At 72.6% G+C, this 169,964-nt stretch carries 137 protein-coding genes and 3 pseudogenes; 61 read left to right on the forward strand and 79 right to left on the reverse strand.

Annotated features, from left to right (window positions below; genetic code table 11):
- Positions 1–71 precede the first annotated feature (71 nt).
- Together ACZ67Q_RS15450 and ACZ67Q_RS15455 are read left to right on the forward strand one after the other, a co-directional pair.
- Complete coding sequence (locus ACZ67Q_RS15450; protein WP_471181587.1) at positions 72–491, forward strand: YciI family protein; 420 nt, start codon at positions 72–74, stop codon at positions 489–491.
- The gene (locus ACZ67Q_RS15455) at positions 488–1,633 is read left to right on the forward strand and encodes an RNA polymerase sigma factor (protein ID WP_471181589.1); all 1,146 of its coding nucleotides are present in this window, start codon (positions 488–490) and stop codon (positions 1,631–1,633) included. The genes ACZ67Q_RS15450 and ACZ67Q_RS15455 overlap by 4 nt, the downstream gene beginning before the upstream one ends.
- Positions 1,634–1,724: 91 nt before the next feature.
- On the opposite strand, the gene ACZ67Q_RS15460 is transcribed toward ACZ67Q_RS15455, so the two are convergent.
- Positions 1,725–2,309: a cysteine hydrolase family protein gene (locus tag ACZ67Q_RS15460; protein ID WP_471181592.1), complete on the reverse strand. Its 585-nt coding sequence runs from the start codon at positions 2,307–2,309 to the stop codon at positions 1,725–1,727.
- Between the two features lie 143 nt (positions 2,310–2,452).
- Between ACZ67Q_RS15460 and ACZ67Q_RS15465 the strand changes: the two genes are divergently transcribed.
- On the forward strand, positions 2,453–3,451 hold the full coding sequence (locus tag ACZ67Q_RS15465) for a GlxA family transcriptional regulator (RefSeq protein WP_471181594.1): 999 nt from the start codon (positions 2,453–2,455) through the stop codon (positions 3,449–3,451).
- A gap of 18 nt (positions 3,452–3,469) precedes the next feature.
- Here the strand turns inward: ACZ67Q_RS15465 and ACZ67Q_RS15470 are convergent, their stop codons facing one another.
- Positions 3,470–4,393: an NADP-dependent oxidoreductase gene (locus ACZ67Q_RS15470; RefSeq protein WP_471181597.1), complete on the reverse strand. Its 924-nt coding sequence runs from the start codon at positions 4,391–4,393 to the stop codon at positions 3,470–3,472.
- A gap of 130 nt (positions 4,394–4,523) precedes the next feature.
- On the opposite strand from ACZ67Q_RS15470, the gene ACZ67Q_RS15475 reads away from it, so the two are divergent.
- A complete protein-coding gene (locus ACZ67Q_RS15475) occupies positions 4,524–5,567 on the forward strand; it encodes a GlxA family transcriptional regulator (RefSeq protein ID WP_471181599.1) in 1,044 nt (347 codons plus the stop codon).
- A 293-nt stretch (positions 5,568–5,860) separates the two neighbouring features.
- Here ACZ67Q_RS15475 and ACZ67Q_RS15480 read toward each other — a convergent pair whose 3' ends face one another.
- Positions 5,861–6,031 (reverse strand): hydrophobic protein, encoded by a 171-nt coding sequence (locus ACZ67Q_RS15480; RefSeq protein ID WP_361637512.1) that lies wholly within the window; start codon positions 6,029–6,031, stop codon positions 5,861–5,863.
- A gap of 139 nt (positions 6,032–6,170) precedes the next feature.
- Positions 6,171–6,776: a TetR/AcrR family transcriptional regulator gene (locus ACZ67Q_RS15485; RefSeq protein WP_471181602.1), complete on the reverse strand. Its 606-nt coding sequence runs from the start codon at positions 6,774–6,776 to the stop codon at positions 6,171–6,173.
- A 76-nt stretch (positions 6,777–6,852) separates the two neighbouring features.
- Between ACZ67Q_RS15485 and ACZ67Q_RS15490 the strand changes: the two genes are divergently transcribed.
- The 3 genes from ACZ67Q_RS15490 to ACZ67Q_RS15500 all read left to right on the forward strand — a co-directional run bounded on the left by ACZ67Q_RS15490 (position 6,853) and on the right by ACZ67Q_RS15500 (position 9,006).
- Entirely contained in the window at positions 6,853–7,545 is a 693-nt protein-coding gene (locus ACZ67Q_RS15490) for an NAD(P)-dependent oxidoreductase (protein ID WP_471181604.1), read from the forward strand.
- Between the two features lie 82 nt (positions 7,546–7,627).
- Positions 7,628–8,449 (forward strand): SAM-dependent methyltransferase, encoded by an 822-nt coding sequence (locus ACZ67Q_RS15495; RefSeq protein WP_471181606.1) that lies wholly within the window; start codon positions 7,628–7,630, stop codon positions 8,447–8,449.
- Positions 8,450–8,496: 47 nt separating this feature from the next.
- Entirely contained in the window at positions 8,497–9,006 is a 510-nt protein-coding gene (locus tag ACZ67Q_RS15500) for a molybdenum cofactor biosysynthesis protein (protein ID WP_471181609.1), read from the forward strand.
- Positions 9,007–9,048: 42 nt separating this feature from the next.
- Here the strand turns inward: ACZ67Q_RS15500 and ACZ67Q_RS15505 are convergent, their stop codons facing one another.
- Entirely contained in the window at positions 9,049–10,764 is a 1,716-nt protein-coding gene (locus tag ACZ67Q_RS15505; protein WP_471181612.1) for a RecQ family ATP-dependent DNA helicase, read from the reverse strand.
- A gap of 270 nt (positions 10,765–11,034) precedes the next feature.
- Here ACZ67Q_RS15505 and ACZ67Q_RS15510 point away from each other — a divergent pair, with 270 nt between their 5' ends.
- From ACZ67Q_RS15510 to ACZ67Q_RS15525, 4 genes are all read left to right on the forward strand, one after another.
- A complete protein-coding gene (locus ACZ67Q_RS15510) occupies positions 11,035–11,886 on the forward strand; it encodes an MBL fold metallo-hydrolase (protein ID WP_471181614.1) in 852 nt (283 codons plus the stop codon).
- A 191-nt stretch (positions 11,887–12,077) separates the two neighbouring features.
- On the forward strand, positions 12,078–12,644 hold the full coding sequence (locus ACZ67Q_RS15515; RefSeq protein ID WP_471181617.1) for a hypothetical protein: 567 nt from the start codon (positions 12,078–12,080) through the stop codon (positions 12,642–12,644).
- A 106-nt stretch (positions 12,645–12,750) separates the two neighbouring features.
- Positions 12,751–13,461, forward strand: a complete 711-nt coding sequence (locus ACZ67Q_RS15520) for a YqjF family protein (protein WP_471181619.1) — start codon at positions 12,751–12,753, stop codon at positions 13,459–13,461.
- Between the two features lie 40 nt (positions 13,462–13,501).
- Positions 13,502–14,122 (forward strand): hypothetical protein, encoded by a 621-nt coding sequence (locus ACZ67Q_RS15525; RefSeq protein WP_471181622.1) that lies wholly within the window; start codon positions 13,502–13,504, stop codon positions 14,120–14,122.
- A gap of 24 nt (positions 14,123–14,146) precedes the next feature.
- Here the strand turns inward: ACZ67Q_RS15525 and ACZ67Q_RS15530 are convergent, their stop codons facing one another.
- Entirely contained in the window at positions 14,147–14,710 is a 564-nt protein-coding gene (locus ACZ67Q_RS15530) for a TetR family transcriptional regulator C-terminal domain-containing protein (RefSeq protein ID WP_471181947.1), read from the reverse strand.
- A 264-nt stretch (positions 14,711–14,974) separates the two neighbouring features.
- Here ACZ67Q_RS15530 and ACZ67Q_RS15535 point away from each other — a divergent pair, with 264 nt between their 5' ends.
- From ACZ67Q_RS15535 to ACZ67Q_RS15545, 3 genes are all read left to right on the forward strand, one after another.
- Positions 14,975–16,438: an APC family permease gene (locus tag ACZ67Q_RS15535; protein WP_471181624.1), complete on the forward strand. Its 1,464-nt coding sequence runs from the start codon at positions 14,975–14,977 to the stop codon at positions 16,436–16,438.
- A gap of 55 nt (positions 16,439–16,493) precedes the next feature.
- On the forward strand, positions 16,494–18,140 hold the full coding sequence (locus ACZ67Q_RS15540; protein WP_471181627.1) for an amidohydrolase: 1,647 nt from the start codon (positions 16,494–16,496) through the stop codon (positions 18,138–18,140).
- An 82-nt stretch (positions 18,141–18,222) separates the two neighbouring features.
- Complete coding sequence (locus ACZ67Q_RS15545; protein WP_471181630.1) at positions 18,223–18,996, forward strand: SDR family NAD(P)-dependent oxidoreductase; 774 nt, start codon at positions 18,223–18,225, stop codon at positions 18,994–18,996.
- A gap of 122 nt (positions 18,997–19,118) precedes the next feature.
- Here the strand turns inward: ACZ67Q_RS15545 and ACZ67Q_RS15550 are convergent, their stop codons facing one another.
- Positions 19,119–20,423, reverse strand: a complete 1,305-nt coding sequence (locus ACZ67Q_RS15550; RefSeq protein ID WP_471181632.1) for a YhgE/Pip domain-containing protein — start codon at positions 20,421–20,423, stop codon at positions 19,119–19,121.
- Between the two features lie 554 nt (positions 20,424–20,977).
- Between ACZ67Q_RS15550 and ACZ67Q_RS15555 the strand changes: the two genes are divergently transcribed.
- The 3 genes from ACZ67Q_RS15555 (at position 20,978) to ACZ67Q_RS15565 (ending at position 23,449) form a co-directional block, all read left to right on the forward strand.
- Complete coding sequence (locus ACZ67Q_RS15555; RefSeq protein WP_471181635.1) at positions 20,978–21,262, forward strand: hypothetical protein; 285 nt, start codon at positions 20,978–20,980, stop codon at positions 21,260–21,262.
- Positions 21,263–21,605: 343 nt separating this feature from the next.
- Positions 21,606–22,631 (forward strand): alcohol dehydrogenase, encoded by a 1,026-nt coding sequence (locus tag ACZ67Q_RS15560; RefSeq protein ID WP_471181637.1) that lies wholly within the window; start codon positions 21,606–21,608, stop codon positions 22,629–22,631.
- 359 nt (positions 22,632–22,990) lie between these two features.
- Positions 22,991–23,449, forward strand: a complete 459-nt coding sequence (locus tag ACZ67Q_RS15565) for an amidohydrolase family protein (protein WP_471181639.1) — start codon at positions 22,991–22,993, stop codon at positions 23,447–23,449.
- A 43-nt stretch (positions 23,450–23,492) separates the two neighbouring features.
- On the opposite strand, the gene ACZ67Q_RS15570 is transcribed toward ACZ67Q_RS15565, so the two are convergent.
- Positions 23,493–24,824, reverse strand: a complete 1,332-nt coding sequence (locus tag ACZ67Q_RS15570; protein ID WP_471181642.1) for a phosphatase PAP2 family protein — start codon at positions 24,822–24,824, stop codon at positions 23,493–23,495.
- A gap of 179 nt (positions 24,825–25,003) precedes the next feature.
- Positions 25,004–25,549 carry a helix-turn-helix domain-containing protein gene (locus ACZ67Q_RS15575; protein WP_471181644.1) on the reverse strand — a complete coding sequence of 182 codons (546 nt, stop codon included), beginning with the start codon at positions 25,547–25,549 and terminating at the stop codon, positions 25,004–25,006.
- Between the two features lie 150 nt (positions 25,550–25,699).
- Between ACZ67Q_RS15575 and ACZ67Q_RS15580 the strand changes: the two genes are divergently transcribed.
- The 3 genes from ACZ67Q_RS15580 to ACZ67Q_RS15590 all read left to right on the forward strand — a co-directional run bounded on the left by ACZ67Q_RS15580 (position 25,700) and on the right by ACZ67Q_RS15590 (position 30,628).
- Positions 25,700–27,034, forward strand: a complete 1,335-nt coding sequence (locus tag ACZ67Q_RS15580; protein WP_471181646.1) for a benzoate/H(+) symporter BenE family transporter — start codon at positions 25,700–25,702, stop codon at positions 27,032–27,034.
- A gap of 27 nt (positions 27,035–27,061) precedes the next feature.
- Positions 27,062–27,733, forward strand: a complete 672-nt coding sequence (locus ACZ67Q_RS15585; RefSeq protein WP_471181648.1) for a maltokinase N-terminal cap-like domain-containing protein — start codon at positions 27,062–27,064, stop codon at positions 27,731–27,733.
- 240 nt (positions 27,734–27,973) lie between these two features.
- Positions 27,974–30,628 (forward strand): WD40/YVTN/BNR-like repeat-containing protein, encoded by a 2,655-nt coding sequence (locus tag ACZ67Q_RS15590; RefSeq protein WP_471181651.1) that lies wholly within the window; start codon positions 27,974–27,976, stop codon positions 30,626–30,628.
- Positions 30,629–30,699: 71 nt separating this feature from the next.
- Here ACZ67Q_RS15590 and ACZ67Q_RS15595 read toward each other — a convergent pair whose 3' ends face one another.
- The 4 genes from ACZ67Q_RS15595 to ACZ67Q_RS15610 form a co-directional block, all read right to left on the reverse strand.
- Entirely contained in the window at positions 30,700–31,806 is a 1,107-nt protein-coding gene (locus ACZ67Q_RS15595) for an XdhC family protein (protein WP_471181654.1), read from the reverse strand.
- 83 nt (positions 31,807–31,889) lie between these two features.
- Entirely contained in the window at positions 31,890–33,293 is a 1,404-nt protein-coding gene (locus tag ACZ67Q_RS15600; RefSeq protein ID WP_471181657.1) for an MFS transporter, read from the reverse strand.
- Between the two features lie 117 nt (positions 33,294–33,410).
- Entirely contained in the window at positions 33,411–33,950 is a 540-nt protein-coding gene (locus ACZ67Q_RS15605; RefSeq protein WP_471181660.1) for a hypothetical protein, read from the reverse strand.
- Between the two features lie 235 nt (positions 33,951–34,185).
- Positions 34,186–34,809 (reverse strand): TetR family transcriptional regulator, encoded by a 624-nt coding sequence (locus ACZ67Q_RS15610; RefSeq protein ID WP_471181663.1) that lies wholly within the window; start codon positions 34,807–34,809, stop codon positions 34,186–34,188.
- A gap of 83 nt (positions 34,810–34,892) precedes the next feature.
- Between ACZ67Q_RS15610 and ACZ67Q_RS15615 the strand changes: the two genes are divergently transcribed.
- Complete coding sequence (locus ACZ67Q_RS15615; RefSeq protein ID WP_471181666.1) at positions 34,893–36,317, forward strand: FAD-dependent oxidoreductase; 1,425 nt, start codon at positions 34,893–34,895, stop codon at positions 36,315–36,317.
- 59 nt (positions 36,318–36,376) lie between these two features.
- On the opposite strand, the gene ACZ67Q_RS15620 is transcribed toward ACZ67Q_RS15615, so the two are convergent.
- The 3 genes from ACZ67Q_RS15620 to ACZ67Q_RS15630 all read right to left on the reverse strand — a co-directional run bounded on the left by ACZ67Q_RS15620 (position 36,377) and on the right by ACZ67Q_RS15630 (position 37,952).
- Positions 36,377–37,114: a hypothetical protein gene (locus tag ACZ67Q_RS15620; RefSeq protein WP_471181950.1), complete on the reverse strand. Its 738-nt coding sequence runs from the start codon at positions 37,112–37,114 to the stop codon at positions 36,377–36,379.
- Between the two features lie 89 nt (positions 37,115–37,203).
- A complete protein-coding gene (locus ACZ67Q_RS15625) occupies positions 37,204–37,578 on the reverse strand; it encodes a TraR/DksA family transcriptional regulator (protein WP_471181669.1) in 375 nt (124 codons plus the stop codon).
- Positions 37,579–37,637: 59 nt separating this feature from the next.
- Positions 37,638–37,952, reverse strand: a complete 315-nt coding sequence (locus ACZ67Q_RS15630) for a TraR/DksA family transcriptional regulator (protein WP_471181672.1) — start codon at positions 37,950–37,952, stop codon at positions 37,638–37,640.
- Between the two features lie 331 nt (positions 37,953–38,283).
- Here ACZ67Q_RS15630 and ACZ67Q_RS15635 point away from each other — a divergent pair, with 331 nt between their 5' ends.
- The 4 genes from ACZ67Q_RS15635 (at position 38,284) to secD (ending at position 42,802) form a co-directional block, all read left to right on the forward strand.
- Positions 38,284–39,273 carry a HAMP domain-containing sensor histidine kinase gene (locus tag ACZ67Q_RS15635; RefSeq protein WP_471181674.1) on the forward strand — a complete coding sequence of 330 codons (990 nt, stop codon included), beginning with the start codon at positions 38,284–38,286 and terminating at the stop codon, positions 39,271–39,273.
- 3 nt (positions 39,274–39,276) lie between these two features.
- The gene (locus ACZ67Q_RS15640) at positions 39,277–39,960 is read left to right on the forward strand and encodes a response regulator (protein WP_471181677.1); all 684 of its coding nucleotides are present in this window, start codon (positions 39,277–39,279) and stop codon (positions 39,958–39,960) included.
- Positions 39,961–39,967: 7 nt separating this feature from the next.
- Positions 39,968–40,408, forward strand: coding sequence for a hypothetical protein (locus tag ACZ67Q_RS15645; protein WP_471181679.1), 441 nt, complete (start codon positions 39,968–39,970; stop codon positions 40,406–40,408).
- 69 nt (positions 40,409–40,477) lie between these two features.
- Positions 40,478–42,802, forward strand: a complete 2,325-nt coding sequence (secD, locus tag ACZ67Q_RS15650; protein WP_471181682.1) for a protein translocase subunit SecD — start codon at positions 40,478–40,480, stop codon at positions 42,800–42,802.
- Here the strand turns inward: secD and ACZ67Q_RS15655 are convergent.
- The 10 genes from ACZ67Q_RS15655 to ACZ67Q_RS15700 form a co-directional block, all read right to left on the reverse strand.
- Complete coding sequence (locus ACZ67Q_RS15655; RefSeq protein ID WP_471181684.1) at positions 42,750–43,910, reverse strand: enolase C-terminal domain-like protein; 1,161 nt, start codon at positions 43,908–43,910, stop codon at positions 42,750–42,752. The two genes, secD and ACZ67Q_RS15655, sit on opposite strands and share 53 nt — an antisense overlap.
- Before the next feature lie 130 nt (positions 43,911–44,040).
- Positions 44,041–44,952 carry an alpha/beta fold hydrolase gene (locus ACZ67Q_RS15660; RefSeq protein WP_471181687.1) on the reverse strand — a complete coding sequence of 304 codons (912 nt, stop codon included), beginning with the start codon at positions 44,950–44,952 and terminating at the stop codon, positions 44,041–44,043.
- Positions 44,953–45,075: 123 nt separating this feature from the next.
- Complete coding sequence (gene mshA, locus ACZ67Q_RS15665) at positions 45,076–46,326, reverse strand: D-inositol-3-phosphate glycosyltransferase (RefSeq protein ID WP_471181952.1); 1,251 nt, start codon at positions 46,324–46,326, stop codon at positions 45,076–45,078.
- A 56-nt stretch (positions 46,327–46,382) separates the two neighbouring features.
- A complete protein-coding gene (locus tag ACZ67Q_RS15670) occupies positions 46,383–47,765 on the reverse strand; it encodes an L-serine ammonia-lyase (RefSeq protein ID WP_471181689.1) in 1,383 nt (460 codons plus the stop codon).
- Between the two features lie 115 nt (positions 47,766–47,880).
- Positions 47,881–49,059 carry an NAD(P)/FAD-dependent oxidoreductase gene (locus ACZ67Q_RS15675; RefSeq protein WP_471181692.1) on the reverse strand — a complete coding sequence of 393 codons (1,179 nt, stop codon included), beginning with the start codon at positions 49,057–49,059 and terminating at the stop codon, positions 47,881–47,883.
- 159 nt (positions 49,060–49,218) lie between these two features.
- A complete protein-coding gene (locus ACZ67Q_RS15680) occupies positions 49,219–52,068 on the reverse strand; it encodes a SpoIIE family protein phosphatase (protein WP_471181695.1) in 2,850 nt (949 codons plus the stop codon).
- A 118-nt stretch (positions 52,069–52,186) separates the two neighbouring features.
- Complete coding sequence (locus tag ACZ67Q_RS15685) at positions 52,187–53,320, reverse strand: aromatic ring-hydroxylating oxygenase subunit alpha (protein ID WP_471181698.1); 1,134 nt, start codon at positions 53,318–53,320, stop codon at positions 52,187–52,189.
- Positions 53,321–53,343: 23 nt separating this feature from the next.
- Positions 53,344–54,492 carry an N-methyl-L-tryptophan oxidase gene (solA, locus tag ACZ67Q_RS15690; protein WP_471181701.1) on the reverse strand — a complete coding sequence of 383 codons (1,149 nt, stop codon included), beginning with the start codon at positions 54,490–54,492 and terminating at the stop codon, positions 53,344–53,346.
- 53 nt (positions 54,493–54,545) lie between these two features.
- On the reverse strand, positions 54,546–55,676 hold the full coding sequence (locus ACZ67Q_RS15695) for an S-(hydroxymethyl)mycothiol dehydrogenase (RefSeq protein WP_471181704.1): 1,131 nt from the start codon (positions 55,674–55,676) through the stop codon (positions 54,546–54,548).
- A 184-nt stretch (positions 55,677–55,860) separates the two neighbouring features.
- Positions 55,861–57,252: an MFS transporter gene (locus ACZ67Q_RS15700; RefSeq protein ID WP_471181707.1), complete on the reverse strand. Its 1,392-nt coding sequence runs from the start codon at positions 57,250–57,252 to the stop codon at positions 55,861–55,863.
- A gap of 262 nt (positions 57,253–57,514) precedes the next feature.
- On the opposite strand from ACZ67Q_RS15700, the gene purU reads away from it, so the two are divergent.
- Together purU and ACZ67Q_RS15710 are read left to right on the forward strand one after the other, a co-directional pair.
- Positions 57,515–58,387 (forward strand): formyltetrahydrofolate deformylase, encoded by an 873-nt coding sequence (gene purU / locus ACZ67Q_RS15705; RefSeq protein WP_471181710.1) that lies wholly within the window; start codon positions 57,515–57,517, stop codon positions 58,385–58,387.
- Between the two features lie 99 nt (positions 58,388–58,486).
- Complete coding sequence (locus tag ACZ67Q_RS15710; RefSeq protein WP_471181713.1) at positions 58,487–59,284, forward strand: IclR family transcriptional regulator; 798 nt, start codon at positions 58,487–58,489, stop codon at positions 59,282–59,284.
- A 16-nt stretch (positions 59,285–59,300) separates the two neighbouring features.
- Here the strand turns inward: ACZ67Q_RS15710 and ACZ67Q_RS15715 are convergent, their stop codons facing one another.
- The 14 genes from ACZ67Q_RS15715 to betA all read right to left on the reverse strand — a co-directional run bounded on the left by ACZ67Q_RS15715 (position 59,301) and on the right by betA (position 80,096).
- Positions 59,301–60,566: a MalY/PatB family protein gene (locus ACZ67Q_RS15715; protein ID WP_471181716.1), complete on the reverse strand. Its 1,266-nt coding sequence runs from the start codon at positions 60,564–60,566 to the stop codon at positions 59,301–59,303.
- Between the two features lie 495 nt (positions 60,567–61,061).
- Positions 61,062–61,967: a dihydropteroate synthase gene (folP, locus tag ACZ67Q_RS15720; RefSeq protein ID WP_471181719.1), complete on the reverse strand. Its 906-nt coding sequence runs from the start codon at positions 61,965–61,967 to the stop codon at positions 61,062–61,064.
- Positions 61,968–62,004: 37 nt separating this feature from the next.
- Complete coding sequence (locus tag ACZ67Q_RS15725; RefSeq protein WP_471181722.1) at positions 62,005–62,607, reverse strand: sarcosine oxidase subunit gamma; 603 nt, start codon at positions 62,605–62,607, stop codon at positions 62,005–62,007.
- A complete protein-coding gene (locus tag ACZ67Q_RS15730; protein ID WP_471181724.1) occupies positions 62,600–65,851 on the reverse strand; it encodes a sarcosine oxidase subunit delta family protein in 3,252 nt (1,083 codons plus the stop codon). Before ACZ67Q_RS15730 ends, ACZ67Q_RS15725 begins: the two co-directional genes overlap by 8 nt.
- A gap of 10 nt (positions 65,852–65,861) precedes the next feature.
- The gene (locus ACZ67Q_RS15735) at positions 65,862–67,094 is read right to left on the reverse strand and encodes a sarcosine oxidase subunit beta family protein (RefSeq protein WP_471181727.1); all 1,233 of its coding nucleotides are present in this window, start codon (positions 67,092–67,094) and stop codon (positions 65,862–65,864) included.
- Positions 67,091–68,374 (reverse strand): serine hydroxymethyltransferase, encoded by a 1,284-nt coding sequence (gene glyA / locus ACZ67Q_RS15740; RefSeq protein ID WP_471181730.1) that lies wholly within the window; start codon positions 68,372–68,374, stop codon positions 67,091–67,093. Before glyA ends, ACZ67Q_RS15735 begins: the two co-directional genes overlap by 4 nt.
- Positions 68,371–69,231 (reverse strand): bifunctional methylenetetrahydrofolate dehydrogenase/methenyltetrahydrofolate cyclohydrolase, encoded by an 861-nt coding sequence (locus tag ACZ67Q_RS15745; RefSeq protein WP_471181732.1) that lies wholly within the window; start codon positions 69,229–69,231, stop codon positions 68,371–68,373. The genes glyA and ACZ67Q_RS15745 overlap by 4 nt, the downstream gene beginning before the upstream one ends.
- A gap of 22 nt (positions 69,232–69,253) precedes the next feature.
- On the reverse strand, positions 69,254–71,692 hold the full coding sequence (locus ACZ67Q_RS15750) for a GcvT family protein (RefSeq protein ID WP_471181735.1): 2,439 nt from the start codon (positions 71,690–71,692) through the stop codon (positions 69,254–69,256).
- A gap of 218 nt (positions 71,693–71,910) precedes the next feature.
- Positions 71,911–72,873 carry an ABC transporter substrate-binding protein gene (locus ACZ67Q_RS15755; RefSeq protein ID WP_471181737.1) on the reverse strand — a complete coding sequence of 321 codons (963 nt, stop codon included), beginning with the start codon at positions 72,871–72,873 and terminating at the stop codon, positions 71,911–71,913.
- 13 nt (positions 72,874–72,886) lie between these two features.
- Positions 72,887–74,863, reverse strand: a complete 1,977-nt coding sequence (locus tag ACZ67Q_RS15760; protein WP_471181740.1) for an ABC transporter permease — start codon at positions 74,861–74,863, stop codon at positions 72,887–72,889.
- Entirely contained in the window at positions 74,863–75,954 is a 1,092-nt protein-coding gene (locus ACZ67Q_RS15765) for a quaternary amine ABC transporter ATP-binding protein (RefSeq protein ID WP_471181742.1), read from the reverse strand. Before ACZ67Q_RS15765 ends, ACZ67Q_RS15760 begins: the two co-directional genes overlap by 1 nt.
- Positions 75,955–75,974: 20 nt before the next feature.
- The gene (locus ACZ67Q_RS15770; RefSeq protein ID WP_471181744.1) at positions 75,975–77,444 is read right to left on the reverse strand and encodes an aldehyde dehydrogenase family protein; all 1,470 of its coding nucleotides are present in this window, start codon (positions 77,442–77,444) and stop codon (positions 75,975–75,977) included.
- A 145-nt stretch (positions 77,445–77,589) separates the two neighbouring features.
- A complete protein-coding gene (locus tag ACZ67Q_RS15775) occupies positions 77,590–78,423 on the reverse strand; it encodes a methylenetetrahydrofolate reductase (RefSeq protein ID WP_471181747.1) in 834 nt (277 codons plus the stop codon).
- Positions 78,424–78,425: 2 nt separating this feature from the next.
- Entirely contained in the window at positions 78,426–80,096 is a 1,671-nt protein-coding gene (gene betA, locus ACZ67Q_RS15780; protein ID WP_471181750.1) for a choline dehydrogenase, read from the reverse strand.
- Positions 80,097–80,253: 157 nt separating this feature from the next.
- Here betA and ACZ67Q_RS15785 point away from each other — a divergent pair, with 157 nt between their 5' ends.
- Positions 80,254–81,051 carry an IclR family transcriptional regulator gene (locus ACZ67Q_RS15785; protein WP_471181753.1) on the forward strand — a complete coding sequence of 266 codons (798 nt, stop codon included), beginning with the start codon at positions 80,254–80,256 and terminating at the stop codon, positions 81,049–81,051.
- A 136-nt stretch (positions 81,052–81,187) separates the two neighbouring features.
- Here the strand turns inward: ACZ67Q_RS15785 and ACZ67Q_RS15790 are convergent, their stop codons facing one another.
- The 5 genes from ACZ67Q_RS15790 to ACZ67Q_RS15810 form a co-directional block, all read right to left on the reverse strand.
- Positions 81,188–82,321, reverse strand: coding sequence for an aromatic ring-hydroxylating oxygenase subunit alpha (locus ACZ67Q_RS15790; RefSeq protein ID WP_471181756.1), 1,134 nt, complete (start codon positions 82,319–82,321; stop codon positions 81,188–81,190).
- Positions 82,322–82,492: 171 nt separating this feature from the next.
- Positions 82,493–83,653, reverse strand: a complete 1,161-nt coding sequence (locus tag ACZ67Q_RS15795; protein WP_471181758.1) for an NAD(P)/FAD-dependent oxidoreductase — start codon at positions 83,651–83,653, stop codon at positions 82,493–82,495.
- Entirely contained in the window at positions 83,650–84,012 is a 363-nt protein-coding gene (locus ACZ67Q_RS15800; protein ID WP_361624286.1) for a bifunctional 3-phenylpropionate/cinnamic acid dioxygenase ferredoxin subunit, read from the reverse strand. Before ACZ67Q_RS15800 ends, ACZ67Q_RS15795 begins: the two co-directional genes overlap by 4 nt.
- Before the next feature lie 286 nt (positions 84,013–84,298).
- On the reverse strand, positions 84,299–84,934 hold the full coding sequence (locus ACZ67Q_RS15805; protein ID WP_471181763.1) for an MBL fold metallo-hydrolase: 636 nt from the start codon (positions 84,932–84,934) through the stop codon (positions 84,299–84,301).
- Complete coding sequence (locus ACZ67Q_RS15810) at positions 84,931–86,016, reverse strand: S-(hydroxymethyl)mycothiol dehydrogenase (protein ID WP_471181766.1); 1,086 nt, start codon at positions 86,014–86,016, stop codon at positions 84,931–84,933. The genes ACZ67Q_RS15805 and ACZ67Q_RS15810 overlap by 4 nt, the downstream gene beginning before the upstream one ends.
- A 638-nt stretch (positions 86,017–86,654) precedes the next feature.
- Between ACZ67Q_RS15810 and ACZ67Q_RS15815 the strand changes: the two genes are divergently transcribed.
- The 3 genes from ACZ67Q_RS15815 (at position 86,655) to ACZ67Q_RS15825 (ending at position 89,233) form a co-directional block, all read left to right on the forward strand.
- A complete protein-coding gene (locus tag ACZ67Q_RS15815) occupies positions 86,655–87,380 on the forward strand; it encodes a GNAT family N-acetyltransferase (protein WP_471181768.1) in 726 nt (241 codons plus the stop codon).
- Positions 87,381–87,627: 247 nt separating this feature from the next.
- A complete protein-coding gene (locus ACZ67Q_RS15820) occupies positions 87,628–88,704 on the forward strand; it encodes a PP2C family protein-serine/threonine phosphatase (protein ID WP_471181955.1) in 1,077 nt (358 codons plus the stop codon).
- 211 nt (positions 88,705–88,915) lie between these two features.
- Complete coding sequence (locus ACZ67Q_RS15825; RefSeq protein ID WP_471181771.1) at positions 88,916–89,233, forward strand: ANTAR domain-containing protein; 318 nt, start codon at positions 88,916–88,918, stop codon at positions 89,231–89,233.
- 25 nt (positions 89,234–89,258) lie between these two features.
- Here ACZ67Q_RS15825 and ACZ67Q_RS15830 read toward each other — a convergent pair whose 3' ends face one another.
- On the reverse strand, positions 89,259–90,212 hold the full coding sequence (locus ACZ67Q_RS15830) for a helix-turn-helix transcriptional regulator (RefSeq protein ID WP_471181774.1): 954 nt from the start codon (positions 90,210–90,212) through the stop codon (positions 89,259–89,261).
- Positions 90,213–90,490: 278 nt separating this feature from the next.
- Between ACZ67Q_RS15830 and ACZ67Q_RS15835 the strand changes: the two genes are divergently transcribed.
- Positions 90,491–90,844 carry an STAS domain-containing protein gene (locus ACZ67Q_RS15835; RefSeq protein ID WP_471181777.1) on the forward strand — a complete coding sequence of 118 codons (354 nt, stop codon included), beginning with the start codon at positions 90,491–90,493 and terminating at the stop codon, positions 90,842–90,844.
- A 150-nt stretch (positions 90,845–90,994) separates the two neighbouring features.
- Here ACZ67Q_RS15835 and wrbA read toward each other — a convergent pair whose 3' ends face one another.
- Positions 90,995–91,603, reverse strand: a complete 609-nt coding sequence (gene wrbA / locus ACZ67Q_RS15840) for an NAD(P)H:quinone oxidoreductase (RefSeq protein WP_471181780.1) — start codon at positions 91,601–91,603, stop codon at positions 90,995–90,997.
- A gap of 141 nt (positions 91,604–91,744) precedes the next feature.
- On the opposite strand from wrbA, the gene sigJ reads away from it, so the two are divergent.
- Positions 91,745–92,671 (forward strand): RNA polymerase sigma factor SigJ, encoded by a 927-nt coding sequence (gene sigJ / locus ACZ67Q_RS15845; RefSeq protein WP_471181782.1) that lies wholly within the window; start codon positions 91,745–91,747, stop codon positions 92,669–92,671.
- A gap of 190 nt (positions 92,672–92,861) precedes the next feature.
- Here sigJ and ACZ67Q_RS15850 read toward each other — a convergent pair whose 3' ends face one another.
- Entirely contained in the window at positions 92,862–93,338 is a 477-nt protein-coding gene (locus tag ACZ67Q_RS15850; RefSeq protein ID WP_471181784.1) for a (2Fe-2S)-binding protein, read from the reverse strand.
- Between the two features lie 9 nt (positions 93,339–93,347).
- Positions 93,348–95,678 carry a molybdopterin cofactor-binding domain-containing protein gene (locus tag ACZ67Q_RS15855; RefSeq protein WP_471181787.1) on the reverse strand — a complete coding sequence of 777 codons (2,331 nt, stop codon included), beginning with the start codon at positions 95,676–95,678 and terminating at the stop codon, positions 93,348–93,350.
- 174 nt (positions 95,679–95,852) lie between these two features.
- Here ACZ67Q_RS15855 and ACZ67Q_RS15860 point away from each other — a divergent pair, with 174 nt between their 5' ends.
- Positions 95,853–97,061 (forward strand): PucR family transcriptional regulator, encoded by a 1,209-nt coding sequence (locus ACZ67Q_RS15860; protein WP_471181789.1) that lies wholly within the window; start codon positions 95,853–95,855, stop codon positions 97,059–97,061.
- Between the two features lie 179 nt (positions 97,062–97,240).
- The gene (locus ACZ67Q_RS15865; protein WP_471181792.1) at positions 97,241–97,990 is read left to right on the forward strand and encodes a hypothetical protein; all 750 of its coding nucleotides are present in this window, start codon (positions 97,241–97,243) and stop codon (positions 97,988–97,990) included.
- Between the two features lie 9 nt (positions 97,991–97,999).
- On the opposite strand, the gene ACZ67Q_RS15870 is transcribed toward ACZ67Q_RS15865, so the two are convergent.
- Positions 98,000–99,637, reverse strand: coding sequence for a sigma-70 family RNA polymerase sigma factor (locus ACZ67Q_RS15870; protein ID WP_471181795.1), 1,638 nt, complete (start codon positions 99,635–99,637; stop codon positions 98,000–98,002).
- Positions 99,638–100,121: 484 nt separating this feature from the next.
- Between ACZ67Q_RS15870 and ACZ67Q_RS15875 the strand changes: the two genes are divergently transcribed.
- Entirely contained in the window at positions 100,122–101,630 is a 1,509-nt protein-coding gene (locus ACZ67Q_RS15875) for an MFS transporter (protein WP_471181798.1), read from the forward strand.
- Between the two features lie 126 nt (positions 101,631–101,756).
- Here the strand turns inward: ACZ67Q_RS15875 and ACZ67Q_RS15880 are convergent, their stop codons facing one another.
- The 3 genes from ACZ67Q_RS15880 to ACZ67Q_RS15890 are packed head-to-tail and all read right to left on the reverse strand — an operon-like array spanning position 101,757 to position 106,817.
- Positions 101,757–104,513: a bifunctional YncE family protein/alkaline phosphatase family protein gene (locus ACZ67Q_RS15880; protein WP_471181800.1), complete on the reverse strand. Its 2,757-nt coding sequence runs from the start codon at positions 104,511–104,513 to the stop codon at positions 101,757–101,759.
- Positions 104,514–104,517: 4 nt separating this feature from the next.
- Positions 104,518–105,876 carry an ABC transporter permease gene (locus ACZ67Q_RS15885; protein WP_471181801.1) on the reverse strand — a complete coding sequence of 453 codons (1,359 nt, stop codon included), beginning with the start codon at positions 105,874–105,876 and terminating at the stop codon, positions 104,518–104,520.
- Positions 105,873–106,817, reverse strand: a complete 945-nt coding sequence (locus ACZ67Q_RS15890) for an ABC transporter ATP-binding protein (protein WP_471181804.1) — start codon at positions 106,815–106,817, stop codon at positions 105,873–105,875. The genes ACZ67Q_RS15885 and ACZ67Q_RS15890 overlap by 4 nt, the downstream gene beginning before the upstream one ends.
- A 266-nt stretch (positions 106,818–107,083) precedes the next feature.
- Here ACZ67Q_RS15890 and ACZ67Q_RS15895 point away from each other — a divergent pair, with 266 nt between their 5' ends.
- Both ACZ67Q_RS15895 and ACZ67Q_RS15900 read left to right on the forward strand, forming a co-directional pair.
- Positions 107,084–115,720, forward strand: coding sequence for a golvesin C-terminal-like domain-containing protein (locus ACZ67Q_RS15895; RefSeq protein ID WP_471181807.1), 8,637 nt, complete (start codon positions 107,084–107,086; stop codon positions 115,718–115,720).
- Between the two features lie 22 nt (positions 115,721–115,742).
- The gene (locus tag ACZ67Q_RS15900; protein ID WP_471181810.1) at positions 115,743–116,285 is read left to right on the forward strand and encodes an SMI1/KNR4 family protein; all 543 of its coding nucleotides are present in this window, start codon (positions 115,743–115,745) and stop codon (positions 116,283–116,285) included.
- 78 nt (positions 116,286–116,363) lie between these two features.
- Here the strand turns inward: ACZ67Q_RS15900 and ACZ67Q_RS15905 are convergent, their stop codons facing one another.
- The 3 genes from ACZ67Q_RS15905 to ACZ67Q_RS15915 all read right to left on the reverse strand — a co-directional run bounded on the left by ACZ67Q_RS15905 (position 116,364) and on the right by ACZ67Q_RS15915 (position 119,648).
- Entirely contained in the window at positions 116,364–117,311 is a 948-nt protein-coding gene (locus ACZ67Q_RS15905; RefSeq protein WP_471181812.1) for a hypothetical protein, read from the reverse strand.
- A 67-nt stretch (positions 117,312–117,378) separates the two neighbouring features.
- Positions 117,379–118,743, reverse strand: coding sequence for an APC family permease (locus tag ACZ67Q_RS15910; RefSeq protein ID WP_471181815.1), 1,365 nt, complete (start codon positions 118,741–118,743; stop codon positions 117,379–117,381).
- Positions 118,740–119,648, reverse strand: coding sequence for a carbon-nitrogen hydrolase family protein (locus ACZ67Q_RS15915; protein WP_471181817.1), 909 nt, complete (start codon positions 119,646–119,648; stop codon positions 118,740–118,742). The genes ACZ67Q_RS15910 and ACZ67Q_RS15915 overlap by 4 nt, the downstream gene beginning before the upstream one ends.
- 244 nt (positions 119,649–119,892) lie before the next feature.
- On the opposite strand from ACZ67Q_RS15915, the gene ACZ67Q_RS15920 reads away from it, so the two are divergent.
- Positions 119,893–120,612 carry a TetR/AcrR family transcriptional regulator gene (locus ACZ67Q_RS15920; RefSeq protein ID WP_471181819.1) on the forward strand — a complete coding sequence of 240 codons (720 nt, stop codon included), beginning with the start codon at positions 119,893–119,895 and terminating at the stop codon, positions 120,610–120,612.
- A gap of 39 nt (positions 120,613–120,651) precedes the next feature.
- Here the strand turns inward: ACZ67Q_RS15920 and ACZ67Q_RS15925 are convergent.
- The 3 genes and pseudogenes from ACZ67Q_RS15925 to rpmG form a co-directional block, all read right to left on the reverse strand.
- A pseudogene (locus ACZ67Q_RS15925) lies at positions 120,652–121,186 on the reverse strand (VOC family protein).
- 92 nt (positions 121,187–121,278) lie between these two features.
- Positions 121,279–122,517 (reverse strand): hypothetical protein, encoded by a 1,239-nt coding sequence (locus ACZ67Q_RS15930; protein ID WP_471181821.1) that lies wholly within the window; start codon positions 122,515–122,517, stop codon positions 121,279–121,281.
- A gap of 133 nt (positions 122,518–122,650) precedes the next feature.
- Positions 122,651–122,815: a 50S ribosomal protein L33 gene (rpmG, locus tag ACZ67Q_RS15935; protein ID WP_366841512.1), complete on the reverse strand. Its 165-nt coding sequence runs from the start codon at positions 122,813–122,815 to the stop codon at positions 122,651–122,653.
- 155 nt (positions 122,816–122,970) lie between these two features.
- Here rpmG and ACZ67Q_RS15940 point away from each other — a divergent pair, with 155 nt between their 5' ends.
- On the forward strand, positions 122,971–123,960 hold the full coding sequence (locus ACZ67Q_RS15940) for a tetratricopeptide repeat protein (protein WP_471181823.1): 990 nt from the start codon (positions 122,971–122,973) through the stop codon (positions 123,958–123,960).
- A 9-nt stretch (positions 123,961–123,969) separates the two neighbouring features.
- Here the strand turns inward: ACZ67Q_RS15940 and ACZ67Q_RS15945 are convergent, their stop codons facing one another.
- Complete coding sequence (locus ACZ67Q_RS15945) at positions 123,970–124,527, reverse strand: pyridoxamine 5'-phosphate oxidase family protein (protein WP_471181825.1); 558 nt, start codon at positions 124,525–124,527, stop codon at positions 123,970–123,972.
- Between the two features lie 155 nt (positions 124,528–124,682).
- On the opposite strand from ACZ67Q_RS15945, the gene ACZ67Q_RS15950 reads away from it, so the two are divergent.
- The 5 genes from ACZ67Q_RS15950 (at position 124,683) to ACZ67Q_RS15970 (ending at position 130,740) form a co-directional block, all read left to right on the forward strand.
- Positions 124,683–125,942 carry an MFS transporter gene (locus ACZ67Q_RS15950; RefSeq protein ID WP_471181827.1) on the forward strand — a complete coding sequence of 420 codons (1,260 nt, stop codon included), beginning with the start codon at positions 124,683–124,685 and terminating at the stop codon, positions 125,940–125,942.
- Between the two features lie 238 nt (positions 125,943–126,180).
- Positions 126,181–126,804, forward strand: coding sequence for a phosphatase PAP2 family protein (locus ACZ67Q_RS15955; RefSeq protein ID WP_471181829.1), 624 nt, complete (start codon positions 126,181–126,183; stop codon positions 126,802–126,804).
- Between the two features lie 424 nt (positions 126,805–127,228).
- Entirely contained in the window at positions 127,229–128,557 is a 1,329-nt protein-coding gene (locus ACZ67Q_RS15960; protein WP_471181958.1) for a uracil-xanthine permease family protein, read from the forward strand.
- 7 nt (positions 128,558–128,564) lie between these two features.
- Positions 128,565–129,998, forward strand: a complete 1,434-nt coding sequence (locus ACZ67Q_RS15965; RefSeq protein ID WP_471181832.1) for an amidohydrolase family protein — start codon at positions 128,565–128,567, stop codon at positions 129,996–129,998.
- Between the two features lie 31 nt (positions 129,999–130,029).
- The gene (locus tag ACZ67Q_RS15970; RefSeq protein ID WP_471181834.1) at positions 130,030–130,740 is read left to right on the forward strand and encodes a TSUP family transporter; all 711 of its coding nucleotides are present in this window, start codon (positions 130,030–130,032) and stop codon (positions 130,738–130,740) included.
- A gap of 318 nt (positions 130,741–131,058) precedes the next feature.
- Here the strand turns inward: ACZ67Q_RS15970 and ACZ67Q_RS15975 are convergent, their stop codons facing one another.
- The 3 genes from ACZ67Q_RS15975 to ACZ67Q_RS15985 all read right to left on the reverse strand — a co-directional run bounded on the left by ACZ67Q_RS15975 (position 131,059) and on the right by ACZ67Q_RS15985 (position 135,048).
- Complete coding sequence (locus tag ACZ67Q_RS15975; RefSeq protein ID WP_471181837.1) at positions 131,059–132,120, reverse strand: LacI family DNA-binding transcriptional regulator; 1,062 nt, start codon at positions 132,118–132,120, stop codon at positions 131,059–131,061.
- A 298-nt stretch (positions 132,121–132,418) separates the two neighbouring features.
- Positions 132,419–133,630, reverse strand: a complete 1,212-nt coding sequence (locus tag ACZ67Q_RS15980) for an amidohydrolase (RefSeq protein WP_471181839.1) — start codon at positions 133,628–133,630, stop codon at positions 132,419–132,421.
- Positions 133,627–135,048 carry an MFS transporter gene (locus ACZ67Q_RS15985; RefSeq protein WP_471181841.1) on the reverse strand — a complete coding sequence of 474 codons (1,422 nt, stop codon included), beginning with the start codon at positions 135,046–135,048 and terminating at the stop codon, positions 133,627–133,629. Before ACZ67Q_RS15985 ends, ACZ67Q_RS15980 begins: the two co-directional genes overlap by 4 nt.
- A 125-nt stretch (positions 135,049–135,173) precedes the next feature.
- Between ACZ67Q_RS15985 and ACZ67Q_RS15990 the strand changes: the two genes are divergently transcribed.
- On the forward strand, positions 135,174–136,175 hold the full coding sequence (locus tag ACZ67Q_RS15990) for an AsnC family transcriptional regulator (RefSeq protein WP_471181843.1): 1,002 nt from the start codon (positions 135,174–135,176) through the stop codon (positions 136,173–136,175).
- 18 nt (positions 136,176–136,193) lie between these two features.
- Here ACZ67Q_RS15990 and ACZ67Q_RS15995 read toward each other — a convergent pair whose 3' ends face one another.
- On the reverse strand, positions 136,194–137,864 hold the full coding sequence (locus ACZ67Q_RS15995) for a glycosyltransferase family 2 protein (protein WP_471181846.1): 1,671 nt from the start codon (positions 137,862–137,864) through the stop codon (positions 136,194–136,196).
- Between the two features lie 434 nt (positions 137,865–138,298).
- Here ACZ67Q_RS15995 and ACZ67Q_RS16000 point away from each other — a divergent pair, with 434 nt between their 5' ends.
- Together ACZ67Q_RS16000 and helR are read left to right on the forward strand one after the other, a co-directional pair.
- Positions 138,299–139,510 carry a glycosyltransferase gene (locus ACZ67Q_RS16000; RefSeq protein WP_471181849.1) on the forward strand — a complete coding sequence of 404 codons (1,212 nt, stop codon included), beginning with the start codon at positions 138,299–138,301 and terminating at the stop codon, positions 139,508–139,510.
- A 393-nt stretch (positions 139,511–139,903) separates the two neighbouring features.
- Positions 139,904–142,096: an RNA polymerase recycling motor ATPase HelR gene (gene helR, locus ACZ67Q_RS16005; protein WP_471181852.1), complete on the forward strand. Its 2,193-nt coding sequence runs from the start codon at positions 139,904–139,906 to the stop codon at positions 142,094–142,096.
- Here the strand turns inward: helR and ACZ67Q_RS16010 are convergent.
- The 3 genes from ACZ67Q_RS16010 to ACZ67Q_RS16020 all read right to left on the reverse strand — a co-directional run bounded on the left by ACZ67Q_RS16010 (position 142,077) and on the right by ACZ67Q_RS16020 (position 145,537).
- Positions 142,077–142,946 carry a 4Fe-4S domain-containing protein gene (locus ACZ67Q_RS16010; protein WP_471181855.1) on the reverse strand — a complete coding sequence of 290 codons (870 nt, stop codon included), beginning with the start codon at positions 142,944–142,946 and terminating at the stop codon, positions 142,077–142,079. The genes helR and ACZ67Q_RS16010 overlap by 20 nt on opposite strands.
- A 144-nt stretch (positions 142,947–143,090) precedes the next feature.
- The gene (gene rox / locus ACZ67Q_RS16015; RefSeq protein WP_471181857.1) at positions 143,091–144,518 is read right to left on the reverse strand and encodes a rifampin monooxygenase; all 1,428 of its coding nucleotides are present in this window, start codon (positions 144,516–144,518) and stop codon (positions 143,091–143,093) included.
- Positions 144,519–144,670: 152 nt separating this feature from the next.
- Complete coding sequence (locus ACZ67Q_RS16020; protein WP_471181961.1) at positions 144,671–145,537, reverse strand: RNA polymerase sigma-70 factor; 867 nt, start codon at positions 145,535–145,537, stop codon at positions 144,671–144,673.
- A 251-nt stretch (positions 145,538–145,788) separates the two neighbouring features.
- On the opposite strand from ACZ67Q_RS16020, the gene ACZ67Q_RS16025 reads away from it, so the two are divergent.
- From ACZ67Q_RS16025 to ACZ67Q_RS16040, 4 genes are all read left to right on the forward strand, one after another.
- Positions 145,789–146,274, forward strand: a complete 486-nt coding sequence (locus ACZ67Q_RS16025; RefSeq protein ID WP_471181860.1) for a carboxymuconolactone decarboxylase family protein — start codon at positions 145,789–145,791, stop codon at positions 146,272–146,274.
- 169 nt (positions 146,275–146,443) lie between these two features.
- Positions 146,444–147,241, forward strand: coding sequence for an SAM-dependent methyltransferase (locus ACZ67Q_RS16030; protein ID WP_471181862.1), 798 nt, complete (start codon positions 146,444–146,446; stop codon positions 147,239–147,241).
- A gap of 276 nt (positions 147,242–147,517) precedes the next feature.
- The gene (trpS, locus tag ACZ67Q_RS16035) at positions 147,518–148,633 is read left to right on the forward strand and encodes a tryptophan--tRNA ligase (protein ID WP_471181864.1); all 1,116 of its coding nucleotides are present in this window, start codon (positions 147,518–147,520) and stop codon (positions 148,631–148,633) included.
- A gap of 198 nt (positions 148,634–148,831) precedes the next feature.
- Positions 148,832–150,982: an FUSC family protein gene (locus tag ACZ67Q_RS16040; protein ID WP_471181867.1), complete on the forward strand. Its 2,151-nt coding sequence runs from the start codon at positions 148,832–148,834 to the stop codon at positions 150,980–150,982.
- A gap of 464 nt (positions 150,983–151,446) precedes the next feature.
- Here the strand turns inward: ACZ67Q_RS16040 and ACZ67Q_RS16045 are convergent.
- Together ACZ67Q_RS16045 and ACZ67Q_RS16050 are read right to left on the reverse strand one after the other, a co-directional pair.
- Positions 151,447–151,763: pseudogene (locus tag ACZ67Q_RS16045) on the reverse strand (alpha/beta hydrolase); the annotation flags it as partial.
- Positions 151,764–151,838: 75 nt separating this feature from the next.
- Positions 151,839–152,846: a DNA polymerase Y family protein gene (locus ACZ67Q_RS16050; RefSeq protein WP_471181869.1), complete on the reverse strand. Its 1,008-nt coding sequence runs from the start codon at positions 152,844–152,846 to the stop codon at positions 151,839–151,841.
- An 86-nt stretch (positions 152,847–152,932) separates the two neighbouring features.
- On the opposite strand from ACZ67Q_RS16050, the gene ACZ67Q_RS16055 reads away from it, so the two are divergent.
- Together ACZ67Q_RS16055 and ku are read left to right on the forward strand one after the other, a co-directional pair.
- The gene (locus ACZ67Q_RS16055; RefSeq protein WP_471181871.1) at positions 152,933–153,457 is read left to right on the forward strand and encodes a DUF6233 domain-containing protein; all 525 of its coding nucleotides are present in this window, start codon (positions 152,933–152,935) and stop codon (positions 153,455–153,457) included.
- 89 nt (positions 153,458–153,546) lie between these two features.
- Positions 153,547–154,644 (forward strand): non-homologous end joining protein Ku, encoded by a 1,098-nt coding sequence (ku, locus tag ACZ67Q_RS16060; RefSeq protein ID WP_471181874.1) that lies wholly within the window; start codon positions 153,547–153,549, stop codon positions 154,642–154,644.
- 36 nt (positions 154,645–154,680) lie between these two features.
- On the opposite strand, the gene ACZ67Q_RS16065 is transcribed toward ku, so the two are convergent.
- A complete protein-coding gene (locus ACZ67Q_RS16065) occupies positions 154,681–157,125 on the reverse strand; it encodes an ATP-binding protein (protein ID WP_471181876.1) in 2,445 nt (814 codons plus the stop codon).
- 186 nt (positions 157,126–157,311) lie between these two features.
- Here ACZ67Q_RS16065 and ACZ67Q_RS16070 point away from each other — a divergent pair, with 186 nt between their 5' ends.
- Complete coding sequence (locus ACZ67Q_RS16070; protein ID WP_471181879.1) at positions 157,312–157,767, forward strand: carboxymuconolactone decarboxylase family protein; 456 nt, start codon at positions 157,312–157,314, stop codon at positions 157,765–157,767.
- An 83-nt stretch (positions 157,768–157,850) separates the two neighbouring features.
- Positions 157,851–158,330: an iron chaperone gene (locus ACZ67Q_RS16075; protein WP_471181882.1), complete on the forward strand. Its 480-nt coding sequence runs from the start codon at positions 157,851–157,853 to the stop codon at positions 158,328–158,330.
- Positions 158,331–158,394: 64 nt separating this feature from the next.
- On the opposite strand, the gene ACZ67Q_RS16080 is transcribed toward ACZ67Q_RS16075, so the two are convergent.
- The 4 genes from ACZ67Q_RS16080 to ACZ67Q_RS16095 all read right to left on the reverse strand — a co-directional run bounded on the left by ACZ67Q_RS16080 (position 158,395) and on the right by ACZ67Q_RS16095 (position 161,066).
- Positions 158,395–159,669, reverse strand: coding sequence for a hypothetical protein (locus tag ACZ67Q_RS16080; protein WP_471181884.1), 1,275 nt, complete (start codon positions 159,667–159,669; stop codon positions 158,395–158,397).
- A 79-nt stretch (positions 159,670–159,748) separates the two neighbouring features.
- Positions 159,749–160,321 carry a dihydrofolate reductase family protein gene (locus tag ACZ67Q_RS16085; RefSeq protein ID WP_471181887.1) on the reverse strand — a complete coding sequence of 191 codons (573 nt, stop codon included), beginning with the start codon at positions 160,319–160,321 and terminating at the stop codon, positions 159,749–159,751.
- Positions 160,322–160,468: 147 nt separating this feature from the next.
- Entirely contained in the window at positions 160,469–160,894 is a 426-nt protein-coding gene (locus ACZ67Q_RS16090; RefSeq protein ID WP_471181890.1) for an OsmC family protein, read from the reverse strand.
- Positions 160,895–160,904: 10 nt separating this feature from the next.
- The gene (locus tag ACZ67Q_RS16095) at positions 160,905–161,066 is read right to left on the reverse strand and encodes a hypothetical protein (protein WP_471181893.1); all 162 of its coding nucleotides are present in this window, start codon (positions 161,064–161,066) and stop codon (positions 160,905–160,907) included.
- Between the two features lie 189 nt (positions 161,067–161,255).
- Here ACZ67Q_RS16095 and ACZ67Q_RS16100 point away from each other — a divergent pair, with 189 nt between their 5' ends.
- Together ACZ67Q_RS16100 and ACZ67Q_RS16105 are read left to right on the forward strand one after the other, a co-directional pair.
- On the forward strand, positions 161,256–161,807 hold the full coding sequence (locus ACZ67Q_RS16100; RefSeq protein ID WP_471181896.1) for a YceI family protein: 552 nt from the start codon (positions 161,256–161,258) through the stop codon (positions 161,805–161,807).
- A gap of 189 nt (positions 161,808–161,996) precedes the next feature.
- Positions 161,997–162,917: an LLM class F420-dependent oxidoreductase gene (locus ACZ67Q_RS16105; protein WP_471181899.1), complete on the forward strand. Its 921-nt coding sequence runs from the start codon at positions 161,997–161,999 to the stop codon at positions 162,915–162,917.
- 7 nt (positions 162,918–162,924) lie between these two features.
- Here ACZ67Q_RS16105 and ACZ67Q_RS16110 read toward each other — a convergent pair whose 3' ends face one another.
- The gene (locus ACZ67Q_RS16110) at positions 162,925–163,383 is read right to left on the reverse strand and encodes a GNAT family N-acetyltransferase (RefSeq protein WP_471181902.1); all 459 of its coding nucleotides are present in this window, start codon (positions 163,381–163,383) and stop codon (positions 162,925–162,927) included.
- Positions 163,384–163,439: 56 nt separating this feature from the next.
- On the opposite strand from ACZ67Q_RS16110, the gene ACZ67Q_RS16115 reads away from it, so the two are divergent.
- Positions 163,440–164,357, forward strand: a complete 918-nt coding sequence (locus ACZ67Q_RS16115; RefSeq protein WP_471181905.1) for an aminoglycoside phosphotransferase family protein — start codon at positions 163,440–163,442, stop codon at positions 164,355–164,357.
- Between the two features lie 115 nt (positions 164,358–164,472).
- Entirely contained in the window at positions 164,473–165,126 is a 654-nt protein-coding gene (locus ACZ67Q_RS16120; protein ID WP_471181908.1) for a hypothetical protein, read from the forward strand.
- Here the strand turns inward: ACZ67Q_RS16120 and ACZ67Q_RS16125 are convergent.
- Positions 165,111–166,391 carry a bifunctional class I SAM-dependent methyltransferase/NUDIX hydrolase gene (locus ACZ67Q_RS16125; protein WP_471181911.1) on the reverse strand — a complete coding sequence of 427 codons (1,281 nt, stop codon included), beginning with the start codon at positions 166,389–166,391 and terminating at the stop codon, positions 165,111–165,113. The two genes, ACZ67Q_RS16120 and ACZ67Q_RS16125, sit on opposite strands and share 16 nt — an antisense overlap.
- 133 nt (positions 166,392–166,524) lie before the next feature.
- Entirely contained in the window at positions 166,525–167,265 is a 741-nt protein-coding gene (locus ACZ67Q_RS16130; RefSeq protein WP_471181913.1) for an SDR family NAD(P)-dependent oxidoreductase, read from the reverse strand.
- A 173-nt stretch (positions 167,266–167,438) separates the two neighbouring features.
- On the opposite strand from ACZ67Q_RS16130, the gene ppk2 reads away from it, so the two are divergent.
- Positions 167,439–168,242: a polyphosphate kinase 2 gene (ppk2, locus tag ACZ67Q_RS16135; RefSeq protein WP_471181916.1), complete on the forward strand. Its 804-nt coding sequence runs from the start codon at positions 167,439–167,441 to the stop codon at positions 168,240–168,242.
- Positions 168,243–168,318: 76 nt separating this feature from the next.
- Here the strand turns inward: ppk2 and ACZ67Q_RS16140 are convergent, their stop codons facing one another.
- The gene (locus ACZ67Q_RS16140) at positions 168,319–169,218 is read right to left on the reverse strand and encodes a universal stress protein (protein WP_471181919.1); all 900 of its coding nucleotides are present in this window, start codon (positions 169,216–169,218) and stop codon (positions 168,319–168,321) included.
- Between the two features lie 115 nt (positions 169,219–169,333).
- Positions 169,334–169,964: pseudogene (locus tag ACZ67Q_RS16145) on the reverse strand (hypothetical protein); the annotation flags it as partial.

The following is a 169,964-nucleotide window of genomic DNA, read 5'->3' on the forward strand; positions in this document are numbered from 1 at the left end:
ACCCGTGACGTGCTCCGTCCCCGGGGTGAACGCGACCACAATGGGTCGCACCCGCACCAAGGAGACGGACGATGGCCAAGTACCTGCTGCTGAAGCACTACCGCGGCGCCCCGGAACCGGTGAACTGCGCACCGATGGATCAGTGGACCCCGCAGGAGGTCTCCGCCCACATCCAGTACATGCAGGACTTCGCGGCGCGGCTGGAGAAGACGGGCGAGTTCGTCGACGGCCAGGCGCTCGCCCCCGAGGGTGCCTGGGTCCGCTACGACGGTGAGGGACGCCCGCCGGTCACCGACGGCCCGTTCGCCGAGACCAAGGACCTCATCGCCGGCTGGATGGTGATCGACGTCGACAGCTACGACCGCGCTGTCGAGCTGGCCGGGGAACTGTCCGCCGCGCCCGGCGCCGGGGGCAAGCCGATCCACGAGTGGCTGGAGTTGCGCCCGTTCCTGGCGGCGCCCCCCACCGTCCCGGAGTGCCCGCACGGATGAACGAGTCCTTGCTGCGCAGCCTCACCCCGAGCGTGCTCGCCGTCCTCGTCCGCCGCGGAGCCGAATTCGCGGCGGCCGAGGACGCCGTCCAGGAAGCCCTGGTCGAGGCGGTCCGCGTCTGGCCCGCCGACCCTCCGCGGGACGCGAAGGGCTGGCTGGTCACCGTGGCCTGGCGCAAGTTCCTGGACGCGGCCCGCTCGGACGCCGCCCGCCGCCGGCGTGAGGACGTCGTCGACGGCGAGCCGGCGCCCGGGCCGGCGCCGGCGGTGGACGACACGCTCCAGCTCTACTTCCTGTGCGCCCACCCGTCGCTGACTCCCGCGTCCGCCGTCGCGCTCACCCTGCGCGCCGTCGGGGGCCTGACCACTCGTCAGATCGCCCAGGCCTACCTGGTGCCGGAGGCGACCATGGCGCAGCGGATCAGCCGCGCGAAGCGGACCGTGTCGGGGGTGCGGTTCGACCAGCCCGGCGACGTGGCCACCGTGCTGCGGGTCCTGTATCTGGTCTTCAACGAGGGCTACTCCGGTGACGTCGACCTGGCCGCCGAGGCGATCCGGCTCACCCGGCAGCTCGCGGCCCATGTCGACCACCCCGAGGTGGCCGGCCTGCTCGCCCTCATGCTGCTGCACCACGCCCGGCGCGCCGCGCGGATCGCGCCCGACGGCAGCCTGGTCCCGCTCGCCGAGCAGGACCGGGCCCGCTGGGACACCGCGTCGATCGCCGAGGGCGTGGCGATCCTGCAGGCGGCGCTCGCGCGCGACCGGCTGGGCGAGTTCCAGGCCCAGGCCGCCATCGCCGCGCTGCACGCCGACGCGCCCACCGCCGAGGAGACCGACTGGGTGCAGATCGTCGAGTGGTACGACGAGCTGGTGCGGCTGACGGACAGCCCGCTGGTGCGCCTCAACCGCGCCGTCGCCGTCGGCGAGGCCGACGGACCCCGCGCGGGCCTGGCGGCGCTCGCCGAACTGGACCCCGCGCTGCCCCGCCACGCCGCGGTCGCGGCCCACCTCCACGAGCGCGACGGCGACCTCGCGACAGCGGCGCGGCTGTACGCAGAGGCGGCCCGCAACGCACCCAACCTCGCGGAACGCGACCACCTCACCCGCCAGGCCGCCCGGCTCAACTCCCGCCTGCGCGAATGAAATGCCGGGCGTCGACTGAGCCGGGCGAGCTGCGCCGTAGGGCGTTGCGCGAGGGGCGCCGCGGGGCCACGCTCGCTTACGGCGCTGCGCTTCAGACGATCTCCTTCTGCGAGGTGACGACGACACCGTAGAGGTCGGCGATGGTGGCGAGGGCCGCGTAATGCACCTGCCCGGCGTCCAGGTCGGTGCCGGCGACCGGCAGGGAGCGGGTGGCGGTGGCGTCGGCGACGACCGTCGGGCGGTTGCCACGCAGGAAGGCGCCCTCGGCGGTGAACGCCACGCACATGTGCGTCATCCAGCCGGCCAGGATGACGTCCTGGCCGTCGGTGACGTGCGTGCCCAGGTCGGTGCCGTGGAACGCGTTCGGGACCTGCTTGACGACGACGGCCTCACCGTCCACGGGTGCGATGCGGGGGTGGATCCCGCCGATCTCGGCCCGGATGTCGTACGGCGTGCCCTCGCCGCCGTCGTTGACGACATGCACGACCTTCGTACCCGCGGCACGGGCACGCGCGAGCAGCTGCTCTGCGGCGTCGAGGGACGCCTCCCAGCCGTCCAGCTCCATCACGCCCCGCGTGTAGGTGTTCTGGAAGTCGATCAGGATGAGCGTGGAGTCGGCGAGCTTCGCGGGCGTGTCGTCGAAGCCGTTGAGCTGCCGCAGTGTCGTCCTGGACATGGGTGTGCCCCCTGGTGGTGTCGGGTGGATTGCGAGGCCCGAGCGGTGCGCCGGGCTGCGTCCCTCACGCTATGCAGCCGCACGCATGTCGGCAATGACGTCTAACCTGCAGATACGGACATGCCGTTCACGTGGGGGGAATCGTGCCGGGGAGCATCGGACGACTCGTCGTCATCGTCGTCTTCGAAGGTGTCGACCTGCTCGACGTCACCGGTCCGCCGGAAGTGTTCGCGCTGGCGCGGCGCGAGACGCAGGAGGCGGCGGGCTACGAAGTCGTGCTGGCGGCCGAGACGTTGGAGCCCGTCGTCACGGGTGCGGGCGTCCGGGTGCTCCCGGACGCCACGTTCGAGCAGGTCGGGGCGCGTCGGATCGACACGCTCATCGTGCCCGGGTCGGTGGAGGTGGACAGTGAGCGCCGTGTGCAGCCTCTGGTCGACGCCGGTCTCGTGCGCCGGGTGAGACAGCTCGCCGCCTACAGCCGGCGGATCACCTCGGTGTGCGTCGGCGCGCACATCCTCGCCGCCGCGGGCCTGCTGGACGGCAGGCGGGCGACCACGCACTGGTCCACCGCACAGCGTCTCGCCGCCGACCACCCGGAGGTCGAGGTCGACGCCGATCCCATCTTCGTCCGGGACGGCGACGTCTGGACCGGGGCGGGCATCAGCGCCTGCCTCGATCTGTCGCTCGCCCTCATCGCCGAGGACCTCGGCGAAGCGGTCGCGCTGCGGGTGGCCCGGCAGCTGGTGATGTACCTCAAACGCCCTGGCGGGCAGAGCCAGTTCAGCGTTCCGCTGGAGCAGGTCTCCACCACGCGCCGTATCGAGGACCTCCGCCACCACATCATGCGGAACATCGGCGAGCCGCTGACCATCGCGGACATCGCCGCCTACGCGCATGTCAGCGAGCGGCATCTGACCAGGCTCTTCAAGACGGAGCTGGGCATGACGCCGCACGCCTACGTCGAGTCGGTCCGCGTCGAGAAGGCGCGTGGCGAACTGGAGTCCACCGACGCCACGTTGGACCGCATCGCGTCCCTCACCGGATTCGGTACGACGGACACCCTGATCCGGGCGTTCCGCCGCCGCCTGAACACCACGCCGACGGAGTACCGGCGCAGGTTCAGGACGCCGCGGACGGCCTGAGGCAGGGGCCGGGCCTGGTCAGGCGACCGTGAGGACGATCTTGCCGGTCGTGCGGCCCTGCTCGCCGATCTCGTGCGCCTTCGCGGCCTGCGCGAGCGGCAGCACCGTCTCGACCACCGGCTTCAGCGCGCCCCGCTCCGCCAGGGCGGCGATCTCGCGCAGTCCCAGGTGGTCGGGCTCGACCAGCACCCAGGCCGCCCGCACCCCGTCGTGGGCGGCCGGGACGTCGTCGGGACCGGGCAGGGTGATCAGCCTGCCGCCGTCCCGGAGCACCGCGAGGGAGCGCTCGGCGGTCTCCCCGCCCAGGCCGTCCAGGACGACGTCGACATCGCTCACGACGTCCTCGAAGCGGACCGTGCGGTAGTCGACCACCTCGTCCGCGCCCAGCCGCCGCACGAGGTCGTGCTTGGCGGCGCTGGCCGTGCCGATGACGTGGGCGCCGCGGGCCTTGGCGATCTGCACCGCGAAGTGACCGACCCCTCCGGCGGCCGCGTGCACCAGCACCCGCTCGCCGGGACGCACGTCCGCCGCGTCCACCAGGGCCTGCCAGGCGGTCAGCGCGGCCAGCGGCAGCGCCGCCGCCTCCACGTGGGTGAGGCCCGCGGGCTTCGGGGCGAGGTGCCGGGCCGGTGCCACCACGTACTCGGCGTAAGCGCCCGCCTGGCGGGGGAACAGCGGCATGCCGAAGACCTCGTCACCGGGGCGGAAGACCCCCACGCCGGGCCCGACGGCCTCGACGGTCCCGGACACGTCCCAGCCGACGGCCGGTACGGCGCCCCACTCGATGAGGCCCCCACTGGCCCGCGTCTTCCAGTCCACCGGGTTCACTCCGGCCGCGTGCACCCGCACCAGGACCTCGTTGAGCCCGGGCTCCGGGCGCTCCAGCTCACGCTCGACCAGGACCTCGGGACCGCCCCACTGCTCCACGACCACTGCACGCATGCTGTCCGTCTCTCTTTCCGTACTCGATCAGCTCGGCACCGGGAGGTCCCCGGCGCGACGCAGACAACGATGGGGCAGGGGGCCCGGCCGCGGGATTGGCCGTCCGGCCACTATGTGACAGGATCTGGCCATGAGTACTTCGCAAGGGGCGACCACCGAAGCACAGCGGGACCCGGCGCAGGCGGCGCCACGGCCGCACCGCGTCGCCGTGCTCGCCCTGCCCGGGGTGCCGCCCTTCGAGCTCGGCATCCCCTCACGTGTCTTCGGCAGCGTGCAGGACGCCGAGGGCCGCCCGCTCTACGACGTCACCGTCTGCACCGCCGACGGTGCCCCCGTGCCCAGCGACGCCGGCTTCACCGTGCAGCCCGCGGCCGGGCCCGAGGCCCTGGCGGCCGCGGACACCGTGATCGTCCCGCCCACGCACGCCATGCCGGAGCTGGGCCGCGGCGGCCCGCTGCCCCCGGAGGTCACCGCGGCCATCGCCGGCATCCGGCCCGGCACCCGGCTCGTGTCCATCTGCACCGGCTCCTACGTCCTCGCGGCTGCCGGTCTGCTCGACGGCCGCCCTGCGACCACCCACTGGAACCTGGCGCCCGAGTTCCGCCGGGCCTACCCCAAGGTCAAGGTGGACGAGGACGTCCTCTTCGTCGACGACGGCGACGTGCTGACGTCCGCGGGCGTGGCGGCGGGTGTCGACCTGTGCCTGCACCTGATCCGCCGGGACCACGGCGCGGCCGCCGCCAACCGGGCCGCCCGCATGTGCGTCGTACCGCCGTGGCGGGACGGCGGGCAGGCCCAGTACATCGACCGCCCGGTCCCCGAGCCGACTCTGGCCGGCACCACGGCGACCCGCGCCTGGGCGCTGGAGCACCTCGGCGAGCCGCTCTCCCTCACCCAGCTCGCCGAGCACGCCCGGATGAGCCTGCGTTCCTTCACCCGGCGCTTTCGCGACGAGGTCGGCATGACCCCGATGCAGTGGCTCACCGCCCAGCGCCTGGAGCTGGCCAAGCAGTTGCTGGAGACGACGGACCTGACGATCGACCTCGTCGCGCACCGGGCCGGCTTCGGTTCGGCCAACTCCCTGCGCGCGCACATGCGCGCGGCGTTCGGGGTCTCACCCGCCGCCTACCGGCGCGCGTTCAGCCCCCACCACGCGGCCGGTGTGCGGGGTTGAGTTGAGCCATGGGCCCCGCGGCAGGGGGCCCACGACACGGCGCGCACGAAGAGGGGTGGGGGGGGCCCCCCCCGGCCCGCCCCCCCCCCCCCCCCCCCCCCCCGGGGGGGGCGGGTCAGTGTGTGGCGGCGGGCCCCGGGGGCCGGGGCGGCGGGGGGGGCCCCGGGGGGGGCCCCCCCCCCCCCGGGCCCCCCGGGGGGGGGGGGGGCCCCCCCCCCGGGGCCCCCCCCACCCCTCGCGCGCCACTGCCTCGTGGCGCCGTTCCTGTGTGCCGCTCGGTCAGCGGTACCGGGTCACCACCGGTACCAGCGGCCCCGGCGGCCCCCACCGGCCGCCGGACGGACCACGAAACCGAGCAGCCACACCGCGAGCACGATCACCGCGACCCACCACAGGGCCTTGAGCGCGAAGCCCGCACCGAACAGGACCAGAGCCAGCAGCAGAACCAGAAGCAGGGGAACCATCGTTATCGACCTCCTGGCCGTCGTGTGCTCTGCTCCCGCCCCGGCAAACACGCGATCGACGCGTTACTTCGACGCCGGCGAGGGAATACGTCCGCCGCCGGCGCCTACCGGCAACTGCCTTGGCGTCAGCGCTGGTTCCTCATCTCGGGTGCTTGCCCGGGTTGAGCGCCGCATGCAGTGAGGGGGCGAGGATCCGGCGGATCTCGTCGGGGGTGAGGGCGGCGGTCGTGGGGAGAGGGTTGAGGTAGCGGGTGTAGATCAGTCCGCCGAGGACGGTGACGACGGCGGTGGCCCGCGCGATGGCGGTCCGGCCGCCGAGAAATTCAACGAGGCGGGCCAGGAGCTCGGATTCCAGATAGTCGCGGACGGCTGCGGCGACCTCCTCTCCCTGGCTGGTGAGCCGGCGGAAGTCGGGATCCTCCCACAGCCCGGTCACCGTGTCGATGAGGCGGTCGGGCAGGGTGGCCGGGTCGCCGGACAGGACGCGGTCGACGGTGAGGGCGTTCGCGCAATGGACCTGCATGACGTCGGCGAACAGGGCTTTCTTCGAACCGAAGTGGTAGGCGATCGCAGCGGGGTCGACCCCGGCGGCCTGGGCGACGGCACGCAGCGTGGTGGCACGGTAGCCGCGCTCGACGAAGAGCGGGCGGGCGGCGGAGACGATCGATGCGCGGGTGGGCGGGTTGCCGCGGGGGCGGCCCCGCCCTCGGGGGCCGGCCGGCGCGAGGGGTGACGGTTTATTCATCGGCGTTGAGCTTGCGCCGCCCGACCGGCAGGGTCAAGAGCGTTCCGCCGCCCGTACGAAGAAAGGACCCGCCGTCATGCGTATCACCGTCTTCGGAGCCAATGGACCCACCGGCCGCCGGCTCGTCGACCAGGCCCTCGCCGCCGGTCACGAGGTCGTCGCCGTGACCCGGCGGCCCGGGTCGATCGCCGAGCGTCCGGGGCTCGCCGTGGCGGTCGCCGACGCGACCGATCCGGTCGGCGTCGACACCGCGGTCGGCGGTACGGACGCCGTGCTGTCGGTACTGGGCACGCCGTACAGCAAGAAGGAGATCACCACCTACTCCGCGAGCGCCCGGACGATCACCGAGGCGATGGCCCGTCACGGGGTCAAACGTCTCCTCGCGGTGAGTTCGAGCATCGCGGACCCGCACTGGCGCCCCACCGGCGCGCACTTCTTCAACCTGGTGCTCGACCCGCTGGTGAACCGGCGCCTCGGCCGCACCCTGCACGAGGACATGCGCCGCATGGAGGCCGTGATCCGTGAGACGGACCTCGACTGGACACTCGTACGGCCCTCGGGGCTCTTCGAGCACCCCGTGGTGACGGACTATCACACGGCGGAGACCAGCGCGGACGGGGTGTTCACCGCTCGCTCCGACCTGGCCGCGAGCATGCTCCGCGAGGCCGCCGAGCGCCGTTACGTGCGCACGGCGATGGGGGTGATCACCACAGCGGTGAAGCCGAACATCGCCAAGCTGATCTGGAACGAGGGCGTGAAGAAGAAGTGAGTGCACCCGCCGGGGCGCGGGAAAGACCTCAACAAGCCAAAGTCGTGGTCAGCGGGCGTGGTTGGAGGGGAAGATGGTCGCCATGACGCATGAAGGCTCCGCCATCGACTCCACCAAGCCCAGTATCGCCCGTGTGTACGACTACCTGCTCGGCGGCAAGGACAACTACGCCGTGGACCGGGAGATCGGTGACGTCTTCAAACGTGACCTTCCCGGTTCCGTGGCGATCGCCTTCGCCAACCGGGCGGCCCTGACGCGGGCGGTGCGGGAGATCGCGACGACCACGGGCGTACGGCAGTTCGTCGACCTCGGCAGCGGTCTGCCCACCGCCGACAACGTCCACCAGGTCGCGCAGCGGCACGCGCCGGAGTCCCGGGTCGTCTACGTCGACACCGACCCCCAGGTGCTGGTGCACGGGCGGGCGTTGCTGGAGGAGAACGAGCACACCCGGGTCGTCCCGGCGGACGTGCGCGACCCCGAGGCCATCCGCACCCACCCGGACACCGTCGAGTTGATCGACTTCGACCAGCCGGTCGCCGTCATATTCAGTGCCATTCTCCACCACGTCAACGACGAGGAGGACCCCACCGCCATCGTGCGCTACTGGCGCGAACAGGTCCCCGTCGGAAGCTACTTCTTCGTCAGCCACTTCCGTTCCGGCAACAACCCCGAGACGGAGGAGGCGGAGAAGGTCCTCCAGCAGACGTTCGGCCGGGGCCGGTGGCGCAGCGACGAAGAGATCGAAGCCCTGCTGGACGGCCTGGAGATCCTCGAACCGGGTGTCGTCCCCGCCAGCCTGTGGCGTCCCGACGTCGTCGACAGCCGGTGGAACCGCGACGGCCGGCAGCGGGAACTGACCGTCTGGGAACACCTCATCTCCGCCGGGCTGGCCAGGAAGGTGTAGCGGGCCGACCGATCCGATCCGTTCACCTGTTCGTCTAGGGTGAGGGCATGACCGAGGTCGCGGTGGTGCAACTGCTGGTGTCACCGGCGCACCGGCTGTCCGGGCGACCGGCGGACGGGCCCGCTCCGGGACCGGACGGCGAGTCGGTGACACGGGTCGAGGTGCGCCGCGGGCTGGGGCTGGTCGGTGACCGCTACTACGCCAGGGCCGCCCATCGGGACGCCTCGGTGACGCTGATGTCCGCGGAGAACCTCCCCCGGGACATCGACCCGGGCGCCGACCTCCGGCACACCCGGCGGAACATCCTGCTCAGCGGTGTCGACATCGACTCCTTCGTCGGCGCGACGATCTCCCTGGACTGCGGCGCCGGGCCCGTCGTCCTCGCCGTGAACCGTCCCGCGCGGCCCTGCGCCTGGATGGATGTGACCATCGGTCCCGGTGCGCAGCGGGCCCTGCGGGGCAAGGGCGGCGTGCGGTGCACCCCTCTGAGCGACGGGGTGATCACGCTGGGACCGGCGACGTTCCAGGTGCTGAGCGATCCAGGCTCGACGCCGTGACGGACGGACCGGCCGCCGCGCCCGGGCGGTGACGGCGTCCGCTCAGCGGTCGGACGGATCGCCGCCCGGGTCGCTCGCCGCCGTGAGCAGGTCGTCGCGGCCGGCCAGCGCTTCGAGGGAGAGCGTGCGGTAGCCGACGTCGTCGAAGAGCACGGTGATGCGGTCCCCCTCCTCGCTCAGCACGGTGCCCCTCCCCCACCGGCCGTGTCGCACGGCCGTACCGGCCGGATAGGCGCCGGCGTCCGGATGCACCGCCTGCCTCTCGTCGCGCGCATCCTCGCCGCCCTCGGCCTCCCTGGTCTCACAGACGTCGCAGTTCCCGCACGGTGCCTCGTACTCCTCGCCGAAGTACCCCAGCAGGAACCGCCGTCGGCAACCGGTCGTCTCGGCGTAGGCCCGGGCCATGTCGACCCGGGAGCGGTCCATGCGCTGATGGGCCTCGGCGTTTCCCTCCGCACGCTCGACCGCCCGGGACGGGGTGGTGTCCGGTTCCGGCCGGACGGCGCCCGAGGCGTCCGTCGCGACGGCCCCGGCTTCCTCCAGCAGGTTCACGGCCGTGGTGACCCTGGTGCGGGAGAGACCGGTGTCCTGGCGCAGTTCGTCGAGCCCCGCCGGATCGGCCGCGTGGTCGTGGACGGCCCGTACGACCGCGTCGACGGCGTCCGCGCCGGGAGCGCGACCGCTGAAGTAGACCTGCATCCCGGTGTCCTCGGGCCGGAAGTGCAGTACGGCCAGGGCGGGCCGCCCGTCCCGGCCGCCACGGCCGATCTCCTGGTAGTAGGCGTCCAGGGAACCCGGCAGCGCGGCATGCAGCACGAACCGCACGTCCTCCTTGTCGATGCCCATCCCGAAGGCCGTGGTCGCCACCACCACGTCCGCCTCGCCCGCGAGGAACGCCTCGTGGACCCGCCGGCGTTCCGCTGCGCGCAGCCCCGCGTGGTAGGCCTCGGCGGCGAGTCCCAGCGAGGCCAGCTCCGCGGCGTAGTACTCGGTGTCCTTGCGGGTCGCGGCGTAGACGATGCCGGGTTTGGGTTCGGCCGCCGCCTGCTCGACGACCATGCGCCGGCGTTCGTCGTCCTGAAGGTGGCGGTGGACCTGGAGCCGGATCTCGGGGCGGTCGAACCCGGTGACCAGCTGCCGGGGCCGGTCCATGCCGAGCCGCTCGACGATGTCCTGGCGGACGGGCGGCGCGGCGGTCGCGGTGAGCGCGAGGACGGGGGGCCGGCCCAGGCGCCGTACGGCCTGGGCGAGGCGCAGGTAGTCGGGCCGGAAGTCATGGCCCCAGGACGACACGCACTGGGCCTCGTCCACCACGAACAGGGCCGGGCGGGCCTCGGCCAGCCGCTGCACGACCTCGTCCTTGGCCAGTTGCTCCGGGGACAGGTACACGTAGGTGACCCCGCCGCCGTCCACCGCCTCCCAGGCCGCCTGCGTCTCGGCCGCGGAGAGGTCGGAGTTCACGGCGACGGCTCCCGGTCCGCCCCGGCCGCCGGGCAGGCCGGCGATCTGGTCCCGCTGCAGCGCGAGCAGCGGCGAGACGACCACGACGGGGCCCGGCAGCAGCAGGGCGGGGACCTGGTACACGGCGGACTTGCCGGCTCCGGTCGGCATGACGACGAGGGTGTCGCGTCCCTGAAGTACCCACTCCATCGCGGTGAGCTGCTCGGGTCGCAGCTCGTCCCAGCCGAACACCTCGACGGCGGTCTCCCGCAGACGCCGGGTCCGCCGTGCGCCGGTACGGGGTCTGTCGCCGGTCATGGCCCCTCCTTCTCGCTCCGCCTGCGGGGAGCGGTGTAGAACCCCGCCCCGCACGGCTGTCCTGGGTACCCCCGGTCGCCGACGCCACGCGCGGGGCCGGTGACCTGCCGAGTACGGCCGCCACGCACCGAGCCGGTGACCTGTCGAGTACGGCCGGCCGTTTTCGGACGGCGCGCCGGGGAACCCGCGGCGGATCGGAAGAGAGACGACCCTCAACGCGGTGGCGGCGTGTGGCAGGCGCCCCGCGACCCCGGCGAAGGGCGGGCGACCATGTCCCCGATCGCGGACGACGCCCCCGACGACGCGCTCGACATCCACTTCATAGGCAACGCGACCGTCCTGCTGCGCTACGGACCGCTCACTCTCCTGACCGATCCGAACTTCCTGCACCGGGGGCAGTACGCCTACCTGGGATACGGGTTGCTGAGCCGGCGGCTGACCGAGCCGGCCCTCGACGTGGACGACCTGCCTCGTCTCGACGGGATTGTGCTCTCCCATCTGCACGGGGACCACTGGGACCGGCGGGCGCGCCGGGGTCTGGACCGCACCGTTCCGGTGCTGACCACCCCGCACGCCGCGCGCCGTCTGAGGGTCGTGCACGGCTTCCCCCGTACGGCGGGGCTGCGCACCTGGCGGCACTTCACCCTCCGGCGCGGCGAGGCGCAGGTGCGGGTCACGGCTCTGCCTGGGCGGCACGCCGGTCATCCGGTGCTGCGCGGGCTGCTGCCGCCGGTGATGGGCAGCATGCTGGAGTTCGGCCCACCGGGGCGGCCCGCGCGACTGCGGCTGTACGTCTCCGGCGACACCCTGCCGTACGACGGGCTGGCCGAGATCGCCACCCGTTTCCCCGCCGCCGATCTGGCCGTCTTGCACCTGGGCGGCACCCGCCTTCCCGGCGGGTTCGTGGTCACCATGGACGGTGCGCAGGGCGCGGAACTCGCCCGGCATCTCGCGCCCCGGCGCATCCTGCCGGTCCACTACGGCGACTACACGGTGATGCGCTCGCCGCTGTCCGCGTTCCTCGCCGAAGCCGACCGGGCCGGTCTCGGCGACCGCGTCGTGGCCTGCGGCCACGGCGGGCGGGTGCGGCTCGCTCCCGGCGCGGCACCGGCCCTGCTGTGAGCGAGCCTGACGTGCGCGGTCCTGCCGGGAGCGGCCCTGCCGTGGGCGGTCCTGCCGTGGGCGGCCCTGCCGGGCGCGGCCCTGCGGCGAGCGGCCGCACTCCCGTGCCTGGCGCGGCCCCGACCGCGCCCGGCGAGTGTGACACTGGGAGACAGAAGCCGCCTGTCGACGACGTGCGGGAGGAGTTCGAAATGAGCCAGGTCGGAAGTCGTCCGTCGGGTCTTCTCCAGCCGCTGGGGGCCGTCGCCTCGGGGCTCCGGCGTCTGCCGGGGGCCGAGCAGGTGGGCAGGTTCGCCGACGATGCGCTGGACCGGATCGGAGCGATCTCCCCGCGCGGCCGCCGGCTGGCCGTCTACACCGGGGCCGGCGTGCTGGGCGTCGCCGGGGTGGTGGAGTGGCCCGTGGCGCTCGCGGGCGCCGCCGTCGCCTGGCTGACCCAGCCGCGTCCCGAACGCGGCACGCAGGAGGGCGCGGACACCAAGGGGGTCCAGGGCGCATCTCGCGAGGACGAGGGGGCAGGGACCGCTGCGGGCGGGGCCGAGGGGCCCGGACCGGTGCCCGTGCGCACCGACGGCACCGCTGCGGAGGACCAGGGCGCGGGCGACCGGCTGGCCCCGTCCCGCTTCCACCGCGGCGGCCCCGAGGAGCACGTGCACGAGGAGCCCGCCAAGGTCGGCGACCCGGCCACGGCGTCGGCGCTCAAGCAGGTCGCGGAAGCCACGGCGCACCACCACGGACCGGATCACCGGCCGCACTGACTCCGGCCGCGTCCGGCGGACCGCCCGCCCCGGCGGCCGCGCCCGGCGCGGAGCCGTCGGTGCGGGTACGGCGTTTTGCCCGTCGGCGGAGGGGAACGCAGGGCTGGTGGTCGCATATGGAGCGGAGCAGCGGGTGCGCGTCCCCGCGCTCCGGACCGGCTGGCTGCGGCAGACGTTCGTGCACTGGCCGTTCCCGCCGCGGGCCGTGCAGGCCCTGCTGCCGCCGGAACTCGTGGTCGACGAGTACGAGGGCGCGGCTTGGGTGAGTCTGACGCCCTTCGTCATGGCCGGCGTCCGTCCGCCCGGGGTACCCTCCGCGCTGCCGGGCCTGCCGACGTTCGCGGAGACCAACCTGCGCACCTATGCCCGGCACCGGGACTCCGGGCGGGACGGGCTGTGGTTCCTGACCATCGAGGTGGCCTTTCCGCTGATGCTGGCGGCGCGGGCCGTGGGCGTGCCGTACCACCAGAGCGCCCTGCGGATCACCACGGACGGGGACGTCGTCTCGTACTCGGGCTCCCGGCGCGGCGGCGCCGTCGCCTACCGGCTCGTCGTCCGCCCCGGCGATCCGATCAGGCCGACGGAACGGGACGTGTGGCTGACCTCGCGGTGGCGGGCGTACTCCCGCCGGTACGGCATGCTGTGGCAGACGCCGGTCGAGCACGAGCCGTGGCCGCTGCGGGCCGCTTCCCTCGAGGTGGCCGAGGAGACCCTGACCCGCGCGGCCGGCCTCCCGGCACCCGTCGGTGAGCCCGTGGTGCACTTCTCGGAAGGGGTCAGGCATGTGCGGCTCGGGCCTACCCGTCCGTGTCGCTGAGGGGGCCGGGGCGCCTCACGAGGGCCGCACAAGCGGCAGCATGTCCCGTAGAAACAGGGCGCGGTCGCGCTTCGACGGCTGGATCGCGGGGCTGGGCACCTCCTCGGGCACGCGGATCGTCGTGGGCCACTGGCCGCGGTCGCCGTTCGGCCCGTTCAGCGACGTGATGATCGAGCGCGCCGACGGGGAACGGCTGCTGCTGGCGCCCACGCGGCGCGTCGCCGATTTCGTCAGCGGCACCTATCTCTTCGACGCGGTGCGCGTGGTACCCGTCGACGTGACGGCGACGGGCAGCAGTTGTGAGGTCCGCGCGGGGCCGCTGGAGCTGCGCTTCACGGTCGGCCGGCCAGGACCGCTGGGGCTTCTGCTCGCGGCCGTGCCCGGCCCGCTCGCCCGCGGGGCGGCCTGGACGGTGGTGACGGACCCGGTGGCCCGGCTGCTGCTGCGCGGTGTGCGGACCCGCGGCAGCGCGGTGCCCGGACGCCGTGAGTGGTACGGCGTCCGCGGGCTGTGGCCGGTCACCGGGCTGTCGGCGGCCTGCGCGGGCGACGATCTCGGTGCCCTGGCGCCCGTCGACCCGCCCGTGCGTTTCGGCTTCGGTTCCGTGCCCCGCCGGCCGGCCCTGACCCGCGTCACCACGACCGTCGCACTGTTCGGATGACCCCGCCCCTCCTGGTGACACGGATCATGCGAGGGGCCGCACGGCGTTGCGGGCAGCAGCGCACGCGGTGCGCACGGCTCCCTCGCGGGTGGCTCCGCGCAGCCCCAGCACCACCCGGGTGCTGAGCCCGTCGAGGAGGGCGAGGAGTGCGTCGGCGGCCTCCGGGACCTCCTCCTCGGGCAGACCGAAGCGCCCCTGATGGACGCCCTTCAGCACCAGGTGCTCCAGGTCCTCCTGCCAGGCCCGGTCGAACTCCTCCTGTGCGGTGGTCAGTTCGCTGTTCCCGGCGGCGCGAGCCCACAGTTCGATCCACAGCATCCAGCGGGAGTCACGCGGGCCCTGGGGCAGATAGAGCTCGACGAAGGCGTCCAGGCGGCGGGCGACGGTGGTGCGCCGCGACAGCAGGGCCCGCCGTTCCCCGGTGAGCCGGTCCTCGCTCCACCGCAGCGCCTCGAGGAGCAACCGGTCCTTGGTGCCGAAGTAGTACAGGATGTGCCCGCCGGAGGTACCGAGGCGTTCGGCGAGGCCGGACATCGTCAGCTCGGCCAGACCGTGCTCCGCGATGGCCCGCATCGCCTCTTCGAGCATGCGCTCGCGGGCGATCACCCCGCCCCGTCTGCGTCGTGCCACTGGTGCCGTCACGTCGGACAGTCTAGCGGCGCGTCCGCCTGCGCTTGAACGACGTTCAAACTCTGGGACTCCTCCGCCGATCTATTGACAGAGCCGCGCCGAGTCCACATCTTGTATGACGTTCAAACTTCCTTGAACCGCATTCAAGGAAGTGCGCCTCTCTGCACGCTCCTTCGCCCCTCCCGCCCGCGGCCAGCCGCCCGAACCCGGGGACGCACCTCCATGACGCACACTCCCGCCGGAACACCCCACGGCGACGCGCCGTCCACACGGCCCCCGACCCCGTCGCCGACGTCCACGACCGGTCCCGCCCCCGCCACGCCCGGCGGCAGCGCGGCGCCCGCCGCACTGGCGCGGGTCCTCGGCCCCGTGGGCGCCGTCCTGCTCACCCTGTCCTGCATCACCCCCGCCTCGTCGCTGTTCATCCTGGTCCCCGAGCTGTTCGCCGGTCAGGGCACGGGCGCTCCGCTGACCATCGCGGTGGGAATCGTCATCTCGATCGCGGTGGGCGCCTGCTACGCCGAACTGGGCACGCTGACCCCGAGTTCCGGCGGCGAGTACGCCATGGTCGACGCGCTGCTCGGGCGGTTCCTCGGCTGGGTGACCTTCGCGATGACCATCGCCATGCTCGTGGTCATCCCACCGGTGATCGCTCTGGGCACGGCCGACTACCTCGCCGACCTCGTCCGGGTGAACCCGCAGGTCGCCGGCTGTGCCGTCATGCTCGTGGCGATCGCCACGGCCGTCCTCGACGTGAAGTCCAACGCCCTGGTGACCGGGGCCTTCCTGGTGCTGGAGGTGGTGGCCGCCGGGGTCGTGGCCGTCCTCGGCCTCGCCCACGCCCAGCGCTCCCCGTCGGTGCTCGTCCACCCGGAGGTGTCCCAGGCGGCCGCCGGGCACACGACGTTCACCCTGGGGCTCCTCGTCTCCGGGCTGGCCGCCGCGATGTTCGTGGTCAACGGGTTCGGCACCGCCTCCTATCTCGCCGAGGAGATCCACCGGCCCCGCCGCAACGTGGCGCGCGCCGTCTTCTGGTCGCTGTTCATCGGCGCCGCCGTCATCCTGGTGCCCGCCGTCGCGGCGGTGCTGGGCACCGGGTCCACCGAGACGCTGTCCACGGCCACCTTCTCGGACCTGGTGCGCGGCTGGGCGGGCGACACCACGGCCACGGCCATCGACCTGTGCGTCGCACTGGCCATCCTCAACGCGGTCCTCGTCATGGTGCTGCAGAACGCCCGCGTGGTCTACGCATCGGGCCGGGACCGGGCCTGGCCCGCGCCCGTCAACCGCGCGCTGACCCGGCTGCACCCCCGTTTCGGCTCCCCGTGGGTCGCCACCCTCGTCATCAGCCTGCCCGGAGCGGCGCTGGCCTGCTTCGCCGACCTGTCGACGCTGTACGAGGCCACCGGCGCCATCCTCGCCGTCGTCTACGTCCTGCTCGCTCTCGCCGCGCTCGCCGCCCGCCGCGCACCGCTGCGCGAACGGCCGGCCTGGCGGATGCCGCTGTGGCCGCTCGCCCCCGTCGTGGTGCTCGCCTCGGTCGGCTACGTGCTGTACCAGCAGGCCGGACGCAATCTCGCCATCACCGGCGGGGTCATCGCGGCGGCGGCTCTCTACTACCTCCTTTACCTGCGCCGGCATCCGCACGACCGCTGGCAGGTCGCCGCTCCCGACGCCGACGACTGACACCGGCCCGTACGGCCTTCGCCCCACCACCCGCACGCACACTGGAGAACAGACCGTGACCTTCCCCTCCCCCGCCCACCTGGTCCTGCGCAACGCCCGTATCCACACCGTCGACCCGGGCCACCCCTCGGCCGAGGCGCTCGCCGTGCGGGACGGCCGTATCGCGTGGCTGGGCTGCGACGCGGACGCCGACGCGTGGACGGGCCCCGACACCGACGTCGTCGACGCGGGCGGGCGGCGGGTCCTGCCGGGCTTCGTGGACGCGCACAACCACGTCCGGCTCGGCTCGGACGAGGAGTGCGTGCAACTGGCCGGGGCCCGCACGCTCGCCGAGGTCGCCGCCAGGATCGGCGCCTGGCGCGCACAGCACCCCGGTGCCGCGTGGATCGAGGCGGAGGGCTTCGACTACTCGGTCCTCCCCGGCGGCCGGATGCCACGTGCCCGGGACCTGGACGAACTGACCGGCGACACCCCCGCCTTCGTGCTCAGTTACGACGTGCACACCATGTGGCTCAACAGCGCCGCGATGGCCCGGCTCGGTGTGACACGCGGCTGCGGCGAGCTGCCGTTCGGCGTGCCCGAGACCGACGCCGCCACCGGTGAACCCACCGGTTTCGTACGGGACTTCGCCGTGCGTGGCCTGTCCCGCGAGGGGCATCGAGCGCTGCGCGAGCTCGGCGTGCCCTGGGCCTCCCCCGAGCGCCAGTACGGGAGGCTGCTGCGCAGCCTGGACGACGCCGTACGCTTCGGCATCACGACCGTCGTGGAACCGCAGAACTCGCTGGACGATCTCGAGCTGTTCGTCCGCGCGCGCAAGGAGGGCCGCCTGCGCTCGCGACTGGTTGCCGCGCTGTTCCATCCGCGCGGCACCACCGAGGCCGACCTGGACGAATTCGCCGAGGCCGCACGGCGGTTCGACGACGAGTGGATGCGGGTGGGGCCGCTCAAGCTCTACATCGACGACGTGGTCGAGCCGCGCACGGCCGCCCTGCTGGAGCCGTACACGGGCTGCCGGCACCGCGGTGACACCTTCTACCCGCCCGAGGAGTTCACCGAGCTGCTGACCCGGCTCGACGCGCGCGGCTTCCAGTGCTTCGTGCACGCCACCGGGGACCGCGGCATCCGCACGGTGCTGGACGCGGTGGCCCGGGCCCGCGCCGAGAACGGCCCGCGCGACGCCCGCCACCAGGTCGTCCACGTGGAGTGCTGCGACCCGGCGGACGTGCCGCGCTTCGCCGACCTCGGGGTGGTGGCCTGTATGCAGCCGCGCCACTGCGCCCCCGAGATCGCCGGTCCTGGCCAGGACTGGGCGCGCAACGTCGGTCCGGAGCGCTGGCACAAGGCGTGGCCCATGCGCAGCCTGCACCGGGCCGGGGCGACGCTGGCGTTCTCCAGTGACTGGAACGTCGCCGAGATGGACCCCATGGTGGGCCTGTACACGGCGGTGACGCGCCGGCCGCTCGGCGGAGGTGAGGCGTGGATGCCGCAGGAGACGGTGGACATCCAGACCGCGGTGCACGGCTACACGATGGGGTCGGCGTACGCCAACTTCCTGGAGCACGAGCGCGGTTCGCTGTCCGTCGGCAAGGTCGCCGACCTGGTCGTCCTCTCCCGTGACGTCCTCACCGTCGAGCCCGAGGCCATCCCGGGGACCGTGTGCGACCTGGTCATGGTCGGCGGGGAGATCGTCCACCGCGGCTGAGCGAGCGGGCGTCTCCTATGCTTGCGCCGTCCGCGTACCTCGGTGAAAGGGACCGCATCGTGACCACCGTGCAGGATCTCTCATGAGCGTGAGCGCCTCCGCGTCCGGGCGGCGCGTGCTGGTCAGCGGTGCGTCGCGGGGTCTCGGACGGGCCGTGGCGCAGGCGTTCGCCGACGGCGGGGACCGGGTCGCCGTGCACTTCGGGTCGCGTGAGGACGACGCCCGGGTGACGCTCGACTCCCTCGCAGGTTCCGGGCACACCCTGGTAGGGGGCGACCTCGCCGATCCATCGGGTGCGGCGGCCGTCGTGGAGGCGGCGGCCGACGCGCTCGGCGGTGTCGACGTGCTGGTGAACAACGCGGCGGTGAACATCCGCCATCCCCTGCCTCAGACGCCGTACGAGGAGTGGGTGGCACTCTGGCAGCGGCATGTCTCCGTGAACCTGCTCGCCACGGCGAACCTCAGTCATCTCGTGGCCCGGCGCATGATCGACCAGGGCACGGGCGGACGCATCGTCAACATCGGCTCGCGCGGCGCCTTCCGCGGCGAACCGGACCACCCTGCGTACGGGGCCACGAAGGCGGCCGTGCACGCCCTGGGCCAGTCGCTCGCGGTGTCACTGGCCCCGTACGGCATCGCCGTCGCCTCGGTCGCGCCGGGTTTCTTCGACACGGAGCGGGTCGCGCCGCGGCTGGAGGGCGCGGAGGGTGCCGCCATCCGCGCGCAGAGCCCCTTCGGCCGCGTCGCCTCCGCGCAGGAGATCGCGGCGGCGGTCGTGTGGCTCGCCTCGCCGGCCGCCGAGTGGGCCTCCGGCACGATCCTGGACCTCAACGGGGCGTCGCATCTGCGGACGTGAGCGCCAGTGGGGCGATTCCGCCGCCGGGTGCACGCTGAAGGCGCCGACAACTACGCTGACGTCATCACCCGCTGGCGGGAGGCCGACTGACCGAGGTCGCCCGACCGCCGGCCTGATGCCGATCACGGTGCCTCGTCGGCTGGTGCAGGGGACCGCGTGATCAGACGGTGCAGCCCCTTGCGGTCGTAGTAGAGAGTCATGAGGAACCCGAACAGCAGGGCGAGAGCGACACCGATGGCGATCATGACCCAGCCACGGGTCAGCCCGGCGTCGGCCCGGGCGTCGAAGTAGAGGATGGCCCGCACGCCGTCACTCAGTTGCCGCATCGGTTCGAACAGCGCCAGGAAACGGTAGAAGCCCGGAACGGCAGTGAGGGGAATCGTCGCCCCCGAGGACGGCAGGGCCAAGGCGATGAAGACGAACATCGACACCACTTGGCCGATCCCGCCGAAGGCCGCGTTGATGGCCTGCACTCCCAGGCCCACGGCCAGGCTCGCGCAGTAGGAGAAGATCCACAGCAGCGGCAGGTGCGTTGCGTCCATGCCCAGAATCGCGATCGCGGCGATCATCAGCAGGCTGGTGGTGAGCACAGTGATGCCCGCGGTCATGAGCATCTTCAGCAGCAGTGTCTGGGTGCGGCTGATCGGCACCGTCGGCCGCCGGGTGTGCCAGGGCCCGATCTCGTTGTCCGTGTAACCCAGGCCCGCGTCGACGCCGCTGTTGATGATGTTTCCGCCGACGAAGCCGGTGAGCACCAGGAGAAGAGTGAAGTAGAAGGCGGTCAGGCCGAGGCCGCTGTGTCTGCCGATGGGGTGGCCCACCCGGGTGGTGACGCTGATCGGGTCGCCCAGGAGCGCACGGGTCGTGGCGTTGGCACCCTCGGCGGCTGCCTGTCTCGTCAGTTGTCGGCCGATCTCCACAGACGCCTGATGGGCCGCACGCTGGGTGATCTGACTGGCCAAAGAGGAGCCGAGGCTGCCCAGCCCGGGGTTGGTCAGGACCGTGAGGGCCGGCCGTGCCGTGCCCCGGGGGGTCGCCAGCGCTGCCACCGATGTGGTGAAGTCGGCTGGGACGACCAGGGCGCCGTAGATCTTGCCGGACGCCAGCTGGTCCTGCATCTGGGCCTGGCTGAGCCGGCGCCACTGCACGGTGCCTGCCGGGGTCGCGGCGATGACCGACTGGCTCACCTGCGCGCCCAACGTCTGTTGTTGTCCTGGCAGCGGCGGTCCCTGGTCCGTGTCGACCAGGGCGATCGGCAGACGGTGCAGGTTCCCTTGCGGGTTGAGGATGCCGCCCAAGTAGAGCAGCGTCAGGGACAGCGTCACCAGTGCGCACAGGAGCGTCGGCACCAGCCAGAGCTTTCCATGACGCGCCACAGCGAACGAGCGCACGAGCGCCTGCTGCTTTCCGGAACCCGCCGAGGTCATGGGAACTCCAAAGGGGACACGGCCTGTCTGTCTCGATCTGCCCGCGGGACCAACCGTTGCGCAGGAACCACTCGGTGGACCTGTTCAGGGACGATAACCGTCTGCCATCGGAGCATCACACAAAGACACGTCGTGACAAGTCCTCGTGCGGGCGCGTCGTACCCGCCGGATACTTGTCTGGGCAGGCCCAGCACGGGCTCGCACGAGTTGCCCTCGAACCGCGTCGCACGGCACGACATCCGCCGCAGCCACTGGTGCGAGGGCTCACCACGTCGACCGGCCCATGAGGAGACTGCGTCATGCGCTCCCGGAGGAACCCGCTGACTCCACTCGCGTCGGTTGTCGCCGGCGTGCTGGCCGGGGCCGGGGGAACGGTTTGCCTGGATGCTGTCCACTATCGGAAGTACCGCCGCGCAGGCGGGACGGACAGACCGCGCGCTTGGGAATTCGCTCCAGTCGAAGGCTGGGCGGAAGCCCCTGCTCCGGGTCAGGTGGCGAAGCGGGTGATCGAGGGCTTCACCCAGCGCCGGCTGCCTGATGGATCCGCCTGGCTCGTGAGCACCGTCGCCCACTGGTCCTACGGATCGGCGGCGGGCGCGGCCTACGGCATCCTGGCCGGATCGCTGTCCAGGCCGTCCCCCGTCTACGGGCTGCCTTTCGGTGCCGCGGTGTTCTCCGGCGACTACGTCGTGTTGCCGATCGCAGGGCTCTACAAGCCGATCTGGCAGTACGACACCACGACCGTGGCCTGGGATCTCGCGGCGCACCTCGCTTATGGCACCGCCACGGCAGCCATCTTCTGGCTTCTCACCTGGCGTCGGCGCCGGCCCGGACTGTAAGGGCGCCACACGTCGACCGCGCACGGCCGACCACCGCCTCCGAACCGGTCATCGAACCGCTCGTGCTCGTGCGGAGTGCTGGACGAAGGCGCATTCTGAAAGCTGGAGCGTTCAGGTCGGTGAGCCTTCGCAGTAGGCCCTTACGAGGCCAAGGCACCGCACGTCAGGAGGGCCGGGTCTGCGAACCAGCGTCGGCGATGTCCTCGACCATCCCTTCGCCGGGCCGGTGTTCCGTAAGTCGTTCAAGGAACCGCTGCACACCACGTAGTCCATGCCACTCAGCCGGAGAGTGCGCCATCAAGAGACGCAGCCGCCGATTCCGACCGTGGCTCCGGAGGAACGTATGAACACCTATCGAGTTGCGCAGGTCGACACCGCGAACGGGTCTTTCCGGATCGTCGAGCGCGAGGTACCGCGTCCGGGCCCCCGTCACGTGCGGATTGCAGTCGAGGCCTGCGGAATCTGTCACAGCGACGCCATCTTCGTGAGCGCCGGCATGCCCGGTGTGCGGTTCCCTCTGGTCCCGGGCCACGAGGTCGCCGGACGCGTCGAGGAACTCGGAGAAGGCGCGGAGGCCGGCAACTGGAACGTGGGGGACCGGGTCACGGTGGGCTGGTTCGGCGGGAGTTGCGGTCATTGCACTCCCTGCCGTCAAGGCGACTTCATCGTCTGCGACAACCTCAAGATTCCCGGCTACGCCTACGACGGAGGCTTCGCCGAAGCCATGATCGCGCCGATCGACGCCCTGGCCCGGATCCCCGATGCCCTGAAGGCGTCCGACGCTGGACCCATGGCCTGCGCCGGCGTCACGACGTACAACGGCCTGCGACGCAGCTCCGCCCGGCCCGGCGATCTCGTGGCCGTCGTGGGCATCGGTGGTCTCGGCCACCTGGGGGTGCAGTATGCGGTGGCCATGGGTTTTGAGACGGTGGCCATCGCCCGGGGTGCGGAGAAGGCCGAGTTCGCCAAGCAGCTGGGAGCGCACCACTACATCGACAGCACGGGGCCGACACCGGTCGCGGAATCCCTGCTGTCCCTGGGCGGTGCCAAGGCCGTACTGGCCACGGCCGGAAGCTCCGACGCCATCGCGGCAACGGTCGACGGCATGACGCACCGAGGCGAACTCGTCGTCATCGGAGTGAGCCCCGACCCGCTGGGGGTCAGCCCGCTCCAGCTGATTCTGCGCGGCAGGACCGTACGGGGGCACCCGTCCGGCACCGCGCAGGACGTGCAGGACACCATGGCGTTCAGCGCCCTGAACGGCATTCGTCCCATGGTGGAGACCCTGCCGCTGACGGAGGCGGAGGGGGCTTTCCGGAAGATGCTTTCGGGCGCAGCACGCTTCCGGATGGTGCTCACTACCGGCTGACCTGCCAGAGCGACTCGACAGGTTTCGATGGCCTTCTCGGGCAGCGGCGGGTGCTGATCCGACTTCCGCTGTGTGCCTTTGTCAGCCGTGGGAACGCGTCACAGTCGGACTCCCCGCCTCGTCCGGGACGGGATCGCGGCGTCGGGGCTGCCAGCCCGGGCGGGGGACCGCGTCCAGCAGGTCACGGGTGTACTGCTCCCCCGGGGCGCTCAGGAGCCGGTGCGTGGGCCCCTGTTCGACCACGCGGCCGGCGCGCATCACGATCGCCGTCTCGCTGATCTGGCGGACGACGGCGAGGTCGTGCGAGATGAAGACATTCCACCGTCATCGGGGGCGGCCTGCCCGGCGGCCCCACGCCGGTGCGCGAGATGCTCGACGCGGGCGTCGCCGTCGGCATCGGGTGCGACGGTGCCACCGCCGCCGACCGCCAGTCGGTGTGGCTGGAGACGAAGACGGCCATGCTGCTCGCTCTGCTGCGGGGTGGTACGGCCGACGCGATGCCGGCCCGCGAAGCGCTGTGGATGGCCACCCGCGGCGCCCGTGTCCTCGGCCGGGAGGGAGAGATCGGAGTGCTGCGCCAGGGCGCCTGCGGGGACCTCGCCGTCTGGCGCATGGACACCCTCCCCTACGCCGGAGCCCTGGGCGACCCGGTCACCGCCCTGCTCCACGGCGGCCCTACCGGTGCCTGGCACACCGTCGTCGGCGGCCGCTTCCTGGTCGACAGCGGGGAACTGCGCCTGCCCGGCCTCACCGAGACCCTCCACCGCCATCGGGACGTCGCCCGCAGGATCCAGTACGGGGCGCCCACCCAGACGTGAGCGGCGCCCGGGTCTCACCCGTGACGCCGCTCGAACCACCTGCTCACACCAGCTCCGGCTGGGGCCGGGGCTGCCGCGCCGGCACGACCTTCACCTCCCACAGACCCATGGTGCGCGCATAGCCGTACACCACGGAGGCCATGGCCAGAAGGAGAAGCGGACCGCTCACCCACGGATGCCGGGCCATCTCCATCGGCAGATAGCGGTACGACACGAGGAGCGCCGCGAAGACCACGGTGCCGTGAACGACCAGCTGGATTCCCGCACGGTCCCAGCCTCGGTCGAACGAGCGCAGGGCCGCTTCGACGGTGAATGCGAACACCACACCGGCCACGAGATCCACGCCGTAGTGATAACCGAATCCCAGCGTCGCGGTGAGCGTGGCGATCAGCCAGAACGTGCCCGCGTATTGCAGGACTTTCGGGCCCTTGCGGGAATGCAGGAAAATCGCCGTGGCCCACGCGGTGTGCAGGCTGGGCATGCAGTTGCGCGGGGTGATCCCGTCGTAGGGCATCCAGTGCGGGGCGCTGAGCGCCGGCACGGTGTGGGGCCACAGGTCGGCCACCGCCCAGTGCAGACCGCCGGTGCCGAACGCGCCGGTGCCGTAGGCGAAGATCGGCCCCACGGTCGGGAAGATCATGTAGATGCCCGGTCCGACCAGACCGATCACGAGGAAGGTGCGCACCAGGTGGTGGGCCGGGAAGCGGCGGTCACGGGCGACGTGGCGCAGCTGGTACAGCGCGACGACGACCGCTGCCACCGCGAGCTGGACGTAGACGTAGTCGAGGACGTGGGCGCCGATCGGGCCGGTGGCCTCGACCATGCGTCCCACCAGCCAGGACGGGCTGCCCAGCGCGCGATCGGCCACGGCGACGTACTGGTCGAGCACCGTGGGGCGGGTCTTGGACGTGATCAGCAGCCAGGCGTCGCCCGTCTTGCGGCCGGCCACCAGCAACAGGCCCAGCCCGACGCCCTTCAGCAGCAGCGTCCGCTCCGGGCCGGTGCGCCGGGTGACGGCGACGACCCCGCAGCCCAGTACGACCCACAACGCGCCGGTGCCGAAGGGGTGGCCGTCGGTCGCCTGCGCGCCGGCCACCCACCGCACCAGCCAGAGGACGACGTCGACGCCGATCGCCACGCCCGCCGCGATCCACCGTTGCCGCCAGGTGAGCACCACCATCGTCAGCGCCATGCCGGCGTAGAGCAACGGCCCTGATTTTGGCGGGAATATCAGCTCGCGCGCCTGATCGGTGATCGGTCCCGGCTCCCCGTAGTGACGTGCGGCGATCTCCAGGGTGACGAGGAAAGCGAGGGTCACCACGCCCATCGCGGTCCACAGCGCCGCCCGTGACGGAGGCCACGCGCCGGACTTCATTGTGTTGTCTTTTCGCGAAGGCACCCGCGATGGTCTGGATATCAATTTTTCAGCCGTTTTGTCAGATATAAAGGGCGATCGTTTTTGAGTTCGATCATGTTAGCGGAGAGCGTGCGTTTTGTGGTCACCGCGGCAGTAAGGAGTGAAGTCGCCTTTTTCGCGGGGTGTTCCTCGGCAGGTCACAGGGCGGCGGCCGAATAGCGCACGAAGAGGATGCCGTGCACGTCGCCGCGCGGGGCGCTGTAGAGGTGCGGGGTGTCGGCCGGCCAGGACACCGTCACGCCCGGGCCGGCCGTGGCCGGGGCGTCCAGGACGCCGACGACGGCCGTGCCGCTGAGGATCATCAGGGTCTCGCTCGTGCCCGGGACGTGCGCGGCGGACTCCTGTGTGGCACCGGCGGCGATGGAGATGCGGAAGATGTCGGTGACCGCGTCGGCGTCCTCGTGCCGCTCGATCAGGGCCGCGGTGACCGCGCTGCCGGAGACGGCACCCTCGTGCTCCTCGGCGCGGGACGGCGGGGCGTCACTGAGGACCGCGCTGAGCGGCCGGTTCAGTGCCGTGGTCAGTGCGTAGAGGGTTTCCAGGGTGGGGTTGCGCGTACCGCTCTCGAGCTCGGAGAGGGTGCCCTTGCCCACACCGGAGCGCCGCGCCAGCTCCGACAGCGACAGGCCCCGTTCCGTGCGCAGCTCCCGGAGCCTGCGCCCCACCTCGTCGTTCAGCCCCATCGCCGGATCGTGCTCCCGCTCTCGTCGGCCGTGGTTGACGGTCCTGGCCCTCCTCCCTAGTGTTCCACATACAGAACGTTCCGTTTACGGAACGACCCAGGCGCAGGTCGTTCCGTTTACAGAACGACCGCTCCTCCTCGAGAGTCGCCGATGTCCTCCTTCATCACCCGCGTCCGCGCGGTCGCACCGCCGTCGGCCGTGGCCGCCGGGCTGATCGCCGTCACCGTGGGCGTCACCAGTTCCGCCGCGCTCGTGTTCACCGCGGCCAGGGCCGCCGGCGCGGGCCCCGGGGAGATCGGCTCCTGGATGCTCGCGCTCGGCGTCGGGCTCGCCGTCACCTGCGTCGGTCTATCGCTGCGGTATCGCGCGCCGGTCGTCACCGCCTGGTCGACACCGGGCGCGGCACTGCTCTCGACCGGCCTCGCCGGGGTACCGATGCGGCAGGCGGTCGGCGCGTTCGTGTTCTCGGCGCTGCTCGTCCTCGTCACCGGCGTGACCGGCTGGTTCGCCCGCGCGATGGACCGCGTCCCGGTGCCTCTCGCCGCGGCCCTGCTCGCGGGGGTGCTGCTGCGGTTCGGCACCGGTCTCTTCAGCACGATGCACGGCCATTTCGCCATCGCGTTCCCGGTGTTCGCGCTCTACCTCCTGGCGCGTCGCTTCGCGGCCCGGTATGCGGTGCTCGTCGCGCTCAGCGGCGGGGTGCTCGCCTCGGTCGTCACCGGCGGCTGGCACACGGACACCCTGCGGGTCTCACTCGCCGCGCCGGTCCTCGTCACGCCGGACTTCGACTGGAAGGTCCTCGTCAGCGTCGGCGTCCCGCTGTTCGTCGTCACGATGGCCTCGCAGAACCTGCCCGGCGTCGCCGTCCTGCGCGGCTCGGGCTACGACGTACCCGTGTCGCCCCTGATGACCTGGACCGGAGCGGTCAACGTCCTGCTGGCCCCGTTCGGCGCGTTCGGGCTGAACCTCGCCGCCATCACGGCCGCCATCTGCACCGGCCCCGAAGCGCATCCCGACCGCGCCAAGCGGTACGTGGCCGGGGTGTGGGCCGGGGTGTTCTACCTCTGCGTCGGCGTCTTCGGCGCCACGGTCGCCTCGCTGCTCACCGCCATGCCGCAGGCGCTGGTGCTCGCCACGGCGGGCGTCGGCCTGCTGGCCACGATCGAGAACTCGCTGACCACGGCCCTGTCCGACAAGGAGTCGCGGGAGGCCGCGATCGTCACCTTCCTCGCCACCGCGTCCGGAGTCACCCTCCTCGGCATCGGCTCCGCGTTCTGGGGCCTGCTCGCCGGCGCCCTCACCACCGTCATCGCCCGCGCGGGACGACGCGGCACGCGCACACCGGCGGCCCCCGCGCCCGCGACCGGCCGCACACCGGCGGACCCCGCGCCCGCGACCGACCGCACCTCGGCGGACCGCTCAACCGCAGCCGGCCGCACCCCGGACACCCCGACACCGCCCCGATGCGAGGATGTCGGGGCCTGATCACCCCCGACGGAAGGGACCCTCGGCATGGCCGTCATCCACCGGACTTTCCTGAAGCCCACCAAACTGGAACTGCTCACCTCCTGGCTCCCCACCCGCCCGTGGTACCGCGGCGGCGCGGCCGGGCCGGAGTTGGCCAAGGCCGGGGGCTTCCGGCTGGACGACCCCGACGGCGCGGTGGGGATCGAGTTCATGGTGGTCACCGACGTCTCCGGCGCCGAGCCGGCCACCTACATGGTGCCGCTCACCTACCGCGACGCCCCGCTCGACGGGGCCGAGCACGCCCTCGTCGGCACCGCGGAGCACGGTGTGCTCGGCCTGCGCCGGGTCTACGACGGCTGCCACGACCCGGTACTGGTCGCACAGTTGCTGGCCCTGCTCCAGGGCACCGCACAGGCTCAGGACCAGAACAACAGCGACACCCCCGATCCGGACGTCACCCGCTCCCACAGCGGTGAGGGCCCGCTCGTCCCGGACCTCGGCCGGGCCCCCGCCGACGACCAGGACGGCACCGAACTGCCCCTGTCGCGGGGCGCGACGCTGCGCCTGCACCGGCTCCTGCGGCCGGCCCCGGTCGGCGCGCCTCTCCTCCCGCAGGGAGCCATCGGCCACGTCGCCGCCCCCTGGAACCTGCCGGACGGCACCCGGGCGAAGGGGCTGATCGCAGTCCTGCACGGCGGTGTTGGCGCCGGGGAGTGACACTCCACGGACCGTAGGCGCTGTAACCCACAGGGAAGCAAGGCCCCTTGAGAGGTCTGTGCGGTGGCGCGGCGAACGAGCCTGTTTTTGGCAATCATTACGTTTGTCAGACTCTAAAGTCGCTGTAAACCTCTGTGATCGGTACAGGGCACGGGAGTACGGTTCCGGCGCTCGGCAGTAAGAGCTCCCGCGGCCGTAGGGGCGGCCGCCCCTTACTCCGAAGAAGCCGGAGACGAGTCCATGGGTGTGTTTTCCGCACGGCGCAGACCGCGCCGCACCGCGGAGGGCGGCGGCAGACCGGCGATCGCCGTCGCCGCCGCCGCACTTCTGATGGCGGGGGCGATACCGGTCGCCGCCTACGGGGTGGACGGCGACGCGGGATCCGGCCGCCATGACGTGGCGGGCGAGGAGTCCCACGAACTGATGGAGTCCCTCGACGCGTACAACGAGCCGAGGCTCTCCCCCGACGGCCGCATCGCACCGGGCGCCTACGCCGACGCGTGGGCGCACATCAGGAACATGCCGGTCGCGGCGGGCAGTTGGAGCGAGGTCACCACCGCGCCGTACAACGAGGACGCACTGCACTACCGCGACCGGTCGGCCTCCAACTCCGGTGGCGGGGCCGGGCATTCGGCGGGCCGGATCGCCGCCCTGGCCACCGACCCGACGCACCAGGGAGTCGTCTACGCGGGCGCCGCGGGCGGCGGTGTGTTCCGCTCCTCCGACGACGGCCGGACCTGGACGCCGATCGCCGACCGGCTGCCCGCCCTGTCCGTGGGCGCCCTCGCCGTCGCGCCCGACGGCTCACTGTGGCTGGCCACTGGCGAGGCGACCACCGCCTCCGACAACTACCTGGGCAGCGGCGTCTACCGGCTCGCGAACCCGGTGACCGGCACCTTCGGCGAGAGCGACAAGGTGGGCGGCACGGAACTGGACTCCTCCTCCGTCCACACCCTCACCTTCGACAAGGCCGCCGGCTACGTCTTCGCTGCCTCCTCGCACGGCGTCTTCCGACGCCCGCTGACGGCGGGAGCGTCCACCGCGTGGACGAAGGTCCTGGCCCCGTGCGCCGGCGTCGGCGTCAGCGGCGTGAGCTGCGGGGTGGACAGCCACTACGCGGACATCGCCGACGACATCGCCGTACAGCCCGGCAGCGACGGCAGGAAGCTGCTGGCCAACGTGGCCTGGCGCGGCGGCGCCGCCTACAACGGCTTCTACTACTCCGAGGACGCCGGCACCACCTGGAAGCGGGCCAACCCGACCGGCGCGATCAACCCCGCCGAGATCGGCAACGCCGCCTTCGCCTACGCGGCCGACGGCAGCAGGCTGTATGTGTCGATGGAGTCCCCGAAGCTGCTCAACAAGTCCTCGGGCTCCGGCGTGTACTCGGTGCTGGCCGGGGTGTACGTCAGTCGGAGCGGCAACGCCAACGGGCCGTTCAAGCAACTCGCGACCTCCTCGGCGCTGTCGGCGAGCGGTTCCGCGATGAAGATCAACGAGATCGGCAGCGGCTACCAGCCCGGCTCACAGGCCTGGTACGACCAGGTCATCGCCGTCGACCCGAGCGACCCGGACCATGTCTACCTGGGTCTCGAGGAGATGTTCGAGTCCCGGGACGGCGGCGCGACGTGGAAGGCGGTCGGACGCTACTGGGACTTCGGCATGCCGTGCTTCTCGTACGACCCGGCCGAGAACTCCTGCGACGGCGACGTGATGCACTCCGACCAGCACGCCCTCGCCTTCTCGCAGTGGAAGGGCAGCACGCCGGAGGTGTTCGTCGGCAACGACGGCGGCGCCTATGCCCGTCCGACCGCGCAGACGACGCCCGGCTGGCGCAACCTCAACGAATCCGGCACCCTGCGCAACCTCCAGTACTACTCGGTGCGCGCGGGCCGGATGACCGACGGCAGCGGTGACGCCGTCTGGGGCGGCCTGCAGGACAACGGCGTCTCGCTGCTCGCCCCCAAGGGCGCCATGTACCAGGGGCAACGGCTGAACCCGGACGGTGAGATGGTCTCGCCGTTCGGCGGTGACGGCGGCGACCAGCTGGTCAACCCCGCCAACGGCTGCCAGACGGTCGGGGAGTACGTCGACCTCGCGCTGCAGATCACGGACAACTGCGGCTACACCGCGAGCGACGACGGCGCCGAGGACGTGATCACCGACATCGCGCCCGGCGACCCCGGGGCCCGCTTCATCGCCCCGTTCGTCGCCGACGAGACCGACCCGAACGGCCTGTGGGTCGCGGGCGGTCAGTACGTCTGGGGCAACACCAGGACCTGGAACAGCACCTCGGGCGCCGACTGGACGAAGCTGTACGACCTGGGCGCCGGCCACTCCGCCACGGCGGTCGCCAGCCGGGGCCATGTGTCGTGGGCGGCCTGGTGCGGCCCCTGCTCCGCCGTCGACGGGACCTTCGGACGGGGTGTCGCCACCGACTACGGCGGCACCTGGCACCAGGTGAGCCTGCCCGCCGCCTTCCCGAACCGCTACATCTCCGGTCTGACCATCGACCCGTCCGACGCCTCCGGAAAGACGGTCTACGCGGTCGTCAACGGCTTCTCCCGGCACTGGAACGAGGGCCCCGGCGCCGGCTACGGCCACGTCTGGAAGACCACCGACGGCGGCACGACCTGGACGGACGTCAGCGGTGACCCCGCGGCCACGGACTCCTTCCCGGACGCCCCGGCCAACGCGGCGCTCGTCACCCGGGACGGCACCCTCGTGGTGGCCACCGACCTGGGCGTGTTCACCAGCACCTCGGCCGGCCACTGGACGCGCCTGGGCACGAACCTGCCCACCGCGCCCGCGGTCTACCTCGCCCCGAGTCCCGACGGCGGCCAGGTGTACGTGGCCACCCACGGCCGTGGCATCTGGAGGACGCCCACGCCGTGACCCCCTTGCCGGCCGGGCGAACCCTCGGGATCCTCGCCCGGCCGGCATCCACCTGCCGCGCCGGCTCGCCCTCAGGTGGCCGCGAGCGGGTGGATGGCCCCGCTGGTCGCGGTGAGCGGCGTCCCGGTGCCGCCCCAGCGCAGGGCGACGATCTCGGCGGCGACGGACACCGCGACCTCCTCGGGGGTGCGGGCCCCGAGGTCGAGGCCCAGCGGTGAGCGCAGCCGGGCCAGCTCCTGCGCCGTGACCCCGGCATCCGTCAGCCTCGCCATCCGGTCGTCGTGGGTACGGCGGCTGCCCATCGCCCCGATGTAGGCGGCCGGCCGGCGCAGGGCCTCCTCCAGAAGCGGGACGTCGAACTTCGGGTCGTGCGTGAGGACGCAGATCACCGTGCGCTCGTCGGTGACGGTCCCGGCGAGATACCGGTGCGGCCAGTCCACGACGACCTCGGCACCCTCCGGGAACCGCCGGGGTGTGGCGAAGACGGGGCGCGCGTCGCACACGGTGACCCGGTAGCCCAGGAAGTCACCGATCCGGGCCACCGCGGCCGCGTAGTCGATGGCGCCGAAGACCAGCATCCGCGGCGGTGGCGCGAAGGACTGCATGAAGACGGTGACGTCGTCCTCGCGGCGTTCTCCGCGCGGCCCGTAGTGCCGCTGGAGAGTGGCGCCGAGGGCGAGTTCACCGCGCGCGTCCGCGGTGACGGCCGCGTCCAGCCCGGTCGTGCCGAGCGTGCCGGCCACACGGTCGGGCCACACCGCGAGGGTGGCCCCGCGCGGGGCGGGCCCGTCGACGACCATGGCCAGGGTCACCGGTTCCCGCGCGGCGACGGACGCGGCGAGCGCCCCGAACACCGGATCCGTCGCCGGCGTCACGGGCCGCACCAGCAGGGTGATCTCGCCTCCGCAGGTCAGGCCGACGGCGAAGGCGTCCTCGTCGCTGTATCCGAAGGTCGCCAGGCGGGTCTCGCCGCTCGCGACGACCTCCTTGGCGAGTTCGAACACCGCGCCTTCCACACAGCCGCCGGACACGCTGCCCACGACCTCGTCGTCCGGTCCCACGGCCATCGCGGCGCCGGGCTCGCGCGGCGTGCTGCGGCTGACCGCGACGACCGTGGCGAGCCCGAACGGGACACCGGCGGTGTGCCAGCGTTCCAGCGCCGGCAGGATGTCACGCACGCTGCACTCCTCGGGGCGGAGATCAACCGGTCCGGACGTACGTCACTGTAGAGCCGCCTCCCGCACGGCAGCGAGCGCTCGCCCTACGCCCCCCTTGCCGGGCCCGCCGGTACGCACCGCCACGCGAGCAGCGCGGCGGTCAGGTACGCGAGCGCTCCGATGGCCATGCTGTGCCGCAGCCCGGTCGTGTAGCCGGCGGTGGCGAGCAGGCTGCCGCCGAGCGCGACGCCGGTGGCGCTGCCGATCTGCCGGGTGGTGTTGAACAGCGCGGAGGCTGCCCCGGCGTGGTCCGGCGGTGCGGCGGCCATCACGGTGGTGGTCGAGCCGGTGAGGGCGAAGGACGTACCGAATCCGGCGGCCATCATGGGGGCGACCAGCAGCGCGTACGCGGGATCGTCGCCCGCGGCGGCCCAGCCCGCCAGCCCCAGGGCGGCCAGGAGCATGCCGCAGACCACCAGCGGACGGTCGCCGGTGCGACGGGTCAGCCGCCCGGACAGGACGGAGGCGAACATCGTCATGGCCACCGCCGGGAAGAGTGCCAGCCCGGTGCCGAGGGCGCTGTAACCGCGCTGGTGCTGGAACTCCACACTGGCGGTGAACACCATGCCGTAGAAGCCGAAGTTGAACAGCAGGCCGATGACGCAGGCGCCGCCCATCGGGCGCGAGCGCAGCAGGCCCAGCGGCAGTGCGGGCGAGCGGGCCAGCCGCTCACGCACCACGAACGCCGCGGCCGCCACCACGGCCATGAGGAGCCCGGCGATGACGGCGGGGTCGGACCAGCCCCGCCGACCGGCCTCGTTGAGGGCCGCGGTCAGCAGGGCCACCGTCGCCACCACCGCGCACTGCGCCGGCCAGTCCAGGGACCGGGTGACGCGCCGGGGCGAGGGCGCGACGTAGCGCAAGGTCAGCAACAGGCAGGCCGCTCCGACGGGCAGGTTGATGAGGAACACCCAGCGCCAGCCGACGGTGGAGACCAGCAGGCCGCCCAGCAGTGGTCCGGCGGACGCCGCGATGCCGGCCATCGAGCCCCACAGCCCGAAGGCGCGCGAGCGTGCCGCGGGCCGGAGGTAGGCCTGCTGGAGCAGGGCCAGGGAGCCCGGCACGATCAGCGCGGCGCCGAGGCCCTCCACCAGCCGGGCGGCCACCAGGAACGGAGCGTCCGGCGCCAGCGCGCACGCGGCCGAGGACACGGTGAACACCGCCACGCCGGCGCAGAAGACGCGGCGGTTGCCGAGCCGGTCACCGAGCGCACCGGCGGTGAGCAGGAACCCGGCGAAGACCAGCGTGTAGCCGTCGGTGATCCACTGAAGGCCGGTGAGGGACGCCGACAGCTCGCGGCCGATCACCGGCACGGCGACGTTGATGACCGTGACGTCGAGGATGACCATGAAGTACCCGGCGCACACCGCGAGCAGCGGGGCCCAGGACCGCCGCACGCTCTCGCGGGCCGGTACGTCCCCGCTGCCGCCGGCCTCCGCGAACGCCACGGTCGTGCACCCCTTCCGTTCACGGACGTACGGCACCGAACGTCACCGTAAGGGACGCCGGCCTCACGCACCGGGCATCGGCGCCGCGTGCCTCATCCCTGCCGCGGGCCGCGTGCCTCATCCCTGCCGCGGCTCGCCGGCCCTTCCCTCGTCGAGGGCGTCCCGCAGCAGCCGCAGGCGGTCGGCGGGCCGCCCCAGGCCGTTCAGCTCCAGCCGTGCCGCCTCGGTGCGGGCGTCGGGGTGGATGGTGAACGCCAGGTTCAGGGCCTGGTGCACCATCCACTGGTGGTAGGCCAGCAGCCGGCCAGCGTCGTCCCGGGCGTCCACCAGGTCGGGCTCGCTGATCGGCAGCTCCTCCAGGCGGGCGCGCAACCGGTGGAAACCGCGGGCGGCCTGGCCGCAGCCCTGAGCTGCCTGCCACGTCGCACCGTCCGGCGCGCCGCACGCGGCGACCGCGAGGTCGGCGGACGACAGCGCCGCCACGGCGTCGTCCAGCACGGCGATCAGCATGCGGAGCTGGGACGCGCGCGGCACCCGGCGGGGCGGCACCGGGCTGCGGCGCCGGAGACGGCGCAGGGCTCGACGCCAGGCGCCTGCGGCCGGAGCGGACTCGGACGGGGCGGGGCCGGGGGGTGAGGGCGAGCCGGGATCGGGCATGGCACCTCCGCGGTCGGCCCGGGCCACCGCCTCCCGCGCGACCGGCACACCTCTGCGACACCTACGGGCGGATGTACTCCAGTGTGCAGCGCCGCGCGCGTCGAGGACGGCGGCGGCCCCGTGCCGAGAGGACGGCGGCGGGCCCGTGCCGAGGTGATCCGGTGTGCGCGCCGACCCTTGCGATGCGAGGCACCGGACGCCGCTCCCCTGACCCGGCCCGAGCGACGAGACACCCCTAGAGGTGCCCGGCCAGCCCCTCCGCCAGGAGCGCGAAGGCGTGTTCGGCGTCGGCCACCGCCTGCGGGTAGCGCTCGTCGGCGGACTGGCCGCCGTCCAGGGCGCGGAAGTTGTCCATCGACAGCAGCCAGTGCGTGCTCACCACATGGGTGGCCGTCAGACGCGCGGTCAGGGCCGGGACTCCCGCGGTGTCCCGGAGCGCCTCCGTGAGCGCTCGCTCGGACGCCTCCTGGAAGCCGATGGCTCTCGTCCGCAGCGCGGGTGTCTCACGCACCATGCGGGTGAACGCGAGGATCTGGGGGATGTCGTTGAGGCCGGTGACCGGGTCGCGTTCGCGCAGCGCCTGAAGGAAGTGGTCGCGCAGGGCGGCCAGCGGACCGACGCCGGCCGGGCGGGCGCGCACCACGCGGCCGGCCTCGTCCTCGTGGTCGGCGAAGCGGTGGACGACGAGATCCTCCTTGGCCGGGAAGTAGGCGAACACGGTCCGCTTCGACACCTCGGCGGCCTCCGCCACCTGCGCCACCGACACTTGGTCGAACCCGTGCTCCAGGAAGAGCGCGATGGCCGCCTCCGAGATGGCGGCGTGAGTACGTGCCCTCTTGCGTTCCCGAAGCCCTGTCATGCCGCCATGGTAGCCGAAAACTGCACTTGGAGACTTTCTGCACTCGGTGTACTTTTGCTCCAAGTGAAGCGACTGGAGGAGCAATGACCGACGTGATCGTGGTGGGCGCCGGACCCACCGGACTGACGCTGGCCTGCGAACTGGCCCTCGCCGGAGTGGACACCGTGGTGGTGGAACGCCTGCCGCACCGCGTCCGGCAGACGAAGGGAGGCGCGATCCAGCCGCGCACCCAGGAGTTGCTGGAGCTGCGCGGCCTGCGGGAACCGATGCAGGCCAGGGCCATGTCACGCGAGCCGGTGGGCGGGCACTTCGCGATGCTGCCCGTACCCCTGGACTGCACGGCGTGGGACACCGCGCACCCGCATGTGCTCCCGATCCCGCAGTGGGAGATCGAGGAGGTGCTCGAGGAGCGCGCCGCGGCTCTGGGCGTGAAGGTGGTGCGCGACACCCCGGTCACGGCGGTGGAACAGTCGGACGACGGCGTGACGGTGACGGCCGCCGGCCAGCGGCTCGAAGCGCGCTACCTCGTGGCCTGCGACGGCGCGCACAGCACGGTCAGGAAGCTGCTCGGCGTGCCGTTCCCCGGCAGGCCGGGCACGTTCACGGCGGTCCTGGCCGATGTGCGGCTGGCGTCGGTGTCCGACCTCGCACCCCGGGCGCACGGGCACATCAGCACCCTCACGCGCGAGGCCGAGGACGGCTGGGGAATGCTGGTGCCGCTGGGCGGCGACCGCTACCGGTTCACCGGCGGAGCGGCGGACGGGGAGGAGCCGGCCAAGGACGAGCCGGTGACGCTCGAGGAGGTCGCCGAACTGCTGCGCCGCGTGTACGGCGAGCAGACCGTGCCGGCCGAGCTGGAGAACGCCTCGCGGTTCGGCGACGCCACCCGGCAGATCGACAGCTACCGGACGGGCCGGGTGTTCTTCGCCGGCGACGCCGCGCACATCCACCCGCCGTTCGGCGGACAGGGCCTCAACCTCGGCGTGCAGGACGCCTTCAACCTCGGCTGGAAGATGGCGGCCGTGCTGCGGGAGAGCGCCCCGGCGGACCTGCTGGAGACCTACCACACCGAGCGCCACCCCGCCGGGGCCCGGGTCCTGCACATCACCCAGGCACAGCGCGTCTTCGCCGCACCCCGGGCCGGCGCGGACGTCGTCGCCCTGCGCGAGGTCTTCACCGACCTGATGCGCCTGCCCGAGACCAACCGGCACCTGGCCGGGCTCATGTCGGGCCTGTCGCACGCCTACGACGTGCCGGGCGGCCACCCGCTGACCGGTCACCGGGTCCCGGGCGTCGACCCGTCGCTGTTCCGGTCGGGCCGGCCCGTCCTGCTCGACCTGGCCGGCATCCTCCCGCCCGGTCTCGGCGCCGTCCGCGCGGAGCCGGTGGCCGGGCTGCCCGGCGCCGTGCTGGTCCGTCCCGACGGCTACGCGGCCTGGGCGGCGGACACGGACCCCGACCTGGACGCTCTCACCGGTCAGCCGTGCTGGTCCCTCCTCGTGGGCTGACAGGAGCCGACCGAGGGCGGGTGGACCGTGCGCATCCTTGCGGCGGGGGGCCGCGCGACTCAAAGGAGCGTGGTCAGTCCGGCCGTGGGCGGAAGGGTGGACGGGTGGCCGAGGGCGGCATGCAGGAGTCGGGCGGCGCCGCGGACGGCCGCGGTGTGCGGGGCCGGGACCACGCGCAGCGGTGCGGTGAGCCGGGCCGTGAGGTGGTGGGTGACCTCGGGACGCAGGGCGCCGCCACCGGCGAGGAGGGTGCCGCGGCGCAGGGCGTCGAGGGTGAGGGAGGTACGGTCCTGGCGCAGCATCGCGGTCAGCATCCGGACCGCCGCCTCGGCGAGTTGCTCGGCCGTGGTCTCCTCGTCCAGGTCGCCGGTGCCGAGGGCCGTGCGGCGGGCGTCGGTGACGGCGCCGTCGCACAGCAGTACCGCCTCGGTGAGATGGGCGCCGATGTCCAGCACCAGCAGCGGGCCGGACAGATCCGTGCCCGCGGCCAGGGCGATGCCCCGTGCCGTGGGCACGGTGAGCACGGTGTGCGGGCGCAGTGCCTCGACAGCGGTGCGGGCCTCGGCGCGGTAGGCGAGGCCGTCGAGGACGGGGGTGGTGACGAGGACCGTCGGACGGACGGAGCGGGGCAGGTGGTCGCCCAGCAGGCGCAGCAGCATCCGGGCGCAGCCCGGGGTGTCGATGATGGCGCCGCGCTGGATGGGATGGACCGCTCCGGTGCCGGGATGGGTGACCGTCGGCACGTCGACGACCACACCGCGGCCGGTGAGCCAGGCACGGGTGCGGGCACTGCCCATGTCGAGAGCGATGCCGTGGCGGCGGCGCCGCAACGGCCAGGACAGCTGACGGACCGCACCCGTCTTCGCGTCCGGGAGGTGGGCGCCGGTCACCGGGCCGCCTCCTTCACCTGCTGGCAACGGGCGCAGTAGCGGGCCTGGGGCACGATCGTCAGCCGTTCCCGGTCCACGGGGCGCCGGCACAGATGGCAGGTGCCGTACGTGCCCGCGTCCATGCGCTCCAAGGCCGCTTCGACGTCGGCGAGGACCATGCGGGCGGAGGCGGCGAGCTTGACGCAGACCTCGAGCCGCGCGGCGGTCTGCTCGCGCAGCCGGTCCACGGCACGGGAGCCGGCCGGAGCGGCCAGCCGGCGCAGCTGCTCCCGGCGGAACAGTCGCTGCTCGTGCAGGTTCTCGCGCAGCGCGACGAGGTCCGCGGCCGACAGGTGCGTCGCACTGACGCCGATGGCCCGGTGGTTCACCACGTCACCTCTCTTTCCGAGGGCTGGGCGCGCGCCTTTTTGGGGCCGGGCGCGCGCTGGGGTCAGGCGGCTCGGCGCCGGCAGGCGACACAGTGGCGGGTGTAGGGGAGGATCTCCAGCCGCTCGGCGGGGATGGGCTTGGCACAGTCCAGACAGGTTCCGTAGCTGCCGTCCTTCAGGCGGGTGAAGGCCTCCTCGATCTCCTTGAGAACGCCCTGAATCGCCGTGCGCTGCGTGGACAGCAGGTGGTCGTCCTGGCTGCTGCGTCCGGTCTCGTCGAGAGCGTGCAGCTGGGCCAGGCGGGAGGTACGGGCGCGTTCCAGGCGCTGGCGGGCCTCGTGCAGGTGGGGCTCGGCCCGGGTGGCGTCGAGCGTCATGGTCCATCCCTTCTCGGCGGCGTACGGCGCGTGCCCTCTTGGGGAGCGTGCGTGTCCCCACACCCTCGCCCGCCCGGCGGCGCCCGCCTATCGGGCGCGGACCCCATTTCGGCCGGGGCGCGGGGTGTACCCGACCGCACCGTGAGCAGGGCGCACCCCGGGAAATGGGGGTTGGGCCCCATCGACCGGTGACCGGGTGGGACGGCAGGCTGGCGTCGGGCTCCCGTGAGCACCCACCGGCCGCCGGCGTCCGACACGCGACGACCGCGGCACACCCCATGGCGCGAAGCCGTGGACACCACTTCACGTCACAGAGGAGAGGCGCGGTCCCGTGTCCTTGTTCTGGCGGATCTTCGCCCTCAACGCCGTGGTGCTGGGTACGGCCACCGCCCTGCTGCTGTGGGCTCCGGTGACCGTGTCGGTGCCGGTCGTGCTCACCGAGGCGATCATCCTGGTCGGCGGTCTGGCCGTCATGCTGGTCGCCAACGCCGCGCTGCTGCGGCTGGGCCTGGCCCCGCTGGAACGGCTCACGAAGCTGATGACCACCGTGGATCTGCTGCACCCCGGCCAGCGCCTGCCCGCCCAGGGCGGCGGCGAGGTCGCCGAGCTGATCCGCACGTTCAACGCGATGCTGGAGCGGCTGGAACAGGAGCGGGCTGCCAGCAGTGCCCGGGTGCTGCTGGCGCAGGAGGCCGAACGCCGCCGTATCGCGCAGGAGTTGCACGACGAGGTCGGTCAGAGCATGACGGCGATCCTGCTGGGGCTCAAGCGCGCCGCGGACGACGCGCCGCCACCGCTGCGTACGGACCTGCACGAGGTGCAGGAGATCACCCGGGACAGCCTGGACGAGGTCCGCCGCCTGGTACGGCGGCTGCGGCCCGGCGTGCTGGACGACCTGGGGCTGGTCAGCGCGCTGACCTCCCTCACGGAGGAGATCGCCACCCACACCGGGCTGAAGATCACCCGCCGCTTCGACGCCGACCTGCCCGCGCTGGGGCCGGAGACGGAGCTGGTCCTGTACCGCGTCGTCCAGGAGTCGTTGACCAACGCCGCCCGCCACGCGGACGCGGAACGGGTCACGGTCGCCCTGCGGCACACCGACGGCCGGATCGTGCTGGCGGTCACCGACGACGGCTGCGGCATCAACGCGCCCTGCGAGGGCGCGGGCATCCGCGGCATGCGCGAGCGGGCCCTGCTCATCGACGGCAGTCTCGCGATCTCCTCGGCGGACGGCAAGGCCCCCGGCGCCGCGACCGGGAGCGGGTCCAGGACCGGCACCCGGGTCCGGCTGACCGCGCCCCTGTCCGGAAAGCAGGCGTGAGCCATGACCGACACGGGCACCTCCCCCACGGCGCGGTCGCGCACGATCCGCATCCTGCTCGCCGACGACCACGCGCTGGTGCGCCGCGGTGTGCGCCTCATCCTCGGCCAGGAGCCGGACCTCGACGTGGTCGCCGAGGCCGGGGACGGCGCCGAGGCCATCGAGCTGGCCCGCACTCACGACATCGACCTGGCCGTGCTCGACATCGCCATGCCCCGGCTGACCGGATTGCAGTCCGCCCGCGAACTGGCCGCCCTCCGGCCGGGCCTGCGGATCCTGATGCTCACCATGCACGACAACGAGCAGTACTTCTTCCAGGCCCTCAAGGCAGGGGCCAGCGGGTACGTGCTGAAGTCGGTCGCCGACCAGGACCTGGTCGCGGCCTGCCGCGCCGCGATGCGCAACGAGCCGTTCCTGTACCCGGGAGCGGTCACCGCGCTGATCCGCAACTACCTGGAGCGGGCCGGACACGGCGAGGAGGCTCCCGACCGCATCCTGACGCCGCGCGAGGAAGAGGTCCTGAAGCTGGTCGCGGAGGGCCATTCCTCCCAGCAGATCGCCGACCTGCTGTTCATCAGCGTCAAGACCGTACAGCGGCACCGCGCCAACCTGCTGCACAAGCTGGGCCTGCGCGACCGGCTGGAACTCACCCGGTACGCCATCCGCGCCGGCCTGATCGAGCCCTGAGCGCACGGTGTCCCGGCTGCCCGCGCGCCTGACGGCCGTGCTCCTGGCCCTGCTGGCCGCTCTCGCCCTCACCGGCCTGCCCCCGGACACCGCCGGAAGCCTGCCCTCGGGCAGCGCCCCGAGTCTCCCCTCGGGCACCGCCGCCGCCCAGCCGTCGGACACCGCCGGCGGCCTTCCGGTGGCGCCGACGACGGCCGGCCACGTGCAGGCATCCGGGCCGCTCGCCGACGACGCCGGGGACACCGCCGCGTGCGCGCTGCGGACGGTCAGCCGCCACGAGCAGCACACCGACCACCCCGCCCCGCACGGCCGCCACCACGCAGCGGCCCCGGTCCCGGGCCCGCCCCACCCGTCCCCGCTGCGCGCACCACCACCGCCCTTCCCCGCCCGGGCGCCCCACGGTCACCACGACCACGGGCGGGCGCCCCCCGCGTTCTCCGGCACCTGATTCCCCCTCACTCCACCTCGCCGGCACCCGGCGCACCTTCCGCCGCGGTGCCCTTGCCGGAGGCCCCCGTTGAACCGTTCGTCGCGCTTCAGAGCCCTGCTCGCCCTCGCCGTGCTCGCCCTGTCCATGTACATCGCCGCGACCGTGCCGGTCCGTCTCGGACTCGATCTGCGCGGCGGCACCCAGATCGTCCTCGAGACCCGCTCCACCGACACCGGCCCCGACGCCACCGACCGCACCCTGGAGGTGCTGCGCGGCCGGATCGACGCGCTCGGTGTCGCGGAACCCACCCTGGTGCGCTCCGGAGAGCGACGCATCATCGTCGAGCTGCCCGGTGTCCAGGACCCGAAGAAGGCCGCCGACGTCCTCGGCCGCACGGCGCAGCTCACCGTCCACCCGGTCCTCGGCCCGGCCGGCGACGCGGAGGGCTCCGCCCACCCGCTGCCGAAGCGGCCCCCCGAGCGGGTCCTGCCCGACGAGTCCGGCACACCGCTGCGTCTCGGGGCGCCGGCCCTCACCGGCGAGCACGTGGCGAAGGCCGCCGCAGGGTTCGACCAGCAGGGCGGCGCAGGATGGCAAGTGACCGTGGATTTCGAGGGCGCCGGCCGTGACGGCTGGGCCCGGCTGACCGGCGCGGCCGCCTGCCGCCAGGCGGGCGACCCGGCGCGGCGGATCGCCATCGTCCTCGACGACAAGGTCATCTCCTCCCCGCAGGTCGACCCGTCCGTCCCCTGCCCGGCCGGGATCCGCGACGGCGGCACCCGGATCACGGGATCCTTCAGCCCGGAGGAGGCCCGCGAGCTGGCGCTGCTCATCAGCGGCGGCGCACTGCCGGTCCCCGTGGAGACCGTCGAGCAGCGCACCGTCGGCCCGACCCTGGGCCGGGAGGCGATCACCGCGAGCGCCTGGGCCGCCGTCATCGGCACAGCGCTGACCGCGCTGTTCATCAGCGTCGTCTACCGGCTGATGGGCGTGCTCGCCGCCGTCGCCCTGGTCTGCTACGGCCTCGTCTCCTACGCCGCCCTGGCCGCCCTCGGCGCCACCCTGACCCTGCCGGGGCTGGCCGGATTCGTCCTGGCGATCGGCATGGCCGTCGACGCCAACGTGCTCGTCTTCGAACGGGCTCGTGAGGAGTACGCGGCACGCCGCCGCCCCAGTGCCCGCTCGGCGCTGGCGGCCGGGTTCCGCAACGCGCTCGGCGCGATCGCCGACTCCAACATCACCACGCTGATCGCGGCGGCCCTGCTGTTCTTCCTCGCCTCCGGGCCGGTGCGGGGCTTCGGCGTCACCCTCGGGATCGGTGTCCTCGCCTCCATGTTCAGCGCCCTGGTGATCACCCGCGTGCTCGCCGAGTCCGCCGCCGCACTGCCCCGGGTGCGCCGTAGTCCCCGCCTCACCGGCATCGCGACGACGGGCGCGGTCCGCGATCGCCTCGCCCGCCGCGATCCCCGGCTGATGCACCGCCCGCGCCGCTGGCTGGCCGCCTCCGCCGCCGTGCTCGCCCTCGCCGGCGCGGGCATCGCGGTGCGCGGGGTCGACCTCGGCGTGGAGTTCACCGGCGGCCGCCTCATCGAGTACGCCACCGCCGGCCCCGTCGAGGCCGAGCGGGCCCGTACCGCGCTCGCCGACGCCGGGTTCACCCGCGCCGTCGTGCAGTCGTCGGGCCCCACGGGGCTGACGGTGCGGACCACGTCGCTGACCGGGGCGGAGGAGGCCGAGGTCACCCGCGTCGTGCACGCACTGGCGGGCCGGGCGGACAAGGTCCGCGACGAGCTGATCGGCCCGAGCCTCGGCGCGGAGCTGCGCCGGGGCGCCCTGATCGCGCTCGCCGTGGCCCTCGGCGCGCAGCTTCTCTATCTCGCGGCGCGCTTCCGCTGGGTGTTCGGCGCGGCGGCGGTCCTCGCGCTCGCCCACGACGTGGTCGTGCTGGTCGGTGTCTTCGCCTGGCTCGGCAAGCCGGTCGACGGGGTGTTCCTCGCCGCCCTGCTCACCGTCGTCGGCTACTCCGTCAACGACTCCGTCGTCCTCTTCGACCGGATCAGGGACATCGCCCGCAAGGCTCCCGCGAGACCGCCGGCGGCGGTCACCGACCAGGCGATCGTGCAGACGCTGCCCCGCACCCTGAACACCGGGACGGGAGCGGCGTTCGTCCTCACCGCCCTGGCCGTGCTCGGCGGCCCCGCGCTCACCGACTTCGCGCTGGCTCTGCTCATCGGCCTGGCCGTGGGCACCTACTCCTCCATCTTCACCGCCGCCCCGGCCGCGATCCGGCTCCACGAACGCGGTACCCGTTCCCGTGGTCGCGGTCCCCGGGGGCGTTCGGACGGACGCGGCTTCGGGCTCACCGGCTCCGGGAGCCGTACACGCGGTAGCGCTCGGCGTCGGGCCACTTGACGTCCAGGCCGAGGCCGGAGCGGGAAGGGTCGGGGCGCAGGGCGCCGCCGTCGGGGGACAGCGTGCCGTCGAACAGCAGGCGTTCGACGCGGACGTGGTCGTGGAAGTACTCCAGGTGCCGCAGCCGGCGTACGGCGCAGAAGGCGTGCGCCGAGAGCGCCGGCGCGCAGTGGGCCGACAGGTCCAGGTGGTGGGCGGCCGCCAGGCCGGCCGTCTCGAGGATCCCGGTGATGCCGCCGCAGCGGGTGACGTCGGCCTGGAGGCAGTCCACGGCGGGCCCCTGGACGAGGTTGGTGAAGTCCTGGGTGGTGTACGCGTACTCGCCCGCCGCGATCTCCAGCCGTCCGGGGCCCTGCTCGCGCACCATGCGCAGGCCCTCCAGGTCGGCCGAGGATACGGGCTCCTCGAACCACCGCACGTCCCACTCCTCGTGGAACCGGCGGGCCCAGTACAGCGCCTCCTTGCGGCTGAGCGCCCCGTTGGCGTCGGTGAAGATCTCGGGGGTGTCACCCACCGCCTTGCGTACGGCGGTCAGCCGCTGCGGGTCGCGCTCCGGCTCCCGCGAGGTCTTGAGCTTGACCCGGGGGATGCCCTGGTCGGTCCACGCGCCGAGCTGCTCGGCGAGCCGGTCCAGAGGGTAGTTGGTGAAGCCGCCGCTGCCGTACACCGGGACCCGGTCGTGGAAGGCGGGCAGCACGTGCACGAGCGGCAGGCCCAGCAGTCGTGCCTTGAGGTCCCACAGGGCGACGTCCACGGCGGAGACGGCCATGGCGCCGACGCCGGGGCGGCCGGCGTTGCGGATCTGCTGCTGCATGCGGTGCCAGAGCGCCGGCGGCGAGGTGACCTCCTGCTCCTTCAGCAGAGGCAGGAGCTTGGACTCGGCGAACGTGGCGACCGACACGTCCCCGTAGGTGTAGCCGAGGCCGAACGTGCCGCCGGCGTGCACCCGGACCAGCACCATCGTGGTGGAGTCCCACTCCAGGGTGCCGTCCTGCTCCCGGCCGTCGGGGCCGTCGGTCGGCACCTCGAAGGCGTGTACGTCGACGGAGTCGACGCGGCATGCGTCGAGCCCTGCCGGTTCCACCCCTGTGTCCGTGCTGCCCACCACGTCGGACTCCCTCCACACGCCTGTGTCCTCAAGGGGTGACCCGCCGGGCGGCGGGTAAACAGCCGCTGCGCCGCATCGCGCCGGCCGGCCGTCGGTCACCGGCCAGGGGGCCGGCCCTCGGCAGGACCGCTCAAGCGGTGAGTCTCAGGCACTCCTCCGCGAACGCGAGAGCCCTGAGGTGGTACGTACGTGCGGCCCAGCCGAGGCTGACGTTGTGCCCGGCACCGGGCATCCGGTCCACGCGCACGTGGGGCGCGGCGGTCAGCCGGGCGACCATGTCGGCGACGTCCGCGTCGCCGTGCCGCCACCAGGCCTCGTGCTCGGCGAACGTCAGCCGGACGGGCACCCGGACGCGGGGCAGCACCTCGGCGGACAGCCGCTCCCAGTCACCGGCCGACGCAGCCTCGCGCGGCGGCATCGGGGCGACGACCGTCGCGGCGGCCTGGAAGGTGGCGGGCGGATACAGGCCGAGCGGCCCCCAGTTGAGCCGTCGCACGTTGCGGTCGTGCCGCACCTGGTCGTACGGCACGGCGAGTTTCGTGCCGCAGCCCGAGACGTCCAGCCCCAGCAGCCCGTCCGGAGCGTGCTCGGCGGCGAGCAGGAAGGCGACCTTGCCGGCGAAGGAGTGGGCGAGCACGAACACCCCGCCGCCCACGGGGTCGTCGCAGGCCAGCCGGCGTACCGCGGCAGCGATGTCGGACGCCTGCTCGACGAGCGTGCGTCCGCCGGGCAGTTCGGTGGCGGAGGCGCCGTAGCCGGGGCGGTCCAGGGCGACCACCCGGTGGCCGAGGTGGGCGCCGAGGGTCAGCAGGGACAGGTCGGGGTGCGCCTGACCGTCGAAGTATCCCGCGCTGGTGCCACCGCCGTGGAGGGCGACGACGAGTGCGCGCGGTGGCCGCTGCGGTGGCTCGCAGCACAGACCGGAGAGAGTGACGGGGCCGGCCTGCACCGTGATGCGGCGTACCCCCCGCGAGAGGGGAGCCGCCGGTGCCACGCCGACGGTGGTGCCGGAGGACGCGGTGGCCTGTGTGAGGTCTGCCATGGGGTCCGTCCTTGCTGTCGCGGATGCGGCGCCGCCCGACGGGGGTGTCCAGAATCGGTCGGGAGAGGTGCCCGTTCAAGCACCGCCGGCGCCGCGTCAGCGGGGAGAACCCGATGACCGGCGTCAGGCGCGGAGCCGGCGCTCCCGCAGCGCCTGTGTGTACACCCGCGCCGTCGCCGCCGCGGCGGTGTCCCAGCCGAAGGAGCGGGCGTGGCGCGCCGCGGCCGCGCCCATGCGTGGGGTCAGGGACGGGTCGTCGGCGAAGCGGCTCAGTGCGCGGGCGTAGTCCGCCGGGTCGTGACCCGGCACGAGGACGCCGCTCACGCCGTCGCGCACGGCCACCGGCAGGCCGCCGACGCGGGCGGCGATCACCGGCGTGCCGCAGGCCTGGGCTTCGAGGGCCACCAGGCCGAAGGACTCGCTGTGCGAGGGCATGACCAGGACGGACGCCGCCCGGTACCAGTCGGCGAGACGGTCCTGGCCGACCGGGGGCCGGAACAGGACGACGTCGGAGATGCCGAGCGAGGCCGCCAGTTTGTGCAGGCCCTCCGGCCGGGCCAGGCCGCTGCCGCTCGGCCCGCCCACGACCGGGACCACGAGCCGTTCGCGCAGCCGCGGCCGCTCCCGCAGGAGCCGGGCCACCGCGCGCAGCAGGACGTCCGGTGCCTTCAACGGCTGGATGCGGCCCGCGAACAGCGGGATCAGCGCGTCGTGCGGCAGCCCCAGGCGCGCCCGGGCCGCCGCCCGGCCTGCGGCCGCGTCGGGCTCGCCGGGCCGGAAGCGGTCGAGGTCGACGCCGGGGTGGACGACGGCGACCTGGCCGGTGTCGGCGTCGTAGTGGCGCAGCAGGTCGACCGCCTCCCGCTCGGTGTTCGCTATCAGCCGGTCGGCCGCCTGTACGACCTGGCTCTCGCCGGTCACCCGGATCGCGGGCTCGGGGATGTCGCCGTCGGCGAGGCCGGCGTTCTTGACCTTGGCCATGGTGTGCATGGAGTGCACGAGCGGCACGCCCCAGCGCCCGGCGGCGAGGCGGCCGACGTGACCGGAGAGCCAGTAGTGCGAGTGGATCAGGTCGTAGTGGCCGGGGCGGTGGCCGGCCCACGCCCGCGTCACCGCGTGGGCGAAGGCGCACAGCTGCGCCGGCAGGTCCTCCTTGGCCAGGCCCTCGTACGGTCCGGCGGTCACGTGCCGCACCAGCACACCCGGCGCGAGGGTGACGTCGGCCGGCAGGTCGGCGGAGGTGGCCCGGGTGAAGATCTCCACCTCGGTGCCGCGGGCGGCGAGGCGTCTGGCGAGTTCGACGATGTAGACGTTCATGCCGCCCGCGTCCCCGGTGCCGGGCTGGTGCAGCGGCGAGGTGTGCACACTGAGCATCGCGACGCGGCGGGGGCGGCGTCCGGGAGAACCTCTCACGCGCGTGCCTCGGTTCCTCAGCACTCGATGACGTTGACGGCGAGGCCGCCGCGGGCGGTCTCCTTGTACTTGACCTTCATGTCGGCGCCGGTCTCCTTCATCGTCTTGATGACCTTGTCGAGGGAGACGTGGTGCCGGCCGTCGCCGCGCAGGGCCATGCGGGCGGCGGTGACCGCCTTGACCGCGGCCATGCCGTTGCGTTCGATGCACGGGATCTGCACCAGGCCGCCGACCGGGTCGCAGGTCAGGCCCAGGTTGTGCTCCATGCCGATCTCGGCGGCGTTCTCCACCTGGGCGGGTGTGCCGCCCAGCACTTCGGCGAGACCGCCGGCGGCCATGGAGCAGGCGGAGCCGACCTCGCCCTGGCAGCCGACCTCGGCGCCGGAGATGGAGGCGTTCTCCTTGAAGAGCAGACCGATGGCGCCGGCCGCGAGCAGGAAGCGGACGATGCCGTCCTCGTCCGCGCCGGGCACGAAGGTCAGGTAGTAGTGCAGGACCGCGGGGATGATGCCGGCCGCGCCGTTGGTCGGGGCGGTGACGACGCGGCCGCCGGCGGCGTTCTCCTCGTTCACCGCCATCGCGTACAGGGTCACCCACTCCATCGCGCGGGCCGCCGGGTCGCCCTCGCTGCGCAGCGCCCGGGCCGCCGCCGCGGCCCGCCGGCGCACCTTCAGCCCGCCGGGGAGGATGCCCTCACGGGACAGGCCGCGGGCCACGCAGCCCTGCATCACCCGCCAGATCTCCAGCAGTCCGGTGCGGATCTCCGTCTCGGTGCGCCAGGCCTTCTCGTTCTCCAGCATCAGCGCGGAGATCGACAGCCCGGTGTCCCTGGTCAGTTCCAGCAGTTCGTCGCCGGTGTGGAAGGGGTGGGTGAGCCGGGTGGCGTCGGGTTTGATCCGGTCGGCGCCCACGGCGTCCTCGTCGACGACGAAGCCGCCGCCGACGGAGTAGTACGTCTTCTCCAGCAGCGGGACACCGTCGTCGTCGTACGCGAAGAGGGTCATGCCGTTGGCGTGGTACGGCAGGGAGCGGCGGCGGTGCAGGACCAGTTGGGTGGAGGCGTCGAAGCCGATCTCGTGGGCGGGGCCGATCTCCGCGCCGAGGAGGCGGATGCGCCCGGTGGTCCGGATGCGCTCGACGTCCAGGTCGGCCTGGAGCACGTCGACGGTGTGCGGTTCGTTGCCTTCGAGGCCGAGCAGGACGGCCTTGGGGGTGCCGTGGCCGTGGCCGGTGGCACCGAGGGAGCCGAACAACTCCGCGCGCACGGCGGCGGTCTGGGCGAGCAGGCCGTCGGTCTTCAGCCGGGTGGCGAACATCGCGGCGGCGCGCATCGGGCCGACGGTGTGCGAGCTGGACGGGCCGATGCCGATGGAGAACAGGTCGAAGACGCTGATTGCCACGCCATACTCCGGGGGGACGGGCGGGGCGTGCCACGGGGCACACCCCTGCGGGGAGGGTTGTCGCTTGCGGGCCCGCCCCGGGCGCACCCTGGTGGCGGGCCCGGGCGGCCCGGGCTCAGACGGCGGCGGGCGCGGCGGCGGGGACGAGGGTGCGGCGCAGGCGGTTGAACAGCTTGGTCTGGTTCAGGGAGAGCACCGCGACCGGGGTGTCCTCGTGCCGGTAGAGGGCGGTGAAGCAGCGGTTGTCGACGTCGCCGTCGACCACCTCGGGCACGGCGCCGGGCGCGACATGGCCGGCGAGCTGGATGCGCACCTGGTACTGGTCGGACCAGAAGTAGGGCGCGGTGCGCGGGGCAGGGGCCGACACGCCGGTCAGCAGGGTGCGGGCGGCGGTCGCCGCCTGCTCGGTGGCGTTGCTCCAGTGCTCGATGCGGGCGTACCGGCCGGTGAAGGGGTGCGGGCAGCGGGCCACGTCACCGACGGCGACCACGCCGGGGACGCTCGTGGCGCAGCCGGCGTCGCAGACCACACCGTCGTCGACCTGGACTCCGGAGCCGGCAAGCCAGTCGGTGGCGGGCCGCACGCCCACGCCGACCACGACGATGTCGGCGGGCAGCTCGCGCCCGTCGGTCAGCCGCACGCCGGTGACCCGGCCGTCGCCGGTGAGGCCCGCCACGCCGGTCCCGGTGAGCAGCCGGGCCCCGTGGTCGGTGTGCAGGGAGGAGCACACCCGGCCCATGACGCGGCCCAGTTGGCGTTCCAGCGGCACGTCGAGCGCCTCGACCACGGTGACGTCGAGGCCGAGCCCGCGCGCGGTGGAGGCCACCTCGGCACCGATGAAGCCGGCGCCGATCACCACGACGCGGGGCAGGCCGTCGAGGAGTTCGGCGCGCAGGGCCTGGGCGTCGTCCAGGGTCCGCAGGGTGTGGACGCCGGCCAGACCTTCGGTGCCGGGCAGGGTGCGCGGGCTCGCGCCGGTCGCGACGACGACGCCGTCGGTGGACAGCCGGCGCCCTGAGGCGAGGGTCACCGAGCGGTCCGCGGGGTCGAGGCGCACGGCGCGCTCGCCGAGCAGCCACCGCACGTCCAGGTCGTCGTACTCGGCCCCGTCGCCGAGCGCGAGCGCGTCCGCGTCGAGGGTGCCCTTGAGGAAGTCCTTGGACAACGGCGGCCGGTCGTAGGGGAGGTGGCGCTCCTCCCCCACGACGACGATCCCGCCGTCGTACCCCTCCGCACGCAGGGCGCGGACCGTGCTCAGTCCTGCCAGCGACGCTCCGACGACGGTGATGCTCATGGGGACCTCCGGGGTGCCGGACAGGCAGTCTGTTTCAAATAGCACAACGACGATCGTTATGCGCAACATGCTTTCGGCGCGCCCGTGGGTTGTCAAGAGAACGAGCGACATCGGTTCCGGATGGCGCATGAAGTTGCGTATGGCGAATCGCGCCCGGAGTCACAGTTCCGCGTCGTCCCACTGTTCCAGCAGGGCGTCGGCCAAGGCCCCGTCCGCCCCGGCCTCGGACGCGTCCACGGCCTGCTCGCTCCAGATGACCTTGCCGCGGGCGGTGTAGCGCACACCCCAGCGCCGGGCGAGCTGGGCGACGAGGAACAGCCCCCGTCCGCCCTCGTCGGTGACGGCCGCGCGCCGCAGGTGCGGGGAAGTGCTGCTGCCGTCGGCGACCTCGCAGATCAGGCTGTCCCGGTCGTACAGCAGCCGCAGCCGCACGGGCTGGGCGCCGTACCGGATGGCATTGGTGACGAGCTCGCTGAGGATCAGCTCGGTGGTGAAGGCGATCGCGTCCAGGCCCCACGCCTCCAGCCGCCGCATGCAGGCGGCGCGCAGGGGGCCGAGGGCGGCGGGGTCGTCCCGCACGTCCCAGTCGGCCACCCGGCCCGGATCCAGCAGCCGCGTGCGGGCCACAAGAAGGGCGATGTCGTCGCGGGGGCGGTCGGGCAGCAGGGCGTCGAGCACCGCCCGGCACGCCTGCTCCGGATCCTGGCCCGGGTGCGCCAGGGCGCCAGCGAGGAGTGCCAGGCCGGTGTCGAAGTCCCGGTCGCGGTCCTCGACGAGCCCGTCGGTGTACAGGGCGAGCATCGAGCCCTCGGCGAGGCGCAGTTCGACCGTCTCGACCGGCAGGCCGACGCCCAGGCCGAGCGGCGGCGAGACCGGGACGTCGGGGAAGGCGACGGTGCCGTCGGGGTGGACCAGGGCGGGCCCGGGGTGGCCGGCCCGGGCGACGCAGCACTGCCCGGAGACCGGGTCGTAGATCGCGAACAGGCAGGTGGCGCCGGTGATCCCGGCGACCTCGCCGTCGCCCTGCACCTCCGTGTGCTCGCTTGCGTCGATGTGGGCGACCAGCTCGTCCAGGTGGCTCAGCAGCTCGTCCGGGGACAGGTCGAGCGCGCAGAAGTTGTGCACCACCGTGCGCAACCGGCCCATGGTCGCGGCCGCGTGCAGCCCGTGCCCGACGACGTCGCCTACCACGAGGGCGACCCGGGCGCCGGGCAGCGCGATGACGTCGAACCAGTCGCCGCTCACCCCGCCGCCCTGCGCGGGCAGATAGCGGTGGGCCACCTCCAGGGCGGACTGCTCGGGCAACGAGCGCGGCAGCAGGCTGCGCTGCAGCGTGACCGCCATGGTGTGCTCGCGGGTGTACCGGCGGGCGTTGTCGAGGGCGACGGCCGCCCGGGCCGCCAGTTCCTCGGCGAAGGCGAGGTCCTCCTCCGTGAAGGCGCCCTTGTCCGAGCGCCAGAACTCGACCGTGCCCAGCGCCATGCCGCGGGCCCGCAACGGCGCGGTGATCAGCGAGTGGATACCGAAGTCCAGCACCTGCCGCGCCCGCTCCGCGTCCCGCGCCCGCCAGTCGTGCGCGGCCCGCAGATCGGCCTCCAGCACGGCGTGACCGCGTTCGAGGCCCCGCGCCTGCGGGGTGTCCGGCGCGAGGGCGACCCCGGTCTGCGGTGGGTCCAGCGGATGACCCTCCCGTACGCCGCGTACGGCGGTGCGGTGCAGGACCGTGCTGCCGGCGTCCGGTTCCTCGCCGCGGCGCACCGCGTCGAGCAGCTCCACGGTGGCGAAGTCGGCGAACCGGGGCACCGCGACCTCGGCCAGCTCCTCGGACGTCCGCACCACGTCGAGGGTGGTGCCGATCCGCAGACCCGCGTCGTACAGCAGTTGGAGGCGTTCACGCGCCCGCCGGGCCCGGCCGGCGAGGGCGCGCAGTTCGGTGGTGTCCCGCAGCGTCGCCACGCTCCCGGCCGGGCCTCCGTGCGGTGCGGTGGGCCGCACGTTGACCGCCAGCAGCCGCTCGCCCTCCAACAGCACCTCGTCGGTGGCCGCCTCGCCCGATGCGAGCAGCGCCGCGGTGCGCGGTGCGAGCCCGATCTCGCCGACCGGCCGGCCGTCCGCGTCGGCGGGCAGGTCCAGCAGCCGGCGGGCCTCGTCGTTGGCGAGCAGCAGCCGGCCCTCGCCGCTGACGACGAGGACGCCCTCGCGCACCGAGTGCAGCACCGCGTCGTGATGCTCGTACATCCGGGTCATCTCGGCCGGCTCCAGCCCGTGCGTCTGGCGTCGCACTCGACGGCTCACCAGCACCGATCCCGCCGTGACCAGGGCGAGCCCGGCGGCGGCCGAGCCGAACAGCAGCGGCAGCTGGTCCGTCACCTTGCGCTCGACGCTCCGGACGGTGATGCCGACGGACACCAGCCCGACGACCTTTCCGTCGGTGTCCGTGACGGGAACCATCGTGTCCACGGCGCGGCCCACGCCGGGCGTGTCGTACGTGGCCTGGTGGATGTGACCGGCGAGCGCGTCGGCGTAGGAGCCCACGACGTGCTTGCCGATCAGCCGGGGGTCGGGGTGGGTCCAGCGGATGCCGGCCGGGCTGAAGGCGATGATGTAGTTGACCCGGGCCAGCCTGCGGGCCTCCTCCGCGCGCGGCTGGAGCAGGGCGCTGGGGTCGGGCGACTTCATGGCCTGCAGGGTGCCGGGGGCGTGCGCGAAGGTCTCGGCTCCGACGAGCGAGCGTTCCCTGGCCTCCTGGAGACTGGCACCGCGGGCCTGCAGCACCAGGGCCGCCACGGCGGCTACGACGAGCAGCAGGACGACCGCCACCTGCAGGACGAGGACCTGGCCCGCGACGCTGTGGACGTTCAGCACGGACGGCAGGCGGGCGGGCGGGCGCGGCGAGCCGTCGCGGCCGTCCTCGGAGCGGTCCTGACTCCGTGAGGCGTCACGCCCGTCGTCGGACCGTTGCTGCCGCGCTGGGCCCGGCGGACGGGACTCGTCCCGTTGCATGCCCATGCCTCCAGTATGGGTGGCCGCCCCCGGCGCGGATCCACGCCGCACGGCCGAACGTGGCCCGTCCACCTGCCGGAGGGGCCGGACGGCAGATGGACGGGCGGTACGGGGGCGGCGGGGGTCAGCCGACGGGGTGGACGCCGAGCCTGTCCTGGAGCCAGGTGTGGAACGCGCCGATGTGGTGCTCGCTCGGCACCAGGACCCCTCCCTTGGCGTAGGCCCGCGAACTCATCCCCGGCTGGGTGCGCTCACAGGCGTCGAAGTCCTGCTGGTTCACCCGGTGGAACAGCTCCACCGAGCGGTCCACGTCCTTGCCGCTCTCCACGACGTGCGGCAGGTACAGCCAGTCGCACTCGACGACCGTGCGGTCGTGCGCCAGCGGGTACATCCGGTGGAAGATCACGTGGTCGGGCACCAGGTTGATGAACACCTGGGGCTTGACCGTGATCGCGTAGTAGCGGCGGTCCTGCTCGTCCGCGACCCCGGGGATACGGTCCAGGCCCTCGCCGCCGTCGACCGTGAAGCCCCGGACCTCGTCTCCGAACTCGGCGCCGTGGCCGACGTAGTACTGGGCGGCGTAGCCGTCGGCGAACTCCGGCAGGACCTCGGTCAGTTCGGGGTGGATGGTGGCGCAGTGGTAGCACTCCATGAAGTTCTCGATGATGAGCTTCCAGTTGGCCTTCACGTCGTACGTGATCCGCCGGCCGACCTGCAGGTCATCGATCCCGTAGTTCTCGATCGACTCGGTGTCGCCGAGCCGCTCGACCACCGCGCCGACGACGTCCTGCTCGAAGGACGGCGGCGTGTCGGCGAGGCACACCCACACATAGCCGAGCCACTCGCGCACATGGACGTTGATCAGGCCGTACGCGGTGCGGTCGATGTCCGGCATCGACGTCAGGTTGGGCGCGGCGACCAGCTTGCCGTCCAGGCCGTAGGTCCAGGCGTGGTACGGGCACTGGAAGGCGCGCTTGACCTCGCCGGACTCCTCGGTGCACAGCTTGGCGCCGCGGTGCCGGCAGACGTTCAGGAACGCCTTGACGGAACCGTCCCGGGAGCGGGAGACGAGGACGCTCTCACGGCCCACCTGGACGGTGCGGAACTGGCCGGGCTTCGCCAGCTCGGAGGCGCGGGCCACGCAGAACCACATGGTCTCGAAGACGCGTTCCTGCTCCAGGGCGAAGACCTCTGGATCGGTGTAGTACTCCCCCGGCAGGGTGGCGATCAGGCTGGACGGAAGGCTGGTGGTCGTCATGGTGGTCACCTCGGAAGTGGGCGTCAGACCCGCACACGGCGCGGGTCGAAGAGGGCGATGGGGTGTTCGGTGGTGCCGGTGGTGGCCAGGTCCGCGATGATCTCGCCGATCACGGGGACGAACTTGAAGCCGTGCCCGGAGAAGCCGCAGGCCACGGTGACCTGCGGGTGGTCCGGATGCTGGGCGAGGACGAAGTGCTCGTCCGGGGTGGTGCTGTACATGCAGGCCGCGCCCTTGAGGAAGCGGCCGGGCAGGGAGGGGATGCGCGGGCGCAGGTACGCGGCCATCGCCGCGATCTCCTCCGGGTGGATCTCCCGGTCCAGGGTGTCGGGGTCGGCGGCACTGCCCTTGCGGAAGAAGGCGACCTTGGCGCCGCCGCCGGGGCCGTCCAGCGCGGGGAAGCCGTAGATCTGGGTGCCGTCGGGGTCCTCCCAGATGTAGACCGGGTGCCGGTCGGCGGTGAACGGGCCGGTGCCCGACTCGGGCTCGAACCAGTACATGACCTGACGCTCCACCGTCACCGGCACGCCCAGGCCGGACAGCAGCCTGGGCGCCCAGGCGCCGGGCGCGAACACCAGCCGGTCGGCGGTGTAGGCGCCGCGGTCGGTGACCACCCACGCCTTGCGGCCGGGACCCTCGGCCTCCCAGCCGAGGACGAGTTCGGCGAAGTGCAGGTCGGCGCCGTGGGCCTCGGCGAGTTCCAGGTGGGCGGTGACGGTGGCCTCCGGCCGGGCCACGCCGGCCCCGCGCTCGAAGAAGGCGACGTCCTCGGCGGCCGGGGTGAACGTCGGGAAGCGGCGCCGGATGTCGGCGGCGCCGAGGACCTCGTGGTCCAGGCCCCACTCGTGCGCACTGCGCAGGGTGCCGGCGAAGGCCGCGCTGTCCTCCCGGCCGATCATCAGGCCGCCGGTCTCGGTGAAGACCTCCCGGCCGGAGTCGACGGCCAGCTTGTCCCACAGGTCACGGGCCCGCAGCAGCAGCGGCACATAGGCCGGGTCCTCGAAGTAGGCCTGCCGGTAGATGCGGGAGCCGCCGTGGCTGGAGCCGAGGTTGTGGGCCGGCCCGAAGCGTTCCAGGCCGAGCACCCGCTGCCCGCGGGCGGCGAGGTGGTAGGCGGCCGCGCTGCCCATCCCGCCCAGCCCGACGACGATCACATCGTAGGAAGTGGCCATCTGTCCCTCTCCTCAAGTCGTGCCGATGGTGGGGGCTTCGCTCGTGCCCCTCCTCAGGGCCTGACGCTCCGCCCGGATGCGCCGGGACCGCGCCCTCGGAGGACGACCACCGAGCGCAGGACGTCTCCGCGGCGCAGGCCGGCGAACGCGGCTTCCACGTCGTCCAGGGCGACCTTCTCGGTGACGAAGTCCCGCAGGTCGAAGCGTCCCTGCAGATGGAGGTCGACCAGGGCGGGGAAGTCCCGGGAGGGCAGGCAGTCGCCGTACCAGCTCGACTTCAGCGCGCCGCCCCGGCCGAAGACGTCCAGCAGGGGCAGCTCGACGGCCGCCCCCGGGGCCGGGACACCGACCAGCACGACGGTGCCGGCGAGGTCGCGGGCGTAGAAGGCCTGCCGGTACGTCTCGGGGCAGCCGACCGCGTCCACGACGACGTCGGCCCCGAAGCCGCCGGTGAGGCCGCGGACCGCCTCGACGGCGTCGGTCCTGGAGGAGTCGACGGTGTCGGTGGCGCCGAACCGCTCGGCCCACTTCAGCTTCCGCTCGTCCACGTCGACGGCGATGACGCGGCGTGCGCCGGCGGCCCTGGCACCCGCGATGGCCGCCATGCCGACACCACCGCAGCCGATCACGGCGACCGAGTCGCCGCGGCCGACGCCGCCGGTGTGGACGACGGCCCCGAAACCGGCCATCACCCCGCAGCCGAGCAGCCCGGCTACGGCCGGGGAGACGGCCGGGTCGACCTTGGTGCACTGGCCGGCCGCGACGAGCGTCTTCTCGGCGAACGCGCCGATGCCGAGCGCCGGGGAGAGCTCCCGGCCGGTCTCGGCGAGGGTCATCTTCTGCGTGGCGTTGTGCGTGTCGAAGCAGTACCAGGGCCGCCCCCGCCGGCAGGAGCGGCACTGTCCGCACACCGCGCGCCAGTTGAGGATCACGAAGTCGCCGGGCGCGACGTCGGTGACGCCCTCCCCGACGGACTCGACCACACCGGCCGCCTCGTGCCCGAGCAGGAAGGGGAAGTCGTCACCGATCCCGCCCTCCCGATAGTGCAGGTCGGTGTGGCAGACACCGCAGGCCTCGACCTGGACCAGGACCTCCCCGGGGCCGGGGTCCGGCACCAGCACGGTCTCCACCGAGACCGGTGCGCCCTTGTGCAGGGCGACGGCGGCGCGTACCTCGTGTGTCACTTGCCGATCTCCTCGCTGGCACCCTTGTTGCGTAGTATGAAAAGCGCTTCGCTATGAGAAACAGTCACACTGTCATCCCTGCGGAGGAGCAGTGTCAAGAGATGCGCGGCGCCGAGTTCGGGGCCGTTCAAAGCGGACGGCCGGCCACCCCGGGAAGGGGCGGCCGGCCGTCTGCCGGGCGGGGTCAGGAACGCTCGAAGTCGTGCTCCCGGCCCGGCGCCGGCGCCCGCCGGGAACCGCCGGGCAGGGCACTGGTCTCGGCCAGCGTGCGTCCGCGCGTCTCCTCGGCCCACGCCAGGGACACCAGCCAGCCCACCGCCGTGATTCCGGCACCGATCAGCATGGTCGCGCCGATGCCCAGCCGGTCGAGCGAGAGCGGCAGCAGATAGGTGCCGGCCGCGGCACCGATACGGCTGATCGAGGTGGCCACGCCTCCCGCGGTGGCCCGGATCGCCGTCGGGAACAGCTCGTTGGGATAGGTCCACTCCAGTACCGTCGGGCCACCGGAGAAGAGGGCGTAGGCGCAGAAGCAGACGACGACCACGCCGATGGGCAGCGCCGAGCCGCCTCCGAGCACGGCGAGAGGGACCACCATCAGCGCGAAGGACCACACGATGACGGGCCGGCGCCCCACCCGGTCCACCAGGCGCAGCGCCGGGACACAGCCCAGTACGAAGACGACGCTGATCAGCGCCGAGCCGAGGTTGCCGCTGTTGCCGTCGCCGAGGCCGAAGGACGCGAGGATGGCGGGCCCGAAGGTGTAGAGGGCGAACATGGGCGTGATCTGGCACATGTAGAACAGGCCGCAGAACAGCGTCCGCCGCAGATAGACGCCCTGGAACAGATCGCGGAAACGGCTCTGCCGCTGCGACTGCTCGGCGGCCGCGGCCTCGACCAGTTGCGCCACCGGCACGGTGCGGCCGAGGGCCTTGCGGATCGCCCGCTGCGCGTCGGCGGTGCGGCCCTTGTTCACCAGCCACAGCGGTGATTCGGGGGTCCCGATCCGCAGCAGCAGGATGACGGCGCTCAGGACGGCTCCCGAGGCGAGCATCCACCGCCAGGTGCCCGCACCGCCGATCTCCGCCATCGCGTAGCCGACCACATAGGCGGCCGCCGCGCCGATGTACCAGGCGAGGATGAGGACGCCGAGGAGTCTGCCCCGGTGCCGGTTGGGCACCCATTCGGCCAGCAGGGAGGTCGCGATGGGGTAGTCGGCACCGATGGCCATGCCGAGGACGAAACGCAGCACGACGAACTGCCAGGTCTCGGTGGCGAACACCGACAGCACCGATCCGGCGACGAGCACCGCCAGGTCGAGGGTGTACATCGCCTCGCGGCCGAGCCTGTCGGTGACGGCGCCGAAGAACAGGCCGCCGACGAAGATGCCGACCAGCGCGGCGGCACCGATGAGGCTCTCGTCCCCGGTGGTCAGGCGGAGTTCACCGCTCATGCCGACGAGGGCGACGCCGATGATGCTGAGCAGATAGCCGTCGAGGAAGGGGCCGCCCGCACAGGCCCAGGTGAGTTTGCGATGGAATCTGCTCAGCGGTGCCTCGTCGATGGCACGGATCGACATCGAACCTCCTGTGTCTGGGGGAACGCCGGATAGAGTTGCGCTGGGCAAAACCTGTTTCTGCCTACGCAACCGAACCTCGGCAGCGTTTCGGCGTCAAGACGCAGAGCGGAAGCTCTTGTAACTTCTACGACACTCGAAGTTGTTGCACATTACGCATCGCAACGCACTCTGCAGAACGTACCCCTTGACCGCCCCCCGTCCCCACGGGACGATGTTGCGTATCACTCTCATCGTTGCGTATTACGCACCCACGGAGGATGCCATGTCTCCTCGCCCGCAGCCCGGCCGCGAGTTCGTCCTCACCCTCTCGTGCCCCGACCGGGCCGGTCTCGTCCACGCCGTCACCAGCTACCTGGTGCGGCACTCCGGCAACATCCTGGAGAGCCAGCAGTTCGACGACCGTCTCCAGGACCGCTTCTTCATGCGGGTGCACTTCGACGTCTCGCATCCCGGCGTCTCCCTGGACCAGCTGCGCACGGGCTTCGGCCCGGTCGCCGAGGCGTACCGGATCACCTGGCAGCTGCATGACGCCGCGACCCCGACCCGGACACTGATCATGGTGTCGAAGTTCGGCCACTGCCTGAACGACCTGCTCTTCCGCCAGTCCACGGGCGCGCTCAACATCGAGATCCCGGCGATCGTCTCCAACCACCGCGATTTCGAGCCGCTGGCCCGGAACTACGGCATTCCCTTCCACCACATCCCGGTCACCAAGGACACCAAGGCGGAGGCGGAGGCCAGGCTGCTGCAGTTGGTCGACGACCTCGGCATCGACCTGGTGGTGCTCGCCCGCTACATGCAGATCCTCTCCGACGACCTGTGCAAGCAGCTCGACGGACGGGCCATCAACATCCACCACTCCTTCCTGCCGAGCTTCAAGGGCGCCCGGCCCTACGTCCAGGCGCACGAACGCGGCGTGAAGCTCGTGGGCGCCACGGCGCACTACGTCACGCCGGACCTCGACGAGGGCCCGATCATCGAGCAGGACGTGGTCCGCGTCGACCACTCCCAGGCGCCCGACGACCTGGTCACCATGGGCCGCGACGTCGAGGCACGGGTCCTCGCCCGAGCCGTGCAGTGGCACAGCGAGAGCCGTGTCCTGGTGAACGGCCGCTGCACGGTCGTCTTCGGCTGACGCCGGCTTCCGCGGACGGCCCCCACGGACCCGGGGGCCGTCGTATTCTCCCTGTGCGAAGCCGGGTCCAAAGAGGCCTGCCGTACGTATAGTTGCGTCATGAGCAACTACACCGCAGATGGCGAAACAGCGGTTCCCGCGGTGAACGGCGTGCAGTCCGTCGACCGTGCCGTCAGCGTCCTGGAGATCCTCGCCCAGCGCGGGGAGGCCGGCGTCAGCGAGGTGGCCGCCGAGATCGACGTCCACAAGTCGACCGCATTCCGCCTGCTCGGCGCCCTGGAGGCGCGCGGCCTCGTGGAGCAGGCGGGCGAGCGCGGCAAGTACCGGCTGGGCTTCGGGATCGTTCGTCTGGCCGGCGCGGTCACGGGCCGCCTCGACATCACCCAGCAGGGCCGGGAGGTGTGCGAGCGGCTCAGCGAGGAGATCGGCGAGACGGTCAACATCGCCGTCCTGCAAGAGCACTATGCCGTCAACCTGTACCAGGTACGCGGACCGGGCGCCGTCGGGACCCACAACTGGGTCGGGCAGCTCACCCCCGTGCACGCCACGTCCAGCGGCAAGATCCTGCTCGCGTACCTGCCGGCCGCGCGGCGCGACGAGGTGCTCGAGGCGTCCGGGCTGCCGCAGCTCACGCCGCGCACGCTGACCGCCCGGAGCGAGCTGGAGAAGGATCTCGCCGAGGCGCGGGAGCGCGGATACGCGGTGACGCTGGAGGAGCTGGAGATCGGGCTGCACGCCATGGCCGCCCCGATCCGCGCCCACCACGGCGAGGTCGTCGCCGCGCTCAGCGCCTCCGGGCCCGCCTACCGCTTCACCGAGGAACGCATGCACGAACTCGCACCGCTGCTGGTCAAGGGCGCGCAGGAGATCAGCCACCGCATGGGTTACGTCGGCTGAGGCACCGCGGGTGGGATCATCCGCGGGCGCCGGCTGGGGCGGTGACCGCCGTGAGCAGGCGCCGGATCGCCTCGTCGACCGTGGCGCGGGGGCAGCCGAGGTTCACCCGCATGTAGCCGTGGCCCTCGACGCCGAACTTCTGCCCCTTGTCCAGCCACAGCCGCGCCCGGGTCAGCATGAACCCGTCCAGCGACTCGGCGTCCATACCGAGCCCCCGGCAGTCCATCCAGGCCAGGTAGAGGGAGTCGGCCGGCAGGACCCTCAGCTTCGACGTGCCGTTGTTGACCGCCTGCGCGAAGTGGGCGTGGTTGGCGCGCAGATAGATCAGCAACTCCTCCAGCCACGGCTCACCGTGGGTGTAGGCAGCTTCTGCGGCGACCATGCCGAGCACGTTGACCAGCGGGAACAGGTTTCGTTCGTACTGGCGGGCCAGTTCCTCGCGCAGTCTCGCGTCGGGCACGAGGACATTGGCGCTCTGCAGGCCCGGCAGGTTGAACGTCTTGCTCGGGGACGTGCACGTGATGCTGTTGCGCGCGAACCGCGGGCCGAGCGAGGCGAAGGGGACGTGCTTCTTCGCCGGGTTGAGGACGAGATCCTGATGGACCTCGTCGGAGACGACGAGGACGCCGTGGCGGGCGCAGATCTCGCCCATGGCTGTCAGCTCCTCCGCGGTCCAGACGTTGCCGGTCGGGTTGTGGGGGTGGCTCAGGACGAACAGCTTCGTGCCGGGGCGGATCGCGGCCTCGAAGGTCCGGGGATCGAACCGGTAGCCGTCGTCGGTCCGCTCCAGCGGGGCGTACGCGAGGTGCCGGCCGTTGAGCCGTACGTCGTCGTGGAAGTGCGCGTACACCGGCGGCTGGATCAGGACCGAGTCGCCGGGGGCGGAGAACGCCTGCACGGCCGTCTTGAGCGTGGTGATGATGCCGGCGGTCGGGAGGACCCACTCGCGCGGCACCTCCCAGCCGAACCGCTTGGCCTGCCAGCTGGTCACGGCGTCGAGGTAGCCGTCGGTGGGGCCGCCCGGGTACCCGAAGACACCGTGGTCCACGGCCTCGTGGAGCGCGTCGAGCACCGCCTGCGGAGCCCGGAAGTCCATGTCGGCGACCCACATCGGCAGCGGGTCCGCCGCGGCCTCGTCGGGGTCGAGGAACTCGTCGGCGCGGGCCCACTTCATGGAGTTGGAGTTCCTGCGGTCCACGACGGTGTCGAAGACCGACCCCGACGGGGCTGCGGCGGCGGGATGCGGTCGATCCGGGCCGGACGGGGTGGTTTCCGTTGCCATGACAGGATGCTAGAAGCAGACCCCGCCGACGGCCCTCCGGGCGGACGTCGTGACCCGGCCCGCGCGCCTCGGGACCGGTGCGGACCGCGCTGGTCCAGACCGGCTCCCGGTCCGGCGGCGGGACCGCTTCGGCGCTGACCATGTTCGGCAAGCTGCCCGCTGCCGAGCAGCCGGGCCGGGCCGGCCCGCGCCGCCTCGTGCGGGTCCGCGGACACCGCGGCGAACGTCGCGACGTCCGGCGGACAGGTGACCGCCGCGCGGCCCGGCGGGTCAGATGCGCGGGGTGACCACGGAGCGACTCGCCCACCGGGTCGTCGAGAACGAGGGCCTCGCGGCCCACCATCGTGCTGGTCCCGCTCCTGCCGTCATGCCCTCATGGCGTCCCGCCGTCATGCCGTCATGCCGTCGTGCCGCGGGACGGCTGTTGCCTGATCGTGCTCGTCAGGGCCTGCGCCCTGCCCGCACCGGCAGTGCAGAGGCGCTGGTGGGCAGCCCCTACGGGGCGGGCCGGACGTCGGCGCCCCAGCGGGCCGTCACCCGTACCGCGTCGAGCGTGGCGGCCACGTCGTGCACCCGCAGGCACCACACGCCCTGTGCGGCGGCGAGGGCGGAGACCGCGGCCGTGGCCGTGTCCCGCAAGGGCGCCGGACGCGGCCGTCCCGTCGCCGGGTCGGCCAGCACCTGGCCCAGGAAGGACTTGCGGGACGCGCCCACGAGGACGGGCAGGCCCAGCGCCCGGATCTCCTCGAGACGGCCCAGCAGCTCCCAGTTGTGCTCGGTCGTCTTGGCGAAGCCCAGCCCGGGGTCGACGACCAGACGGTCGGGCCGGATGCCGGCCTCCAGCGCGGCGTCGACCCGCAGGCGCAGTTCGTCGGCCACGTCGGTCACGACGTCGTCGTACACGGCGTTGGCCTGCATGCCCGCGGAGTGGCCGCGCCAGTGCATGACGACGTACGGCACCTCCGCTCGGGCCATCAGCGCGGGCAGCGCCGGGTCGGCGAGGCCGCCGGAGACGTCGTTGACCAGCCGTGCGCCCGCGTCGAGGGCACGGGCGGCGACCTCGGCGCGCATGGTGTCGACGCTGACGATCGCCCCCGCCGCGGCCAGCTCCCGCACGACCGGCAGGACCCGCCGCAGCTCCTGCTCCACCGGCGGTCGGGCCGCCCCGGGGCGGGTCGACTCCCCGCCCACGTCGACGATGTCGGCGCCCTGCTCCAACAGCCCCAGGCCGTGCGCGACGGCCGCATCCGGGGCGTAGGAGAGCCCGCCGTCGGAGAACGAGTCGGGGGTGACGTTGACGATGCCCATCACCAGCGTCCGCCCGGGCCGCGGCAGCCCGGACGGGTACAGCTCCGGCAGACCCGGGCGGGACGCGGTGACGGCAGGGGCCGTGTAGGTCACGGGGACCCGGCCCGGGTCGTCATGGCCTCCTCGCCTTTCACCGGTACTCCACGGCTGCGTCCAGCAGCCAGTCCGTCAGATAGCCGGCGAAGGAGGAACGAACCAGGACCCAGAAACCGGCCCGGGACTCGTCGCGGGCCACCAGGACGACCTGGGTGCGGGCCAGCGTCGTCTGGGCGCAGCGTCCGGGGCCGAAGGCACGCGGGTGCAGGTCCAGCGAGCAGCCGTGGGCGAGCAGGTCGCGGGCGCGTGGTCCGCCGACCAGGAGCGTGGTGCGCTGGGCGGAGACGTCGGTGACGGAGACGTGCTCGTCCCCGGCCGCCGCGCGGATCCGGCTCTCCAGCTCCCGCTGGGTGCCGCGCCGGCCCACCACCAGCCATTCGTCGGGGCCGAGCCACACCACGGTGATCTCCCCGGCGTGGACGACGGTGTTGGGTTCCAGAGGCAGTTGGAGACCCAGGGCGAGCCCGACGGCGTCCGCGGCCGGGCCCTTGGCGTCCAGCCGCACGTTCACCTGGGCCAGCAGGGGCAGTTCGGCCAGGCGGATCGCGCCCCGGGAGGCGCGGGTCGCGGCGGCCAGGCGGGCGGCGGCGTGTGCCAGGGGGCTGCGCTGCCGTGCGGTCAGGGCGGTGTCAGCCATCGCGGCGGGCTCCCTCGGGGTCGAAGAGGACGGGACTGGCGACGGTCACCGGGACCAGGCGGTCGCCGACGGGTGCGTAGAGGCGTTCGCCGATGCGTTCGCGGCCGCCCTTGACCAGGGCGAGCGCGAAGGCCCGGCCGAGCGCGGCGCTGCGGTAGCTCGAGGTGACGTGCCCGAGCATCGGCACGGGTGGCGCGGGCAGCTCGCTGTCGGCGACCAGGTGGGTGCCCTCGGGCAGGAAGTCCGCCGGGTTCTCGGGCAGCAGGCCGACGAGGTGCTTGCGGTCGGGGCGGAGGGTGTCGGCGCGGGCGTAGGAGCGCTTGCCGATGAAGTCGGGCTTCTTCTTCGACACCGCCCAGCTCATACCGAGGTCCTGCGGGGTGACCGTGCCGTCGGTGTCCTGCCCGATGATCGGGTAGCCCTTCTCGGCGCGCAGGACGTGCATGGTCTCGGTGCCGTACGGGGTGATGCCGTAGGGGGCGCCGGCCTCGTACAGCGCCTCCCACAGGGCGACGGCGTCCCACGGCGAGACGTTGATCTCGTAGGCGAGTTCACCGGAGAAGGAGATGCGGCAGACCCGGGCCTCGATGCCCGCCACGGTCGTCTCCCGCCACGCCATGAACGGGAAGTCGTCGTTGGCGACGGCCAGTTGTGGCGCGAGGGAGCCGAGGACCGCGCGGGACTGCGGACCGACCAGGGCGACGGTGGCCCACTGTTCGGTGACGGAGGTGCAGTGCACCTTCAGCTCGGGCCACTCCGTCTGCAGCCACTCCTCCATCCAGTCCAGTACGGCGGCCGCGTTGCCGGTCGTGGTGGTGACCAGGAAGCGGTCCTGGGCGAGCCGGATGACCGTGCCGTCGTCGAAGACCATGCCGTCCGGGCGGCACATGACGCCGTAGCGGATCATGCCGACCTTCAGGGTGCTCATCATGTTGGTGTAGAGCAGATCGAGGAACGCGCCGGCGTCCGGGCCCTGCACGTCGATCTTGCCGAGCGTGGAGGCGTCCATGAAGGCCACGCCCTCGCGGGCGGCGCGGCACTCGCGCAGGACCGACGCCTCCATGTCCTCGCCGGGCTGCGGGTAGTACCAGGGCCGCCTCCACTGGCCGACGTTCTCGAACAGCGCGCCGTGCTCGACGTGCCACGCGTGCAGTGCGGTGGTGCGGACCGGGTCGCTCAGCACCCCGCGGTCGCGGCCGGCGAGGGCGGCGAAGGACACCGGTGTGTACGGCGGCCGGAAGGTCGGCAGGCCCAGCGCCGAGATCTCCACACCGAGGAGTTCGGCGACGACCCCGCTCGCCAGCACACCTGCCGTGCGGCCCTGGTCGCCGCCGGTGCCGGCGGTGGTGTAACGCTTGGTGTGCTCCACCGAGCGCAGTCCCGCCCCGGTGGCCCGCGCCAGGTCCTCGACGGTGACGTCGCGCTGGAGGTCGACGAACCGGGGGGCGCCGGTGGGGGTGGGGATCGTGAAGACCTGCAGCGGCGGGGTGTACGGCTGCGCCGCCACGGCCGGCAGCGCCGGCGTGGTGGCGGTGTAGCCCTCCGCCTCGATGGCGCGGGCCCCGGCCGCCGCGCCCTCGGCGAGGGCCGTGGCGACGTCGAAGGCGCCGTTGGCGCTGCCTGCGGCCTCGACCGCCTGACGGCCGCTGTCGGGCACGAACGTGCCGAGGGCGTCGTCGTGGCGGAGCTTGCCGCCGGACTGGCTGAACAGGTGCGCGACCGGGTTCCAGCCGCCGGAGACCAGCAGCAGGTCGACGGCGAACTCCCGCTGCCCGGCGCTCTGTCCGAACGGGGCGACGGTCACTGCGGTGAGCCGGTCCCCGCCCTCCGTACCGGTGACCGCGTGCCCGGCGAGCACCTCGATCCCGGCGGCGCCAGCCCGCTGCGCCCACTCCCCCGGCTCGGGCCTGGGGTCGACGATCGCCGCGATGTTCACACCGGCCGCCGCCAGGTCGAGCGCGGCGGCGTAGGCGCTGTCGTTGGTGGTGAACACCACTGCGTGCCGGCCGGGGACGACCCCGTAGCGGTGCAGGTACGTCCGCGCCGAAGCCGCCAGCATCACGCCGGGACGGTCGTTGTCGCCGAACGCCAGCGAACGCTCGTGGGCGCCGGTCGCGAGGACCACGCGGCGGGCGCGGATGCGCCAGACCCGCTCGCGCGAGACGTTCTCCGGGGCGTCGGCGCCCAGGTGGTTGGTGCGGCGTTCGACGGCGAGCAGGTGGTTGTCGTCGTAGTACCCGAAGACGGTGGTACGGCGCAGGACGCGCACCTCGGGGGCGAGGTCGAGCCGGGCCCGGGTCTCGGCGACCCAGTCGAGGTGCTCGCCGGTGCCGAGCAGGCTGCCGCCCGGCTCCGGCTGGTCGTCGGCGAGGATGACGCGGGCGCCGCTGTCCGCTGCCGCCGCGGCGGCGGCGAGGCCGGCCGGGCCGGCGCCGACGACCAGCAGGTCGCAGTGGGCGTGCAGGGCGTCGTAGCGGGCGGGGTCGGGTTCGGTGGCGAGGCGGCCCTGGCCGGGGAGGCTGCTCGCGACCAGGCCGTCGTACAGCTCGACGGCCGGGGCGGGGAGCATGGGCTCGGGGAAGGGGGCCTCGATCTGGACGACCGCGTTGGGTTCCTCGACGCCGGCGGAGAAGATGCCGCGGGGGCGGCCGAGTTTGATGCTGGTGCCGGCCTGGACGACGCCGTTGGCGAGGAGGGCGGAGGCGAGGGTGTCGCCTCGGTAGCCCTGGTATTCCTTGCCGTCGAAGGTGAAGGAGAGGGGGGTGGTGCGGTCTATACGGCCGCCGGTGGGGGTGCGGAACGGCTGGGTTGCGCCCCCGGACCTCCCTTCGGCCTGAACGGCCTCGTCCTCGAACTCCCCCGGAGGGGGTGCCCCCAGACGGGCTGGAGTGGCCCGACCCGGCTGAGGGGTGACCGACCGCCCCCCGAGCGTTTCCGCGCTCGGCTGTGGTGTGGTCGGGCGGCCCGTCAGCGTCTCCGGGCGAGGTTCGTCCGTCTTGTAGATCGCCAGGATCTCGTTCGTCGCCGTGTTGCGTACGGCGTTGAACCACTTGCGGCAGCCCGCCGCGTGGCTCCAGCGTTCGGCGAAGGGGCCCTTGGGGTTGTCGCGGAAGAACAGGTAGCGGGCCCACTCCTCGTCGGTGAGGGCGGCGGGGTCCTCCGGGTAGGGCACGTGGGCCTGGCCGCCGTAGTGGAACTCGGCCTCGTCGCGGGGCCCGCACCACGGGCAGGAGATCAGCAGCATGGGTCGGCTCCTAGTGGGCCACCGCGGCAGCGCCGTGCTCGTCGACGAGCGCGCCGGTGGTGAAACGGTCGAGCGAGAAGGGGGCGTTCAGGGCGTGCGGCGTGTCGTGGGCGATGGTGTGGGCGTAGACCCAGCCGACGCCCGGGGTGGCCTTGAAACCGCCGGTGCCCCAGCCGCAGTTGAGGTAGAGGTTGTCGACCGGGGAGAGGCCGACGATGGGTGAGGCGTCGGGGCTGACGTCCACGATGCCGCCCCAGGTGCGCAGTACGTGGGCGCGGGCGAACACCGGGAAGAGTTCGAGGGCGGCCGCCATCTGCTCCTCGATGATGTGGAACGCGCCGCGCTGGGTGTAGGAGTTGTACGCGTCGATGCCGGCGCCCATCACCAGTTCGCCCTTGTGCGCCTGGCTGACGTACACGTGGACGGCGTTGGACATGACGACCGTCGGGTGGACCGGTTCCAGGAGTTCGGAGACCAGGGCCTGCAACGGGTGGCTCTGGACGGGCAGTTCGATGCCGGCCATGGCGGCCAGGACCGAGGTGTGGCCGGCCGAGCACAGGGCCACCTTGCCGGCCGCGATCGGCCCGCGCGTGGTCTGCACGCCGACGACCCGGCCGCCGATCACGTCGAGGCCGGTGACCTCGCAGTTCTGGATGATGTCGATGCCGGCGGCGTCCGCGGAGCGGGCGAAGCCCCACGCCACGTAGTCGTGCTTGGCGATGCCGGCACGCGGCTGGTAGGTGGCGCCGAGGACCGGATAGCGCACGTCGGGTGAGGTGTTGACGATCGGACAGACTTCCTTGACCCCGTCCGCGTCCAGCCACTCGGCGTCGACGCCGTTGAGCCGGTTGGCCTCGACGCGGCGGACGCTGTCGCGGACGTCCTGGAGGCTGTGCGCGAGGTTCAGCACACCGCGCTGGGAGAAGAGGATCGGGTAGTCCAGCTCCTCCTCCAGCCCCTCCCACAGCTTCAGGGCGTGCTCGTAGATGCCGGCGCTTTCGTCCCACAGGTAGTTGGAGCGGATGATCGTGGTGTTGCGGGCCATGTTGCCGCCCGCGAGCCAGCCCTTCTCCAGCACGGCGACGTTGGTGATGCCGTGGTTCTTCGCCAGGTAGTGGGCGGTGGCCAGGCCGTGTCCGCCGCCGCCCACGATGATCACGTCGTAGGACGGCTTCGGGTCGGGGTTGCGCCACAGGAAGTCGGGGTGGTCGGGGAGGTCGGCGCCGGGGGTGCGGGGGCTCATCGGGCGTCTCCGTCGTGCGAGAGGTGCGGGTAGAGCGGGTGCTTGGCGGCGAGCGCCTCCGTGCGGGCGCGCAGCGCGGACACGTCCGGCTCGGGCTGCAGGGCGAGCGCGATGACGTCGGCGACCTCGGCGAAGTCCGCCTCGCTGAAGCCGCGGGTGGCCAGGGCCGGCGTGCCGATGCGCAGACCGGAGGTGACCATGGGCGGGCGCGGGTCGAAGGGGACGGCGTTGCGGTTGACGGTGATGCCGATCCGGTGCAGGAGGTCCTCGGCCTGTTTGCCGTCCAGGGGCGAGTCGCGCAGGTCGACGAGGACGAGGTGGACGTCCGTGCCGCCGGTGAGCACCTTCACGCCGGCCGCGGCCGCGTCGGGGCGGCCGAGCCGCTCGGCGAGGAGGTGCGCGCCGGCCAGGGTGCGGGCCTGGCGTTCCGCGAAGGCCGGGGTGGCCGCGACCTTGAAGGCGACCGCCTTGGCGGCGATGACGTGCTCGAGCGGGCCGCCCTGCATGCCCGGGAACACCGCCGAGTTGATCTTCTTGGCGAGGTCGGCGTCGTTGGTGAGGATGACGCCGCCGCGTGGCCCGCCGAGCGTCTTGTGCGTGGTGGTGGTGACCACGTGCGCGTGCGGGACCGGGCTCGGGTGCAGTCCCGCGGCGACCAGGCCCGCGAAGTGCGCCATGTCGACCATGAGGAGGGCGCCGACCTCGTCGGCGATCCTTCGGAAGGCCGCGAAGTCCAGCTGCCTCGGGTACGCCGACCAGCCCGCAATGATCATCTTGGGGCGGTGTTCCTTGGCGAGCCGCTCCACCTCGTCCATGTCGACGAGGTGGTCGCCCTCGGAGACGTGGTAGGGCACGACGTTGAGCATCTTGCCGCTGTAGTTGATGCGCATGCCGTGGGTGAGGTGGCCGCCGTGCGCGAGGTCGAGGCCGAGGACGGTGTCGCCGGGCTTCAGCAGCGCGAAGAAGACGGCGGTGTTGGCCTGGGCGCCCGAGTGCGGCTGGACGTTGGCGTAGCCGGCCCCGAAGAGGGACTTGACGCGTTCGATGGCGAGCCGCTCGGTGACGTCGACGTGTTCGCAGCCGCCGTAGTAGCGCCGGCCGGGGTAGCCCTCGGCGTACTTGTTGGTCGCGACCGATCCCTGGGCCTCCATCACCGCGGTGGGCGCGAAGTTCTCGGAGGCGATCATCTCCAGGGTGGACTGCTGGCGGTGCAGCTCGGCGCGGAGGGCTTCGTGGACCTCGGGGTCCAGCTCCGCCAGGGGCGTGTTCAGCGCGTTCATACGGTGTTCGCGTTCCTCTCGGCGGCCTCGACGACATTGGCGAGCAGCATGGCCCGGGTCATGGGTCCCACTCCCCCGGGCATCGGGGCGAGCCATCCGGCGACCTCGGCGGCGTCCGGGTGGATGTCGCCGACGAGTCCCTGCTCGGTGCGGGTGATTCCGACGTCCAGGACGGCCGCGCCGGGGCGCAGCATGTCCTTGGTGATCAGTCCGGGTGAGCCGGCCGCCGCGACGACGACGTCCGCCTCGCGGGTGTGCCAGGCCAGGCCCTTGGTTCCGGTGTGGCAGAGGGTGACGGTGGCGTTCTCGGAGCGGCGGGTGAGCAGCAGTCCGATGGGCCGGCCGACGGTGATGCCCCGGCCGACGACGCACACACGCGCTCCGGCGAGCGGGACGTCGTGGCGGCGCAGGAGTTCGACGATGCCGCGCGGGGTGCAGGGCAGCGGGGCGTCGGTGCCGAGGACGAGCCGGCCGAGGTTGACGGGGTGCAGTCCGTCGGCGTCCTTGGCCGGGTCCATGCGGGCGAGGACGGCGTTCGCGTCCAGGTGGCGCGGGAGCGGGAGCTGAACGATGTAGCCGGTGCAGGCGGGGTCGGCGTTCAGCTCGTCGATGACGTCCTCGACCTGCCGCTGGGTGGCGTCGGCGGGGAGCTCACGGCGCAGCGAGGCGATGCCGACCTGGGCGCAGTCGCGGTGCTTGCCGCCGACGTAGGCGTGGCTGCCGGGGTCGTCGCCGACGAGGACGGTCCCGAGGCCCGGCGGGCGGCCGGTCAGGGCCGTCACCTTGGCCACGCGTTCGGCGAGTTCGCGGCGGATGGCGGCGGCGGTCGCCCTGCCGTCCAGGAGTTGTGCGGTCACCGTTGGTGCTCCTTCCGGAGTGTCAGCCACGCAGACGGGACATGGTCGGGTCGAACAGCGGCTCCTCGGCGACGACCGCCTCGATGCGCTGGTCGAAGTAGCCGATGTGCACGGTGGTGCCGGGGGTGCTGAGCTCGGCCGGGAGCCAGGCGTAGGCGATGCCCTTGCCGATCGTGTAGCCGTAGGCGGCGCTGGTGACGTAGCCGACGGCGCTCTCGCCGGCGTAGACCGGTTCCTTGCCGAGGACCACGGCCTGCGGGTCGTCGATCGTGAGGCAGGTCAGCTTGCGGCGCACGTCGGCCTTGCGCAGCTGGAGCGCGGCCTTGCCGATGAAGTCGTCCTTGTCGAGCTTGACGGCGAAGCCGACGCCGGCCTCGTAGGGGTCGTGCTCGTAGGTCATGTCGGTGCCGAAGGAGCGGTAGCCCTTCTCCAGGCGAAGGCTGTTGAAGGCGCCCCGGCCGGCGATGATGCCGCCCAGCGGCTCGGCCGCCGCCCACAGGGTGTCCCACAGCTTCAGGCCCTGGTCGGCGGTGGTGTACAGCTCCCAGCCGAGTTCACCGACGTAACTGAGGCGCATGGCCGTGACGGGCACCGAGCCGATGTAGGCCTGCTTGGCGCGGAAATACTTCAGGCCCTCGCCCGAGAAGTCCTCGTCGGTCAGCGGCTGCAGGACTGTGCGGGCGAGCGGTCCCCACAGGCCGATGCAGCAGGTGCCGGCGGTGATGTCGCGGACCTGGACGGTGCCGTCGGCGGGCAGATGCCGGCTGAACCAGTCGAGGTCGAGGTTGCCGTTGGCGCCGACCTGGAAGCGGTCGCGGGCCAGACGCGCGACGGTGACGTCGCTGCGGATGCCGCCGTCGTGGTCGAGGAGCAGGGTGTACGTCACCGAGCCGACCGACTTGTCGATCTTGCCGGTGCACAGCCGCTCCAGGAAGGCCGCCGCACCGGGGCCGGTGACCTCCAGGCGCTTGAGGGCCGTCATGTCGTACATCGCGACGGTCTCGCGGGTGACCTGGGCCTCGGCGCCGACGATCGGGGACCAGTAGCGCGCGGCCCAGTCGTTGGGAGTGGGGATCTCGCGGCCCTCGACGAGGGAGGCGTTGGCCTCGTACCACTGGGGCCGCTCCCAGCCGCCGGCTTCCAGGAAGAACGCGCCGTGGCCCTGCTGGCGGGCGTAGAAGGGGCTGGTGCGGATCGGGCGCGGGTCGCCGGACGGCTGCAGCGGGTGGAGGATGTCGTAGACCTCGACGAAGTTCTGGCAGTCGCGGGCCAGGACGTACTCCGGGGACAGCTGGTGCGGTTCAAAGCGGTTGACGTCGCACTCGTGCAGGTCGAAGGAGGAGCAGTAGCCGTCGACCAGCCATTCGGCGACGGCCCGGCCGACGCCCGCGGAGTGGGTGACCCACACGGCTTCGGCGACCCAGAAGCCCTTGACCTCAGGGGACTCGCCGAGCAGCGGGTAGCCGTCGGTGGTGAAGGAGAACAGGCCGTTGATGCCCTCCTCGACCTTCGCCTCTTGCGTCGCCGGGAGCAGGGACTGTGTCTCGCTCCAGGCCGGCTCGAAGTCCTCCTCGGTGAACTTCAGTACCGAGGGCATCTCCTCGGCCTCGTCCACGGAGAGGATGTCGTCCGCTGAGACCGGCATGGGGCGGTGGCCGTAGTAGCCGATGCCGAGGCCGTCGTAGCGGTCGCGGTAGTACAGGTCGGCGTCCTGGTGGCGCAGGATCGGGCGGACGGCCTCCTCGGTCTGGCCGGCGAGGGCCGGGACGGGTCCGGTCCAGGCGAGCTGGTGGCCCAGCGGGGTCAGCGGGAGGTTCATGCCGACCATGCGGGCGATCTTCGGGCCCCAGATGCCGGCGCAGCACACGACGATGTCGGCGTCGAGCTCGCCGTGGTCGGTGAGGACGCCGGTGACACGGCCCTCGCTCTGCTTGATGTCGAGGACCTCGTGGCGGGCGAGGAAGCGCACACCGCGCTCGGTGGCCCGGCGGATCTGCGCCTCGACGGCGAGCACGGCCTTGGCCAGGCCGTCGGTGGGGATGAGGAGGCCGCCGAGGATCTTGTCGCGGTCGAGCAGCGGGTGCTGCTCGACGCACTCGTCGGCGGTGAGCAGGCTCCCCTCGATGCCCCAGGAGGTGATCCAGCCGTGCCGGCGCCGCAGCTCGGCGAGGCGCTCCGGGCTCGTCGCCACTTCGAGACCGCCGACCTGGAGGAAGCAGGGCTTGCCGTCCACGTCGAGGGAGCTGAACTTCTCCACGGTGTAGCGGGCCAGCTCCGTCATGGTCTTCGAGGCGTTCGTCTGGAAGACCAGGCCCGGTGCGTGCGAGGAGGAACCCCCGGTGGCCGGGAGGGGTCCCTGGTCGACCACGGTCACTTCGGTCCAGCCGCGTGCGGAGATCTCATCCGCGAGGGCCGCTCCCACGACGCCCACTCCGATGATGACCACTCGGGGTCCCGCCATCGCCCAACCTCCGAACTCGAAACCGCTCAGTTGCCTTCTACGCAACTCGATTCAGGTTGCGCAACTCAATCTGCCTGTCCCCGTGATGGGTGTCAAGGGGTGCGTGACGTCGGAAAACGGGCCGGAGAACGGCCCGGACGCGGCGATGCCCGGTGGGCGGCACGCACGTGTGCGCGCCGCCCACCGGGCATCTCCAACAGCTCTGCCGTGCGGCCCCGTTACTTCAGCCAGGCCTCCACCTTGTCGCGGTTCGCCTCCACCCACTTCTTGGCCGCCGCGTCGTCGGACATCTTGTCCACGGCGATGTACTTGGCGACCACGTTCTGGTCCTCGTTGGTCCAGCGGAAGTTCTTCACCAGCTTGTACGCCGGGCTGCCCGACTTGGCGAACTGCGCGCTGACGATCTTGTCGAGGCCGTAGACGGGATAGTCACAGGCGATCTTGGCCGCGTCGGCGTCGCAGCCGGTCTTGTACGCCGGCAGGGTGACCTTGACCAGCGGCACCTCCGACATGAACCACTGCGGCTCGTAGAAGTAGCCGATCAGCCACTGCTTGTTCTTCTCCGCGTTGCGGAACGCCTGGATGAGCGCGGTCTCGCTGCCCGCGTACACCACCTTGAAGTTCAGCTTCAGGTTCGTCACCAACGCAGCGTCGTTGGTGACGTAGGACGGGTCGCCGTCGAGGAGCTGGCCCTTGCCGCCGGACTCGGAGGTCCTGAAGTCGGCGGCGTACTTGTTGAGGTTGCGCCAGTCGGTGATGTCGGGGTGGGCCTTGGCCAGCCACGGCGGCACCCACCAGCCGATGACGCCCTTGTTGCCGGTCTGCCCGGCCGGGACGGCGGTCTTCTGACCGGTGATGTACTTCTTCTTCAGATCGTCGTGGCCCCAGTTCTCCAGGACCGCGTCGACCTCGCCGGTCCCGAAGCCCTGCCAGGCGATCTCCTCCTTCAGGTCCTTCTTGTTGACCTTGCAGCCGAGATCGTGCTGCGCCACGTACGCGACGACCGCCGCGTCCGCCTGGTAGCCGACCCACGGGTTGACGGCCAGGTTGAAGGTGCCGCAGGAGCCGTCCGCGTTCTTCGCGGCGGAGGTGTTCTCGCCGACCTTCGCTCCCACGCATCCCGTGAGCGTCAGACCGAGAACGGTCAGGCCGGCCGCGCCGGTTCTCCAGTGTCGTGCCATGGTGTGGTGCTCCTTACGCCCGGGTGCGTCGTGCCGCAGCCTGAGTGATCCGGTCGAACATGACTCCCAGCAGGACGATGGCGAGCCCCGCCGCCAGGCCCTTGCCGTACAGCTGCCCCTGCGAGAATCCGGCCACGACGTCGTAGCCGAGGGCACCGGCGCCCACCAGGCCGCCGACCACGACCATCGACAGGACGTAGATCAGACCCTGGTTGGTGGCGAGCGTCAGGGCACTGCGGGCCACGGGCAGCTGGACCTTGGTGATGATCTGCCAGGTGTTGCAGCCGGCCGAGGTGGCCGCCTCCACGGTGGCCTCGGGCACGGTCCGCACCCCGTCCGCGATGATCTTGATCGCCACCGGTGCCGCGTAGACGACGGCCGCGACGATCGCGGTGAACCGGGTCGCCCCGAACAGCGCCAGGAACGGCACCAGATAGACGAACGGCGGCATGACCTGCGCCGCGTCCAGTGTGGGTCGCACCAGCCGGTCCACCAGGGCGCTGCGCCCCATCCATACGCCGAAGACGGCGCCCAGCAGCATCACCAGCACCGTGGCCACCGCCGTGGAGGCCAGCGTGGTCATGCCGTCCGACCACAGCCCCGTCCCGACGAGCAGCCCGACGCACACGGCGGCCGTGGCCGCGGCGCGCCAGCCGCCGAGGACCGCGCCGAGGGCGACCAGGGTGAGGCCGACGAGCCACCACGGGGAGTCGGTGAGCAGCGTCTGGAAGGGGTTGAGCAGGCCGGTGGTGATGACGTCGCGCAGGGCGTTGGTCAGGCCCGACAGGTGGTCCTGCAGCCAGGTGGTCGTGGTGTCGGCGGCACTGGCGATGTGCGTGCCGACGGTGCCGTCCCCGGGGAACTCGGCCGCGTAGACGTAGGTGTGGGAGACGTAGAGCAGGAAGGCGGTGCCGACGCCGCCCGCGGCCAGCAACGGCCGGCGCCACGTCGCCAGCCGTCCGCTCGCGCGGCGGGCCGTCTCGGCTCGGCCCGCGGCCGCCGTGGTGACGCGGTCGAGCACGATGGCCATCACGACGATGGCGAGACCGGCGTTGAACGCGGTGCCCACGTCGAGCGACTGCAGGGCCTGGACGACGGTCTTGCCGAGGCCGGGCGCGTCGATCAGGGCGGCGATGGTCACCATGGCGAGGGCCGCCATGATGGTCTGGTTGACGCCCATGACCACCGTGCGCTTCGACATCGGCAGCAGCACCTTCACCAGTTGCTGTCTGCGGGTGGTGCCGAGCGAGTCCGCGGCCTCCACGGTGGTCTCGGGCACGGAGCGGATGGCGTGCGCCGTGATGCGGATGGCGGGCGGCGCCGCGTAGATCACCGTGGTGATCACGGCGGAGGCGCCGCCGATGAGGAACACCAGGGTCAGCGGGGCCAGGTAGACGAAGGTCGGCATCGTCTGCATGAAGTCCAGGAACGGCGTCATGACCTTGTTGAACCGGTCCGAGAGGCCGGCCCACACGCCGAGCGGGATGCCGATGAGCAGCGCCACGAACACGGCCGACAGGGTCAGCGCCAGCGTGTCCATGCTCTCCTGCCACAGGCCCTGGAGCCCGAAGAAGGTGAAGCCGGCCACGGCCAGCAGGGCGACCCGCCAGTTGCCCACGGCCCAGGAGAGGTAGCCCGCGAGGCCGACGACCCCGAGCCAGCCGATCTGCGGGACCGGGCGGCCGGCGGTGGGCTGGGAGATCAGCGACTGGACGAAGGTGACCAGGTTGTCGATGCCCAGCCGGATCTCGTTGAAGAAGTACAAAAACAGCGGGTTGGAGTTGCGGTTGGCTCCGATGGTGTCGTTGACGTCGTTCAGCCAGCGGTGCAGGCCGGTGAGGTCGGCTGCGGCGAGGGTGAGGGTCTGCCGGCCGCGCAGCACGGCGAACAACACCAGCCAGGCCACGAAGATCGCCCCCACCACCATGGGGCGGCTGATCTTCTCTCGCAGGGGCGCGACCGGCGCGGTCGCATCGGCGACGGCGGCCATCAGGCACCGCCCTCCTGCCCGGCGACGACGGCGAGTATCTCCTCGTCGCCGACGATGCCGAGCAGCTTGCCGTTCTCGACGACCTTGACCGGCTTCTCCGCGGCCAGCACCGCGCGGGTCGCCTCGCGCACCACGACGTCCGGGCCCAGCTCGGGGCCGTCGAGGGCGTCGTCGGGCTGCGCGGGGCGCATGATCCAGCGCAGGGTGAGGACGTCGCCGCGCGGCACGTCCTTCACGAAGTCGCGTACGTAGTCGTCGGCGGGGGCGCCGACGAGTTCGTCTCCGGTGCCGCACTGGACCATCTTGCCGTCGCGCATGATGAGGATGCGGTCGCCCAGCTTGAGGGCCTCGGAGAGGTCGTGGGTGATGAACACCATGGTCTTGCCGACCTCGTGGTGCAGCCGGATGACCTCGTTCTGCATGTCGCGTCGGATCAGCGGGTCGAGCGCGGAGAACGGCTCGTCGAAGAGGAGCACCTCGGGGTCGCCGGCCAGGGCGCGGGCGAGGCCGACGCGCTGCTGCATGCCGCCGGAGAGCTGGTCGGGGTAGGAGTTCTCGTATCCGGCGAGGCCGACGAGTTCGACGACCTCGCGGGCCCGGCGCATGCGCTCGGAGCGGCCCATGCCCCGGATCTCCAGGCCGAACGCCACGTTCTCCACGACCTTGCGGTGCGGCAGCAGGCCGAAGTGCTGGAAGACCATGGAGAACTTGCTGCGCCGCAGTTCGCGCAGCCGCTTGGCGTCGGCGTCGCGGATGTCCTCACCCTCGAAGACGATCTCGCCGGAGGTGGGTTCGATCAGCCGGGTCAGACATCGCACCAGGGTGGACTTGCCGGAGCCGGACAGGCCCATGACGACGAAGACCTCACCGGGCGAGACGTCGAAGCTGACGTCGCGCACGGCGGCGGTGCATCCGGTGCGGTCCATGAGTTCGCGGCGGGTCAGCCCGCACAACTCCTCGGACTGCGGCACCTGGTCGGCCTTGGGCCCGAACACCTTCCACAGCCGGCGCACGGAGATGACCGGGGTGCGGTCCTCGGGGTTCTGGGACGTGCGGCGCCGCTGCGGCACCTCGGTCTGTGCTGTGGTCACGTTCGACCTCTTTTCGGCGTTCAGCCGCTGAACCAGTGCTGCGGCCGGGGTTGGATGTTCTGCCAGACGTGCTTGGGCTCTCGGTACTCGGCGAGGCCGGTCGGCCCCAGCTCTCGGCCCACGCCGGAGTAGCCGAAGCCACCCCATTCGGCTTGCGGTACATAGGGGTGGTAGTCGTTGATCCAGACGGTGCCGTGGCGCAGCCGGCGAGCGACCCGCTGGGCCTTGCCGGCGTCCTGCGTCCAGACGGCTCCGGCGAGTCCGTACTCGGTGTCGTTGGCGATGCGGACGGCGTCGTCCTCGTCGTGGAAGCGCTCGACGGTGAGGACGGGGCCGAAGGACTCCTCGTGCACCACGCGCATGCCCTGGTGGCATTCGTCGAGGACCGTGGGCAGGTAGTAGAAGCCCTCGGAGAGGGCGGGGTCGTCGGGGCGGGCCCCGCCGCAGCGCAGTACGGCGCCCTCGGCGAGGCCGGCGGCGACGTACGCCTCGACCTTCTCCCGGTGCTGTGCGGAGATCAGCGCGCCGGTCTCCGCCTCCGGGTCGAAGGGCCCGCCGAGGCGGATCCTGCGGGCCCGGCGGACGACCTCGTCCACGAAGGCGTCGTGGATCGAGTCCTCGACGACGAGCCGGGCGCCGGCCGAGCAGACCTGCCCGGAGTGCAGGAAGACCGCGGTGAGCGCGAAGTCGACGGCCGCCTCGAAGTCGGCGTCGGCGAAGACGACGTTGGGGTTCTTGCCGCCGAGCTCCAGCGCGACCTTCTTCACGCTCGCCGCGGCGGTGGCCATGATGTGCCGGCCGGTGTCCAGGCCGCCGGTGAAGGAGACCATGTCGACGTCCCGGTGCTCGGACAGCGGCGCGCCCGCCTCGGCTCCGGCGCCGAGGACCAGGTTGGCCGTGCCGGCCGGCAGCCCCGCCTCCTCCAGTGCCTTCATCAGCAGGACGGAGGTGGAGGGGGTGAGTTCGCTGGGCTTCAGCACGATCGTGTTGCCGGCGAGGAGGGCCGGGGCGACCTTCCAAGAGGCCTGGAGCAGCGGGTAGTTCCACGGGGTGATCAGTCCGCAGACGCCGACGGGTTCGTAGGTGACCCGGCTGACGGCGTCGTCGCGGCCGGTGTCGACCACCCGGCCGGCGTCGCTGCCGGCGATGCCGCCGTAGTAGCGGAAGCAGGAGACGACGTCGGCGATGTCGTACTCGCTCTCCACGAGCCGCTTGCCGGTGTCGAGGGACTCGGCGCGGGCGAACTCCTTCGCGTCGCGCTCCAGGATGTCGGCGGTGCGCAGCAGCAGGGCGCCGCGCTCACGTTCGGGGGTGTGGGGCCAGGGGCCGGCGTCGAAGGCCCGCCGTGCCGCGGCGATGGCCGCCTCGGTGTCGGGGCGCGTTGCCTCGGAGACCGTCGCGACGAGTGTGCCGTCCGCCGGGCAGCGGATCTCCCGGCTGCCACCGGCCACGGGGGCGCGCCATTCGCCGTCCACATACAGATCTGCCATGCGCCGACCCTTCAGGATTTCGTTGCGCATTATGCATTGAATTGCTTGTGGTGGAACACCCTGACCGACGGGGCGACCACCGTCAAGAGGTCTGCGGATCCCGATTCACCCAGTGGCGAGAGGCCGCGCGCACGACGGCGCCGGCTCAGCCGAGGCGGTCGAGCAGCGCGCGGCGCCACCGCTCGGTCTCGGCGATCTGGTTGAAGGTGAACAGGTGCAGGCCCGCCACCGCGGCTGAGGGCGCGGTGAGCGCCTGCGCGCCACGCGTGAGGAGTTTCTCCGGCGCGTATCCCCCGGGCGTGGCGAACCGCACGAACCACGAGGCGTGCCGGGTGAGGAAGCGCGTCGACTCCCCCACGCCGATCTTCGTCGCCATGGCCAGCAGCTTCGCCCGCTGCACGGGCCCGGCCACCCCGACGTACACGGGCAGGGTGACCCCGCGATGCCGTATCCGGGCGATCCAGTGGGCCAGCACGCGCGGGTCGAAGCAGAGGTTGCTGACGATGTACGTGGCGTGCGCCCGCTTGTCCCACATCGCCTGGACGGTGATGTCGTCGTGGATCAGCGGATGGCTCTCCGGATACCCGGTGATGCCCCGGTGCGCGAAGGGCCCGCCCAGCTCGTCCAGCCGGCGCAGCACCGGCAGCGCTCCCGTGTACGGCCCGGCGGGCGGGTCGGCGTCGCCCGCCGGCACGAAGACGTCGTCGACACCCACCGAGCGCAGCCGCTCGGCCACGTCCTTGAGGTGCGTGTCGTCCCGCAGCAGCCGCGCGGGCACGTGCGGGGCGACCCGGTATCCGTGCGCCGCGAGCCGCTCGGTGAGGGCGAGTGTCGGCTCCAGACCCTTGACCGGCGACGCCGTGACGGTGACCACGACGTCGCGCGGGACATGGGCGAGGACCTTCTCCTCGGTCGTCCGGGCCGGCAGCACCTCGTAGCGGACGCGGCCGAGCAACGAGCGCAGGGCGTCGGCGGCCATGGCTACCCGACCTGCTGCTGGGCGTCTCGGTGCCGGTAGTACGCGGCCTTCGACGGCTCCAGCGGCTGCTTGCCGAGGATGAGGTCGGCCGCCTTCTCGGCGACCATCATCACGGGCGCGTAGATGTTGCCGTTGGTGACGTACGGCATCACCGAGGCGTCCACCACGCGCAGCCCCTCCGTGCCGTGCACCTTCATGCTGAGCGGGTCGACGACCGACATGTCGTCGGTGCCCATCTTGCAGGTGCACGACGGGTGCAGGGCGGTCTCGCCCTCCTTGGCGACCCAGGCGAGGATCTCCTCGTCGGTCTCGACGGAGGGCCCGGGCGAGATCTCGCCGCCGTTGTAGGGGGAGAGTGCGGGCTGGCCCAGGATCTCGCGGGCGACCCGGATGGCCTCCACCCACTCCCGGCGGTCCTGCTCGGTGGAGAGGTAGTTGAAGCGCAGCGCCGGGTGCACCCTCGGGTCCCGGCTCTTGATCTTCACCGAGCCGATGGCGTCGGAGTACATGGGTCCCACGTGCACCTGGTAGCCGTGGCCGCCGGCCGGCGAGGAGCCGTCGTAGCGGACCGCGACGGGCAGGAAGTGGAACATCAGGTTGGGGTACTCCACCTCGTCGTTGCTGCGGGCGAAGCCGCCGGCCTCGAAGTGGTTGGTGGCGGCCGGTCCCTTGCGCATCAGCCACTGCAGCCCGATGAAGGGGGCGCGCCACTTCGCCATGTACGGCTGCATGGAGACGGGCTGCTTGCAGGCGTACTGGACGTAGACCTCGAGGTGGTCCTGGAGGTTCTCGCCGACGCCCGGCAGGTCGTGCACCACGTCGACGCCGAGGGCGGACAGCTCGGCGGCGTTGCCGACGCCGGACAGCTGCAGGAGCTGCGGGGAGTTGATCGCGCCGCCGCACAGGATGACCTCGCCGGCCCTGACCTGCTGCGGGGCGCCGCGTCCGCGCCGGTACTCGACGCCGACGGCGCGCTTGCCCTCGAACAGGACGCGGGTGACGAGGGCGCGGGTGGTCACCGTGAGGTTCGGCCGCTTCATCACGGGCTTGAGGTAGGCCTTGGAGGCGGACAGCCGGCGCCCGCGGTGGACGTTGCGGTCGAACTTGGCGAAGCCCTCCTGCCGGTAGCCGTTGACGTCGTCGGTGGGGGCGTAGCCCGCCTCCTGGGTGGCCTTGAGGAAGGCGCCGAACAGCGGGTTCTCGGCCGGCCCGCGCTCGAGGACGAGGGGCCCGTCGTGGCCGCGGAACTCGTCGTCCGGGTCGGCCGCGAGACAGTTCTCCATCCGCTTGAAGTACGGCAGACAGTGGGCGTAGTCCCAGCTCTCCATGCCGGGGTCGGCGGCCCAGCGCTCGTAGTCCATGGGGTTGCCGCGCTGGAAGATCATGCCGTTGATACTGCTGGAGCCGCCGAGCACCTTGCCGCGGGCGTGGTAGATGCGCCGGCCGCCCATGTGGGGCTCGGGCTCGGACTCGTACTTCCAGTCGTAGAAGCGGCTGCCGATCGGGTAGGTCAGCGCCGCGGGCATCTGGATGAAGACGTCCCAGGGATAGTCGGAGCGGCCCGCCTCCAGGACGAGCACCCGGTTGCCGGGGTCGGCCGAGAGCCGGTTCGCCAGTGCGCTGCCGGCCGATCCACCGCCGACGATGACGAAGTCGTAGTGCAGGACAGCCATGGTGCCTCGTCTCACTCGAATCGCGCCGTCGATACGCGACGGATGCTAGTACGGGTAGCGCTATACGCACTAGGTTGCGGACGGCGCAACTTACAAGATTCTTTGTTCACACTGCGTTACTTGCAATCGCGTTGTTTACCGCGCGTATAGTTCCGCTATGAGCAACTACAGTCCGGATACCGAAACGAACGGCGCGCCGTCCGGCGGTGTGCAGTCCGTCGACCGTGCCATCAGCGTGCTCGAGATCCTCGCCCAGCGGGGAGAGGCCGGCGTCAGCGAGGTGGCCGGCGAGCTGGATGTGCACAAGTCCACCGCGTTCCGCCTGCTCGGCGCCCTGGAGGCGCGCGGCCTGGTGGAGCAGGCGGGCGAGCGCGGCAAGTACCGGCTCGGCTTCGGCATCGTGCGCCTGGCCGGCGCCGTCACGGGGCGTATCGACATCACCCAGCAGGGCCGGCCGGTGTGCGAGCGTCTCGCCGAGGAGATCGGCGAGACGGTCAACATCGCCGTGATGCAGGAGCACTACGCGATCAACCTCTACCAGGTGCGCGGTACGGCCGCCGTGACCGCCCACAACTGGGTCGGCCAGCTCACCCCGCTGCACGCCACCTCCAGCGGCAAGGTCATGCTGGCCCACCTGCCGGCCAAGCAGCGCGCGGTGCTGCTGTCCGAATCCGGTCTGAAGAAGGTGACCCCGCACACGATCTCGTCCAAGGCGAAGCTGGAGAGGAACCTCGCCGAGGCCCGGGAGCGCGGGTACGCCTGGACGCTGGAGGAGCTGGAGATCGGGTTGCACGCGATGGCAGCGCCGATCCGGGACCGGGAGGGCCAGGTGATCGCGTCGATCAGCGCCTCCGGCCCCGCCTACCGGTTCACCGAGGAGCGCATGCACGAGCTGGCTCCGGTGCTGGTCAAGGGTGCGGAGGAGATCAGCCACCGCATGGGGTACCTGGGCTGAGCGCCCGGCCCCTGCCCGGGCCGAGCGCCCGGAGCACGACCGCCGCACACGATTCCCGGGCCGGTGTGCCCGGAGCACGACCGCCGCACGGCCCGCGTACGCCCCCCGCGCGGGCCCCGGGCGCCCCACCCCCGCCTCACTCCGGCTGCCGCGTGCCGAGCCGCTCGTGCACCCAGTCGTGGAAGGCGCCGATGTGGTGCTCGCTGGGCACCAGGACACCGCCCTTGGCGTACAGCCGCGAGCTCATGCCGGGCTGGGTGCGCTCGCAGGCGTCGAAGTCCTGGCGGTTGACCCGGTCGAACAGCTCCACGGACCGGCTGACGTCCTTGCCGCTCTCCACCACCCCGGGCAGGTACAGCCAGTCGCACTCGACGACCGTGCGGTCGACGGCGACCGGGTACATCCGGTGGAAGATCACATGGTCGGGCACGAGATTGATGAAGACCTGCGGCTTGACGGTGATCGCGTAGTAGCGCCGGTCCTGGTCCTCGGACACCCCGGGGATGCGGTCCAGGCCCTCGGAGCCGTCGACGGTGAAGCCCTTGACCTCCTCGCCGAACTCCGCACCGTGCCCGACGTAGTACTGGGCGGCGTAGCCGTCGGCGAACTCCGGGAGCACCTCGGTCAGTTCGGGGTGGATGGTGGCGCAGTGGTAGCACTCCATGAAGTTCTCGATGATGAGCTTCCAGTTCGCCTGCACGTCGTAGGTGATCCGCTTGCCCACCGCGAGGTTCTCGATGCCGTAGCGCTCGATCGCCGCCACGTCCCCGAGGCGCTCGACGACCGCGCCCATCACGTCGTCCTCGAAGGAGGGCGGGTTCTCCGCCAGGCACACCCACACATAGCCGAGCCATTCCCGGACGGCCACGTCGACCAGGCCGTACTCGGTGCGGCCGACGTCGGGCATCTTGGTGAGGTTGGGCGCCGCGACGAGCTTGCCGTTCAGGTCGTAGGTCCAGGCGTGGTACGGGCACTGGAAGGCGCGCTTGACCTCGCCGGACTCCTGCGTGCAGAGCTTGGCGCCGCGGTGCCGGCACACGTTGAAGTACGCGCGGATCGAGTGGTCCCGGGCGCGGGTGACGAGGATGGACTCGCGGCCCACGTCGACGGTGCGGAAGGCGCCGGGCTTCGGCAGGTCGGAGGCGCGCGCGACGCAGAACCACATCGCCTCGAAGATGCGCTCCTGTTCCTGGGCGAAGATGCCCTGGTCGGTGTAGGAGGAGCCGGGGAGGGTGGCGATCAGGCTGTCCGGCAGGCTGGTCGAGGTCACGGATGCACTCCTCGGGGGAACGTCGTGGGTCGGTAGGTCACGCGCCGGGAAGAGCGACTTCGAACGGCGTTGTGGGAGAAGCGTGGTGCGGCGACATGTCGTTCTGATGTTGCGAATGGCGCAGTGTCGCGTGTGATGTGCAACGCAGCATCGGGGGCCGCGTGAGGGGTGTCAAGAGGTCGCGGCGAGCTGCTTGCGCCAGCGGGTGAACAGCCGCGGCTGGTTCATCCCGAGCGCGGCGACTGGAGCGCCGGCCCGCCGGTACACGGCGAGGAAGCTGCGCTCGTCGGTGCGCCCCTCCTCGACCGTCACACTGTCGGCGCCGGCGGCGTGCCCGGTGAACTGGATCTTCACGCCGTACTGGTCGGACCAGAAGTACGGCGGCCGGGGCGCCCCCGGCTCCCGCGCGCCGTACGCGAGCAGGGTGGCCACCGCGGCGTCGGGCCGCTCCAGCGCACCCGTCCAGTGCTCGACGCGGCGGTGCGTGCCGGTGTACGGGTCGTACCAGTTGGCGCAGTCGCCGACGGCGACCACCCCGGCGAGGCTGGTGCGGCCGTCCGAGCCGCAGGTGACGCCGTTGTCGAGGGCGACGCCGGAGCCGCGCAGCCACTCGACACCGGGGCGCGCCCCGATGCCGACGACGACGATGTCCGCGGGGACGGTGCGGCCGTCCTCCAGCAGAACGGCGTCGACGCGCCGCTCGCCGCTCAGCCCCTTGACGCCGACCCCGCACAGCAGCCGTACGCCGTGGTCGGCATGGAGGGCGGAGACGACCGCCCCCATGTCCGCGCCGAGCGGTCCGGCCAGCGGTGTCGGGGCCGCCTCGATCACGGTGACGTCGAGGCCGAGGGCGTACGCCGTGGAGGCGACCTCGGCGCCGACGAAGCCGCCGCCGATCACCACCAGCCGTCCGCCGAGGGCCAGTTCGTCCCGAAGGGCGCGGGCGTCGTCCAGGGTGCGCAGCGTGTGGACGCCCGCGAGGCCGTCCGTGCCGGGCAGGGTGCGGGCGGCGGCGCCGGTCGCGAGGACGACGCCGTCGGCGCGGATCTCGCGGCCGTCGGCGAGCCGTATCGCCCGCTCGGTGCGGTCCAGCGCGGTGGCGCGGGTGCCGAGCACCCACTCCGCCTGGAGGTCCTCGCCGTCGCGCTCCAGCGCCAGGTCCGCCTCGCCGAGGGTTCCCGCCAGGAACTCCTTGGACAGCGGCGGCCGGTCGTAGGGGCGATGGGGCTCGTCACCGACGACGACCAGCCGGCCGTCGTAGCCCCGTCGCCGCAGCGAGCGCGCGGCCGACAGGCCGGCCAGTGAGGCGCCCACGACGGCGACGGTCCTCACGCGGGGCCTCCGGCCAGGCGGGCGGCGACGCACGGGGGCAGGTTGGGTGCCTCGGTGGACAGCCGGACGTGGATCATGCCGTCCTCGACGACGACCTCGTGGGTGCGGACCGGGAGCTTGGCCGGCGGGGCGTCCACCGCCCCGGTCCTGAGGTCGAACTTCGAGGCGTGCAGCGGGCATTCGACCTCGCAGCCCTCCAGCCAGCCGTCGGCGAGCGAGGCGTCCTGGTGGGTGCAGGTGTCGTCGATGGCGTAGAGCTCGCCGTCGTCGGTGTGGAACACCGAGACCGGCGGGTCGATGTCGAGCCGGTGGGCCTCGCCTCGCGGCAGATCCGCGAGACGGCACGCGGGAATCATCATGACACCTCGGTGCGTATAGCGAAACGGATTGCGGTTAGCGCAACGTCAGTCTGCGGGCCGCCGAGAAGCGTTGTCAAGGCGTTCACCGGGCTGGTTGCGCGAGGTCCGGCGGCGTTTTCCGGGCACGCCGGAGCGCCTGCGAAAGCGCAGGTGAGCAAGGGGGTCAAGCGCACATGCGGGGCGCGGGTGAGGAGACGCGGGCGCACCACCGGGGGCGCAGCGCGCGGTGCGGCGACGGCCCTGCCGCCGGTGCCGGGCAGGGCCGCCATCACGCCGGGGCGGCGGGTCAGAAGCCGCGGTCGATCCACTCCTGAAGATGCGGCGCCTCGGCGCCGACGGTGGTGGTGTCGCCGTGACCGGTGTGCACGACGGTGTCGTGCGGCAGGGAGAGCAGACGCCCGCTGATGGAGTCGATGATGGTCGGGAAGTCGCTGTACGACCGCCCCGTCGCCCCCGGACCGCCGGCGAACAGCGTGTCGCCGCTGAAGAGCGCGGCCAGCGCGGGGGCGTGCAGACAGACGGCTCCCGGGGCGTGGCCCGGGGTGTGCAGCACGGTCAGCTCCGTGCCCGCGACCGTCAACCGCTGCCCGTCGGCCAGCTCGCCGTCCGGTTTGCGGTCCGGATGGGTCTGCTGCCACAGCGGCAGATCGTCCGGGTGCAGCAGGATCGGGGCGCCGGTGCGCTCGGCGAGGGCGGGCGCGGCGTCGATGTGGTCGTTGTGCGCGTGGGTGCAGACGATGGCGCGCAGGGCGCGTCCGCCGAGAGCCCGCTCGATGGCGTCGGCGTCGTGCGCCGCGTCGATCACCACGGCCTCGTCGTCGTCCCCGACGATCCAGACGTTGTTGTCGACGTCCCAGGTGCCGCCGTCCAGGGAGAACGTCCCCGACGTGACGAGGCGTTCGATGCGGGCGCCGGCCGTCACAGGACCACCACCGAGCGCAGGACGTCACCGTGATGCATGCGCTCGAAGGCCTTCTCGACGTCGTCGAGCGCGATGGTCTCGGTGACGAAGGCGTCCAGGTCGAGGCGGCCCTGGAGGTAGAGGTCGACGAGCATCGGGAAGTCCCGGGAAGGCAGGCAGTCGCCGTACCAGGACGACTTCAGCGCCCCGCCCCGGCCGAAGACGTCCAACAGCGGCAGCTCCAGCTTCATCTCCGGGGTGGGAACCCCGACCAGCACCACCGTGCCCGCGAGGTCGCGGGCGTAGAAGGCCTGCTGGTACGTCTCCGGGCGGCCGACGGCCTCGATGACGACGTCGGCGCCGAAACCGCCGGTCAGTTCACGCACCGCCTCGACCGCGTCGGTCGCCTTGGAGTTGACCGTGTGGGTGGCGCCCAGCTTCTCGGCGGTGGCGAGCTTGCGGTCGTCGATGTCGACGGCGATGACCTTCGCGGCGCCGGCCAGCTTGGACCCGACGATCGCCGCGTCGCCGACACCGCCGCAGCCGATCACCGCGACGGTGTCGCCGCGGCCGACGTTGCCGGTGTTGATCGCCGCGCCGAGGCCCGCCATCACGCCGCACCCGAGCAGACCGACAGCGGCCGCGGACGCGGCCGGGTCGACCTTGGTGCACTGCCCCGCGGCGACCAGGGTCTTCTCGGCGAACGCGCCGATGCCGAGGGCCGGGGAGAGTTCCGTGCCGTCGGTCAGAGTCATCTTCTGCTTGGCGTTGTGCGTGTCGAAGCAGTACCAGGGCCGGCCGCGCAGACACGCACGGCACTGGCCGCACACGGCGCGCCAGTTCAGTACGACGAAGTCACCGGGCGCCACGTCGGTGACGCCCTCCCCGACCGCCTCCACGACACCGGCGGCCTCGTGCCCCAGCAGGAAGGGGAAGTCGTCGCTGATGCCTCCCTCGCGGTAGTGCAGATCGGTGTGGCAGACCCCGCATGCCTCGATCTTGACCACGGCCTCACCCGGACCGGGGTCGGGCACGATGATCGTTTCGAGACTGACGGGGGCACCCTTGCTGCGTGCGACGACCGCGCGGACCTGCTGAGCCATGGCCACTCCTCGGCTGACAGAGGATCGAGATGTTGCCTAATGCGATACGCATCTCGTATTTCGCAACTCAGCATCGCGGAGAGGGAGGCGGCGGTCAAGGAATCCGACACATTCCGGATCCACGTGAACGCTGCGGCCCGAGCGGCCGGTTCCGCAGCCCGGCCGACGAGCTCCGAGTGTGGCGCCGGTACGGCGTCACACGCTGCCGCCCGGAGATCAGGTCGGGTGGGGGTGCCGCCGACGATGCCGTGGTCGGGCACGTCGGCGGTGGCGACGGAGCCCGCGCCGCCTGAGCGCACCGCGTCCGGTCCGCACGCCGGCGGGCGGGACCTGCTCGAGGCGCCGGTGACGCATGGCGAGCGCTTCCTTCGGAGGCGGGTTCGGCGGCCGGCCCGTGATCGCGGGAACGTGCCGCCGAGGACACCGGACCCGCGTTGCCCGATACGCCCGGCTTCCCCTACGTGACCTGCAGCGACACACAGCGCGCGCCTTGCGGATTCACGTCATCGGGCCGTCTACTGTCCTTCACGTCTTCGTTGCTCGCACAACGGGACCTCTGACGCATCCTGTCCCTCTCCCCTTCGCACCGGGTCACCGGTGACCGGGAGGGCCCCCATCACCAGAAAGACCGAAGGTCCGTGCCCGTTGCCGTCGTTCTCACCGGTCGCCTGACGCGGCTGGAGCCCCTCGCGACGCACCATGTCGAGGGTCTGGCTCAAGCCGCAGCCGAGGACCGCAGCTCCTATGCGTTCACTCCCGTCCCGCACGGCCTCGACGGGGCCGCCCACTACGTCGACCGCGCGCTCGCCGAGCAGTCGGCGGGCCGGGCGCTGCCGTTCGCCGTGGTGCGCGCCGACGACGGACGTGTCGTCGGATCGACCCGTTTCGTGGAACTCGACTACTGGCAGGGCCCCCTGGTGTGGCCCGCCGTGCCCGGTCTCCCCTACGGCGACCCGGTCACCGCCGTCCCGGACGCCGCCGAGATCGGCAACACCTGGCTGTCCGCGCGCGCCCAGGGCACCGGGATCAACGCCGAGGCCAAGCTGCTCATGCTGAGCCATGCCTTCGAGACATGGCGGCTGCGCAGGGTGTGCTTCCGCGCCGACGCCCGCAACCTCCGCTCGCGCGCGGCGATCGAACGCCTCGGCGCCACCTGCGAGGGCGTGCGCCGGGCTCACTCCCGGGGACTGGACGGGGTGGTGCGCGACACCGCGTTCTACTCGATCCTGGACGAGGAGTGGCCGGCCGTCCGCGCCATCATCGAGCTGCGGCTGACGGCGGCGCGCCCCCGGGCGACCCTCGGCGCCGTGCAGGGCGGCGGGTCCCAGCCGAGCGGCTTCGACGACCGGCTCGTCCCCGCCTGAACGCCGGACCGGCGGGGGCAGCAGCCGGCCCGACCCCCGCCGGAACGCCCACCGACAACACCGAGGCCGCCCACCGGTGACACCCGAGGCGGCCTCGGCCACGGACAGGCCCCCGGCCGGAGCGCCCCGCCCGCGGGGGAGGACCAGCTCCTCCCCGGCGGAGCACCGGCCGCGGCACCCGGCTGGATGTGGTGGCCCGGCTGGGGAGGTGAGATCATGGCGTGTGCCCCTGCAGGAGTTGCGGCGGATGCGGTCGGGGCGGGCGTTGGTCCTCATCCCGATCGGGCTGGTCGTCGCGGTGTACCTGGTGGACGTCCTGGCTCCGGCGGACGTCCATCTGGGGCCGCTGCTGGTGGCTGCGCCCGCGCTCACCGCCGCGTTCGCCGGCCCCCGGCTCACCGCGCTGATCGGTCTGCTGGCCGTCGCCGCGCAGATCCTCATCGGAGTGTCGCGGGGCGCCCTGGGCACCGAGAACCTCGCCGCACAGATCGGGGCCCTGGTCCTGGTCTCCGGCCTCATCGTGCTGTTCTGCCTGGTCCGGGAGAGACGCGAGCGCCAGCTCTCCCAGAGCCGCACGGTCGCCCAGGCCGTCCAGGAGGTGCTCTTCCCCGCGCTGCCCCGGCGCAGCGGCCCCCTGGACCTGGCCTGCCTCTATCTCGCCGCGCAGGACGAGGCGACCATGGGCGGCGACCTCTACGCCGCCGTCCGCACCCTGGACAGCACCCGGTTGCTGGTCGCGGACGTGCGCGGCAAGGGCCTGCCGGCGATCACCCATGCCGCGCTGCTGCTCGGGGCCTTCCGGGCGGCGGCGCACCGCCGGCCCACCCTGCCCCGGCTCGCCGTGCACCTCGACGGCAGCATGCGCTGGGAGTCCCACCAGTGGAGCCCGCCGGGCACACCCGACACCGAGGAGGCGTTCGCCACCGCCCTGGTGCTGGACCTGCCCGACGGGGAGCCCGTCGTGCACCTCGTGGTGTGCGGGCACCCCTCTCCCCTGCTGCTGAGCGGCGGGCACGCCGAGCCGCTGCCGGTCAAGCGGATCGCGCCGCCGCTCGGCCTCGGCGGACTGTCCGGTGACAACGCGTACGTCGTGGAGTCGTTCGAGTTCCGCCCCGGTGACGTGCTGCTGCTGTACACCGACGGCATCCTGGAGGCCCGCGACGAGCGGGGCGTCTTCTTCCCGCTGTCCGACCGTGTCGAGGCGTGGGCCGCCGAACGCCCCGACGACCTGCTGCGCCGCCTGCGCGACGAACTCATGGCGTACGCCCACGGCCGGCTCGGCGACGACGCCGCGGCCGTGACGATCACCCGCCGCGCGGAGTGAGACGGCGCAGGTCTCCTGTCCCCCCTGCACCGGGGCGTCGGGCATCGGACGTCGGGGACACCGGGTGAGCCGTCGGTCCCGTTAAGGAATCGATCATTTCGTTTTCTGGACCGCCGCCGGGGCAGGTCTTCGTTTCCCGTGCTCCGCAGTGCGCACGGTCCGGGCAGGAGGACGGTGACCAGTCGACCGCCGCGTCAGGAGCAGCACCACCATGCCGGAACACGAGGACCAGGAACGTACGATCCTCGCCCTCCAGGAGGAGATCCAGCAGCTGAAGCAGGCCGTCGTCTCGCACGCCGTCGTCGACCAGGCCATCGGGGTCGTGATCGCCCGGGGCAGACTGCCGCCGGAGTCGGCCTGGACCGTCCTGAAGGAGGTCTCCCAGCACACCAACACCAAACTGCGGGATGTGGCGGAACACCTGGTGCAGTGGCCGCACTGCGGCTGGCTGCCGCCGGAGATCGGCCGGGCTCTGCGCACGGCGCTGGAGCGGCGTACGTGTCCCTCCGGACCGGCGCCGCGTCGGTGAGCCGGCCCGGTCGGCGTGCTCCGGCTCAGCCGTGCAGGGTGCTGGACGGGCTCGCGCCGTAGGCCTCGCGGTACAGGGCGGCGAACCGGCCGGGGTGCGCGAAGCCCCAGCGTGCGGCGATCTCCCCGACGGTCGTCTCCGCGGGGTCGGCGGCCCGCAACTCATGGTGGACATGGGCGAGACGCACCCGGCGCAGATAGCCGAGCGGGGTGGTGTCGAGGTGGCGGCGGAAGGCGTACTGCAGGGCCCGGACCGTGACATGGGCGGCGGCGGCGATGTCGGCGACGGTGAGGGGCTGGTGGGCGTGGTCCTCGATGTGGGCGACGGCCCGCCGCAGGGTGGCGGAGTGGGCGTCGGTCCGGTCCTGCGCGGTCGGATCGGTTTGGGCGGTGTTCGGGAAGGCGGCCAGCACGCTCGCCGCCAGCAGCTGGCCGCTGGTCGAGGCGATCAGCGGCTGGGCGGCGACGGCCGGGTCGGCGAGGACGTGGTCGCGCAGATAGACGATCGTGCTCTTCAGCTGACGGGCGGCGGACGGCGAGTGCGGCCGGTGACCGGTCAGCCGGACCGGCTCCAGGACCGGCTGCGGCCCGGTGGCGGCGACCTGGTCGAGCAGGGCGCTGTCCAGCATCGTGATGTTGTAGCGGGCGGTGCAGATGCGTCCGGCGTAGGGCAGGTCGGGGGGTGCGAACAGCACCATGTCGCCGGGTCCGAAGTCGTCCCGCACGCCCTGGAAGACATGGTCCTGGATGGTGCCCTCGTGGACCATGCACAGGCAGATCTTCCCGAGCGGGGTCACGGCGTAGCTCATGTCGAAGCCGAGGTCGAGCTCGTCGACGCTGACCGAGGGCATGGCGTCGCGGCGGATGTGCGCCCTGCTGTTCTTCGGCGTGTTGCTGCCGATGGTCATGCGGGCGTAGGCCCGGCAGAGGAAGTCCTCCGTCTCGGCCAGGTCCTGGCTGTCGAACACCAGCGAGTCCATCGCGTCACCACCCCGGCAAGATGTAGAAGGCCCTGCGCCGCCCGGTCGCGGGACGAGCGCGTCCGCAGCCGGGCATACCCTTCGACGCTACCCCGCCGCCGGGCGGCGATGCCCCGAGGGGGCGCCGTGCTTCGTTTCACGGACAGGCGCGCACCGGTGATTCGTCCGGTGGGCTTTGCGTCGGGCCTGTGCAGGGAACATATACGCGGCAGCGTTGCTGCTCCGGGACCGCGTTGCGTCATGGGCAACCGGGGTGGGAGACAACAGAAGGAGCCACCGTGAACTCCGAGGTGCGCATCCAGGTGACGGAAGAGCCCGGCCAGGTGCCGCTGGTCACCGTGACCGGCCCGCTGGACCAGTTCAGCGGCCCCCATCTGTACCGGCAGGCCGCGCGCGTGCTGGAGAGGCACGCGTCGCTCATCGTGGACCTGGCCGGCGTCACCGTGTGCGACTCCTCGGGCCTCAACACGGTCCTGCGGCTGTGCCGCCGTGCCGGCGAGGCCCGTGGCCGCCTGGTCCTGGTCCCCCCGCCGGCGCTGCTGGACTGGCTGGCACCGCTCACCCTCCGGGAGAGCGCACTGGTGGTGTACGGCAGTGTCGAGGAGGCCCGCACGACGAATCGCGCCGCCTGATCACGCCGAACGCGCCGCCTCGACCGCCCCGGCCCAAGGCCCGGCCCCGGCCCCGGCCCAAGGCCCGGCCGGGAGCGGCAGCGGGTTCAGCCGACGGGGGCCGACAGCGGCGGCGGATTCACCCGGCGCGGGCCAGGGGCGGCAGCGGATTCACGCGGCGCGGGCCGCCTTGAGCGCGGCGGCGGTCTCCGCGACCCGGCGGGCCTGGTGGCGGGCCGCCTGCAACACCACCTCACCGGGCGGGCCGTCGCCGGCCACGTGGGACGTCCCGTACGGGTTGCCCGACGCGAACTGGACGGGGTCGGTGTAGCCGGGGGGCACGATGACACCGCCCCAGTGGTAGAAGGTGTTGCCCAGGGCGAGCAGGGTTGATTCCTGTCCGCCGTGGGCGGTGTTGGAGGCGGTGAAGGCCGAGTAGACCTTGCCGGCGAGCTTGCCCTGGAACCAGAGCGGTCCGGTGGTGTCGATGAACGCCCTGAGCTGGCCGGCCGGGTTGCCGAAGCGGGTCGGGGTGCCGAAGAGCACCGCGTCGGCCCACTCCAGGTCGTCGTGGGTGGCCTCGGCCACGTCGGCGGTGTCCTTATGGTGCCGGGCCCACTCCGGCCTGGCGCCGACCGCCTCCGGCGGTGCCGTCTCGGCGACCTTGCGCAGGCGCACCTCGGCGCCGGCCTTCTCGGCGCCCTCGGCGGCGGCCTGCGCGAGGGTGTACACGGTGCCGGTGGAGCTGTAGTAGATGATCGCGACGTTCACGGATCGCATGATCGGTCTTCCTCCCTGTCGGGTCCGCTCGTTACGACGGAACAGCACCGCGGGATGTGAGGCGGCGCGCTCCGCCTCACACTTGGGGGCGCGACTTCGTCGTAGGGGACGAGACGGAGTTCCGAGAGAGCCGGGGAGATCATGAGCAACCACCCGTCCGCGCCGGGAGAGAACGGCCGGCCCGACGCGGGCCTCAGTGTGATCATGAACGAGCGGCGCCGGCTGACCAATCTCGCGTACCGGCTGCTGGGCTCCCTCACCGAGGCGGAGGACGTCGTCCAGGAGACCTACGCCCGCTGGTGCGCGCTGTCTCCCGGGCAGCGGGAGGCCGTCGACTCCCCCGGCGCCTGGCTGACGACCGTCGCCGGCCGCATCTGTCTGGACCTGCTCGGCTCGGCGCGGGCACGGCGCGAGCGTTATGTGGGCGAGTGGATCCCGGAGCCGCTGCCCGACCGCACGGAGTGGCGTCCTGGCGCGGACGCAGTCGACCCGGCCGACCGGGTCACCCTCGACGAGTCGGTCACCATGGCCTTCCTCGTCGTGCTCGAGGCGATGACGCCGGCCGAGCGGGTCGCGTTCGTGCTGCACGACGTCTTCCGCTACCCCTTCGGGGACATCGCACAGATCGTCGGCCGTACCCCGGCGGCCTGCCGTCAGCTGGCCACGTCCGCCCGCCGCCGCCTGCGCACGTCACCGCCCGGCCCGGGCCCGGCGGACCGTCGAAGCGGCCTGGTCCGGGCGTTCCGGCGGGCCTGGGAGGCCCAGGACATCGACGCCCTCGTGGGACTGCTCGCGCCGGACGCCACGGCGACCGGCGACGGCGGCGGACTCGTCACGGCCGCGCTCCGCCCGGTCGAGGGCGCCGAACAGGTCGCCCGCTTCTTCACCCGACGGCCGCCCGCCGAGCTGACCCTCGTGGAACGCACGGTCAACGGCCACCCCGGGCTGGTCGCGCGACGCGACGGCGTCACGGTGTCCGTGATGGCCTTCGCCGTGTCCGGCGACCGTATCCGGCACATCTGGGCGGTACTGAACCCGGAGAAGCTCCGCGCGTGGACGACCGGGTGACGGCCCCCGCCGGGCGCGCGAGGCCGCGGTCAGCTCCAGTGAATGCGGGCCGTGGCCGGGCAGCGCCCGGCCCAAGGTGAGTGACGGGCCCCTGGACACGTTCCTCGCGGCTGCGGCCGGGCGTACGGCAGTAGCCGGCATCGGGGGTCAGGGGCGGGCGCCGGGCGGGACGTCCGGCGCCCGCCCGGGCTCAGTACTTCTTCGCTCCGGCCACGATCGCCTCGCGGATACGGTGGTAGGTGCCGCAGCGGCAGACGTTGCGGATCTCGTCGAGGTCGGCCTCGGTGATCTCCCGGCCCTCCTCGCGGGCCTTGCGCACCTTGGCGACGGCGGTCATGATCTGGCCGGGCTGGCAGTAGCCGCACTGTGCGACGTCGTACTCCAGCCAGGCCTCCTGCATCGGGTGCAGATCGCGGCCGACGGTGGCGGGCAGGCCCTCGATGGTGGTGATCTCGTCGTCCGGGCCGATGGCCTCGACCGGCACCGAACACGGATTGAACGCCTTGCCGTTGAGGTGGCTGGTGCAGGCCTGGCAGACGCCGAGCCCGCAGCCGTACTTCGGGCCGGTGACACCGAGGACGTCTCGGAGCACCCACAGCAGCCGCACGTCGTCCTCGATGTCGACGCTCACCCGCTCGCCGTTGAGGATGAAGGTGTGTTCAGGCACGGGGCTCTCCTAGAAAGCGCGGTCGAGGCCGTCGGTCGGGGACGCCGGGATCGGCGGGGTGGTGGGCAGCGGCTCGAAGCCGAGGGGGCCGGCGTGGTTGACCGGGAAGCTGGTCGGCATGGTGCCGGTGGCCCGGCCGTAGGCGCAGGCCACCGCGGCCGCCGCGGCCGCCACGGCCAGCTCGCCGGCGCCGCCCGGCTCGCCGGTCGTGGGGGGCATGACCACGATCTCCAGCTCGGGCGGGGTGTTCCACTGCCGGGTGTAGAAATAGTTGTCCCAACTGCCCTCCAGGAAGTGCCCTTCCTGGAGGTGCAGTCCCGAACTCAGCGTGATCGCGATGCCGTCCATGATGCCGCCCATCATCTGGGCCTGAAGTCCTTTGGGGTTGACGGCCAGCCCGACGTCGACGGCGCAGACCACCTTGGTGACACGCGGTCCTGTGTAACCGTCGCGGACCTTGCGGCCGGTGGTCTCGGGCCGGCAGTCGATCTCGGCGAGGACGGCGACGTGAGCGTGGTACTCGGGATGGAGCGCGATGCCCTGCGCCGTGCCGGCGGGCATGCTCCGGCCCCACTTCCCCACCTCTGCCACCTTGTCCAGCACCGCCCGTGCCCGGTCCTCCTTGAGGAACTCCCGACGGAACCGGTAGGGGTCCTTGCCCAGCCGGTTCGCCAGCTCGTCCACCACCAGCTCCTGCGCGCAGCGCGCGTTGGGCGAGTAGATGTTGCGCATGGAGCCCGTGTGGAAGCCCTTCTCGGTCTCGCTGAGCAGCTGGGTGACGACCCCGAAGTGGTACGGCGTCTGCTGGGTGAGCGCGAAGATCGTCTCCGAGAAGGTGAGGTCGCCGACCGGCAGGCGGGCGGCCTCGGCCGTGATGATCTCGCCGACACCGTGGCCGAAGTCGGTGGCGACGGAGGTGTGCCGCTGGTCGTAGGTGAGCACCTGGCCGAGCGCGTAGGTGGCACGTACCCGTGAGGTGGCCATGGGGTGGGTGCGGCCGTGCCGGAAGTCGTCGGTGCGGTGCCACATCAGCTTGACCGGCTTGCCCATCGCCCGGGAGATCTCGGCGGCCTCGGCGGCGGCGTCGTGGAAGAGCTTGCGGCCGAAGGAGCCCCCGCCCTCGGTGACATGGACCTTCACCGCGGACACGGGCAGCCCGAGCTGCGCGGCGATCTGTTCCTGGGCGACGATCGGGGACTTCAGACCGGCCCAGATCTCGGCCCCGTCCGGCCGTACGTCGGCGATGGCGCAGTTGGTCTCCAGGGCGCTGTTGCCGGCGAAGTGGAATGTGAACCGGGCGTCGACCGACTTGGTGAGCAAGTCCAAGGCGGGCAGCGGGAGTTCCGCCTTGCGCAGTGCGTCGCGGACGGTGTCGTCGCTGCGGCCCTCGACCGGTCCCGGTCCCCAGGAGACCTTCAGCGCGCGCACGGCGTCGATGCACTGCCCGAAGGTGCGCCCGCGGACGGCCACGCCGGTGGAGACGGTGACGACGTCGGTGATGCCGGGCATCGACCGCACCTCGGCCAGGTTGTCCACCGAGCGGAGGGTGCCGTTGATCGTCGGCGGCCGGCACACCATCGTCGGCAGGGCGCCTGGGACATGCAGGTCCATGGCGAACCGCTTGCGCCCGGTGACCGCCTCCAGCGCGTCGATGCGCCGCCGGGCGGTGCCGATGACCGTGAACTCGGCGGTCTCCTTGAGGGTGACCGGAACCTGGGTCGTCGTCACCGCGGCGGCCTTGCGTGCCAGGTCGCCGTAGGTGAGGCTGCGCCCGCTCACCGCCGAGGTGACGACACCCGCCTTGGCCGTCAGGGTGTCCACGGCCTCGCCCAGTTCCAGGGCGGCCGCCCGCAGCAGCCGGCCCCGGGCCACGGCGGCCGCCACCCGGATCGGCGTGAAGGTCGAGATGGTCGTGTTGGAGCCGCCGGTGAGCTGGTTGAACAGCAACTCCGGCCGGGCGTCGGCGAGCGTGACGCGGATCCGCTCCAGCGGCAGGTCCAGCTCCTCGGCGATCAGCATGGCACTGGACGTCGTGATGCCCTGTCCGACCTCCGCGCGGGGCAGCGCGAAGGAGGCCGTGCCGTCGGCGTCGACGCGGATCGTGATCAGGTTCGCCGTGGGCAACGCGGCATGGGTGAGCATGTCGTTGAGGTCGTAGATCTCCGCGGGACCCGGCACGGAGGGGACGACCGCCGCCGCCTCGTCGGGTGCGAGCGCCGCCTCGCCGATCTCGGCGGCGACGGTCAGGGTCGAGGCGGCCAGCACATAGCCGAGGAATCTGCGGCGTTCGATCCCGGCGCGAGGGGGCCGCTCCTCGGGGTCCGTCAACGGTCCTCCCACGCGTTTCTCCTTCTCTCCGCCACGTCTTGTGCACACGCACCGTGCGCGCGGCGACGATGCGGCACGCTGCCGGTGATTCCACCGCTCAGCACCGGTTTCGGCCATGGGCGGGCGACGGGAAAAGGCGGCTCCGGTTTGTGCCGGCGCACAACCGCACCCGGCTACACTGCGCCCGTGACGCCACAGCTGAGGGCCGGCGACCGGGTCGTGGAACTGGTGGGCCGGCTGCTGACCGAGGTCGACCGGCTCGCGGAGGACCTCACCGACCAGATCCTCGGCGGCGAACACGCCTACGCCGAGAGCACGCTGCTGGGTCGCGCACAGCTGCGCAGCGTCGTACGCGACAACCTGTCCACGATGTTCACGGCGCTGCAGGGGCGCCCCACGACGCTGGACGCGCCCCGCGCCGCCGGCCGGCTGAAGGCCGAGCAGGGCATCCCGCTGGCCGCGCTGCTGCACGCCTACCGGCTGGCCGGCCGCTTCATCTGGGACCGGCTGCTCGCCGCCGCCGTGGACGACGAGAGCACCGTCCAACTGCTGCACCTGGCCTCCGACATGTGGGCGGCCATCGACGACTACTCCGGCGCGGCCGCCGACGCCTACCGGGCCGCTGTCGAGGAGCGCTCGCGGCGCGACGCCGCCGCCCGGAGCATGATGCTCACCACCCTGCTCGAGGGCCGGGCCGGCACACACGCGAGCGCGTGGGAGATCGCCCGCGTCCTGGAGCTCGACCGGCCCGGCCCGTTCGTGGTGGTCTGCGCGGAGGTCCACGACCGGGTCGAGCCGCTGCCCAGCGTCCGCGGCCGCCTGGGGGCCGCCGGGATCGGCTCCGAGTGGCTGCAGCAGATAGGGGCCTGGGTGGGCCTGCTGTCCCTCCCCCACGGACAGGCCCTCTCGGTGGCCGTCGACCAGCTCACCGCGATCGCCCTGTCCCGGGTCGGCGTCAGCCGTGCCTTCACCTCCCCCGTCAACGCCCCGGCCGCCTGGCGGCAGGCGCAACTGGCCGTGCAGTGCCTGCCGTACGGCACCCACGGCACCCATCTGTACGGCAGCGCGCCCGTCTCCCTGCTGGCCGCCGCCTCCCCCGACACCGCTCAGGAGGTCGCCGGGGCGGTGCTCGGCCCCGTCCTCGCCCTGCCCCCGCAGGAGCGGGCCACCCTGCTGGCGACCCTGCATGCGTGGTTCACCGCGGGCGGATCGACGACGGCGGCGGCCGACCGCCTGCACTGCCACCGCAACACGGTCCTGTACCGCCTGGGCCGCATCGCCGACCTGACCGGCCGCCGCACCACCGACGCCGAGTCCTCCGCCGAGTTGTACATCGCCCTCGCTGCCGTACGTCTGAGCGGGCAGCAGGGGTCGCTCGGCGGGCTGCCCTCGTAGGGGGCCCTCGTCGATCAGCCCGGAGCAGGGATCGGCGGCGTCGCGAGCCCGGCGGGACGGGCGAGACGCCTCGTGGGCCCCGGTGGCGTGCCATACGGGGGAGGAATCGGGCCCGGCGGGCAGGACGGCGGGCGAGGTGGTTATGCATCACTCGTCCACGCCACCCGTCGGAGGTCGCAGTGAACCGCAGCAGGGCCCTGGCCTTCCTGGTCGCAGCCGTGTGCGTCGCCGTGCCTGGCACCGCCGGATGCGAACGGCCGGCCGGGCACACGTCCGCGCACGCCGCCCCGCCGGCCGGCGGGCCCCCGGCCCACCCGGCTCCCCCGCGCCCCGTCGTCCGCCCGCTGCCGGGGGTCGGCCCGGCCATGCGTGCCCGTATCCCGGCGACCGCGCGGCAGGTGCTGGTGGTCAGCGGCGCGACCGCCGACACGAACGAGGCCCGGGTGGTCCTCTACGAGCAGACGCCGGGCCTCGGCTGGCACGCCGTTGCCGGTCCCTGGCCCGCCCGCAACGGGCTGCGCGGCTGGACCGACGACCACGACCTGAACGACCTGCGCACCCCGATCGGTGTCTTCCGGCTCAGCAACGCCGGCGGACTGCTGCCCGACCCGGGGAGCCGGCTGCCGTACGACCAGGACGAGGCCTTCACCGCCTCCGGCACCGGGCATCTGGGGGAGCCGCTGGACGGCGCCTTCGACTATGTGATCGCCATCGACTACAACCGGGTCCCGGGCAGCAGCCCGCTGGACGAGACCCGGCCCCTGGGCGAGGACAAGGGCGGCGGGGTGTGGCTCCATGTGGACCACGGCGGCCCGACCAACGCCTGCGTCGCGATGGACAAGGCCTACATGCTGGCGCTGCTGCGCGTCCTGGACGCGGCGAAGGAGCCGGTGGTGGTGATGGGGCCGCAGGACGCCCTGATGAGCTGAAGACGCCCCCTACAGCGTGGTGCCGAAGTCCTGGGTCCACCACGGGCCGCCGTCGCCGTCGCGGATTCCGACGCCAAGGTTGCGGAAGGAGCAGTTCAGTATGTTGGCGCGGTGCCCGGGGCTGTTCATCCAGGACGTCATCACCGCGTCGGGCGTCTGCTGCCCCTTGGCTATGTTCTCCCCGTACGTCGACCAGCGGTATCCGGCGGCCGTGATCCGCTGACCGGGATCGGTGCCGTCGGGCGAGTCGTGCTCGAAGTAGTTCCGGGCGGCCATGTCGTCGGAGTGGGCCTGGGCGGCGTTCGTCAGCCGGCCGTCCTGGGTGACGGGGGCGCAGCCCGCGGCCTGCCGTTCCTTGTTGACCAGGGCGATCACCTGCGAGGCCAGGTCGGATCCGGCCGGTTGGGCGGCCGCACCGCGTGCCGCGGCCGGCTCCGACGCGGTCGGCCGGGGCGCGCGGCGCGCGGGCGCCGCAGTGCTGGGGCCCGCCGTGGCGCTCGCGCTCGGCGAAGCGGAAGCGGCGGCGGAAGCCGACGCGGACGGGGTGGGGGTGGAGCTGGGGCTCGCGGAGACGGACGGGTGAGTGTGCGCGTCGGGGGCGGCCGTGGCCAGCTCCGGCACGACCGCCGGCTCCACGCTCCGGGCCGCTGCGGCGTCCTGTTCCGACCCGCTGCCGGGAAGGGTGGTGAGGTGGATCAGGCCGCCGCCGGCCAGGCAGGCCGCCACGACGGCGCCGCCGACCGCCCGGCGGCGCAGCCGCCGCCTGCGACGCGCCGCGCCACGGGAGCCGGGCCTCGTCCCGCCGTGCCTGCCCGGCCGTACGGACACCGTCGCGCCGGCCGGGGCGACGGTGTCCCCGGCGAGGCGGATCCGGTCCAGGAGCAGCGGGGCGACCGGGACGAGCGCCAGGCCCGCCAGCAGGCCCTCCGCCGGCATCAGACCGCTCCACAGGCCCGAGCAGCGGGCACAGCCGCGGGCGTGCCGGGCGACGCGCTTGCGCCACAGCGCCGAGGGCCGGCCGTCCCAGCCGGTGAGGTCGGCGTGCAGCTGCGGGCAGCGCGGCCGCGCGTCGAGTGCCCGCACCACCACCCGGGCCGCCTCCAGCTGGGCCTTCATCCGCTGCACCCGCACCGCCGTGTGCTGCGGGGTCAGTTCGAGCGCGGTGGCGACCTCGGTCCGGGTCAGTTCACCGGCGGTCTCCAGCCACCACAGCGACAGCAGGCCCCGGTCCTCGGGCTCCAGCCAGCGGGTGGCGCGCGCGGTCTCCTGCCGCTGGCCGGACAGCTGCAGCTTCACGATCGTCAGGTCGACGAAGTCGGCGCCCGGGTCGGCGACGTCCCACGCGTCCTCCACCGGCGCCTGGGGGGGCTGCTGCCTGTGCCAGTGGGCGCGCACCTGGTTCATCGCGACGGCGACCAGCCAGGAGCGGAAGCTCGCGGGGTCGCGCAGGTCGTCCAGGGAGCCGAGCGCCCGCAGCATGGTGTCCTGCACGACGTCGTCCACGTCCACGGAACCGTTCAGCGCCCGGCCCACGATGTTGTAGACCAGCGGCAGGAACGCGCCGACCAGCGCGTCCTGGGCCGCCTGGTCGCCGTCCCGGGCGGCGGTCACCAGTGCCGCGGGATCCATCGTGTGCCCTGTGTTCATGCCCTGCTCCCCTGTCGTCGACGTCGAACGTCGTGGTCCGTCACATGGGAGATCCCTGAGGGAGCGCCGGATAACGGTTTTTCGCCCAGACGTGCGAAGAGAGGTCACCGCATCGGACGCCCCGGGCGCAAGGAAGCACGTCACATCACGCTGCGCCGCCCGGAGGACGGGGGGCTCGCACGGCGCGTCCGTTCGAGTGGAGGCCGCCGCCGCGGCGATGCGGGACGACCGCGAACGGCGTTGAGCAGGTCCGTCACCTCCCCCCTGCCCCTCACAAGGAAGGATCCCGTCCATGCGACGTACCGCCCTGCTCGCCGTCTGCGCCCTGATCTCGGCCGCGGCCACCGGCTTCTTCACCACGGCGGCCATCCACAGCCGATGATCACGAAGCCGTCGTCCCGGGTTGCGGGCACCCGTGTGTGCCCGTACTCCGGTGGGGGAACCTGATTCGTCTCCGGACCGGTCCCGGGTGGAAGGAGCCCTTGTGACAGCGCAGGTGTCAGCGGTGAACGACCGGGACCCGGACGCCGGGTACCGGCCGGACCCGCACCGCTGGCGGGCCCTGTGGGTCACTCTGGTGGCCGGATTCATGAGTCTGCTCGACGTGACGATCGTGGCGGTCGCCCTGCCCACGATCCAGCACGACCTGCACGCCTCCCCGGCGCAGGTGCAGTGGGTGGTGTCCGGGTACGCCCTCACCTTCGCCCTCGCCCTCGTCACCGCGGGCCGTCTCGGCGACGCCCTGGACCGGCGCCGGATCTTCCTGCTGGCCCTGAGCGGCTTCGTCGTCTTCAGCGCGGCCTGCGGGGCGGCCCCCGACATCACGCTGCTCGTGGTGGCCCGTCTGGCCCAGGGCCTGGCGGCCGGCTTCATGGCGCCGCAGAACTCCGCGCTGATCCAGCAGATGTTCCGCGGCGCGGAACGCGGACGCGCCTTCGGCTTCTTCGGCGCGACCGTCGGTGTCTCCGCCGCGGCCGGACCGATCACCGGCGGCGCCATCCTGGCCCTGGCGTCCGGCGCGCAGGGCTGGCGGTGGATCTTCTACGTCAATGTGCCCATCGGCATCCTCGCCGTGCTGCTCGGCCGCCGACTGCTGCCACGCACCCGCCGCACGGGCCGCGGGCAGGTGGACTGGCCGGGCGTGGCGCTGCTCGGGCTCGGTGTGCTGGCGCTGATGTACCCGCTGGTGCAGGCGGACTCCGGCGGGATCAGCCGGGTGTGGTGGTTGTTCCCGGCCGGTGCGGCGGTCCTCGCCGCCTTCGCCTGGTGGCAGCACCGGCTCGTCGCGCGCGGCGCCCAGCCGCTGCTCGATCCCCGGCTGTTCACCACCGTGCGCGGGTACGCCGCGGGTGCCGCCGTGGGCACGCTGTACTTCGTCGGCTTCAGCGGCGTCTTCCTGGTCTTCGCCCTCTTCTACCAGCACGGACTGGGCTTCTCGCCGCTGCGCTCGGGGCTGGCCGTGACGCCCTTCGCGTTCGGCTCGGCGTGCGCGGCGGTCGGGTCCGGCCGGCTGGTGGACCGGTTCGGCCGGCTGCTCACCGTGTGCGGACTCGCCGGCGTGGTCGTCGGCCTGGGCGGCACGGCGCTGCTGCTGCTCCTCGCTCCCCTGGACGTCGCTCCCTGGATCGCCGCCCCGCTCCTGCTCGTCGGTGGCGTCGGCAGCGGTCTGGTCGTCTCCCCCAACATCACCCTGACCCTGCGGGACGTGCCGGTGCGGATGGCCGGGGCGGCGGGCGGCGCCCTGCAGACGGGGCAGCGCCTCGGCGCGGCCGTGGGCACCGCGGCCCTGCCGGGCCTGTTCTACCTGGTGCTGGGCAGGAGCGACGACTACCGCCGTGCCGTGGTCACCGCGCTGGCCGCGGCCCTCGTGGGCATGCTCGCGTCGCTGGCGCTGGCGACGCTCGACTGGCGGCGTGACCGCTGCACGCGCGGGGCGCACGGGAAGTGCCCGGACGAGGTCGCCCACGATCCGGTGCACGCCCGGCACCCCTGAGCCGCCCGCCGCACCGTACGACGAGACCGTACGACGTGGCCCCCGGCCGGCGATGCTGCCGGCCGGGGGCCACGTTCAGCGAGGAGCGGACCGCGTCAGCCGTCGGGCACGGGGACGCGGACCGCGTCAGCCGTCGGACTCCGCCGACGGGATGAAGGCGCCGGGCACGTCCTGCGGGGCATAGATCTTGCTCTCACCCGGGTAGGGCTTCTTCCACTCGTGCGTCTGGTACCACGTGAAGTGGTTCATCTGCGCGGGGTTGGCGAAGTCCGGAACCGCGTGCGGGCCGGTCAGGCGCTGCTTCGCCTTCCAGGCGTCCCACTCGGCCGCGAGCTGCCGCTTGTCCGCCGGGACCTTCGCCGACGGCACGGCCGCCGCCTGCGGGTTCTGCGGTGCCGGGCTGTCCGTGCCGCAGGACGGCGGGGTCTTCAGACCGTCGGTGAGCGACGCCCGGTTGGGCAGCGCCTTGAACGGCGTGAGGTCGGCGCGCGGGGTGAAGGCGCCGCGCATCGGGGTGGCCGCGCTGTCCTTCTGGTTCATCGGGTGAATCCCGAGGATCTGCTCGATGGTCCGGATCATCGTGATCTGGGTGTAGTAGTGGCTGTCGACGACGCCGTGCCGGGCCCAGGGGCTGATGATCTGGATCGGGGCGCGGTGGCCGTCGACGTGGTCGAGGCCCGCCTGGGAGTCGTCCTCGACGACGAAGATCGCCGAGTCCTTCCAGTACTTGCTGTGGGAGATCTCGTCGACCATCCGGCCGACCGCGAGGTCGTTGTCCGCCACCTGGGCGGTCGCGCTCGCCGGGCCGCCGGTGTGGTCGTTGGAGAACCAGAACATGTTCAGGTCCGCCGGACCGTGCTTCTCGAAGTCCTGCTTCCAGATCTCGTACTTGTAGACATCGGGGACGTCGAGGTCGAACATCGGGAAGCCGGGCGCGGAGACGGCGTTCAGCGACGGGATCGCCGAGCCGGTCTGGATGGGGTACGCGGTCGGCTTGCCGGTGGCGGCCATGTCCTTGGCGTCGCAGTACAGGTTCTGCCAGGTCGCACCGGCCGGCTTGCTCTCGACCGACTGGAACTCGCCGAAGTCCCGCACGGACTTCCCGGCCGCCTGCGCACCCGTCCACAGGAAGCCGGACTTCTGGTGGCCGAGCGCGTCGTTCTCGGTGTCGTAGCTGCGCTGGTACTCACCGGCCGAGGACTCGGTGTACTCCGGGTCGTCGGCCTGCATCAGCCAGTTGTGGCCCTCGGCGGAGTTGGTGCCGATGTCGTAGGTGTTGTCGTACAGGCCGAACTGCCGGGCCAGCGCGTGCTGGTTCGGCGTCACGTTCTCGCCGAACTGCGTCACCGACGCATCGCCGTTGCCCTCCGGCATGTCACCGAAGACCTGGTCGTAGGTCCGGTTCTCCTTGACGATGAGGAAGACGTGCTTGATCGCCGAGGGGTCGCCGAGCCGCGTGGGCACCGGTACCGGGCGCGGGTTGCTGCGCGGCCGGCTGAAGGCGACCCTGCCGCCGTTCCAGCCGTTCTGCCGGAAGACCTTGGCGGTCTGCGCGCGGGTGACGCTGTCGTCGGGCAGCGTGAAGCGCTGCACGCTCGACGTGGTGTCGTGGGTGGCGTGCCCGGCCTTGGTGGTGGGGCGGCGGGCGTCGATGCCGCGGGTGTTGGAGACGTACACCTGGTCGCCGGCGGTGGCGATCTCCGCGGGGAAGTAGTCCGTGGGGAGCAGACCGACGTAACTGACCGGCTCCTGCGCGGTGGTGTACCGGTAGACGGCGACCGCGTCGGCGCGGCCGAGGGTCACCAGCAGGTGGCCGTCGTCGGTGAGGGTGACGGCGTCCGGCTCGTAGCCCACGGACGCCTCGGGCCACGGCTGGGTGGCGATCGTCTGGACGACCTTGTCGCGGGCGGTGTCGACGACCGACACGTCGTTGGTGGCCGTGTTGGTGACGAACAGCGCGCCCTTCTTGGCGTACAGGGCGGTCGGGTGCAGTCCGACGTCGATGCTGCCGGGCGCGGCGGCCGGGTGCGCCAGGTCGATGACGCTGACCGTGCCGGTGGTGGTGGCGCCGGTCTTCGGGTCGGCCGGCACCTCGGTACCGTAGGAGTTCATGGTGGTCTCGCCGGGCTTCGCCGGGCGTCCGCCCTCGTTGCTGACGTAGAGCTTGTCGCCGACGCGGACCATGTCGCGCGGCGCGTTGCCGACGGCCCAGCTCTGCTGGATCGCGCCGGTCGCGGCGTCGAGGGCGACGACCCGGTTCTGGCCGTTGACCGCGGCGTACACCGTGGAGCCGTCGGCGGAGAAGACCGACTCGCCGACGAGGGCGTGCTTGGTGCCGTCCGCGGGGATCGTGACGGACACCGGGCTCGTGACGGTGCCGTCCGGGTTCACGGTGAAGCGGGTGTAGCCGTCGGTCTGGCCGAGCCACAGCTGCTTGCCGTCGGGCGAGTAGGTGGGGCCTTCCTGGCCCACGCTGTTGCTCTTCAGGCGCGGGTTCGACGCGGCGGCGGTGCCGACGACCTGCTGCACCTTGTAGGTCTTCAGGTCGACGAGGGCCAGCGCGCTGCCGCCGTCGGTGACGGCGGCGGCGAGGTGGCTGCCGTCCGGGCTGAGAGTCGACGACATGATCTTGCCGTCGTTGATGACGAGACGGTCGCCGTAGGGGGCGATGTACTGGTCGCTGGAGATGACCTGGCCCTGATCGGTGTTCTGACCGACCTGGTCGGTGCCGAACTGGTGGGTCTGGGCGTTGGCGACGCCCGCGGCCACGACGGCGAGAGCGGTGGTGCCTGCCGTGACCAGGGGTATCCGGCGGCCGAGGCGTCTGGCGAGAAGGCCGGGGGCGTCCTTCTCGACACGCCGACGACGGCGTGTTACCTGCATGGAGTCATCCCTTCGAGGTGGCGGGGAGAAGCTCGACGTTGCCGTCGAACTGCCAGAGGGGGTTCGGCGCGTCACCGGTCGGGGTGCGCACCAGGAAGTAGCCGTTGACTTCCTTCGGTCCGTCGCCGTCGGCCATGAAGCGGCCGTCCGCGGTGACGTCGAGCTGGTAGACGGCCGTTCCTGCGGCCTGGATGCCGGGCAGGTGCCAGGTGACGACGCAGCGCCAGTCGTTGCCCGGCCCGTCGGCGGCCGTCCCGAGGCCGCCCTTGGTGCACGACGCCGTGGCCTTCAGCGCGGCCTCGGTGACATCGGGCCGGTTGAGCTGCCCGGTCTGCATGCGGTACAGATGCGCGAACTCGGTGGCCAGGGAGCGCTGCAGCTTGTCCTGGTCGATCCCGGAGCCGGTGGCGCCCGTCGTCGCGGCGACGGCGGCCGAGCCCGCGGCGACCAGCAGGGCGAGCGGCAGGACGCCGGCGGTGACCGCGCGGCGCGCCGATCCGTCGTAGGCCGGGTTGGTGAAGTCCCGCCGCACGAACAGGACATAGGCCAGCGCGGTCGCGGTGGCCGCCCAGACCAGGCTGACGGCGACGCCGATGAGCAGCGGGACCGGCTGGGCGGGGCTCGTGAACAGGCCGCTGAAGGAGAGGAACGCGTAGCCGGGCAGGGCGAGGCGGACCGCCACGGGCAGCGAGAGCATCTGCGCGAGCTGCATCGCCAGGGCGACCAGGGCGGGCAGCAGCAGTCCCATCGGGGAGCGGCCGAGCAGGACGGAGCCGAGCAGGCCGATCGCCGCGAGGGCCAGGGTCGGCGCGAGGGCGCAGGCCCAGGCGAGCAGGACCTTCGCCGCGGCGTCGCCGGGAGTGAGCAGATGGCCGTCGAGGCCGACCAGCGGCTGGTTGCCGACCGCCAGCAGTCCGCCGGCGATGCTGGAGGCGACCAGTCCGGCCACCGTGAGCAGGATGACGGTGAGGCCGGCCAGTGCCTTCGCCGCGAAGATCCGACGGGGCGAGCGGACGGCCACGAGCAGATGGCGCCAGGTGCCGAGCCGGTCCTCGGCGGCGAAGACATCACCGGCGACGACCGAGGTCAGCAGCGGCAGCGCCCAGGTGCCGGCGAAACCTAGCAGCACCAGGGGCCCGGCCCAGCCGGTGGCGTGCATCCAGCGGCCGAAGAGGGTGTCGACGGGGAGGGTGCTCTGCCGGCTCACCGCGGCGACGAAGAGTCCCGGCGCGAGCCAGCAGGCGAGGACGAGCAGCCGGATCCGCCACTGCGAGAGGAGTTTGACCAGCTCGAAGCGGTAGCCACGAGGCACGGACACCCGGGGGGTGATGGCAACGCTGTCACGGGCGACGGTCGCGGTCATCGGCCGGCCTCCTGCGGCTGTTCGGTCAGGGCGAGGAAGGCGGCTTCCAGCGGCGAGACGACGGGGGCGAGTTCGCGTACCGCGACGCCGGCGTGCACGAGAGCGGAGACCAGCGCGTCCAGGGCGGGCACGGCGGCGCGCACGACGATCGCCTCGCCGTCGGGCCGCATGACGGTGTCGTCGGCGAGGTGGACTCCGGTGGTGTCGGCGGCCAGCCGTCGGGCGGTGCGCGGGTCGGAGGCAAGCAGCCGGTAGTCGAGGGCGCTGTTCTCGGCGGCGAGTTTGCCGAGCGGTCCGGAGAAGACGACGCGTCCGGTGGCCAGGATGGTGACCTCGGAGCACAGGGCTTCCAGGTCGTCCATGCGGTGGCTGGAGAGCACGACGGCGGTGCCCTCGGCCGCGAGGGCGGTGAGCACCCCGCGCACGTGCCGGGTGCCCGCCGGGTCGAGGCCGTTGGCGGGTTCGTCGAGCACGAGGAGCCGGGGGCGGGTGAGCAGGGCGGCGGCGAGCCCGAGCCGTTGCCGCATGCCGAGGGAGAAGCCGCGGACCCGGTCGTCGGCGACGTCGGTCAGCCCTACCCGGTCCAGTACGTCGCCGACGCCGGCCGTCCGGGCGCCCTGGCCGCGCAGGGCGGCCAGCGCGGCGAGGTTCTGCCGGGCGGTGAGCGACGGGTAGAGCCCGGGGCCGTCCACGAAGCCGGCGACTCCGTCGGGTGCGGTGAGCGCCCGGCCGACGGGTGTGCCGAGGATGTCCAGGGTGCCGCTGTCGGCGACGGCGAGGCCCAGCAGGAGGCCGAGCAGGGTCGTCTTGCCGGCGCCGTTCGGTCCGACCAGGCCATGGATCTGACCTGGCGTCACATCGAGGTCGACGCCGTCGAGGGCGACGACATCGCCGAAGCACTTGGTGATCCCGCGAGCCTGGACCACGAGGTGTGTGCCCATGAGTCCCTTCTTCCGCAACGCTCAGGGACCTTAGGGACGGCACACAGCTGGGGCGACGACTGCTGGTTGAACCCCGACCGAACAGATCGTCAAGGCCTCGCAAGAACATGGGCACCAAGCGGCGACAAGTCCCTTATCTACGACATGTCTTATCGGTTGACATGCTCAAGACGACCTCTCAATCATCGGCGGCACCGAGTTCGCGGCGACGCCGCGACGGTGACGAGGGGATGGGTGTGAGACACAGAGAACGGCACGTCAGACGCATGCGGACCGTGGCTGTGACGGCCGCGTCCGCAGTTCTTGTTTCCTTAACCCCGCAGGTGGCCTTCGCCGCCACCGCGGACGACCCCGACGGCGCGAGCATCGCCGACACCATCAAGGGCTGGTTCTCCGACGGCGACGGCGGCGACAGCCTCAGGACGCCGAAGGCACCGAGGACCGGCGGTGACCCGGCCCTGCCCAGCCGGGACAAGCTCCCCAGGGGCGCGAAGGCCGCCAAGGCCACTCGCGTCGCCGAACTGGTCTCCCGCCGCACACCGTTCGCCCGCTACTGGCGGATGTCCGACGGACGGGTGCAGGCCGAGATCTCCGCCGTACCCACCGCCTACCGGGCCGGTAGGACCTGGAAGGACATCGACTCCGGCCTCACCGCGGCCGGCCGGCCCGGATACACCTTCGCCAACACGACCAACACCGGCCGCAGTTACTTCGGCACCTCACCCGACCGCCTGGTGCGCTTCGAGGCGACCGACGGGCACGTGGTCACCCTCGGCCTGCGCGGCGCGGGCCACCTCACCCCGAAGGCCGACCGCAACACCGTCATCTACAAGGACGCGGCCTCCGGCACGGACCTCGTCTACGAGGTCGGGCCCGGGCGGGTGAAGGAGAACATCGTTGTCAGGCAACGCCCCGCCACGCCCCCCGTCTTCACCTTCTCCCTCGACACCGGCGGCCTGACCCCGAGGGCCGGCAAGGACGGCGCCATCCGCCTCTACGGCGACGGCGACTTGCCGGTGCTCGAACTCCCGCCGGCGTTCATGACGGACGCGAAGAAGGACGCCGAGTCCCCGTACGGCACCCGGTACAGCACCGCCGTACGCCAGCAGCTCGCCCGCGACGGCAAGCGCTGGACGGTGACCGTCACCCCCGACGCGCGGTGGCTGTCCGCCCCCGAGCGCCAGTACCCGGTGACCATCGACCCGACCATCACCGTCGCGCCGCCGCCCTCGCAGGCACAGGACGTGATGATCTCCTCGGACGGGCCCGCGGAGAACTACGACTCCAGCTGGCGGCTGTCCGTCGGCAACACCAGCACCGGCAGTTCCCGCGCCCTGCTGCGGTTCCCGGTGACCGGCATCCCCGCCGGCACCAAGGTCGACTCCGCGGACCTGAAGCTCTACTTCGACCAGACCCACACCTCCAGCTCCGACGAGGTGCGGCTGGAGGCGCACCGCGCCACCGCCGCCTGGGACGAGTCCACGGCGACCTGGAACAGCGCCTCCGGCATCACCGGAGAGCTGTCCGGGACCTCCGTGGTCGTCGACGACGGCGACCCCGGTGCCACCGCGGCCAAGGGCTCCTGGCCGGCGTCCGGCAACACCGCGTACACGCAGTACGCGGTCGACAAGGACTACCTGTACAACAAGGACTCCGTCACCGGCGACACCTACACCTGGCAGCCCAGCCTCCCCGAGGACGGCACCTACCAGGTCGAGGCCCACTACGTGCCCGCCGCGGACCGCGCCACGTCCGCGCCGTACACCGTGACCTACGACGGCGGCAGCAAGACGTACACGGTCGACCAGACGGCCGGCTCGGCCGGTGTGTGGAAGACGCTGGGCAGCCACCCCTTCAAGGCCGGCACCCTGGGCAAGGTCGTCCTCGGTGACGGGCCCGCCTCCACCTCGACGTCGGTGATCGCGGACGCGGTCCGCTTCACCAAGGGCGGCGTCGTCACCAAGCTGCCGGAGCAGTCCAACACCTGGCACTCCTTCCCGGTGACCCGGACCGTCCAGCAGTGGGTCGACGGTACGCAGCCCAACTACGGCTTCGTCATCAAGGCCGGCGACGAGAGCGCCACCGGCCCCAAGGGCGGACCGCGCTACGAGGGCAGCGAGTACGCCTACGGCGGCGAGCACGCCACCTACCCGCGTCTGGTGGTCACCTTCGGCCGGCAGGGCGTGGACCTCGCGGCGCCCACCACCATCCACGCCACGGGCGCGGAGCTGAACTGGTCGGCCTACCAGGACCCGTCGGCCAACCTCGGCGACGACATCGTCGAGTACCAGGTGCACCGCTCGGTGTTCCAGAACTTCACACCGTCGCAGTCCACGCTGGTCGCCCCCGTCGCCCCCGGCACCACGGCGTACACGGACTCCTCCGCCGTGCCGACCCGGGCCGACGACGCCGACCCGCTGGGCCGCGCCTACTACTACATGATCGCGGTGAAGACCCGGGACGGGCAGGTGATTCCCGCGCCCACGCAGCTGGTGCGCCTGCCCAAGGCGGGTCGCACCACCCGGCTGGTGGAGGCGTCCCAGGACGCGACACTCACCGCGGCGCAGCCCACGACGGCCCATGACACCCTCCAGGACGCCGGCGTCAGCAACAACTGGCTGATGGTCGGCAACAACTCGGCCACCTACGGCACCAGCCGGGCGGTGGCACGCTTCCCGGCGCTCGACGTGCCCTCCACCGCGCGGATCGTGGACGCGACGGTGAAGATGTGGTCGTTCTCCACCACCACCACCTCCGGCGGCGCCCAGTACGAACTGCGCCCGCTGGCACGGGACTTCGACGAGGCGAGCGCCACCTGGCAGAAGGCCGACGCCGCCACGGCATGGTCGAGCGCGGGCGGTGACACGGGCGCCCCCGTGGCGAGCACCGGCAACTTCACCAACGATCCCGTCGCGCGCGACTGGAACGTCACGTCGCTGGTGCAGGGCTGGGTCAAGGACCCGGCGAGCGCGCACGGTGTGCTCGTGAAGCTGGCCGACGAGGCGGGCCCGCAGGAGCGCAGCCTGTTCGTCTCCGGCGAGGGCGTCGAGTCGCGGCTGCGGCCCAGGCTGGCGGTGACGTACATCGACTCCACCACGGACTCGACGTACTACGCTCCGCAGACCCCGGCGCGGATGACCCCGAACTCCGACCACACGGTCGAGGTCACCCTCACCAACACCACCACCGCCGTCTGGCAGGCCGGCCGCCATGTGCTGACCTACCGGTGGGAGCTGCCGGACGGCTCCGACGTGACCAACGGCGGAAACCAGGTGCAGACGGCACTGCCCGCCGATCTGCTGCCCGGTGACTCCGTCACCCTTCAGGCACAGGTCAAGACACCGATCAACTCCGACGCGGGCAACAAGCGCACCGACTACGCCCTGGTCTGGGACGTGCGCGACACGCAGGCGGGCACCTGGGTGTCCGGCACGGACGGCATCGCGGGCCTCCGGCAGAACGTCGCCGTGGAGGACCCGACCTCCGACCAGCTCGGGCTGGAGAAGTTCTACTCCTACAGCGGCATCAACACCGGCGCGGGCTCGTCCCTGATGAACAGCACCGCCGCCGGCAACGCGGTGTGGCAGTACAACGCCTTCAACAACCCGGGCCTGGGCCTGAACACCTTCCTGCGCTTCGCCTACAACTCGCAGGACACCTCCGACACCGTGGCCGGCGCGGGCTGGTCCGTGCAGGCGTCCGGTCCGATCCGGCTCGGCAGCCCGCTGGACTTCCACCCCAATCCCCGTCCGACCGAGGTCCGGCTGCCGGACGGCGACGGCACCACGCATGTCTTCCGGCTGCAGGACGACGGCACCTGGAAGGCGCCGGCCGGTGTCCACTTCCGGCTGTCGGCCAAGCCCGGCCTGGACTGCACCCCGAACAAGGACCCGATACCCGACGCCTGGACGCTGACCCGTCCGGACGGCACGCGCTTCCTGTTCGGCTGCGACGGCTACCTGACCTCCACCGTGGACAAGAACGGCAACACGCAGACGTTCACCTACGAGGAGCGCAAGTCCAACAACAAGCCGACGAAGTTCCTGAAGTACATCACCGACCCGGCGGGCCGGCAGTCGCTGACGGCCACGTACTACACCAAGGCCGACGGCGCCGGCCCGAAGATCATCGACCACCTGAAGTCGGTGACCGAGATCTCCGGCCGCCGGCTGACCCTGGAGTACTCGGACAAGGGCCTGCTCACCAGGCTGACCGACGGCGCGGGCTCCGCGCAGCCCAAGGTCTTCGGATTCGAGTACGACGCCACGCAGGGCAACAAGAACGTCAAGCTGGTCAAGATCACCGACCCGCGCGGCCACGCGACCGCGCTGGCGTACTACTACCCGCGTGAGGGCGACGACCCGAAGTACCACTGGTGGACGCAGACGCTCACCGACCGCCTCGGCGGCCGCACGGACTTCGCCTACGCGCCCGACACCGCCAACACCCGCCACACCTCCACCAAGGTCACCGACGCCGAGGCCCACGCCACGACGTACGTGACGGACGACTACGGCCGCCCGGTGCAGTCGACGAACGCCAAGAACCAGGTCACCAAGCTGGCCTGGGACGCGGACAACAACGTCACGTACATGGAGGAGGCCAACGGGGCGACGACCGCGTACTGCTACGACCCCCTGACCGGCTACCCGCTGTGGAAGCGCACCGCGGAGCAGAACCGGGGCGGGGTACCGCCGCAGAGCGACTGCGCGCCCGGCAAGTACCCCGTGAACTCCCAGCAGTTCGAGTACGTCAAGCGGTTGGACGGCTACTCCGCCGACCTGGCCCGCAAGACCTCGCCGCAGGGCCGTACGTGGCGCTTCGGCCATGACTCCTTCGGCAACCTGACCTCGGTCACCGACCCCAAGGGCGTCTCCACGCCCGAGGACGGCGACTACACGACGCGCTACGAGTACGACGCCTACGGCAGGCCGACCAAGGCGACCGACGCGAACGGCCACGCCACGAAGAACAGCGAGTTCGGTCCCACCGGCTACCCGGCGAAGATCACGGACGCGCTGGACAACACCACGGCGTACACCTACGACGAGCGCGGCAAGGTGCGCGAGGTCCTCGACCCGTTGCAGCACAGGACCACGCAGACGTACGACACCTATGGCCGCCCGCTGGTGCGCACGGTCCCCAAGGACCAGGCGAAGAACGACCTCATCACCACGCCGGCCCCGGTGTACGACGCCAACGACAACGTCACGAAGGCGACCGCGCCCAACGGGGCGGTGTCCACGGCGGTGTACGACGCGGCCGACCAGATCACCGAGGCGGTGGCGCCGAAGGACGCGGACACCGGGCCGGAGCGCAGGACCACCTACACCTACGACCGCACCGGGCATCTCAAGACGACGACGGAGCCGAAGGGTTCGGCGACGGCGGACGTCCCGGACGACTACACCACGACCAACACCTACGACGAGATCTACCAGGTCACCGATGTGGTGAACGCCTTGGGCGAGAAGATCTCCTACCGCTACGACGACGTCGGCAACAACGTCCGCGTCATCGACCCGAAGAAGAACCGGACGCCCGATCCGGACGACTTCGCGTCGACGATGGCCTACGACCTCGAACACCGGCTGACGCAGGTCACCGACTCCGCGGGCAAGACGACCTCGCGCAGCTACGACAAGGACTCGCTGCCGGTCTCCGAGACCGACCAGGCGGGCAGCACGACCCTGATCGGCTACGACGAGCGGGGCAAGCAGACCGAGGTGAAGGTGCCGCACGACGGCTCCGGATCCGGCACCGTCTACCGCACCACCCGGACCGAGTACGACCAGGTCGGCAACGTCGTCCGCACCATCACGCCGCGCGGCACCGAGACGGCGGACGAGGAGGACTTCACCGCGCGCACCGAGTACGACGCACTGAACCGGCCGGTGAAGAAGTACCTGCCGTACGACCCGTCGGACAGCAGGTACAACAGCCCGAACGTCTACACGCAGACCTTCTACGACGCGGCGGGCCGGGTCACCCGGACCTCGCTGCCGCCGTCCGCGGGCCAGAGCGTCCGCAACGACACCGAGTTCACCTACTACGACAACGGCTGGACGCGTACGTCGACCGACCCGTGGGACATCCGGACCTCCTACGAGTACAACGAGCTCGGCCTGCAGACCTCGCGCACGCTGACCTCGGCCGGCGGGTCCGTCAGCCGCACCATGGGCTGGAGCTACTACCCGAACGGCAAGCTGAGGGAGAAGACGGACGACGGCGTGCCGGTCGGGACAGCGGTCCCGCTCGTCGACAACTCCGACGTCCAGCACACCTCGTCCACCGGCACCTGGAGCACGGGCAGCCTGGCCGGCCAGCAGGGGTACGACCACCGGCTCCACCCGGCCGGCGGCACCACGGACTCCTTCATCTGGTCGCTGGACATCCCCAAGGACGGCAAGTACACCGCCTATGTGAAGTTCCCGCAGGTCAGCGGGGCGAGCAAGACGGCGAAGTACCGGGTGACGCACGCCGGCGGCACCGTCGACAAGAGCGTCGACCAGTCCACGGCGGCCGGCACCTGGGTGAGCCTCGGCACCTACGACTTCACCCAGGCCGCACCCGGCAAGGTCGAGCTCTTCGCGAGCGCGGACGGCCCGGTCGTCGCCGACGGGGTCAAGCTGGTCCGTGACCTGTCCGGCGAGGTCGACGCGGAGAAACACCAGTTCCGCTACGCCTACGACCTCAACGACAACCTGTCGCTGATCGACGACCTGTCGCCCGGCGCGAAGACCGACAAGTACACGATCTCCTACACCGGCGTGAACAAGGTCTCGAAGATCACCGAGTCCCTGGCCGGAGCGGAGACCACGACCACCGGCTACACCTACGACGCCAACGACCAGCCGGAGACGGTCAGCCATCCGGACCAGTTCTCCAAGTACACCTACGACCTGCGGGAGAAGGTCCAGTCGGTCTCCGTGGGCGCCTCGCCCACCGACACCGACCCGAAGGTGTCCACCTACACCTACACCGACCGCGGTCAGGTGCAGAAGCAGGTCAAGGACAACGGCAACACCGTCGACAACACCTACTTCCTCGACGGGGCGGTGAAGACCACCACGGAGAAGAAGTCCGACGGCACACTGGTCGCCTCGCACACCTACGCCTATGACGCCAACGGCAACAAGGCGAAGGACGAGTCGAAGAAGATGAACGCCGACGACCACGCGGCGTATCTGGAATCCGCGACCGACTACTCGTACGACCCGGTGGACCGGATCGCCAAGGCGGTCAAGACCGGTCACGGCGCGACCACGGAGACCTACGTCCACGACGACAACGCCAATGTGATCGAGCAGTCGGTCGGTGATGTCTCCACGGACTTCCGCTACGACCGCAACCGGCTGCAGACCTCGACGACTTCCGGGTCCGTCACGTCCTTCACCTACGACCCGCTGGGCCGTCAGGAGTCGTACTCCCGTGACGGCAAGGTCGTCGCCCGCAGCGTCTACGACGGGTTCGACCATGTGGTCGAGTCCCAGCAGATGGACGCGGGCGGCGCGATGAAGTCGACGAAGTACACCTTCGACCCGCTCGACCGCACCTCGTCGAAGACCGCCGACGGCAAGACCACGGACTACCACTACCTGGGCCTGTCCGAGGACGTGCTGAGCGAGGAGGTGGCCGGCAAGCTCACCAAGTCCTACCAGTACAGCCCGTGGGGCGAGCGCCTGTCGCAGATCACGCACAAGGACGACGGGACTTCGGAGGACGCCTACTACGGCTACAACAGCCACACCGACGTCGAGACGCTCACCGACGACAAGGGCGACACCCGGGCCACCTACGGCTACACGGCCTACGGCAACGCCGACGCCACGGAGTTCACCGGCATCGACAAGCCGGACCCGGCGAACCCGCAGAAGGAGGAGTACAACCCCTACCGCTACAACGCCAAGCGGTGGGACACCAACTCCGGCACCTACGACATGGGTTTCCGTGACTACGACCCGGGTCTGAACCGCTTCACCACCCGGGACATGTACAACGGCGCCCTCGCCGACATGAGCCTCGGCAGCGACCCTTTCACCGGCAACCGGTACGCCTTCACGGGCGGCAACCCGATCAGCAACGTGGAGATCGACGGGCACTTCTTCGCGATCGCGCTGGCCGCCGTCGGTCTCGCGGCCGTCGTCGAAGCGGTGGTCGTCGCGGTCGTGGTGGTCGCGGTCGTCGCCGCCGTCGCCTATGTGGCCACCCAGGTCGCGGACCGCATCCAGGAGAGCTCCCGGGACGAGGCGGACGAGGACACCGAGGAAGAGCCCGCCCCCGACCCGAGGCGGGTGCCGCGCCCGGTGCCCGACGACGACGGCCGGCGCGGCAACTGCGGCGACGGCTGGGTCAACTACAAGGACACCGACGCGGCGAACGGCAACCGGTCCCAGGGGGTCGACGCCTGCCTGACCAAGGACTACCTGAACAGCCACCAGGGCACGCCGACGTCCAGCGTGCTGCCGCCCGGCTACCGGTGGGCGCAGGACTTCGCCCAGAGCAAGGGCCTGGTCCCGCAGACCAACGTCAACAACTGCCATCTGCTCGGCAACAAGCTGAGCGGTTCGGGCACGGACGCGCGCAACCTGGCGACCTGCTCGCGCGGGGCGAACGCCAAACAGCGCGGTTCCGACCAGGGCGACGACCACATGTACAGCTACGAGAAGCAGGTGTACGACGCGGTCATGTCGGGTCAGGACGTGATGTACTCCGTGACCCCGGTCTACGACGGGAACCGGACCGTTGCGACCGGATTCCAGGTGTCGGCGTACGGTGTGTATCCGGACGGCACGATCGGGGTCAACTTCTCCACCCTGATCCCGAACACCCTCAAGACCGGGGACAACCTGGGCTCACAGTCGCAGAACGGCTCGCCCGTCCCCACGGGATCGACACCATGACGGCACTCGGGAAGGACAACGGATGAGTACGGCAGCCGACGTGGATCTCCTGATGCGGCTGATGCCACCGCCGGCGGACGGCGGCAGGACCGTCGACTGGGACCTGATGGCCCGGTCGTGGGGTCGCCCGTTCCCGCCCGACTACCGGCGGTTCATGGAGGTGTACGGCGCCGGGGTGATCCAGGACTTCCTGGTGGTCCTCGCGCCGCAGCCGAACGCGCCGCTGGCCGAGGTCGGCTGGGACGGCATGGTCGAGGAGACCGGGAACGCCGAGGACACCTGGGCGGACGCCTACAAGGCGCCCGGTCTGGAGGGCACTTCGCCCCGGCTGATCGCCTGGGGGGCGGCTTCCAGTGCCGATCTGATGTGCTGGGACGCCTCCGGCGAGGACCCGGCGGCATGGCCCGTCCTGGTGTTCCACCGCGGAAAGATCGAGTTCAGCCGCTACGACTGCGGGATGGCGCAGTTCCTCACCCGGCTGCTGCGGGGCGACTTCCCCGAGTGTCCGCTCGGGGACGTCACCCTCTGGGAGCGCGGCGAGGCGGCCTTCAAGAAGCTGGGGTGACCCGGCAGCTGTGACCCGCTGAGGAGGAAGGCCCGGACCGGTGACGGTCCGGGCCTTCCGGCTGTTCGGGGCAAAGGCTCAGCGTGCCTTGTTGCGGGCCGTCTCGAACGCGGCAACAGGGTCGCCCTCCACCCGCCAGGGCCAGCTGGTGACCTTTCCGCCGATGGCCTCGAACACCGGAGCGGTCTCCCGGGGACCGCCGGCCGCCGTCAGGGCGTAGGCGAGCATATTGAGGTCGGCGACGGCCGCGGCGTGGGAGAAGAACGCCGGACTGGGCCAGGTGGCCAGCGCCCGGTCCAGGAACTGCGCCGCCCGCTCGCCGTTCCAGTGGTTGCGGGCCAGCAACGCCTCGGTCCCGCCGCGCGCCATGGCGGAGTGGTACTGCAGGAGGTGCGCGGCGAGTTCGACGGACGCGCAGGGTGCGTTCGCCGGCATCCGGGTGCGCAGGGAGCCGACGAATTCGAGGACCTGACCGAGGGAGCCGGCCTCCTGCGGGCTGAGGTAGGCCAGCATGCTGAGATACGCCTCACGGTTCCAGCGGTCCCGGGCCACGATCTCGTTCCAGACGGAGAAGACCTCGCGCTCGGCGTAGCGCTCCAGGCGGGCGACGCCCAGCATCACCACCCACGGCGAGGGATCCTCCGGGTCGAGCTCGGCGGCCAGCAGGCACCTCTTCCAGGTCGCCGCGGCATCGGCCATACGGCCGGTGCCGCGGCCCTGCTCGAGTTCGGACCAGGCATGCAGCACCAGCGCACGGGCGTTGCGCGGGTCCCGTCTCGCCCAGGCGCCCGGCAGATGGGACGTCGAGAGGAACTCGGCGAGGACGGACAGACGGTGTGCCCTGCGGTCGGCGCTCTGGTCATCGGGCTCCAGGAGCTGGGCTGTCTGAGCCACGCAGATCTCCGTCCCGCCGGCCATGTTCAACCTGGACGCCGAGAGCAGGCGCTTCAGCAGCTTGCCGAGGTCGGCGTCGTCGAGTTCCGGGGCGAGACGCGGGGTGCGGCCGCGAGTCGAGAAGAAGGGCATGGTCGGATGCTAGAAGGGGGGCAACCTGTCACAAGATGCGCACGGAGATCGTTACCGGATACTTGTCTCAGGTGCCCGGCACCGACTGTGCCGCCGGCCGGCCGGTGTGCGCCTCCTCGGCCGTGCTCAGTCCGGGGGTGGGACGCCTGAACCCCCGGGTCAGCCAGAGCAGCCAGGCGCATCCGGCGGCCAGCCAGCATCCGCCGATGGTCAGCGCGGCCATGCTGAGCTGCGTGACGAGCCAGACGGTGACACAGGCCCCGAGGGCGGGGGCGACGACGTGACCGAGCAGGCCGACGCCGCGGGTGCCGCGGTGGCGGACCCAGTAGGTGATGACGCACACGTTGACCACGGTGAAGCCGAGGAACGCGCCGAAGTTGATGAAGGACGTGGCGGTCGCCAGGGAGATGTTGAGGCCGAGCACGCACATCGCTCCGGTGAGCAGGATGCAGTACACCGGCGTCAAGGTCCGGGTGTTGAGGGCGCCGAAGACCCGCTGGGGCAGAACGCCGTCGCGGCCCATGATGTACATCAGGCGGCTGGAGCTGAGCTGGACGGCGAGGCCCGAGGCGAATCCGCCGACGATGCCGGCCATGTTGGTCCAGTCGGCGAAGGTCTGGCCGCCGACCTCGACGGACATCGTGTAGGCGACGATCTCGGGGTTGTCGAACACGCCGCCCGGGTGGACCAGTTGCATGAGGTAGGCCACCGCGGCGAACAGCAGGCCGCCGATCGCGATGACGAGGACGACGGCGCGCGGGATGGTGCGTTCCGCGTCCCGGGTCTCCTCGGACAGCGTGGTCACGGCGTCGAAGCCGAGGTAGGAGTAGGCGGCGACGGCGGCCGCGGCCGACAGGCCGCCCAGGCTGGTCTCGGCGTTCCACACGGGGGCCGTGTACGACGTGGGCGCGTGGTGGGCGAGGTGGACCAGGCAGTAGGCGACGAACAGCAGCACGAGGAAGACGGACAGGGCGGTGAGCAGCTTGTTGACGCGGTCGGTCAGGGTGAGGCCGATGATGTTGACGAGGGTCGTGAGGCCTGCGTTGATCAGCATCCACGCCCAGACCGGGACGGCCGGGAACTGCGCGTTCAGGTAGAGGGACTGGACCAGCCAGGCCACCATCGGCAGGAACAGGTAGTCCAGGAGCACGGCCCAGCCGACGAGAAAGCCGACCGGGGCGCCGATGAGCTTGCGGGCGTAGAAGTACGCCGAGCCGGAGACGGGGTAGTGCCGGGCCATCTTGGCGTAGCTCAGCGCGGTGAGGAACATCGCACCGGTGGCCACGAGGAACGCGGTGGGCGCGGTTCCGGCGCTGGCGCTCGAGATCACGCCGAAGATCACCATCACCAGGCTGGGCGCCATGTAGGCCAGGCCGAACGTGACGACCGACGCCAGCGTCAGCCGGCGGGAGAGCTGCTGCTGTCCGCTCATCGGGCCACGCTCCCCTCGGCGGGGCGCAGTGCGGCGGGGGTCTCCGGAGAAACCGCAGGGCGCCAGGTCGCGGGGTCGATGCGGCCGCCGTACAGCGGCAGTTCCAGGGGGATGTCGCCGGGCCGGAAGTGGTCCCAGGGCCAGGAGTCGCCGCTCGTGCCGTACTTGCGGGCGGCCGGGACGCGGTCGAAGTCGACGACGCTGAGCAGGGTGGTGTCCTCCGCGCCGGTGGAGGACACCTGGATGTGGCCCTCGGGGTCGATGAGGAGACTGCGGCCGTGCGCGGTGGGTGCGGCGGCGTTCACGCTGGCCACCCACACCTGGTTGACGATGGCGTTGGCCTGGTTGACGGGGATCTCCTGGGCGCGTCCGGCGGTCGGTGTCTGGACGACGTTGACGACCAGTTCAGCGCCCATCCAGGCCAGGTGCCGGGTCAGCTCCGGGTACCAGCTGTCGTAGCAGACGGACAGGCCGACCCGGCCGTGACCGGGCATGTCGAAGACGACGAACTCGCGGCCCGGGCACACCGGCTCGTACGGCCGCCAGGTGAAGATCTTCCGGTAGCGGGCGACCAGGTCGCCGTGGGGGTCGTAGACGACGGCGGTGTTGTACACGCGGCCGTCCTGCGCCCGCTCCAGCACGGTGCCCGGGACCAGCCAGATGCCGAGCTCGCGGGCCAGGTCGCCGAGCGCCTTGCCGCGCGGGCCGTCCAGCGGTTCCGCGTGCGCGGCGTAGATCTCCTCCTCGGTCAGTGCCTCCGTGTCCTGCGAGTACAGATGGGCCTCGGGGTAGACGACGAGGTCGGCGCGGTTGGGCGACGTCATGCGCCGCCGCAGGCCCTGGGCGAACTGTTCGAAGGACTCGGCGGGGGCCTGGACGAGGGCCAGGCGCAGGTGTCGGCTCATGGGATTCCTGACTGCGGAGCGGGGGACGGGACGGCGGGGCGGCCGGTGCGGGACCGGCCGGTGGGCGGCCGGGGTGCATCGCCCGGTGGCCGATGCGGTGCGACCAAGGAACCCGACTCCAACGCCGTTGTCAACGATGTTGGCAGTTTCCGTCCGTACCCATTGGTAAGGTCGCTTCGCGGCAGGCCGGCGCCGCGGGCGCCGGGTGGCCGGTTTGCCGTCGCAGCCCTGACCGAGGAGATCCATGCCGAAGAAGACGGCTACCGCCGCACACCCGGAGCAGCCCGAGAGCACCGGGCGCACGGGGCGGCGCGAACGCAGGAGTGTGCGGCAGGAGGCCGTCGTGAGCGCCGCCTTCGCGCTCGCCGAGCGTGAGGGCGTGGGCGGCCTGACGATGCGCCGGCTCGGCCAGGAGCTGGAGGTCGACGTGACCATCCTGTACCGGCTGTTCCGCGACAAGGACGAGCTGCTGCTCGCGCTGAGCGAGCGGACCATGGAGATGATCCTCGACGAGATCGGCGAGACGCCCGCCGACGAGGCCTGGCAGGACACCCTGCGCCGGATCGCGGAGGCCACCTGGCAGGTCCAGACCCGGCTCCCCGCGATCACGACGCTGACGTTCGCCCGCACCACCGGCGGGCCGGCCGAGCGCCGGTTGGTGGAACTGCAACTCGCCACCCTTGCGCGGGCCGGGCTGTCCCCCGCCGAGACCGTGCTCTTCTACCGGACCTTCGTGGACACCTCACTGGGGCTGTGCGCGCACTCCGCCGCGCTCAGCTCGCTCGACCCCGAGGTCCGGGAGAAGGACAGCACGACCTGGACCCGGGTCTACGCCCGGCTCCCGGAGGGCGACTACCCCGTCACCCGGGCCCACATCGACGAGCTGAGCGCCGTCGACCCGAAGACGCTGTACGACACGGCCGTGCAGGCCGTCCTGGCGGCGGTGGAACGGGCCGCGGCCTGACCTCGGGGTGAGAGCCCGGACCGGCCGCCGCCGCCGGGGTCAGTCGGCCGTCCGCACCGGTGCGCTGCTGCGCACCTTGCCGCCGTCCGCTCAGTTCGGCGTCGAGGGTCTCCTGCGCCACCCGCATGGACTCGGCGTACCGGGGCTCGCACAGCCGCTTCCACATCTCGTCCTCGGGTACGTCCTCCACGTGGGCGACGACCCACCAGACGTTGCCGAAGGGGTCCTTGACGCGTCCGCCACGCTGGCCGAACGCATTGTCCGACAGGGGCGTGACGACCTCTCCGCCGGCCGCGACCGCCCGCGCGAACGCCTGGTCCGCGTCGGCGACGAACACCCGCAGCAGGCTGGGCAGCACAGGCCAGTCCGCGTGCCGGTCGAAGGCGAGGACGACGGTGTCGCCGACCCGGATCTCCCCGTGCCCGATCAGCCCGTCCTCGGTCCGCACCCGGGCCAGCTCCACGCCGTCGAACACCTCGGTGACGAAGTCGAGAAACGCCCCCGTGTCCTCCGTGACGACCCAGGGCGCGACGGTGGTGTAGCCGTCCGGTGCGGGGCTGCTCTGCTGGGACATGGGTGCTTCCTCTCGGTCGCTTCGCCGGTGAGGAAGACGGTAGGCGGCATGTAGGCCGGTTCTTGTCCTATATCGGGGCGAGTGCTCTGCTGTCAGTGCGAGTGCTCTGCTGCACCCTTGCCGGTGACGACGTAGCAGGAGGCCCTGCCTCCCTCGTCGTTCCACTCGCCCTTGGACGACCACATGAACCAGAAGTGGCCGGGCTCGTCCGATGCGGAGGTCCAGTCGCCGGAGGCGCGCCCGTAGGCGTCACTGCAGGCGTCACCGGCCTTGCGCTGGGCCGCCTCGGCGCCCGGGTAGGTTCGCGGGCCCAACTTCTCCTGGGCGAAGACCCGGCCGTCGTGCGGTCCCTCGCACGGCACGACCACGACGGTGGCCATGTAGCGCTGGCCCGTGCTGAAGTCGATGCACCCGCCGCGCTCGACCGACTCGATGCCGTGGACCGCCTCGCCCGCCGCGCGGACCGGCCCGTCGGCCTTCATGTCCGGCTGCGAGGTGCCGTGTCCGGAGAGCCGGAGGTCGATCGTCAGGGAGGTCATGTCCTTGAAGGCACGGTCCTTCCTCCCCAGCGTCGACGAGAAGTCGGCGCGCACGTGCGTGACGCGGCCCTGACCGTCGACGGAGACGGTCGCCGGGAGAGGAGCGCTGGTCCGGTAGGACATCACGCGGGCGAACCCGGCGGACAAGTGGCGCCTGAGGTCGCCGGGGAACACGTCCCACGCCGTGGAGCTGGGCATCTCCGCCCGGTAGACCCGCCCCGGGCCGTCGGGGCGCTGCGACGTGGCCACCGTCGCGCCGAGCCCTTCGAGGAGCGTGCCGCCGATCGGCGCCTCCGTTCCGCGCAGGGCGTCGATGGTGTCACCCGCGACGTCCGGTGCCGTGTCACCGGTGCGGTACTCGAGCCAGTACGCCGCCGACCCGGCGCGGTAGCGGATGGTCCGGCGGTCCACGAGCATGCTCCCGGAGGCGTCGGCGTTGCCTTTGCCCGGAGTCAGGCCGAGGAAGGTGTCCCGTACGTCCTTCGGGAGCCCCGGCGCCGGATCCCACCTCGCCGTCGCCGCGCCCGCTCCCTGAGCGAAGTCCATCCGTCCGCTGACGGTCTGCACCGCCCGGCCCTGCTTGGAGGCGAAGGTGATCGTCTGGGTGAAGGCGGCGGTGCCGTCCTGCTGCGTCCGGCGCAGGGCCAGGAAGATCTGCCGGTCCAGCCGCTGGCCGAAGACGGGGTGCGCGGCGGGAGCGGGGGCCGGGGCGTCCTCCGTGCGGGAGCAGGCGGTCAGCAGCAGGGCCGCGGTGAAGAACAGCGCACCGCTGCGGGCAAGGCGTCGGATCATGCCCAGATGACCTCGCCGGACCGCGGGAGGTTGCCCTCCGTACAGGTCACGTCTTGATCACTGGTACCGGAACGCCGACGGGCCCGGGCCTCACGTGAGGCCCGGGCCCGTCATCGAGGGTGGTGCGCCGGCTCTAGCGCTCCTCGCGGAACAGGACGTGCTGCCCTGCCACCGGGTCGTACTTGCGCAGGACCAGCCGGTCGGGGTCGTTCTGGCGGTTCTTGCGCGTCACGTAGGTGACACCGGTCCCGGCCGTCGACTTCAGCCGGACGACGGGACGCACGGTGCTGCGTGCCATGGAGCTCTCCTTTCCCGGACCGACACACCACCACGATCCTGGTCAGTGCATGTCAGCCACGAGAGCTGTAACCACGGTGCCGGCCCGGGCATTCCCACCGGCGCCCGGGGCAGGGAGCCCCCGGCCGGTGATCAGGGCGGGGACATCCTCCTGCCGTGTCGAACCAGGGAATCACGGCCGGTATCGCGCTCGCGCGCGTCATGGCGCACTGCGGCGGCAGCCCGGCGGCAGCGGTGAGCTTTCCCGCGGGTGCCATCGCCTCCGCGCCCGAGGACCCGGGACCCTACGCGGCGCTGGCCGAGCTGTGGACGGACCGGCGGGCCGAGACTGCCGGGGCCGTCGAGGCCGGCGGTTCCCTGGCGAACGTACTTGCGCGGTCGTACCTCGGCTTCCTCGACGGCGACATGGACACCGCGGCGCTGGCCATCGGCTCCGTCACGGGGGTGCGACCGGACATCGCCTGGGCCGGCGCCCCGTGGTTCGGCGACGACCGCTTCATCGGTGCGGTGAGCGCGGAGGCGCTGGCCGAGGCCGCGATGCGGACGATGGACCGCGGCCACGACCTGGACGGGGACGGTATGCGGGAACGGTTCCGGCCCTGGTTCCGCGCCATCGACGCGGTCGCCTCCCGCCGGCCGGCGCCGTCCCCCGAGCCGCTCGCCAGGATGGCGATGCTGCTGCGGGCCTGCGGTCTCACGGACGCGTCCTTCGCACTCTGTGACCGTGCGGACGCCGTCGAGCGGGTCATGATGACGGAGGTCGTGCGCGCGGGGACCTGGCGCAAGCTCGGTGACCCCGAGAGGGCCGCCGCCGCGTTCGAGCGGGCGCTCGTCCTGGACCCGGGCAACTGGTCGCTGCAACTCGACCTCGCGGACCTGCGGGCCGAGCAGGGTGACTTCGCCGCCGCGGTACGGCTGGTGGAGCAGGGGCTGACGTGCGAGCCGACCGAGCCCACCCTGCGTGCCGCCGGCGCCGCCTACCGCGCACGGCTCGACGGCTCCCCGGCCGACCTCGGCGAACTCCTCACCGTGGCGTCCGACATGCCCCGCTCCCCGTACCGGAACCTGCTGATCGACGTCGCCTGCGCCGGCCCCGGTCTGCCCTCCGATCTGGTGGCGGCGGCCCGTCGCCTGCGGGACGGCTGACGCTCGCCTTCAGAACGACCACCGCGTGTGGGAGTACACCCCGCCGTCGCGCCCGAAGCCGTACGCCGTGGCCGGCGCGACCGCGAACGCCGTCGCGTCGCCCTTGCGCAGGGCGTCGCCCAGGCCGTGGAAGGTGCCCTCGGGCGAGGTGATGTGCGCGCCGTACTTCTCCTCGTACGCCGCGATCACCGCGTCCAGCAGCGCCGGATCGGTGACGCGCTCCGCCCTGCCCTCGACGACGAGGTCGAGACCCGAGGTGAGGGAGTTGCCGCCCGTGGTGAGCGCGCAGTGCGCGTGATGGCCGAGGTTGCGCGCCTTCTGCTCCGCGGGGCCCGTGGCGAAGTACAGCACTCCGTCGTGCCAGGCGGCGATCACGGGCGTGACGTGCAGCCGGCCGTCGGGGCGCACCGTGGACACCCAGAAGATCTCGGCGGCCGCCAGGAGTCGCTCGGCCTGCGCCCATGCGGTGGCGGTGACGTCCGCCGCGCCCGGGCGGGGGTTGAGCGCGGAGCTGTAGCGGGCGTCGAGTTCGGTGAGGGGCTGCCGCGCCGCCCTCGGTTCCGGCATGACGGATCTCCTTTCGCTTCCTGCTGACGAAGTGATGACCCGCTGAGCACCGAAGAATCATCGGATGGGCCGTACGGCTCCGGGTGAGCGCCCGCGGGTGGCGGCGCCGTGTGCACCTCGAGCCGCGCTCATGAGGCCTCCCGCAGGATGACGGCGTGATCGCTCCCCTGTCGTACCGCTTCCGCGCCCTGCGCACCCGCAACTTCCGGCTCTTCGCCGCCGGGCAGATCGTGTCCGCGGCCGGCACCTGGATGATGGTCGTCGCGCAGGACTGGCTCGTGCTCGGACTGACCGGCGACTCCGGCGTCGCCCTGGGAACGGTGACGGCACTGCAGTTCACGCCCATGCTGTTCACCCTCTACGGCGGCCGGCTGGCCGACAGCCGCGACAAGCGGGCGCTGCTGACCGCGGCCAACGTGGTGTCGGCGGCGCTCGCACTCCTGCTGTCCCTGACGGTGTTCGCGGACGCGGTGGCCCTGTGGCACATCCACCTGTTCGCGCTCGCCCTCGGCCTGGTGAACGCCGTCGAGGTGCCCGCCCGCCTCGCGTTCATCAGCGAGCTCGTCGCCCCGAGCGTGGTGCCGAACGCGTCCGCGATGAGCGCGGCGTACTTCAACGTCGCCCGGGTGCTCGGGCCGGCGCTCGCCGGGCTGCTCCTCACCGCGTTCGGCACCGGGTGGGTGATGCTGGTCAACGCCGCCAGCTATCTGGCGACCGTGGCGGGGCTGCGGCTGATGCGGCCCGCCGAACTGCTCCGGGCGCCCCACGAGGCACGCCACGCCCGGGTGGTCGACGGGCTGCGCCACACGCTGGGGCGGCCCGACCTGGCCGCCCCCATGGCACTCGTCGCGGTGATCGGGCTGGTCGGGCTGAACTTCCAGCTGACCCTGCCCCTGCTGGCGAAGACGGTGTTCCACACCGGCGCCTCCTCCTTCGGGCTGCTGACCACCGTCTTCGCGGCCGGGTCGCTGCTGGGCGCGTTCGCGACCAGCGGGCGCAGCGGCCGGCCGTCCGCGCGGCTCGTGACGGGCGCCGCGATCGGGTTCGGGCTGCTGGAGGCGGCGGTCGGCTGGGCGCCTACCCCTGCCGCCACCGTCGCCCTGCTCTTCCTCACCGGCTTCGCCACGATCTACTTCGCGCAGGCCGCCAATCACCGCGTCCAGCTGGGCAGCGACCCGGCCTTCCGCGGCCGGGTCCTGGCGCTGTACACCCTGGTGATGCAGGGCTCGACGCCGCTCGGCGCCCTGTGCGTCGGCTGGCTGAGCGAACGCTGGGGCGCCCGCGCCGGGTTCGTCGTCGGCGGCGTGGTGTCGCTGGCCGCCGGCCTGGTGGCCCTCGCCGTGGACCGGGAGGCCCGCCACCCGGCCGGCCCGGCACCGGAACACAGGGCCGCCCGGGAGGACGTACGGCCGTGACGAGCCGCCCGGGAGGACGTGCGGCCACGACTCGGGAGGACGTACGGCGACGACGGGCCGCCCGCCGCATCGCGGCTCGGCGCGGTGTCCGCCCCGTGACTCACCCGTACGGACCGGCCGGGACGCCCTCCGCTGCGGCAGTGCGCAGGCTGGGCACGGCAGCGCCCGCTCCGGGCGACACAGCGAGCAGCATCGGGGCGGTGCACGCAGCGCGGTGCACCGCAGCGAGGAGACGACCGTGGCCGACCGCACTCCCGTCCCGCCCGCCGTGGCGGTCCGCCGGACCGTGACGCGGGTCGAGGCCACCGCCGCCGCCGTGCTCGGCGACCTCCGCGCGGTCGACGGGGCGCTGTACGCGGCGGTGGCCGCCACCCCCACGCCCACCCTGGACCGCGCCCTGCGGCGGCTGTCGCACGCGGCCGACCACTCGAAGATCTCGCTCACCGTCGCGGCCCTCCTGGCGCTCGGCCCGGGCCGCTCCCGGCGCGCTGCGCTGGCCGGGGTGGGCGCGGTCGCGCTGGCCTCGGCGGCGGCGAACCTGTGCGGCAAACGGATGGTCCACCGGCGGCGGCCCGACCGGGAACAGGCACGGGTGGTCGTGGACCGGCACGTGCCCATGCCGAAGTCGGCGTCCTTCCCGTCGGGTCACACGGCGGTGGCGACCGCGTTCGCCACCGCCGTCGGCGTCGTGCTGCCCGCGGCGGCCGTCCCGCTCGGAGCGCTGGCGCTCGCCGTCGGTTACGCCCGCGTGCACACCGGGGTGCACTACCCCGGAGACGTGGCGGCCGGCGGAGTCCTCGGCTTCGCCGCCGCGGCGGCCTCCCTCACGGTGGCCCGCGTCCCCCTGCGGCAGCGTTCCTGAGCGTCCCTCACCGCGACGCTCCTCAGCATCCCCCGCGGCGGTCCCGAGCTTCCCCTCGGGACCTGAGCGTCCCCCCCGCGGCGGCGGCCCCGACCGTCGCCCATCTGAGGCCGGGCAGCTCCGGCGGAGGCGGGAGCGGAACGCGGCGCGGGATCCCGTAAGCGCGGTCGGCCGGCGGATCGCCGCACCCTCTTGACTCCCCCCGCCACCCCTTCCATACTGGCGGCCAAATCGATTTGGCCAAATCGATTTGGCCGCCGTCCGGGCCCATCGTGAAGGCCGAACCACCGAGCGAGTCGACCCCGAAACGGAGTCCCCCGTGTCGCTACGCACCGCTCCACTCCCCGCCCCGGACCCCGACACCACCGCGCACGCCGACGACCGGCGCCGCCACCCCGTCGACGCCTACCGTCCCGTGCACCGGATGCTGCTGTTCGGCATCCAGCACGTGCTGGTCATGGCCGCCACCCCGATCTCCAGCGTCTTCCTCGTCAGCGCGACACTGCACCTCACACCCGCCCTGACCGCCAACCTGCTGGCCGCTGCCTTCGTGCTCTCCGGCCTCGGCTCCCTGCTGCAGTCCCTGGGACCGTGGGGCATCGGGGCGCGGCTGCCGTTCGTCATGCTGCCCGGCGGTGCGCCGCTCGTGCTGTTCCTCTCCATCGCCGACCAGCACGGACTGCGGACGGCGACCGGGGCGGTGATCATCACCGCCGTCTTCTACTTCGTCGTGCTGCCGGTGTTCTCACGGCTGCTGAAGTTCTTCCCCACCCTGGTCATCGGCACGATGATCACCATCGTCGGCGTGAACCTGGTCAAGGTCGGCGCCCTGCTGGTCACCGGACGCCCCGGCACCAGCGGCTTCGGCGAGCCGCGCGCCCTGCTGCTGGGCCTGGCCACCGTGGGCTTCACCGTAGTCGCCTACGGGCTGCTGCGCGGCACCCTGCGCCAGCTCTCCGTCATGCTGGGCCTGCTGGCCGGCACCGCGCTCGCCGCCCTGCTCGGCCAGGTGCATCTGGCGGGCGGCGGCGGGCTGCTGCACGCGCCGGAGCTGATGCCGTTCGGCACACCGCAGTTCAACCTCGTCGCCGCGCTCCCCCTGCTGGTCTACAGCCTGGCCTCGATGGCGGAGGCGACGGGACAGACCGTGGTCAACAGCGAGGCCGTCGGTCTGGAACCCGACGCCCGCCGGGACGCGCCCCGCACCATCCGCGGCGACGCGCTCGTCTCGCTGGCGGGCGGCTTCTTCGGCCTGCCCCTGATGGTCACCAGTGGCGAGAACATCGGCATCGTCAAACTCACCGGCGTGCGCAGCCGCTTCGTCACGGTGGCCGCCGGACTCGTACTGATCGTCATCGGATTCCTCGCGCCCGTGGCCCGGCTCGTCAACGCGATCCCGGCGCCCGTGGTGGGCGGCACCGCGCTGGTCGTCTTCGGCGTCATCACGGTGCTCGGCATCCAACTCCTCGGCCGCGCCGGCCTGGACGACCACACGGACACCTTCATCGTCGCCGTCGCCCTGGCCGCCGGTCTGCTCCCGATCCTCGTGCCCGGCGTCTATGCCCAGCTCCCGCCCACCCCGCGCATCCTCCTGGAGAGCGGCGTCGCCGTGGGGGCGTTCACCGCGGCCCTGCTGCACGCGCTCTTCCACCGGGCGCCGTGGGTCTCCCGTTCCCTCGAGGCGGCCCCCGCCGAGCCCGTCCCCGCGACCGGCGCGGCAGTCGACGCTCCCCCCGACCAGCACCACCCCTGAGCCCCGCATGAACATCTACGACAAGGACACCATGCACCTCCTGTCCAGCCCCGACCCCGGGCCACTGCTGCGCGACGACGCACCGCTGCTGCTGGTCCCCGACACGGTTCTGCTGCCCGACGGGCCCGCCGAGGACCACGCCGTCGTCGTGACCGGTACCGCCTTCACCGACGTCGGGCCGACCGCACGCGTACTGCGCGACCATCCCGCGCTGAGCCCCGTACGGCTGGCCGGCCGGGCCCTGCTGCCCGGCTTCGTCGACGCCCACCACCACCTCACGCAGAGTTTCGGCGCCGCGCTGGCGTTCGGTGAACCCTCGGAGATCTTCCGCCGGGTGTGGGTGCCGCTCGAAGGCGCGCTCGACGAGGAGTCGGCGTACGTGGCGGCGAAACTCGCCGCGTGGGAGGCCCTGCGCGGCGGTTTCACGACCGTCGCCGACGCCGGGACGCGCGCGCCGATCGACGTGGAGGCCGTGGCGAGCGCCGCACGCGACGCGGGTCTGCGCTGCGTCCTGGGCGCGATCTGCAACGACGCCGACGAGCCCGGCGCTGACGACGTGCTCGCCCGGGCCGGCAAGCACCTCTCCCGCTACGCGGGCGACCCGCTGGTGCACCCCTCCCTCGCCGTCTCCATCCCGGAGGCGGCCACGGAGGCCACCCTCGCGAACCTCGCCCGCCTCGCCGCCGAGGCGGGCGCCGTCCTCCAGATCCACGTCAACGAACACCTCGCCGCGGTGGAGCGCTCCCTGGTACGGCACGGACTGCGGCCGCTGGAGCATCTGCACCGGCTGGGCGTGCTCGGGCCGCACCTGCTCGCCGCCCACGCCACCCTGCTGACGCCCCGTGAGCTCGCCCTGCTGCGCGACACCGGAACCGCCGTCAGCTACAACCCCGTGGCCAGCGCCTGGAAGGGAAATGCCGTGGCGCCCGCCCTGCTCATGGCGCAGGAGGGCATCCGTTTCGGCCTCGGCACCGACGGCACACGCGGCGACGCCTTCCGGCTGCTGGACACCGCCGAGACGGCCCAGCGCCTCACCCACGGCCTGGCCACCGGCGACTCCTCGTGCGGCGGCGGCTGGACCTGGCTCGACCACGGCACCCGGCTGGGCGCCGACGCCGTCGGGCTCGGATCGACGGCCGGTGTCGCGGGCGTGAGCGCGGGCGTGGTGGCCACGGGCGCGGCGGCCGACTTCCTGCTCGTCGACCTCACCGTCCCCGAACTGGCCGCCTCGCACGACCTGCCCTGGGAGCTGCTGCGGCGCGGCAACCGCGACCAGATCACGGCGGTGTTCACGGCCGGACGCCTGCGGCTGTGGCACGGCTCGCCCCTGACCTGGGACGGCCGTGCCCTCGTGGCGCGGGCCCGGGAACTCGCCGCCGAGGTCGTCGGGCGGGCCCCCATCGTCCGGGTGCACCGACCCTCCACGGAGGCCGCCCGATGATCCGCGTCGAGATCGCGCGGGAGGTGGGCGCATGAGCGGTGACGCCCTCGCCCTGCTGGCCGTGACCGTGGCCGTCGCCGCCTTCGTGCAGGGCGCCAGCGGCCTCGGCTACGCCCTGATCGTCGCGCCGGTGGCCGGCCTCGCGGACCCGGGACTGCTGCCCGTCTTCCTGCTCGCGTCGATGATCCCGCTGAACCTGTATGTGGCCTTGCGGGAGCGGTCCAGCATCGATCTGCGCGGCGCCGGCTGGATCACCGGCGCCCGCCTCGCGGCCACCCCGGCGGGGCTGGTGCTGCTCGCCGCCGTCCCCGAGCACGACCTCGGGCTCCTGGTGGGGGTGGCGACCGTGCTCGCGGCGCTGGTGAGTCTCGCCGCGCCGGCGTTCGCGCCGGGCCGTGCCGCGTATGTGGGCGCCGGTCTGGTCACCGGGATCACCGAGACGGCCACCGGCGTGGGCGGGCCACCGCTCGCGCTGGTCTACCAGCACCGGCCGCCGCCGGAGCTGCGCGCCACGGTCGCCGTGTGCTTCCTGCTCGGCGAGGCCGCCTCCCTGGTCCTGCTGTCCTGCACGGGGCGTGCGCACCTGGATCACCTGGGTACGGTGCTGTGGATGCTGCCCGCGCTGGCCGCGGGGGCGGCTCTGAGCCGGCTGGTGCACCACCGGCTGAACGCGCGCCGCCTGCGGCTGGGGGTGCTGGTGTTCGCGCTGGTGTCGGGGCTGGTGCTGATGCTGGGGATGTGAGCGCGGGGCCCGCGCGGGTCGCTGCGGCGGTGGCTTTTCGGGTGCTCGCGGGGGGCTGATCGCACAGTTCCCCGCGCCCCTTGTGGGTCGGCCGCCGCACCCGGCCTCCGGGGTCCGCCCGACGGCCACCCGCCGGGACCCGCGGTGGACCTTCGGCTGCGGACCAGTGAGCGGGTCGCGCAGTTCCCCGCGCCCCTTGTGGGTTGGCCGCTCCACCCGGCCTCCGGCAGTGGCACCGCACCCCTTGTGGGTCGGACATCGCGCCCGGCGTCCGGCAGTGTCCGCGCACCCCTTGTGGGGTGGACACGCCGCCCGGCTTCAGAGGGTGCTGGGCGGCTGCCGTAGTGAGGAGGCGCGGGGGACCAGGCTCGGGGACGGGAGGGGCGGGGACGGGGCGTGGCCCGTGTCGTCCGTGGCGCCCCGCAGTTGCCCTAGCAGGAGGTCGAGTGCCTGTGCGGCCGCCTGTTCCAGGTGCAGGTCCACCGCGGTCAGCGGGGGCATGCAGGTGCGGGCGCGGACACCGTCGTAGCGTGTGACGACGAGGACGTCGTCCGGCACCGCGCGCCCGCTGTCGTGCAGCGCGCGCACCGCGCCCACCGCGAACGCGTCGACCATGACGCACAGCGCGTCGATGCCGGGGTGTTCGCGCAGCAGGGCGGCGCACGCCTCGTAGCCCGCCTGCTCGCCGCCGGACTCCTCGGCGACCGCCGTCACCTGCGGCCAGCCGTGACGTTCGGCGGCGCGGGCGTAGGCGGTGCGCGCGTCGACGGCCGAGGACCGGGTGCCCGGCGCGGTGAGCAGCGCGGGGCTGCGGGCGCCCTCGCGGGCCAGGTGGTCCAGGAGCAGTTCGGTGACCGCCTCGCCGTTGAGGTCGACATACGGCGCCTGCGCCGCGTCCGGCACCGGCCGGCCGAGCGCCACCCAGGGCAGGCCGCGTTCGCGCAGCTCGGCGACCACGGGGTCGTCCTCCTGGGGCTCCACGACGATGGCGCCGTCCACGTCGACCGTGCGCAGCCCCGCGCCGGACTCCCCCGGCGGCAGCAGCACCAGCGCGAACCCGTGGGCCAGCGCGTGTTCCGCAGCGGCTGCCGCGACCTCCATGTAGAAGCCCAGCCGGGACGGTCCCCCGGCCACGGCGAGCGGCATCGACGACAGCAGGGCGATCGCCCTGGCCTCGCCGCGCCGCAGTCGCTGGGCGCGCAGGTTGGGGCGGTAGCCCAGCTCCTCGGCGACCCGCTTGACGCGTTCCCGGGTGCGCGGGTCGACCTTGCCCAGCCCGTTGAGCGCGTGCGAGACGGTCGTACGGGACACACCGGCGGCGCGTGCCACATCGGCGATCGTCGGCTGACGGGACGCGGAGGCCGGGCGGGGTTCGGTCATCGGCGGCTGTTCTCCTCCTACGCTGCGTGCCGCCCAGTCTTCCCGATGCCCCGGCGCTCCGGCACGCCGCCTCCCCCCGAAGGCGGGGAAAGGCCTGGGAAGATCACCGAGCTGGTGACGGTCACCTCCGCCCGGATCCAGCCGGACGGCTGGCGCGACTGGCTGCTGTGGACGCAGGCGTGCGCCGAGCACCGGCCGGACGACCCGGGCTGCCGGCCGGCGCGACATGCTCACCACGGACGGCGGCGAGTTCCTCTCCTTCGCGCTGGTGACCGCGCGGAAGAAGGGGTAGACCCGCTCACGCGGTAGCGGCGTCACCACGGCGGGCCGCCACACGGTCCAGGAACAGCTGCCGCCCGACCGGATCCTCGGCCAGCTCCACGGCGACATGGGCGAGGGCGATGGCCCCGTCCAGGACGGCCAGGTCGGCGCCGGGGCTCGTGCCGTAGCGGGCGAACTGCTCGGTGTGCTGCGTCGCGCCCCGGGTGTCGTAGCCGATCGTGGGGTGCAGCGACGGTACGGCGTGGGAGACGTTGCCCATGTCGGTGGACGCCATCCGCTGCCCGTGCCGGTCCACCGGCTCACGGCCCAGGGCGCGGGCGGCCCGCACATAGGCGGCGGTGAGGTAGGCGTCCTGGCGCAGGTCGGCGAAGTCGTGGCCGTGCGCGGCGAGGTCCAGGGCCGCTCCCGTGGCCAGGGCGCCCGCCTCCAGGCAGGCCCGCACCCGCTGCCGGGCGTGCGCGAGGTCGTCGACGGTGTGCGCCCGCAACTCGTAGCGTCCGCGCGCGCGTTCCGGGATGACGTTCACGGCGTGGCCGGCTTCGAGGACGATGTCGTGGACCAGGGTCCCGGGCGGCAGCTGCTGCCGCAGGAGGCCCACGGCCGTGTGCGCGAGCGTCATCGCGTCGAGCGCGTTGACGCCCTCCCAGGGGGCGAGCGCGGCGTGGGCCGGGCGGCCCCGGTAGGTGACGTCCCAGGCACCCACGGCGAGAGAGGAGGCGCCGACCGTGTCCTCGGGCGCCGCGTGGACCATCATCGCCGCGGCGACGTCGTCGAAGACGCCCGCCTGGAGCAGCAGGACCTTGCCGCCGATGTCCTCCTCCGCCGGGGTACCCACGAGCTTGACGGTGAGGGCGAGATCGTCCGCCACGGCGGCGAGTGCGAGCGCGGCCCCGACCGCGGCGGCGCCGTTGACGTTGTGGCCGCAGGCGTGGCCGATGCCGGGCAGCGCGTCGTACTCGGCGCACAGGGCCACCACCAGGTCGCCGGTGCCGTAGGTCGCCACCAGGGCGGTCGGTACGCCGCCCGCGCCGTCGGTGACCCGGAAGCCGGCGTCGGCGAGCACCGAGGCGATCTTCGCGGCGGACTTGAACTCCCGCAGCGCGGTCTCGGGTTCCGCGTGCAGGCTGTGGCTGAGCCCGACGAGGGTGTCCCGCCGGGAGCGGACGGCGTCCGCGGCCGCGGTCAGGGCCTGGCCGGTGGACGGGGCGGGGGGCTGAGGGCGTGTCATGCGGCTTTCTCACTGGTCGTCATCAGGGTGGGCGTCGAGGCGGTGTCGGGGGCACCACCGCCCTTGAAGAGCAGGCAGATCGCCGCTCCGGCGAGGGCGACGGCCGCGCAGACGGCCCAGGCCCACAGATAGCCCGCCGGGGCGATGCCGCCGCCCGCTGCCGGGTGGGCCGCGAAGAGCGCACCGATCACGGCGGCGCCGATCGCCGCGCCCAGCGACAGGGCGAGTTCGTTGATGCCGACGGACAGCGCGGTCTCGGCGTCCTCGACGACCTCCACCGACAGGGTGCGGGTGACGGCTTCGAACATGCCGGTCGCTACCCCGACGACGAGGGCGCCGGCCAGGTACTGCGGCAGGGAGACGTGGAAGAACACCAGGGACGTGAAACCGGCGGCGCCGACGCCGCCGCCCGCGGCGAGCGTGGCCCGGTCCCCGATGAGCCGGGCCAGGCGCGGGGTGGCGGTGGATCCGGCGCAGCCGGCGACGACCATCGCGAGCGAGATCAGCGCGATGTCCTGCGAGCCGAGTCCTCGGCCGTAGCCGTCCCCGTCGGGGTGGGCGCCGAGGAAGACCGCGTTCGCCCCGAGGAAACCGATGGTGCCGAAGGCGGCGCAGAAGGTGTGCGCGCTGACCACGGCGAGTCTGGCGTTGCGCAGCAGCCGGACGTCGACGAGGGGGTGGGCGGAGCGCTGTTCGACGCGCACCCACAGCACGAGGGCCATGGCGGCGACGGCGACCGTCGCCAGGGTGGGCGCCGAGGCCCATCCCCAGGTGCCGCCCTGGGCGAGGACCAGGACGAGCGCGCCGAGTCCGACGGTGAGCAGCGTCGCCGCCGGCGTGTTGAAGCGGCCCGCGCGCTGCGTCGTGCTGTCGGGCAGCGCCAGCGCCGCGGCCAGGGCGAGCAGCGCGAACGGTACGGCGGTCCACAGCCCGGCCGACGCGTGCTCCTCGCTGAGCGAGCCGGCGACCAGACCGCCGACGCCGATGGACAGCAGCAGCGCGCCCACGAGGACGGACATGCCGGTGCGGCCGCGTTCCGGCGCCCGGGAGCGCAGGATGCCCGCCAGCAGCGGGAAGAAGCCGACGACGGCGCCTTGCAGGGCCATGCCCACCGCGAGCGTCGCGGTGGTCGGGCGGACGGCGATGAGCACCGAGCCGGCCGCCACCATCGCGACGGCGACCCGCAGCAGCCGCCGGTGGCCGTGGATGTCGCCCCAGCGAGACAGCAGCGGTGTGAGCACCGCGAACGCGAGCTGGGACAGCAGGTACAGGTTGTTCTGGCCGACGCCCGAGAGGCCGATGTGCTGCCCCACGACGGGCAGCAGCGGGGTCAGGTAGCCCTGGACGACTCCGCTGCACACCACGATCAGGGTCATGGTCGCGAGCAGTCGGCGGCCGCGGCTGATGGTTCCGGTCACTGTCTCACCGTCTTCCCTTGGCTGGAATCCGAGGTGATGGCTAGAGTGCGACCCTCGGTCGAAGGGTCCGGGAACATCGCGGAAATCCTGCACGGAGGTCGGCGCGGGTGAAGGAATCGGACACCGTGAGCGAGCTGGATCTCGCTCTCGTGCACGCGCTGCAGATCCGCCCGCGTGCGGCGTGGTCCGATCTCGCCCCGTTGCTCGGTGTCACGGCGGTGACGCTGGCCCGGCGCTGGGAGCGGCTGACGCGGGAGGGACTGGCGTGGCTGTCCGTGGTGCCGGGACCGGCGTTCACCCGGACCCGCTGCACGGCGTTCGTGCTGGTCGGCTGCGCGCCGGCGGAACGCGAGCGGCTGGCGGCGCGGGTTGCCGGCCTCACGGAGGCGGTGACCGTCGAACTGACGGCTCCGGGCTCCGCCGATCTCCTGCTGGACGTGCTGGCACCGACGCCCGCGGCGCTGCACCGGTTCGTCACCGAGCACCTCGCGCTGCTGCCGGGGGTGACCGGCGTGGAGTGCCTGTTCGCCACCTCGCTCTACGCCGACGGCACGCGCTGGCGGCTGGGCTCCCTGGACGCCGCGCAGCTCAGCGCCCTTGATCCGGCCGGGGCACGGGAGCGGGAGGGCGGGGCCGCACCGTCGCTCGATGCGCTCGACCGGGCCCTGCTCGACCTGCTCGCCCGGGACGGCCGGCTGGGGCTGGCGGAGCTGGCCCAGCTCACCGGGACCAGCGCCGCCACGGTGCGGCGCCGGCTGCACCGGCTCACCGCCTCCGACATGGCCCGCTTCCGCTGCGACCTCTCCCCCGCGCTGAGCGCGCTGCCGGTGGCGGTGACCTTCCGTGGCCGGGCGCCGGCCCGGGACGCGAACGGCCTGCACCGCACCCTGGGCACGCTGCCGGAGTGCCGGCTGGTGGCCGCCGTCACCGGAACGTCGAACGTTCTCGCCACCTACTGGATGCGCGACCTCGGCGCGGTGCAGCACCGGGAGACCGCGATGGGCGCCCGGCTGCCGTCGCTGGAGATCACCGACCGCATCGTCGGTGTGCGTACCGTCAAACGGATGGGTCACCTGCTGGATGCCGCCGGACGCCGGACCGGGACGTGCCCGATCCGGCCGTGGTGACGCCCGTGCGCCTCGCCTTCAGGTGAGGCGGGCGCGCAGCGCGCGGGCGGCCTTGCCGGTGACGCTGAAGGCGTAGGCGGTGACCGCCGACGGGGCGGGCCGTAAGTGCAGGACGAGCTGTCCCTCGTCGGGCCGGACCCGGGCGGTGTGGACGCGTTTGCCGGTCCCGGGAAGGGACAGCGCGTGCGGGCCGCGGCGGCCCACGCCGTTGCCGAGCGCCCCGCCCAGCGTGCCGCGCGCGCTCATGCCGTGCCCGGTGCACCGCAGGGACAGGTGCCAGTCACCGGAGGGCAGGGCCCGCCCGTCGTCGACGCTCGCCAGGTCGACACGGACCCGGAAGCAGGCCCGCCCGTAGTCGTACGTCTCCTTGCCGCGGGCCACGGTCAGGTGCGGGGAGGGCACCTGCTCGCACGGGACGGCGATCTCCTTGCCGCTGCGGGTGTGGCGCAGGACGAGTTCGGTGACCAGGTCGTCGGTGTCCACCTGGTCGAGGTAGCCGTAGCCCCCCAGTTCGAGGACGCTGCCCTGCCAGACCAGGTGGTCGAGCCGGCGGCGCGGGCTGACCCTGAGCATGTCGGAGGTGATCTCGCAGAGCTCCTCGTACACCGGGGAATCCGCGGCGGGGTACGGCGGCGCGGCGTACAGCCTGCCGTTCCTCGTCAGCGACTTGCCGGGGCGGTCGGCGAGGTCCCACTCGACGACCGCGGCGAGTTCGTCCGCCAGCCCCTCGCGCAGGCAGTGGCTGACCAGCCGCTCGTGGAGGTCGAACTCGGCCAGCACCGCGGGCGTGATCCACTTGCCGGCGTACGGACGGGCCAGCTCGACCAGTTCCCTGCGGGTGGCGGCATCGGCGTCGAGGAATCGGCGGTCGAAGCGGCGCACCATCTCCACCCGGACGTGACGGGTGATCAGGTGGTCGCGTAACCGGCCGGGTTCGGTCATCTCCGTGACCAACTGGATCATCTCGTCGGCCTGTTGCAGGACCGTGCTCAGCTCCAGGCCGTTCGCGGTGATGTTCCCCTCGTCGCCCCGTCTGACGACGTAGTAGCAGTCGTAATCGCCGACGATCGAGATGACCTTGCTGTGCAGATAGGCGCGGGCGACGAAGTGCTGGTCCTCGCTGATGCGCATGTGCTCCGGGAAGCGGATGCCGTGCGTCTCGAGCATGCTGCGCCGGAACAGCTTGAACGGCATCAGCGTGTAGTAGACGTCGCCCTTCGACAGGTCGGCCTTGTCGACGTTCTTGGCGAACACCTGCCGCGGCACGCGCCGTCCGACGCCGACGAGTTTGGCGAGGACCACGTCGGAGCTGTTCTTCTCCGCCATGGCGACCAGCCGCTCCAACGCCTCGGGGCCGAGGCAGTCGTCGCCGTCGAGGAAGAACACGTAGGTGCCACTGGCGTGGTCGAGTCCGACGTTGCGCGGCCGGCTCGGGCCGCCCGACGCCTCTTGGTGGATCACTTTCATCCGCCAGGGCCTGTCCTTCGCCCAGGCGTCGAGCCGCTCGCCGCTGCCGTCCGTGCTGCCGTCGTCGACGGCGATGATTTCCAGCGCGTCCATGCCAATCGATTGCTGTGCGACCGAGGCGAGCGTCTGCTCCAGATAAGGCAGCGCGTTGTAGACCGGTATCACGACGGATACCAGTGGTGTGGACGACCCCTTCACGGGATTCCCCCCCATGCAGATCATATGAAAATCGCTGTGGGTCCGACCGGTTTCCGCGTCCGATGTCCGCCCTGGTCAGGACCCCACGGGCTGATTCACCGATCGAGCATAAATGATGGATCGCGTGCGCGTTTCACGACCTGCCGACGGAAAAGCGGAGTTTCACGGTCCAGAAGGGGCGCGTGGGTGCGCGCAGGGGCGCTGTCCGCGCGGGAAAAAGAACTGCGTGCTCCGAAAAGGGAAGCGTGCGCTCCGGAAAGAGGGGTGCGGATGCCGGAAGGGAGGTGCGTGCGCCGGGAAGAGAGGTCCTCGCTCGGCGCACAAAAAAGGGAAAGGACGCCGTCCGTTCCTTTCCACTCTCAACCTATAGCGCACCGGGGGGCTTGCCGCAAGGCCCCCTTCGTGGCGCAGAATCGGCGGCCGAAGCCAGGACCGGCCGCAACAGGGGGAGTCACGCAGTGCGTGTGGTGTTGTCTACCTATGGATCGCGAGGGGACGTGGAGCCCTTGGCGGGGCTTGCTGTCACGCTGCGGGAACACGGCGTGGAGGTACGGGTGTGCGCGCCGCCGGACGAGGACTTCGCGCAGCGGCTGGCCGGTGTCGGTGTGCCGCTGGTGCCGGTCGGCCCGTCGGCACGGGCGCTGACGAAGGCGGCGCCGCCGGCGTCGTCCCTGCCCGAGCGTGCGGCCCACACGGTCGCCGCTCAGATGGAGTCGGTGACCGTGGCGGCCGAAGGATGTGACGTGCTGGTGGCGACCGGCATGCTGCCGGCTGCGGCGGGCGCGCTGTCGGTGGCCGAGCGGCTCGGCGTCCCGGCGGTGTCCGTCACCTTCCAGCAGCTCACCCTGCCGTCGCCGCGGCGCCGGCCCCTGGAGTATCCGGGCCGCCCGCTGCCGTCCGGGATCACCGACAACCGGGTGCTGTGGGATCTCGACGCGCAGCACATCGACGCGCTCTTCGGTGAGGCGCTGAACACTCACCGGGCGGCGATCGGCCTGCCCCCGGTGGAGCACGTCCGCGACTACGTCGTCGGGGACCGGCCGTGGCTGGCGACGGACCCGCTGCTGGACCCGTGGCACGCGACGCCGGACCTCGACGTCGTCCAGACCGGCGCGTGGCTCTCTCGGGACGAACGCCCGCTGCCGGACGGGCTCTCGGCGTTCCTGGACGCCGGTGAGCCACCGGTGTACGTCGGGTTCGGAAGCATGCCGATGCACGCGTCGGCCGACGTCGCCCGGGTGGCGGTCGAGGCGGTCCGGGCGCAGGGGCGCCGGGTGCTCGTCGGCCGCGGCTGGGCCGACCTGGCGCCGATCGACGACGCGGACGACTGTCTCGCCGTCGGCGAGGTCAACCAGCAGGCACTGTTCAGCCGCGTGGCCGCCGTCGTGCACCACGGCGGCGCGGGCACGACGACGACGGCCACCCGGGCCGGCGCACCGCAGGTCGTCGTACCGCAGCTGGCGGACCAGCCGTACTGGGCCGGCCGGGTGGCCGCGCTGGGCATCGGCGCGGCGCACGACGGCCCGACGCCGACCGTGGCGTCCCTGTCGGCGGCGCTGGAGACGGCCCTGGCCCCCGCGACCGGCGCCCGGGCGAGCGAAGTGGCCGCACGGGTCCGCACCGACGGCACGGCGGTGGCCGCGAAGCTGCTGCTCGAGGCGATCGGCTGAGACAGCCGGGGCCGGGCCGGCCGCACGAACCGCCACCACCACCCGATACCGGGCCCGGCGGCCCGCCGTACGGCGGACATCGCACGGACGCCCCCGGATCCGCCCCCCACTCAGTCGACGACGCAGACCCTGGCAAACCCCCGCCCGGCGGCCCGCCGCCCGGGCAGGGCACCGACCACGCCCGCCCGCCCTCGAGCAGCCACCCATGCCCCCGGTGCCCCCACCCGGCGACCCGCCACACGGCAGCCGGGGCGCCTGCCGCCCCACCCCCCGCCCACCCCACCCACCACCGATGCCCGGTGTCCCGGTCCGGCGGCGTACCCTGCCGCGGCCGGGCACCGTCCGGCGCGGCCGACCGGACACCCCGCACGCCGCATGTGAACGGAGCTGACCTTGAACCCGCTGACCACCCGTGCCTTCGACCTTCCCGAGCGGCTGTCCGCGAAGGCGGACCCGGCGCTGATCGCCGACGACGAGCGGCACTTCGCCGCCCTGGCCGCCTGCCTGGAGGAGTCGATCGCCGAGCTGTCCGACCGTCTCGCCGCCACGCGCAGGGCGCCCGGCGGCACGGGCCGGGAGGCGATGGACCGGGACGCCGAGATCCACCAGCTGACCGCCCGTCTGCGCACCCTGCGCCGCTTCGGCCTGGACCTGTGCCTGGGCCGCATGGTCGGCGCGGACGGCGGCGCGCCGGTGTACGTCGGACGGCTCGGGCTGACCGACAGCAGCGGGCGCCGGCTGCTGCTCGACTGGCGCTCCCCCGCGGCCGAGCCGTTCTTCGGAGCCACCCACGCCGACCCGATGGGGCTGGCCGCCCGCCGTCGCTACCGCTGGACCCGCGGCCGGATCAGCGACTACTGGGACGAGGTGTTCACCGCCGACGGGCTGGAAGGCCACGCGGCGCTGGACGACCAGTCCGCCTTCGTCGCCGCTCTGGGCGGCGCCCGGTCCTCGCGGATGCGGGACGTGCTCGCCACTCTCCAGGCCGACCAGGACGCCATCATCCGCGCCGGATCCCGCGGCGCCCTCGTCGTCGACGGCGGGCCGGGCACCGGCAAGACCGTCGTCGCGCTGCACCGCTCGGCCTACCTCCTCCACTCCGACCCGCGTCTCGGTCACCGCCGGGGCGGCGTGCTGTTCGTCGGCCCGCACCGGCCCTATCTGGCGTACGTCTCCGACGTCCTGCCCAGTCTCGGCGAGGAGGGCGTGCAGACCTGCGTCCTGCGGGACCTGGTCCCCGAGGGAGCGACGGCGGGCGTCGAGACCGATCCGGAGGTGGCCCGGCTGAAGTCGTCCGCGGCCCTGGTGGGCGCGATCGAGAAGGCCGTCCGGTTCTACGAGGAGCCGCCGGCCGAGGGCATGACGGTCACCACGCCCTGGTCGGACATCCGGCTCACCCCCGGCGACTGGGCGGCCGCGTTCGACGCGGCGGAACCGGGCACACCGCACAACGAGGCACGCGAACAGGTCCGGGAGGAACTCCTCACCCTCCTGGTGGACAAGCACGACGGCGACGCCTCCCCCGAGGAGCTGCGCCGGTATCTGCGCAAGGACCGGGAACTGCTGACGGCCTTCCACCGCGCGTGGCCGCTGCTGGAGGCCGCCGACCTGGTCGCGGACCTGTGGTCGGTGCCCGCCTACCTGCGGATGTGCGCGCCCTGGCTCAGCCGCGACGAGGTGCGCGTACTGCAGCGCGCGGACCCGCGCGCCTGGACGGTGTCCGATCTGCCGCTGCTGGACGCGGCACACCAGCGTGTCGGCGACCCGGAGGTGGCGCGGCGCGCGCGGCGGCGCGTGGCCGTGCTCGCCGCCCAGCGCGAGCGCATGGCGCACGTCGTCGACAACCTGATCGCGGCCGTGGCCGACTCCGGCGCCGACGGCGACGACGGCGAGGGCCTGGTGAGGATGTTGCGCGGGGAGGACGCCCAGGTGAGCCTGGTCGACGAGTCCGAGCTGGCGTCCGTCGACCCGGATCTGCTCGCCGGCCCGTTCGCGCACGTCGTCGTGGACGAGGCGCAGGAACTGACCGACGCGGAGTGGCAGATGCTGATCTCGCGGTGCCCGTCACGCAGCTTCACCATCGTCGGGGACCGCGCCCAGGCCCGGCGCGGCTTCACCGAGTCGTGGCAGGAGCGGCTGAAGCGGGTCGGGCTGGACCGGGTCACCCTGGCCTCCCTCACCATCAACTACCGTACGCCGCGGGAGATCATGGCGGAGGCGGAGCCTGTCATCCGGGCCGCGCTGCCGGACGCCAACGTGCCGGTCTCGGTGCGGGGCAACGGCCTGCCCGTCGTGCACGGTCCGGCGTCGGAGCTGACGTCGGTCCTGGACTCCTGGCTCGCCGGCCATGCCGAGGGGGTCGCGTGCGTGATCGGCGACCCTTCGTTCCGGGAGCGGCCGCGCGTGCGGTCGCTGACGCCGGAGCTGGCGAAGGGGCTCGAGTTCGACCTGGTCGTCCTCGTCGACCCGGAGGAGTTCGGCACGGGCGTCGCGGGGGCCGTCGACCGCTATGTGGCGATGACCCGGGCCACCGGGCAGCTCGTGGTCCTCACCGGCTCGGGCCCGGTCACCAGCGCACGGCCGTGAAGTCGACGGGCCGGGGCCGCAGCAGCCGGGTGCGTTCGGCCAGCGCGTGCAGCCGGCGGGTCATCTCGTCGGCTGCGAGGCGGTGCCGGCTCCCGTGGCCGGGCAGCAGCCACTCGAAGCGCAGCCGGCCGGCCGCCTCGGCCAGGGAGCCGGCCAGCTTCTCGATGGAGTACCAGGTGACGCTGTGCGCGACCTCGAGGTCACCGGTGGTGCGGGACCAGTAGAAGCTGTCGCCGCTGAAGCAGTGCCGGTCGTCCGCGAGGTAGAGCACGCTGCCGCGGGTGTGTCCGGGCAGGGGGTGGGCGGTGACCCCCGGCCCGATCGGCAGGGGGTCGAGTCCGCGGATCACCTGGTCGGCGTCCGGTGCGGCGTCCAGGTCGCCCTCGTGGATCCACAACCGGGCGCCGAAGTGGTCGGCGTAGCGGCGGCCGTGCGCGGCGTGGTCGCGATGGGTGAGGAGTACGTCGGTGACGGGCCCGACGTCCGCGTAGCGGCGGGCGAGTTCGCTGCTCCAGCGCGGGGTGTCGACCATCATGACCGTCCCGGAGGGGCGCAGGAGCAGGTAGGAGTTGGCTCCGGCGGTGCGGGGCGAGTTGTGGCCGCAGATGAGCACACTGTCGTCGAGGCGCATCGGGAACGGGTCGAGCGCCGGGTCCGCGCGGCCTGACAGCGGGCGGACGGAGCGGGTGGGGCAGGCGAACGCGGCGGCGTGCAAACGCCGCGTCTCCGTCTCGTCGCCCGGCGGGCGCAGGATCCGGGACTTCCCGTCGATCTCACCGATCAGTTCGGGCGCGAACTGCCGGGCCGCATCGCAGTTGGTGCAGCGGTCGTCCACGTACCAGCCGTCCACGGCGAACTCCTCTCACGGGCAACGGCGCCCGGGCGGGGCGCCGTTACAGGGATATCCCGTGCGGGGACCGAATCGGTAGGCCGGTCCGGTCTTGTGTTTCCGAAGGAGTGACGCTCCGGGACCCGGCCCGAACTGACCGACCGATCAGTCCGTCGGTTGTCCGAACCACGCCCGCAGCGGGCCGAGGAGAGCCTGCTGGTCGTCGGCCGCCCAGACGACGTGGCCATCCGGACGCAGCAGCACGGCGGGTACGTCCAGCTCCTCGGCGACGTCGACGACATGGTCGACCCGGTCCGCCCAGCCGGCCACCGACAGCGCGCCGGTACCGTCGAGCAGCAGCCCACGGCCGCGGTGCGTCAGCTCGTACAGGCGGCCTCCCTTCAACTGCACGTCCCGCAGCCTCCGGCCGACCAGCTCGTGCCCCTCGCCGAGGTCGTAGCGGACGCCGACCGCGAAGGCCGTCTCGGTCATGTACCGGTTCACCTCGTTGAAGTCCATCAGCTTCGACAGCAGCTCGCGCAGCGCCACGGCCCCCGCGTCGGTCCCCAGCAGCGTCATCTGGGCGCGGGTGTTGGCCAGCACGGCGGCGCCCACCGGATGCCGTTCGGCGTGGTAGCTGTCCAGCAGGCCCTCGGGCGCCCAGCCGTGCACCTCGGCGGCCAGCTTCCAGCCGAGGTTGAACGCGTCCTGGACACCGAGGTTGAGGCCCTGCCCGCCGGTCGGCGGGTGGATGTGGGCGGCGTCGCCTGCCAGCAGCACCCGGCCGACCCGGTAGCGCTCGGCCTGCCGGGTGGCGTCACCGAACCGGGACAGCCAGCGCGGCGAGTGCGCACCGAAGTCGGTGCCCGCGACGGCCCGCAGCCGCGCCTTGAACTCCTCCAGGGTCGGCGCGCCCGCATCCTCCTCGGACACCTCCGCCGCGGGCACACCGACGCGGAACACCCCGTCCCCGTTGGGAATGACACCGAAGCGCAGCTGCGTCTTGCGGACTTCGGTGACGACGGCGGTCACCGTGTCCGGGTCGGCGGTCAGCTCCATGTCGCCCAGCAGCGTCTCGACCTTGGCGGGTTCGCCGGGGAACGCGACGCCGAGCTGCCTGCGCACGGTGCTGCGGCCGCCGTCGCAGCCGACCAGGTAGCGCGAGCGCAGCCGGGTGCCGTCCGCCAGCTCGACGGTCACCCCGTCCGCGTCCTGCTCCACCCCGACCACCTCACAGCCGAGCCGCAGGTCGGCGCCGAGTTCGAGCGCCCGCTCGCGCAGCAGCCGCTCGGTGACCGGCTGCAGGGTGGAGAGGCCGTACGGATGGTTCGTGTCCATTCCTTCCGGCCAGGGCTTGTGGATGCCGCCGAAGAAGCCGCCGACCTGGAACTTCTCCCCCACCGCGAGGAACCGGTCCAGCAGGCCGCGCTGGTCCATCATCTCGACGCTGCGCACGTGCAGACCACGCCCGCGGGACTCCTTGGTCGGCTCGGTCAGTTTCTCCAGCACGACCACGTGCACGTCGTGCAGCCGCAGCTCGGCGGCGAGCATCAGGCCGGTCGGGCCCCCGCCCGCAATGAGCACATCGATCATCATAAGTCCCCGTTTCCGCTGGTTGTTGCTTCGCCGGGCGATTCTGCGGCATGAGGGGGGCCTTGCCGCAAGCCCCCCTGTGCGCTATATGTTGAGAGTGGCGAGGAGTGCATGACCTCCTCGCCTTCGTGTTTCTCACGCCCCGGCGCCGTTCAGCGGATCACCACGGTCTCCCGGTCGACGCGCGACAGCTTCGCGGGGTTGCGCACGGCGTACAGGCCCGTGATGCGGCCGTCCTCGACGCGCACCGCGACGACCGTGTCGACCTCGCCGTCCTTGCGGAGCAGCAGGGCCGGGTGGCCGTTGACGTACGCCGGCTGCAGCGACCTGGTCGCCGGGAGCACGATCAGCAGGGGGACCACCCGGTCGGCTCCGACAATGGGTTCCAGAGCGGCCCGTACGACTCCGCCGCCGTCACCGAGGAAGACGACGTCCGGGGCGAGGACGTCGAACAGGCCTTGCAGGTCGCCCGTTTCGATCGCCCGCCGGAACGCCTCCAGGGCCCCGCGCGACTCGTCCCGGGACACCGGCCCGCGGGGGCGCCGCGCCGCGACATGCGTCCGCGCCCGGTGCGCGATCTGGCGGACCGCCGCCGGGGTCTTGTCCACGGCCTGCGCGATCTCGTCGTACTCGATGCCGAAGACCTCGCGCAGCACGAACACCGCCCGCTCGGTCGGGGTGAGCGTCTCCAGCACGAGCAGCATCGCCATCGACACGCTCTCGGCCAGCTCGACGTCCTCGGCCACATCGGGTGCGGTGAGCAGCGGCTCCGGCAGCCAGGGGCCGACGTAGGCCTCCTTGCGCCGGCGCAGGGTGCGCAGCCGCGTCAGTGCCTGCCGCGTGGTGATGCGGATCAGGTACGCGCGCTCGTCCCGCACGGTGGCGGCGTCGACGCCCGCCCAGCGCAGCCAGGCGTCCTGCAGGACGTCCTCGGCGTCGGCGGCGGAGCCGAGCATCTCGTACGCCACGGTGAACAGCAGATTGCGGTGGGCGACGAAGGCTTCGGTGACCCGCTCCATGGCGCCGCCCCGCACGTCGGGCTCCGGGGGCCGTGTCGCTTCCTCGCCCTGTCCGCTCATCGCCGGCTCCCGCCCGTTCTCTCGTGTCCGTGTCACACGCACAAGACGCCGGGCCCCTCCTTTCTGTGACACGGTCGGCCCGTGGCACAGGTCACAGGGCTCGCGGCGTCACAGGGCGCGGGCGGCCGGCATCTCGTGTTCGCACAGGGCGCGGCGCCGAGAGCCGCGTCACCGAACAGTGAGGACCTGTCATGGCACCCCGTTTCGATCTGATGTCCAATGAACTCGCCGCCCGGCTCGGCAAGCGCTTCTACAGCGTCGGCCTGGCCATCCAGCAGTCGCCGCTGCCGCGGTCCACCCAGGACCTGGTCATGCTGCGCGCCAGCCAGATCAACGGCTGCGGCTTCTGCCTCGACCAGCACGGCAAGGAGGCCGCGGCGGCGGGCGAGAGCGCTGTCCGGCTGGGCCTGGTGGCCGCCTGGCGCGAGTCCACCGTGTTCACCGAGGCCGAGCGGGCCGCGCTGGCGCTCGCCGAGGAGGGCACCCGGCTCGCCGACGCCCATCGCGGGGTGTCCGAGGAGACCTGGCAGGAGGTGCGCGAGCACTACGACGACGACCAGATCGCCGCGTTGGTCTACCTGGTCGCCGTGATCAACGCGGCGAACCGGCTCGGCGTGATCACGCGCACCCCCGGAGGCGCGTACCAGCCCGGTGCGTTCGCGGCACTGGAGAACTGAAGCGGCGGACGGGTGACGGCCCGGCCCGGGACCGGAGTCCCGGGCCGGGCCGTGTCCGCCGGGTGGACGCAACCGGCGGAAACGCCGAACTGACGGGTGTGGGGAGGACGTTCGGACGTAGGTTGTGCGGTGAATGATCCACGCCTCGGCTGAAAGACGGTTAGGACTCATGACCGACCCCGCGACGACGCACCAGAAGATCGACACGTCGGTGCCGCACTCCGCCCGCATCTGGAACTACTGGCTCGGCGGCAAGGACAACTACCCCGTCGACGAGGAGGCCGGCGACGCCTACACCGCCGTCTTCCCCGGCATCGTCACCATCGCCCGCAGCAGCCGGGCGTTCCTGCGCCGCACCATCACGTATCTGGTGTCCGAGGCGGGCATCCGGCAGTTCCTGGACGTCGGCACCGGGCTGCCGACCGCCGACAACACCCATGAGGTGGCCCAGCGGCTCGCCCCCGAGACGCGGATCGTCTACGTCGACAACGACCCGATGGTCCTGGCCCACGCCCGTGCCCTGCTGTACTCCTCCCCCGAGGGCGCGACGTCCTACATCGACGCCGATGTGACGGACCCGGAGCGCATCCTCACGGCCGCCGAGAAGACGCTGGACCTCGGCCGGCCCACCGCGCTCATCCTCAGCAACATCCTGGGCCACGTCGGCGACCACGCGCAGGCCCGCTCCATCGTCACCACGCTGATGTCCGCCCTGCCGTCGGGCAGTTACCTCGCCGTCAACGACGGTTCGCTCGGCGTCGATCCCGTCTTCGAGGCGGCCCAGGACGCGTACAACAGCAGCGGCGCCGTGCCGTACAACCTGCGTACGGTCGACGAGATCGCCGCGTACTTCGACGGTCTCGAGCTGGTCGAGCCCGGCGTGGTGCCCGTCACGCAGTGGCGTCCGGAGCCGGGTACGACCGCGGAGGTCGTCGCCGAGCACGGTGGCCTCGCCCGCAAGCCGTAGCCCGCGCGGGCCGTGGAAGTTCACCCGCCGCACCGGCCGCCCTCTCCCCGCAACACGGCGGAGGGGGCGGCGGCTCCGCCGATGTCCTCCCGGACCGGCGTGGCCGACGGTATGCTGTGCGCATGCATCGTTTCGCGTGTCTGAGCTGGTGGCGCTCCTCCTAGGAGCGGCCGCCTCACACGCATGACCCGGGCCGTTCGGACGAACGGCCCTTTTTGTGTCCCCTGGAACAGGGCTGGTGTCGTCCGACGGCGTCCACCACCACCAGGAGATCTCATGGACACCACCACCCTTCCCGCCACGGCCGCGGACGCCACCGCCACGGCTCCCTCTCCCGACGCCCTCGGGGTGTCCGCAGCCCGGGCCCGCAGCGCGGTGCTGGAGGAGCTGATCCGCGAGGAACCCGGGCGGTTCCGGGTCCTGACCGGCGACCGCCCCACCGGACGGCTGCATCTGGGGCACTACTTCGGCACGCTGCACAACCGGGTCCGGCTCCAGGACCTCGGCGTGGAGCTGTTCGTACTGGTCGCGGACTACCAGGTGCTGACCGACCGTGATGTGGCGGACAACCTGGCCGGGCACGTCGAGGACCTGGTCCTCGACCACCTCGCCATCGGCGTCGACCCGGCCCGCAGCACGATCTTCACGCACAGCGCGGTGCCTGCCCTCAACCAGCTGATGCTGCCCTTTCTCAGCCTCGTCTCCGTCGCCGAGCTGGGCCGCAACCCCACCGTCAAGGACGAGATCGCCCACTCGCGCCAGTCCGCTGTCAGCGGTCTGATGTTCACCTATCCCGTGCACCAGGCGGCCGACATCCTCTTCTGCAAGGCCAACCTGGTACCGGTCGGCCAGGACCAACTCCCCCACCTGGAGATCACCCGCACGATCGCCCGCCGCTTCAACGACCGCTACGGCGACGGCACCGCCGTGTTCCCCCAGCCCGAGGCGCTGCTGTCGAGCGCGCCGCTGCTGCTCGGCACGGACGGCACCAAGATGAGCAAGAGCCGCCGCAACGCCATCGCCCTGGCCGCCGACGCCGACGAGACCGCCCGCCTGATCAAGGGCGCCAAGACCGACTCCGAGCGGCACATCGCCTACGACCCGGTCAGGCGTCCCGAGGTGTCCTCCCTCCTGCTGCTGGCGGCCCTCTGCCGGCAGTGCACCCCCGAGGAGATCGCCGACGAGATCGGTGCGGCGGGTGCCGCCGCGCTGAAGAAGACGGTGACCGAGGCGGTCAACGAGTATCTGGCCCCTATCAGGGCACGGCGGGCCGCCTACGCCCAGGACCGCGCCCATGTCCGCGAGATCCTGCGTGAGGGCAACGAGCGCGCCCGGGCCGTGGCCGACACCACGCTCGCCGAGGTGCGCGCGGCCATGAACAGCCGGTACTGAGCGACCGGCCGTGCCGGGCCTTCCGGACGGCGCGGGGCGAGGGCGGGGGCCGGGGCCGCCGTGCGGATGGGGGGCCGGGGCCGCCGTACGGAGGCGGCTTGGGTGCCGAGGCTGCTCTGCGGGGCGTGGGCGAGGCCGGGTCCGCCGTGTGGGGCGTGGGCGGGTGCCGGGTCTGGCGGTGTGGGTGATGCTGAAGGGGTGCGGGGTGTCGTAGCCCGGTGGTGGAGCCCGGCGGCCTACGCCGCCTCGGGGCGCCGAGCCGTGCGGGTGTCGCTGGTCGCGGCGACCGGCTTCTACGTCTTCCGCTACGGCCTGGACCGCCCCGTGGCGGCGACCTACGCGCTGTTCGCCGCCATCGCGCTGGGCGGGCTGTCACGGATCCCGGGCACCGGGCGGCAGCGCGCGGCCGTGCTGCTGCGGGCCATGCCGCTGTGCTGGGTTCTGGTGGTGGTCGGCACCTATCTGTCGGTGCGCACCTGGAGCGCCGCCGTCGGGATGCTGGCGGTCGGCTTCACGCTGGCCTTCTCGGCCGTGGGCGGGCCGCGTGCGGCGGGGACGGCACCGGGGCTGCAACTGCTGTACATCCTGCCGTCGTTCCCGCCGTACGACCCGGGCTCGCTCGGCGACCGGCTGATCGGGACGAGCACCGGTGTGGCGCTGCTCGTCGCGGCGGAGGCAGTGCTCCTGGCCGAGCCGTCCCCGCCCACGTACGAGGAGCGGGCCGCCGGGGCCGCGCGGACCGCCGCGCGGTGCGCGCGGCGCCTGACCGCACCGCCGTACGCCCTGACCGGCGCGGACCGGGCGGCGGCGCAGGAGGCCGGGCAGGCGCTGCGGCCGCTGCACGTGCCGGAGGCGGAACGCCCGGCCGGGCCCGGCAGACGGGAGCGCGCCCTCGCGCACACCGGTCTCGCGACCCGCACCCTGCTGAGCCGGCTGGCGGGGCTGGGTACCGGCCGCGGCGGGTCCGGCCCCGAGGTCACGGCTGTGCTGCGCGCGGTGGCGGAGCTGGCCGTCGCGACCGCCGGCTGTCTGCGGTCCGGGCCGTCGCCGGTGGCGCCGCACCAGGCGCTGGTCACGGCGCGCGCCCGCCTGTCCACCGTGTCCGCGGGGCCGTGCAGCGGCACCGGTGTCCGGGGCTTCGCGCCGGTCGTGCTGCGCGGGCACGCCGCCGTGCTGGAGGTCGCCGACGCGGCGCTGGCCATGGGCGTCGCCGCGGATCTGGCCGTACGCGGCCGGCATGCGGCCGTCCCCGCGCCGCCGGGCCGCTTCTGGTACGCCACGACATGGGCGCCGCTGCTGTGGTGGCACCGGCTGCGTGGGCATGCCGGGCGCCGGTCGGTTTTCTTCCAGAACGCGGTGCGTATCGCCCTGGCGCTGACGGCGGCGCGCCTCGTGGCCGGGGTGGACACCCTGCCCCACGGGTTCTGGGCCATGCTGGCCACGCTCACGCTCACCAGGACGACCATGGACGAGACCTGGCACACCGTCCGCCTGGCGCTGGCGGGCACCCTGGCCGGTGCGCTGGTGACCGCCGGGACGCTGACCCTGGCCGGGACGGACACCCGGTTCTACGCGGTGCTGCTGCCGGTGTGGATGCTGATCGCCTTCACCGTCGGGCCGGTCCGGGGCGTCGGCTGGGCGCAGGGCCTGTTCACCGTGCTCGTGGCACTGGTCTTCGCGCAGCTCGCACCGCCGACGTGGCACCTGGCGGAGGTGCGGATGCTGGACGTGCTGGTCGGCAGCGTGATCGGTGCGGTCTTCGGAGTGCTGGCGTGGCCGCGCGGCGCCCACGACGAGCTGCGCTACACGGCCGCGGAGCTGCTGCGCAGGGCGGCGGAGATCGTCGTGGCGACCAGTGCTTCGGCCGCGCACGGCACAGGGGTGGCCCCGCCGTCGGGAGTGCCGCCCGGGCACCGGTCGCTGCACCGCTCGGTCATCCTCGCGGAGTCCGCGTATGCGCAGTTCCAGAGCGAGCCGACGCGCTTCGGCGGCCGGGCCCGCGCGGTGCCGCCCGCGGTGGACTGGCAGGCGGCGCTGATGGCCGGCCATCACACCCTGTGGGGGTCGCAGCGGCTGCTGGAACCGCCGCAGCCCGGGCTGCGGCCCGTCGCGGCCGAGGCGCTCGCCGGCGTCGGGGAGCGCGTGGCCGGGCGGATGCTGCTGGTCTCGGCGGCGCTGGATCCCGGCGGGGACACGCCGAGCGCGTCCGTGCCGGCGATCGACGTGACCTTCGCGGAGTTCGCCACCGAACCGCCGGACGCGCCACGGCTGTACTACGCGACCGTGTCATGGCTGGAGTCCCTGACAGCGGACCTGGCACGGATCAGCGCCGGCCCTCGGGAGGAGTGAGGGTTCCCGGGGGGGCGTCCCGCCGGGGCGAGCGGGGAGCGTCCCGCCAGGGCGAGCGGGGGTGCGCCCGGGGCGCGTCGTGACGGGGCCCGGGCGGGGTGGGCCGGGACGCGTCAGGACGGAGCCACGGGCGGGGTGCGGGCGCCCGAGGCGCGTCAGAACGGGGTCCCGGTAGGGGTGTGCGCGAGGCACACGGGACAGGGCCCCGGCCGGGGCGCGCCCGGGACGCGTCACGCCAAGGCCCCGGCCGGGGTGCGCCGGAGGCGCGTCACGACAAGGGCCCGGTGGGGGTGTGTGCCCGAGGCCCGGCCGGGGGCGCGTCCGAGCCGCGTCAGAAGGGGGTCCCGGTCAGGGTGTGCGCGAGGCACGTCGGGCCAAGGCCCCGGCCGGGGCCTTGCCCGGGACGCGTCACGACAAGGCGCCGGTCGTGGTGTGCCCGAGGCCCGGCGGGGCGTCCGAGGCGTTCAGGACAGGGGCCTGGGCCCTGGGCGGGGACACGCCCGGGGCACGTCACACCAAGGGCCCGGGCGGGGGTGTCCGGACTGGGTGAGGACGCGGCGCAACCAGCGGCGGGTGCGGGCGTCGCGGGCGGCCTGGCTGAGCGCCGCCCGCGGGGCGAGGGTGTCGAAGCCGTGGCAGGCTCGTGCAGTTCCGCCTGGCCACCCGCCCGCCAGAGGGCGTCGGCGTACGCCACGTCCTCGTCGCGGAAGGTCTCCGCTGAACCGACCTCGGTGTACGCCGCGGGCAGTCGGCAATCACCGGCCCGGCGGCGTGACGCCGCCGACGCTGTCCGCCACACGCTGGTGCGCGCCGGTCGCCGGCCGGGGTGACCCGGGGCGGCCGGCGCGGCGAGTGGTCAGGACGCGTTGCGGAAGATCGCCGCGGGGCCGATGACGCCGGGGCCGAACCGGTCACGGATACGGTCGATCGCACCCTCGGCCACCAGCCGCGCCTCGTGGCCGGCCTCAAGGCTGAGCTGCCGGGCGACCCGGTCGGCGTCGACGAGGTCCTCGCCCTTGAGCGTGATCCGGGTGAGCCGCCCCCGTTGCAGGCCGGCGGCGTCCATCAGCTGGTAGGCGAGGACGCGCAGGTCGTCGTCGTGCGCGGAGGGTTCGGTCAGACGGCGGGTCTTCTCCCAGCTGCCGCCCGCGGCGAAGGACAGCTGCAGGGTCAGGGCGCGGGCGGCCTGGCCCCGGCGGCGCAGCAGCATCCCGAGGCGGACGACCAGTTCCAGGAGGGCGGAGCGGACGTCGGCGCCGTCCAGCGCCTCGCGCGGGAAGGCGTGCCGCACGCTCGCCGAGACGGGCAGGGCGCGCGGGACGACGGGACGCGGGTCGACACCGCGGGCGCGGTCCGCCGCCAGCCGGCCCGCGCGGCCGCCGAGCAGCCGCTGCACGGTGGCGGGCGGGGCGGCCGCGAGCAGCCCGACACAGTGGATGCCGTAGTCGCGCAGCACCTGCGCCTGGCGGGGTCCGATGCCGTGCAGGGCCTCGACGGGGAGCGGGCCGAGCCAGTCCGTCACCTGGTCCTGACCGACGGCGAGGACGCCGCCGGGCGGCGCGATCTGTCCGGAGGCGGTGGCGGCGACGGTGATGGACGGTCCGATGCCGACGCGGACGTCGACGCCGAGGCGGGAGATGGTGCGTACCCGCAGCATCTCGCCGAGCCGGCGCGCGTCCGTGCCGTGGTAGCGCAGTGCGCCCTTGAGCTCGACGAGTGCCGCTGACGGCGGCAGGGCCTGCACGACCGGCGACAGCTCCGTGAGCTGCTCCAGGACCTGCCGGTACGTCTGCTCGGGCAGCCGGTCGGGGCAGCGCACGTGCATGACCGTCGCCGTCTGACGTGCGGGAACGTCGGCGTCCATGGTTCTCACCTCCCACAGCCACGATATCGAACGGAAAATCGAACACGCGAGTGCGAAGGGTGGATCTTGGGCCTAGAATCAAAAATATGTTCGACGACCTGCCGCCCGACCTCGACCGCCTGCACACCCTGCGGGTGTGGCACGCCATGTGGCTCGAGCGCATCGACCGCAAGATCGCGGCGATCCAGCGGCGTCAGGCCGAACAGGAACGCGGTCGGCGAAACAGGCCCGCGCGGCCGGAGTGGATCGTCCAGCTCGGCATCGGCGCCGGGCGCCCGGCGCTCCAGGTGCACACCGGCGACTGCCGCATGGCCGGCTCCCGTCACCGCCCGATCGGACGTGACGAGGCCCGCCGTCTGCTCGCCGGCGGCCTGCCCGCCTGTGTCCACTGCCGCCCCGACGCGCAGTTGCAGATCATCGACTTAGATCCGCCGTCCTCTCTTCCCGGCACACCGTGGACGTCGGCCCCTCGGACCGCGTGCGCCACGGTCAGCGCCTCGCCGCGCCGCTTGTACCAAGGGAAGCCCCTCCGGCGCGCAGGCGCCTGGCAGCCGGGGCCCCTCCCCCGCACGCCCGGAGCGCGCGGCCGCACTCCCCGCGTTCTACGTTGAGGGGGAGACAAGCGCTCGCGTCCAGGCGGCCCCCCGGCCGGTGAGGCCGCTGACGGGCGTACGGGCGGTCCGGGACGGAAGGGTCGGTCATGGCGCGCGCGATCTGGACGGGTGTGATCACGTTCGGGCTGGTCACGGTACCCGTCGGCCTGTACTCCGCGACCGAGGACCACACCGTCCACTTCCACCAGCTCCAGCGCGGCACCGCGGACCGCATCCGCAACCGGCGGGTGAACGAGCGCACCGGCAAGGAGGTCGACGCCGACGACATCGTCAAGGGGTACGAGGTCTCCAAAGGCGAGTACGTGATCGTCGAGCCCGACGAGCTGGACGAGATCGCGCCGGGCCGTTCCCAGGTGATCGAGATCAGTGACTTCGTCGACCTGGACGCCATCGAGCCGGTCTACTTCGCCCGTACCTACTACGTGGGCCCGCGCGGCGGGGAGTACCAGAAGGTGTACGAGCTGCTGCGCGCCGCGCTCGCCGAGGCGAACAAGGCGGGCATCGCGACCTTCGTCATGCGCGGCAAGGAGTATCTGACCGCGCTGCGGGCCGAGGACAGGGCCGTGGTGCTGCAGACCCTGCACTGGGCCGACGAGGTGCGCGACCCCGGCAAGGAACTGCCCGGGCTGCCGTCCGGGCGGGCCGCGCGCGGCAAGGAGCTGGATGTGGCGCTGCAGCTCGTCGACGCCCTGAGCGCCCCGTGGGAGCCCGGCCGCTATCGCGACACCTACCAGGAGAAGGTGCGGGAGCTGGTGCAGGCCAAGGCGCAGGGCGAGGAGATCGCCCTCGCCGAGGAGGCGCCGGAGGCGACCAATGTCATCGACCTGATGAAGGTGCTGGAGAGCAGCCTGGACAACGCCCGCTCGTCCGGAGGCGGACGCAAACGGCAGGGCGGAACGGGCAGCTCCCGTGAGGCACCGTCCGGCCGCGCCAAGGCGTCGGGAAGCGGCAGCCGCGGCACGGGGGCCAGGAGCACCGGCTCGAAGAGCACCGGCCGCGGCACGGGGGCCAAGGACGCCGGCGCACCGAGCGCCGGCCGCCGCCGGGACGCGAAGCGTGAGCTGGCCGGGCTGAGCAAGGCCGAGCTCTACCAGCGGGCCACCGCCCGGGACATCCCCGGCCGCTCGAAGATGAGCCGCGAGCAGCTCATCGACGCCCTCTCCTCGCGAACGAGGGCCGCCTGACCCGCCGCCCTGTTCCCCCGTCCGTCGCCCGTCCCGTCACCCCGTCCGCAGCTCCCGCAGCAGTGACTGTCCCGCCGCTCGGTGGTCCGCGGCCGCGGCCGGGTCGCTTTTCTCGAGCAGGGCGGCGATGCCGTCGTGGGCCAGCGCCTCCTCGTGGCGGTTGCCGAGCCTCGGGGCCAGCTCCAGCGCCTGCCGGTGCAGCCGCAGGGCCTCCTCGGGCAGGCCCGCGAGGCGGCAGGTCTCGGCGTAGCCGTTCAGGAAGTGGATCTTCCAGTGCTCCTCGAACAACTCGTCGAGCAACGCGAACGCCTCCCGGTGGCTCGCCAGCGCCTCCTCGTAGCGGCCCATCCGGCGCAGGGCCACGCCTTGGCAGTTCAGGCACCAGGCCTGGTTGTGCAGATGCCCGTCGGCCCGGGCCACCGCGAGCGCTTCCTCCAGCTGTGCGGCGGCCTCGTCGGGCGCCTCCTCGGCGATGGCGACGCCGAGGGTGATGCGGGCGGCCAGGGCGGGCGGCCAGGCGGCGTCGGTGTGCGGGACGGCGAGCACGTCACGGGCCCGCTGCGCGGCCTGATCACGTTGTCCGAGCCGGAGCATCGCCCAGGCCTCGGCCGCGGCGGCGTCGGCCGCGCCGGTGGCGAAACCGGCCTGCTCGTACAACGTGCGGGCCATCCGGAAGAGGTCGAGCGGTTCCTCGGCGTCTCCCGCGTCCCAGCTCAAGTAGCCGCGGCGCAGGGTGAGTTCGGCCTCGGTGCGGACGTCGCCGGCCCGGGCCACCAGGGCACGGGCGGTTTCGTAGGCGTCGGCGGCCTCCGGCAGCCGGCCGGCGTTGTAGCGCGCGAAGCCCAGGTCGCTGTGCGCCTCCGCGAGTCGCAGCGGGTCGCCGAGGCGCTCGGCGGCGGCCAGCGACCGCTCGAAGAGGAAGTTGAGGTGCATGGTGCCGCAGCGACGCGCGAAGTAGGCGCGCAGGAAGCGCGGCAGCTCGCACACGTGGAGGTCGGCGCCGACGGCGGCCGCTGTTTCGAAGGCGGCGATCAGGTTGGCGTACTCCGTCACCAGCCAGGCGAAGGCGGCGTTCTTGTCCGCGAACCGGGGCAGCGCGGCGGGGGGCGGGCCCGCGGTGACCGCGTGGCCGGGCGTCAGGAACGGCATCGCGGCGTCGGCGGCGGCCGCCGCGTGCACGTAGTAGCCGAGGACGCGGCCGAGGGCCCGTTCCCGCTCGGCCGCCGGGTCCTGCTCGGCGGCGGCGCGGCGCGCGTGCTGGTGCACCAGGTCGTGCAGCCGGTAACGGGCCGCCGTCGGCTGCTGGACGAGGTGGGCGTCGAGCAGGTCCTCCAGCATGGCCTGTGCGGTGCGCAGGGGCACGTCGGCGAGAGCGGCCGCCGCGTACTCGTCGAACGACTCGCCGGGCAGCAGGCCCAGCATGCGGAACAGGCGGGCCTGCGCGCGGTCCAGCTGCCGTACGGACATGGCGAACGCGGTGTCGAACTCGCTCGCACCCTCGGCCATCCGCTCGACGAGGATGCCCACCGTCCAGCCCGGCCGGTGCCGCAGCCGTGCTCCGGCGAGCCGCAGGGCGAGCGGCAGATGACCGCACAGCCGCAGCACCTCGGCAGCCGATTCGGGGTCGCGGGCGAGGCGGCCGCCGGGACCGCCGCCGTCGCCGCTGGCGCGGGCGAGGAATTCGGCGCTCTCCTCGGGGCTGAGCACGTCGAGCGAGAGCGGGGGCACCTCGTCCAGGCCGAGGAGCCGGTTGCGGCTGGTGATCAGCGCGACGGAGTCTCCGGCGCCGGGCAGCAGCGGGCGGACCTGCTCGGCGTCGGCGGCGTTGTCGAGGACCACGACGACCCGGCGGTGGGCGAGTTCGGCGCGCCAGCAGGCGGCGAGCTGTTCCAGGCCCTCCTGCGGGACCCGCTCGGAGGGGACGTCGAGGGCGCCGAGCAGCATGCGCAGCGCGGAGTCGGGGTCGAGCGGGGGCCGGCCCTCGGTGAAGCCGTGCAGGTCGACGTACAGCTGGGCGTCGGGGAAGTCGGCGGCGAGCCGGTGCGCCGCGTGCACCGCCAGGCAGGTCTTGCCGACGCCCGCCATGCCGTCGACGCAGACCGCGCGGTGGCCGGCGACCACCTCGAGCAGGGCGGTGAGCTCGTCCTCGCGTCCGGTGAAGTCGGGGACGTCGCGGGGCAGGTCGTTGCGGGGCCGCGGGCGGCCCTGGCGGCTGCTCTTCGGGGGCGCCGGCAGCGGGTTCGAGGTGCGCTCCCACAGCGGGCGCAGGGGGCGCGGGTCACGCTTGACGAGACGGCACAACGCGACCACGGCGGGCCAGGGCGGCACGGTCTGCCCGTTGAGGTAGCGGGAGAGGGACGACGAGCTGAGGCCGGTGTCCCGGGCGAGGGCCCGCACGCCGAGGCCGGACAGTTCCTGCAGCATGCGCAGCCGCGCCGCCAGCTCGTCCTGTGGTCCGGCCTGCCCCGCCCGTCCGCTCACGTCCACCGTGTTCCCCCCGCTTCGCGTCCCGTGGCCGCAGAAGTCTCCCCGGCCAAGTAGCCGCTGGTCAAGGCTGTTTCGGCTGTCCCGCGGTGTCCCATCGCCATGGTCGCGGGGCGGCGGCCGGGCTGTCATGGAGTCACGCCCCGACGCCAGCGGGGCACCGAACAGGCGAAGGAGCCACCCATGCGGTCCCGTATGCAGAACCCGGCCGTCGTCCTGCCGGACGCCATGCAGCCCATCCAGCAGCTCTTCAAGACCGTGCACTCCGGTGGTGTGGACGGGCAGGTCCTGGAGCTGGTGCATCTGCGGGTCAGCCAGATCAACGGCTGCAGCGCCTGCGTCGACGGCGGCGCCAGGACGGCCCGCAAGGCGGGGCTGAGCGACGAGCGGCTGGCCACGGTCGTGGCCTGGCGGGAGGCGCCGTACTTCTCCGACGAGGAGCGGGCGGCCCTCGCGCTGGCCGAGGCGGCGACGCGGCTGGCCGACCGGCCCGACGCGGTGAGCGACGAGATCTGGGACACGGCCGCGACCTGGTTCGACGAGAAGCAGCTCGCCGCGATCGTGCTGATGATCGGCGTCACCAACCTGTTCAACCGGCTCAACGCCACGACCCGGCAGATCGCCGGCGCCTGGGGATGACATCGCTCGCCGGCCGGGAGGGACCGGCGAACTCGCCCCACACTGAAGCCCATCATGATCCACATCCCAGGAGGGAACCCGCAGTGACCGAGACGAGGAAGCCCGCGAAGAGCGCCCAGGCCGCCGACGAGCCGGCTCGGGGGTTCACGGCCGAGGAGCGGGCCGCGATGAAGGAACGCGCCAAGGAGGTCAAGGCGTCCGCGCGCCGCGGCTCCAAGGCCGCGAAAGCCGCGGAGGACGAGGCCGCGGTGCTGGCGAAGATCGCCGAGATGCAGGAGCCGGACCGGGTCATGGCCGAGCGGGTCCACGCCGTCGTCAAGGAGAGCGCGCCGCAGCTCACGCCGAAGCTCTGGTACGGGATGCCCGCGTACGCCCTGGACGGCAAGGTGGTCTGCTTCTTCCAGAGCGCGGAGAAGTTCAAGTCCCGGTACGCGACGTTCGGGTTCAGCGACCAGGCGAAGCTCGACGACGGCAGCATGTGGCCGGCGTCGTACGCCCTGACCGGGCTGAGCGCCGCCGACGAGGCGCGCCTCGCCGAGCTGGTGAAGCGAGCGGTGCTCTGAACGACGACACCCGACGGGGTGGCGCGGGCCCGCGCCACCCCCGGTGCGTGACCGTCCGGCGCGGTTACGAACCGTCGGCGTGGACGGCGTAGACGTACCGCTTGCCGGCGTACTCGCTGAGGTTCCAGATCACGGACTCGCTGTAGGCCCAGCCGGTGGTGGCGCTGCTGTGGAAGCTGAGGTCCTCGCAGCCGACGGCCAGGTTGCACACGGCGCTCGCGGTGGAGGCGCCGGAGGTGAAGGTGCGCAGCGATCCCGCGGAGGAGCCGTTGCTGGTGGAGAGGTAGTGCTTGGTGTTCTGGGAGACGACGCCCTGGATCTTCTGCTGGGCGACGGTGACGGCTTCGGACGCGGTGGGCGACGAGATCTGCCGGTTGGTGTAGTCGAGGTTCCAGCGGACCACCTTGGGCGTGGTGGTGGCGACGCCGGTGCCGCTGTAGGTGCCGTCCGTGTAGTCCACACTGCCGGACACGGAGTACTCGCTGACCACCAGCGAGTCGGGGCTGCTGGCGCGGTCGAGGCCGATGGCGCTGTAGCGCACGTACTTGCCGGTGTTGTCGTAGGCGGCGCTCTGCGGCAGGACGTACTGGTAGGAGTAGCCGTAGTACTTGCCGTCCGTGTGCAGGCCGCACACGTCCTTCTCGGCGGTGTCGACCGTGAACATCTTGGTCAGGTCGAAGACCCGCAGCCCCTTGTAGGTGTCGACCATGTAGAGCAGGTCGCCGTACCACATGATGCCGCCGGCGTGCCGGCGGACGGGGTTGAAGGAGTACTCGCCGGACGACGTCTTGACCGGCTCGACCAGCAGGACGTGACGGTAGGTCGGGGCGGCGGCGTTGGTGGTGTCGACGAACGTCAGCCGTACGCCCTTGTCGATCGGGTACTCGTCGACGCCGTCGCCGTTCGGGTCGGTCTCGAAGTACCAGGAGACCGCCACCACGCGGTTGGAGCCGTTCGACGGGTAGAGGCCGTCGGCGTAGGCGTCGGCGCTGGTGGTGACGCCCTGCGGGATCCAGTAGTCGACGGTCTGGTCGCCGCTCTCCCAGGTGAAGCCGGCCGCGAACGCCTGGACGGTGCCGGGCGCGCTGGTGAGGCGGGTCGCGCTGCGGTTGGTGTCGGCGATGACGGCCGTCGCGTTCACCGTGGGGAGGTTGGTGGCCAGTCCGGCCACGAGGTCGGCGTATGCGCCGTAGCTGTTGCCGGTTCGGTAGGTGAGGCCGAACTGGCTCGCGTCGATAGTGGCGGCCTCCGCGACGGCCGGGAACAGCGCGCTGCCCGCGGCGGCGGCGAACGGTGCCGCCGCCATGCCCTTGAGGATCGCCCTCCGTGTCATGTCCATGGGGCGGAAACCTATGCGCACATGATCACATGGCACAACTCCGCCCCCGGACCGCCGGCCGGACGGCCCGGCCGGGCCGTCAGCGGACGACGTCGAAGATCTGCTTCTGCAAGCCGTTGGCGTACGCCTCGTGCTCGACCAGCTTCAGCTTCTGGGCGTCCTTGTCCGTGGCGCTGAACAGGCGCTTGCCCGCGCCGAGGAGCAGCGGGAAGACGAGCAGGTGGTAGCGGTCGATCAGTCCGGCGTCCGACAGGCTGTGGTTCAGCGCGGCACTGCCGTGGACGATGATCGGGCCGCCCTCGGTCTCCTTCAGCGCGGCGACCTCGTCGAGCGAGCGCAGGATCGTCGTCTCACCCCAGTTGGTGACCAGGTCACCCTCGGTCAGGGTCGTCGAGACGACGTACTTGGGCATCACCTTGTAGTCGGCGAAGTCCGCCATGTCCGGCCACACCGGGCTGAACGCCTGGTAGCTGACCCGGCCCAGCAGCATCGCGGTGGCCTCCTTCTGCTCCTGGCCCTTGAGGGCGTACGCCTCGGGAAGGAACTCGACGTCCTTGAAGGTCCAGCCGGCGTTGCGGTAACCGGACTCGCCGCCGGGAGCCTCCATGACACCGTCGAGCGAGACGAAGGCGGTGCTGATCAGGGTGCGCATGGTCGTTCCTCCGGGTCGTGCTTCTCAGCGGATGCGTGGTGCGTGCGGTGCGCGCGCCGCCTTCACGGGGTCGTGCGCACCAGCCGTCTTCTTGGACCGCCGATCGCGGGAAAACTCATCGGCAGTGGCGGGGAACCTTTTTCGGAGTCACGTCTCCGTGATCGTCGCGGTGACGGGCGTGCCGATCTCGACCGTGCGGCTGACCGTGCAGAGCCGGTCGTGGGAGGCTTTGACCGCGCGCGGCAGGATCGCGCGGGCGCGCTCGGCCTCCTCGCCGTCGGGGAAGGCGACGGAGAACGTGACGGCGAGGTCGGTCAGCCGGTTGCCCTGCTCGTCGCTGACCTTGTGACCTGTCACGGTGACTTCGAAGCGGTCCGGTGCGGCGTGGCGGGTGGTGGCGACGTCGACGTCGACCGCCGTGCAGCCGCCGATCGCGGCGAGCAGCAGCTCGACCGGGGTGAACGCGGCGCCCTCGGTGGCGAAACTGATCGTCCCGCCGCGGGCGTTGGTCGCGGTGAAGTGCCCGCTGCCGGTTCGCTCGACGGTGACGGAGCGCAGGGAGTCTTCGGTCATGGCACGGACCCTAGTACGAGCCGGTGCCGGGCGGTGCCCGGGACATGGGCGCTTCCGCGATCGGCAAGCCGTCCTCCATCGTGACGAAGCCGGTGGCCGGCTGCCGCGGCGCGTCGGTGAGGGTGTCGTGGCCGCGGGCCCGGCCCAGCACCAGGTCACGGGGTGTTCGCATCACGGGCGGCCATGGACCGCGAGCGAGCCGACAGCGGCGAGACGATGATGCGGCGTCACCGGTCAGGGTGCAATCCTCTGCGGCCACGCGCGTTCGGCAGGGCCGGGAATCGTCGGCCCCCTAGCGTGTTGCGGGAACGATCCCGGCGGCCCGCCCGCCGGGATCCGGATCCTACGGAGGCACCTCACCATGACCGTCCCGCTCCCTGAGCTCACCGGGGACTATGTCCTCGACCCGGCCCACACCCGGATCGGTTTCGTCGCCCGCCACGCCATGGTCACCAAGGTGCGCGGGGTCTTCCACCAGTTCGAGGGCACCGCGCACCTGGACGGCGCCGACCCGGCCAGGTCCACCTGCCAGGTGGTGATCAAGACGCAGAGCATCGACACCGGCGTCGAGCAGCGCGACCAGCATCTGCGCACCAATGACTTCCTGGACGCGCCGCACTTCCCCGACATCACCTTCCGCACCACCAAGGTCGAGCAGAGGTCCGACGCCGAGTACCGGGTCACCGGCGACCTCACCATCAAGGACACGACCAAGCCGGTCGCCATCGACTTCGAGTACACCGGCAACGCCGTCGACCCCTACGGCAACCTGCGCGTCGGCCTGGAGGGCAAGGTCACCATCTCCCGCAAGGAGTTCGGCGTGACCTGGAACGCGGCCCTGGAGGGCGGCGGCGTACTGGTCGGCGACAAGATCGTCCTGGAGTTCGACATCTCCGCGATCAAGCAGGGCTAGCGGCGCCGGCCCGGCCGGCACCCCTGCGTCGCGGTCCCTACCGGAAGCGATCACGCGGCGCGGTCCTCGACGTCAGGACCGCTCCGTCACCATGCCGTACGTCGTGGGCCGACGACCGAGCACACGGACGACGCACAGAGTTCACGAACGGGGCGGAATTGCTTGTGGCGCGGGGCAGTTGACGTCGTCATGACTGTAGGAGTGACCATCGACACGCCCGGTGCCGCGCTGACCGTGGACGAGGTGGTGCGGCAGGTGCGCGAGGCGCGGAAGTCCGGCGTCAAAAGCGTCTGGTTCGGCCAGACCTTCGGCTACGACTCCCCCACGATCGCCGCGGTCGTGGGCCGCGAGGTGCCCGACATCCACCTCGGCACGTCCGCGCTTCCGGTGTTCGGCCGGCATCCGCTGCTCGTCTCGAGCCAGGCGCAGACGGTGCAGGCCGCCACCGGCGGGCGCTACCACCTCGGCCTGGCCCTCGGCACCAAACTGTTCACGGAGGGCGCCTTCGGGCTGCCCTTCGAGCGGCCCGTCGGCCGGCTGCGCGAATTCCTGCTGGCCCTGCGGCAGTTGATCGAGACCGGACGTGCGGACTTCGAGGGCGAACTGATCACGGCACGCACACCCCTGCCCGCGACCGTGCCGGGCGCCGAGCCCGTCGTACCGCTGCTCGTGGCCGCGATGGGGCCGCAGGCCCTGCGCGTCAGCGGCCGGCTCGCCGACGGGATCCTGCCGTACCTGGCGGGGCCGCGGGCCCTGGAGCAGCACATCGTGCCGACGCTCGTCCGCGCCGCGGAGGAGGCGGGACGCCCCCGCCCAAGGGTCGTCGCCTTCGTGCCGGGTGTGGTGACCGGCGACCCCGACCGGGTCCGCGCCACGGCGCACGAGGCGCTCGGCTTCTACCAGCAGATCCCGTCCTACGCCCGGGTCATCGAGCAGTCCGGCGCCACCCATCCCGCGGAGCTGGCGGCCATCGGCGACGAGAAGCAGCTCGCCGAGACGGTACGCCGTTACCGTGACGCCGGGGCCACGGAGGTCGTCGTCGCCGCCGGCGAGATGGGCGGCCCCGAGGACCGGCTGCGCACGTGGGAGGCGCTGGGCGAGCTGGCCTGACGTGCGGTCAGGCGCGGGCCGGGAGCTGGACCGGCTCACGCACCATCCACACGTCCACGGGGTCCTCGCGCTGCGTGGTGAACCCGTGCCGCTCGTACAGCCGTCGGGCCGCGCTGCCCTGCAGCACGTTCAGCCGGACGGGGACGCCCGCGCGGTCGGTCCCCTCCAGCAACCGCCGCAGCACGGCGGAGCCTACGCCGTGGCCGTGCAGTCGCGGGGCGAGGAAGAAGTGCTCCAGCCAGTGGGCGTCCTCGGCCGGCCGCAGCGCCACGCAGCCGGCCAGGGCGCCGTCCACCTCGATGACCCAGGTGTGCGCCGGCTCGAACCGGTCGCGCAGGCGCTGCCGTACCCGGTGCTCGTCGTACCGCCCGAGACGCTCCAGATCCGGCCTCATCGCCGCCGCACGCAGTTCGGCCACCGCGCCGATGTCCGCCGTCGCCGCCGGGCGCAGCTCCCAGTCCACCATGATCACTAAGCTACCGTGCCGGGTTCTCGCACGGCCGGCCCATAAGGTGGGCCGCCATGACTCACCCCATGCCGGAGATCACGGCCGACCTCGTACGGGACTTGCTGCGCGACCAGCACCCGGACCTCGCCCGACACCCCGTGCGGCTCGGCGCGCGCGGCTGGGACAACCAGCTGTGGCGGCTCGGCGACGACCTCGCCGTGCGAATGCCCTGGGCGACGCCGACCGCGGACGGGCTGCTGCGCAAGGAGCACGCCTGGCTGCCCGCCCTGGCGCCGCGCCTTCCGCTGCCGGTTCCGGTCCCGCAGCGGCTCGGCGAGCCGTCCGAGCGGTTCCCCCGGCCCTGGATCGTCACCACCTGGGTGCCGGGCATGCCCGCCGACCGCGCCCCCGTCACCCGTGGCGCGCGGGCGGCCCGTGCCTTGGCGGACTTCCTGACGGCGCTGCACCGGCCCGCCCCCGACGGAGCACCGGCCGGCCGTGACCGTGGCGGACCACTCGCCGGCCTGTGCGGGCAGTTCGCCTCGGGGCTGGCCGCGGCCACCGAACGGGGACTGCTGCCAGACCCGGACGCCGTCCGCGCCGTCTGGGAGGACGCCCTCGCCGCGCCCGCGTGGACGGGCCCGGCGCTCTGGCTCCACGGCGACCTGCACCCGGCCAACGTCCTCACCGCGGACGGTACTTTCTGCGGTGTCATCGACTTCGGCGACCTCTGCGCGGGCGACCCCGCCTGCGATCTCGCCGCGGCGTGGACGCTGCTGCCGGACGGCGCCGCGGAGCAGTGCTACGACGCCTACCGCCCGGCCCCGGACACGGCAACCCTGCACCGCGCCCGCGGCTGGGCCGTCCTGCGCGCCCTGGGGTGTGCCCTCATCGGCGAGGCGGGTGTGCGTGGCCGTCCCGGCGGCAAGCCCACCTGGGGACCGCCGGCCCACGCCGCGCTCCGCCGTCTCATCGCGACGGCCCACCGCTGAGCAGGCGTCCGCGAAGGCGGCGCGGCTGCCGTCCACCACGTGAACTCCTCGTGCCGGGCGCGCCGTCGTTCCGCTGGGGTCCTGACGATCATGTCACCGACAACGAACGGACATCATGCACGTCAAGCGAGTACTCGCGGTCGGCGCCTCCCTCGTGGCGCTGGCCGCGACGGCGGGGTGCGGCGGCGGCACCTCCGCAGGTTCCGGCGCCGGCGGGACCGCGCCGGTCTCTGCCTCGGCCGGCTCGGCCACCGCGGGCGGGCCCGCCGGCGGGGGCACGACCGAGCAGGGATCGAGCGGCGAGGGAGCGGCCGCGCAGGGCTTCGGCGGTGATCTGCCCGAGGCCTCGGACATGAACACCCTCTTCCGCTACATCGACCTGTTCACCTCCTGCAAGGACGTGGAGCCGGGCGCGTACTACGACGCCGGTCACGACGCCGAGGACACCGCCTGGGGCACCAAGGAGGCGGCGGACCCCTCCTGGGGCATCGAGGAGCGCGCGGTCTGCAAGGACTTCCAGCATCCCATCGCCCTGCTGCTGGTGTCGGACATGCGGAAGTTCCAGACCGCGGCCAAGAAGAACAACGAACAGTTCGCCGTCGGCAGGAACTACGCGGTCGTACCCGTCGGCGACGACCAGGTCGAGGCCCTGTCGCCGTCCGGACTCGCCTTCCTGACCTGCGACCCGGACTTCTCGCCGCCGAGCGGCCACCGGACGCAGAAGGCGCTCGTCGACGGCTGCGTGCTGAGCGACTACTTCCCGGCCTGACCGACAGCGGCATGACCGGCGGCGTCCTGACCGGCGGCCTGCGGTTGCGCGTCGTGCGGCTCGGCGCCGCGCGGTCGGGCGTCGTGCGGTGGGGCGAAGGGTGTGAAGTGGGCGGGCGGATGGTCGATCGGCAGGTCGGGGCGCCAGGCCGTGAGGATCTGGGCGCTGCACTCGAACAGGCCCGGAGGCAGCGCGTCCAGCGGCCACCAGCTCCAGCCGCCGACCCGCTCGCCCGGCTGGTCGGCGGGCTCACCGCGCCACCGCGTGACGAGCGCTCCGACCGTGATGCGGACGACGCCGCCGACCTCGTCCAGCAGCATGCCCAGCAGGCGGACGTCGGCCGGGTCCGCCTGCAGGCCGGTCTCCTCGGCCAGTTCGCGCACGACCGTCTCCTCCAGCGACTCTCCCGGCTCCACCGTGCCGCCGGGCAACTCGACGGTCCCGCGCCGGTGCCGGCCCAGGAGCAGACCGCGCGACCCCACCAGCACGGCGCCGACCCCGGCCGCCGCGTGCGCGACGGGCGGCATGGCCGTACGGGGACGGGAGGTGATCCGGGCCGGCCTGCGGACCTGGAAGAGCCGGTAGGAGGCCTGGTTGCCCTCCTCGGGCGCGTTCAGCACGGTGACCTCCTCGACGTGCAGCCCGTACCGCGCGAGCAGGTCCGTCCACAGCTCTGTGGTGAGCACCCACATGTGCCCCGTCAGTTCACCGCCGCCGGCCAGGCGCAGGATCTCAGGGCGGGGCGTCACGTCCGAAGAGGGGCCGCTGCCGGTGGAGTTGGTGTGCAGCACCGTGAAGTACAGCCGTCCCCCGGGTCTGAGAGCCGCGGCCAGGGCGGGCAGCAGCCGGTGCGGGTCGATGAAGTGGACGGCGGACAGGGAGCAGATCACGTCGTACGGCGGCGAGGCGCGCAGATGCTCGACGGCGTCGGCCCGGATCAGCCGCAGGCCCGGCAGGTCGCCGTAACGCGCCCGTGCGCGATCGATCTGGGTCGATGAGACGTCGACGGCGTCCACGGCGGCGCGGTGGGTGCGGGCGAGGTGGGCGGCGTGCCGCCCCGGGCCGCAGCCGAGATCGAGCACACGCAGGCCGGTCAGGTCACCGAGGACACCGTCCCCCGGCCCGGTTCCCGCCGGGCCCCAGGCGATCTCGTCCACCTCGGGCAGGGGTGTGGCCCGATCGAGATGATGCGCCCCGTAGGCGTGCCACATCGCGGCGTTGGCCTGCTCGGCATCGGCCGCACCGGCTCCGTCGGGTGCCGTCATCACGTCGCCTCCTCAGGGCTCGTCACCCGAGCCTCGTCACGTCGTCGGACTCGTCGCCGGGCGCCGTCCCCTTCCCGGCCCGCCGAAGAGCGTCGCCCGGATTCTCCCCGGAGAAACTGTTACTGAGTCACCGTCAGGTCAGGTTCAGGCCGCCGTCGAGCATGATGACCTCGCCGGTGAGATAGCCGTGAGCGATCACCATCGCCACCAGCTCGGCCACGTCGGCGGGGCGGGCCGGTCGGCCCATGGGGGCTCGATCGCGCCACAGTGCGTGGGCGTCGGCCCAGTCCTTCGTCATCGGGGTGTCCACCAGACCCGGTGCCACCGCGTTGACCCGCACGCCGGGGGCGAGCGCGGCCGCCAGCAGCCGGGTCACGTGGTTCAGCGCGGCCTTGCTCGCCGCGTACGGCACCGACGAGCCCTTGGGGCGCACCCCGGCGTGACTGGTGATGTTCACGATGCTGCCGCCGGCCGGCGCCGCGCGCAGCGCCGCAAGGGCCGCGGTGCACAGCACCCACGGCGCGATCAGGTTGACCTCGAGCACCTCACGCCATTCCTCCGGGGCGGCCGCGGCCAGGTCGTGGTGCGGGACGGGCCGGCTGATACCGGCGTTGTTCACCAGGACGTCCAGCCGTCCGTACCGGTCGAGGGTCGCCTCGACCAGCCCCCGGGCCTCGTCCGCCACGGCCAGGTCGGCACGCAGATACGTCCCGCCGAGCTCGGCCGCCAGTTCCTCCCCGGCCCGTGTGCTGCGCCGTGAGTGCACCACGACCCGCATGCCGTCCGCCGCCAGCCGCCGTGCGACGGCCTCTCCGATACCCGACGTGGATCCGGTGACCAGCGCGACGGGCCGCTCCTGACGCTTCATGCTCATCCGGCCGATCCTGCCATCGCGGCCGCCGGGCCCGCGCACCGCCCGCCGCGCACCGCGGACGGGTCGCCGGCCGGGCGTGCGGTGACCGCCTGCGGGCGCCGGCGCGGCGCGGGTGCCTACACTGCGAGCGTTCACGTCAGCGGTCCCGGGCAGGGGCCAGGAAGGCGGGCGACATGGCCGACCGGCAGGTGGCTAAGGTGCCGCGCAAGGTCTACGAACAAGAACTGCTGCGGCTGCAGACGGAGTTGGTGCGGCTGCAGGAGTGGGTACGGGCGGAGGGCGCCCGGCTGGTCGTCGTCTTCGAGGGCCGGGACGCCGCCGGGAAGGGCGGCACCATCAAACGGGTCACCGAGCATCTCAACCCGCGCGCCGCACGCATCGCGGCCCTGCCGACGCCTACCGAGCGCGAGCGCACCCAGTGGTACTTCCAGCGGTACGTGGCGCACCTGCCCGCCGCCGGGGAGATCGTCCTGTTCGACCGGTCCTGGTACAACCGCGCCGGTGTGGAGCATGTGATGGGCTTCTGCACCAAGGAGGAGCACCAGCGCTTCCTGCACCAGTGCCCCATCTTCGAGCGGATGCTGGTGGAGGACGGCATCCTGCTGCGCAAGTACTGGTTCTCGGTGAGCGACACCGAGCAGCAGGAGCGGTTCCGCAAGCGGCTGGAGGATCCGCTGCGCCGGTGGAAGCTCTCCCCGATGGACCTGGAGTCGATCACGCACTGGGAGGCGTACTCCCGGGCCAAGGACGACATGATGGTGCACACCGACATCCCGGAGGCGCCCTGGTACGTCGTGGAGAGCGACGACAAGCGGCGGGCCCGGCTCAACATGATCGCCCACCTGCTCGACTCGGTGCCCTACCACGGCGTGCCGGAGCCCTCGCTCCAACTGCCGGATCGGCCGCCGTCCACGGGGTACGAGCGCCCGCCGCGCGAGCTGCGGACCTACGTCCCGGATCACGCGGCCGGTCTGTGACGTCCCCGCCACCGCCGAGGTCGGCGGCGCGGGCCGAGGCGGCCGCCCGCCGGCCGATCGGCGCGGGCCTCGGGTCTCAGGCGTGCGGGACCAGCGCGACCGGGCACCGCACGTGGTGGATCAGCGCGTGCGCGACGGGCCCGGCGTGCGGGCGGGTGGGTGTGTGGCGCCTGCGGATGCCCGCCACGACCAGCCCCGCTCCGCCCGCCGCCCGGACGAGGACGTGGGCCGGCCGCCCTTCGTGCAGGTTCTCCCGGACGGCCACCGCGGGAAACCTCTTCCGCCAGGGCGTGAGCAGCCGCGCCAGTTCGTCTTCGGCGAGCGCCCTGGCCCGGGCGCGCTGCTCGGCGGCCGTGAGGCCCGGGGAGTACGGCACGTGCCAGGCGTGCACCGCCCGCAGCGGCGCCCGGCGCAGCTCGGCGGCGCGGAAGGCGAAGTCCAGCACTTCCTCGTAGACCCCGTCGACGTCGACGGCGACCGTGACGTCACGGAACGGGGTGCGGTCCGAGGGCTGCCCGTCGGGGTCGCGCAGGTGCTCGGTCTCCGCGGTCTCGTCGGCCCGGACCAGCACGATGGGCCGTTCCATGCGGGCCGCTGCGGCCATCGCGACGGCGCCGGAGACGAATCCGCTCAGCCCGCTGCTTCCCTGGCTGCCGATCACGAGGAGGTCGGCACCCTGAGCTTCGGCGAGCAGCGCCGTCACGGGCGGCCCGGCGACCTGCTCGGCGGAGACGGCCAGCCCGGGATACCGCCGGCCCAGCTGCCCCAGGGCGTGTTGCAGCACCTGGCGTGCGTGCTGCTGCGGAGCCCGCACTCCCGGCACGGCGGTCTCGCTGCCGCCCTCCGGCAGGCCCCCTTCCCAGGCGTGGACGAGGCGCAGGGGAACGCCTCGGCGCAGGGCCTCCCGGGCTGCCCAGTCCGCCGCCGCGCTTCCCTCGCGCGAATCGTCCACGCCGGCCACGACCGACCTGATCACGGCCCTCACCTCCCTGGCCATCCGGTGCAGTGCGCGCGAAGGACGGGCCGTCCCCGGGCCGCCCCGGAGGCCGGGGCGGAGGCCGGCTCGGGCGAAAGGCGCACCTCTCCGCCCGTCACCAGGGTCCCTCGGGGAACGACTGCGGGAAAGGCGTGCTGGTCCGGTCGGGCCCCTCCCCGCCTGTCGTCGTTGTCCAGGGCCGGGCCTCGGCGTAGTCGCGCTGGTGGTCCGCTGCGGCCGTGGCGGCGGGGTCGCGGGGCCCGGTCTCCTCGGGGGCGGCCCCGTGGCGTCGGCGCAGGACTTGCAGCAGCGGGCCGAGGGGCGCCTCCGGGAACGGGGTGCCCGACGTGGTGGACGTGCCGTAGCTGTCGTGCAGCCAGAAGGCCCACTGGGCGGTGGTCGGCGCCACCCGGAACTGGTCGACGAAGGCGCGGTAGGCGTCCGCGAACCGGTCCGCTGCCGCTTCCGGCGACTCCCCCGGACGCAGCGGCGATTCCGGCTCCGCGGGTTCGACGGCCGGCTCCGGGGCGACAGCCGGCGCGGGCAGGGCGAGCCGGAGGTCGCCCGCGCCCCGGCGCATGCGGCGCAGCGTCTCGGCCACGGGGGCGGCGGGCGCCTCGCCGTCGGCTTCGGTACGGCCGGACGCCGCGCCGATGCCGGCTGCCGCGAGGCCGGCGGGGGCGGTTTCGGAGAGGGGGACGCCGTAGCGGGCGAGGCGCAGTGGCATCAGGGATTCCACGGGGGCC

The sequence above is a fragment of the Streptomyces sp. NPDC036813 genome (assembly GCF_055609245.1).

What these genes read in the sequence shown, in the direction of transcription:
- ACZ67Q_RS15630 (WP_471181672.1), bottom strand. Translation starts at nt 37,952, where the DNA reads ATGACGCTCGACGCCACCCGGGCCGAGCCCCACCTGCACGAGGCCCGC.
- ACZ67Q_RS15785 (WP_471181753.1), top strand. Translation starts at nt 80,254, where the DNA reads ATGAGCAACTACAGTCCGGATACCGAAACGAACGGCGCGCCGTCCGGC.
- ACZ67Q_RS15495 (WP_471181606.1), top strand. Translation starts at nt 7,628, where the DNA reads ATGACGCATGAAGGCTCCGCCATCGACTCCACCAAGCCCAGTATCGCC.
- ACZ67Q_RS15615 (WP_471181666.1), top strand. Translation starts at nt 34,893, where the DNA reads ATGACCGACGTGATCGTGGTGGGCGCCGGACCCACCGGACTGACGCTG.
- ACZ67Q_RS15890 (WP_471181804.1), bottom strand. Translation starts at nt 106,817, where the DNA reads ATGGGCACACACCTCGTGGTCCAGGCTCGCGGGATCACCAAGTGCTTC.
- ACZ67Q_RS15870 (WP_471181795.1), bottom strand. Translation starts at nt 99,637, where the DNA reads ATGAACACAGGGCACACGATGGATCCCGCGGCACTGGTGACCGCCGCC.
- ACZ67Q_RS15880 (WP_471181800.1), bottom strand. Translation starts at nt 104,513, where the DNA reads ATGCAGGTAACACGCCGTCGTCGGCGTGTCGAGAAGGACGCCCCCGGC.
- ACZ67Q_RS15685 (WP_471181698.1), bottom strand. Translation starts at nt 53,320, where the DNA reads ATGACGACCACCAGCCTTCCGTCCAGCCTGATCGCCACCCTGCCGGGG.
- sigJ (WP_471181782.1), top strand. Translation starts at nt 91,745, where the DNA reads ATGAGCAACCACCCGTCCGCGCCGGGAGAGAACGGCCGGCCCGACGCG.
- ACZ67Q_RS15450 (WP_471181587.1), top strand. Translation starts at nt 72, where the DNA reads ATGGCCAAGTACCTGCTGCTGAAGCACTACCGCGGCGCCCCGGAACCG.
- ACZ67Q_RS16055 (WP_471181871.1), top strand. Translation starts at nt 152,933, where the DNA reads ATGTTCGACGACCTGCCGCCCGACCTCGACCGCCTGCACACCCTGCGG.
- ACZ67Q_RS16080 (WP_471181884.1), bottom strand. Translation starts at nt 159,669, where the DNA reads ATGGACATGACACGGAGGGCGATCCTCAAGGGCATGGCGGCGGCACCG.
- wrbA (WP_471181780.1), bottom strand. Translation starts at nt 91,603, where the DNA reads ATGCGATCCGTGAACGTCGCGATCATCTACTACAGCTCCACCGGCACC.
- ACZ67Q_RS16070 (WP_471181879.1), top strand. Translation starts at nt 157,312, where the DNA reads ATGCGGTCCCGTATGCAGAACCCGGCCGTCGTCCTGCCGGACGCCATG.
- ACZ67Q_RS15660 (WP_471181687.1), bottom strand. Translation starts at nt 44,952, where the DNA reads ATGGCAGACCTCACACAGGCCACCGCGTCCTCCGGCACCACCGTCGGC.
- ACZ67Q_RS15525 (WP_471181622.1), top strand. Translation starts at nt 13,502, where the DNA reads ATGTCCCGTAGAAACAGGGCGCGGTCGCGCTTCGACGGCTGGATCGCG.
- ACZ67Q_RS15535 (WP_471181624.1), top strand. Translation starts at nt 14,975, where the DNA reads ATGACGCACACTCCCGCCGGAACACCCCACGGCGACGCGCCGTCCACA.
- ACZ67Q_RS15590 (WP_471181651.1), top strand. Translation starts at nt 27,974, where the DNA reads ATGGGTGTGTTTTCCGCACGGCGCAGACCGCGCCGCACCGCGGAGGGC.
- ACZ67Q_RS16085 (WP_471181887.1), bottom strand. Translation starts at nt 160,321, where the DNA reads ATGCGCACCCTGATCAGCACCGCCTTCGTCTCGCTCGACGGTGTCATG.
- ACZ67Q_RS15510 (WP_471181614.1), top strand. Translation starts at nt 11,035, where the DNA reads ATGTCCCCGATCGCGGACGACGCCCCCGACGACGCGCTCGACATCCAC.
- ACZ67Q_RS15910 (WP_471181815.1), bottom strand. Translation starts at nt 118,743, where the DNA reads ATGAGCGGACAGCAGCAGCTCTCCCGCCGGCTGACGCTGGCGTCGGTC.
- ACZ67Q_RS15885 (WP_471181801.1), bottom strand. Translation starts at nt 105,876, where the DNA reads ATGACCGCGACCGTCGCCCGTGACAGCGTTGCCATCACCCCCCGGGTG.
- ACZ67Q_RS15930 (WP_471181821.1), bottom strand. Translation starts at nt 122,517, where the DNA reads ATGATCCGACGCCTTGCCCGCAGCGGTGCGCTGTTCTTCACCGCGGCC.
- ACZ67Q_RS15610 (WP_471181663.1), bottom strand. Translation starts at nt 34,809, where the DNA reads ATGACAGGGCTTCGGGAACGCAAGAGGGCACGTACTCACGCCGCCATC.
- ACZ67Q_RS15905 (WP_471181812.1), bottom strand. Translation starts at nt 117,311, where the DNA reads ATGCCCTTCTTCTCGACTCGCGGCCGCACCCCGCGTCTCGCCCCGGAA.
- ACZ67Q_RS15575 (WP_471181644.1), bottom strand. Translation starts at nt 25,549, where the DNA reads ATGGGGCTGAACGACGAGGTGGGGCGCAGGCTCCGGGAGCTGCGCACG.
- ACZ67Q_RS16090 (WP_471181890.1), bottom strand. Translation starts at nt 160,894, where the DNA reads ATGACCGAAGACTCCCTGCGCTCCGTCACCGTCGAGCGAACCGGCAGC.
- ACZ67Q_RS16120 (WP_471181908.1), top strand. Translation starts at nt 164,473, where the DNA reads ATGCACGTCAAGCGAGTACTCGCGGTCGGCGCCTCCCTCGTGGCGCTG.
- ACZ67Q_RS15620 (WP_471181950.1), bottom strand. Translation starts at nt 37,114, where the DNA reads ATGGGCAGTGCCCGCACCCGTGCCTGGCTCACCGGCCGCGGTGTGGTC.
- ACZ67Q_RS15945 (WP_471181825.1), bottom strand. Translation starts at nt 124,527, where the DNA reads ATGCCGGAACCGAGGGCGGCGCGGCAGCCCCTCACCGAACTCGACGCC.
- ACZ67Q_RS15965 (WP_471181832.1), top strand. Translation starts at nt 128,565, where the DNA reads ATGAACATCTACGACAAGGACACCATGCACCTCCTGTCCAGCCCCGAC.
- ACZ67Q_RS16050 (WP_471181869.1), bottom strand. Translation starts at nt 152,846, where the DNA reads ATGGACGCCGACGTTCCCGCACGTCAGACGGCGACGGTCATGCACGTG.
- ACZ67Q_RS15680 (WP_471181695.1), bottom strand. Translation starts at nt 52,068, where the DNA reads ATGGGCATGCAACGGGACGAGTCCCGTCCGCCGGGCCCAGCGCGGCAG.
- ACZ67Q_RS15895 (WP_471181807.1), top strand. Translation starts at nt 107,084, where the DNA reads ATGCGGACCGTGGCTGTGACGGCCGCGTCCGCAGTTCTTGTTTCCTTA.
- solA (WP_471181701.1), bottom strand. Translation starts at nt 54,492, where the DNA reads ATGGCCACTTCCTACGATGTGATCGTCGTCGGGCTGGGCGGGATGGGC.
- ACZ67Q_RS15530 (WP_471181947.1), bottom strand. Translation starts at nt 14,710, where the DNA reads ATGCTCGAAGAGGCGATGCGGGCCATCGCGGAGCACGGTCTGGCCGAG.
- ku (WP_471181874.1), top strand. Translation starts at nt 153,547, where the DNA reads ATGGCGCGCGCGATCTGGACGGGTGTGATCACGTTCGGGCTGGTCACG.
- ACZ67Q_RS15640 (WP_471181677.1), top strand. Translation starts at nt 39,277, where the DNA reads ATGACCGACACGGGCACCTCCCCCACGGCGCGGTCGCGCACGATCCGC.
- ACZ67Q_RS15700 (WP_471181707.1), bottom strand. Translation starts at nt 57,252, where the DNA reads ATGTCGATCCGTGCCATCGACGAGGCACCGCTGAGCAGATTCCATCGC.
- ACZ67Q_RS15735 (WP_471181727.1), bottom strand. Translation starts at nt 67,094, where the DNA reads ATGAGCCCCCGCACCCCCGGCGCCGACCTCCCCGACCACCCCGACTTC.
- ACZ67Q_RS15710 (WP_471181713.1), top strand. Translation starts at nt 58,487, where the DNA reads ATGAGCAACTACACCGCAGATGGCGAAACAGCGGTTCCCGCGGTGAAC.
- ACZ67Q_RS15970 (WP_471181834.1), top strand. Translation starts at nt 130,030, where the DNA reads ATGAGCGGTGACGCCCTCGCCCTGCTGGCCGTGACCGTGGCCGTCGCC.
- ACZ67Q_RS15470 (WP_471181597.1), bottom strand. Translation starts at nt 4,393, where the DNA reads ATGCGTGCAGTGGTCGTGGAGCAGTGGGGCGGTCCCGAGGTCCTGGTC.
- ACZ67Q_RS15505 (WP_471181612.1), bottom strand. Translation starts at nt 10,764, where the DNA reads ATGACCGGCGACAGACCCCGTACCGGCGCACGGCGGACCCGGCGTCTG.
- ACZ67Q_RS16020 (WP_471181961.1), bottom strand. Translation starts at nt 145,537, where the DNA reads ATGGAGCGGGTCACCGAAGCCTTCGTCGCCCACCGCAATCTGCTGTTC.
- betA (WP_471181750.1), bottom strand. Translation starts at nt 80,096, where the DNA reads ATGGCTGTCCTGCACTACGACTTCGTCATCGTCGGCGGTGGATCGGCC.
- ACZ67Q_RS15760 (WP_471181740.1), bottom strand. Translation starts at nt 74,863, where the DNA reads ATGGCCGCCGTCGCCGATGCGACCGCGCCGGTCGCGCCCCTGCGAGAG.
- ACZ67Q_RS15460 (WP_471181592.1), bottom strand. Translation starts at nt 2,309, where the DNA reads ATGTCCAGGACGACACTGCGGCAGCTCAACGGCTTCGACGACACGCCC.
- rox (WP_471181857.1), bottom strand. Translation starts at nt 144,518, where the DNA reads ATGATCGATGTGCTCATTGCGGGCGGGGGCCCGACCGGCCTGATGCTC.
- ACZ67Q_RS15570 (WP_471181642.1), bottom strand. Translation starts at nt 24,824, where the DNA reads ATGAAGTCCGGCGCGTGGCCTCCGTCACGGGCGGCGCTGTGGACCGCG.
- ACZ67Q_RS15480 (WP_361637512.1), bottom strand. Translation starts at nt 6,031, where the DNA reads ATGGTTCCCCTGCTTCTGGTTCTGCTGCTGGCTCTGGTCCTGTTCGGT.
- purU (WP_471181710.1), top strand. Translation starts at nt 57,515, where the DNA reads ATGTCTCCTCGCCCGCAGCCCGGCCGCGAGTTCGTCCTCACCCTCTCG.
- ACZ67Q_RS16030 (WP_471181862.1), top strand. Translation starts at nt 146,444, where the DNA reads ATGACCGACCCCGCGACGACGCACCAGAAGATCGACACGTCGGTGCCG.
- mshA (WP_471181952.1), bottom strand. Translation starts at nt 46,326, where the DNA reads ATGCTCAGTGTGCACACCTCGCCGCTGCACCAGCCCGGCACCGGGGAC.
- ACZ67Q_RS15475 (WP_471181599.1), top strand. Translation starts at nt 4,524, where the DNA reads ATGAGTACTTCGCAAGGGGCGACCACCGAAGCACAGCGGGACCCGGCG.
- ACZ67Q_RS16025 (WP_471181860.1), top strand. Translation starts at nt 145,789, where the DNA reads ATGGCACCCCGTTTCGATCTGATGTCCAATGAACTCGCCGCCCGGCTC.
- ACZ67Q_RS15490 (WP_471181604.1), top strand. Translation starts at nt 6,853, where the DNA reads ATGCGTATCACCGTCTTCGGAGCCAATGGACCCACCGGCCGCCGGCTC.
- ACZ67Q_RS15730 (WP_471181724.1), bottom strand. Translation starts at nt 65,851, where the DNA reads ATGCTGCTGATCTCCTGCCCGTGGTGCGGGCCCCGCGACGAGGCCGAG.
- ACZ67Q_RS15810 (WP_471181766.1), bottom strand. Translation starts at nt 86,016, where the DNA reads ATGGCTCAGCAGGTCCGCGCGGTCGTCGCACGCAGCAAGGGTGCCCCC.
- rpmG (WP_366841512.1), bottom strand. Translation starts at nt 122,815, where the DNA reads ATGGCACGCAGCACCGTGCGTCCCGTCGTCCGGCTGAAGTCGACGGCC.
- ACZ67Q_RS15550 (WP_471181632.1), bottom strand. Translation starts at nt 20,423, where the DNA reads ATGACCTCGGCGGGTTCCGGAAAGCAGCAGGCGCTCGTGCGCTCGTTC.
- ACZ67Q_RS15750 (WP_471181735.1), bottom strand. Translation starts at nt 71,692, where the DNA reads ATGGCGGGACCCCGAGTGGTCATCATCGGAGTGGGCGTCGTGGGAGCG.
- ppk2 (WP_471181916.1), top strand. Translation starts at nt 167,439, where the DNA reads ATGGCCGACCGGCAGGTGGCTAAGGTGCCGCGCAAGGTCTACGAACAA.
- ACZ67Q_RS15800 (WP_361624286.1), bottom strand. Translation starts at nt 84,012, where the DNA reads ATGATGATTCCCGCGTGCCGTCTCGCGGATCTGCCGCGAGGCGAGGCC.
- ACZ67Q_RS15585 (WP_471181648.1), top strand. Translation starts at nt 27,062, where the DNA reads ATGGCCGTCATCCACCGGACTTTCCTGAAGCCCACCAAACTGGAACTG.
- ACZ67Q_RS15995 (WP_471181846.1), bottom strand. Translation starts at nt 137,864, where the DNA reads ATGATCTGCATGGGGGGGAATCCCGTGAAGGGGTCGTCCACACCACTG.
- ACZ67Q_RS15715 (WP_471181716.1), bottom strand. Translation starts at nt 60,566, where the DNA reads ATGGCAACGGAAACCACCCCGTCCGGCCCGGATCGACCGCATCCCGCC.
- ACZ67Q_RS15920 (WP_471181819.1), top strand. Translation starts at nt 119,893, where the DNA reads ATGCCGAAGAAGACGGCTACCGCCGCACACCCGGAGCAGCCCGAGAGC.
- ACZ67Q_RS15725 (WP_471181722.1), bottom strand. Translation starts at nt 62,607, where the DNA reads ATGGCTGACACCGCCCTGACCGCACGGCAGCGCAGCCCCCTGGCACAC.
- ACZ67Q_RS16105 (WP_471181899.1), top strand. Translation starts at nt 161,997, where the DNA reads ATGACTGTAGGAGTGACCATCGACACGCCCGGTGCCGCGCTGACCGTG.
- ACZ67Q_RS15775 (WP_471181747.1), bottom strand. Translation starts at nt 78,423, where the DNA reads ATGGCCGCCGACGCCCTGCGCTCGTTGCTCGGCCGCGTCCGCTACGAG.
- ACZ67Q_RS16095 (WP_471181893.1), bottom strand. Translation starts at nt 161,066, where the DNA reads ATGCGAACACCCCGTGACCTGGTGCTGGGCCGGGCCCGCGGCCACGAC.
- ACZ67Q_RS15830 (WP_471181774.1), bottom strand. Translation starts at nt 90,212, where the DNA reads ATGGACTCGCTGGTGTTCGACAGCCAGGACCTGGCCGAGACGGAGGAC.
- ACZ67Q_RS15485 (WP_471181602.1), bottom strand. Translation starts at nt 6,776, where the DNA reads ATGAATAAACCGTCACCCCTCGCGCCGGCCGGCCCCCGAGGGCGGGGC.
- ACZ67Q_RS15515 (WP_471181617.1), top strand. Translation starts at nt 12,078, where the DNA reads ATGAGCCAGGTCGGAAGTCGTCCGTCGGGTCTTCTCCAGCCGCTGGGG.
- ACZ67Q_RS16115 (WP_471181905.1), top strand. Translation starts at nt 163,440, where the DNA reads ATGACTCACCCCATGCCGGAGATCACGGCCGACCTCGTACGGGACTTG.
- ACZ67Q_RS15915 (WP_471181817.1), bottom strand. Translation starts at nt 119,648, where the DNA reads ATGAGCCGACACCTGCGCCTGGCCCTCGTCCAGGCCCCCGCCGAGTCC.
- ACZ67Q_RS15605 (WP_471181660.1), bottom strand. Translation starts at nt 33,950, where the DNA reads ATGCCCGATCCCGGCTCGCCCTCACCCCCCGGCCCCGCCCCGTCCGAG.
- ACZ67Q_RS16130 (WP_471181913.1), bottom strand. Translation starts at nt 167,265, where the DNA reads ATGAGCATGAAGCGTCAGGAGCGGCCCGTCGCGCTGGTCACCGGATCC.
- ACZ67Q_RS15820 (WP_471181955.1), top strand. Translation starts at nt 87,628, where the DNA reads ATGCGGTCGGGGCGGGCGTTGGTCCTCATCCCGATCGGGCTGGTCGTC.
- ACZ67Q_RS15975 (WP_471181837.1), bottom strand. Translation starts at nt 132,120, where the DNA reads ATGACCGAACCCCGCCCGGCCTCCGCGTCCCGTCAGCCGACGATCGCC.
- ACZ67Q_RS15980 (WP_471181839.1), bottom strand. Translation starts at nt 133,630, where the DNA reads ATGACACGCCCTCAGCCCCCCGCCCCGTCCACCGGCCAGGCCCTGACC.
- glyA (WP_471181730.1), bottom strand. Translation starts at nt 68,374, where the DNA reads ATGAACGCGCTGAACACGCCCCTGGCGGAGCTGGACCCCGAGGTCCAC.
- ACZ67Q_RS15960 (WP_471181958.1), top strand. Translation starts at nt 127,229, where the DNA reads ATGCTGCTGTTCGGCATCCAGCACGTGCTGGTCATGGCCGCCACCCCG.
- ACZ67Q_RS15500 (WP_471181609.1), top strand. Translation starts at nt 8,497, where the DNA reads ATGACCGAGGTCGCGGTGGTGCAACTGCTGGTGTCACCGGCGCACCGG.
- ACZ67Q_RS15455 (WP_471181589.1), top strand. Translation starts at nt 488, where the DNA reads ATGAACGAGTCCTTGCTGCGCAGCCTCACCCCGAGCGTGCTCGCCGTC.
- ACZ67Q_RS15900 (WP_471181810.1), top strand. Translation starts at nt 115,743, where the DNA reads ATGAGTACGGCAGCCGACGTGGATCTCCTGATGCGGCTGATGCCACCG.
- ACZ67Q_RS15675 (WP_471181692.1), bottom strand. Translation starts at nt 49,059, where the DNA reads ATGAGCATCACCGTCGTCGGAGCGTCGCTGGCAGGACTGAGCACGGTC.
- ACZ67Q_RS15545 (WP_471181630.1), top strand. Translation starts at nt 18,223, where the DNA reads ATGAGCGTGAGCGCCTCCGCGTCCGGGCGGCGCGTGCTGGTCAGCGGT.
- ACZ67Q_RS16110 (WP_471181902.1), bottom strand. Translation starts at nt 163,383, where the DNA reads ATGGTGGACTGGGAGCTGCGCCCGGCGGCGACGGCGGACATCGGCGCG.
- ACZ67Q_RS16125 (WP_471181911.1), bottom strand. Translation starts at nt 166,391, where the DNA reads ATGACGGCACCCGACGGAGCCGGTGCGGCCGATGCCGAGCAGGCCAAC.
- ACZ67Q_RS15825 (WP_471181771.1), top strand. Translation starts at nt 88,916, where the DNA reads ATGCCGGAACACGAGGACCAGGAACGTACGATCCTCGCCCTCCAGGAG.
- ACZ67Q_RS15755 (WP_471181737.1), bottom strand. Translation starts at nt 72,873, where the DNA reads ATGGCACGACACTGGAGAACCGGCGCGGCCGGCCTGACCGTTCTCGGT.
- ACZ67Q_RS16100 (WP_471181896.1), top strand. Translation starts at nt 161,256, where the DNA reads ATGACCGTCCCGCTCCCTGAGCTCACCGGGGACTATGTCCTCGACCCG.
- ACZ67Q_RS15580 (WP_471181646.1), top strand. Translation starts at nt 25,700, where the DNA reads ATGTCCTCCTTCATCACCCGCGTCCGCGCGGTCGCACCGCCGTCGGCC.
- ACZ67Q_RS15560 (WP_471181637.1), top strand. Translation starts at nt 21,606, where the DNA reads ATGAACACCTATCGAGTTGCGCAGGTCGACACCGCGAACGGGTCTTTC.
- trpS (WP_471181864.1), top strand. Translation starts at nt 147,518, where the DNA reads ATGGACACCACCACCCTTCCCGCCACGGCCGCGGACGCCACCGCCACG.
- ACZ67Q_RS15770 (WP_471181744.1), bottom strand. Translation starts at nt 77,444, where the DNA reads ATGGCAGATCTGTATGTGGACGGCGAATGGCGCGCCCCCGTGGCCGGT.